At 63.7% G+C, this 230686-nt stretch carries 193 protein-coding genes, 7 tRNA genes, 3 rRNA genes, 1 other RNA gene and 1 pseudogene (2 of these 205 only partly in view); 120 read left to right on the forward strand and 85 right to left on the reverse strand.

From position 1 onward, the window contains the following. Together R1T44_RS02040 and R1T44_RS02045 are read left to right on the forward strand one after the other, a co-directional pair. Window positions 1-9, forward strand: partial view of a hypothetical protein gene (locus R1T44_RS02040; RefSeq protein WP_317292477.1) — the end only. 585 nt of this gene lie to the left of the window's left edge; 9 of the gene's 594 nt are visible here — the last part of the coding sequence; its start codon lies off the left edge, out of view; its stop codon occupies window positions 7-9. A 64-nt stretch (window positions 10-73) separates the two neighbouring features. Then, entirely contained in the window at window positions 74-820 is a 747-nt protein-coding gene (locus R1T44_RS02045; RefSeq protein ID WP_317292478.1) for an SCO family protein, read from the forward strand. 539 nt (window positions 821-1359) lie between these two features. On the opposite strand, the gene R1T44_RS02050 is transcribed toward R1T44_RS02045, so the two are convergent. Both R1T44_RS02050 and R1T44_RS02055 read right to left on the reverse strand, forming a co-directional pair. After that, complete coding sequence (locus tag R1T44_RS02050; RefSeq protein WP_043333314.1) at window positions 1360-2067, reverse strand: FKBP-type peptidyl-prolyl cis-trans isomerase; 708 nt, start codon at window positions 2065-2067, stop codon at window positions 1360-1362. Window positions 2068-2206: 139 nt separating this feature from the next. Next, on the reverse strand, window positions 2207-2812 hold the full coding sequence (locus R1T44_RS02055) for a TIGR02444 family protein (RefSeq protein ID WP_317292479.1): 606 nt from the start codon (window positions 2810-2812) through the stop codon (window positions 2207-2209). Between the two features lie 231 nt (window positions 2813-3043). Between R1T44_RS02055 and R1T44_RS02060 the strand changes: the two genes are divergently transcribed. Beyond that, entirely contained in the window at window positions 3044-4978 is a 1935-nt protein-coding gene (locus R1T44_RS02060) for an ATP-binding cassette domain-containing protein (protein ID WP_317292480.1), read from the forward strand. Between the two features lie 3 nt (window positions 4979-4981). Beyond that, window positions 4982-5746, forward strand: a complete 765-nt coding sequence (locus tag R1T44_RS02065; RefSeq protein ID WP_317292481.1) for a pseudouridine synthase — start codon at window positions 4982-4984, stop codon at window positions 5744-5746. A gap of 121 nt (window positions 5747-5867) precedes the next feature. Here R1T44_RS02065 and R1T44_RS02070 read toward each other — a convergent pair whose 3' ends face one another. Continuing rightward, window positions 5868-7100 (reverse strand): patatin-like phospholipase family protein, encoded by a 1233-nt coding sequence (locus R1T44_RS02070; RefSeq protein ID WP_317292482.1) that lies wholly within the window; start codon window positions 7098-7100, stop codon window positions 5868-5870. Window positions 7101-7442: 342 nt separating this feature from the next. Beyond that, window positions 7443-7907 (reverse strand): YqaA family protein, encoded by a 465-nt coding sequence (locus R1T44_RS02075; protein ID WP_394805761.1) that lies wholly within the window; start codon window positions 7905-7907, stop codon window positions 7443-7445. 110 nt (window positions 7908-8017) lie between these two features. Here R1T44_RS02075 and thiD point away from each other — a divergent pair, with 110 nt between their 5' ends. Together thiD and R1T44_RS02085 are read left to right on the forward strand one after the other, a co-directional pair. Then, on the forward strand, window positions 8018-8818 hold the full coding sequence (gene thiD, locus R1T44_RS02080) for a bifunctional hydroxymethylpyrimidine kinase/phosphomethylpyrimidine kinase (protein WP_317292483.1): 801 nt from the start codon (window positions 8018-8020) through the stop codon (window positions 8816-8818). Between the two features lie 91 nt (window positions 8819-8909). Then, entirely contained in the window at window positions 8910-9587 is a 678-nt protein-coding gene (locus R1T44_RS02085) for a chalcone isomerase family protein (protein WP_317292484.1), read from the forward strand. Between the two features lie 213 nt (window positions 9588-9800). Here R1T44_RS02085 and R1T44_RS02090 read toward each other — a convergent pair whose 3' ends face one another. Then, window positions 9801-10892, reverse strand: a complete 1092-nt coding sequence (locus R1T44_RS02090; protein WP_317292485.1) for a TRAP transporter substrate-binding protein — start codon at window positions 10890-10892, stop codon at window positions 9801-9803. Between the two features lie 468 nt (window positions 10893-11360). On the opposite strand from R1T44_RS02090, the gene R1T44_RS02095 reads away from it, so the two are divergent. From R1T44_RS02095 to dtd, 3 genes are all read left to right on the forward strand, one after another. Beyond that, window positions 11361-12023: a TRAP transporter small permease gene (locus tag R1T44_RS02095; protein WP_159055814.1), complete on the forward strand. Its 663-nt coding sequence runs from the start codon at window positions 11361-11363 to the stop codon at window positions 12021-12023. Window positions 12024-12101: 78 nt separating this feature from the next. Beyond that, window positions 12102-13376, forward strand: coding sequence for a TRAP transporter large permease (locus R1T44_RS02100; protein WP_054556427.1), 1275 nt, complete (start codon window positions 12102-12104; stop codon window positions 13374-13376). Window positions 13377-13501: 125 nt separating this feature from the next. Next, on the forward strand, window positions 13502-13951 hold the full coding sequence (gene dtd / locus R1T44_RS02105) for a D-aminoacyl-tRNA deacylase (RefSeq protein WP_317292486.1): 450 nt from the start codon (window positions 13502-13504) through the stop codon (window positions 13949-13951). Window positions 13952-14056: 105 nt separating this feature from the next. On the opposite strand, the gene R1T44_RS02110 is transcribed toward dtd, so the two are convergent. From R1T44_RS02110 to R1T44_RS02135, 6 genes are all read right to left on the reverse strand, one after another. Then, window positions 14057-15103 (reverse strand): TRAP transporter substrate-binding protein, encoded by a 1047-nt coding sequence (locus R1T44_RS02110; RefSeq protein ID WP_317292907.1) that lies wholly within the window; start codon window positions 15101-15103, stop codon window positions 14057-14059. Window positions 15104-15356: 253 nt separating this feature from the next. Beyond that, window positions 15357-16763 carry a TRAP transporter large permease gene (locus R1T44_RS02115; protein WP_043333325.1) on the reverse strand — a complete coding sequence of 469 codons (1407 nt, stop codon included), beginning with the start codon at window positions 16761-16763 and terminating at the stop codon, window positions 15357-15359. Then, entirely contained in the window at window positions 16763-17332 is a 570-nt protein-coding gene (locus R1T44_RS02120) for a TRAP transporter small permease subunit (protein ID WP_043333327.1), read from the reverse strand. The genes R1T44_RS02115 and R1T44_RS02120 overlap by 1 nt, the downstream gene beginning before the upstream one ends. Window positions 17333-17986: 654 nt before the next feature. Continuing rightward, on the reverse strand, window positions 17987-18817 hold the full coding sequence (locus tag R1T44_RS02125; protein ID WP_192839072.1) for an endonuclease/exonuclease/phosphatase family protein: 831 nt from the start codon (window positions 18815-18817) through the stop codon (window positions 17987-17989). Next, a complete protein-coding gene (locus R1T44_RS02130) occupies window positions 18817-19461 on the reverse strand; it encodes a thiol:disulfide interchange protein DsbA/DsbL (RefSeq protein ID WP_043333328.1) in 645 nt (214 codons plus the stop codon). Before R1T44_RS02130 ends, R1T44_RS02125 begins: the two co-directional genes overlap by 1 nt. 277 nt (window positions 19462-19738) lie before the next feature. Then, entirely contained in the window at window positions 19739-20356 is a 618-nt protein-coding gene (locus R1T44_RS02135) for a c-type cytochrome (RefSeq protein ID WP_394805770.1), read from the reverse strand. 439 nt (window positions 20357-20795) lie between these two features. Between R1T44_RS02135 and yihA the strand changes: the two genes are divergently transcribed. Next, window positions 20796-21485: a ribosome biogenesis GTP-binding protein YihA/YsxC gene (yihA, locus tag R1T44_RS02140; protein ID WP_054556430.1), complete on the forward strand. Its 690-nt coding sequence runs from the start codon at window positions 20796-20798 to the stop codon at window positions 21483-21485. A 757-nt stretch (window positions 21486-22242) separates the two neighbouring features. Here the strand turns inward: yihA and R1T44_RS02145 are convergent. The 7 genes and pseudogenes from R1T44_RS02145 to argH all read right to left on the reverse strand — a co-directional run bounded on the left by R1T44_RS02145 (window position 22243) and on the right by argH (window position 28765). Beyond that, window positions 22243-22962 carry an HAD family hydrolase gene (locus R1T44_RS02145; protein WP_317292488.1) on the reverse strand — a complete coding sequence of 240 codons (720 nt, stop codon included), beginning with the start codon at window positions 22960-22962 and terminating at the stop codon, window positions 22243-22245. Continuing rightward, the gene (locus R1T44_RS02150) at window positions 22959-24038 is read right to left on the reverse strand and encodes a tyrosine recombinase XerC (protein WP_317292489.1); all 1080 of its coding nucleotides are present in this window, start codon (window positions 24036-24038) and stop codon (window positions 22959-22961) included. Before R1T44_RS02150 ends, R1T44_RS02145 begins: the two co-directional genes overlap by 4 nt. Further along, window positions 24035-24826 carry a DUF484 family protein gene (locus R1T44_RS02155; protein WP_192839076.1) on the reverse strand — a complete coding sequence of 264 codons (792 nt, stop codon included), beginning with the start codon at window positions 24824-24826 and terminating at the stop codon, window positions 24035-24037. Before R1T44_RS02155 ends, R1T44_RS02150 begins: the two co-directional genes overlap by 4 nt. Window positions 24827-24906: 80 nt before the next feature. Beyond that, window positions 24907-25737, reverse strand: coding sequence for a diaminopimelate epimerase (gene dapF / locus R1T44_RS02160; RefSeq protein WP_303568547.1), 831 nt, complete (start codon window positions 25735-25737; stop codon window positions 24907-24909). Further along, entirely contained in the window at window positions 25737-27008 is a 1272-nt protein-coding gene (gene lysA, locus R1T44_RS02165; RefSeq protein WP_317292490.1) for a diaminopimelate decarboxylase, read from the reverse strand. Before lysA ends, dapF begins: the two co-directional genes overlap by 1 nt. 135 nt (window positions 27009-27143) lie before the next feature. Next, a pseudogene (gene lptM, locus R1T44_RS17515) lies at window positions 27144-27278 on the reverse strand (LPS translocon maturation chaperone LptM); the annotation flags it as partial. A 92-nt stretch (window positions 27279-27370) separates the two neighbouring features. Then, complete coding sequence (gene argH, locus R1T44_RS02175) at window positions 27371-28765, reverse strand: argininosuccinate lyase (protein WP_043333338.1); 1395 nt, start codon at window positions 28763-28765, stop codon at window positions 27371-27373. Window positions 28766-29040: 275 nt separating this feature from the next. Here argH and hemC point away from each other — a divergent pair, with 275 nt between their 5' ends. The 5 genes from hemC (at window position 29041) to R1T44_RS02200 (ending at window position 34779) form a co-directional block, all read left to right on the forward strand. Then, complete coding sequence (hemC, locus tag R1T44_RS02180) at window positions 29041-29988, forward strand: hydroxymethylbilane synthase (protein ID WP_043333340.1); 948 nt, start codon at window positions 29041-29043, stop codon at window positions 29986-29988. 10 nt (window positions 29989-29998) lie between these two features. Then, the gene (locus R1T44_RS02185; protein ID WP_317292491.1) at window positions 29999-30883 is read left to right on the forward strand and encodes a uroporphyrinogen-III synthase; all 885 of its coding nucleotides are present in this window, start codon (window positions 29999-30001) and stop codon (window positions 30881-30883) included. Continuing rightward, window positions 30884-32455, forward strand: a complete 1572-nt coding sequence (locus tag R1T44_RS02190) for a uroporphyrinogen-III C-methyltransferase (RefSeq protein WP_225996604.1) — start codon at window positions 30884-30886, stop codon at window positions 32453-32455. After that, on the forward strand, window positions 32452-33675 hold the full coding sequence (locus R1T44_RS02195; protein ID WP_043333341.1) for a heme biosynthesis HemY N-terminal domain-containing protein: 1224 nt from the start codon (window positions 32452-32454) through the stop codon (window positions 33673-33675). Before R1T44_RS02190 ends, R1T44_RS02195 begins: the two co-directional genes overlap by 4 nt. 519 nt (window positions 33676-34194) lie before the next feature. Further along, on the forward strand, window positions 34195-34779 hold the full coding sequence (locus tag R1T44_RS02200; RefSeq protein WP_159055812.1) for a DUF2780 domain-containing protein: 585 nt from the start codon (window positions 34195-34197) through the stop codon (window positions 34777-34779). 152 nt (window positions 34780-34931) lie between these two features. On the opposite strand, the gene R1T44_RS02205 is transcribed toward R1T44_RS02200, so the two are convergent. Further along, window positions 34932-37316, reverse strand: a complete 2385-nt coding sequence (locus R1T44_RS02205; RefSeq protein ID WP_216061153.1) for a mechanosensitive ion channel domain-containing protein — start codon at window positions 37314-37316, stop codon at window positions 34932-34934. A gap of 595 nt (window positions 37317-37911) precedes the next feature. On the opposite strand from R1T44_RS02205, the gene R1T44_RS02210 reads away from it, so the two are divergent. The 4 genes from R1T44_RS02210 to R1T44_RS02225 all read left to right on the forward strand — a co-directional run bounded on the left by R1T44_RS02210 (window position 37912) and on the right by R1T44_RS02225 (window position 42230). After that, entirely contained in the window at window positions 37912-38877 is a 966-nt protein-coding gene (locus R1T44_RS02210) for an ABC transporter substrate-binding protein (RefSeq protein WP_234368067.1), read from the forward strand. 176 nt (window positions 38878-39053) lie between these two features. Next, window positions 39054-40022: a FecCD family ABC transporter permease gene (locus R1T44_RS02215; RefSeq protein ID WP_043333495.1), complete on the forward strand. Its 969-nt coding sequence runs from the start codon at window positions 39054-39056 to the stop codon at window positions 40020-40022. A 138-nt stretch (window positions 40023-40160) separates the two neighbouring features. Further along, window positions 40161-41219: a FecCD family ABC transporter permease gene (locus R1T44_RS02220; protein ID WP_082388719.1), complete on the forward strand. Its 1059-nt coding sequence runs from the start codon at window positions 40161-40163 to the stop codon at window positions 41217-41219. Window positions 41220-41372: 153 nt separating this feature from the next. After that, complete coding sequence (locus R1T44_RS02225; protein WP_054556486.1) at window positions 41373-42230, forward strand: ABC transporter ATP-binding protein; 858 nt, start codon at window positions 41373-41375, stop codon at window positions 42228-42230. Window positions 42231-42454: 224 nt separating this feature from the next. Here R1T44_RS02225 and ssrA read toward each other — a convergent pair. Both ssrA and smpB read right to left on the reverse strand, forming a co-directional pair. Continuing rightward, window positions 42455-42809, reverse strand: a transfer-messenger RNA (tmRNA) gene (gene ssrA / locus R1T44_RS02230). A 135-nt stretch (window positions 42810-42944) separates the two neighbouring features. After that, window positions 42945-43421 (reverse strand): SsrA-binding protein SmpB, encoded by a 477-nt coding sequence (gene smpB, locus R1T44_RS02235; RefSeq protein WP_043333345.1) that lies wholly within the window; start codon window positions 43419-43421, stop codon window positions 42945-42947. Between the two features lie 162 nt (window positions 43422-43583). Between smpB and R1T44_RS02240 the strand changes: the two genes are divergently transcribed. After that, window positions 43584-44021: a type II toxin-antitoxin system RatA family toxin gene (locus R1T44_RS02240; protein WP_043333347.1), complete on the forward strand. Its 438-nt coding sequence runs from the start codon at window positions 43584-43586 to the stop codon at window positions 44019-44021. 87 nt (window positions 44022-44108) lie between these two features. Continuing rightward, the gene (locus R1T44_RS02245; protein ID WP_043333350.1) at window positions 44109-44420 is read left to right on the forward strand and encodes an RnfH family protein; all 312 of its coding nucleotides are present in this window, start codon (window positions 44109-44111) and stop codon (window positions 44418-44420) included. A gap of 92 nt (window positions 44421-44512) precedes the next feature. On the opposite strand, the gene R1T44_RS02250 is transcribed toward R1T44_RS02245, so the two are convergent. Further along, window positions 44513-44941: an outer membrane protein assembly factor BamE gene (locus tag R1T44_RS02250; RefSeq protein ID WP_052384519.1), complete on the reverse strand. Its 429-nt coding sequence runs from the start codon at window positions 44939-44941 to the stop codon at window positions 44513-44515. A gap of 78 nt (window positions 44942-45019) precedes the next feature. Between R1T44_RS02250 and fur the strand changes: the two genes are divergently transcribed. Next, window positions 45020-45442 carry a ferric iron uptake transcriptional regulator gene (gene fur, locus R1T44_RS02255; RefSeq protein WP_043333352.1) on the forward strand — a complete coding sequence of 141 codons (423 nt, stop codon included), beginning with the start codon at window positions 45020-45022 and terminating at the stop codon, window positions 45440-45442. Between the two features lie 206 nt (window positions 45443-45648). Here the strand turns inward: fur and recN are convergent, their stop codons facing one another. Then, the gene (gene recN / locus R1T44_RS02260; RefSeq protein WP_215823700.1) at window positions 45649-47319 is read right to left on the reverse strand and encodes a DNA repair protein RecN; all 1671 of its coding nucleotides are present in this window, start codon (window positions 47317-47319) and stop codon (window positions 45649-45651) included. A 376-nt stretch (window positions 47320-47695) separates the two neighbouring features. Here recN and grpE point away from each other — a divergent pair, with 376 nt between their 5' ends. From grpE to dnaJ, 3 genes are all read left to right on the forward strand, one after another. Then, window positions 47696-48319 (forward strand): nucleotide exchange factor GrpE, encoded by a 624-nt coding sequence (gene grpE, locus R1T44_RS02265; RefSeq protein WP_043333357.1) that lies wholly within the window; start codon window positions 47696-47698, stop codon window positions 48317-48319. A 203-nt stretch (window positions 48320-48522) separates the two neighbouring features. Beyond that, window positions 48523-50445 (forward strand): molecular chaperone DnaK, encoded by a 1923-nt coding sequence (dnaK, locus tag R1T44_RS02270; protein WP_248380421.1) that lies wholly within the window; start codon window positions 48523-48525, stop codon window positions 50443-50445. 169 nt (window positions 50446-50614) lie between these two features. Beyond that, on the forward strand, window positions 50615-51766 hold the full coding sequence (gene dnaJ, locus R1T44_RS02275) for a molecular chaperone DnaJ (RefSeq protein WP_043333362.1): 1152 nt from the start codon (window positions 50615-50617) through the stop codon (window positions 51764-51766). Window positions 51767-51928: 162 nt separating this feature from the next. Here the strand turns inward: dnaJ and R1T44_RS02280 are convergent, their stop codons facing one another. After that, window positions 51929-52957, reverse strand: a complete 1029-nt coding sequence (locus R1T44_RS02280; RefSeq protein ID WP_317292492.1) for an esterase-like activity of phytase family protein — start codon at window positions 52955-52957, stop codon at window positions 51929-51931. A 211-nt stretch (window positions 52958-53168) separates the two neighbouring features. Here R1T44_RS02280 and dapB point away from each other — a divergent pair, with 211 nt between their 5' ends. The 4 genes from dapB to greA all read left to right on the forward strand — a co-directional run bounded on the left by dapB (window position 53169) and on the right by greA (window position 59493). Then, entirely contained in the window at window positions 53169-53975 is an 807-nt protein-coding gene (dapB, locus tag R1T44_RS02285) for a 4-hydroxy-tetrahydrodipicolinate reductase (protein ID WP_043333367.1), read from the forward strand. Between the two features lie 601 nt (window positions 53976-54576). Then, complete coding sequence (gene carA / locus R1T44_RS02290; RefSeq protein WP_317292493.1) at window positions 54577-55722, forward strand: glutamine-hydrolyzing carbamoyl-phosphate synthase small subunit; 1146 nt, start codon at window positions 54577-54579, stop codon at window positions 55720-55722. Between the two features lie 67 nt (window positions 55723-55789). Further along, window positions 55790-59020, forward strand: coding sequence for a carbamoyl-phosphate synthase large subunit (carB, locus tag R1T44_RS02295; RefSeq protein ID WP_107335696.1), 3231 nt, complete (start codon window positions 55790-55792; stop codon window positions 59018-59020). Then, complete coding sequence (gene greA, locus R1T44_RS02300; RefSeq protein WP_043333374.1) at window positions 59017-59493, forward strand: transcription elongation factor GreA; 477 nt, start codon at window positions 59017-59019, stop codon at window positions 59491-59493. The genes carB and greA overlap by 4 nt, the downstream gene beginning before the upstream one ends. 254 nt (window positions 59494-59747) lie before the next feature. On the opposite strand, the gene yhbY is transcribed toward greA, so the two are convergent. Beyond that, the gene (gene yhbY / locus R1T44_RS02305) at window positions 59748-60062 is read right to left on the reverse strand and encodes a ribosome assembly RNA-binding protein YhbY (RefSeq protein ID WP_043333380.1); all 315 of its coding nucleotides are present in this window, start codon (window positions 60060-60062) and stop codon (window positions 59748-59750) included. A 279-nt stretch (window positions 60063-60341) separates the two neighbouring features. On the opposite strand from yhbY, the gene rlmE reads away from it, so the two are divergent. From rlmE to pnp, 15 genes are all read left to right on the forward strand, one after another. Further along, complete coding sequence (rlmE, locus tag R1T44_RS02310; protein ID WP_225347478.1) at window positions 60342-60965, forward strand: 23S rRNA (uridine(2552)-2'-O)-methyltransferase RlmE; 624 nt, start codon at window positions 60342-60344, stop codon at window positions 60963-60965. A gap of 481 nt (window positions 60966-61446) precedes the next feature. Continuing rightward, entirely contained in the window at window positions 61447-63447 is a 2001-nt protein-coding gene (ftsH, locus tag R1T44_RS02315) for an ATP-dependent zinc metalloprotease FtsH (protein ID WP_317292494.1), read from the forward strand. Window positions 63448-63900: 453 nt separating this feature from the next. After that, complete coding sequence (folP, locus tag R1T44_RS02320) at window positions 63901-64743, forward strand: dihydropteroate synthase (RefSeq protein WP_317292908.1); 843 nt, start codon at window positions 63901-63903, stop codon at window positions 64741-64743. Next, window positions 64740-66089: a phosphoglucosamine mutase gene (gene glmM / locus R1T44_RS02325; protein ID WP_043333386.1), complete on the forward strand. Its 1350-nt coding sequence runs from the start codon at window positions 64740-64742 to the stop codon at window positions 66087-66089. Before folP ends, glmM begins: the two co-directional genes overlap by 4 nt. Window positions 66090-66304: 215 nt before the next feature. Next, window positions 66305-67051 (forward strand): triose-phosphate isomerase, encoded by a 747-nt coding sequence (gene tpiA, locus R1T44_RS02330; RefSeq protein WP_317292495.1) that lies wholly within the window; start codon window positions 66305-66307, stop codon window positions 67049-67051. Between the two features lie 5 nt (window positions 67052-67056). Next, window positions 67057-67443, forward strand: a complete 387-nt coding sequence (secG, locus tag R1T44_RS02335; protein WP_043333391.1) for a preprotein translocase subunit SecG — start codon at window positions 67057-67059, stop codon at window positions 67441-67443. Between the two features lie 62 nt (window positions 67444-67505). Further along, a tRNA-Leu gene (locus tag R1T44_RS02340) sits at window positions 67506-67592 on the forward strand. Window positions 67593-67695: 103 nt separating this feature from the next. After that, window positions 67696-67772 (forward strand) — tRNA-Met (locus tag R1T44_RS02345). A 123-nt stretch (window positions 67773-67895) separates the two neighbouring features. Then, window positions 67896-68354 (forward strand): ribosome maturation factor RimP, encoded by a 459-nt coding sequence (rimP, locus tag R1T44_RS02350; RefSeq protein WP_043333393.1) that lies wholly within the window; start codon window positions 67896-67898, stop codon window positions 68352-68354. Between the two features lie 76 nt (window positions 68355-68430). Then, window positions 68431-69924, forward strand: a complete 1494-nt coding sequence (gene nusA / locus R1T44_RS02355) for a transcription termination factor NusA (protein ID WP_043333395.1) — start codon at window positions 68431-68433, stop codon at window positions 69922-69924. A 28-nt stretch (window positions 69925-69952) separates the two neighbouring features. After that, window positions 69953-72397: a translation initiation factor IF-2 gene (gene infB / locus R1T44_RS02360; protein ID WP_043333398.1), complete on the forward strand. Its 2445-nt coding sequence runs from the start codon at window positions 69953-69955 to the stop codon at window positions 72395-72397. A 27-nt stretch (window positions 72398-72424) separates the two neighbouring features. Then, window positions 72425-72850, forward strand: a complete 426-nt coding sequence (gene rbfA / locus R1T44_RS02365) for a 30S ribosome-binding factor RbfA (RefSeq protein WP_043333400.1) — start codon at window positions 72425-72427, stop codon at window positions 72848-72850. Further along, window positions 72850-73779, forward strand: coding sequence for a tRNA pseudouridine(55) synthase TruB (truB, locus tag R1T44_RS02370; protein ID WP_054556446.1), 930 nt, complete (start codon window positions 72850-72852; stop codon window positions 73777-73779). The genes rbfA and truB overlap by 1 nt, the downstream gene beginning before the upstream one ends. Window positions 73780-73877: 98 nt before the next feature. After that, a complete protein-coding gene (gene rpsO / locus R1T44_RS02375) occupies window positions 73878-74147 on the forward strand; it encodes a 30S ribosomal protein S15 (RefSeq protein WP_024952154.1) in 270 nt (89 codons plus the stop codon). Between the two features lie 248 nt (window positions 74148-74395). Then, a complete protein-coding gene (pnp, locus tag R1T44_RS02380; RefSeq protein ID WP_317292496.1) occupies window positions 74396-76537 on the forward strand; it encodes a polyribonucleotide nucleotidyltransferase in 2142 nt (713 codons plus the stop codon). 172 nt (window positions 76538-76709) lie between these two features. Here pnp and R1T44_RS02385 read toward each other — a convergent pair whose 3' ends face one another. The 10 genes from R1T44_RS02385 to dksA form a co-directional block, all read right to left on the reverse strand. Then, window positions 76710-77891: an acetyl-CoA C-acetyltransferase gene (locus R1T44_RS02385; RefSeq protein ID WP_284893083.1), complete on the reverse strand. Its 1182-nt coding sequence runs from the start codon at window positions 77889-77891 to the stop codon at window positions 76710-76712. Window positions 77892-78196: 305 nt separating this feature from the next. Beyond that, a complete protein-coding gene (panD, locus tag R1T44_RS02390; RefSeq protein WP_043333409.1) occupies window positions 78197-78577 on the reverse strand; it encodes an aspartate 1-decarboxylase in 381 nt (126 codons plus the stop codon). 122 nt (window positions 78578-78699) lie between these two features. After that, window positions 78700-79554, reverse strand: coding sequence for a pantoate--beta-alanine ligase (panC, locus tag R1T44_RS02395; RefSeq protein WP_317292497.1), 855 nt, complete (start codon window positions 79552-79554; stop codon window positions 78700-78702). Continuing rightward, window positions 79554-80345, reverse strand: a complete 792-nt coding sequence (panB, locus tag R1T44_RS02400; protein ID WP_054556449.1) for a 3-methyl-2-oxobutanoate hydroxymethyltransferase — start codon at window positions 80343-80345, stop codon at window positions 79554-79556. The genes panC and panB overlap by 1 nt, the downstream gene beginning before the upstream one ends. Window positions 80346-80514: 169 nt before the next feature. After that, a complete protein-coding gene (folK, locus tag R1T44_RS02405; protein WP_043333416.1) occupies window positions 80515-81012 on the reverse strand; it encodes a 2-amino-4-hydroxy-6-hydroxymethyldihydropteridine diphosphokinase in 498 nt (165 codons plus the stop codon). Window positions 81013-81058: 46 nt separating this feature from the next. After that, window positions 81059-82459, reverse strand: a complete 1401-nt coding sequence (pcnB, locus tag R1T44_RS02410) for a polynucleotide adenylyltransferase PcnB (protein WP_043333418.1) — start codon at window positions 82457-82459, stop codon at window positions 81059-81061. A 129-nt stretch (window positions 82460-82588) separates the two neighbouring features. Further along, entirely contained in the window at window positions 82589-83095 is a 507-nt protein-coding gene (locus tag R1T44_RS02415; RefSeq protein ID WP_152965404.1) for a hypothetical protein, read from the reverse strand. 477 nt (window positions 83096-83572) lie between these two features. Further along, window positions 83573-85183, reverse strand: a complete 1611-nt coding sequence (locus R1T44_RS02420; protein ID WP_317292498.1) for a sigma 54-interacting transcriptional regulator — start codon at window positions 85181-85183, stop codon at window positions 83573-83575. Window positions 85184-85335: 152 nt separating this feature from the next. Next, window positions 85336-86271 carry a tRNA glutamyl-Q(34) synthetase GluQRS gene (gene gluQRS / locus R1T44_RS02425; protein ID WP_317292499.1) on the reverse strand — a complete coding sequence of 312 codons (936 nt, stop codon included), beginning with the start codon at window positions 86269-86271 and terminating at the stop codon, window positions 85336-85338. 134 nt (window positions 86272-86405) lie between these two features. Continuing rightward, a complete protein-coding gene (gene dksA / locus R1T44_RS02430) occupies window positions 86406-86843 on the reverse strand; it encodes an RNA polymerase-binding protein DksA (RefSeq protein WP_043333424.1) in 438 nt (145 codons plus the stop codon). 275 nt (window positions 86844-87118) lie between these two features. On the opposite strand from dksA, the gene R1T44_RS02435 reads away from it, so the two are divergent. Both R1T44_RS02435 and sfsA read left to right on the forward strand, forming a co-directional pair. Further along, the gene (locus R1T44_RS02435) at window positions 87119-88303 is read left to right on the forward strand and encodes an aminotransferase class I/II-fold pyridoxal phosphate-dependent enzyme (protein WP_215823707.1); all 1185 of its coding nucleotides are present in this window, start codon (window positions 87119-87121) and stop codon (window positions 88301-88303) included. After that, window positions 88303-89145 carry a DNA/RNA nuclease SfsA gene (sfsA, locus tag R1T44_RS02440; protein WP_317292909.1) on the forward strand — a complete coding sequence of 281 codons (843 nt, stop codon included), beginning with the start codon at window positions 88303-88305 and terminating at the stop codon, window positions 89143-89145. Before R1T44_RS02435 ends, sfsA begins: the two co-directional genes overlap by 1 nt. 80 nt (window positions 89146-89225) lie before the next feature. Here sfsA and R1T44_RS02445 read toward each other — a convergent pair whose 3' ends face one another. Further along, the gene (locus R1T44_RS02445) at window positions 89226-89597 is read right to left on the reverse strand and encodes a Rieske (2Fe-2S) protein (protein WP_317292500.1); all 372 of its coding nucleotides are present in this window, start codon (window positions 89595-89597) and stop codon (window positions 89226-89228) included. A gap of 146 nt (window positions 89598-89743) precedes the next feature. Between R1T44_RS02445 and R1T44_RS02450 the strand changes: the two genes are divergently transcribed. Continuing rightward, window positions 89744-90826, forward strand: a complete 1083-nt coding sequence (locus R1T44_RS02450; RefSeq protein ID WP_317292501.1) for a ChaN family lipoprotein — start codon at window positions 89744-89746, stop codon at window positions 90824-90826. Window positions 90827-90968: 142 nt separating this feature from the next. Here R1T44_RS02450 and R1T44_RS02455 read toward each other — a convergent pair whose 3' ends face one another. The 6 genes from R1T44_RS02455 to R1T44_RS02480 form a co-directional block, all read right to left on the reverse strand. Continuing rightward, window positions 90969-91460: an acyl-CoA thioesterase gene (locus tag R1T44_RS02455; RefSeq protein ID WP_279836961.1), complete on the reverse strand. Its 492-nt coding sequence runs from the start codon at window positions 91458-91460 to the stop codon at window positions 90969-90971. A gap of 249 nt (window positions 91461-91709) precedes the next feature. Further along, window positions 91710-92324, reverse strand: coding sequence for a methionine biosynthesis protein MetW (metW, locus tag R1T44_RS02460; protein ID WP_213114186.1), 615 nt, complete (start codon window positions 92322-92324; stop codon window positions 91710-91712). Beyond that, window positions 92317-93510, reverse strand: a complete 1194-nt coding sequence (metX, locus tag R1T44_RS02465) for a homoserine O-succinyltransferase MetX (protein WP_213114187.1) — start codon at window positions 93508-93510, stop codon at window positions 92317-92319. Before metX ends, metW begins: the two co-directional genes overlap by 8 nt. Before the next feature lie 269 nt (window positions 93511-93779). Next, window positions 93780-94361 carry a YggT family protein gene (locus R1T44_RS02470; protein WP_043333437.1) on the reverse strand — a complete coding sequence of 194 codons (582 nt, stop codon included), beginning with the start codon at window positions 94359-94361 and terminating at the stop codon, window positions 93780-93782. Between the two features lie 149 nt (window positions 94362-94510). Then, window positions 94511-95353 (reverse strand): pyrroline-5-carboxylate reductase, encoded by an 843-nt coding sequence (gene proC, locus R1T44_RS02475; RefSeq protein WP_043333440.1) that lies wholly within the window; start codon window positions 95351-95353, stop codon window positions 94511-94513. A gap of 88 nt (window positions 95354-95441) precedes the next feature. Further along, window positions 95442-96194, reverse strand: coding sequence for a YggS family pyridoxal phosphate-dependent enzyme (locus R1T44_RS02480; protein WP_288987296.1), 753 nt, complete (start codon window positions 96192-96194; stop codon window positions 95442-95444). A 195-nt stretch (window positions 96195-96389) separates the two neighbouring features. On the opposite strand from R1T44_RS02480, the gene R1T44_RS02485 reads away from it, so the two are divergent. Further along, entirely contained in the window at window positions 96390-97421 is a 1032-nt protein-coding gene (locus R1T44_RS02485; protein WP_043333445.1) for a type IV pilus twitching motility protein PilT, read from the forward strand. Between the two features lie 139 nt (window positions 97422-97560). Then, window positions 97561-98715, forward strand: a complete 1155-nt coding sequence (locus R1T44_RS02490; RefSeq protein WP_288987299.1) for a PilT/PilU family type 4a pilus ATPase — start codon at window positions 97561-97563, stop codon at window positions 98713-98715. Between the two features lie 90 nt (window positions 98716-98805). On the opposite strand, the gene R1T44_RS02495 is transcribed toward R1T44_RS02490, so the two are convergent. Then, on the reverse strand, window positions 98806-99954 hold the full coding sequence (locus tag R1T44_RS02495) for an anhydro-N-acetylmuramic acid kinase (RefSeq protein WP_317292502.1): 1149 nt from the start codon (window positions 99952-99954) through the stop codon (window positions 98806-98808). Between the two features lie 155 nt (window positions 99955-100109). Between R1T44_RS02495 and tyrS the strand changes: the two genes are divergently transcribed. The 4 genes from tyrS (at window position 100110) to rrf (ending at window position 106806) form a co-directional block, all read left to right on the forward strand. After that, a complete protein-coding gene (gene tyrS, locus R1T44_RS02500; RefSeq protein ID WP_054556461.1) occupies window positions 100110-101318 on the forward strand; it encodes a tyrosine--tRNA ligase in 1209 nt (402 codons plus the stop codon). Between the two features lie 567 nt (window positions 101319-101885). After that, window positions 101886-103426: ribosomal RNA gene (locus R1T44_RS02505) — 16S ribosomal RNA — on the forward strand. A gap of 242 nt (window positions 103427-103668) precedes the next feature. Then, window positions 103669-106554 (forward strand): 23S ribosomal RNA (locus R1T44_RS02510). Window positions 106555-106690: 136 nt separating this feature from the next. Further along, window positions 106691-106806 (forward strand): 5S ribosomal RNA (gene rrf, locus R1T44_RS02515). Together the 16S, 23S and 5S rRNA genes form the textbook arrangement of a ribosomal RNA operon. A gap of 214 nt (window positions 106807-107020) precedes the next feature. Here rrf and gloA2 read toward each other — a convergent pair. From gloA2 to hisC, 3 genes are all read right to left on the reverse strand, one after another. Then, on the reverse strand, window positions 107021-107464 hold the full coding sequence (gene gloA2, locus R1T44_RS02520; RefSeq protein ID WP_317292503.1) for an SMU1112c/YaeR family gloxylase I-like metalloprotein: 444 nt from the start codon (window positions 107462-107464) through the stop codon (window positions 107021-107023). 164 nt (window positions 107465-107628) lie between these two features. Next, a protein-coding gene (locus R1T44_RS02525; RefSeq protein WP_394805758.1) for an IS3 family transposase occupies window positions 107629-108764 on the reverse strand; the annotation gives its coding sequence in 2 pieces (ribosomal slippage) (window positions 107629-108506 and window positions 108506-108764; 1137 coding nt in all). A 118-nt stretch (window positions 108765-108882) separates the two neighbouring features. Then, complete coding sequence (gene hisC / locus R1T44_RS02530) at window positions 108883-109938, reverse strand: histidinol-phosphate transaminase (RefSeq protein WP_107336700.1); 1056 nt, start codon at window positions 109936-109938, stop codon at window positions 108883-108885. 364 nt (window positions 109939-110302) lie between these two features. Between hisC and R1T44_RS02535 the strand changes: the two genes are divergently transcribed. From R1T44_RS02535 to radA, 3 genes are all read left to right on the forward strand, one after another. Then, entirely contained in the window at window positions 110303-111457 is a 1155-nt protein-coding gene (locus tag R1T44_RS02535; protein WP_317292504.1) for an alkene reductase, read from the forward strand. 179 nt (window positions 111458-111636) lie between these two features. Beyond that, window positions 111637-112104 (forward strand): copper resistance protein NlpE N-terminal domain-containing protein, encoded by a 468-nt coding sequence (locus tag R1T44_RS02540; RefSeq protein ID WP_043336742.1) that lies wholly within the window; start codon window positions 111637-111639, stop codon window positions 112102-112104. Window positions 112105-112245: 141 nt separating this feature from the next. After that, entirely contained in the window at window positions 112246-113658 is a 1413-nt protein-coding gene (gene radA, locus R1T44_RS02545) for a DNA repair protein RadA (protein WP_054555212.1), read from the forward strand. A gap of 134 nt (window positions 113659-113792) precedes the next feature. Here radA and R1T44_RS02550 read toward each other — a convergent pair whose 3' ends face one another. Further along, window positions 113793-114437 carry a DUF1415 domain-containing protein gene (locus R1T44_RS02550; protein ID WP_107335681.1) on the reverse strand — a complete coding sequence of 215 codons (645 nt, stop codon included), beginning with the start codon at window positions 114435-114437 and terminating at the stop codon, window positions 113793-113795. 338 nt (window positions 114438-114775) lie between these two features. Between R1T44_RS02550 and R1T44_RS02555 the strand changes: the two genes are divergently transcribed. Next, window positions 114776-116638, forward strand: coding sequence for a SulP family inorganic anion transporter (locus tag R1T44_RS02555; protein WP_317292505.1), 1863 nt, complete (start codon window positions 114776-114778; stop codon window positions 116636-116638). A gap of 118 nt (window positions 116639-116756) precedes the next feature. Next, window positions 116757-117863: a tRNA 2-selenouridine(34) synthase MnmH gene (mnmH, locus tag R1T44_RS02560; protein ID WP_317292506.1), complete on the forward strand. Its 1107-nt coding sequence runs from the start codon at window positions 116757-116759 to the stop codon at window positions 117861-117863. A 26-nt stretch (window positions 117864-117889) separates the two neighbouring features. On the opposite strand, the gene R1T44_RS02565 is transcribed toward mnmH, so the two are convergent. Further along, a complete protein-coding gene (locus tag R1T44_RS02565; protein ID WP_317292507.1) occupies window positions 117890-118639 on the reverse strand; it encodes a type 1 glutamine amidotransferase in 750 nt (249 codons plus the stop codon). Between the two features lie 104 nt (window positions 118640-118743). Between R1T44_RS02565 and R1T44_RS02570 the strand changes: the two genes are divergently transcribed. From R1T44_RS02570 to R1T44_RS02580, 3 genes are all read left to right on the forward strand, one after another. After that, window positions 118744-119037, forward strand: a complete 294-nt coding sequence (locus R1T44_RS02570) for an MGMT family protein (protein ID WP_043336737.1) — start codon at window positions 118744-118746, stop codon at window positions 119035-119037. Between the two features lie 181 nt (window positions 119038-119218). Next, window positions 119219-119830 carry a YjaG family protein gene (locus R1T44_RS02575; RefSeq protein ID WP_043336733.1) on the forward strand — a complete coding sequence of 204 codons (612 nt, stop codon included), beginning with the start codon at window positions 119219-119221 and terminating at the stop codon, window positions 119828-119830. A 62-nt stretch (window positions 119831-119892) separates the two neighbouring features. Beyond that, a complete protein-coding gene (locus R1T44_RS02580; RefSeq protein WP_317292508.1) occupies window positions 119893-120741 on the forward strand; it encodes a CHAD domain-containing protein in 849 nt (282 codons plus the stop codon). 109 nt (window positions 120742-120850) lie between these two features. On the opposite strand, the gene hisF is transcribed toward R1T44_RS02580, so the two are convergent. The 4 genes from hisF to hisB form a co-directional block, all read right to left on the reverse strand. Beyond that, window positions 120851-121624 (reverse strand): imidazole glycerol phosphate synthase subunit HisF, encoded by a 774-nt coding sequence (gene hisF / locus R1T44_RS02585; protein ID WP_043336726.1) that lies wholly within the window; start codon window positions 121622-121624, stop codon window positions 120851-120853. Window positions 121625-121635: 11 nt separating this feature from the next. Next, entirely contained in the window at window positions 121636-122382 is a 747-nt protein-coding gene (gene hisA, locus R1T44_RS02590; protein ID WP_043336722.1) for a 1-(5-phosphoribosyl)-5-[(5-phosphoribosylamino)methylideneamino]imidazole-4-carboxamide isomerase, read from the reverse strand. Window positions 122383-122497: 115 nt separating this feature from the next. Then, window positions 122498-123139, reverse strand: a complete 642-nt coding sequence (hisH, locus tag R1T44_RS02595) for an imidazole glycerol phosphate synthase subunit HisH (RefSeq protein WP_054555217.1) — start codon at window positions 123137-123139, stop codon at window positions 122498-122500. 70 nt (window positions 123140-123209) lie between these two features. Next, window positions 123210-123803 carry an imidazoleglycerol-phosphate dehydratase HisB gene (gene hisB, locus R1T44_RS02600; RefSeq protein WP_043336716.1) on the reverse strand — a complete coding sequence of 198 codons (594 nt, stop codon included), beginning with the start codon at window positions 123801-123803 and terminating at the stop codon, window positions 123210-123212. 260 nt (window positions 123804-124063) lie between these two features. Between hisB and R1T44_RS02605 the strand changes: the two genes are divergently transcribed. The 9 genes from R1T44_RS02605 (at window position 124064) to R1T44_RS02645 (ending at window position 129532) form a co-directional block, all read left to right on the forward strand. After that, window positions 124064-124549, forward strand: coding sequence for an acetyl-CoA sensor PanZ family protein (locus tag R1T44_RS02605; RefSeq protein ID WP_225347481.1), 486 nt, complete (start codon window positions 124064-124066; stop codon window positions 124547-124549). A gap of 240 nt (window positions 124550-124789) precedes the next feature. Beyond that, window positions 124790-127183, forward strand: a complete 2394-nt coding sequence (locus R1T44_RS02610; RefSeq protein ID WP_317292509.1) for an AsmA family protein — start codon at window positions 124790-124792, stop codon at window positions 127181-127183. Between the two features lie 110 nt (window positions 127184-127293). Beyond that, entirely contained in the window at window positions 127294-128466 is a 1173-nt protein-coding gene (gene mutY, locus R1T44_RS02615) for an A/G-specific adenine glycosylase (RefSeq protein WP_317292510.1), read from the forward strand. Between the two features lie 138 nt (window positions 128467-128604). Next, entirely contained in the window at window positions 128605-128916 is a 312-nt protein-coding gene (locus R1T44_RS02620; protein WP_052384882.1) for an oxidative damage protection protein, read from the forward strand. A 104-nt stretch (window positions 128917-129020) separates the two neighbouring features. Continuing rightward, window positions 129021-129096 (forward strand) — tRNA-Phe (locus tag R1T44_RS02625). Between the two features lie 5 nt (window positions 129097-129101). Beyond that, window positions 129102-129176: transfer RNA gene (locus R1T44_RS02630), tRNA-Gln, on the forward strand. 49 nt (window positions 129177-129225) lie between these two features. After that, a tRNA-Thr gene (locus R1T44_RS02635) sits at window positions 129226-129301 on the forward strand. 77 nt (window positions 129302-129378) lie between these two features. Further along, window positions 129379-129454: transfer RNA gene (locus R1T44_RS02640), tRNA-Phe, on the forward strand. 3 nt (window positions 129455-129457) lie between these two features. Then, window positions 129458-129532 (forward strand) — tRNA-Gln (locus tag R1T44_RS02645). Window positions 129533-129663: 131 nt separating this feature from the next. Here R1T44_RS02645 and R1T44_RS02650 read toward each other — a convergent pair. The 4 genes from R1T44_RS02650 to R1T44_RS02665 form a co-directional block, all read right to left on the reverse strand. Next, a complete protein-coding gene (locus R1T44_RS02650; protein WP_317292511.1) occupies window positions 129664-130782 on the reverse strand; it encodes a sigma-54 interaction domain-containing protein in 1119 nt (372 codons plus the stop codon). Window positions 130783-131094: 312 nt separating this feature from the next. Further along, complete coding sequence (locus R1T44_RS02655) at window positions 131095-131478, reverse strand: hypothetical protein (protein WP_317292512.1); 384 nt, start codon at window positions 131476-131478, stop codon at window positions 131095-131097. A 116-nt stretch (window positions 131479-131594) separates the two neighbouring features. Beyond that, window positions 131595-132485, reverse strand: coding sequence for a hypothetical protein (locus tag R1T44_RS02660; RefSeq protein WP_317292513.1), 891 nt, complete (start codon window positions 132483-132485; stop codon window positions 131595-131597). A 25-nt stretch (window positions 132486-132510) separates the two neighbouring features. Next, window positions 132511-133425 carry a CsgG/HfaB family protein gene (locus R1T44_RS02665; RefSeq protein WP_284727166.1) on the reverse strand — a complete coding sequence of 305 codons (915 nt, stop codon included), beginning with the start codon at window positions 133423-133425 and terminating at the stop codon, window positions 132511-132513. Between the two features lie 588 nt (window positions 133426-134013). Here R1T44_RS02665 and thpD point away from each other — a divergent pair. Together thpD and R1T44_RS02675 are read left to right on the forward strand one after the other, a co-directional pair. Further along, window positions 134014-135120: an ectoine hydroxylase gene (thpD, locus tag R1T44_RS02670; RefSeq protein ID WP_317292514.1), complete on the forward strand. Its 1107-nt coding sequence runs from the start codon at window positions 134014-134016 to the stop codon at window positions 135118-135120. A 258-nt stretch (window positions 135121-135378) separates the two neighbouring features. After that, complete coding sequence (locus tag R1T44_RS02675) at window positions 135379-136113, forward strand: fumarylacetoacetate hydrolase family protein (protein ID WP_213115031.1); 735 nt, start codon at window positions 135379-135381, stop codon at window positions 136111-136113. 141 nt (window positions 136114-136254) lie between these two features. On the opposite strand, the gene speA is transcribed toward R1T44_RS02675, so the two are convergent. The 3 genes from speA to R1T44_RS02690 all read right to left on the reverse strand — a co-directional run bounded on the left by speA (window position 136255) and on the right by R1T44_RS02690 (window position 139817). Further along, window positions 136255-138153 (reverse strand): biosynthetic arginine decarboxylase, encoded by a 1899-nt coding sequence (gene speA, locus R1T44_RS02680; RefSeq protein ID WP_054555224.1) that lies wholly within the window; start codon window positions 138151-138153, stop codon window positions 136255-136257. A 176-nt stretch (window positions 138154-138329) separates the two neighbouring features. After that, the gene (locus tag R1T44_RS02685; RefSeq protein WP_248379758.1) at window positions 138330-139292 is read right to left on the reverse strand and encodes a homoserine kinase; all 963 of its coding nucleotides are present in this window, start codon (window positions 139290-139292) and stop codon (window positions 138330-138332) included. 195 nt (window positions 139293-139487) lie between these two features. Further along, window positions 139488-139817 carry a DUF2782 domain-containing protein gene (locus R1T44_RS02690; RefSeq protein ID WP_317292515.1) on the reverse strand — a complete coding sequence of 110 codons (330 nt, stop codon included), beginning with the start codon at window positions 139815-139817 and terminating at the stop codon, window positions 139488-139490. Between the two features lie 357 nt (window positions 139818-140174). Between R1T44_RS02690 and polA the strand changes: the two genes are divergently transcribed. From polA to R1T44_RS02755, 13 genes are all read left to right on the forward strand, one after another. Beyond that, window positions 140175-143063, forward strand: a complete 2889-nt coding sequence (gene polA / locus R1T44_RS02695) for a DNA polymerase I (protein WP_317292516.1) — start codon at window positions 140175-140177, stop codon at window positions 143061-143063. A gap of 125 nt (window positions 143064-143188) precedes the next feature. After that, window positions 143189-144256: a type I restriction endonuclease gene (locus R1T44_RS02700; RefSeq protein WP_303570525.1), complete on the forward strand. Its 1068-nt coding sequence runs from the start codon at window positions 143189-143191 to the stop codon at window positions 144254-144256. A gap of 324 nt (window positions 144257-144580) precedes the next feature. Continuing rightward, entirely contained in the window at window positions 144581-146146 is a 1566-nt protein-coding gene (locus R1T44_RS02705) for a sigma-54 interaction domain-containing protein (RefSeq protein ID WP_317292517.1), read from the forward strand. A 451-nt stretch (window positions 146147-146597) separates the two neighbouring features. Then, entirely contained in the window at window positions 146598-147734 is a 1137-nt protein-coding gene (locus R1T44_RS02710; protein WP_225996532.1) for a TRAP transporter substrate-binding protein, read from the forward strand. Continuing rightward, window positions 147731-148462, forward strand: coding sequence for a TRAP transporter small permease subunit (locus R1T44_RS02715; RefSeq protein WP_107335668.1), 732 nt, complete (start codon window positions 147731-147733; stop codon window positions 148460-148462). The genes R1T44_RS02710 and R1T44_RS02715 overlap by 4 nt, the downstream gene beginning before the upstream one ends. Next, window positions 148452-149801 (forward strand): TRAP transporter large permease, encoded by a 1350-nt coding sequence (locus R1T44_RS02720; protein ID WP_054555227.1) that lies wholly within the window; start codon window positions 148452-148454, stop codon window positions 149799-149801. The genes R1T44_RS02715 and R1T44_RS02720 overlap by 11 nt, the downstream gene beginning before the upstream one ends. Window positions 149802-149919: 118 nt before the next feature. After that, window positions 149920-150543 (forward strand): Rossmann-fold NAD(P)-binding domain-containing protein, encoded by a 624-nt coding sequence (locus R1T44_RS02725; RefSeq protein WP_054555228.1) that lies wholly within the window; start codon window positions 149920-149922, stop codon window positions 150541-150543. Between the two features lie 232 nt (window positions 150544-150775). After that, window positions 150776-151918 carry a 2-trimethylaminoethylphosphonate dioxygenase gene (gene tmpA / locus R1T44_RS02730; protein WP_394805762.1) on the forward strand — a complete coding sequence of 381 codons (1143 nt, stop codon included), beginning with the start codon at window positions 150776-150778 and terminating at the stop codon, window positions 151916-151918. After that, on the forward strand, window positions 151915-152535 hold the full coding sequence (locus tag R1T44_RS02735) for an HD domain-containing protein (RefSeq protein WP_317292518.1): 621 nt from the start codon (window positions 151915-151917) through the stop codon (window positions 152533-152535). The genes tmpA and R1T44_RS02735 overlap by 4 nt, the downstream gene beginning before the upstream one ends. A 215-nt stretch (window positions 152536-152750) precedes the next feature. Next, the gene (locus R1T44_RS02740) at window positions 152751-153725 is read left to right on the forward strand and encodes an ABC transporter substrate-binding protein (RefSeq protein ID WP_317292519.1); all 975 of its coding nucleotides are present in this window, start codon (window positions 152751-152753) and stop codon (window positions 153723-153725) included. Between the two features lie 432 nt (window positions 153726-154157). Further along, window positions 154158-155327, forward strand: coding sequence for an iron-containing alcohol dehydrogenase (locus R1T44_RS02745; RefSeq protein ID WP_317292520.1), 1170 nt, complete (start codon window positions 154158-154160; stop codon window positions 155325-155327). Window positions 155328-155402: 75 nt separating this feature from the next. Next, window positions 155403-156860, forward strand: coding sequence for a hypothetical protein (locus R1T44_RS02750; RefSeq protein ID WP_166019638.1), 1458 nt, complete (start codon window positions 155403-155405; stop codon window positions 156858-156860). A 65-nt stretch (window positions 156861-156925) separates the two neighbouring features. Next, window positions 156926-158560 carry a sigma-54 interaction domain-containing protein gene (locus tag R1T44_RS02755; RefSeq protein ID WP_317292521.1) on the forward strand — a complete coding sequence of 545 codons (1635 nt, stop codon included), beginning with the start codon at window positions 156926-156928 and terminating at the stop codon, window positions 158558-158560. A gap of 215 nt (window positions 158561-158775) precedes the next feature. Here R1T44_RS02755 and R1T44_RS02760 read toward each other — a convergent pair whose 3' ends face one another. Further along, the gene (locus tag R1T44_RS02760) at window positions 158776-159453 is read right to left on the reverse strand and encodes a TetR/AcrR family transcriptional regulator (protein WP_107335663.1); all 678 of its coding nucleotides are present in this window, start codon (window positions 159451-159453) and stop codon (window positions 158776-158778) included. A gap of 244 nt (window positions 159454-159697) precedes the next feature. Between R1T44_RS02760 and R1T44_RS02765 the strand changes: the two genes are divergently transcribed. Together R1T44_RS02765 and R1T44_RS02770 are read left to right on the forward strand one after the other, a co-directional pair. After that, the gene (locus R1T44_RS02765; RefSeq protein ID WP_317292522.1) at window positions 159698-160855 is read left to right on the forward strand and encodes an HlyD family secretion protein; all 1158 of its coding nucleotides are present in this window, start codon (window positions 159698-159700) and stop codon (window positions 160853-160855) included. Between the two features lie 2 nt (window positions 160856-160857). After that, window positions 160858-162468 carry a DHA2 family efflux MFS transporter permease subunit gene (locus R1T44_RS02770; RefSeq protein ID WP_317292523.1) on the forward strand — a complete coding sequence of 537 codons (1611 nt, stop codon included), beginning with the start codon at window positions 160858-160860 and terminating at the stop codon, window positions 162466-162468. Between the two features lie 168 nt (window positions 162469-162636). On the opposite strand, the gene R1T44_RS02775 is transcribed toward R1T44_RS02770, so the two are convergent. The 4 genes from R1T44_RS02775 to R1T44_RS02790 all read right to left on the reverse strand — a co-directional run bounded on the left by R1T44_RS02775 (window position 162637) and on the right by R1T44_RS02790 (window position 166285). Continuing rightward, a complete protein-coding gene (locus R1T44_RS02775; protein WP_317292524.1) occupies window positions 162637-164130 on the reverse strand; it encodes a 4Fe-4S binding protein in 1494 nt (497 codons plus the stop codon). Between the two features lie 41 nt (window positions 164131-164171). After that, on the reverse strand, window positions 164172-165032 hold the full coding sequence (locus R1T44_RS02780) for an FTR1 family iron permease (RefSeq protein WP_043333240.1): 861 nt from the start codon (window positions 165030-165032) through the stop codon (window positions 164172-164174). 75 nt (window positions 165033-165107) lie between these two features. Then, window positions 165108-165548 carry a cupredoxin domain-containing protein gene (locus tag R1T44_RS02785; RefSeq protein WP_317292525.1) on the reverse strand — a complete coding sequence of 147 codons (441 nt, stop codon included), beginning with the start codon at window positions 165546-165548 and terminating at the stop codon, window positions 165108-165110. A 176-nt stretch (window positions 165549-165724) separates the two neighbouring features. Continuing rightward, a complete protein-coding gene (locus R1T44_RS02790; RefSeq protein ID WP_054555234.1) occupies window positions 165725-166285 on the reverse strand; it encodes an iron transporter in 561 nt (186 codons plus the stop codon). Between the two features lie 290 nt (window positions 166286-166575). Here R1T44_RS02790 and R1T44_RS02795 point away from each other — a divergent pair, with 290 nt between their 5' ends. Further along, complete coding sequence (locus R1T44_RS02795) at window positions 166576-168930, forward strand: tRNA(Met) cytidine acetyltransferase TmcA (protein WP_317292526.1); 2355 nt, start codon at window positions 166576-166578, stop codon at window positions 168928-168930. Window positions 168931-169260: 330 nt separating this feature from the next. Beyond that, window positions 169261-170727: an aminoacyl-histidine dipeptidase gene (locus R1T44_RS02800; protein WP_248379790.1), complete on the forward strand. Its 1467-nt coding sequence runs from the start codon at window positions 169261-169263 to the stop codon at window positions 170725-170727. A gap of 117 nt (window positions 170728-170844) precedes the next feature. On the opposite strand, the gene R1T44_RS02805 is transcribed toward R1T44_RS02800, so the two are convergent. Both R1T44_RS02805 and R1T44_RS02810 read right to left on the reverse strand, forming a co-directional pair. Next, a complete protein-coding gene (locus tag R1T44_RS02805) occupies window positions 170845-171258 on the reverse strand; it encodes a hypothetical protein (protein ID WP_317292527.1) in 414 nt (137 codons plus the stop codon). 405 nt (window positions 171259-171663) lie between these two features. After that, a complete protein-coding gene (locus R1T44_RS02810) occupies window positions 171664-172251 on the reverse strand; it encodes a type 1 glutamine amidotransferase domain-containing protein (protein WP_043333235.1) in 588 nt (195 codons plus the stop codon). 216 nt (window positions 172252-172467) lie between these two features. Here R1T44_RS02810 and rmuC point away from each other — a divergent pair, with 216 nt between their 5' ends. The 5 genes from rmuC (at window position 172468) to R1T44_RS02835 (ending at window position 177406) form a co-directional block, all read left to right on the forward strand. Further along, a complete protein-coding gene (rmuC, locus tag R1T44_RS02815; protein WP_317292528.1) occupies window positions 172468-174372 on the forward strand; it encodes a DNA recombination protein RmuC in 1905 nt (634 codons plus the stop codon). Window positions 174373-174717: 345 nt separating this feature from the next. After that, on the forward strand, window positions 174718-175014 hold the full coding sequence (locus R1T44_RS02820) for a BufA1 family periplasmic bufferin-type metallophore (RefSeq protein ID WP_043333233.1): 297 nt from the start codon (window positions 174718-174720) through the stop codon (window positions 175012-175014). A 111-nt stretch (window positions 175015-175125) separates the two neighbouring features. Continuing rightward, window positions 175126-176052, forward strand: a complete 927-nt coding sequence (gene bufB, locus R1T44_RS02825) for an MNIO family bufferin maturase (RefSeq protein WP_303594628.1) — start codon at window positions 175126-175128, stop codon at window positions 176050-176052. Then, the gene (locus R1T44_RS02830) at window positions 176049-176855 is read left to right on the forward strand and encodes a DNA-binding domain-containing protein (RefSeq protein WP_317292529.1); all 807 of its coding nucleotides are present in this window, start codon (window positions 176049-176051) and stop codon (window positions 176853-176855) included. Before bufB (R1T44_RS02825) ends, R1T44_RS02830 begins: the two co-directional genes overlap by 4 nt. A 77-nt stretch (window positions 176856-176932) precedes the next feature. Then, entirely contained in the window at window positions 176933-177406 is a 474-nt protein-coding gene (locus tag R1T44_RS02835) for a DoxX family protein (RefSeq protein WP_317292530.1), read from the forward strand. A gap of 124 nt (window positions 177407-177530) precedes the next feature. Here R1T44_RS02835 and R1T44_RS02840 read toward each other — a convergent pair whose 3' ends face one another. From R1T44_RS02840 to R1T44_RS02850, 3 genes are all read right to left on the reverse strand, one after another. Further along, window positions 177531-178643, reverse strand: a complete 1113-nt coding sequence (locus R1T44_RS02840) for an App1 family protein (protein ID WP_317292531.1) — start codon at window positions 178641-178643, stop codon at window positions 177531-177533. A 199-nt stretch (window positions 178644-178842) separates the two neighbouring features. After that, a complete protein-coding gene (locus R1T44_RS02845; protein ID WP_043333228.1) occupies window positions 178843-179322 on the reverse strand; it encodes a Dps family protein in 480 nt (159 codons plus the stop codon). 364 nt (window positions 179323-179686) lie between these two features. Further along, window positions 179687-181684 (reverse strand): BCCT family transporter, encoded by a 1998-nt coding sequence (locus R1T44_RS02850; protein WP_054555244.1) that lies wholly within the window; start codon window positions 181682-181684, stop codon window positions 179687-179689. Between the two features lie 487 nt (window positions 181685-182171). On the opposite strand from R1T44_RS02850, the gene R1T44_RS02855 reads away from it, so the two are divergent. From R1T44_RS02855 to R1T44_RS02880, 6 genes are all read left to right on the forward strand, one after another. Beyond that, complete coding sequence (locus tag R1T44_RS02855; RefSeq protein ID WP_317292532.1) at window positions 182172-182720, forward strand: hypothetical protein; 549 nt, start codon at window positions 182172-182174, stop codon at window positions 182718-182720. Then, window positions 182720-183157, forward strand: a complete 438-nt coding sequence (locus tag R1T44_RS02860; RefSeq protein WP_043333222.1) for a hypothetical protein — start codon at window positions 182720-182722, stop codon at window positions 183155-183157. Before R1T44_RS02855 ends, R1T44_RS02860 begins: the two co-directional genes overlap by 1 nt. A gap of 139 nt (window positions 183158-183296) precedes the next feature. Continuing rightward, complete coding sequence (locus R1T44_RS02865) at window positions 183297-185453, forward strand: sensor histidine kinase (protein ID WP_317292533.1); 2157 nt, start codon at window positions 183297-183299, stop codon at window positions 185451-185453. Window positions 185454-185469: 16 nt separating this feature from the next. Next, a complete protein-coding gene (locus tag R1T44_RS02870; protein ID WP_317292534.1) occupies window positions 185470-186999 on the forward strand; it encodes a sigma-54-dependent transcriptional regulator in 1530 nt (509 codons plus the stop codon). A 122-nt stretch (window positions 187000-187121) separates the two neighbouring features. Further along, window positions 187122-187883, forward strand: a complete 762-nt coding sequence (locus R1T44_RS02875; protein ID WP_284892525.1) for a DUF1007 family protein — start codon at window positions 187122-187124, stop codon at window positions 187881-187883. Next, window positions 187873-189135, forward strand: coding sequence for a nickel/cobalt transporter (locus tag R1T44_RS02880; RefSeq protein ID WP_317292535.1), 1263 nt, complete (start codon window positions 187873-187875; stop codon window positions 189133-189135). The genes R1T44_RS02875 and R1T44_RS02880 overlap by 11 nt, the downstream gene beginning before the upstream one ends. 124 nt (window positions 189136-189259) lie before the next feature. Here R1T44_RS02880 and R1T44_RS02885 read toward each other — a convergent pair whose 3' ends face one another. Then, window positions 189260-189688, reverse strand: coding sequence for an HIT domain-containing protein (locus R1T44_RS02885; protein ID WP_054555248.1), 429 nt, complete (start codon window positions 189686-189688; stop codon window positions 189260-189262). A 404-nt stretch (window positions 189689-190092) separates the two neighbouring features. Between R1T44_RS02885 and R1T44_RS02890 the strand changes: the two genes are divergently transcribed. The 8 genes from R1T44_RS02890 to R1T44_RS02925 all read left to right on the forward strand — a co-directional run bounded on the left by R1T44_RS02890 (window position 190093) and on the right by R1T44_RS02925 (window position 197382). Next, a complete protein-coding gene (locus R1T44_RS02890) occupies window positions 190093-191100 on the forward strand; it encodes a TAXI family TRAP transporter solute-binding subunit (protein ID WP_317292536.1) in 1008 nt (335 codons plus the stop codon). A 365-nt stretch (window positions 191101-191465) separates the two neighbouring features. Continuing rightward, window positions 191466-193538 (forward strand): TRAP transporter permease, encoded by a 2073-nt coding sequence (locus tag R1T44_RS02895; protein WP_317292911.1) that lies wholly within the window; start codon window positions 191466-191468, stop codon window positions 193536-193538. A gap of 202 nt (window positions 193539-193740) precedes the next feature. Further along, the gene (locus R1T44_RS02900) at window positions 193741-194520 is read left to right on the forward strand and encodes a sulfite exporter TauE/SafE family protein (RefSeq protein ID WP_225347489.1); all 780 of its coding nucleotides are present in this window, start codon (window positions 193741-193743) and stop codon (window positions 194518-194520) included. 168 nt (window positions 194521-194688) lie between these two features. Further along, complete coding sequence (locus tag R1T44_RS02905; RefSeq protein ID WP_054555249.1) at window positions 194689-195684, forward strand: zinc-dependent alcohol dehydrogenase family protein; 996 nt, start codon at window positions 194689-194691, stop codon at window positions 195682-195684. A 65-nt stretch (window positions 195685-195749) separates the two neighbouring features. Next, window positions 195750-195881, forward strand: coding sequence for an entericidin A/B family lipoprotein (locus R1T44_RS02910; RefSeq protein WP_084589348.1), 132 nt, complete (start codon window positions 195750-195752; stop codon window positions 195879-195881). Between the two features lie 23 nt (window positions 195882-195904). Continuing rightward, the gene (locus R1T44_RS02915) at window positions 195905-196036 is read left to right on the forward strand and encodes an entericidin A/B family lipoprotein (RefSeq protein ID WP_107335644.1); all 132 of its coding nucleotides are present in this window, start codon (window positions 195905-195907) and stop codon (window positions 196034-196036) included. Window positions 196037-196187: 151 nt separating this feature from the next. Continuing rightward, complete coding sequence (locus tag R1T44_RS02920; RefSeq protein ID WP_043333217.1) at window positions 196188-196319, forward strand: entericidin A/B family lipoprotein; 132 nt, start codon at window positions 196188-196190, stop codon at window positions 196317-196319. Between the two features lie 175 nt (window positions 196320-196494). Continuing rightward, window positions 196495-197382, forward strand: a complete 888-nt coding sequence (locus R1T44_RS02925) for a LysR family transcriptional regulator (protein ID WP_317292537.1) — start codon at window positions 196495-196497, stop codon at window positions 197380-197382. Window positions 197383-197451: 69 nt separating this feature from the next. Here R1T44_RS02925 and trhO read toward each other — a convergent pair whose 3' ends face one another. Beyond that, a complete protein-coding gene (gene trhO / locus R1T44_RS02930; RefSeq protein WP_317292538.1) occupies window positions 197452-198546 on the reverse strand; it encodes an oxygen-dependent tRNA uridine(34) hydroxylase TrhO in 1095 nt (364 codons plus the stop codon). 336 nt (window positions 198547-198882) lie between these two features. Between trhO and R1T44_RS02935 the strand changes: the two genes are divergently transcribed. The 4 genes from R1T44_RS02935 to R1T44_RS02950 all read left to right on the forward strand — a co-directional run bounded on the left by R1T44_RS02935 (window position 198883) and on the right by R1T44_RS02950 (window position 204204). After that, window positions 198883-199674: a formate dehydrogenase accessory sulfurtransferase FdhD gene (locus R1T44_RS02935; protein WP_317292539.1), complete on the forward strand. Its 792-nt coding sequence runs from the start codon at window positions 198883-198885 to the stop codon at window positions 199672-199674. A gap of 15 nt (window positions 199675-199689) precedes the next feature. After that, window positions 199690-202077: an FdhF/YdeP family oxidoreductase gene (locus R1T44_RS02940; RefSeq protein WP_317292540.1), complete on the forward strand. Its 2388-nt coding sequence runs from the start codon at window positions 199690-199692 to the stop codon at window positions 202075-202077. Window positions 202078-202251: 174 nt separating this feature from the next. Further along, a complete protein-coding gene (locus R1T44_RS02945; protein ID WP_043333215.1) occupies window positions 202252-202692 on the forward strand; it encodes a VOC family protein in 441 nt (146 codons plus the stop codon). 285 nt (window positions 202693-202977) lie between these two features. Beyond that, a complete protein-coding gene (locus R1T44_RS02950) occupies window positions 202978-204204 on the forward strand; it encodes a GGDEF domain-containing protein (protein WP_248379831.1) in 1227 nt (408 codons plus the stop codon). Between the two features lie 55 nt (window positions 204205-204259). Here the strand turns inward: R1T44_RS02950 and R1T44_RS02955 are convergent, their stop codons facing one another. Further along, window positions 204260-204943 (reverse strand): phosphatase PAP2 family protein, encoded by a 684-nt coding sequence (locus R1T44_RS02955; RefSeq protein ID WP_279835210.1) that lies wholly within the window; start codon window positions 204941-204943, stop codon window positions 204260-204262. A gap of 532 nt (window positions 204944-205475) precedes the next feature. Here R1T44_RS02955 and R1T44_RS02960 point away from each other — a divergent pair. Then, window positions 205476-205982, forward strand: a complete 507-nt coding sequence (locus tag R1T44_RS02960) for an META domain-containing protein (protein WP_213113690.1) — start codon at window positions 205476-205478, stop codon at window positions 205980-205982. 110 nt (window positions 205983-206092) lie between these two features. On the opposite strand, the gene R1T44_RS02965 is transcribed toward R1T44_RS02960, so the two are convergent. Next, complete coding sequence (locus tag R1T44_RS02965; RefSeq protein WP_317292541.1) at window positions 206093-208936, reverse strand: valine--tRNA ligase; 2844 nt, start codon at window positions 208934-208936, stop codon at window positions 206093-206095. A gap of 262 nt (window positions 208937-209198) precedes the next feature. On the opposite strand from R1T44_RS02965, the gene R1T44_RS02970 reads away from it, so the two are divergent. Continuing rightward, complete coding sequence (locus R1T44_RS02970) at window positions 209199-212153, forward strand: cache domain-containing sensor histidine kinase (protein ID WP_317292542.1); 2955 nt, start codon at window positions 209199-209201, stop codon at window positions 212151-212153. 15 nt (window positions 212154-212168) lie between these two features. Here R1T44_RS02970 and R1T44_RS02975 read toward each other — a convergent pair whose 3' ends face one another. From R1T44_RS02975 to R1T44_RS02985, 3 genes are all read right to left on the reverse strand, one after another. Continuing rightward, window positions 212169-212639, reverse strand: a complete 471-nt coding sequence (locus R1T44_RS02975) for a DNA polymerase III subunit chi (protein WP_043333207.1) — start codon at window positions 212637-212639, stop codon at window positions 212169-212171. Between the two features lie 235 nt (window positions 212640-212874). Beyond that, on the reverse strand, window positions 212875-213969 hold the full coding sequence (locus tag R1T44_RS02980) for a branched-chain amino acid aminotransferase (protein WP_043333205.1): 1095 nt from the start codon (window positions 213967-213969) through the stop codon (window positions 212875-212877). A 145-nt stretch (window positions 213970-214114) separates the two neighbouring features. Further along, on the reverse strand, window positions 214115-215635 hold the full coding sequence (locus R1T44_RS02985) for a leucyl aminopeptidase (RefSeq protein WP_200018580.1): 1521 nt from the start codon (window positions 215633-215635) through the stop codon (window positions 214115-214117). Between the two features lie 412 nt (window positions 215636-216047). On the opposite strand from R1T44_RS02985, the gene lptF reads away from it, so the two are divergent. Genes lptF through R1T44_RS03000 form a run of 3 tightly spaced genes read left to right on the forward strand, consistent with a single transcriptional unit; the run spans window position 216048 to window position 218681 of the window. Then, complete coding sequence (gene lptF / locus R1T44_RS02990) at window positions 216048-217142, forward strand: LPS export ABC transporter permease LptF (RefSeq protein WP_317292543.1); 1095 nt, start codon at window positions 216048-216050, stop codon at window positions 217140-217142. Continuing rightward, complete coding sequence (gene lptG / locus R1T44_RS02995) at window positions 217142-218224, forward strand: LPS export ABC transporter permease LptG (RefSeq protein WP_317292544.1); 1083 nt, start codon at window positions 217142-217144, stop codon at window positions 218222-218224. The genes lptF and lptG overlap by 1 nt, the downstream gene beginning before the upstream one ends. Next, window positions 218217-218681 (forward strand): RDD family protein, encoded by a 465-nt coding sequence (locus R1T44_RS03000; RefSeq protein ID WP_317292545.1) that lies wholly within the window; start codon window positions 218217-218219, stop codon window positions 218679-218681. The genes lptG and R1T44_RS03000 overlap by 8 nt, the downstream gene beginning before the upstream one ends. Before the next feature lie 114 nt (window positions 218682-218795). On the opposite strand, the gene R1T44_RS03005 is transcribed toward R1T44_RS03000, so the two are convergent. Further along, a complete protein-coding gene (locus R1T44_RS03005) occupies window positions 218796-219620 on the reverse strand; it encodes a hypothetical protein (RefSeq protein WP_317292546.1) in 825 nt (274 codons plus the stop codon). 617 nt (window positions 219621-220237) lie between these two features. On the opposite strand from R1T44_RS03005, the gene R1T44_RS03010 reads away from it, so the two are divergent. Continuing rightward, window positions 220238-220441, forward strand: a complete 204-nt coding sequence (locus R1T44_RS03010; protein WP_043333196.1) for a bacterioferritin-associated ferredoxin — start codon at window positions 220238-220240, stop codon at window positions 220439-220441. Between the two features lie 399 nt (window positions 220442-220840). Then, entirely contained in the window at window positions 220841-221320 is a 480-nt protein-coding gene (gene bfr / locus R1T44_RS03015) for a bacterioferritin (RefSeq protein WP_043333195.1), read from the forward strand. 93 nt (window positions 221321-221413) lie between these two features. Here bfr and R1T44_RS03020 read toward each other — a convergent pair whose 3' ends face one another. The 8 genes from R1T44_RS03020 to bufA2 all read right to left on the reverse strand — a co-directional run bounded on the left by R1T44_RS03020 (window position 221414) and on the right by bufA2 (window position 228062). Beyond that, on the reverse strand, window positions 221414-222535 hold the full coding sequence (locus R1T44_RS03020; protein ID WP_317292547.1) for a 5-(carboxyamino)imidazole ribonucleotide synthase: 1122 nt from the start codon (window positions 222533-222535) through the stop codon (window positions 221414-221416). A gap of 3 nt (window positions 222536-222538) precedes the next feature. Beyond that, a complete protein-coding gene (gene purE / locus R1T44_RS03025) occupies window positions 222539-223057 on the reverse strand; it encodes a 5-(carboxyamino)imidazole ribonucleotide mutase (RefSeq protein WP_043333193.1) in 519 nt (172 codons plus the stop codon). 221 nt (window positions 223058-223278) lie between these two features. Next, complete coding sequence (locus R1T44_RS03030; protein WP_225996526.1) at window positions 223279-223536, reverse strand: DUF1653 domain-containing protein; 258 nt, start codon at window positions 223534-223536, stop codon at window positions 223279-223281. Window positions 223537-223601: 65 nt separating this feature from the next. Next, on the reverse strand, window positions 223602-224495 hold the full coding sequence (gene tcdA / locus R1T44_RS03035; RefSeq protein WP_317292912.1) for a tRNA cyclic N6-threonylcarbamoyladenosine(37) synthase TcdA: 894 nt from the start codon (window positions 224493-224495) through the stop codon (window positions 223602-223604). Between the two features lie 229 nt (window positions 224496-224724). Continuing rightward, entirely contained in the window at window positions 224725-225546 is an 822-nt protein-coding gene (locus R1T44_RS03040) for a pseudouridine synthase (protein WP_317292913.1), read from the reverse strand. Window positions 225547-225774: 228 nt separating this feature from the next. Continuing rightward, on the reverse strand, window positions 225775-226611 hold the full coding sequence (locus tag R1T44_RS03045; protein ID WP_317292548.1) for a DNA-binding domain-containing protein: 837 nt from the start codon (window positions 226609-226611) through the stop codon (window positions 225775-225777). Next, window positions 226608-227582, reverse strand: coding sequence for an MNIO family bufferin maturase (gene bufB / locus R1T44_RS03050; protein ID WP_317292549.1), 975 nt, complete (start codon window positions 227580-227582; stop codon window positions 226608-226610). The genes R1T44_RS03045 and bufB (R1T44_RS03050) overlap by 4 nt, the downstream gene beginning before the upstream one ends. Window positions 227583-227795: 213 nt before the next feature. Continuing rightward, complete coding sequence (gene bufA2, locus R1T44_RS03055; protein WP_197738697.1) at window positions 227796-228062, reverse strand: BufA2 family periplasmic bufferin-type metallophore; 267 nt, start codon at window positions 228060-228062, stop codon at window positions 227796-227798. A gap of 268 nt (window positions 228063-228330) precedes the next feature. On the opposite strand from bufA2, the gene R1T44_RS03060 reads away from it, so the two are divergent. Further along, a protein-coding gene (locus R1T44_RS03060) for a fatty acid cis/trans isomerase (protein WP_317292550.1) crosses the window boundary here: on the forward strand, window positions 228331-230686 show its 5' portion. The gene runs 143 nt beyond the window's last position; 2356 of the gene's 2499 nt are visible here — the first part of the coding sequence; the start codon lies at window positions 228331-228333; the stop codon falls past the right edge of the window.

Raw genomic sequence — 230686 nt, forward strand, 5'->3', positions numbered from 1 at the left:
GGCAGCTAGCCGCTGGCGCTGAGCCCGGCCGGCAGGGACGTCGTTTCAGGCATGAAGGCACCGGGAGGCAGGGATGGGCGCAGAGCGAAAGTCACAGGACGGGCAGGCAGGCACTCGCCGACAAGAGAGCCATCAGCTGGACAATAGTCGACAAGAAAGCCATCAGCTGGACAAGGGCGTCGCCAGACGCTGGTGGCTGCTGGGCGCCGTCGGTCTGGCGGCCGTGATCGGTGCCGGTGTTGCCTGGCAGCAGGCGCAGCAGGACCTGGCACCGGTCGCGGGCATCCAGGCCTGGGCCAGTCTGGGCGGCCCCATCCAGCTCGAATCACAGCAGGGCGACTTCACGCTCGCGGAGGTCACGATGGGCGAGGCCGCAGACGCGCAGGCCACGCCGGTCGTCGCGCTCTACTTCGGTTATACCCAGTGCCCGGATGTCTGTCCGATGACGCTGGCGGCGCTGCGTCAGGTGATGTCTGAACTGCCACCCCAGGCGGCGGCGCGCGTGGTGCCGGTGATGGTCTCGCTGGACCCCGAGCGCGACACCCCTGCCCGGCTGGCCGAATACACCGGGCACTTCGGGCCGCGCTTTCAGGGCATCACCGGCAGTCAGGCGGCACTCGCCGATGTGGCGCGGCGCTATGGCGTCAGCTATCGGCGTGTCGAGGCGCAGGACTCCGCTTTGGGTTACACCATCGATCATGGCGCCGCGCTCTATCTCGTCTCTGCTCAGGGACGCATCTACGATCGCATTCCGTTCACGCCGGGGCCGGCCGGTGTTCGCGCTGGCGTGACGCGCGTCCTGAGTGCGACCGCTGATTGAGCGCTGCGTGGCACCCGCAGATCGCGCCGCGTCTTGAGGCCTTTCTCAGCGGTGAAATACACATTGTCCACAAGTTGGCAAGCGCTCAAGGAAAATTTTGTGGATAATCATGACGCCTCGATCACACAACGCAGCGCCGTCAAGTGCTGATTTATAAAGGCTAGTAAAAACAAACTGTTACGCGATATCGACTAAAAATATCAAGTCAGTGGTTGCTTTGCGTTCAACCAGCATCACTGCCGCGACAGGCACCGGAAAGGCCGGTTGTCAACCTGTGGTCAATAGCTTCCCCACAGATTTATCCACAGGCTTGGCGGCGTCCGCATCGGGCCTTCTGGAGGGGAGAATCAGCGGACATCAGCCATTGCCGTAGTGATGGCATGCCCCGTTGTCCTGTGCGCAGCTGACGTCTGGATGAGCTTGCCACTGGCCCTCATCCAGCCTTGCCAGAAACGCAAAGAGCCGCCCGATGGGCGGCTCTTTCGTTGCAACCGGCAGCAGTGCTTGCCGGTTGCCAGCAGGGGAGGCTCACGCCGCCATTACTGCTTGGCGTCGGCCTTGGTCACGTCGAGCAGCTCGACCTTGAAGGTCAGCGTCTCGTTCGGGCCGATCGGGCCGCCGGTGCCAGCCTTGCCGTAGGCAAGCTCGGCCGGGACGTAGAGCATCCAGGTGTCGCCGACGCTCATTTCCTGCAGTGCTTCCTGCCAACCCTTGATGACCTGGTTGACCTTGAAGCTGACCGGCTCGCCACGCTGGTAGGAGCTGTCGAAGACGGTGCCGTCCAGCAGCTTGCCTTCGTAGTTCACCTTGACGGTATCTTCAGCGGACGGGGTCGCGCCGTCGCCAGATTCCAGCACCTTGTACTGCAGGCCGGAATCCAGTGTCTTCACGCCATCCTTCTTGGCGTTGTCGGCGAGGAACTTGTCACCCTCTGCCTTGTTGTCGGTCGCTTCCTGCTCGACCATCTTCTTCTGCTCTTCCATCTTCTTCTGCTGGAAGCGGGAAAGCGAATCCGCGATTTCCTGGTCGCTCATCTTCATGTCGCCCTTGGCGTAGACATCACGCACGGCTTGAGTGAAGGCGTCGAGATCCAGATCGGTGATGTCCTGGGAAAGGCTCTTGCCCAGAGTCGCACCGATGCCATAGCTGAGCTGTGCCTGCTCGTCTGCGAGGCTGTCATCGGCGGCAAAGCTGAACGGGGTGACCAGGAGGGCGCCGAGCGCGACGGCACTGACCAGCTGTTTCATGAAAACTCCTTCAGGATGGAATGGGCCTGAGACGGGCCCGAAACACGCAATTGGCACCGAGGCGGCATGGCCTGCCTCGGGCACTAGTGTTACTCCGACTCTACCAGCCGCGTACAAGTTCCGCATCTCGCTGGCGTTGTCAGGCGCCGGCGGGCACGCGGGCCAGTGCCAGCCTGCGCAGGGCACGTGCCGATGGGTGGTCCCCCACGGTGAGGGTCGTCTTGCCGCTCAGCAGGGCCAGCGATTGCTGAAAGGCCTGCAGCGGGTCCGCGACATGCGCGAAGGGCGCCCGCAGGCCGGTCGCGCCTTCGGCTGACGACAGCGCAGGACTCAGCTCTTCCAGCTGAGCGAGGGTCTCCTGTTCGGCGGAAAGCTCGCAGGTCTTGAGCTGCTGATAGAGGCGTTCCAGGCGTTGCACCGCTGCCGGGGCCTGGGTCGCGGGCAGCGTCGTCAGCTCCTGCTTCAGCTGGCGGCGGCGCTCGCGCAACATGCCGGTCATCCAGCCCTGCCAGTCGCGCACGTCTTCCAGCAGGCGAGTGGGCGAGGCGGCCAGGGCGATGCCGTGGGCGGACAGCCAGTGAATCCACAGCAGCTCGCAGACATCGAGGCCCGCCTCGTCCTGCAGCAGCAGGCAGGTACTCATCATGTCCGGCGTCGGCTGAGGGTTGCCCGCAGAGCCGACCTCGCCGGGCAGGGCATACAGAGACAGCGCGTAGTCCCACAATCCGATAGAATATGCGCCCATCAAGTCGGCCTCTTCGTGTGTCACGGATGATGTCTCTTCATGTGTCACGGATGATGTCTCTTCACGTGCCACCGATGATGTCTCTTCATGTGTCACGGATGATGTCTCTTCACGTGCCACCGATGATGTCTCTTCACGAGTCGCGCCCAGCAGCTTGCTGAGTCGTAGCGCTCGTGTCGGTGGCGGTGAACGGGAGCCCGACGTCCCCCGTATTTTCTGATCGAGGTTGTCATGATTGCACTGCGCCAGCTCGCCCTGCAACGCGGCGGAGCACCGCTGATCGACGAAGCGGACCTGACGCTGCATGCCGGTCACAAGGCCGGTATCGTCGGTCCCAATGGCGCCGGCAAGTCGAGCCTGTTCGGCCTGATCCTCGGCGAGCTGACGCCCGACAGCGGCACGGTATCGCTGGCCGGTGGCGTGCGTGTCGCGCACATGGCGCAGGAAATCGATGCGCTGGAGCGCCCGATCGTCGACTACGTCATGGACGGAGACCACGCGCTGCGCGAGACCGAGCGCGCCCTGGCGGCCGCCGAAGAGAGCGGTGAGCACCAACGTCAGGCCGAGCTGCACGCCCATTTCGACACCCTCGATGGCTACACCGCACGGGCACGTGCCGAGCAGCTGCTGGTCGGCCTCGGCTTCAGTCAGGCGCAGCTCAGTCAGCCGCTGGCGGCCTTCTCGGGTGGCTGGCGCATGCGTGCCAATCTGGCGCGCACCCTGTTCACGCCGTCTGACCTGCTGCTGCTGGATGAGCCGACCAACCACCTGGATCTCGATGCGCTGCTGTGGCTGGAGCAATGGCTGGCGCGTTATCCCGGCGCGCTGCTGCTGATCTCACACGACCGCGACTTCCTCGATGCGGTGTGTGATCACATCATCCACTTCGATCGCCGCAAGCTGGTGGTCTACAAGGGCAATTACAGCCGCTTCGAACGCACGCGTTCCGAGCGTCTGGTGCGCGAGCAGGTCGAGCACGAGAAGACCATGGCGCGGCGTGCCGAGATCGAGGATTTCGTGCGTCGCTTCAAGGCCAAGGCCACCAAGGCACGTCAGGCCCAGAGCCGCATGAAGATGCTGGAGCGCATGGAAGAGACGGCGGCGGTCAAGGCCGATTCCCCGTTCCACTTCACCATCCCGTGCTCCGACAAGATCTCGCATCCGCTGCTGGGGCTGGACCGCGCGGTGATCGACTATCCCGGTCAGCCGCCGCAGCTCTCCGGGGTGCGCTTCTCGCTGCTGCCGGGGCAGCGCATCGGCCTGCTCGGCCCCAACGGCGCCGGCAAGTCGACGCTGATCAAGGCGCTCACCGGCGAGCTTGCGCTGGTCGAGGGGCAGCGTACCGCCGGCGAGCATCTGGCCATCGGCTACTTCGCCCAGCACCAGGTGGACGGGCTCGACCTGTCCTCGACGCCCTTCAATCATGTGCTGCGCCTGTCACCGTCGGCGGGCGAGCTGGAGATCCGCACCTTCCTCGGCAGCTTCGGCTTCCACGGCGATGAAGTCTACGCCACGGTGGAGTCGTTCTCCGGTGGCGAGAAGGCGCGTCTGGCGCTGTCGCTGATCGCGTGGCAGAAGCCCAACCTGCTGCTGCTGGATGAGCCGACCAACCACCTGGACCTCGACATGCGCGAGGCGCTCACCGATGCGCTGGCGACCTTCGAAGGCACCGTGATTCTGGTCTCCCACGACCGCCACCTGCTGCGTGCCTGCGTCGATGAATTCTGGTGCATCGCCGATGGCCGCGTGACGCCCTTCGATGGTGACCTGGATGACTACCGTGCCTGGCTCAAGGCGCGGGTCGAGGGCGAGCGGCGGGAAGCGCGCGCCCAGAAGGATGCTGATGCGGGGACAGACAGCACGCGCACGCCGGACCGCAAGGAGGCGCGCCGTCAGGCGGCTGAACTGCGCGAGAAGCTGCGTCCGCTCAAGAAGGTCAGCGACAAGGCCGAGCAGAAGATGAGCAAGGCGCAGGGCGAGCTGGACAAGATCGAGGAAGCGCTGGGCGACGCCACGCTCTACGAGGCGGACCGCAAGGCGGAGCTGACCAAGCTGCTGGCCAGCCAGGGCGAGATCAAGAGTCGCCTCGATGAGGCCGAAGCCGAATGGTTCGAGGCTCAGGAAGCGCTGGAAGAGATGGAAGCCCAGCTCAAGGCGGCGGACTAGGCCATGCGGCTGGACCGCTGGCTGACACGTCAGCCACAGCTCAACCGTCGTCATGCGCTCTCGGCGCTGGCGGCGGGGCGCGTGCGGGTCAACGGCGCGACGATCAGCGACCCGCTGCATGAGGTCGGCCCCTTCGATGACATCCACCTGTCAGCGCCTGACGCGACCATCTGCCTGCAGGTCGCGCGGCGTCCGCGTCATATCCTGCTCAACAAGCCTGCCGGGGTCGTGACGGCCTGTCATGACCCCGAACACCCCACCGTGATCGATGTCCTGCGTGACACGCTGAATGCACGCGGCGAGGACAGCGGCTGGCTGGCCGAGATCCACCATGTCGGGCGTCTCGACCGTGCGACGACCGGTGCCCTGCTGCTGACCAATGACGGCGAAGTCTCGGCGCGTATCAGCGATGCCGGGCTCGAGGGCCCCGCCAAGCGCTATCGCATGGGGCTGGAGCGGCCCCTGACGGAGGCCGAACAGGAAAGCGCCATCGCACAGGTTCGCCAGGGGGTGCTGCTCGAACATGATCCGCGCCCGACACTGCCGGCACAGCTTGCGTTTCCCACCGCGGACCAGGCACGCCTGACGCTGCACGAGGGACGCCATCACCACATCAAGCGATTGTGGCGTAGCCTGGGCAATCGCGTGGTGTGGCTGCACCGTGAGTCGGTGGCGGGCTTGAGTCTCGAGGGGCTGGCGCCGGGGGAGTGGCGCGAGCTTACCCGCGAGGAGTGTTCACGGCTGGGGGCCGCGCAGCCTCGCGGGTGAGGCCACCCGGCGGGTGGCGTCTTGCCGACACCGGGTTATCCACACCCGCCTGGCGCGCCGCCAGTGCGTGACGGCTGCGATGGGGTGTGGATAGATCGTTCTGAATCGTCGCCAGCGCTGCTCAGCTGCCGGTCGCCTGACTGGGCAGGTCCTCTGCCGTGATGCTCGCCTGGTCATCGTCGACGGGGCTGGCATCAGGCGTCGACAGGCTGACCAGCTCGCCCTCGGCGTTGCGCGTGAAGTTGCGCACGATGACCCCGATATCCTCCGGCAGCGGCGCAAACTGGCTGCAACGGCTCAGCACTTCCTGCATGTCCTGATAGCCACTGTCGCGACGCGAGTCGATGGTCGCGCGCGAGAAGTCGATATCCTTCAGAGAGGTCTCGCCCGGGCGCGCCGAGGCCAGCAGACGCACCACGTTGATCGAGGGCTGCTGGGTCATGGCGAGGATGCGCTGGATCTTCGGTAACTGGCGCAGCTCCTCCGGCAGATGGTCGGCGAGATTCTCGATCCCCATGCGCAGCGCCTGATTCTCCTCCAGCAGATTGAGGTGCTCGCCGGCACGGCTGGAATACTGGATATCCTTCTCGCGCAGCTGCGCCTCCTGCAATGTCTCCGGCACCTTGCCATCGGCACTCCACAGGTCGATCACGTAGCAGTTGACCACCGTCTCGCCATGCGGACGCTCCGACAGCACCCAGCTGACGGGCGTATTGGAGTACAGGCCACCATCCCAATAGGCTTCGCCATCGACCCACACCGGCGGGAAGGCCGGTGGCAGGGCGCCGCTGGCCAGAATATGGCGGTGGTCCAGCGCTTCATGCGAGGAATCGAAGTAGCGCAGCGCGCCGCTGCCGATATTCACCGCCCCCACCGACAGGCGAACGTTCTCCGGGTGGCGGGCATCGAGGCGCTCGAAGTCCACCAGCCGATTGAGCGTGTCGCCCAGCGGCTCGGTGTCGTAGAGGCTGGGCGGCTCGCCGAAGAAGCTCTGCCAGATCGGTACCGTCCACAGTGGGCGCGGGCGGAAGAAGCCCGGAATGCCCCACAGCATGGCGGAGGTACGCGCGACACTGCGCTCCCACGGATGAAAGGCGGGGCCCATGCTGGCAGCGGGTTGGGCGATGCCATACCAGAATGACTCGAGGGCCTTGAGGCGCTCGCCCTCCGGATTGCCGGCGATCAGGGCGCCATTGATGGCGCCGACCGAGGTGCCGACCACCCAGTCGGGCTGGATGCCGGCTTCGGCCAGCGCCTCGAAGATGCCGATCTGGTAGGCGCCGAGCGCGCCACCGCCTTGCAGCACCAGAATATTGAGCGCATCGGCGCAGAAGTCGCAGGATGTATCACGCATGAAACCTTCTCCTCTCTAGCAGTGCAGCACTCCGCCGGGGAATGCCCGAGGTCAGGGGGACCGTCGCGAGCGTGACGCCATGTGATGGGGGAGGCGTGGGCTCGTGGAGGCGGCGAAAGGGTGACGAGGTGCATATCAAGGGCAGCAAAGCACCTGATCAAGGCAATGAGGCACTGGTGAAAAGCAATCGAAGTGCTTTTATTGTGCAGTGCAGCATGGCGCTTGTCAGCATAGCACGCATCCTCGCCTTGCGTGTCTGCGATCTCATTCAAGCGACTGACTGAGGCTGCAAGGGCAGTGGTAAAGGTGAGGGTGAGGACAGGAGCAGCGGCCGTGCGGCGGTCATTGGCACCAGGGCGTCAGCCACAGGTCGGCTGCCAGCAGCAGCAATGCATAGCGTCCGCCCTTGGCGAACACGATCAGGACGATGCTTTTCCACCACGCCAGCCGGAAGACGCCTGCCAGCACCGTCAGCGGGTCGCCGATCAGCGGGGCCCAGCTCAGCAGCAGGCTCCAGGCGCCGAAGCGGCGATACCACAGGGTGCCGCGCGCCAATGCGCGCCGCGAGACCGGAAACCAGCGCCGTGTGCGCAGACGACGGGCGCCACGCCCCAGGGCGACGTTGATCAGGCTGCCGAGCGTGTTGCCCAGCGTCGCCGCGATCCACAGCGCCCAGGGCGCGTGCCCCTGGCACCACAGCCCCGCGAAGGCCGCCTCCGATCCGCCGGGCAGGAGGGTGGCGCTGGCCAGCGAGATCACGGCGAGCGAGGTCAATGCCGGCAATGACAGTAGGGCCACTTCATTCATATCACTTTCTTCTGTTTTTCACGGTGGCAGGGCGCTGGGGGTGGCTTTCTTCCCTCCTCAGCTCGGGTATGCTGTTGGCACGTCAAAGCCATATTTCGGGAGCTTCCTGCATGCATATTCCGTGCGTCCTGACGATAGCGGGCTCAGACCCCTCCGGGGGAGCCGGCATTCAGGCGGACCTCAAGACATTCTCTGCGCTGGGCACCTACGGGGCCAGCGTGATCACGGCGCTGACGGCGCAGAATACCTGCGGCGTGCGCAGCGTGGAGGCGGTCTCGCGGGAATTCATCGCCGCACAGCTGGACGCCGTGCTGGATGATCTCGATATCCGTGCCGCCAAGATCGGCATGGTGGCCGATCCGCTGGTGGTGGAAATGCTTGCCGGCCGCCTTCAGCAGCGTCGCCCGCGCTGGGTCGTGCTGGACCCGGTGCTGGTTGCCAAGAGTGGTGATGCGCTGGTCAATGATGCTGCCATCCAGTCGGTGGCCGAGCACCTGGTGCCGCTGGCCGACATCATCACGCCCAACCTGCATGAAGCCGCGGTACTGCTGGGTGAGCGGCGCCTGATCGGGCGCTCCGACATGCCCGAGGTCGCCCGCGAGCTGTGTGCCCGAGGCGCGAAGGCGGTGTTGATCAAGGGCGGGGCGCTTGAGGGGCAGGCCTGTGATGACCTGCTGGTCAGCGATGCCGGCGAGCAATGGCTGTGCGCACCGCGTATCGAGACCGACAACCTGCACGGCACCGGCTGCTCGATGTCTTCCGCCATCACGGCGCGACTGGCGAACGGTCTGCCGTTGCCGCAGGCGGTGGTCGAGGCGCGTGAATGGCTGCTGGGCGCGCTACGCGCCTCCGATCAGCTCAACGTCGGCAAGGGCCGTGGTCCGGTGCATCATTTCCACGCCCTGTGGTAAGCCAGCGAGAGCCAGGCCTGTGAAACCCGGTCTGCAGGAGTGATGAACCCCGCAAGCTCCCCTTGATCCTGCCAGCCAACGAGTAGATGCCATGCCTATATCGCCGCTGTATCGCTTGTCCGTGTCAGCTGTCCGTGGCGCCGCTTGCAGCCTGAACGCCGCCTGTCATGCCGTCAGCCTGCCGGTGGCGAGTGCGCCGCGCTGGCTGGCCGCGGGCGTGATGGGGGCGCTGCTTGCCACCACCAGCCCGGCGGCGCTCGCCGTCGAGATCAAGGGGGTGACCTTCGCGGATCAGGTGACCACGCAGTCCGGCCAGCCGCTGACGCTGATTGGCAGTGGGCTCTTCACCTACCTGCTGTGGGACGCCTATGTCGGCGCCTATTATCAGGATGCGCGTCGCCCGCGCCCGGCGCCGCTCAAGGATGTCTCGCGCCGTCTGGTGCTGGAGTACTTCCATGCCATCGATGCCGAGGACTTCGCCAAGGCGACCACCAAGGGCGTGCGCAAGAACCTGTCAGCGGCGGATTTCGCGGCGATCGAGCCTGAATTGGCGCGCTTCAATCGTGCCTATCAGGACGTCGTGCCGGGGGATCGCTATGCGCTGCAATGGCTGTCCGCCGGTGGCGGCAGCGGCACGCTGTCGCTGGTGCTGAACGGGCAGGTCATCTTCGAAAGCGATTCACTGGCGCTGGCCAATGGCCTGTTCGCGATCTGGCTGGGCGACGAGCCGGCCCAGCAGGATTTCCGTACCCAGCTGCTGGGGCAGTAGCGCGTTCTCCATCTGGCCCCTCTCTAGCTTATCTGGCCCATCTGTCGCGGCATCGCCATCGTCTTGCGCCTCTATCGAGACATCACGAAAAACGCCCCTGCCGGGAGTCCCGGCAGGGGCGTTTTTTCATGCTCGTCTTTCTGTCTTTCTAACTTTCTATCACTCTTTCGATCCTTGCTATCTACCTGGCGGGGCTGACGCGCTTGCCTGGGCTTACTTGCCTTCGGCAGCCTTGATGTCGGCCTGCAGGGTGTCGAGGATCTTGCTGCCACGCTCACCGGATTGCTCACGATAGACTTCCCAGCCCTTCTCGCCGACCGGGCGGAAGGCTTCGCGCTGCTCATCGGTCAGCGTGATGATCTCGATGTCGCTATCTTCCTTGATCTTCTCCAGACGGTCGGCGTTGTACTCCTCCTGCTTCTCGAAGATGTACGGACGCATCTCGTTGGTGACCTTGTCGAGCATCTGCTGCTGCTCGTCATCCAGACCGGAATAGAAGTCACTGGAGGCCACCAGCGTGGTGATGAACTGAGCCTGCTTGGCCTGGATCATGTAGTCCTGAACTTCGTAGAAGCTCATTTCCTGGATGGCGAACACCGGGTTCACCTGGCCGTCGATCTGGCCCAGCTGCAGGCCGGAGTAGACCTCGGAATAGGGCATCGGCGTCGGGTTGGCACCGTAGCCGCGATAGCTCTCGACCAGAATCGGCGAGGTCATGGTGCGGATCTTGAAGCCTTCCATGTCCTCGGGTGTCTTGATGTCACGGTTGCCGGTCCACACCATCCAGCCCTCCGGAATCACGCCCAGCAGCTGGAGGTTCTGCTCGGTGTAGGCCTCGGACAGCATGTCGATGGCCTTGGAGTTGCCAAGCACCTCTTCATTGACGGCATTGTCGTCGGAGAACAGGAAGTGCAGCGTGAAGACGCCCGACTCCGGAATCACCGAGGCCAGGTGACCCGGTGAGGCAAAGGTCAGCTGGATGGCATCGCTCTGCACCAGTTCGGTGAGCTGTGAGGAGGTACCCAGTGCACCATAGGGGTAGATCTCGACATCGATGTCACCACCGGAAGCCTCTTCGATGCGCTTCTTGAATTCCTGGGCGTAGGCATCCTGCACGCTGCCGGAGACCTCCTCCAGCGCGAAACGCCAGGTGTCCGCCTGCACGCCCGCGGAGGCCAGCGCCGCCATGCCCAGGCCGGACGCGAGGACGCCTCCCTTGATGAACGCGGCGAGACGAGAAAGGGGAACAGGAGTCCTGGACGTCTCGCGATTCTGCTCGGGTGACGGGTTCCATTGCATCGTCATCTTGTTCTCCTTGTGTGATTTCATCAGCGTCGGGCGGCTCTGGGCATACCCGGCGTGCAACTTGCATCGTTTAGATAATATTGCCATTCTTAATATAATAAAAAAATTACCAAATTGGATAGTATGATTAGAATTTATTATGAATAAGCTGAGCCTGTGCGCATGAGGCTCTGGTACTCGAGCTCTGGTGCTTGAGGATCTGTCCGTCGCTCGCCAGAGCTTCACGCTCGGTCTTCACGATCGGCTCCCGGCGCCAGACCGACATGCCGCGCGTCGGCCGCATACTGATTTCAAGCGCCGCTAATAAAGCTAGAACAAGAGTAGCCAGAGTGAAAATCACGACGGTGCCGCGGAAAATTTCAATGGATCGCACTGGCAAATGCAGGTCGTCTGGCGCAAACCACTGCGCTCATGACATCTGGTAGAAAGCCTATCTGGCAGGATGCCACATCAACAGGAAGCCGCTTCATGAACTCGCCCCCCTCCAAGTCTCCCTCCGCTGACGAGACCCGCCCCGCCCCGGCCGAGACGAATGGCGCTCAGGACCCCCTCGCACATCTGCCTGCGCCGCTGCGCCGTCTGGCCGCCTGGTTCGAACGTGGTGACCAGGGCCTGGCGCATGTCGAGCGCTGGTTGATCGCCCTGTGCGTACTGGGCATGGCGACGGCCAGCATCGCCAACGTCATCGGGCGCAACGTCTTCAACTACAGCCTGCCGTTCACCGAAGAGCTGATGCAGATCCTGCAGCTGTGGCTGACCTTCCTCGGCATCAGTTACGGCGCGCGCGCCGGGCGTCATATCCGCGTGACGGCGCTGCTGGACTTCATGCCGCCGTGGTTGCGCAAGGTGCTGCTGATCGCCGGACAGGTCATCACCTGTGCCTTGCTGGCCTACCTCGCCTGGCTGGCGGTGGATTATCTGCAGAGTCTGGCCAAGTCCGGGCGTGTCACGCCGTCGCTGCGCTGGTCGCTGGCGGCGCTCTATGCCGTGGTCCCGCTGGGACTGGCGCTCGGGGCTCTCCAGTACCTGATGGCGATTCTGCGCAACCTGCTGGCGCAGGGCGCCTGGTTGTCATGGCGTACGGCGGAGATGGACGAGAACGAGGAAGTCGACGGCAGTGGCGCGCTCTAGCTACTGCGCCGGGAATGTCTTCTCGATGGCTCGATAGACGATTGATCACACTTCATTGACCCAGGGACGGAAGCTGCGATGTGGATTCTGCTCGTGATGGTGGGGCTGCTGTTGCTTGGGGTACCCATGATGGTGCCATTGAGTGTCGGCACCTTTTTCTTGTTGTTCAGCGATTTTCCCTTCCTCAAGCCGGAGCTGGTGATCCAGCAGATGATCGGCGGCCTGCAGCCGGTGGTGCTGACGGCGGTGCCGATGTTCATTCTGGCGGCCGATATCATGCTCAAGGGCTCCACTGCCCAGCGCCTGCTGGATCTGGTCGAGCGCTTCGTCGGCCACTGGCGCGGTGGCCTGCCGGTGACCACCGCGCTGGGCTGCACCCTGTTCGGCGCGGTGTCCGGCTCTACCCAGGCCACGGTGGTGGCGATGGGGCGCCCGCTGCGCCCGCGGCTGCTGGAAGCCGGTTACAGTGACAAGTTCACCATCGCGTTGATCATCAATGCCTCCGATATCGCGCTGCTGATTCCGCCCTCCATCGGCATGATCATCTATGGCGTCGCGACCGGTACCTCGGTGGGTGACCTGTTCATCGCCGGTATCGGCCCGGGGCTGATGATCCTGGTGCTGTTCTCGCTCTACTGCATGTGGAAGTCGTGGAAGCTGGGCATCGCCCCGCAGCCCAAGGCGGACTGGCCCGCACGCCTCAAGGCCTTGAAGCGCGCCAGCCTGCCGGCGGGCTTCCCGGTGATCATCATCGGCGGCATCTACTCGGGCATGTTCTCGCCGACGGAGGCCGCCACGGTCTCGGTGATCTACGCGCTGATTCTCGAGATGCTGATCTATCGCGGCGTGACCCTGAAGGACCTGCCCAGTGTGGCCTTCTCCACGGGGCTGATCACCGCGGTGGTGTTCATCCTGGTGGCGGCGGGCGCGGGCTTCTCGTGGATGATCTCCTTCGCCAAGATTCCGGATGCCATCCTCGGCGGCTACATCCCCTACCTGTCGGAGCATGCGCTGGCGCTGTTGGCGGTGATTGCGGCGGCCTACTTCGTCGGCTGCATGTTCGTGGACCCCATCGTGGTGATCCTGATTCTGGCACCGGTGTTTGCGCCGGCAGTCGATGCCGCCGGGCTGGACCCGGTGCTGGTCGGCACCCTGGTCACCCTGCAGGCGGCGATAGGTTCGGCGACCCCGCCCTTCGGCTGCGACATCTTCACGGCGGTGGCGGTGTTCCGAAAACCGTACATGGAGGTCATCCGGGGGACGCCACCCTTCATTGCCCTGCTGTTGCTGGCGACGGTGCTGCTGATGCTGTTCCCGCAGATCGCGCTGTTCCTGCCGAGCCTCGCCAACTAGCAGCTCGCCCACTCAAGTAGCACCTGTCGCGCCCCGCAGGCCCAGTCTGCGGGGCGTTCGCGTCTGGTATGCTCCCGACCACGAAATGTCATGAACATCATTCATCTCTTGAAGGAGCAAGCGGCATGCGAGCATTGATCCAGCGCGTCACACGGGCGGAAGTCGTGGTCGAGGACGAGAGCGTCGGCGCCATCGAGGGCGGTCTGCTGGTACTGGTGGGCGTCGAGAAGGGCGATGACGAGGCGCGTGCCGACAAGCTGCTGCACAAGCTGCTGCATTACCGCGTATTCGGTGACGAGAACGACAAGATGAACCTCAACGTCCAGCAGGCGGGCGGCAGTCTGCTGCTGGTCTCGCAGTTCACGCTGGCGGCGGACACCGGCAGTGGCATGCGCCCCAGCTTCTCTTCGGCAGCGCCACCGGCGGAAGGCGAGCGACTGTTTGCCTATCTGGTCGACAGGGCGCGTGAGCGCGGGAAGGAACTTGGAGTGGGGATCGAGACCGGACGCTTCGGCGCCAACATGCAGGTCTCGCTGCTCAATGACGGGCCGGTGACCTTCCTGCTCGAGAGCTGAGGCGCCAGGCTCACTGCATGAAAAAGCCGCCCCCGAGGGAGCGGCTGCAAGCATTGGATGATGAGGCCGCCAGGCAGGGAGATCCTGCCCGGCGGAAGGAGGGCGTTATTCGATGCCTTCCGGGTTACGCGCATTCAGGTAGGCCTGCTCAGAGACCTCATGCCACTTCTCGACCTTGCCTTCGAAGGTGGTGTAGGACTCGTAGATGCGGCCAGCCAGATCGTTGGAGTCGCCGAGCTTCTTGACCACTTCGCCGGACAGCTCGCGCGCCTTGTCGAGCACGTCCTGTGGGTAGCGGCGCAGCTCGACCTTGTGCTCGTTGAGCAGCGTCTCGAGGGCGTCGTTGTTGCGCGCGGTGTACTCGTCGAGCATGTCCTGGTTCACGTCACGTACCGCGGAACGCAGGATGGCCTGCAGGTCCTTGGGCAGCTCGGCCATGGCGTCGTCATTGACGATGGCCTCGAAGGTGACGGTCGGCTCGTGCCAGCCCGGATAGTAGTAATACTTGGCAGCCTGATAGAGACCGAAGGCCAGGTCGTTGTACGGGCCGATCCACTCGGTGGCATCGATGGCCCCGGACTGCAGCGAGGTGAAGATCTCGCCGCCGGGCATGCTGACCGTCGCCACGCCCATCTGCTGCATGACATCGCCACCCAGACCCGGGATACGCATCTTCAGGCCATCGAGGTCGGCGACCGAGTTGATCTCCTTGTTGAACCAGCCGCCCATCTGCACGCCCGAGGCGCCGCCCGCCATGACTTCGACGCCGAACTTGTCGTAGACCTCGTTCCACAGCTCCAGACCGCCGCCGTAATGCAGCCAGGCGTTCATTTCCTGCGCGGTCATGCCGAAGGGCACTGCCGCGAAGAACTGGGCTTCCGGTGCCTTGCCCTTCCAGTAGTAGGAGGCTGAGTGACCGATCTGCGCGGTACCGGAAGATACCGAGTCGAGTACCTCGAAGCCCGGCACCAGCTGGCCTGCCCCGTAGACCTTGATCTTGAGACGCCCGTCGGACATCTCATCGACCAGGCGTGCGAGGCGTTCTGGCCCCTGACCGACCCCCGGGAAGTTCTTGGGCCATGAGGTGACCATCTTCCAGGTATAGGTATCCGCGGCATTGGCGACGGCCGGCAGGGTGCCCATGGCGGTCATGGTGCCGACGGCGATGCCGAAGGCGAGTTTGTTGAGTTGCATGGCATGCTCCTTGAAGTGCCCGATTGTTGTTGTGCACCGGTCATCGACCGGCGCTGGGCAAGAGGTGGGCCGCGAACGGCTCCCGTGCATCTGCATGAGCCGACTGGCGGCTCTCCCATCAGCTGGCGGGGCAGGCCCCGCCAATTCAGTTGCTGTTCTGTCCTTGTTCTGTTTCTTGTCCTGCTCTTGGTTCTGGCCCGTTAGTCGTCGTCTAGAACTGGGCCGGCAGCCAGGTGGCCAAGCCCGGGAAGGCGGCGAGTGCTCCCAGCATGCACAGCTGGATCAGGATGAACGGGATGACGCCCTTGTAGATCTGCTTGGTGCTGACTTCCTTGGGGGCCACGCCGCGCAGGTAGAACAGCGCGAACCCGAATGGTGGTGTCAGGAAGGAAGTCTGCAGGTTGATGGCGATCATGATGCCCAGCCAGATCGGGTCGAGGCCCATGGCCAGCAGCACCGGGCCGACGATCGGCACCACCACGAAGGTGATCTCGATGAAGTCGAGGATGAAGCCGAGCAGGAAGATCACCAGCATCACCACCAGGGTGGCACCGATGACGCCGCCGGGCATGTTCTCGAAGATCTCGGTGACGACCTCTTCGCCGCCGAAGCCGCGGAACACCAGCGAGAACAGCGCCGCACCGATCAGGATCAGGAACACCATCGAGGTGACATTGGTGGTGGAGCGCACCACTTCCGTCAGGGTCTTCAGGCTCAGCTTGCGGTTGGCGAGGGCCAGCATCAGCGCACCGAAGGCACCCACGGCAGAGGCTTCGGTCGGGGTCGCGAGACCGCCGAGAATCGAGCCGAGCACACAGACGATCAGCACGATAGGCGGCACCAGGCCCTTCATCAGCAGCCAGAAGATGCTGCCGGTATGCCCCAGCTCTTCCATCAGCGCATCACGATCGACGGCCGGCGCCTTCTCCGGCTTCAGCCAGGCGACCATGGCGATGTAGACGATATAGGCGAGCACCAGGATCAGGCCCGGAATCAGTGCGCCGATGAACAGGTCACCCACCGAGACGGTCTTCGGGCTCCAGATACCCATCGACAGTTGCGCCTGCTGATAGGCGGAAGACAGCACGTCGCCCAGCAGGACCAGTGCGATGGACGGCGGGATGATCTGCCCCAGGGTGCCGGTGGCACAGATGGCGCCGGTGGCCAGTGACGGGTCATAACCGCGCTTGAGCATGGTCGGCAGTGACAGCAGGCCCATGGTGACGACGGTCGCGCCGACGATACCGGTGGAGGCGGCCAGCAGCATGCCGACGATGGTCACGGAAATCCCCAGCCCGCCACGCAGCGAGCCGAACATCAGCGCCATGGCGTCGAGCAGCGTCTCGGCGACCTTGGACTTCTCCAGCAGCACGCCCATCAACACGAACAATGGCACGGCCAGCAGGGTCTGGTTGGTCATGGTGCCGTAGAGGCGGTTGGGCATCGCGGACAGGAAGCTGGCATCGAATACGCCCTGGGTAATGCCCAGCGCATCCAGCCCCATGCCGAGTCCGGCGAAGGCAAGCGCGGTACCGGCCAGTGACAGCGCCACCGGATAGCCCAGCATCAAGACGATACAGATACACACGAACAGCAGCAGTGGCATGATCTCGAGCATTACACCAGCTCCTCATCGTGGTCAGGGGTGTCATCGCTCGCATGCGGAGAGGGCAGGCGGCCCATCAGGAACAGCAGATGGCGGCCGGCTTCCGCCACGCCTTGCAGCATCATCAGGATGGCGATGGCCGGAATCAGGGTCTTGAGCAGGTAGACGCCCGGCAGGCCGCCGGATTCGGGTGAGGCTTCCTTGATGCCCCAGGAATCGCCCACGTAACCGAGGCTGGAGAGCAGGATGAAGGTCATCACCGGGAACAGCAGGAACAGGGTGCCGCCGAGATCGACCCACGACTTTCCGCGGTGCGACATGCGCTGATAGAAGATATCCACCCGCACATGGCCGTCGTGCTTGAGCGTGTAGCTGGCGGCGAGCAGGAAGACGGCCGCGTGCATGTACATCACGGATTCCTGCATGGGGATGCTGTTGATGTTGAAGGCGTAGCGCAGCATCACGATGGTGAATTCGACCAGCATCATGATGACGACCAGCCAGGACACACAGCGTCCCAGCCCCTCGGTCATGCGGTCGAGCCCTGTGAGCCAGCCGGGGGTAGAGGCATTGGCAGACATGGAGTCCCCTTGGCCTGCGGGTAGCAGGTGATGATTGTTGGTGTTGTTGTTGCTTTGCCGACAGCGTCTGCTGTGTCTTTGCCAAGCGCTTGTGTTGCAAGCGATTGCTGGCAAGGTCGCCGATTCAGATGTTGCTCATGTTGTGGTCAGTCGCGGTGTCCAGCAAGCCGTGATGGCATCGCTTTGAACAACGCTATTCCACGCTTCATCCCTGTAAGTGACGTCGCTCGGATGCGGCATGCCATCAGTCATCGCTAAGTCAACGATTAATCCACGTCATTGGCAGACAAAGAGTAGCGAGCGGCGCCGCAACAACAAATGGATCATTGGTCTGACAGGCGGTTTTTGTCTTTGCTTACAGTGAGATAGGCGAAGAAATACCGGCAGGCAGGCAAGGAAACGGGCAAGTAAGGGCGCGGCAGATCGCGTCATGCGCATCCAACAGTCGGCAAGCGATGCGCCGCAGACGCGGGGGCAGGGGCAAGCGTCATGGCGCAGACAGCTGCCGGCAAGCCGTAGCTGAGGGTAGCCTGGGTCGGGAGAGTCAGGCAGGAAAGCCAGGTGGGAGAGCCAGGCAGTAGAGGGGGCGATATCCGGGGGGGATCGATATCCGAGGGGCAGGCGTCAGAGATGCCTATGCAAGAGAGACAGGCGTCAGGCGAGCCCGATCGCCTTGCGGCATGCGGCTGGCAGATGGACTTCTACCGCAAGCGGCAGATGGTCGGAGAACAGGTGCGACAGCGTGGTCGGGTGGCTCAAGCGCAGCGTCGAGGAGACCAGGATATGGTCGAGCCCACGGCGTGGCTGCCAGGCCGGGTAGCTGTTGATGGCCTTGCTGGGGCGGGAGTCGAGTGCCTCGCTGAACGCCTTGTGCTGACGAAGCTGGGCCAGCGTGCAATTTAGGTCGCCCATCACGATGACATGCTTGAGGGGCGCGATCAGCTCGCCGAGATACTGCAGCTGACGATGCTGGATACGGGCACCGAGTGCCAGGTGGGTCACGAAGACATGCAGGGCGTGTTCGCCCTCGCCGAAGCGGGCATGGATGGCCCCGCGTCCCGGTAGGGTACCGGGCAGGCTGTGCTCTTCGAGATGGCTGATCGGCAGGCGCGACAGCAGGCCGTTGCTGTGCTGAGCCAGGCGGCCCAGATTGCGATTGAGCTGCTGATAGCGATGCGGGAATTCGGCCGTCTCGGCCAGTGAATCGACCTGATTGACGTTGCCGGAGCGGAAACTGCCACCGTCGACTTCCTGCAGCCCGACGATATCGTAGGGCGTGATGGCGGCGGCGATCAGCTCCAGACGCTTGCGGCGCATCGGGTGTGGCAGCACATGCTGCCAACCGCGGGTGACGTAGTGATGCCACGCCGCGGTATGGATACCGACCTGCATGTTGAAGGTCAGCAGACGCAGGGGAGGTGCCGTCTCGTCGAGTCCGGCACCTCCCGCGGCGCTGGCGGCCACTGGGTCAGCAGCCGCTGCCATCAAGCGGCGTCCTTGCTGCCGGCTTTCTCTTCACGCACCTGCTCGACCAGCTCGTCGGTGATCTTGAGCATGTTCTGCAGTGAGCCTGCCGTGCTCGGCGAGATGACATAGCGGCCATCGACGATCAGTGCCGGTACGCCCATGATCTTGTAGGCGCGCATCTGGGCGTGGGCCTGATTGACCTGGCTCTTCACGCCGAAGGAGGTCAGCGACTTCTTGGCGTCTTCTTCGCTGACGCCGTAGTCGCTATAGAACTTGGCGATATCATCCGGATCGGTCAGACGCTGATGGTCCTGATGGATGGCATCGAAGAAGGCCTTGTGGGTCTCGTCGAGGATGCCCAGGTCCTTGGCGGCATAGAAGGCATAGGCGTGCTTGACCCAGTCCTGCCCCATGGTGGCCGGCAGACGGTTGAAGGTCACGTCACTCGGCAGCTCGTCGACCCACGGCTCGAGGCTGGATTCCAGCTTGTAGCAGTGCGGGCAGCCATACCAGAACGCTTCGACCACTTCGACATTGCCCGCCGGCGCGTCGGTCTTCACCGGCTCGTCGAGTACCTGGTAGTCCTTGCCAGCTTCAGCGGCGAACACGCTTGCTGACAGGCCAAGGCCCGCCACCAGAGTCAGTAGGGGTTTCCACTTCATGGAACATCTCCATCGGATTGAGGCATGCCCGGGCATGATACCCGGCAACATTAGTGATGCATCGAGTATGCGTGTCAGCCACCACTGCTGTCGAGACTGCCGGGCGGGACACGGCGGATCACTGTCGGGCCAGCCTAGCGTGACAAGGTTGACCGTTGGATGAACGCCGTTCGATCACGCGCCGTACAAGGCGTCGCTCGAACACGCCCCGTGAACGGCGTGCTGGTGCCGGTCGTCATCAAGTCAGTCATACGCGATACCCGGCTGAACGGATGCCTCAGCGCAGGCCGTGGAGATATTCGGCCACCCGCTGCATGTCGCTGTCACTCATGCGCGCGGCGATGCTGCTCATGATGGCGTTCGGGTCGTTATCGCGGCTGCCGTCGCGGAAGGCCTTGAGTGCTGAGACGGTATAGGCGGGGAATTGTCCGGCCAGCGCCGGATAACCTGCCGAGTCGATGCCTTCACCGCGCGGGCCATGACAGGCTGTGCAGGCCGCGATGCCGCGCTCGAGCGAGCCGGCCCGATACAGCGCCTCGCCTGCACGGGCCGCCTCTGGCTCGGCCTGACCGCGATTGGCGGGCTGCGCGGCGTAATGGGCCGCGATATCGGCGATGTCCTGATCGCTCAGGTTGTCGGCGATACCGGCCATCTGCGGCACCGAGCGGCGGCCATCCCGGATGTCTGCCGTCTGCTTGCGCAGGTAGTGGGCCTGCTGGCCAGCAAGATGGGGGAAGGCCGGCGTCGGCGAGATGCCCTGGGCGCCATGACAGGCAGCACAGACGGCAGCCTTGGCCTTGCCTGCCGCGGCATCGCCGACCAGCGACTCGGCGGCGGCCCCCGTCGGCAAGGTGGCGGCCAGCGTCGTGGCAGCAAGTGCCAGCAGCAGGCGCAAGGGGCGCACGGGGGTCTGCCTTGGTCTCATCAGCTCATCCATTTCACTGGTCCCTGTTTCACGAAGAGGCCCGTTCGGGGCTTGTATCATCCGGCGTGGATGGTGGTCTCTGTCATTTCCCCGGTGCCCGCGCCGTGCTGCGCGCGGTGAGAAGTGCACCCCACTCTCGCAGCCCGTGAGAGCGGGGTGGTACACTAGGCCTCATGATCGCCATGCTGACCTTGCAGGCAGTATAGCGAATCCCCTCAGGGCGCGTGAGCGTGCCTGTCGCCAGTCGTGTCATCGCAGTAATCCAGTGCATCTTCCCGCTGTCGTCGGCAAGTTGCAGCGCCGATGGCAGGGCATGCGGCACTCTTTTCGTTACACCGGTCGTTTCTTCTGCTCTCTCGTGATGTCGCGCGGGCGAGACGTCCGCCTTCAACAGGTATTCAGAACTCCCATGGCCGAATCAGCTCCTTCGACCCCCAAGCTCCATTATCGTCAGGCGCGCTTCCTGATCAGTGCCGCGACTCTGGCCCAGTGCCCGACGGACGTGGGTGCCGAAGTGGCCTTCGCGGGCCGCTCCAATGCCGGCAAGTCCAGCGCCATCAATGCGCTGACCTCGCAGAAGGCGTTGGCCCGTACCTCCAAGACCCCCGGCCGCACCCAGCTGATCAACTATTTCACCATCGGTGAAACGGGCCGCCATCTGGTCGATCTGCCCGGCTATGGCTATGCCAAGGTGCCGGACAAGGTGAAGCGCGAGTGGCAGTCCCATCTGTCCAACTACCTGCGCAACCGCCAGTCGCTGCGGGGCCTGGTGCTGCTGATGGATGTGCGCCATCCGCTGTCCGAATTCGACCAGATGATGCTGGGCTGGGCCGATGAGGCCAAGATGCCGGTGCATATCCTGCTGACCAAGGCGGACAAGCTGAAGCGCGGGCCTGCTGCGGCAAGCCTGCAGAAAGTGCGTCACGCGCTCAAGGAGTGGGAAGACCTGGTCACCGTGCAGCTGTTCTCGTCGCTGAAGTACTCTGGTGTCGAGCAGGTGCATGCCAAGCTCGACGAGTGGCTGGCGGACCCGTCGGTGATGGACGGCGTGGAAGAGATGGCAGGCGATGAGGCACCGCAGGACCCCTTCGACGACTGACTGAAGGCGTAAGGCGATTTGGGGCGAAGCCTCGAACCACGCCACCTTGCATGATGAAACGGCCACCCCTCGGGGTGGCCGTTTGCGTTACGACAGGCGCGCTGTCACTCACCTCTGCGCTTGAGCGCTTCCCCAGGGGCAACCACATGAACAGGCTGCGCGGCGCGCTGCTGATGGGGTCAAGGCGGGTCAGAGAGCTTGTCTCCCTGGGCGCCGAGAGAATATGCGGCACCTTTGCTGCGGGCTCGACGACTTCCGGCATCGTCACGGCCTCGCTGGGGACGAGCAGGCTGCGCATGGCCTCCTGTGGTGAGGCCGCCGGGGCCTCCTGCACGCCGGATTGCAGCGTCGCGAGGCTGGCACGCCCACTGTAGACCGCCACGATGACCAGCAACGCGGATGCCAGTACGATGGCCATGCCTTTCAGCAGGGCGCGACTGTTCTGGCGCGAGGGCGTCATGATCGGCGCACGCTGCTCGCCTTCACCATGCAGGGGCGGCCTCTGGGGAGAGGAAGATGACACATGGTAGCGCGGGAGTGAGTGGGTGCTCATGCTGGCCTCTCCTTTTGAGGTCGAGGTGGCAGGCATCTCCCAGCGCAGACTCAGGAACCCCAGACAGGGTTCAATATCGACGACGCTGAGAAACTTGTACATGAAATATGGTTGAGGCGTCATTTTTGTACAAGTTTTAATTCACTCAGCCATCGGGCACATCAGGCGCATCAGGCGCGCCACACCTTGAGCCTCAGCCGTCACTCAGTCATTCAGGCGTGCAATCAGCGCCGGCAGTTCGCGGATATGCGAGATGACATGTACGCCTGCCGGGACGGGGCCCGGGGCGCCCTGGCCCTTGACGTCGATCCAGGCGGCCTGCATGCCCAGGCGCGCGGCAGGCAAGGCATCTTCCTTCCATGAGTCACCGACATGCAGGGTGGTGGAGGGTCGGCTGCCCAGGCGAGCCATGGCGGCGAGGAAGGGGCGCGCATCCGGCTTGGGCGCCAGCCACTCGCCGGCGGCGATGCTGAACTCGAAATGATGATCCAGCGCTAGGCGAGCCAGGTCGACATTGCCATTGGTGATGGCACCAAGGCGGTAATCGCGGGCGAGGGAGTCGAGCAGCTCGCTGGCTTCCGGGAAGGGCGTCAATTCGTGGCGCAGCGCCAGGAAGCGCTCGATGGCGGCGCGTGACCAATGGCCCGCCTGCTCATCATCATGCCCGGCATCGCGCAGCATGGCGTGCATGGCCTCGCGCCGCAGCCAGGTGAAGTCACCGCGGCGCAGCGGGTGCTCCAGCCCCAGCTCCATGCGGCGACGCGTGTATTCCTCGAGGGGGAAGTCGTTGGCATGCCCGATCTCGCCATCCAGCCAGGCGTAATGCTCGGCCTCGGCGCGCTCCATCACCGCGCGATTGGCCCACAGGGTGTCATCGAGATCGAAGGTCAAGGCCGTCAGGCGAGGCGCGTTGGCAGGCGTCACAGGGTGTCATCCTTGAGTGGGGCATCAATAGAGGAGGTGGCGTCGGTGTCTGACGTTGCCGTCGCTGATCCGCGCTGGCGGCGGGCGCGAGGGTGCGCCTGATCATAGGCGCTGGCCAGTTGCTGCCAGTCGAGGCGCGTGTAGACCTGGGTGGTCGAGAGGTGAGCGTGCCCCAACAGTTCCTGCACGGCACGCAGGTCGCCGCTGGATTCGAGCAGATGACTGGCGAAGGAGTGGCGCAGGCGGTGCGGGTGCAGATGCTCGGGCAGGCCGCGTTCTTTCGCCTGCGTCACCAGCCTGAGCTGCACGCCACGCTGGCCGAGGCGCCGCCCCTGCTGGCCGACGAACAGTGCCGGCTCGTCCCGGGCGGCGAACTGGCCACGCACCACCAGCCAGGCATCCAGCGCCTGGCGGGCGCGTGAGCCGATCGACAGCTGGCGGGGCTTGTCGCCCTTGCCGCGTACGCGCAGGCGGCGGGTTTCCAGCATGTCGAGGTCGAGGCTGACCAGCTCCGAGAGACGCAAGCCCGCGCCGTAGAGCAGTTCCAGCATCGCCTGATCGCGGATCGCCAGCGGCGTGCCGTCATGCGGGCAGTCGAGAAAGCGCGCCAGGCTGTCGATATCCACCGGGCGTGGCAGATGGTCCGGCAGGCGTGGTGTCTGCACCAGCCCCGCCGGGTTGTGTGGCAGCACATCCTGCTCGACCAGCCAGCCACAGAAACGGCTGATCGCCGCGCGCCGCCGCGCCAATGAGCGTGGCGCGAGGCCACGACTGCGCTCGGCACCCAGAAAACGCCTGAGCGTCGGCACGTCCAGCGCCTGCCAATCCTGCGGCAGGGGCGGCGCATCCTTTGCACTAGCGGCGCTGCTGTCCGCCGCTGGACGCAGCATGAAGGTGGTCAACGCCTGCAGATCACGCGCGTAGGCGCTGACGGTCGCGTGGCTGCTGTCGAGGGCAAGCTCGGCCAGAAATTCCCGACAGGTCGCGGACAGCCCCTGCTCGGCGGCAACACGCTCGGCGCTGTTCGCTGCGGCGCTGTTCGCTGAGGCGCCGTGGGCCGACTCGAGGCGACTCATCGGCTGGCCTGGTCGTCACGGCTCGAGGAGCGCAGTGGCGCCTGGCCCGGGACATCGCGCCCCAGGCAGCGGGCCAGCACGTCGCCGAGGTATTCGGGAAACAGGGTGTCGAGACCGGCACGAAACTGCTCGGCATCGGCACTCGCCACCACCAGATAGCCCAGGCACTCGCCACGGGTCAGGCGCACGATGACGGCGGAGCCGCGCGTGGCATCGGCCTGGCTGGCATCGACGAGGTCTGCGCAGTCGGCGCCGAGTGGCCACTGATGGTCGGGCAGCAGGGCTTCCCAGCGCGTGCGCGGCATGGCCAGGCAGCGGCTGGCGCGCCCCTCGAGCAGGCGCTCGAACTGCTCGCCGCGCGCATCGTCGAGCGTCTGGCGCGGTGGCTGTGCCGAGGCACCGGCATCGCGCTGCCACAGACAGACGGCCGCGATGTCGAACAGCTCGCTGAGACGCGTGGCCAGCGTTTCGGCCAGCGCATCATCGGACTCGGCATCGAGCAGATCCAGCACCAGCTGACGCAGGCGCTGATAGCGACTCTCGTTGTCGCGTGCGGCGGTCAACAGCTCCTCGAGGCGCTCTTCTGCCTGATCGGTCCGCCCGCGCAGGTCATGTACCAGCCGCTCCAGCAACGAGATGCTGCCACCGCGCGCTTCCGGGTGTGGCACCCGCATGCGTTGCAGCAACCCTTCACGCCCCTCGAAGAAATCGGGATGCGTGGCCAGCCATTCGGCGACCCGATCCGGGTCCAGCGTGCGCGGGCGACGTGACACGGGTGACTCGGCCATGTGGGACTCCTTGCGGACGGTTGGCAGCGGGGCGCTGTCGGCCATGTTTCCGGCAGCGTCCCTCGGCTGGGGCTGGCGATCTACAGGATGATGCGGCCTTCGAAGACGGTCTCGGCGGGGCCGGTCATGAATACCGGCTGGCCGTCGCCAGCCCATTCGATGCTCAGGGTGCCGCCGGGCAGCGTGACGTTGACCGGGCTTGCCAGCAGGCCACGGCGAATGCCGGACGCGACCGCCGCACAGGCGCCGGTGCCACAGGCCAGCGTCTCGCCGACACCGCGTTCGAAGACACGCAGGCGCGCTTCGTGCGGCGAGACGACCTCGAGGAAGCCGGCATTGACGCGCTTGGCGAAGCGCGGATGCGCCTCGATCAGCGGGCCCAGCGTCAGCACCGGGGCCTGTTCGACACTGTCGACCAGCAGCACCGCGTGGGGGTTGCCCATCGACACGACGCCGATTTCCAGCGTCTCGCCGTCGACATCCAGGGTGTGCACCGGCAGGTCGGCCTCGGCCTCGAAGGGCAGCGCGGCGGGAGCGAAGCGCGGCGCCCCCATGTCGACGCGTACACGGCCATCTTCGGCCACGACCAGGGTCAGCGGGCCGCCGGCCGTCTCGACGCGAATCTCGCGCTTGGTGGTCAGGCGCTGTTCACGCACGAAGCGCGCGAAGCAGCGCGCCCCGTTGCCGCAGTTCTCGACTTCACTGCCATCGGCATTGTAGATGCGATAGCGGAAGTCCATGTCCGGGTCGCGGGGCGGCTCGACCACCAGCAGCTGGTCGAAGCCGATGCCGAAGTTGCGGTCCGCCAGACGGCGGATATCGGCATCGCGCAGGCGACTGCGCTGCGAGATCAGGTCAATGACCATGAAGTCATTGCCCAGTCCGTGCATCTTGGTGAAGTTCACCAGCATCAGGCATCACCTTCCGGCAGCAGTTGCTCACCGGTCCACAGTTCTTCGAGGCGCTCGCGACGACGCACCAGGTGCATCTCGGGGCCATCGACCATCACCTCGGCAGGACGGCAGCGGCTGTTGTAGCTCGAGGCCATCACGAAGCCGTAGGCACCGGAAGAGCGCACGGCGAGCAGGTCGCCCGGCGCGATGGCCAGTTCGCGGTCCTTGCCGAGGAAGTCACCGGTCTCGCAGACCGGACCGACCACATCGTAGCTGGCGGACTTGCGTGTCTCGCGCGTGTCGACGGTGACGATGTTCTGCCAAGCCTGATACAGAGACGGACGGATCAGGTCATTCATGCCGGCATCGATGATGGCGAAGTTCTTCTCTTCACCGGGCTTGAGGTATTCGACACGGGTCAGCAGCACGCCGGCGTTGGCGGCGATGGAGCGGCCCGGTTCGAACAGCAGCGTCATCTCGCTGCCGTGCTCATAGCGGGCCAGACGCTCCAGCAGAGCGCTGGCGTAGGCGAAGGGCTCCGGCGGAGTCTCGTTCTGGTAGGGCACACCGAGGCCGCCGCCGAGATCGAGGTGCTCGATGACGATGCCGCGTTCCCGCAGGCGATCCAGCAGGACCAGCAGGCGTTCGAGGGAATCGAGGAAGGGCGCCAGCTCGGTCAGCTGGGAGCCGATATGGCAGTCGGCACCGACCACCTGCACGTGCTCCATGGCGTTGGCGATCTCGTAGACCTCCAGCGCCTGTTCGACCGGAATGCCGAACTTGTTGGCCTTGAGGCCAGTGGAGATGTACGGGTGAGTGCCGGCATCGACGTCGGGATTGATGCGCAGCGACACCGGTGCGACACGTCCGAGACGGCCGGCGACGGCGTTGAGGCGTTCAAGCTCCGGCAGCGACTCGACGTTGAAGCACTTGATGCCCAGCTCCAGTGCACGCTCCATCTCGCCTGCCTGCTTGGCGACGCCGGAGAACACCACCTTGGCGGGGTCGCCGCCGGCCTTGATGACGCGCTCCAGCTCACCGGCGGAGACGATGTCGAAGCCGGCGCCCAGACGTGCCAGCACATTGAGCACCGCCAGGTTGGAATTGGCCTTCACGGCATAGCAGATGAGGTGCGGGTGATCGCCCAGCGCATCCTGATAGGCCTTGAAGTGGCGCTCGAGCGTGGCACGGCTGTAGACGTAGCACGGCGTGCCGTACTGCTCGGCCAGCGTGGCGAGCGAGACGTCTTCGGCGTGCAGCACGCCATCCTGATAAACGAAGTGATCCATGATCCGGCCTGCAAGATGTCGCGCCGGCGGGCATCACCCGCCGGAGATGAATAAGGGGGCTCAGGCGTCGCTGCCGGAAGTCTCGGCAGCGGCGGTGCTCTCTGTCTCGGAGGCGTCAGCTGCCGGCGCGGGAGCTTCGGCACGCTGACCACCGGCATCGGCGTCCGCCGGCAGATAGAGCGGGCCTTTCTGGCCGCAGCCGGCCAGCAGGCCAGCACCCAGCAGCAGCGCCGCGAGGGTGCGAAGGGTATGACGGGCGGACTGGCTCATCAGATGACGCATCGGGCGGCCTCCTGGCAGCAAGCGATAGAGCGATGCGGGCCCGGTTGCCATGGGTGGCGACCAGGCCCGAAAGAGGATGATCAGGCGCGCGAGGCCAGGGCGTCACGCGCACGCTGCACGGCAGCGCGGACCTGGTTCGGCGCGGTGCCACCGATGTGATTGCGCGCCGCGACGGAGCCTTCCAGCGTCAGCACGTCGAAGACGTCCTGCTCGATGGTGTCGGAGAACTGCTGGAGCTCTGCCAGGGTCATCTCGGACAGGTCGCGCTGCTGCTCGATGCCGAAGGCGACGGACTTGCCGACGATCTCGTGGGCATCACGGAAGGCGACGCCCTTGCGCACCAGGTAGTCCGCCAGATCGGTCGCGGTGGCGAAGCCCTTGCTGGCCGAGGCGTACATGTTGTCGGACTTGGCGCGGATCGCCGGAATCATGTCGGCGAAGGCACGCAGGCTGCCGCGCACGGTATCGATGGTATCGAACAGCGGCTCCTTGTCTTCCTGATTGTCCTTGTTGTACGCCAGCGGCTGGGACTTCATCAGGGTCAGCAGGCTCATCAGGTGGCCATAGACACGGCCGGTCTTGCCGCGTACCAGCTCCGGTACGTCCGGGTTCTTCTTCTGCGGCATGATGGAGGAGCCGGTGCAGAAGCGGTCCGGCAGGTCGATGAAGTCGAACTGGGCGCTGGTCCACAGCACCAGCTCTTCGCTCATGCGTGACAGGTGCATCATCAGCAGGCTGGCGAAGCTGGTGAATTCGATGGCGAAGTCACGATCGCTGACCGAATCGAGGCTGTTCTCGGTCGGACGGTCGAAGCCGAGCAGCTCGCTGGTGACGTGACGGTCGATGGGGAAGGTGGTGCCGGCAAGCGCCGCGGCGCCCAGCGGCAGCACGTTCATGCGCACGCGGCAGTCACGCAGGCGGTCCTGGTCGCGGGCGACCATTTCCTGCCAGGCCAGCAGGTGGTGGCCGAAGGTGACCGGCTGGGCGCTCTGCAGGTGAGTGAAGCCCGGCATGATGGTGTCGGCTTCCTGCTCGGCCAGCCCCAGCATGCCTTCGCGCAGACGCGTCAGTTCGGCGTCGATGGCGTCGATCTCGTCACGCAGGTAGAGACGGATGTCGGTGGCGACCTGGTCGTTGCGTGAACGGCCGGTATGCAGCTTCTTGCCGGTGATGCCGATCTTGGCGGTCAGGCGTGCCTCGATGTTCATGTGCACGTCTTCCAGTGCCACGGACCACTCGAATTCGCCCCGCGCGATCTCTTCACTGATTTCCTTCAGTCCCGCGATGATGACGTCGCGTTCTTCTTCGCTCAGCACGCCGACACCGGCCAGCATGGTGGCGTGGGCGATGGAGCCCTGGATGTCGTGCTGCGCCATGCGCTGATCAAAATCGACGGAGGCGGTGAAACGTGCCACGAAGGCATCGGTCGGCTCGCTGAAGCGGCCGCCCCAGGACTGATTGGTAGATTCGCTCATCGGGATCTCGAATTGTGGTGACGTGTCCAGAGTTCGGCGTCCGGTGCACGGTCGCGCAGCCGGTATCGTTGACCTTGGAGTGTACCAGACTCCTGCGCGTGGGCGAGGGGCCGCGGCCAGTCCGGCGGATCGCAGGAAAGCGTGCCACGGATTTTCCCCCTGAGGTGACTGGCTTTATGATAAGTGTCATCAGAGGGCAGCGCTGTTCGTCAGTCATGTTTGCTCAACAACTTCGAATCAGATGGCGTGCATTGCGCGCCAGCAAGGAGAATGCCGTGCCCCGCCGTGAGATTCTGCGTATCGCGACCCGCAAGAGCCTGCTCGCCCTGTGGCAGGCCGAACACGTCAAGGCGCGACTCGAGGCCCTGCATCCTGGCTTGAGCGTCGAGCTGGTGCCGATGTCGACGCGTGGTGACAAGATTCTCGATACCCCGCTGGCCAAGATCGGCGGCAAGGGGCTGTTCGTGAAGGAGCTGGAAGAGGCGATGCTCGATGGTCGCGCCGATATCGCCGTGCACTCCATGAAGGACGTGCCGATGCACTTCCCGGAGTCGCTGGGACTGGCGGTGATTCTAGAGCGTCATGCTCCGACCGACGCCTTCGTGTCCAACACCTGTGCCAACTTCGATGCCCTGCCGCAGGGCGCGCGCCTGGGCACCTCCAGCCTGCGTCGTGGTCTGCAGGCCAAGGCGGCACGCCCGGACCTGGAAGTGCTGAGCCTGCGCGGCAATGTTCAGACGCGTCTCGGCAAGCTGGATGCCGGCGAGTTCGACGCCATCATCCTGGCCACTTCCGGCCTGCAGCGCCTCGAGCTGGATGCGCGCATCACCGCCGAGATGGATGCCGAGACCTGCCTGCCAGCCTGTGGCCAGGGCGCGCTCGGCATCGAGTGCAACCTGCAGGACGAGGAGATTCTTGCGCTGCTCGAGCCGCTGGCCCATGAAGACTCCAGCCGTTGCGTGCTGGCCGAGCGCGCCATGAACACGCACCTGGAAGGTGGCTGTCAGGTGCCGATCGGCGGCTATGCCGTGCTCGAGGAAGGCGGCAGCCAGCTGTGGCTGCGCGCGCTGGTCGGCAACCCCGACGGGACGGTCATCCTGCGCGCCGAAGCGCGTGGTCCGTCCGATGCGCCGGAAGCGCTGGGCGTCGCCGTCGCCGAAGACCTGCTCTCCCAGGGTGCCGGCGAGATTCTGGCGGCGGTCTACGGCGACGCTCGTGGCTGAGGTGTCAGCGATGGCAAAGGCGTCGCGTCTTGAGGTGTTGACGACGCGGCCGGGCTCGCGCGGAGCGGTTCTCGATGCGATGCTGAGCGAGGCCGGCTGCGAGGTGGAGTGCCTCAAGCTGATGGCGCTCGAGGCCTTGCCGCTGGCACCCGCCGCGCGCCAGGCGATCATCGATGTCGATCTGTATCGCGGCGTGATCGTGATCTCGCCCCAGGCCGCCGGCTATCTGGCCGATTGGCTGGAGGAGTGGTGGCCACAGCTGCCCGAAGGCGTCAGCTTCTATGCCGTCGGCGCGGCCACGGCCGAAGTGCTGCATTCGCGGCTGGGGGTGGCGGTGCGTGTTCCGCCGCGCGCCACGCGCGGTGAGCATGCCGAGCGCGATGCGCCGGTCGGCACCACCAGCGAAGCCTTGCTGTCGCTGCCGTCGCTCAGGGCGCTTGCGGGTCAGCGCTGGTTGCTGGTGGCCGGTGAAGGCGGGCGTCCGCTGCTGGAAGAGACGCTGGTGGCACGGGGCGCTCAGGTCACGCGTCTGGCACTTTATCGACGCCTTCCGTTGGCTTTGTCGCCGCAACAGGCTGGCCGTCTGGCGGCGGGCGCGTATGATGCAATGGTGGTGACCAGCAATGAACTGCTCGAGACGGTGATGGCATCGGTGACGCCGCAGGCCTTGCACCAACCGCTAATCGTGTCGAGCCACCGTTTGGCTACACTGGCACACGCTCATGGTTTCGAGCGCGTGACGGTCGCCGAGGACGCTTCACCCGGGGCCCTGACGCAGGCAGTACTTCGCGCCTGCGCCCCCATCAGCAAGACTCGCCATGCAGTGACCGGCGCCACTGCGCCTGGTCCGCGTGAGGCCATCGATTCCCAAGAATCCGGAAAAGGGCAAGCGTAGATGAGCAACCGAGAACACGATCAGGAAGATAACGGCTCTGCCGGCATGACGCCCGGCAAGTCGGGCGACAAGGATGCTGCCGCTCGCGCATCAGATGCTTCTTCCGCTTCCGGCGTTTCCGCCGATGACACTGCCTCTGGCCGCCCTGGCGCCGAGGCCTCCCGTTCGTCCTCTTCCTCGTCATCCGACACGGCTGATGCCCCGCGCGAGCGCCGCTCGCGAGGTGGGCGCAATCGTCGTGGGCGTGGCAAGGGGCAGGGCAGCTCCTCCTCTTCAACCTCATCCTCCACTGCCAGTGAGTCCACGCCCGTGAGCCAGACTTCAGACGACAACGCATCGACGCCTTCCGGCGCAAAATCGCCGCTTCCGGAGCGTAGCGAACCCGCCAAGGAGGCGTCTGCCGCCAAGCCGAGTGCTGGCAAGGCCTCTTCCAGCAAGGCGACTCCCGGCAAGCCCTCCACGCCGGCTGGCAAGACGGCCAGCGCGGGTGGTGCAGGCCTGGGTGGCACGACGGCACCCGGTACGCCGCCGCCCGGCGAGCCGCAGGGCAAGAAGAGCAAGGCCGGCAGCATCGCGCTGATTCTCGTCATCTTGCTGGCCATCGTGGTCGCGGTGCTGGCGTGGTTCGGCTGGCAGCGTCTGAATGCGCTGCCGGATGCCCAGGGCCTCGACAAGCAGGTCAGCGAGAGCGTGACCCAGCAGGTCGGCCAGGTCTCCAGCAAGGTCGATGGCCTGTCGAGCACGCTCGAGAAGAATGAATCCCGCGTCAGCGAGCTCGACAAGCGACTGTCCAGTGAGAGCCAGGACACCGAGCAGGCCCTCAACAAGGTGCTCGAGGAGCTCAGCAAGTCCCAGCAGACCGACGCGCGTGACTGGCACTACGCGGAAGCCGAGTACCTGCTGCGCCTCGCCAACCAGCGTCTGCAGCTGGAGCGTGACGTGAACGGTGCCGATGCGCTGCTCGAGAACGCCGATGCGCGCATCGCGGCAGCCAACAACCCGGCGCTGCTGCCGGTGCGCAAGGCCATCCAGTCCGAACTGGCCAGCCTGGACAGCGTGCCGCGCGTCGACCGCAGCGGTATCTATCTGGCGCTGCTCGCCGAGCAGGAACAGCTGGCGCGTCTGCCGCTCAAGCAGGACGTGGCCGAGATCGCCGCCAAGGTCGAGAACGACGCAGCGCCGACAGGCGGTTGGCAGCAGCAGCTGGCCCGCTTCGGCAACGAGCTGAAGGACCTGGTCACCGTGCGTCGTCATGACGAGGCTCTGGAAGCCCTGATCACGCCGGAGCAGGAATCCTACCTGCGTCAGAACGTGCGTCTGGTGCTGGAGCAGGCGCAGCTGGCGCTGCTCAAGGAAGAGCCGAAGCTCTACCAGGCCGCCATCGACAAGGCCATCACGCTGGTCAATGGCTACTACGACACCAAGACCGATGGCGTGCAGAATGCCGTCGCCAAGCTGGAAGAGCTCAAGAGCAAGACCATCCGTCCGGAGCTGCCTGACATCTCCGCCTCTCTGAGCAAGCTGCGTGAGCTGATCGAGCGTCGCGCCCAGCAAGGGGGGGGCAACGCATGAGAGTCCTGATACTGCTGATCATCATCGGGCTGGCCATCGGTGCCCTGTTCGGGCAACTGATGCAGGCCTTCCCGGGCTACTGGCTGATTCGCGTCGGCGATACCTCGGTCCAGACCTCCTTCTGGTTCGGCTTGATCCTGCTGTTCGCGGGCTTCGTGGTGCTGCACTTCGGTCTGCGCCTGCTGTCGCGCTTCGCGCATCCGTTCTCCCGCCTCAAGGTGTGGAACAGCCGTACCCGCCACCGCAATGCCACGCGCAAGACCGTACGGGGTCTGGTGGCGCTGGCCGAAGGCCGCTGGAAGCGGGCCGAGAAGTCGCTGACCCACTCGGCGGAAGATTCCAGCACGCCGCTGGTCAACTACCTGTCCGCCGCCCTGGCCGCGCACTATCAGGGACGTTTCGAGCAGGCGGATACGCTGCTCAAGCGGGCGCACGAGTCCACCCAGGGCTCCGAGAGTGCCGTGGGTCTGGTGCAGGCGCAGCTGATGCTGGACCGCCAGCAGCACGAACAGGCACTGGCGACCCTGACGCGTCTCGACAAGCAGCTGGGCGAGCACCCGCAGGTGCTCAAGCTGCTCAAGCAGGCCTATCTGGCGGTCAATGACTGGGATGGTCTGCGTCGTCTGATGCCGCGTCTCGACAAGCAGGACCTCATCTCCCCCGAGGAGAAGAAGGAGCTGGAACAGCGTGCCTATGTGGCGCTGATCCAGCAGGCCGCGCGCAATCCGGAAGACATCGAGCGCGTGCGCAACCTGTGGGCCGACATGCCGGACCACCTGCGCACCGACGTGAATCTGGTCGCGCTCTACGCCGAGGCGCTGATCGCCGGTGGTCAGGAAGGTCTGGCCGAGCGTCTGCTGCGTCACTCCCTCAAGGAGTGCTGGGATTCGCGTCTGGTGCTGCGTTACGGCCTGCTGGACGTGGATGCACCGCGTCAGCTGGTGTATGCCGAGAAGTGGCTGCAGGAGCGTCCGAATGATCCGGACCTGCTGCTGTCGCTGGGCCGTCTGGCACTGCGCAACGCCAGCTGGGGCAAGGCTCAGGAGTACTTCGAGGCTAGCCAGCGCCAGCGTCCGAGCGGTACGGTGTGTGCTGAACTCGCGCGTCTGTTCGCCAACCTGGGCGAGCACAACAAGAGTCAGCTCTACTACCGTCAGAGCGTCGAGCTGCTGGATCGCTCACTGCCGGCCCTGCCGCAGCCGAGCAAGGACAACGCCTGAGGAGCGGCCGCCGAGTGTCAGTCAACCGTCTAGTGCCAGCCGTCTAGTGCCAACCAGGGCATGCCAGGCGTCATGAGGGCTGGCGGACAAGACACTCGGCGGCTTGCACGATGTTTCCTTGTTTGATGAAAGGTATTGCCCAATTGCACCGGTCGCGCTGTCGGCCGGTGATGCAGGTTTCTCTCCGGGGTATCCACGTTCACACGCTGTGTGACGGGATGCCCTTCTTTTTGCCCGCATGACGGGCGCTGTGGGCATTCTCGCCCAGACTTTCGCCCTGTCAGCACGCCGCCGTGAGATGTCGGCGGGTGCATGCTGGCGTGGGCATGGCCGGTGCCGGATTTCTCGTTGCTGATCCGGCAACGATGCGTCCGGGCCTGCACGGCCGGAGCGTGAGCGTGTGGCGCTGGCTGGAAGCGATTCCTCCGTGCGATGATTCTGCGTGTCGGATGCGCCCATGCACGTGGCGCATCTTCGGGCCGAGTCCGGTCCGTTTCCCCAAGCGATGATGGAGTCTGCATGTTGCATAAGTCCCTGGCCCTGATGGGCGCCTCTGTACTGGCCGTGTCACTGGCCGGTTGTGCCGCTACCGGTAACAGCTCTTCCAGCAACGCCGCCAGCTCCTCCAGCTCGTCCAGCTCCATGATGAGCCTCGCCAGCAGCATGCTGAGCAGCCAGACAGGCCAGTCCCTGCCGGCGGCCGACCTGATGTCCAGCCTGACTTCCCAGCTGGGTGTGTCCTCCACTCAGGCGCTGGGTGGCTCCGCTGCCATGCTGGCCCTGGCCCAGTCCCAGCTTGGCACCAGCGCGACCTCCGAGCTGTCCACCGACGTGCCGCAGCTGTCCAGCCTGACCAGCAGCAGCTCGCTGTCCACGCTCTCCAGCCTGGCGAGCCTGAGCGGCAACGACAATGCCACGGCATTGGCCAGCACCGTCGGCAATGTCGATGACAGCGCGTCTCTGGACAGCGCCTTCTCCGCGCTGGGCATGGACAGCAGCATGGTCTCCCAGTTCGCGCCGGTGCTGCTCAGCTACATGGGCGGCGAAGGCGTCAGCTCGACGCTGCTGAGCTCGCTGTCCAGCATGTGGGGCACCGGCTCCTGAGCCAGCCTCGTGCATGAGGTGTGAGGCAGTGTTTTATGCCCGCACATGAAAACGCCCCCGAGCCACTGGCTCGGGGGCGTTTTCGTTTCAGGACGGCTGCCTGCGCAGGCAGCCGTGTCGGGATGCCGTGTCGGGATAGTGCAGGCGCTTGATCAGTCGCCGTCGGCATCCGGTTGGGTGGTCTGACGGATGCGCTGTTCCTCGGCATCCACGACTTCGCCGTCTTCGGTGGCATGACGCGTCAGCGGATTCTCCTCGCGACGCTTGGCGACCTTGGCGGCTGCCTCGCGCTGCTCGGGAGTCTTCGGCTGACCGGCGGCCGAACCATCGATCACGAACGGCGCCTGCATGGTGCGCACGTTGGCCGGCGGCGCGCCACCGTCCTTGTCCTGACCGAAGTACATGGTCATGTGCGGGAACGGGATCTCGATGCCTGCGGCGTCGAAGTGCTGCTTCACGAGCTTGTTGTACTCGCGGCCGATGGCCCACTGGTTGCCCGGGCTGGTCTTGATCATCACGCGGATGTTGACCGAGCTGTCGGCCAGGGCCGAGACGCCGGCGATGGTGACCGGTTCGAGAATCTCCGGACCATAGCTGCCTGCCTCGAGCTCATCGAAGGCCGCACGCAGGTGCACGATGGCGTGGTCGACATTCTCGCGATAGGAGATGCCGTATTCGCCGACATGGTAGGCGAAGTCACGCATGTAATTGGAGACGGTATCCACCGACGAGAACGGCACGATATGGAAGGTGCCGGACAGGTCGCGGATGCCCACCGAGCGGATGGTCAGGCGTTCCGCAGTACCGGTCACGCCACCGGCAGAGACCACATCGCCGGTGTTGATGGCGTTCTCCAGCTGGATGAACACCCCGGTGATGATGTCCTGCACCATCTTCTGGGCGCCGAAGCCGATCGCCAGACCCAGTACCCCGGCACCGGCCAGCAGCGGCGCGATGTCGATGCCGATCTCGGACAGCACGATCATCGCGGTGAAGACGATCATCGCGATGGCGATGGCATTGCGGAACAGCGCCAGCAGGGTTTCTACCCGCGAGGACGGCTTGCCCTTGCCGGTGTCCGGATTGAGCTTGTGCTCGATCAGGCTGGCGATACCGACCCAGACCGCAATGGCGAAGGCGAGAATGAACAGCACATGGAAGATGCGCGACAGCAGCAGGGCACCGGCATCGGTTGCCAGCCACTCGCCGAGCGCCACGATGTGCCAGGCATTCAGCACCATGCCGACCACCACGATCAGGATGATGGCGCGCATGATGCGCAGCGCGGTGGGGATGTAGGAGTTGAGGCGCTTCTCGAGCAGCGGCAGCTGGCCGCGCAGCTTGTCGGAGATCTGGATGCGCTTGCCGATCAGCTGCGTCACCACGCGCGACAGCAGGGCACCGCCGCCGATGGCGAGCAGCGTCTTGAGCGTCGCCCCCATCATGAACGGCAGCGCCTCTTCAGGCGTCGTCTGCGAGATGATGAACAGGGTGGCGAAGTAGGCCAGCGCGATCAGATGCCAGGTGCGCGCCAGAATGCGCAGACACACGGCGATGATCGCGTTGTTCGCCTCGCGGGCTTGAGTGAGCAGGCGGTCACGCAGAATGATGCGATTGCGCGAGATCACCACGATGGCCCAGACGAGGGTGATGGCCATGATCAGCAGGTTGACGAAGCTGCCGACGGCCGGCGCCAGGTTGTTGTTGATCATCGGCACCACGACCAGGATGCCGTAGCCGATGAAGCCGGCCAGCATGGCCAGGGAGCGGTTCCAGTAACGCGCCACCTCATCCGGCATCGGCAGCAGACGCAGCCCCTTGTAGCCGGAGGAGAACAGCATGCGCATCAGGGCCTTGAACAGCTCGATGACCAGATAGGCGTTCAGGAACATCGACTCGCGCTGACCGATCACGCCCTGTTCGCCATAGGCGAAGATGGCGAGCAGATAGCCGCCGAGGAAGGCGAGACCGATGACCGCGATGTCCACCACCGCCGCGACCAGTACCGCCAGCAGGGTGCGCAGCAGCGGGCTGCGGTGCTGGCCATCCAGTGACCACTGGCTGACGCGCGAGAACAGCGGCTTGGCGAGTCTGCGCAGCACGAGGAACAGCGCGATGGTCGAGATGACGACCAGCCCGAGGCTCACGGCCTCGCTGGTGAAGCGACTCCAGTCGATCTCGTCGGCGTCCTCGTTGGCCAGACCATCGAGGGTGCCCAGCATGCGGTCCAGCGTGGCGGAGAGATCCGCGACCAGGTCCTGGCTGATGGCCGCCAGCTGACGCGACAGTGACGGCGAGTCCTCGCTCAGGGTGACGTCTTCCCCCGCCACCTCGACGGCTTGTTCACTCGCCTTGCTGTCCAGCTGTCGCAGGCCTTCGATCAGGGCCTCGCGCTGACTGGGGTCTTCCAGCAGCGTGGCCAGGCTCTCATAGGAGGATGTCGCGCCATCGCCGCTGCCGTCCTCGGCCGGGGCGGCATGGGACAGGCTGCTGAACCCGAGGCTCAACACCATCAACAGCATCATCAGGGCGGACATCAGCCAGGCAGGTCGCCATGAGTCCGGTTGGCGCGAGGCAGCAAGGGCGGGAGGGGAGTGCGGGGGTGTCGGAATCGCCACAGATGGCTTCTCCATGTCGGTGAGTGTGTGAGGCGTCGGGGTAGAGAGTGAGAGCAGGCTCCGCAGGTGCATCAGAGGCTCGCAAGCGTCCCATCAATAACGCGAGGATCTGTCAGGTAGATGTTGAAGGGGCGTCACGCGCGTCCTGCGCGCACGCCGAGCGAGAGTCCATCCTTCAGTTATCGGGGCACTTGGGGCTATCCCAACCCCTGCGGGGACTCCGCCAGAGACATTCTTGCGCACAGCCTGCGGCAGGCGCCGCCAACCTTCAAGGTCTTCAGGCGCTGCTCGGGGGAGAGACGTGACCTGCTGCCACGCAGGATGTTGCAATGTCGCGTTGCATGAACTGGTGTGGTGAGTTACAAGATGAGCCGGTATTGTTGCGATTGATTATTATTCGTTGTTCAGGTGTGATAGTCATGCGCACAGGGGCCGCCTTGCGGTATCGTCCTGCGCAGGATCACGCCTGCCTTCGCTTGAGTGCGAGATCATTTCCTTCATTTCGGAGTACTGCATGACCGTCTCGTCGACTGCTTTTACTGCTCGTGGCATGACCCGGCCTGCATGGTTCAAACAGGGCCTGATGGCGACCTTGGCGGTAGCGCTGATGGGGGCTTCCCTGTCTGCCGAGGCACGCAGTGTCGAGACGGCCTACGGTGAGCTGGATATCGAGGGTACGCCGCAGCGTGTCGTCACCCTGTACGAAGGCGCGCTGGATGTGGCCGTCGCCAGTCAGGTGACGCCGCTGGGCACCGTGACCACGCGTGGCGGTGATGGCGTGGCGAGCTATATCCAGTCGCAGGTGCCGGACATCAAGATCATCGGCACGCCGCGTGAGTTCAATCTCGAGGCGATCGTCGCGCTCAAGCCGGACCTGATCCTGGCGCCGCCGGGCCTCGACAAGACCCAGTACCAGCTGATGTCGCGTCTGGCGCCGACCGTCGTGCCGAGCGCTTCGGCGCTGAGCCAGCAGGGCTGGAAGGAGCAGAGTCGTGTCTATGCCGAGGCGCTGGGCGAGACGGCCGAAGCGGAACTCGAGACACGTCTGGCCGCCATCGACGCGCACGCCGCGCGTCTGAAGGCAGAGATGACCACCCCGGAAACCGCCAGCCTGGTGCGTCGCATGCCGGGTGGTCTGATGGCGATGTCCGACCAGCTGTTCGCGACCGGCCTGATGGCGGCCAGCGGCTATGAGCTGGTCGGCGGTGATCTGGTCAAGCCGGGTCGCCCGCATTCCGATCCGCTCAGCGACGAGAACATGGCACGCATCGATGCGCAGACCATCTTCCTTGCCACCATGGACGACTCCTCTGATGCCGCGGTTGACGCCTTGGCGGCAGAACCGGCCTTCCAGCGTCTCGAGACAGCGGACCGCGACAGCCTGGTCGGCGTGAATGGCCAGCTGTGGACCAGCGCCAGCGGACCGTTGGCCGCGGAAGCACTGCTGAAGGATATCGACCGGGCGCGCGATGATGGCTAGTCGCAGTCATGTCGGTGCACCACGTTTGACCCCTGCGCAGGCAGGGGACCTCCCGCAACCGCGACGCGGGAGGTGGTATGCAGGCTGAAGAGACCTCTCCACAGGTCCGCAGGCCACGCGCACATGCCGCCCGGATGACCCACAAGGTCTCCGGGCGTCTTGCGTTGCGTCAGGTGATGCCGCTGGCCTGCCTGAGCGCCCTGCTGACCTGTCTGGCCAGCCTGCTGTGGGGGGCTGGCGATGTCGGCCCCTGGCAGGCGCTGCAGGTGCTGGCCGGACAGGGCAGTGATCAGGCGCGCTTCGTGGTGCTCGAGCTGCGCGCGCCGCGTACCCTGATCGGCATGGTGGTCGGCATGATGCTCGCCTGTGGCGGTGCCCTGATGCAGGTGGTGGCACGCAACCCGCTGGCGGAGCCGGGCTTGCTGGGCGTGAGTGCCGGGGCCTCCTTTGCCGTGGCCGTGGCCTTGTTGCTGGGGATGGAAGCGACCGGCATGCATGTGATGGTGGCGCAGAGCGGTGCGCTGCTGGGCTGCCTGTTCGTGATGAGCACCGTGCGGATGAGCGGCGCACGTCAGGACCCGGTGCGTCTGGTGCTGGCCGGCGCGGCGCTGTCGAGCCTGCTGGTGGCGTTGACGTCTCTGGCCTTGCTGATCGATCAACGTGCGGCCGACGAGATCCGCTTCTGGGTGATCGGCAGTCTGGCCGGGCGCTCGCTGGAGGCGCTTTACAGCAGCCTGCCCAGTATCCTGCTCGCGGTGCTGCTGACGCTGTGGCTGGCGCGGCCGCTCTCCGCGATGGTGCTGGGTGAGCAGGTCGCCAGTGGCCTGGGCCATCATCCCAAGCGCGTACGCAAGGTCGCGATCCTGGTGGTGGCGCTGCTGGTCGGTGCCGCGACGGCACTGGCAGGACCGGTGGCCTTCGTCGGCCTCGCCGTGCCCTATGTGGCGCGTGCGCTGTGCGGCGCCGATGTGCGGCGCACGCTGTGGCTGTGCCTGCCGCTGGGCGTGACCATGCTGCTGAGCGCCGATGTGGTGTCGCGGCTGGTCGTGCCGCCCTCGGAGCTGCCGCTGGGGGTGCTGACGACCCTGATGGGCGCGCCCGTGCTGATTGCCGTGGTGCGTGCCCGCCGTCTGCCCACCCTGTAGCGACTGGTGCCTCTGGCGCTTGCGGCGTGAACGATGATGGAGGCCAGGCTGGCGCGCGTGCCGGCGCCATCGCCTCCTTGCTTGAATCGACCGGCCCTGTCAGGCGTTGTCCTGACAGGGCCTTGTTTGGAATCGATGATGTCTAGACCTTCACCGCTTGATCCCCTTCGCTCGGCCCCCACAGGCACGCTCTGGTGGCGACATGGCAAGCTGTCCCTGCTGCTGTTGCGTGCGCCATTGCTGGCGGCCGGAATACTGCTGCTGGCGCTGCTGATGGCCAGTGTCGCCTCGCTGATGCTGGGCAGTGCCGGCCTCGGGCCGTGGGATGCCTTCAAGGCGGCCTTCGGGCACGGCGAGTTCGCCACCGTCTTCGTGGTGCAGGAACTGCGCCTGCCGCGCCTGCTGGCCGGTATTGCCACAGGCGCTGCCTTCTCGCTGGCGGGCTGTCTGATGCAGACCCTGGCCGGCAATCGCCTGGCGACGCCGGGCATCATCGGCATCGACAATGGCGCGACCGCCTTCGCGGTGGCCTCCGTGGTCGGGATGGGCATCTCGCTGGCGCCGCCGGTGATGGCGTTGAGTGGTGCCGTGATCGCCACTGCGCTGGCCTTCGGGCTCTCCGGCGGCATCGGCACGCGCGGTTATCGCTTCCTGGTCGCCGGTATCGGGGTCGGGGCGCTGTTCGGTGCCGGGACGCAGCTGATGCTGGCAAGAGTCTCCATCGATGCCGCCAACAGTGCCTATCCGTGGACGGTCGGCAGCCTCAATGCGCGTGATGCCGATTCGCTCACCTGGCTGGGGCTGGCCCTGCTGATCGGCGTGCCGATCGCGCTCTGGCTGGGACGCGGGCTGAATACGCTGCGCTTCACCGACCGCGTGGCGACCGGGCTGGGGCAGCCGGTGTCGCGTGTACGCCTGATCACGCTGTGGCTGTCGGTCGTGCTGACGGCGGCGGCCGTCGCGGTGGCCGGGCCGGTAGGTATGGTGGCGCTGGTGGGCCCCGAGATCGCACGCTACCTGTCGCGCCACAAGGGCGTGCCGCTGTTGGCTTCGGCGCTGGCCGGTGCGCTGGTGATGGTGCTGGCCGACCTTGCCGGACGTACCCTGCTGTCGCCGCTGGAAATCCCGGTAGGTATCGTGATGGCCGTGGTCGGCAGCCCTTATCTGCTGTGGATACTGCTGCGCAGCCCGCGCTAGCCGTTGCCCCTATTTTCCTGCTGAGCGGTCCAGGGCCAGCCCTTGTCGCTCAGCGTCGCACGACATGTTTCAGCGGCTGATGATGTTCCAGCGGCCGATGATGTTTCAGGAGAGTGCGCCATGAGCGCTGAGACGATGCTTGATCCGCGAGCGATGAATTCCCCGGCCGATCGCCACGCCGCGGCTACCACCGACACCCTGCGAGCGAACGAGCTGTCGCTGGGCTACGGCGCGCGCCAGCGCCATGTCACCGTGATCGATTCGCTGACCCTGGGGCTGCCCGACGGCAAGGTGACGGCGATCGTCGGGCCCAACGGCTGTGGCAAGTCGACACTGCTGGCAGGGCTGGCTCGCCTGCAGTTGCCTGAGTCAGGCGCGGTGTTGCTGGAAGGCAAGGACATTCACGCCTATAAGCGGCGCGAGGTGGCCCAGCGCATCGCGCTGCTGCCTCAGGAGACGCATTCGCCCGAGGGGGTGACGGTGCATGAGCTGGTGCGTTTCGGTCGTCAGCCCTATCAGGGCGCTCTGAGTCAGTGGTCTGAGGAGGATCAGCGGCTGGTGGCCGAGGCGATGGCCGCCGCCGATATCGAGAGCCTGGCGGACCGTGAGCTGGCCTCGATGTCCGGTGGGCAGCGCCAGCGTGCCTGGATCGCCATGGCGCTGGCACAGCAGACGCCCTTGCTGCTGCTGGATGAGCCGACCTCGGCGCTGGATCTCGGTCACCAGATCGAGGTCTTCGAGCTGATCCAGCGTCTGGCCCATGAAGAGGGCAAGACCATCGTGATGGTGGTGCATGATCTGGCCAGCGCCTGCCGCTATGCCGACCACATCGTGGCCATGCACGCAGGTCGCGTGATCGCCGAGGGTGCGCCCGCCGAGGTGGTGACGCCGGAGCTGGTGCGCAAGCTCTATGGGGTCGAGTGCCGCCTGATCCCCGATCCCGACACCGGCACGCCGCTGCTGATCGGTGTACGCCGCACCAGCGAGCGCCTGAGCGGCAGCGCGACCTGAACCCGAGGCTGTGGCCATGATGGGCGCTGTGGCGCCTGCGTGGCCGCTGCCGGGCCTTGCGCAGGCCTGAAGGAGGGGCTTGGGAGGGCCTGAGAGGGAGACTTGAACGGCGGCTTGATAGGGCGACTTGAGGGGCGGTCTGCCTCTGTCAGAAAAGACCAGCCAGAACTGATCGCCCACAAACAGAAAGGCCTCCCCGAAGGGAGGCCTTTCTGTCACGGATATGGTGGAGGCGACGGGAGTCGAACCCGTGTCCGCCGGCACTCCGCCTTCGGCTCTACATGCTTAGTTTCATTATTTGATTTAACACGACTGCCGCCAATGAACAGGCTACAGCAATGCGATTCTCTGAGTTTTAATCTCGACCTTAGAGACGTCGGCCAAGACGATCCTGTTTATACGGGCTCGTTCTCAATCCACCTTGAACAGGCGCAACGGTATCATGAGCAGCTTATGCAGCTAGAGCGTAGTTGTCGTCGTTTGCGACTATATATTTGCAACGTTTTATTTACGAGATACGTTACGATCTCGGCATGCACCTCAGGGTTTGCCACCAGCGTCGAATGCCAGAACGCCCCCATAACAGTGTTACCACTTTACTGCGTTGCTACGTCTTCATCATAACAGGTGGGGACTGTGCTACGCCAGTTCAAGCGTTCAGGAAAATTTCTGACCTGACAGTAGCTTGCTGGCGTGAGCTGCCTCACGCTGCCCTCAGCGGTCGCGCAGGATACGGGCCTTCTGACGGTTCCAGTCACGGTCTTTCTCGGTGGCGCGCTTGTCGTGCAGCTTCTTGCCTTCCACCAGCGCGATCTCGCACTTCACGATCGCATTCTTCCAGTACAGCTTGACCGGCACACAGGTGTGGCCCTTGTCCTGGGTGCGCGAGAAGATGCGTGCGATCTGCTTCTTGTGCAACAGCAGCTTGCGCGTGCGCTGCGGGTCCGCCACCGCGTGGGTGTTGGCGGTTTCCAGCGGGTGGATGTGGCAGCCCAGCAGCCAGGCTTCGGCATTCTTGATCACGATATAGGTATCGGTCAGCTGGCCCTTGCCTGCGCGCAGCGCCTTCACTTCCCAGCCTGCCAGTACCAGACCCGCTTCGAAGGTTTCCTCGATGTGGTACTCGTGGCGTGCCTTCTTGTTCTGGGCGATCAGATTGCCGCCCTGTTCGGGTTTCTTTTTCTTGCCCATGTTGCCTCATTTGTCGTGTGCGCCTGCCGTCATCCAGTGTGGATATGGCACATCCTTCTGGATGGGGGGAGGCGTGTTACCATTCAAGGCCAGACGGCACTTCATGCGCCGGCCCATTGTTCATGATACGCATGCTGCGTATCCAAGTCAGCGGAGAGCTAGATGCCTACGGTCAACCGGTCTGCCCTGGTGCGGCATTCGGCCCGGGCAATGTTCGATCTGGTCAATGATTTCGAGCGTTATCCCGAATTCCTGTCCGGCTGCAGCAACGCGGAATTGCTGGAACGTGATGAGGACCATCTCAAGGGCAGGCTCACCCTGTCCAAGGCAGGCATGCAGCAGAGCTTCGTCACGCGCAATGACCTGTATGCCCCCGAGCGGATTGAGCTGAACCTGGTCGATGGCCCCTTCAAGCGTCTGCAGGGGACCTGGCTGTTCACGCCGCTGGGCGAAGATGCCTGCAAGGTCTCGCTCGAGATGGACTTCGAGTTCAGCAATCGCCTGCTGGGCATGGCGTTCGGCAAGCTGTTCAGTCAGGTCGCCGCTCAGATGGTCGAGGCCTTCACGCGCCGCGCTGACCAGATCTACACCCAGCGCTGACACCTGGCCGTTGGCCAGGGTGCAACGCCGCGCAGGTGATATATCGCACAGGTGGTATATAAAGGTGGCGAGAGCAAAGGAGCAGACATGACAGACAGAATCACGGTCGAGGTGGCCTATGCGCTGCCCGACAAGCAGAAGATCGTCTCGCTGGCGGTCGCCCCCGGTACCACGGCGCGCGAGGCCGTGCGCATGGCGCGTCTGGAGCAGCACTTTCCGACGATTGCCGCCGAGGTGTTTCTCGAGGCGGACCTGGGTATCTTCGGCAAGGCGCTGCGCAAGCCCGATGAGCATGTGCTGGACGCCGGGGACCGGGTCGAGGTCTATCGCGCCTTGATCACCGACCCCAAGCTTGCGCGCAAGCGGCGCGCCGACAAGGCCGCTCGCGCCGCTCAGTAAGACGAGAGACAGGCGAGAATCAAAAACAGCGGGGCACCTTTCAAGGTGCCCCGCTGTTGTTCTGGCTTGTCACTGAGTGAAGAGGACAGTGATCAGCGCTCTTCAGGCAGGTCGGCTGCGCCTGCCTTGGGTTCAGCACGGTTAGGCTGTGCCGCGCGAGGGTCGATGTCCAGGTCCGGCACGATGACGGTTTCCTGGTCGATGTCGCCGCTCTTGTCGATGTTGGAGAGTGAATCGCCTGCGAAGGTCAACGTCACGCGCTTGTTGATGATTTCGCCATCCGCTTTCTTGAGGCGATAGACGTAGTCCCAGCTATCCTCACTGAAGGGGGCGGTCAGCAGCGGTGAGCCCATCACGTAGATGACCTGTTCGCGGCTCATGCCCGGCTTCAATTGCTCGACCATTTCCGGCTTGATCAGGTTGCCCTGAGGAAGGTCGCGCTTGTAGACGCTGAAGTAGCTGCACCCGGTGAGCAGCGACAGGGCGCTGCAAAAGGCGACTGTTTTGATCAAGTTTTGCATTTGCCCTGAAGATTCCCTATCGTTTTGCCTTGGCCGATCATACCTGATACATCAAGCGACTGCGAAGAGTACCCCAGCATGGCCGATCAGAACCATGAACTGCGCAAGGCGGGACTCAAGGTAACCCTACCGCGAGTCAAGATCCTGCAGATCCTCGAGAAATCGACGGATCGACACCTGAGTGCCGAGGACGTGTACAAGGCGTTGCTTGAGGCTGGCGAAGATGTCGGTCTGGCGACGGTTTATCGTGTGCTCACCCAGTTTGAAACAGCGGGACTGGTGATGCGTCACAACTTCGATGGCGGTCACGCCGTCTTCGAACTGTCCCAGGAAGAACACCATGACCACATGGTATGTCTGGACAGCGGCGAGATCATAGAGTTCTGTGATCCCGAGATCGAGCGTCGTCAGCGCGAGATCGTCGAGGAGCACGGCTATGAGCTGGTCGAGCATGCGCTAGTGCTCTACGTGCGTCCCAAGGGCGACAAGAGCGATAGCTGACGCGGGTTGCGTCAGGGATGACGTGGCCGGAGAGCCTTCTCCGGCCAGATACACGAACGGCCGCCCTCAGGGGCGGCCGTTCGTGTATCTGGCGTTCATGTTTTCTGAGTCCAGGGCTCTGGCGTTCGTCTTGTTGAGGAGCGTCATTGGACGAATGGACGTCGCTGGCAGTGCATGAACGGCGACGGCGACTTTGACGACAGTGCTCAGTGGCGGCTGTCGGCAGCGCCCAGCATCTCGCGGGCATGGGCGAGGGTCTGCTCGGAGAGGTGAATGCCGCCCAGCATGCGTGCCAACTCGCGCACGCGGCCACTTTCATCCAGCAGCGCCATGTGCGTGCGGGTCGTGTCCTTCTCGGCCTGCTTTTCTATATGCAGGTGCTGATGCGCCTGTGCGGCAACCTGCGGCAGGTGAGTGACGGTCAGCACCTGGCCCTTGTCGCCCAGTCGACGCAGCAGCTGACCGACGATCTCGGCGGTAGCGCCGGAGATGCCGACATCGACTTCATCGAAGACCAGGCTGGGGATGGTCGAGCGACTGGCGGCCACGACCTGGATCGCCAGTGACACACGCGAGAGCTCGCCGCCGGAGGCGACCTTGGCCAGCGCACGTGGCGGCTGGCCTGGGTTGGCGCTGATGCGGAAGTGGATACGCTCCATGCCTTCGGGCTGCGGACGCTCCCGCGCCTCGATGGCGACCTCGAAGGTGGCCTTGCCCATGCCGAGGAAGGCCAGCTGGTCCTGGATGTCGCTGGCCAGTTGCGGGGCGGCAGTGGCGCGTTTGGCGCTCACCTCACTCGCCAGCCCCTTCCAGGCCTCGCGACGCTGAGCCACTTCTTCGCGCAAGGCTTCGATGGCCTCCTCATCGCCACCCAGGCCGTCGAGTTCTTCGCTCAGACGCTGATGAAGGCCATGCAGCTCGTCCGGCATCACATGATGCTTGCGCGCGATCTGGTGAATGCGGCTCAGGCGCTCATCGACGAAGGCCAGACGCTCGGGATCGAGTTCGGTGACTTCCACGAAGCGATGCAGTTCACGCGCCGCTTCTTCTATCTGGATGCGCGCTTCCTCGAGCATGCCCAGCGCACTGGCCAGTGAGCCATGCTCGTTGCCCGGCAGATGCGCCAGACGTGCCAGGGCCTGGTTGAGGCGTGACAGCGCACCTTCTTCGTCGTGATCACAGCACTCGGCGGCGGACTGCGCCTCGGCCAGAATCTGCTCGGCATTGGCCAGCGTTTCCTGCTCCTGTTCCAGGGCTTCCAGCTCCCCTTCGCACAGCGCCAGTTCATCGAGCTCCTCGACCTGATAGCGCAGCAGCTGGCGACGTGCACGCACCTCATCGCCATCATTGCTCATGCGCTTGAGGCGACGATGCGCCTCCTGCCAGTGGCGGAAGTCCTCGCGCAACTGGGCAGCCTGGGTCTCCAGGCCCGCATATTCGTCGAGCTGACGCAGATGCGTCTCTTCCTTGAGCAGGGAGTGATGGGCGTGCTGGGAGTGGATGTCGATCAGGTGCTCGCCCAGCTCGCGCAGGTCGGCGATGGTGCAGGGCGTGCCGTTGATCCAGGCCTTGGAGCGGCCGCTGGCGGTGATGACGCGGCGCAGCAGGCAGTCGTCGCTGCCCAGTTCGCGCTCATCCAGCCACTGACGGGCATCGCCAAGCTCACTGATATCGAAACGCGCGATGAGGTCGGCGCGGTCGGCGCCATGCCGCACGCTGCCGGCATCGGCGCGCTCGCCCAGACACAGGCCGAGGGCGCCGAGCAGGATGGACTTGCCGGCACCGGTCTCGCCGGTGATGGCGGTCATGCCGCGGCGGAAATCGAGTTCCAGCGTTTCGACGATGGCAAAATCTTGGATGGCGAGTTGCAGCAGCATGACTACCTCCGAGGGGGCTTTGACGTACGCCGTGCTGGGGGAACATCAGCGGACCCGGACTCGATGGGCGGGCTACGGTGTCGCCATACAGTATGTTTATACAGTGAACATGGCTTTTTATACAGCACGTTCGGGTGGCCTTCAATCCATGCTGGACTCAGTGGGGAGAAAAGCCCGCGGCAAGGCTTGAGAAGCGATGTGCTGTCCCCATATAGAGGCACTGACACTTTCAGTCGGCAGCAATGGCCTGGCCTTGCTGCCTCTCAAGGCAACTCATGGCCTGTCTGTCAGCCAGTACGCGTGATGCTTCGCGACAAGCTCAGCAGGCCACGAATCAGGGCAATGGCGCATAGACGCCGGCCCGCAGGAGATCAGCATGGCTCAGGACCCGCAGACCCCGATGGATGAAGAGCTTCAGCGTGCCGCTCGCGATGCCGAGCCGCAGCCGGAAACGCCGGAAGGTGAAGTGATCGACAACGTACTGGATGCCGACGATACCGGCGCCGAAGGCTCTCTGGTGGACAACCCGGAAGCCGAGATGCTGGCCGCCCAGGTCGAAGAGCTTGAGCAGGCCGTCAAGGAAGCCAAGGACCAGGCGCTGCGTGCGGCTGCCGATGCGCAGAACGCGCGCCGTCGTGCCGAGCAGGACGCCGAGAAGGCGCGCAAGTTCGCGCTGGAGAAGTTCGTCAAGGAAATGCTGCCGGTGGTGGATTCCCTCGAGAAGGCGCTGGAATCCATGTCGGGTGACGAAGCGGCCAAGACCCACGTCGAAGGCATCGAGATGACCTTGAAAATGCAGCTGGATGCCCTGAACAAGTCAGGCGTCGAGCAGCTGGATCCGCACGGCGAGCCCTTCGATCCGGAATACCATCAGGCTGTCGCCATGGTGCCGTCCCCGGATGCAGAGCCGAACAGCGTCATCGACGTGATGCAGAAGGGTTACACCCTCAATGGCCGCCTGGTGCGTCCGGCGATGGTGGCAGTCAGCAAGGCCTCCTGAGGCCTGCGCGCTCCCGACGCCCGATAGGCGCTGGATCGCGCCCTGTGGGGGCTCAGGGCGATCCGGCCCGGGAAAATTTGCCCGGCCGGGTCTTGAAACCCTGACACGCGACCCCATCTAGAGAAACAAGTTCAGGCACCGACACAAGGTGCCGACATCCAGACTTATCTTTCAGGCTAGCAACAGATTCGAGGTATACGATTATGGGACGCATCATCGGTATTGACTTGGGTACTACCAACTCCTGTGTGGCAGTGCTCGACGGCGAGAAAACCAAGGTCATCGAAAACGCTGAAGGCGGTCGCACCACACCGTCCATCATCGCTTACACCGACGACAACGAGATTCTGGTCGGCCAGTCGGCCAAGCGTCAGGCAGTGACCAACCCGGAGAACACTCTCTTCGCGGTCAAGCGCCTGATCGGTCGCAAGTTCAAGGATGATGTGGTTCAGAAAGACATCAAGATGGTGCCGTACAAGATTGTCGAAGCCGACAACGGCGACGCCTGGGTGCAGGTGAAAGACAAGAAGATGGCTCCGCCGCAGATCAGTGCGGAAATCCTCAAGAAGATGAAGAAGACCGCGGAAGACTACCTCGGTGAAGAAGTCACCGAAGCTGTCATCACCGTGCCGGCCTACTTCAACGATTCCCAGCGTCAGGCGACCAAGGACGCCGGCCGCATCGCGGGTCTCGACGTCAAGCGCATCATCAACGAGCCGACTGCCGCAGCCCTCGCCTACGGCATGGACAAGTCTCGTGGTGACAAGACCATCGCGGTCTACGACCTGGGCGGCGGTACCTTCGATATCTCCATCATCGAAGTCGCCGACGTCGACGGTGAGACCCAGTTCGAAGTGCTCGCCACCAACGGCGACACCTTCCTGGGTGGTGAAGATTTCGACATGCACCTGATCAACTACCTGGTTGACCAGTTCAAGGCAGACAGCGGCATCGATCTGTCCGGCGACAACCTCGCCATGCAGCGTCTGAAGGAAGCCGCCGAGAAGGCCAAGATCGAGCTGTCCAGCGCTCAGCAGACCGACGTGAACCTGCCGTACATCACGGCTGACAATACCGGTCCGAAGCACCTGAATGTCAAGGTGACCCGTTCCAAGCTCGAGTCTCTGGTCGACGACCTGGTCGCACGCTCCCTGAAGCCGTGCCAGACCGCACTGTCCGACGCCGGCCTGTCCGCCTCCGAGATCGACGACGTCATCCTGGTCGGTGGTCAGACCCGCATGCCGCTGGTGCAGTCCAAGGTGGCCGAGTTCTTCGGCAAGGAAGCCCGCAAGGACGTCAACCCGGATGAAGCGGTCGCCGTCGGCGCCGGTATCCAGGGCGGCGTGCTGGGCGGCGACGTCAAGGACGTGCTGCTGCTGGACGTGACCCCGCTGACCCTCGGTATCGAGACCATGGGTGGCGTGCTGACGCCGCTGATCGAGAAGAACACCACCATCCCGACCAAGAAGTCCCAGGTGTTCTCCACCGCAGACGACAACCAGAGCGCGGTGACCATCCACGTCCTGCAGGGTGAGCGCAAGCAGGCCGCGCAGAACAAGTCTCTGGGTCGTTTCGACCTGGCCGACATTCCGCCGGCACCGCGCGGTGTGCCGCAGATCGAAGTCGCCTTCGACCTGGATGCCAACGGTATCCTGAACGTGTCCGCCAAGGACAAGGCGACCGGCAAGGAACAGTCCATCGTCATCAAGTCTTCCGGCGGCCTGTCCGACGACGAGATCGAACAGATGGTGCGTGACGCGGAAGCCAACGCCGACGAAGACAAGAAGTTCGAGGAAATGGTCCAGCTGCGCAATCAGGCCGACGGCATGATTCACGCGACCAAGAAGACCCTGACCGAAGCCGGTGACAAGGCCGAAGCCAGCGAGAAGGAAGCCATCGAGACGGCGATCTCCGAGCTGGAAGAAGCCCTGAAAGGCGACGACAAGGATGCGATCCAGGCCAAGCTGGATGCACTGACCGAAGCGTCCGGCAACCTGGCGCAGAAGCTCTACGCCGAGCAGGGCGCCCAGGGTGAGCAGGCTGCCGAAGGTCAGGCTGGCAAGAAGCAGGACGACGACGTGGTTGACGCCGAGTACGAGGAAGTCAACGACGACAAGAAGTCCTGAGGGATTTCTTGAACGACGTCTGATGACAGCGCGGGAGCCTTGTGAAGGTGTCCCGCGTTGTCGTTTGCATCGGTGGCGCCCTGCGCTAGCCGCGAGCCACCGGTGACAACCGGCATTCCAGAACAGACCGGCAGCCTCAGGCTGCCAGCAATCCAGGCGGACCTGATCCATGTCCAAGCGTGATTATTACGAAGTGCTTGGTGTCGAGCGTGGCGCCGACACCAAGGACATCAAGAAGGCGTACCGACGCCTGGCCCAGAAGCATCACCCGGACCGCAACCCGGATGATGAAACTTCGGCCGAGAAGTTCCGTGAAGTCTCTGAGGCCTACGAAGTGCTGTCCGATGCTGACAAGCGCGCCGCCTATGACCAGTTCGGTCATGCCGGTGTCGATGGTCAGGGCGGCGGTGGCTTCGGTGGCGGCGGCTTTGGCGGTGGTGGTGCCGGCGGCTTCGGCGATGTGTTCGGCGATGTCTTCGGTGACATCTTCGGTGGCGGCGGTGGTCGTCGCAATCCGAACGCTCCGCAGCGCGGCAGCGACCTGCGTTACAACCTGGATCTCGATCTGGAATCGGCGGTTGCCGGCACCACGGTCGATATCCGCGTGCCGCGTCTGGCCGCCTGTGGCCACTGCGATGGCGATGGTGCCGAGCCGGGTTCCAGCAAGGAAACCTGCCCGACCTGCAATGGCATGGGCAAGGTGCGCATGCAGCAGGGCTTCTTCGCGGTCGAGCAGGCGTGTCCGACCTGCCACGGTCGTGGCGAGAAGATCAGCGTGCCGTGCCGCAAGTGTCACGGCGAAGGCCGCGTCCAGGAATCCAAGACCCTCTCGGTCAAGATTCCGCCGGGCGTCGACACCGGCGACCGCATCCGTCTGAACGGCGAAGGCGAGGGTGGTGTCAACGGCGGGCCGTCAGGTGATCTGTATGTGCAGGTCAACCTGCGCGAGCACGAGATCTTCAAGCGCGATGGTCGTCACCTGCAGTGTGAAGTGCCGATCAGCTTCGTCGATGCGGCGCTGGGCGGTGAGCTCAACGTGCCGACCCTCGATGGGCGTGTCGTGCTGAAGATTCCGGCCGAGACCCAGACCGGCAAGCTGTTCCGTCTGCGCGGCAAGGGCGTCAAGCCGGTGCGTGGCGGCCCCGCCGGGGACCTGCTGTGCAAGGTGGTCATCGAGACCCCGGTCAGCCTGAATGAAGAGCAGAAGGAGCTGCTGCGTCAGTTCCAGCAGAGCCTCGGTGATACCGGCAAGAGCCATTCACCGAAGGAGAACAGCTTCTTCGATGGCGTGAAGAAGTTCTTCGAAGACATGAAGCCCTAGGCATTCGCCTTGCCGTCTGCGGGCCAGCCCCGTGGATGGCCTTCATGCCAGAGAGCCCCGCACTCGACTTGTCGAGTGCGGGGCTCTCGCGTTTCAGGCTCGGTGGCTCAGCCAGGCAATTCAGCCAAGCAATTCAGTCCAGTAACGCAGCCCGGGGCATGGCTATTCCGGCACCGATTCAGCCGTGAAGGCCTCTGGCTCGATGACGGCAAAGCAGCTCAGCAGCGTGGTCTGGAAGCTGCTGAAGTTGTCATCCGAGATCATCAGGAAGCGATTGCCTTCCAGATGCGTCAGCCCTTCGAAGTTGTCCAGCGACCAGCCATCGCCGCTCGACAGGCGCGCAAGGGTGCGCACCTCGGCCTGGGTGCCGGGCTCACCGAGATGTGCGCGGCGCAGACTGATCACCAGCGGGAAGGGCGGCGAGAAGGCGCGCTCCAGCATCAGCATGTCACCGTCGGGCAGCATCTCCATCGCGGTCAGGCTCGAGCCGGTGTCGCTGGCCAGCGGGTAGCTCCACTCGTGCTTGTCGTCGAGGCTGAAGATGCGCGTCATGCCCTCGCTCATGCCTTCCGGCGTGGCTTCCAGTCCGGCGAGCATGCCGTATTCCGGGTGCAGGGTCAGGGCTTCCATGCCGTTGTTGGGCGCCGCACCGCGTGCGCCCATCGGGGTGAAGGGCTCGCTGACGGCCAGGCCGCTGGGCAGGAAGTGCTCGACGCGTGGCTGCTGCTCGAAGCTAATCACCAGGCGGGAATCGCCGCGGCGGTCATTGTTCGCGCGCAGCAGCTGCAGGCCCTCGGCATCACTGAGGGCGCCGCGCAGCGAGACATCGGTCTCGTCGCGCAGGGTGTAGGTATTGAGCGCCTTGGCCCCGACCAGCTCACCGTGACGGAAGGCGAGCCGCAGGCGATGCAGCCAGCCGCGGTCCGATACGGCATACAGCAGTGACTCGTCCTGGTCCCAGCCGATGTCCGACAGGCCCCCGACGGGGGTGTCATCCAGCCATTTGCCCGGCAGCCTGAGCGTGCCGCACCACTGGATTTCCGGGAACTCGCTCTTCTGTTCCGGCGATGCCAGCGTGTAGGGGCGCGGGTGAACGCCGCAGGCGCTCAACAGGCCGGCGAGCACCGTGGTGACAGCGAGGGTCTGGAGCATGCGCCAGCGGCGCGAGGTGGGGGATTGGCGTGCAGGCATGCTGACTCCGGAGACTGAGCGGTGATGAGAAAAATGACGATCAACAGGAGACAACCTGGTACGAGGCTACTCTAGCGCGTAACCGACACAAATACATGACGTCAGCCAACGCTGCAGGCGGCTGATATACTCGTGGCAACAGCATAGGTGGCACGCTCGGGGCTTGCTCGCGGGCTGTCACCCTCAAGACCCACAACAGGCAGGAGTCAGCATGACCCGTATCGCAATCATGGGCGTCGCCGGACGCATGGGACGCACGTTGGTCGAGGCCGTCGGTGCAGTGGAAGGTCTGACGCTGGCGGCGGGCATCGTCGAATCCGGCAGCTCCCTGGCGGGCGTCGACATCGGTGAGCTGGCCGGTCAGGGGCGTCTGGGTGTGGTCGCCAGCGACAGTCTGGCTGCCGTGGTGGATGACTTCGATGTGGTGATCGATTTCACCGCACCGCAGGTGACGCTGGCCAACCTGGCGCTGTGCGCCGAGCACGGCAAGCGCATGGTGATCGGCACGACCGGTTTCACGCCGGAGCAGCTCGAGCAGCTGGATGGCTACCGTGACAGCGTGCCCTTCGTGTTCGCGGCCAACATGAGCTCCGGCGTCAACCTGACTCTCAAGCTGCTGGAAACCGCCGCGCGTGCCCTGGGCGATGCCGGCTACGACATCGAGATCATCGAGGCGCACCACCGTCACAAGGTCGATGCCCCCTCCGGCACGGCGCTGGCGATGGGCGAAGCCGTGGCGCATTCCATCGGGCGTGATCTCGCCACCCATGGTGTCTTCGCGCGTGAAGGTCAGTGCGGCCCGCGTACCGACAAGGAAATCGGCTTCGCCACCGTGCGTGCCGGTGACATCGTCGGTGAGCACACCGTGATGTTCGCCACCGAAGGCGAGCGCATCGAGATCACCCACAAGGCGTCGAGCCGCATGACCTTCGCCAAGGGCGCGGCACGCGCGGCCGAATGGCTGTCAGGGCGCGAAGTCGGCCGCTATGACATGCAGGATGTGCTGGGGCTCAAGTGAGCGAAGTGGAGAGCAAGGTGGGGAGCGGAATGGAGAGCCAAGCGCTGAGATGACAGTCTGGCGACATTCAGGAGAATTTCTTGAAAGCTGTCTCGGTGGGCAGGATGCGGCGCACGCGTGAGCCATTCTGGCCGCCTTGCGCCGCTGGACTGCGTCGCTTTACAAGCGCTGTGCAGTGTCCCGGCTCGGCCAAGGGTTTCGTCAAGCTGACCGCGGCGACGAAACGACCGTATCGTGGGCCTTGTCGCCTGCTGGCGGGGCATGCGCGGGGTGGTCAGCACTCAAGGATTCCGGTAATCTCTACCCAATTTGGCCACGTTCTTGGCCGCCCTATTGGTTGCCGTTTTGGCAGCGCTCGGGCCAGCAGCATTCCGAAGAATGATAACAAGCGGGATGAAACCTGATTTTTCGGTTTCGTCCCGCTTTTTTGCAACCTGAATTTGCCGCTTCTGGCGCGCGTCTGTCCAGTGACAGGCATCTGGCAGAAGTCGGCAGCGGGACACAGGCTCGGCGAATGCCGAGCACGATAATCAAGCAGCATGTCCGGTGTTCGACCGCGGATTCCGGGCAGGAAAGTGGACACTATGGGGAGGACGTTGCGTTGATCAAACCCGCGATACTGGCCTTGGAAGACGGCAGTGTATTTCACGGCAGCGCCATCGGTGCTGATGGGCAGACCAGCGGCGAGGTAGTGTTCAACACTGCCATGACCGGCTACCAGGAAATCCTGACCGATCCCTCCTACACCCGACAGATCGTCACTCTGACGTATCCGCACATCGGCAATACCGGCATCAACGACGAGGACACCGAGTCCGACAGCGTCGCAGCCGCCGGCCTGGTCATCCGCGACCTCCCGCTGCTGGCCAGCAACTTCCGTTCCACTCGCTCCCTCGATCAGTACCTGCGCGACGAGAATGTCGTCGGCATCGCTGATATCGACACGCGTCGCCTGACGCGCATCCTGCGCGAGAAGGGCTCCCTGAACGGTGCCATCCTCGCCGGTGAAGATGCCCGGGGTGATGACGCCGTGGAACGCGCGCTGGAAGCGGCACGCGCCTTCCCGGGTCTGAAGGGCATGGACCTGGCCAAGGAAGCCTCCTGCAGCGAGCAGTTCGAGTGGCACGAAGGCGAATGGACACTGGGTGAAGGCTACGCCGATACCCGTGAGTCCGAACGTCCCTTCCACGTGGTCGCCTACGACTACGGCGTCAAGCACAACATCCTGCGCATGCTGGCCTCCCGCGGCTGCCGCCTGACCGTCGTGCCGGCGCAGACGCCTGCCGCCGAGGTGCTGGCGCTCAATCCGGATGGCGTCTTCCTGTCCAACGGCCCGGGCGACCCCGAGCCCTGCGACTACGCCATCACCGCGATTCGTAAAGTGCTCGAGACCGACACGCCGGTCTTCGGCATCTGCCTGGGTCACCAGCTGCTGGCACTGGCCTCCGGTGCGACTACGGTCAAGATGGGCCACGGTCACCATGGTGCCAACCACCCGGTGCAGGACCTCGACAGCGGTGTGGTGATGATCACCAGCCAGAACCATGGCTTCGCAGTGGATGAAGCGGGCATGCCGAGCAGCCTGCGCGCGACGCACAAGTCGCTGTTTGACGGTAGCCTGCAGGGCATCGAGCGCACCGACCGCCCGGCCTTCAGCTTCCAGGGTCACCCGGAAGCCAGTCCCGGCCCGCAGGACGTCGCCCCGCTGTTCGATCGTTTCATCGAGATGATGCGCGCGCGACGCTGAGCCGAGCGCAGGCCCGAGGGCCTGATCCATCGTTGAGTTCAGTCACCAGATCATTGCGGGAAGAGACATGCCGAAACGTACAGACCTAAACAGCATCCTGATCATCGGCGCCGGCCCCATCGTCATCGGCCAGGCGTGCGAGTTCGACTATTCCGGCGCACAGGCCTGCAAGGCCCTGCGTGAAGAGGGTTACCGGGTCATCCTGGTCAACTCCAACCCGGCAACCATCATGACCGACCCGGTGATGGCCGATGCGACCTACATCGAGCCGATCACCTGGGAAACCGTGGCGCGCATCATCGAGAAGGAGCGCCCGGACGCCATCCTGCCGACCATGGGCGGCCAGACCGCGCTGAACTGTGCGCTGGCGCTGGAGCGCGAAGGCGTGCTCGAGCAGTACGGTGTCGAGATGATCGGTGCCAACGCCGACACCATCGACAAGGCCGAAGACCGTGATCGCTTCGACAAGGCGATGAAGAAGATCGGTCTGGCGTGCCCGAAGGCCAAGGTCGCGCACTCCATGGAAGAAGCCTGGGAAATCCAGGCCGAGCTGGGCTTCCCGTCCATCATCCGTCCCAGCTTCACCATGGGCGGTTCCGGCGGCGGCGTGGCGTACAACCGTGAAGAATTCGAAGAGATCTGCCATCGCGGCTTCGAGCTGTCGCCGACCCGCGAGCTGTTGATCGACGAGTCGCTGCTGGGCTGGAAGGAATACGAGATGGAGGTCGTTCGTGACAAGAACGACAACTGCATCATCGTCTGTGCCATCGAGAACTTCGACCCGATGGGCGTGCACACCGGCGACTCCATCACCGTCGCCCCGGCCCAGACCCTGACCGACAAGGAATACCAGCTGATGCGTGATGCATCGCTGGCCGTTCTGCGTGAGATCGGCGTCGAGACCGGCGGCTCCAACGTCCAGTTCGGCATCTGCCCGGACACTGGCCGCATGGTCGTGATCGAGATGAACCCGCGCGTGTCGCGTTCCTCGGCGCTGGCTTCCAAGGCGACCGGCTTCCCGATCGCCAAGATCGCCGCCAAGCTGGCCGTCGGCTATACCCTGGACGAGCTGCAGAACGACATCACCGGTGGCAAGACGCCGGCGTCCTTCGAGCCGTCCATCGATTACGTCGTCACCAAGATTCCGCGCTTCACCTTCGAGAAATTCCCGCAGGCCAATGACCGCCTGACCACGCAGATGAAGTCGGTCGGCGAAGTCATGGCCATCGGCCGTACCTTCCAGGAATCCCTGCAGAAGGCGCTGCGTGGCATGGAGACCGGCGTTGACGGTCTCGACCCGATCGTCGAGAACTTCAGCGACGAGAACATGGCGCGTATCAAGGGCGAGCTGCAGGCCGCCGGTGCCGAGCGTATCTTCTACATCGCCGATGCCATGCGTGCCGGTCTCGATATCGAAGAGATCTTCCGCCTCACCAACATCGACCGCTGGTACCTGGTGCAGCTGGCCGACCTGATCGCTCAGGAAGGCGCAGTGGCCGCAAGCTCGCTGGGCGAGATGGACGCTGATCGTCTGTTCCGTCTCAAGCGCAAGGGTTTCAGCGATGCGCGCCTGGCGCGTCTGATGGGCGTGTCCGAGAAGGCCTTCCGCAAGCACCGTCAGAAGCAGGGCATCCGTCCGGTCTACAAGCGCGTCGACACCTGTGCCGCCGAATTCGCGTCCGACACCGCCTACATGTACTCCACCTATGAGGAAGAGTGCGAGGCGGAAGTCAGCGACAAGAAGAAGATCATGGTGCTGGGTGGCGGTCCGAACCGTATCGGTCAGGGCATCGAGTTCGACTACTGCTGTGTCCACGCCTCCCTCGCCATGCGCGCGGACGGCTACGAGACCATCATGGTCAACTGCAACCCGGAAACCGTGTCCACCGACTACGACACTTCCGATCGCCTCTACTTCGAACCGGTCACCCTGGAAGACGTGCTGGAGATCGCCGACAAGGAGCAGCCGGTCGGTGTCATCGTCCAGTTCGGCGGCCAGACGCCGCTGAAGCTGGCGCGTGAGCTCGAAGCCGCCGGTGTGCCGATCATCGGTACCACGCCGGACGCCATCGACCGCGCCGAAGACCGCGAGCGTTTCCAGCAGATGATCGAGAAGCTCGGTCTGATCCAGCCGGAAAACGCCACCGCGCGTAGCTTCGAGGAAGCCTTCGTCAAGGCCGAGGTCATCGGTTATCCGCTGGTGGTGCGCCCGAGCTACGTGCTGGGCGGCCGCGCGATGGAAATCGTCTACTCCGCCGCCGAGCTCGAGAACTACATGACCCACGCGGTCAAGGTCTCCAATGACTCGCCGGTGCTGCTGGACCACTTCCTGAACGCCGCCATCGAGGTCGACATCGACGCGGTGTCCGACGGCAAGCAGGTCGTGATCGGCGCCATCATGCAGCACATCGAGCAGGCCGGTATCCACTCCGGTGACTCCGCGTGCGCCCTGCCGCCGTACTCGCTGCCGGCAGACGTCCAGGAAGAGATGCGCGAGCAGGTCAAGCGCATGGCGCTGGAACTCAACGTCGTCGGCCTGATGAATGTGCAGCTGGCCTGGCAGGATGGCGTGATCTACGTCATCGAGGTCAACCCGCGCGCTTCACGTACCGTGCCGTTCGTCTCCAAGTGCATCGGCCAGTCGCTGGCGCAGATCGCCGCACGCTGCATGGCCGGCCAGACCCTGGAAGAGATTGGTTTCACCCAGGAAATCGTGCCGACCTTCTACAGTGTGAAGGAAGCGGTGCTGCCGTTCGCCAAGTTCCCGGGGGTCGACCCGATCCTGTCGCCGGAAATGAAGTCCACCGGCGAAGTGATGGGCTCCGGCGATACCTTCGCGGAAGCCTTCTACAAGGCGCAGCTGGGTGCCGGTGAAGCCATCCCGACCCTGACTGGCGATCGCAAGGCCTTCCTGTCCGTGCGTGAGTTCGACAAGGCGGGCGTTATCGAGGTGGCCCGCTCTCTGGTAACATTAGGCTTTACGCTTTGTGCTACCCGTGGCACGGCAGAGGTGATCGCCGCTGCCGGCCTCGAGGTTGAACCCGTCAACAAGGTGTTCGAAGGGCGGCCGCATATCGTCGACATGATCAAGAACGGCGAGATCGCCTATATCGTCAACACCACAGAGGGACGTCAGGCCATCAATGACTCGTCCGTGATCCGTCGCACGGCGCTGGCGCACAAGGTGCCCTACGCCACGACGCTGGCGGGTGCCAATGCCGTGTGCATGGCGCTTGCCTACGGCAACGACGTCAAGGTCCGTCGTCTCCAGGATATGCATGCAGGAGTCATGATATGAGTAGAAGTCCGATGACCGTCGAAGGCGAAGACCGCCTTCGCAAGGAGCTCGAGCACCTAAAGGGCACTGAGCGTCCCCGGGTCATCGCTGACATCGCGGAAGCCCGTGAGCACGGCGATCTCAAGGAGAATGCCGAGTACCACGCCGCGCGTGAACAGCAGGGTTTCATCGAGGGTCGTATCCAGGAGATCGAGTCCAAGCTCTCCATGTCCCAGGTGATCGACGTCACCAAGTTGCCGAAGACCGGCAAGGTGATCTTCGGCACCACGGTCGACCTGATGAACCTCGATGACGATAGCGAAGTGCGCTATCGCATCGTTGGCGAAGATGAAGCCAGCATCAAGGACGGCAAGATCTCCGTCACCTCTCCGATCGCGCGTGCGCTGATCGGCAAGGAAGAAGGGGATGTCGTGGTCGTGCGTACCCCGGGTGGCGATGTGGAGTATGAAATCTCCGAAGTGCATCACATCTGAAGTACGTTACATCTGAAGAGCATCGCCTCTGATTCGTCAGATCCTGATGTCGTGACAGCCCTGCCGGTAACCCCGGCAGGGCTGTTTTTTTTGGCCCGCGGGCACGAAATCCTTCAGGCAGGCGGCTCCCAGCGTCATCAGGTCGTGATTGTCAGCAACAGAAAACAGAAACGCCGCCCTCGATGAGGGCGGCGTTTCTGTCTGCGGCAGGCGTGGCGTGCGAGGTGAGCCTCGTCAGGCCTGGGCCCGGCGGCTTACTTCTCGCTGAAGCGCTGTACGTTCGACAGCTTCGGCTTGGCCTGCGGGTTGCGGCGATACAGCAGAGCGATCTTGCCGATGCTCTGGATCAGGGTCGCGCCGGTTTCGCTGCACAGGTGGCGAGCCACCTCGCCGCGCGCTTCGCGATCGTTGATCGCCAGCTTCAGCTTGATCAGTTCGTGATCGTGCAGTGCGCGCTCCAGTTCGGTCACGACGCCTTCGGAAAGGCCGTTTTCCGAGACGGTGACGATCGGGTCAAGATGGTGCCCGATGCTGCGAAATGCTTTCTTTTGTGACTGTGACAAGCTCATGGTATCGTAAAGTTTCCCTGTTGGCGTCCGATGGGAGCGGGGAGCGTAGCGAAAGACAGGGTCGACTCCAGGGCTTGAAATCCAGGGGTGTGAACCCGTCTGTTGCGCAGGCAATGTCTGTGCCCACGGGCGGAACCGCGCGCAGGACCCGCCATTCTACTCCATGACGACGCTCATGACACGACCCGTGCGCAAGCTTGCCACGCCTTTCGTGTCGTCGTTATCCCCCGCGCTATCTCCCGCCAGTATTCGATTTTCCCCGACATTCCAGGTGACAACGTGGCTCACCCCAGCAAGAGCAGTGCTGGCTGGATGAAGGAACACTTTGATGACGCCTATGTCCAGCGCAGCTGGGCCGACGGTTATCGTTCCCGTGCCAGCTACAAACTGATTGAAATCGATGACAAGGACCGCCTGCTCAAGCCGGGCGCCACCGTCATCGACCTCGGCGCAGCCCCCGGTGGCTGGAGCCAGATCGCCGCGGACCGCGTCGGCATGGAAGGCGTGGTCATCGCCTCCGACATTCTCGAGATGGACGCCCTGGCCGGTGTCGACTTCATTCAGGGCGACTTCACCGAAGAGGCCGTGCTGAACCAGATTCTGGCCACTCTGGGGGATCGCCCGGTGGACCTCGTGATCTCCGACATGGCGCCCAACATGAGCGGCATGAGCGCGATCGATCAGCCTGCCGGCATGTACCTGGTCGAGCTGGCGCTGGATCTGGCGCGCCAGACCCTCAAGCCGGGCGGCAATTTCCTGGTCAAGGTCTTCCAGGGTGAGGGCTTCGATGCCTATCTGAAGGACATGCGTGGCAGCTTCAAGAAGGTCGTGACCCGCAAGCCGGAAGCGTCGCGTGCACGCTCACGCGAAGTCTATCTGCTGGGGCAGGGCTTCAAGGGCTGATGGTCAGTGTCCTTGCATGCCGCTGCACGCGGCAGGCATCAGCTCGCGGTGGCGAGATTTCCACGTTGCTGGTCGCATGCTTCATCGCGGGTTAAGGCGAGCCATGCGATGCTCGTCCAGACTGGCGCCAATGTGTCCGGGCGAGTCGCGGCGCTGGCTGATGCAGGCTGTCTATCGGCGCAATAGTCCATTGTCGGGCTTTAAGCAATGGTTGCCAGCCCCCATCTGGTGTAGTGTCGATATCATTGGGTCTTGAGTACGATGGGCCAGTGACAGTTCGGTGGGTTTCAATGCCTTACCGATGCTGGCAGGCAAGTAGCACAATGCACGGCAAGCTTTGAGTGACTCGGTAGGCGAAGTGGCGCGTTGCGCTGACTTGATACCCCGCAGGCACGATCAGATAGCATGGCAGGCCACCACAAGACGGCAGTCGGAGTATTCACGGCATGCCAAGACAGATTCATGCAATGAGGGTGTCCCCTTGAACGACATGGCGAAGAACCTGATTCTCTGGTTGATCATCGCAGCAGTGCTGCTGACGGTGTTCAACAACTTCAGCGTCGATACCTCGCCGCAGGCGATGAACTATTCACAGTTCGTCCAGCAGGTGCAGAACGACCGGATCAAGAGTGTGACCATCGATGGTTACACCATTGAGGGTGAGCGGGCCGATGGCTCCAGCTTCACCACCATCCGGCCGGCGGCGTCCGATCCCAAGCTGATGGATGACCTGCTTGCCAACAAGGTGGAGGTCATCGGCAAGAAGCCTGAGCAGCAGTCGCTGTGGACACGCCTGTTGATTGCCAGCTTCCCGATTCTGATCATTCTGGCCATCTTCATGTTCTTCATGCGCCAGATGCAGGGTGGCGGCGCCGGCAAGGGTGGCCCGATGAGCTTCGGCAAGTCCAAGGCCAAGCTGCTGAGCCAGGACCAGATCAAGACCACCTTCAGCGACGTCGCAGGCTGTGACGAAGCTAAGGAAGAGGTCGAGGAGCTGGTCGACTTCCTCAAGGACCCCAGCAAGTTCCAGCGTCTTGGCGGTCAGATTCCGCGTGGCGTCCTGATGGTAGGCCCGCCGGGTACCGGTAAGACCCTGCTCGCCAAGGCGATCGCCGGTGAAGCCAAGGTGCCGTTCTTCAGCATCTCCGGTTCTGACTTCGTCGAGATGTTCGTCGGTGTCGGTGCCTCCCGTGTGCGTGACATGTTCGAGCAGGCCAAGAAGCAGGCGCCGTGCATCATCTTCATCGATGAGATCGACGCCGTCGGCCGTCACCGTGGTTCCGGCATGGGCGGTGGTCACGATGAGCGTGAGCAGACCCTGAACCAGCTGCTGGTCGAGATGGATGGCTTCGAGGCGAATGACGGCATCATCGTCATCGCCGCGACCAACCGTCCTGACGTGCTTGACCCCGCGCTGCTGCGTCCGGGCCGCTTCGACCGTCAGGTGACCGTCGCACTGCCGGACATCCGTGGTCGCGAACACATCCTCGGCGTTCACCTGCGCAAGGTGCCGATGGGCGATGACGTCGTACCGGTCAACATTGCACGTGGTACACCGGGCTTCTCCGGTGCGGACCTGGCCAACCTGGTCAATGAAGCCGCCCTGTTTGCCGCGCGTCGCAACAAGCGTCTGGTCGGCATGGAAGAGCTGGAGCTGGCCAAGGACAAGATCATGATGGGCGCCGAGCGCAAATCGATGGTCATGTCCGAGAAGGAGAAGCGCAACACGGCCTATCACGAGTCTGGCCACGCCATCATCGGCCTGGTGATGCCCGAGCATGACCCGGTCTACAAGGTGTCGATCATTCCGCGCGGTCGTGCGCTGGGTGTGACGATGTTCCTGCCGGAAGAGGATCGCTACAGCTACTCGCGTCAGCAGATCATCAGTCAGATCTGCTCGCTGTTCGGCGGTCGTATCGCCGAAGAGATGACGCTGGGCCCGAACGGTGTCACCACCGGCGCGTCCAACGACATCAAGCGTGCTACCGAGCTTGCCCACAACATGGTCGCCAAGTGGGGTCTCTCCAGCGAGATGGGCCCGATCATGTACGACGAGGACGAGTCCCATCAGTTCCTCGGTGGCCCGGGTCAGGGTGGCGGCAAGCTGAAGTCTGGCGACACCACCTCGCGTCTCGACAAGGAAGTGCGTCGTATCATCGACGAGTGCTACGCCAAGGCGCAGCAGATCCTGGAAGAGAATCGCGACAAGCTGGATGCGATGACCGAAGCGCTGATGACCTACGAGACCATCGATGCCGAGCAGCTGGCGGACATCATGGCGGGTCGTGCTCCGCGTCCGCCGAAGGACTGGGGTGGCCCGGCGAGCGGCGGTGACGGTGGCCTGGTGGCCCCGGTTGCCGACACTCCGAAGGCGGAAGCGCCGGAAACCCCCAAGGCGGATGATGACGCTGATGGCAGTGAAGATGACGACAGCAACCGCCGTCGCCCGTCTGATCCGCTGGGTGGTCCGAGCGGTCATTGATGTACGCCTGATGCAGGCCTGATCTAGGCCTGATGTAGGCATAAGGGGCGCCCGATATCGCATGCGATGTCTGAGCCTCTGAAAGGAAAAACGCCCGACTGGCTTGCCAGTCGGGCGTTTGCTTGTCTGCAGCAATGACGCTGGTGAAGTTAAGGTGCTGCTGATGAGTGGCCTACGCCGTGGCGTGACGGCGTCGACTCATGTCTCTGCACGGGCATTGTCAGCGCCATGATGAGCGTGGGGTGAAAGGTCTGAGCCAATGGCGTTGCCATCTGCTGACGCCCCGTGTGGTGGCCATTCCACGCCTTGCGCACCATGGGCTGGCTCTTTAAAGTGGTGCCCAATCATTTCTGACCGGGCTGCGAAGCCACCTTCGTGCCCCTCTCGCCTGCATGGAATGCCATGACGAATTCTGCCTTGAGTGCGCCTCTCGAGCCTCGAGTGGGCCATCTGATGTCATTGGAGTGCGCTGGACGCCTTCTCGATCTTTCGCGTCCGCGGGTGATGGGGGTTCTCAACGTGACGCCGGACTCCTTCTCGGATGGCGGCCGCAGCGCGACCCTGGACGCCGCACTGCGCAATGCCGAGCAGATGCTGGCCGATGGTGCCGCGCTGATCGATGTCGGCGGTGAGTCGACGCGACCCGGGGCGACGCCGGTCAGCACCGAGGAAGAGCTTGAGCGGGTCTGCCCGGTGGTGGAGCGGCTGGTGAGCGAGCTGGGCGCCCTGGTGAGCATCGATACCAGCAACCCGCAAGTCATGCGCGAAACCGCACGGCTGGGGGCCGGCATGATCAATGACGTGCGTGCGCTGAATCGAGACGGCGCGCTCGAGGCTGCCGCTGACAGCGGGCTGCCCGTCTGTCTGATGCACATGCGCGGCGAGCCGGACACCATGCAGCAGGATACGCATTATGCTCAGTCCATCGAGCAGGAAGTCCGGACGTTCCTGGCGGCGCGTATCGCGGCCTGTGAGGCGGCGGGCATCGCGCGTGAGCGACTGCTGCTGGACCCCGGCTTCGGCTTCGGCAAGTCGCTGCAAGACAATCTGCGCCTCTATCACCGCATGGCGCAGTTGCATGAATTCAACCTCCCGCTGCTGATCGGCACGTCACGCAAGAGCATGATCGGCAATGCCCTCGGGCGCGCGGTAGAGGATCGCTTGGCTGGTAACCTGGCACTGACGGCATTGGCCGTTCGTGACGGGGCCAGGCTGTTTCGCGTTCACGACGTGGCCCCGACTGTCGACGCTGTCGACATGGCATGGGCCGTGCTACAGGAAGGCACGATACGATGAGTCGACGTTATTTTGGTACGGATGGTATACGCGGCACGGTCGGGGAATTCCCCATCACGCCAGACTTCATGCTCAAGCTGGGCTGGGCGGCAGGGCGCGTATTTGCCCGCCACGGCCGCGGCAAGGTATTGATCGGCAAGGACACGCGCATCTCGGGCTACATGTTCGAATCCGCGCTCGAGTCCGGCCTCTCGGCAGCGGGCGTCGATGTGTCCCTGCTCGGCCCGATGCCGACGCCGGGGATCGCCTATCTGACGCGCACCTTCCGCGCCGATGCCGGCATCGTCATCTCGGCCTCCCACAACGCCTATCCGGACAACGGCATCAAGTTCTTCTCCGCTGCCGGCACCAAGCTGGATGATGCGCTGGAAGCCGAGATCGAAGCCGAGCTGGACCGCGACATCGTGATCGTCGGCCCGGACAGTCTGGGCAAGGCGTCACGCATCCAGGATGCGGCCGGCCGCTATATCGAATTCTGCAAGTCCACGCTGCCGGGGCGTCTGGGCCTGCATGGCATGAAGGTGGTGCTGGATTGCGCGCATGGCGCGACCTATCACATCGCGCCGAACGTCTTCCGCGAGCTGGGTGCCAAGGTCAGCGTCATCGGCGGTGAGCCGGATGGCCTCAACATCAATCAGGGCGTCGGCTCCACGCACCCGCAGGCGCTGCGCGCGGCCGTCATCGAGCAGGGCGCCGATCTGGGCGTGGCCTTCGATGGGGATGGTGACCGCCTGATCCTGGTGGATGCCGATGGCCGTGTCATCGATGGCGACGACATCCTCTACATGATCGCGCGTGACCGTCACGAGCGCGGCGTGCTGGGCGGCGGTGTCGTCGGCACCCTGATGTCCAACTTCGGCCTGGCGGCTGCGCTGGAAGGCCTGGGAATTCCCTTCGAGCGTGCCAAGGTCGGTGACCGCTACGTCATCGAGCGTCTGGAAGCCAATGGCTGGCAGCTGGGTGGCGAATCCTCCGGCCACATCGTCTGCAGCCATATCCAGAGCACTGGAGATGGCATCGTCTCGGCGCTGCAGGTGCTGGCGATCATGGCGCGTGAAGAGTGCTCGCTCAGTGAATTGCTGGTCGGCTTCGAAAAGGCCCCGCAGGCGCTGATCAATGTGCGTCTGGCGCCGGGTTGCGACAACAAGGCGCTGATGGCGGCGGACGCCGTGCAGGCCGCAGTGGTCGAAGTGGAACAGACGCTGGGCAACGAAGGGCGCGTGCTGCTGCGCCCCAGCGGCACGGAACCGCTGATTCGCGTCATGGTCGAAGGGCGTCCGCACTTCGATGTCGATGCGCTGGCGGGTCAGATCGCCGCGACGGTCGAATCCAGCATGTCGGCGTGATGCGCTGACAAGGCAGCTCACCGGGGCGACGGTTCACGTCGCTGAGCGGTCGGGTTGCACAGCACGACAACAGGCGCCGAGTGCGCCTGTTGTCGTTTCTGGCAGTTGCCCCGAGCCTGATCGTGCCGGATCACGGGGCTTGACAGGGGTCGCGAAGGTTGTCAGTCAAGGGCGGCTCCATTACCATCCTCGCACTGCTCACAAGGGAGAAGCACATGCGTACACCGCTGATTGCCGGAAACTGGAAGATGAATGGTGATCTTGCCCTGGTCGATGAGTTTGCCCGGGGCCTGCAGGCGGCTGAGCTGCCGCAGGGCATTCAGGTGGCGCTGGCAGTGCCTTTCCCTTATCTGAGCGCCGCTCGCGCGAGCATGCCTGTGAGCGTGGCGCTGGCGGGGCAGACGCTGAACCCGGCGAGCGAGGGTGCCTTTACCGGCGAAGTGGCGGGTCAGATGCTCAAGGATGTCGGTGCCGCGATGGTGCTGGTCGGTCACTCGGAGCGTCGAAGCCTGTATGCTGAAGACGATGCGGCGGTACTGGCGCGTGTCGAGGCGGCGCTTGCCGCTGGCCTCACGCCGGTGCTGTGCGTCGGTGAGACGCTCGAGGAGCGTGAAGCCGGTGACACGGAGCGTGTCGTGCTGGGACAGCTGGAGGCGGTGTTCTCCGCGCTCTCCGCTGATGCGCGCACACGTCTGGTCGTCGCCTATGAGCCCGTCTGGTCCATCGGTACCGGGCGCACCGCCTCGCCCCAGCAGACGCAGGAGGTCCATGCGGCCATTCGCGCGCGCTTGGCCGAGTGGTCTGCCTCGCTCGCCGAGGCAATGCAATTGTTGTACGGCGGCAGCATGAAAGCTGCCAATGCCGCCGAGCTGCTTGCGCAGCCGGATATCGACGGCGGTCTCGTGGGCGGTGCCTCGCTCCAGATCGACGAATTCCTAGCCATTTGCCAGTCTGCAGGTTGAATCTCATGCAAGTAGCCGTTCTGATGGTCCATGTGGTACTCGCGGTCGCGCTGATCGTGCTCGTCCTTCTCCAGCAGGGCAAGGGTGCCGAAGCTGGCGCTGCCTTTGGTGGCGGTGGTGCTTCCCAGACCGTTTTCGGGTCCAGCGGTAGCGGCAACTTCCTCGCGCGCTTCACGGGTGTTCTGGCCGCGGGCTTCTTCGCGACCTCTCTGACACTGGCCTGGTTCGCGTCCAACGCCAACCAGCCGTCAGTCGAAGCGGGCATTCCGAATGCCAGCGTGATCGAGCAGCAGAAAAATTCACTGCCATCACTTGACGACTCCGAGGAAAGTGTGGAGAATACGTCGCCAGTGCTTGAGGAAAGCGGCAACGCAGACCAACCAGCACTCTAAGGAATTCAAGGCGTTAACTTTGAATTCTTCCGGGTAACGTCTCAGGCGATACCCGCCCCCGTGCCGAAGTGGTGGAATTGGTAGACACGCTATCTTGAGGGGGTAGTGACCTTATGGTCGTGGGGGTTCAAGTCCCCCCTTCGGCACCATCTTGTTAGATCGATTGGCAGTCTGGACGCAACTCTGCCACCTTGGAAAGACGTCATTCCTTGACCTCCTTTTTCGGTGACATTACCATCGTCCGACTATTGTTGCGGGGTGGAGCAGTCTGGTAGCTCGTCGGGCTCATAACCCGAAGGTCATCGGTTCAAATCCGGTCCCCGCTACCAAGTTTCTTGAAAGGCCCCTTCCTATGAAGGGGCTTTTTGTTAGCACCAGTGCCAATCAGCCACCTAGCTCTCTTCTCTACTCCCGGTCAGGTGCCTGATGCAACTGCTGTAGGAGCCTCGTCTGTGTCAACCAAGGACGCTGCGCTTAACGCGCTTATCGATCCAGTCGTCTCTGCTCTGGGCTTCGAGCTCTGGGGTATCGACTATCTCTCCCAAGGCAAGCAGTCCCGTCTGGTGATCTATATCGACCATCCCGATGGCATTACCGTGGACAACTGCGCAAACGTCAGTCGTCAGGTGGGTGCCGTACTGGATGTCGAAGACCCCATTACCGGTCAGTTCCAGCTTGAAGTCTCGTCTCCAGGCATGGATCGTCCGTTGTTCACGCTTGACCAGTACGAGCGCTACATCGGTCACGTGGTGGCACTGCGACTTCGCCAGGCCTTCGATGGTCAGCGCAAGTTCCAGGGGCTGGTGACTGGCACCGAAGACGGTGATGTCGTGATCCGGGTCGATGAAGAAGAATACTGCTTTCCCATTGAAAGCATCGACCAGGCACGCATTGTGCCGCAGTTCAAATAACTGACGTTGTCGGCACACCGCTCGCGTTGCGAGCCCGGGTCGATGCGCAAGGACAGGTTTCTGGCGAGGCAAAGTCATGAGCAAAGAGATTCTGCTGGTCGTTGACGCCATCTCCAACGAGAAAGGCGTGCCGCGGGATGTGATTTTCGAAGCCGTCGAAGCGGCATTGGCTTCGGCGTCACGCAAGCGTTTCGATCAGGAAGAGGCGGATATCCGCGTCAAGATCGATCGTGTCACCGGTGATTACGCGACCTACCGTCGCTGGACCGTCGTCGAAGACGACGAGTTCGAGACGCCGGACTACGAGATCAAGGCCAGCATCGCCGAACAGCGCGAAGAGCCGCTGGCGCTGGGTGCCGTGGTCGAGAAGCAGATCGAATCCGAAGCGTTCGGTCGCATCGCTGCACAGACCGCCAAGCAGGTCATCGTGCAGAAGGTGCGCGAGGCCGAGCGTGCGGAAGTGGTGCGCCTTTACGCCGAGCGTGAAGGTGAGCTGGTCGCGGGTATCGTCAAGAAGACGACACGTGATGGCCTCATCATCGATCTGGGCGACAACGCCGAAGGCTTCCTGCCGCGCGGTGAGATGATTCACGGCGAGCGCTACCGCTTGAACGAGCGGGTTCGTGCCCTGCTGTGGAAAGTCGACGCGGATGCTCGTGGTTCTCAGCTGATCCTGTCGCGTACGCGTCCTGAGCTGATCATCGAGCTGTTCAAGATCGAAGTCCCGGAAATCGCCGAGCAGCTGATCGAGATCAAGGGTGCTGCCCGTGATCCGGGCTCGCGCGCCAAGATCGCGGTCAAGAGCAACGACAAGCGCATCGATCCGATCGGTGCCTGTGTCGGCATGCGTGGTTCACGCGTGCAGGCCGTGTCCAATGAACTGCGTAACGAACGCGTGGATATCATCCTGTGGGATGACAATCCTGCCCAGCTCGTCATCAACGCCATGGCGCCGGCAGATGTCGGTTCCATTCTGGTCGACGAAGACACCCATTCCATGGATGTCGCTGTCGCTGCGGACAACCTGGCTCAGGCCATCGGTCGCAGCGGTCAGAACGTTCGTCTGGCCAGTGAGCTGACCGGTTGGCAGCTCAACGTCATGACCGAGGCGGAAGCCGAGGGCAAGCGCGAGCAGGAAATCGACAGTTTCGTCGAATATTTCATCACTCATCTCGAGATTGAAGAGGATCTAGCCCGTGTCCTGGTGGACGAGGGCTTCACCTCACTCGAGGAAATCGCCTATGTCCCGCTCGAGGAAATGCTCGAGGTCGAGGGCTTTGACCAGGATCTGGTCGAGGAGCTGCGCGCTCGGGCCAAGGATGAACTGCTGAATCTCGCCATCGCCACTGAAGAGCAACTGGACGGCGCACAGCCGGCCGAAGACCTGCTCAACATGGAAGGCATGGAGAGTCATCTGGCATACATCCTGGCCAGCAAGGGTATCGTCACCATGGAAGACCTTGCTGAGCAGGCCATCGATGATCTGAAAGACATCGATGGCGTCGACGAAGAGCGAGCAGCGGCGTTGATCATGACCGCCCGCGCGCCCTGGTTCGCAAGCGAACAGTAACTAGGTCACGGGCTCAGGAGGGTCGTACATGTCAGAAATGACAGTCAAAGAATTCGCCAAGAAGGTGGGCCGCGAGTCAGCCCGCCTACTGGAACAGATGCATGAAGCGGGTCTGAAGCACAAGTCAGAGAACGACGCCGTCTCTGAGGTCGACAAGCAGAAGCTGCTTGATCACCTCACCAAGAGCCACGGTGGTGGCGCCGCTCCGGCAGCGCCCAAGAACCGCATTACCCTGACCCGCAAGACCAAGTCTCGCATCAACACGGGTAGCGGTCGCGGCAAGTCCATCGAGGTGCAGGTGCGCAAGAAGCGTACCTACGTCAAAGAGGGCGAAGAGCAGGCTGCAGAAGCGCCGGCTGCTGCTGCACCGGCAGCTGCCGTTGCGGACAAGCCGGCTGCGGCACCGCAGCGCGAAGAGCGTCGTGGCAATGACAACCGTCGCGAAGAGCGTCCGCGTCAGAGTGCACCGGCTGCTGCCGCTGCACCGGCCGCCGACGCTGCGCCGGAAGTCAATGCGCCGCCGAAGGAGCCGCGTGGTGATGCACCGCGTCGCGCCAAGGCTGCGCCGCGTGATGAATCACGTGATCGTCGCGAAGCCCGTGAAGACCGTAGCGAACGCAAGCGTGGCGGGGCCAAGAAGGTCAAGCGCGCCGAGCGTCGCGGTGGTCGTCGTGGTGGCCGTGATGCCAACCGTCAGCCGCCGAAGCCGGTCCAGACCTTCGTCCGTGAAGTCTCCATCCCTGAGTCCATCTCAGTGGCAGACCTCGCCGACAAGATGGCCGTCAAGGCGTCTGAAGTGATCAAGACCATGTTCAACATGGGCGCTGCGGTCACCATCAACCAGACGATCGATCAGGAAACCGCGACCATCGTGGTCGAGGAAATGGGCCACACGCCCAAGCTGATCAAGGATGACGCACTCGAGACAGCCGTTCTCGAAGGCATCTCCTACGAAGGTGAGCAGATCACCCGCGCGCCGGTCGTTACCGTCATGGGTCACGTCGACCACGGCAAGACCTCGCTGCTGGATTACATCCGCCGCACCAAGGTCGCCACAGGTGAAGCGGGTGGTATCACCCAGCACATCGGTGCCTACCACGTCGAACACGACAACGGTGACATCACCTTCCTGGATACCCCGGGCCACGCGGCGTTCACCGCCATGCGTGCTCGTGGTGCCAAGGCGACCGACGTCGTCATCCTGGTGGTGGCTGCCGATGATGGCGTGATGCCGCAGACCATCGAGGCTGTCGAGCACTCCAAGGCCGCGGGTGTCCCGATGGTCGTGGCGGTGAACAAGATCGACAAGCCGGGTGCTGATCCGGACCGCGTCAAGAATGAGCTGTCCCAGCACGGTGTCATCTCCGAGGAATGGGGTGGTGATACCCAGTTCGTCCACGTTTCCGCCAAGACCGGCGAGAACATCGACGCGCTGCTCGAAGGTGTCCTGCTGGTCTCCGAAGTTCTCGAACTTCAGGCCGTGCCGTCCGCGCCGGGTAAAGGCGTCGTGGTCGAGTCCCGTCTCGACAAGGGCCGTGGCCCGGTCGCGACCGTGCTGGTCCAGAACGGTACGCTGAAGAAGGGCGATATCGTCCTCGCCGGCCTGCATTACGGCCGTGTGCGTGCGCTGATCAACGAACTCGGCAAGCAGGTCGATTCCGTGGGTCCGGCCATGCCGGTCGAGATCCAGGGCCTGGGTGGCACGCCGGACGCCGGTGAAGAGTTCACCGTGGTCCCGGACGAGAAGAAGGCACGTGAAGTCGCCAACTTCCGTCAGGGCAAGTACCGCGAAGTGCGCCTGGCACGTCAGCAGAAGGCCAAGCTGGAGAACATGTTCTCCCAGATGGGTCAGGACGAAGTCGCCAAGGTCAACGTCGTCCTCAAGGCCGACGTGCAGGGTTCTCTGGAAGCCATCCGTGGCGCGCTGGAAGAACTCTCCACCGAAGAAGTCAAGGTGGCAGTGGTCTCTTCCGGTGTCGGTGGTATCACTGGTACCGATGCCAACCTGGCACTCGCTTCCGAAGCGATCCTGGTCGGCTTCAACGTTCGTGCTGACGCCTCCGCGCGTGAGATCGTCGAGCGTGAAGGTCTGGATCTGCGCTACTACAGCGTCATCTACCAGCTGATCGACGAGGTCAAGCTGGCCATGACTGGCATGCTGGCACCGGAATTCCGCGAGCAGATCGTCGGTGTTGCCGAAGTGCGCGATGTCTTCAAGGCACCGAAGATCGGCGCGATCGCCGGTTGTATGGTCGTCGAAGGCAACATGTACCGCTCCAAGCGCATCCGCGTGCTGCGTGACAACGTGGTCATCTATGAAGGCGAGCTGGAATCCCTGCGTCGCTTCAAGGATGACGTCAACGAAGTCCGCAACGGCATGGAATGTGGTATCGGCGTCAAGAACTACAACGACGTGCAGGTTGGCGACAAGATCGAGGTGTTCGACCAGATCCAGGTCGAGCGCACGCTCTGATAGCGCCCCTGCAAGGAGAGATCACGGATGCGTGAATACAGCCGTACTGACCGCGTGGCGGACCAGATCCAGCAAGAGCTCGCGCTGTTGATTCAGCGCGAGGTCAAGGACCCGCGCCTTGGCATGCTGACGGTCAGCGCCGCCAAGGTCAGCCGCGACCTGTCCTACTCCGATGTCTACGTGACCCTGTTGGGTGACGACAGCCCGGAACGCATCAAGGAAAACCTCGCCGTGCTCAAGCGCGCGGCAGGTTTCCTGCGCTCCCAGCTGGCGCGCACCATTCAGCTGCGCCACGTGCCGGAACTGCGTTTTCATTACGATGAAAGCGTCGTTCGTGGCCATCACCTGTCCTCACTGATCAACGATGCGGTCGCCGACGATCGCAAGCGCAGTGCTGAACGTGGTGATGATGACAGCGAAGATGGTGCCCCGGGCACCACGCCGGACGCCTGATGGCGCGTCGTCGTCGCGGCTTGCCGATCGATGGCGTTCTGTTGCTGGACAAGCCCAAGGGCATGTCCAGCAACTATGCGCTTCAGAAGGCTCGTCGCCTCTACCAGGCGCAGAAGGCCGGTCATACCGGCACGCTCGACCCGATGGCGACCGGCTTGTTGCCGGTCTGCTTCGGGGAAGCGACCAAGTTCTCCTCGCATCTTCTCGAGGCAGACAAGGTCTATCGGGCACGGATCAAGTTTGGCCAGGTCACCGATACCGGTGATGCGGAAGGCACGGTGATTCGCGAGCGGGAGATTCCCGAGATTGCGCAGGCCGAGCTGGACGCGGTGCTGGACAGGTTCCGTGGCGAGATAGATCAGGTACCGCCGATGTACTCCGCGCTCAAGCACCAGGGACGTCCGCTCTACGAGCTGGCGCGCCAGGGGATTGAAATCGAGCGTGCAGTCCGGCGCGTTACCATCTACAATATGGCGCTTCTTGCGCGGCACTCCGATGGCATCGAGATCGAAGTGGCGGTCAGCAAGGGTACCTACATACGCAGTCTGGCCGAGGATATCGGCGAGGCGCTGGGCTGTGGAGCCCACCTCACGGCACTGCGTCGTCTCAAGACGGGCCCGTTCACGGGTGATGCCATGCTGGATTTCGAGCGCCTCGAGGCGCTGGCTGACCAGCAGGCACGTGAAGGCGTTCTGTTACCTGTCGACATCCTGCTCGATCATCTCCCGCGTCTCGACATCACTGCCGAGATGGCGCGGATGATATTGCGTGGTCAACAGGCCGAAACGACGACAGGGTCGCTGGAAGTGGACTCCCTGGCTCGTGTGTATCAGGACCAGCAGTTGCTCGGGCTGGTCCGGATTGCGGCGGAGGGCGTCATCGCTCCTCGCCGACTGCTCAGTTCTGCCGTCGAGGCGGCGGCTGGGTGAGCTGATTGCGGCCTCGCCGCAAGCCGCATGAAGACTGCAAATATGCGTGGTCTTCGACATTTCTAATCTATCAAGCATATTGCTTACTGGAGAGACAGATGGCACTTACCGCTGAGAAGAAGGCTGAGATCGTTACCGAATTCGGCCGTGGCGAGAACGACACCGGTTCCCCGGAAGTTCAGGTTGCTCTGCTGAGCGCCAACATTGATGGCCTGCAGGGTCACTTCAAGGCCAACAAGCAGGATCACCACTCCCGTCGTGGTCTGATCCGCATGGTCAACCAGCGCCGCAAGCTGCTTGACTACCTCAAGCGCAAGGACTTCGAGCGTTACACCGCTCTGATCCAGCGTCTGGGTCTGCGTCGCTAATCAGCGATGTTGCCGCCATGCATTTCGGTGCATGGCGGGCCCCCGGTGGGCACAGGAAAACCGACACTGCCTGCGGGCGGTGTCGGTTTTTTTGTGCCTGATACCGAGGTGATCCGGGCTTCAGATCAGAGGCTCGACCCGCGCTGCAGCCCGCTTGTCGCGTGGGATCAACCCGCTTTTCATTGCCTGTGGCGCGCTTTACCATGAGCGCCTGGCATCGATGACTATCAGATTAAAGGACATGCGCCGTGAACCCGGTAACGCACAGCTTCCAGTACGGTAATGACACCATCACCCTCGAGACCGGCCGCATCGCGCGTCAGGCGACCGGTAGCGTGATGGTGACCATGGGCAATACCTCGGTGTTGTGCACCGTGGTGGCCAAGGCGTCGCCGAAACCCGGCCAGTCCTTCTTCCCGTTGTCGGTCCACTATCAGGAGAAGGCCTACGCGGCGGGGCGCATCCCCGGCGGCTTCCTCAAGCGTGAAGGGCGTCCCACCGAGAAGGAAACCCTGACCTCACGCTTGATCGACCGTCCGATGCGCCCGCTGTTTCCCGAAGGCTTCATGAATGAGGTGCAGGTGGTCTGTACGGTGATGTCGGCGGAGCGCAATGTCGACCCGGACATCGCGGCACTGCTCGGCACCTCTGCAGCGCTTTGCATCTCCGGTGTGCCCTTCGCTGGCCCCGTGGGCGCGGCGCGCGTCGGCTTCAGCGAGCAGCGCGGCTACTTCCTGAATCCCGGCTACAGCGAACTGGCGCATTCAGAGCTGGACATGGTGGTGGCGGGGACCGAGAAGGCTGTGTTGATGGTCGAGTCCGAGGCCCAGGAGCTGCTGGAAGACGAGATGCTCGGCGCCGTGCTCTATGGCCATCACGAGATGCAGAAGGCCATCACGGGGATCGAGACGTTCGCCGCCAAGGTCAATCGTCCCAAGTGGGCGTGGGTGCCGCAGAAGCTCGACCGCGTGCTGGTCGAGGCGCTGGAGCAGAGCTTCGCCACCCGGATCGGTGATGCCTATCGCCTGAGTGACAAGATGGCGCGTCAGGACAGTCTGTCGGCGCTCAAGGCGCAGGCCATCGACCTGCTGGGTGCCGAGGATGATGCGCGCTTCAGTGTCGAGGCCGTCGCCACGGCCTTCACGGCGCTTGAGAAGCGTATCGTGCGTCAGCGTGTGATCGCCGGCGAGCCGCGTATCGATGGTCGTGATACCCGCACCGTGCGACCGCTGGACATGGCGGTCGGCGTGTTGCCCAAGGCGCATGGCTCGGCGCTGTTCACCCGCGGCGAGACCCAGGCGATCGCCACTGCCACCCTGGGGACCACGCGCGATTCACAGCTGATCGAAGGGCTGTCCGGCGAGAAGCAGGACCGCTTCATGCTGCACTACAACTTCCCGCCCTACTGCGTCGGCGAGACAGGCTTCATCGGCGCGCCCAAGCGGCGTGAGATCGGTCATGGGCGTCTGGCGCGTCGGGGCATCGAATCCATGTTGCCGTCGCTGCAGGCCTTCCCCTACGCGATCCGTGTCGTCTCCGAGATCACCGAATCCAATGGCTCGAGCTCGATGGCATCCGTGTGTGGCGCCTCGCTTGCGCTGATGGACGCCGGTGTGCCGCTCAAGGCGCCGGTCGCGGGTATCGCCATGGGGCTGGTCAAGGACGCCAATGGCGTCGCGATACTGACCGATATCCTCGGCGATGAGGATCACCTCGGCGACATGGATTTCAAGGTCGCGGGGACCGCGGAAGGCGTTACCGCGCTGCAGATGGACATCAAGATCGAGGGGATCGACGAGGAGATTCTTGAGCAGGCGCTGGAACAGGCCCTCGAGGCACGTCTGACCATCCTCGCGCAGATGAATGAGGTGCTGGCCGCCAGTCGCCAGGAAGTCTCGGACAATGCCCCGGCGATGCTGTCCCTAAAGATCGCACCCAACAAGGTGCGCGACGTGATCGGCAAGGGCGGCTCCACCATCCGCAAGATCTGTGAAGAGACCGGGGCCAATGTCGATCTCGACGACGATGGCAGCGTGCGCATCTATGCCGAGCACAAGGCGCAGGCACAGGCGGCTGCCAAGTACGTCGAGGGCATCATTGCCGAGGCCGAGATCGGCAAGCTCTATGCCGGCAAGGTGGCGCGCATCGCCGACTTCGGTGCCTTCATCACCTTCATGCCGGGCACCGATGGTCTGCTGCACATCTCGCAGATCGTCGAGGAGCGGGTCAATGACGTACGTGACTACCTCAACGAAGGCGATGAGGTGGTGGTCAAGGTGCTCGACATCGACAACCGCAATCGCGTCAAGCTGTCGCTGAAAGAGATCAGCGAAGAAGAGAAGGCGGCCTTTGCCGCTGCTCAGGCTGAAGAGGCCGCCGCCCAGGACTGACCGATCGTCGCGGAGCGTCCTCGCCCCGGTCTTGCCTGCTCTGCATGAGAGGCGCATCCTCCGGGCAAGAAAAAGCCCCCGCCAGGTCACTGGCGGGGGCTTTTTTCATATCTCCCTGCTCAATATTGCGCGAGCAGCGAGAGTTCAGGCGGGGGTGCAGATATGTGAGCGATCAGCTGCGCTCGATGGCCAGCGCGACACCCTGGCCGCCACCGATGCACAGGGTCGCCAGACCCTTCTTGGCATCACGCTCGATCATCTCGTGCACCAGCGAGACCAGCACACGGCAGCCGGAGGCGCCGATCGGGTGGCCGAGGGCAATGGCGCCGCCATTGACGTTGACCTTGTCGACATCCCAGCCCAGCTCCTTGTTGACCGACAGGGCCTGGGCGGCGAAGGCTTCGTTGGCTTCGATCAGGTCGAGGTCTTCCAGGCTCCAGCCGGCCTTCTTGAGGCACAGGCGAGTCGCCGGCGCCGGGCCGATGCCCATGATCTTGGGATCAACACCCGCGTTGGAGTAGGCCTTGATGGTCGCCAGCGGCGTCAGGCCCAGCTCGCGTGCCTTGTCGGCGGAGCACAGCATGACCACGGCAGCGCCGTCGTTGAGCGCCGAGGCGTTGCCGGCGGTGACGGTGCCGTCCTTCTTGAAGGCCGGGCGCATGCCAGCGAGTTTCTCGGCCGTGGTGCCGGCGCGCGGGTTCTCGTCGGTATCGAAGACGATCGGGTCGCCCTTGCGCTGCGGGATCTCGACCGGGACGATCTGGCCCTTGAAGCGGCCAGCTTCGATGGCTGCGCAGGCCTTCTGCTGAGAGGCGGCCGCGAAGGCGTCCTGGGCTTCACGGGTGATCTCGTATTTCTCGGCCAGATTCTCGGCGGTGATGCCCATGTGGATGTCATTGAAGGCATCCCACAGACCGTCGTGGACCATGGAGTCGATCGCCTTCCAGTCGCCCATGCGCTTGCCGTCACGCGAGTTGGGCAGCACGTGCGGAGACAGGGACATGTTTTCCTGACCGCCGGCCAGAATCAGCTCGGCATCGCCGCAACGGATGGCCTGGGTGGCCAGGTGCAGCGCCTTGAGGCCAGACCCGCAGACCTTGTTGATGGTCATGGCGGGCACGCCTTCCGGCAAGCCTGCCTTGATGACCGCCTGACGTGCCGGGTTCTGACCGCATCCTGCTGTCAGTACCTGGCCCAGAAGCACTTCATCGACCTGATCGCCACTGACACCCGTGCTGGCGAGGATATCCTTGATGACATGTGCGCCGAGATCCGCGGCGGAAATGCCAGCCAGGCTGCCACCGAAGGCGCCTACGGCGGTACGACGGGCTGCTACGATCACCACATCCTGCATCTGAACGCTCCTGTTCTCTTGCGAGACTGTCTGAGTCAATTGGCTGCGACTATGGCCATGCCATCAAGCGGGCGAGGCGCAGTCCTGCTGAGGTGAGATTCCAGCATAAGGCAGTTTTGTGCGGTGCGGCAATCGCCAAAGGGCATCTCCAGTGTCAGCCTTTAGCCATACGTATCGCCTCTCCAGACGGCACGACGCCAGCGCTCTGGCAGGCAGGGCTGGCGTCGTGTTGGAGCGCTCGCGGCAGGCTCGAGGCCTGAAAGCATCAGCCCTCAGGGCGTGGAGCGGCAGGCAGCAAGGGGTTCTCAGGCCATCTGGACCGGGATGGCGTTGGCCGTATGGCTTACCTCGTTGCCTTCCATCAGATAGACCATGGAGGGCTTGTGCGCGTCCAGTTCGCTCTCGGCGTAGTGGGCGAAGGCGCAGATGATCACGCGGTCGCCGACATCGGCCTGGTGGGCTGCGGCGCCGTTCACCGAGATGATCTTCGAGCCTTCTTCGCCGCGAATGGCATAGGTGGTGAAGCGCTTGCCGTTGTCCACGTTGTAGATCTGGATCTGTTCGTACTCACGAATGCCTGCCATGTCGAGCAGGTCGCCATCGATGGCGCAGGAGCCCTCGTAGTTGAGGACGGCGTGAGTCACGCGGGCCATGTGCAGCTTGGCCTTGAGCATGATGGCTTGCATCAGGATGTCTCCGGTTGAGCGCCGCCGGGCGCAGATCAAGGCCCTGGGACCAGGGCCATGGCGCGCATGACGTGGCGGACAGTGCCACGCCAGGGTGCAAGGCGGCGCAGTCTAATCAGGCATCAGGCCACCGGCAAGGCGACCTTCAGGTTATCGAGCAGGCGCGTACGGCCCAGGTGTGCGGCGACCAGAATCACCGCCTCGCGCGTGTCATCCTCGACCGGCCCCAGGTCAGCCGCGCGGCGCAGCTCGAGGTAGTCCGGCTTGAAGCCGCTCTCGCTGATGGCGGCCAGTGCCTCGCGCAGCGCCACATCACGCGTCACGCCCTGCTCAAGGCGAGCCTTCAGGGCGTCGAGGCACTGCTTGAGACGCGGCGCGATGGCGCGCTCCTGCGCACTCAGGTAGCCGTTGCGTGATGACAGCGCCAGCCCATCCTCGGCACGCACGATGGGCACACCGATGATCTCGATGCCGAAGTGCAGGTCGCGGTTGAGCTTGCGGATCACGGCCAGCTGCTGGAAGTCCTTCTCGCCGAAACAGGCGACTTCAGGGCGCACCAGATTGAACAGGATGCTGACGACGGTGGCGACGCCATCGAAGTGACCCGGACGGTTGCCGCCGCACAGGCCTTCGGAAACGCCCGGCACCTGCACGTTGCACAGTCCGTCGCGGCCCGTGGGGTAGAGTTCCGCCGTCGAGGGGGCGAACAACAGGTCACATCCTTCGGTGGCCAGCGCATTCTGGTCGGCCTCGAGGGTGCGCGGATAGCTGTCGAGGTCTTCGCCGGGGCCGAACTGCAGCGGGTTGACGAAGATGCTCGCGACGACCATGTCGGCGTGGCGGCGCGCTTCACGGACCAGCGACAGGTGGCCGGCATGCAGGTTGCCCATGGTCGGCACCAGCGCGATACGCAGGCCATCGCGGCGCGCCTGGGCGAGTTGCTCGCGCAGGACGTTGATCTGGGAGACGGTTTTCATCAGAAGCCGTGCTCCGGCGCCGGGAAGCTGCGCGTCTTGACCGCCTGGTGGTAGGCGGCGAAGGCTTCCTGCACGCTGCCGGCATCGCTCATGAAATTCTTGACGAAGCGCGGCTTGCGGCCGGGCGTCAGGTCGAGCATGTCGTGCATGACCAGAATCTGGCCATCGACATCCACGCCGGCGCCGATGCCGATCACCGGTACCTCGACGGCATCACGAATGCGCGCGGCCAGCTCGGACGGCACGCATTCGAGCAGGATGATCGCGGCGCCTGCGGCTTCCAGCGTGCGCGCATCGGCGATGATCTGTTCGGCGCGTGCCTCGTCGCGACCCTGCACCTTGTAGCCGCCGAAGGCATGCACGTGCTGTGGCGTCAGGCCCATGTGCACGCAGACCGGCACGCCACGCTGGACGAGCGCGGTGACGGCATCGGCCAGCCAGGCTTCGCCTTCGACCTTGACCATCTCGGCGCCGGCACGCATCAGACGCGCCGCATGGTCGAGCAGGATGTCGGTGCTGGCATTGCTCATGAAGGGCAGGTCGGCCATCAGCAGGCTACCTTGCTTGCCACGTGCCACGGCGGCGGTGTGGTAGCAGATGTCATCGATGGTGACGGGCAGGGTGCTGGTATGGCCCTGCAGGACCATGCCGAGAGAGTCGCCGACCAGCAGCACTTCAATGCCGGCATCGCTGGCAAGATGAGCAAAGGTGGCATCGTAGGCGGTGAGGCAACTGAACGTCTCACCATCGGCCTTGAGGCGGCGCAGGGTGCTCAGGGTGACGTTTTTCATCGGGACGCTTACTCGTTGCGGCGCGTATGACGCGGCTGCCCGTGGCGTCGAGCAGCCGCGATCGCGAGAAGGCCGCCGAGGGCGGACTGCGGGCGACACGGGCCGGTGTTACCAGAAAGTGTTACCGCACAGGCCAAAGTGGGCACGACGGTAACAAGATGGCGAAACTCTACTCCTGAGGTCCGAGGGGGAGCAAGTCATCGCCCTCAACTCGAGACGCCAGTGTTTCGAGATTCTCCTCGCCCAGCACGCTGAGGCGCTGCGGGCCCAGCAGGTCAGCCAACGGACGCATCACGAAACCACGTTTGAGCATTTCGCGATGGGGCACGACGAGACGCGGCGTAGAGATCCTGCTGTCATTGAAGAGCAGCAGGTCCAGATCCAGCGTGCGGGGGCCCCAGTGACGCAGCCGCACGCGGCGATGCTGCTGTTCAAGGGCTTGCAGTTGATCGAGCAGGGCGAGGGGAGACAGGCGGGTCGATAGCTCGGCGACGGCATTGACGAAGTCGGGCTGGTCCTGCGGGCCGACCGGCTTGCTGGCATACAGGCGAGAATGTCGCGTGCAGCGGGTCAGCGGCAGCCGGTCGAGAGCCTCAAGCGCGCGCTCCAGTTGAGCGCGCGGATCGTCAAGATTGGCACCGAGGCCAATCAAGGCTGTCGAAATCATGCGGAGTTCCTGCGTGGAGACGGCAGTGGCTCAGATGAGCCACTGCTCAGCCCTGGCCGCGACCATTGCGCCGACGCTTGCCGCGACGCTTGGTGCCGACCGGCTTGCTGCCGGCGGGGCCTTCATCGGAGACACCTTCGATCATCGTGACCTGGGTGCGAGCATCGACTTCCTGGAAGTCGGTCCACCACTTGCCCAGCCCCGGCTTCACTTCGCCGGCGAATTCGCGCAGCAGCAGGAAGTCGTAGGCGGCGCGGAAGCGCGGATGCTCGCGGGTCTGGAAGGCGCGTTTGCCACGGCGACGCGGCAACTTGGCCTGCATGTCCCAGATCTCGCGCATCGGAATGCTGAAGCGCTTCGGGATCGAGGTATGGTTGAGCTGGCGAGCGATCGCCTGCTGAGCCGCCTGGTGGGCTGCCGGAATATCGGGCATGCCACTGGCGATCAGCTGGTCGGTACGCGCCTTGACGCCCGGCCACAGCAGGGCGGCATACAGGAAGGCCGGCGTGACCGGCTTGTCTTCGCGGATGCGGTCGTCCGTGCTGGCCAGCGCCTTCTCGATCAGCGGCATGGACCAGTGATAATGCGCGAAGCTCTCTTCCGTCTCGGGGAACAGCATCTGGAACAGACCAAACTCACGCAGGAGATGGAAGGTTTCCAGTGCATAGCCGGACATGAACAGCTTGAGTACTTCCTCGAACATGCGCGCCGGCGGAATCTGCAGCAGCAGCGGGGCCAGTTCGTACATCGGTTCGGCCGTGGCCTCCTCGATGTCGAAGTCCAGCTTGCCGGCGAAGCGGACGGCACGCAGCATGCGCACCGGATCTTCGCGATAGCGTGTTTCCGGGTCGCCGATCAGGCGAATCATGCGCGCTTCGATATCGCGTACACCATTGGCCCAGTCGTGGATCGTGAAGTCGGACACGTCGTAATAGAGGGCATTGATCGTGAAGTCGCGGCGCAGCGCGTCCTCCTCGATGGAGCCGAAGACGTTGTCGCGCAGCAGCATGCCGTCTTCCGACTGCTGGGTATGCTGGCTGGGCGTGCTATCGGCCGGCTTGCCGCGGAAGGTGGTGACCTCGATCACCTCACGACCGAAGCGCACGTGCACGATACGGAAACGACGGCCGATGATGCGGGCATTGCGGAACAGCTCGCGGACCTGTTCCGGCGTGGCGTTGGTGGCCACGTCGAAGTCCTTGGGGCGTTGTCCGAGCAGGGCATCACGGATACAGCCACCGACCAGATAGGCCTGATATCCACCGCTTTGCAGGCGATAGAGTACCTTCAGCGCATTCTCGCTGAGCTGGCGGCGGGACACGGGATGCTCATCCCGCGGTATCACACGCAGGCTGGGCAATGGGGCCGCGGGCGCGTCAGTTGCATTGAAAAGCGTCTTCAAGCGGTCACCGGGGCGTTGTAGAAAGCGGGTAAATCCTTTGAGCATGCAGCGATTCGACTCGTGCGTGGCAGGCCGCCCAGTGTAGCCGAGGGCAGATATCTTGGCAAAGCGCCGGTCTGCCATCCAGGGGCCGACTCTGCACTTCAAGGCGTCTGACGAGGCGAAAATCACCTCTCAGACAAGGAAAAAGGGAGACCGATCACTCGGTCTCCCTTGCAGGTAGGGTACACGCATCCTTGAGCGGATGTTCTTTTTCGTGATGGCGCATCGCCCTGAATACGCACCACAGTCACAAATCAATGCAGACAGATCCTTCGTGTTGCAGATCATGTTGTTGTTGTCTGGCTGTCTGTTCGGTGACCATCTCGTATTCAAAACAATCTTCCATTCACCGACGGCTGAGTAGCCTCCCCCCGCGAGTTGTTGTTGTTTCGGGGGTGATCCGGGGTCGAGCCTGTTGTTCTTGTTGGTGCTCGAGGCCGGATTCGTCGCGTCCTGGTCAGTAGATTCCGGACTGCCGATATCTTGTTGTTGTTGGATCGGCGGATGATGAACTGCGGCCGTTTGTTCTTGTTTTGGCTCTTGCCTGTCACCACTCATGTAGTGAGGCATGCGGTTCATCATCAATGTCACGCGCTCGACGGGTATTGTTCTTGTTGGTGTCGAGGGTTTTCGAAGCATTGCGCGTTCTTGTTGTTGTTGGGCGCGCTTCGTATTTCCGGTTGTTCTTTTTCTTGACCGTGTTATTGCATCGGATGTGCCACAGCTTAAAAAAAACCAGCAATTCAGTCATTTAGACATAGGTCGCTGAGACGTGAGGTGTAGAGAGGTGCGAGGTGTTACCTGACGTGCCCATTGGTGCGCTGGATAGGGTCATGATTTGGGGTCGATGGTAACAATTGGTGCGAAGGTCTAACGAAGTGCCTTGCAAGCTAATGATTGAGCTGGGTTTTTTGCGAGTCATTCGACACTAAAGTCTAGCGATGCCCTCGATGATGCGGGGATCTCTGGCAGGCAAGGTGGCGCCGCAGGCGGGTTGCTCACTCGGGAGGGCACCTGCATGGTGCAGTAACTTCAGCGCAGTGATTTCAGCGCAGTAACTTCAGCGCAGTGACTTCTGTGCGCCAGCGTCAGTGCTCCAGCTTCATTGCGCCGACGTCAGTTTGCGGGAGAGCTGCGGCGGCCCTTGCGGCGTGGAATGCCCAGGCGCTGGCGTCGCTCCCAGAGGTTCTTGCGGCTGATGCCGAGGCGGCGTGCGAGCTCGGTCTCGCTCATGTGGTCCTGATGCTCGAGCACGAAGTGCTGGAAGTAGTCCTCCAGCGAGAGGTCTTCCTCCTCACCGGCATCGCCGACCACCGAGAGGCCGCTGCGTGGGGTGTCCGCAGGCGGTGGCTGGCCCATGTCCTGTTGGCCGGCCGCGGGTTGCCCTGTCACAGGCGCTGCGGCCGTCTCGGAACTTGCGTCCCTGGCGGCGCCTTTCACTGTGCCTTTCATCGACCCTTTCATCGCTCCTTTCGCCGCCCCTTTGCCCGCTGTCTTCGGCGCCTGAGCAGTGGATGGGGGCACCGGGTCTGCCGTTGCGGCGGGCGCTGCTTGAAGCGGCTGCCCTGAGGGCGTACGCAGGCCGAGGTCTTCCGGGGCGATGATGCGGCGCTCCGCCAGAATGACGCCCCGCTCGAGGGCGTTTTCCAGCTCACGGACATTGCCGGGCCAGGCGTAGTGATGGATTTCCTGTCGTGCCCGCTGAGAGAGCCGCATGCCGTCACGACCATGCTTGCGGGCGATGCCGGCCAGCAGATGTTCGGCCAGTTCCAGCACGTCATCGCCGCGTTCACGCAGGGGCGGCAGGTCGATCTCCATCACGTTCAAGCGGTAGTAGAGATCAAGGCGGAACTCGCCGCTGGCCGAGAGCTGATGCAGGTTGCGGTGGGTCGCGGCGATGAGGCGGATGTCGACGTAGCGCGTCTCGATCGCCCCCACGCGGCGAATCTCGCCCTCCTGCAGCACCCGCAGCAGACGTGCCTGGGCATCCAGCGGCAGTTCGCCGATCTCATCCAGGAACAGTGTGCCGCCGTCGGCGGCTTCGATCAGACCGGTGCGCGAGCTGGTGGCGCCGGTGAAAGCGCCTTTTTCATGGCCGAACAGCTCGGACTCGATCAATGTCTCGGGAATGGCGGCGCAGTTGACGCAGATCAGCGGTGCCTGATGGCGTTCACTCTGGCGGTGAATGGCGCGCGCGACCAGCTCCTTGCCGGTGCCGGACTCACCGAGTACCAGCACGGTGACATCGGCGGGCGCAACCTTGCGGATACGGGTATAGACCTGTTGCATGGCGCGACAGTGGCCAATCATCTCCACCGGTTTGTTGGCCGTGCCAGCATGCGCCTGGGGCGGAGGGGGCGCGGCACTCGGCACCCCCTGGCGTGGCAGCGACAGCGCATCGCGCACGCTGCGCGCGAAGGCCTGCTGATCGAACGGCTTGGGCAGATAGTCGGCTGCCCCTGCCTTCAGGCAGCCGATGGCGGCGTGCAGGCTGGGGTTGTCGGCCAGCAGCAGCACGGGAGTCGGCCGGCTGGCACGCAGGATCGGGTCGGCATGCTCTCCGGCCAGTTCGCTGTCGCAGATCACCAGCGCGAAGTCGGCAGGGTGCTGCAGACGGGCATCCTCCAGGCCGCTGGCCTGCACCACGTCGTGACCCTCGCGCTCCAGCAGATGCTGCAGCGTGTTGCGCGAAGCACCTTCCTTTTCGACGATCAGAATCCGGGCCATGGGGTGATGTCGCTCGCCTGAGGGTGTGCATGAGGGAATGACTGTCGTTCGAGTCTGTCCTGTTCCCACAGGGGAGGCAATCCGACAATCGTGGCTGTTGTCAGGCGTCCCGAGTGCATGGCGTGTCAGGTCTCAGCTGCCCTCAACTTCCCTCAGCTGCCCTCAGCGTTCCTTGCCATTGGAGCAGTGGCCGCACTGAGTGACGGCGCGGTGCCGACCGCTGCGAGTGACCAGCGAGGAGTGGCGTGGGCGAGTTGATCAGCGGGGCTGGCGGTCGCCAGTTCCGGTGGCGGCGCCTGACCGAGCAGCGTCAGGGTATGGTGCAGCAGTGTTCGAATCGCGCTGGCGTCTTCCGGCAGGGCCGGTGCCAGATTCTGCTTGGAGAGCTTCTGGCCATTGTCGGCGGTGATCAGTGGCAGGTGCGTCAGGCGGGGCATCGGCAGGTCGAGCGCGGCCTGCAGCAGGCGTTGCCAGGGGCTGTTGTCGAGCAGATCGAGCCCGCGCACGACGTCGGTGATGCCCTGCTCGGCGTCATCCACCACCACGGCCAGCTGATAGGCCCACAGGCCATCGCGTCGCTTGAGCACCACATCGCCGAGCGTGGCGAGATCCAGCTGGACCGCGCCCTGCAGGCGGTCCTGCCAGCCAGCGATGGCCCGGGCGCCGCCGAAGCGCTCTGCCGCACGCACATCCAGCCGCCAGGCATGCTCGCCCGTGGGAGGCTCAGCTCGCTCACGGCACCAGCCGGGGTAGATGGCATGCTCGCGCCACTGCTTGCGCGAGCAGTCACACGGGTAGGCGATACCACTGGCCTTGAGTTGCTCCAGCGCCTCGGCGTAGGCGGCGTGACGCTGGCTCTGGTAGCGGAGCTCGCCATCGCGCTGCAGGCCGAAGGCATCCAGCTGGCGCAGGATGGTATCGGCGCTCCCGGCGGGGCAGCGTGGCGGGTCGATATCCTCGATACGCACCAGCCACTCGCCGCCGTGATGGCGGGCATCGAGATAGCTGGCGACGGCGGCCAGCAGTGAGCCGGCATGCAGCGGACCGGAAGGGGTAGGGGCAAAGCGGCCACGGTAGGCGGTAGGCATGTGGGCTCCGTCATCCTTCGTGGTGGGGAATTCGCAGGCAGCAGGGCCTGAACGCATACGGGCACCGCTCCGAGGAGGGTGCCCGTATGGGGGATGAGGGCGACGGCCTGACGTCGCTTCATCGACAGCAGGGCTTAGCGGCCCAGCTGCTTTTCCTTCAACTCGGCCAGCGTCTTGCAGTCGACACACTGGGTAGCGGTCGGACGTGCTTCCAGACGACGAATGCCGATCTCGACGCCGCAGGCTTCGCAGAAGCCGTAGTCGTCTTCATCGATGTTCTCGATGGTCTCGTTGATCTTCTTCAGCAGCTTGCGCTCGCGATCACGTGTTCTCAGTTCGAGGCTGAAGCCTTCTTCCTGAGTGGCACGGTCTGCAGGGTCCGCGTAGTTGTTGGCATCTTCCTGCAAGTGACGCACGGTGCGATCGACCTCTTCCATCAGCTCCTGTTTCCAGTCCAGCAGGATCTGACGGAAGTGCGCTAGCTGCTTCTCGTTCATGTACTCTTCACCCGCTGCCGGCTCATACGGGGTGAATTTCTTAAGCGCTTCCGGCTTGGTTTCAGCTAAGGGCATGGGACCGCCTCATTCCGCAAGGTGACTTGGGCCGTCGACAGTCTGTTGCACTGCCTCCTTGGCCACGGCGAGGGGGCTGTCCTGACTGCTGCCCTCGCGAGAAGATCAGCTTATTTAGCGTAAAAATGACAAGTTTGCAACCGATCTCCGACGATAGTTTGTAGCGAGCAGTGGTCCGGCGTGTACCGGCAAACACCGATTTTCCTGCACGAAGGGGCTGGGAATGGGCCTTGGCAGGCGCCTAGAATGAAGCTCCCATCCTGAGGAGTGTTGTCATGCCGTTTGCCCGCCGTCTTGAATCCGTCGCTGCCTTTCGCGTGATGACGCTGCTGGAAGCCGCCCAGGCACGCGAGGCCGCGGGCCATGACGTCATTCATCTGGAAGTGGGTGAGCCCGACTTCCCGACCCCCGCGCCGGTGATCGCCGCCGGGCAGGCGGCGCTGGCGGCCGGTCAGACGCGCTACACCCCTGCCTGCGGCCTGCCCGCCCTGCGCGAGGCCATCGCGGCAGACTATCAGCGTCGCCACGGCGTCACGGTGTCTCCCTCCCGTATCATCATCACGCCCGGCGCCTCCGGTGCCTTGCTGCTGGCCACATTGCTGTGCGCCGAACGTGGCGACAGCGTGTTGATGGCTGACCCGACCTACCCCTGCAATCGCCACTTCATGGGCCTGGTGGATGCCCAGCTGGATGTGGTGCCCGTCAACGCCGAGAGTGGCTGGCAGCTGACCGCCGAACTTGCCGATGATTTCTGGCGCGAGAACACGCGGGCCGTGATGGTGGCATCGCCCTCCAATCCCACCGGACACGTGCTGTCGCCCGAGGAATTGAAGGCGCTGGGCGAGCTGTGCCAGTCGCGTGATGCACACCTGCTGGTGGATGAGATCTATCAGGGGCTGACCTATGGCGTGCCTGCGCACACCGCACTGGCGGAGTGCCCCGATGCCTTCGTCATCAACAGCTTCTCGAAATACTTCGGCATGACGGGCTGGCGGCTGGGCTGGCTGGTGGCGCCGGAAGCCGCGGTCGAGCCATTGTCACGCCTGGCGCAGAATGTCTTCCTGGCTGCCTCGACGCCTGCCCAGCATGCGGCGCTGGCGGCCTTCACGCCGGAATGCGAAGCAGAGCTCGAGCGTCGTCGGCAGGTGCTCGAAGCCCGCCGTGGCGTGCTGCTGGCCGGGCTCGAACGCCTGGGGCTGGCGCCGTCAGTGCCGCCGCAGGGCGCCTTCTACGTCTGGCTGGATATCTCGCATCTGAGTGATGACAGCGAGGCCTTCTGCCGCGCACTGCTGGAAGAAGAGAATGTCGCCATCACGCCGGGCACGGACTTCGCGCTGGCTGAAGGGCGTCGCCATGTGCGTATCGCCTTCACCGCCGATGAGGCGCGTCTGCGCGAGGCACTGGCCCGCATGGAGCGCTTCCTTGAGCGGCGTGCCACTCAGGCGGGAGTGTCGGCTTGATGGTGCTTGAGGGGCTGTATCGTGGTCGTCTGATCCGTCGCTACAAGCGCTTCTTCGCCGAGGTGGAGCTGCTCGAGGGTGAGCGGGCCGGTGAAGTGGTGACGGCGCATTGCCCGAATACCGGCTCGATGCGCGCAGTATGCGTTGAAGGTTGTGAGGTATGGCTGTCGCCCTCCGATAACCCCAAGCGCAAGCTCGCCTGGACCTGGGAGCTGATTCGCCTGCCCCTGGACCCACCCGGCGCTGACGGCCGGCGTGAGGCCTTGGTGGCGGTGCATACCGGACGTGCCAATGCCCATGTCGAGGCGGCGTTGCAGCAGGCCAGCGTCAGCGTGCTGCACGACATGGGGCTTGCCGACTTTGCGCGCCTCAAGCGCGAGTCGCGTGTCGAGGTCCTGCTACCGGGCAATGACACGCCGGAGCGCTCACGGCTCGATTTCCAGATGTGGCCGAAGGAGGAGGGGGCGGCCTCGATCTATCTGGAGGTCAAGCAACTGACGCTGCGTGAATCCGACGGTCACGGCTATTTCCCGGACTCGGTGAGTACGCGTGCACAGCGTCATCTGGCCAGCCTCGCGGCGCTGGTCGCAGCAGGCCACCGCTGCGTGCTGGTGTTCTGCGTCGCCCATGACGGGGTCGAGGATGTCGCACCGGCGGCGCATCTCGACCCGGCCTATGCGCAGGCCTTTGCCCGGGCGCAGGCCGCCGGTGTCGAGGTAGTGGCGCTGGGCATGCAGATCACGCTCGAGGAGTCTCTTTCGGACGCGGGTCAGCCGCTGTGGCGAGCAAGACTGGGCCTGACGCGCGCGCTGCCACTGCATGACGCGCGCTTTGCTGGCTGAGCAGGTTTCTGGCGCTCAGCCTGTCAGTCAGCGCTCGTCTCTCTCTGTAATCTCTCTATCATCTCTCCCTCATTTCTCCCTCATTTCTCCCTCACTTCTCCACCGCTGCCTGCAGCCTCCCACAGCAGCAGCTGTGCTGGCGAGGCGTCGTTGTGCACCAGCTCAACGTCCAGCGCGGTCAAGCGTTGGCCGACGCAGGGTCCGCTGATGCAGGTGCCGTGATGCGGTTCGAAACAGGCCTGATGGCGGTGGCAGAGGATCAGGCCGCCGGTCGCGTCCATGTAGGGATCGCCAGTCTCGTCTTCGGTCAGCATTCGGCTGCCCTGGTGCGGGCAGCGGTCGAGGAAGGCGCGCGGGCCGTCGGATTGCATCACCAGCAAGGCCGGACGGCCATCATCGAGTGTCAGTGCCATGCTGCGGCCGATGGGCAGTGATGGCAGCGGCAGTCTCAAGCACAGCCTGGATGAGGGCCCTTGGGGGAGTGTTGGTGGCCTTTCGGACATGAGGGGGCTCGCATCGGGTATCATGGCAGCGTTGGCACGCTCTCTTGTGGTCTTTTACCGTGTCTTGCCGCTTCCTTCCATGCCGGGTCATCTTCATGTCGCTATTTCGCCGCTCGATCACTTCCAGCTTCCGCTCCAGCAACGAATCCGAGACGCCTGAACGCACGGCCGGGGTGAGTCGTCGCCAGTTGCTGGCCGGCATGGTCGCCTCGGCGGGCGGGCTTTCCGTGCTGGGCACGGCACTGTCCAGCCCGCTCGCACAGGCCGCTCAGCCAGCCAACGGGCCGTTGCCACCGCTGCCGGCCTGGCATGACCCCAAGGCGTCCCATCCGTTGTTGGGCAGCATTCTGGTCGCGGAGGGCAACCGTCGTCTGTCGCCAGCGGCGCTGGTCGATTGGAGTCAGGCGCACTCGATGGTGCTGCTGGGCGAGCATCATGACAATCCGGACCATCACCAGCTGGAACGCTGGTTGATCGATGCGCTGGTCGCGCGGCGTCAGCTGGGTGGTGTGGCGCTGGAGATGCTGGACACGACCCAGGATGCCGCCTTGTCGCTGGCCAATCGTACGTCGCTTGCGGTCGCCGGATTGCCGGATGACGAGCTTCAGCAGTTGCTGGCCTGGAATGCGCGCTGGCCCTTCACCGACTACGCCCCCCTGCTGCGCGGAGCGCTGGACAGTGGCGCGCCACTGGCCTCTGCCAGCCTGTCGGCGGCACAGCTGGAGGCCAGCATGGCACCGGGACAGTCGCCGCTGGCGCTGCCGGAAGCGGTACTGCGCCTGCAGCGTGAGGCACTGGATGAAGGCCATTGCGGCCTGCTGGGCGCAGAGCGCCTGGATGCGATGTTGCGTGCACAGCTGGCGCGTGATCAGCAGATGGCAGAACGCCTGGAGGGCCTGACGGCCGACGGCGCCACCAGCCTGCTGGTGTGTGGCTCCGGCCATGCCCGTCGCGATATCGGCGTGCCGCGCTGGCTGGACGGCAGCACGCTGTCCGTGGCGCTGATGCCGGTGGCCTGGGATGACGCGGGCCAACCGCTGACACATCTCACCGATTATCTGCCCGAAAGCGCCGGTGCGGCGCCGGCCTATGATCTGGTGTGGTTCACGCCGGCGACGGCGCCAGTCGCGGATGCCTGCGAGGGTCTGCGTGAAACAGTGGAGGCGACCGTCAGCTAGCGGCCAGTCAGCGCCTGGAAGTCAGCTACACAACAGCGGCCTGAATTGCCGGCATGAAAAAAGGCACCTCTCGGAGGTGCCTTTTTCGTTGGTGCGACCTGCGTGGCGCGACCTGCGAGGCGCGACCTGAAGAGCGCCGCGATCAGGCGTTCTTGAGATCCGACGCGCTATCGGCACGCCGACGCGGTGCCTTCTGCGGCGTCTCGTCGTTGTGACTGTCGTTATGGCTATCGTTGCTGCCGGCCTGCTCACGGAAGCGGTCTTCAATATAGGTGATGCGCGTGCGGCCGTGGGGCACCGGCTTGAAGTCGGCATCGACGCTGACCAGCACGATGCGGTCGATGGTCAGGATGCGCTCGCGGGTGATCTTGTTGCGGATCTCGACGCACAGCGAGATCGAGGTGCGACCGAAGGCGCTGGCGGTGATGCCCAGTTCGATGATGTCGCCCTGACGCGCGCTGGAGACGAAGTTGATCTCCGACATGAACTTGGTGACCACGCGCGAGGTGCCCAGCTGGACGATGGCGTAGATGGCCGCTTCTTCATCGATCCAGGCCAGCAGGCGTCCACCGAACAGGGTGCCGTTGGGGTTGAGATCTTCAGGCTTGACCCACTTGCGGGTATGGAAGTTCATGCACTCTCTCCTCGGGATGCCGGCGCACCTCACCGGAAGTGCGTGCCGTGATCCTCAGCTGCGTTTACCCCGAAAGTATATAGACTTTAGTTGCGACTGTCTGTGCATGGCCCGGATAGCGCAGCGCTATCGCGGCGCGGAAGAATCGGTAGCGTCATGACGCGAAACGGCCGACAGGCGTGTCCTGTCGGCCGTTTTCTTGCGGTGCCTGGCGCTTGGTCTGTGGCGACTGCTGTAGGGCGCCTGAACTCAGCGCTGGTCGGGCGGGCAGTTGTCGCGGCAGACGCGGAAGATGGCCACTTCCCCGAACAGGTTCGGCCACCAGGTCGCCGCCGGGTGTGGCTCGTGATCGCCATTGCCGACCGCGCGATCGATGATCTTGAGACCCTGGGCGCGACACAGGCGCTCGAAGTCCGCGAAGGTCGACAGGTGGATGTTCGGCGTGTCGTACCAGGCGTGAGGCAGCGACTTGGAGACCGGCATGCGCCCCTTCATGCCCAGGTGCAGGCGGTGACGCCAGTAGGCGAAGTTGGGGAAGGTGATGATGGCCTCACGCGAGACGCGCATCATCTCCTCCAGCGCACGGTCCGGGCGACGCAGTACCTGCAATGCCTGGGACATCACCACGCGATCGAAGGTGTCGTCGGCGAAGTTGGCCAGGCCATCATCGACATTCTGCTCGATGACGTTCACGCCACGGGCGATACAGGCACTGATGTTGTCGGGGTCGATCTCCAGGCCATAGCCGAAGACCTGCTTGGTCTCCTTGAGGGAGGCCAGCAGGGTGCCGTCACCGCAGGCGAGGTCCAGCACGCGCGCGCCTTCGGGAATCCAGTCATGAATCTGGGCGAGGTCGTTACGCATGGCTGGTCTCCTTGGTGCTCGGCTTTTGCGTGGCTGGCGCGCCACAGGCGTGGTCGTAAGCGCGAGTCAGGAAGTTGCCCAGCACCGTCTCGTAGCGTTCGCCCGGCAGCAGGAAGGCATCATGGCCGTGCGGCGAATCGATGTTGGCGTAGCTGACCGACTTGCCGGCATGGATCATGGCATTGACCAGCTCGCGAGAGCGTGACGGCGCGAAGCGCCAGTCGGTGGTGAAGCTGACTACCAGTACCGGGCAGCTGATCGGCGCCATGGCCGCGGACAGGTCATCGCCTGCCGTGGCGGCAGGATCGAAGTAGTCGAGCGCCTTGGTCATCAGCAGGTAGGTATTGGCATCGAAGGCGGTGGAGAAGGTATCGCCCTGGTGGCGCAGATAGCTCTCGACCTGGAAGTCGACGTCGTAACCGAAGTTGAGGCGGTCCTGACGCAGATCACGCCCGAACTTGGTGCCCATCGAATGCTCGGAAAGATAGGTGATGTGACCGACCATGCGCGCCAGCTTGAGGCCGCGCTTGGGCACGGCATCGACACGCGAGTACCAGCCGTCATGGAATTCCGGGTCAGAGCGAATCGCCTGACGCGCGACTTCATTGAAGGCGATGTTCTGCGCCGAGAGTTTCGGCGTGCAGGCGATGATGGCGACGTGACCGACGCGATCAGGGTGGTCCATCACCCACTGCAGCGCCTGCATGCCACCCAGCGAGCCACCGACCACCGCCGCGAAGCGGGTGATGCCGAGAGACTCGGCGAGGCGCTTCTGGCTCTCGACCCAGTCCGGCACGGTCACCAATGGGAAGTCAGGCCCCCATTGCTCGCCCGTCTCCGGGTTGATCGAGGTCGGGCCGGTACTGCCGTGGCAGCCGCCGATGTTGTTCAGCGCGATGACGAAGAAGCGCGAGGTATCAATGGGCTTGCCGGGGCCGATGTAGTCGTCCCACCAGCCAGGCTTGCGGTCGCTCATGGCGTGATAGCCGGCCGCATGATGGTGGCCGGTGAGGGCATGACAGATCAGGATGGCGTTGCTGGCGTCCGCGTTCAGCTCGCCGTAGGTCTCGTAGACCAGCGAGTACTGCTCGAGGCGTCTGCCGCAGGCCAGCTCCAGCGGGGTATTGAAGTGGGCAGTCTGAGGCGTGACGAGACCGACCGAATCCGGGGGCAGGGAATCAGGCATCGTGGTGAAGGTTTCCAGCATCATGTCCAGCAGAGTGTTCGGGGCAAGGCCCGTGTCCGGGGCGCGAAGCCGCGGTGATGCGCCTTGTGGGCGTCTCGTGCACCGTGGTTCTGGCTTCGGCCGAGGGCTCACTCTAGCACAGCGTGCGCACGCGTGATCCAGTGACGCGCGATGCAAGAGCGCCCGCCACGGGAGTCCGTGGCGGGCGCTGATCTCGTCGGCCTGTGCGCTGGGCGCATGCGAGCCAACCTTGCTGGCGGAGCGCCGGCTTAACTGAAGGCGCTGCGCAGCATGCCCAGTGACGGCAGGGTCTGGTTGATCAGGCTGCCGACCAGGTTGAGCGCGATGAACACGAAGATCGGAGACAGATCGAGCATGCCGATCGACGGGATCACCTTGCGCACCGGCTTCATGATCGGATCGACCAGCTGGTGAACCAGGATGGCGCCCGGGTGATTGGCCTGCGGTGCGACCCACGACAGGATGATCATCGCGATCAGGGCGAAGAAGTAGATGTTGATGATGCTGTCGAGAATGGTGCCCAGCGCCGTCAACGCGATGAAACCGACCGGCAGCATGCCGCCACCGAACAGGGCGCCGATCGCGACCAGTACCAGACTGACGACGATGAAGGCCGCGGCCAGGGTGGCGATGTCGAAGCGACCCAGCGGGCGCAGGATGCCCTGCAGCGGGGCCACCAGCGGGTTGGTCGCCTTGACCACTGACTGGGTGACCGGGTTGTAGAAGTCCGCGCGGGACAGCTGCAGCAGGAAGCGCAGCATCAGGATGTAGACAAACAGTTGCAGCAGGATGGTGACCAGCTGAAGTCCGATATTACCCATAGCACCCATGGGGCTTTCCTTAAGACGGTGAGAAGTGGGCGCGCGATAGTGCACGCGTCATGCCGCTAGCATGCCAACAACAGATGAACAGCGCATGATGGCCTGTTGTGACCCGGGCTGCCAGCGGCCTGCAGGAGTTGTCAGTGGGGCAGAGGCTGTCAGCGATCCAGCTCGCGGGCAAGCTCGGCGGCGCGCACGCTGGAGGCCTTGGCGGCGCGCTCGACGATATCGCGCAGGCCATCCTCCTCGAAGCTGTTGATGGCGCGCTCCGTGGTGCCGTTCGGCGAGCACACGCGGCGGCGCAGCTCGGCAGGCTCATGCTCGCTGGAGAAGGCCATCTCGGCGGCACCGCGGGCGGTCTGGATCGCCAGGCGGCGCGCGGTCTCGGCGTTCAGTCCCAGCTCGATGCCTGCCGCTTCGAGTGACTCGATGAACAGGAAGAAGTAGGCCGGGCCGGAACCGGAAATGCCGGTGACGGCTTCCAGCAGACCTTCTTCCTCGACCCACTCGACGATACCGACCGCAGTCAGCATCTCATCCATCAAGCCGCGTTGCTCCTCCGTCACCTGGGCGGTGGCATAGAGGCCGCTGGCACCGACACCGACCAGTGACGGCGTGTTGGGCATGCAGCGGATGATGGCGAGGTCGCCGCCCAGCCAGCGCTCGAGGCTGTCGCAGGTGATGCCTGCCGCGACCGAGACGATCAGCGGCTTGCGGTTCTGCACCGCAGGGGTCAGCGCCTGGCAGACGTCATGCATCATCTGCGGCTTGACGCCCAGCACCACGACATCGGCTTGCGAGACGGCGTAGGCGTTGTCCTGGGTCGTGCTCACGCCGTAGCGCTGCTCGAGGGCATCGAGTGTCTCGCGCGAGCGAGCCGTGGCGATGATGCGGTCCGCGGGATAGCCGGCATCGACCATGCCGCCGAAGATGGCACTGGCCATGTTGCCGGCGCCGATGAAGGCGATGGTGCGCGGTGTAGCGGTGCTCTGGTGCGTCATGCGGTGCTCCTGATCATTCAGTGGGAGGGCTGGCGGCAAGCTCGAGAGCCTTGCGTGAGCGTTGGGCTTGCATCAGCGAGCGTTGGACTCAGTGGACGTGGGAATAGTCACGTGCGCCGAAGATGGCAGTGCCGAGGCGTACCAGTGTCGCACCTTCGGCGACGGCGGCCTCAAGATCCGCGCTCATGCCCATCGAGAGCGTATCGAGCCGGGCCTGCGGGTAGCTGGCGGCGGGGAAGCGTGCCTGCAGTTGCTCCAACAGCTCGCGCAGCTGGCGGAAGGGTGCGTGACGCTCGGCATCACTGGCATCGGCGGCGCAGGGGGCCGGAATCGCCATCAGGCCGCGCAGGCGCAGCCCGGGCAGCGCGATCACCGTCTCGGCCAGTGCCAGCAGTTCCTGCGGTGCCACGCCAGCCTTGGAGGCTTCGCCGGAGATGTTGACCTGCAGGCAGACATCGAGCGCGCCAAGCTCACCGGGGCGCTGCTCACTCAGGCGGCGTGCGATCTTCTCGCGTTCCACGGTATGCACCCAGGCGAAGTGCTCGGCAATGGCGCGCGTCTTGTTGGACTGGATGGGGCCGATGAAATGCCATTCGATATCGGTGAGGTCCGACAGCGCCTGCTGCTTGTCCAGCGCTTCCTGCAGGTAGTTCTCGCCAAAGGCCCGCTGGCCGGATTGCCAGGCTGCGCGCACCAGCGTGGCGGGTTTGGTCTTGCTGACGGCCAGCACTTGCGCCGAATCAGCGTTGCGTTTACTTGTCTGCAATGCCTTTTCCAGCCGCGCGCGGGCCTCTAGGATACACTGGGTAACACAAGCTTCGTCGTCGGGGACTGCGGTCATGCGGCTCGGCTCCAGAATTTGCGGAACAACCTGGCGATGGCTGGCACGGTATCAGGCGTGTCATCAACAGCATGAGCGTGACAGGCCTGGTGACATGGTGCCCATCGCACTATCTACTGAAGAGTCACTTCACACTTTCACCAGAGTACACAAGACTCGTTGGTACAAGAGCTTCGGTCTTCGCGAGGGAACTGCATGGATATTACCGAACTGCTAGCTTTTTCGGCAAAACAGAACGCGTCGGATCTTCACCTGTCCGCTGGTTTGCCACCGATGATTCGTGTCGACGGTGATGTGCGGCGCATCAATGTGCCGTCAATGGATGACAAGCAGGTGCGTGCGCTGATCTACGAGATCATGAACGACAAGCAGCGCCGTGACTTCGAGGAATTCCTCGAGACCGATTTCTCCTTCGAGGTGCCGGGCGTATCACGCTTTCGTGTCAACGCCTTCCATCAGGGGCGCGGCGCGGGGGCCGTCTTCCGTACCATCCCCTCGGAAGTGCTGACGATGGAGGATCTGGGGCTCGGTGAAGCCTTCCGCAAGATGTGCATGCTGCCGCGCGGCCTGATCCTTGTCACCGGGCCGACCGGCTCCGGTAAATCCACCACGCTGGCGGCGATGGTCGATTACATCAACGAGAACAAGTACGACCACATCCTCACCATCGAGGACCCGGTGGAATTCGTGCACCAGTCCAAGCGGTGTCTGGTCAACCAGCGTGAAGTGCACCGTGATACCCACGGCTTCGCGCCCGCGCTGCGCTCGGCGCTGCGTGAAGACCCGGATGTCATTCTGGTCGGCGAGCTGCGAGATCTCGAGACCATCCGCCTGGCGCTGACCGCGGCCGAGACGGGCCACCTGGTGTTCGGCACCCTGCACACCACCTCCGCGACCAAGACCGTCGACCGTATCATCGACGTCTTCCCCGGCGAGGAGAAGTCGATGGTGCGCTCGATGCTGTCCGAGTCCCTGCAGGGCGTCATCGCCCAGACACTGCTCAAGAAGATCGGCGGTGGCCGGGTGGCGGCTCACGAGATCATGATCGCGACGCCTGCCATTCGTAACCTGATCCGCGAGGACAAGGTGGCGCAGATGTATTCCTCCATCCAGACCGGTGGCGCCCTGGGCATGCAGACACTGGATGCAGCGCTGACGCGTCTGTTGGCGGAAGGGCTGGTGACCAATGAAGATGCTCAGGCGAAAGCCAAGGGCTTGTTGAGCTGAATTCGCCAGGAGGGCCGACAATCACGTTGCAGGTAGGTGGGGCAGGGGCCGGAACACGTCAACTTTTCAGGTTCATGGGACGGCATTTCAGCGCGAGGCCTTGGGCGCGACTCTCAAGGCGCATATCGGGATACAACTCATGACTCCTCATGAATGGCTGCATGAACTTCTGCAGTTGATGGTCAGCAAGGGCAGCTCGGACCTGTTCATCTCCACCGGCACACCGCCGCAGATGAAGGTCAATGGCCGCATGGTGGCGCTGGGTGACAAGAAGCTGAGTGTCGATCAGGTGAGAGAGCTGGTGCTCGCACCGATGAGTGACATGCAGCGCGAGCGCTTCGAGGAAGAACGCGAGGCCAACTTCGCGCATAGCTTGCCGGGAGTCGGGCGCTTCAGGATCAGCGCGTTCTACCAGCGCAGCCAGATGGGCATGGTGATTCGCCGCATCCAGCTGTCGATTCCCAGCCTGGAAGAGTTGCGGCTGCCGGAGATCATCAAGGGGCTTTCCGAGACCAAGCGTGGTCTGGTGATCTTCGTCGGCGGCACCGGCGCCGGCAAGTCGACCTCGCTGGCGGCGATGATCCAGCACCGCAACCAGACCTCGAGCGGGCACATCATCTGCATCGAAGACCCGATCGAGTATATCCACCCTCACCAGCGCTCCATCGTGACGCAGCGTGAAGTGGGGATCGATACCGAGTCCTTCGAGGTGGCGCTGCGCAATACGCTGCGTCAGGCGCCGGACGTGATCATGATCGGCGAGATCCGCTCGCGTGAGACCATGGAGCACGCGCTGACCTTCGCCGAGACCGGTCACCTGTGTCTTGCGACGTTGCATGCCAACAATGCCAACCAGGCGCTGGACCGCATCATCCACTTCTTCCCGGAGGAGCGTCATGAACAGGTGTGGATGGATCTGTCGCTGAACCTCAAGGGCATCGTGGCCCAGCAGCTGTTGCCTCACAAGAGTGGCAACACCACCCAGCGCGTGCCGGCCATTGAGGTGATGCTGCGTTCGCCGCTGATCGTCGACCTGATCCGCAAGGGCGCGGTGGTCGAGATCAAGGACGTCATGAAGCGCTCGCAGCAGCAGGGCATGATGACCTTCGATCAATCGCTGTACGCCTTGCATCAGCAGGGCTTGATCACCGAGGAAGTGGCATTGGCGCATGCCGATTCCGCCAATGACCTGCGCCTGATGATCAAGTTCGGTGATTCCAACAGTGCCCAGGAAGCCCAGCTGGATGTCCTGAATGCCGCCAGTCGCTTCTCGCTGCAAGGGGATGACGACTGAGGCGTGTCGGTGATGTTGGCGTAGAGATCGGCCAATCAAGAGCCGCCTTTCTTCTGAGGAAGAGGGCGGCTTTTTCGTATCCGCTGAGGATCATCGAGCGTAGAGGCCGCCCAGCACTCTCGGGCCGCTCGCGCCGGTGACGCTGGGCAGGTTGCCGGGGCGCTCCAGTACTCTACGCGCCGCGAGCCAGGCAAAGGCGCTGGCTTCGAGCAGGTCTGCGTTCCAGCCCATATCAGCGCAGGACATGAGAGGCGTCGCTTGCTCGCCTTGCGCCAGGCGCTGCTCCAGCTGAGTGAGCAGGGCGCCATTGCGTGCCCCGCCACCACAGGGAGTCAGCGCGGCCAGTGACACGCCGGTCTGCTCCAGAGCCCGCACGATGCTCTCGACGGTCAGGCTCAAGAGCGTGGCCTGCACGTCGGCCGGTGCCTCGTCGCCGGTCAGGTGCTGTGCCAACCAGTCGAGATGGAAGTCTTCGCGGCCAGTGCTCTTGGGAAGTGGTCGGCGGAAGTAATCGGCCGACAGCAATCTCTCGAGCAAGTCAGGGATCACCTTGCCGCTGGCGGCCCATTGGCCGTCCTGATCCACCGCGGTGCCACGATGACGCGCATGCCAGGCATCCAGCAGGCAGTTGGCGGGGCCGGTGTCGAAGCCGATGACGTCAGCCGTAGAGTCCTGAGGGGGAAGTAGCGTCAGGTTGGCGATGCCACCCAGGTTGAGCAGCCCATGCCATTGGTCTGGCTGACTGAAAAGAGCAGCGTGGAAGGCGGGCGCCAGCGGGGCCGCCTGACCGCCGGCGGCCAGATCACGGCGCCGGAAGTCAGCGACGACGGGAATGCCGCACAGCTCGGCCAGCAGGCTGGGGTTGTCGAGCTGCAGAGTGTAGGGTGTGTGGCAAGGCCGGTCGCTGAAACCGCAGGGGCGATGCTCGATGGTCTGGCCATGGCTGCCGATGGCTGCGATATCGTCTGCACTCAGTTGCTGGCGGGTCAGCAAGCGCGTCACTGCGCTGGCGGCCAGTTCGGCCAACGCCTGCTCGGCGGCGGCGAGATCGGCGAAGCATGCCTCATCACAATGCATCAGCTGCCAGAGACGGGTCCGCAGTGTCTCGGGCAGCGGCAGGTCGAGCCCATCAATGAAGCGAATCCGTTCGTGGTCTGGCGAGGAGGGGGTGATATCGAGCAAGGCGATGTCGAGTCCGTCCAGGCTGGTGCCGGTCATCAAGCCAAGGTAGAGCGCCATTGGGGGTCTCCCGATCATTGGGGGCGTGCAACAGGGGCGTGAAGCTTGTGAGCACGCCGCCCTGCGGCAGGGGGTGCATGCCATGCTCGTCATGCTAACATTCTCGGCCAACATGCCCCGTTACGAGGGGAGCAGCAACGGTCAGAGAGGGCAGGATGAGCGACAAGTCAGTAGTGGAAGCGCTGGAGATCATCAAGCGCGGTACCGATGAGGTGCTGGTCGAGGAAGAGCTGATCAAGAAGCTCGAGTCCGGGCGCAAGCTCAAGGTCAAGGCGGGCTTTGATCCGACGGCGCCGGACCTGCACCTCGGTCATACGGTGCTGATCAACAAGCTACGCCAGCTGCAGGACCTCGGTCACGAGATCATCTTCCTGATCGGTGATTTCACCGGCCGCATCGGCGACCCCACCGGCAAGAGCGTGACGCGCAAGCCGCTGACCGAAGAGGATGTGAAGGCCAATGCCCTGACGTATCAGGAGCAGGTCTTCAAGATCCTCGACAAGGAGAAGACGCGCATCGCCTTCAACTCCGAATGGATCAACAAGCTCTCCGCGGGTGACATGATCGAGCTGGCGGCCTCCAGTACGGTCGCGCGCATGCTCGAGCGTGACGATTTCGACAAGCGCTATACCGGCAATCAGCCGATCTCCATCCATGAGTTCCTCTACCCGCTGATCCAGGGGTATGACTCCGTGGCACTGGAAGCGGACATCGAGCTTGGCGGTACCGATCAGAAGTTCAACCTGCTTATGGGGCGTGAGTTGCAGCGCCAGCGCGGCCAGGAGCCGCAGGTCGTGATCACCATGCCGATCCTCGAGGGCCTGGATGGCGTGCAGAAGATGTCCAAGTCGCTGGGCAACTACATCGGTATCAACGACCGCCCGGGCGAGATGTTCAACAAGATCGTCTCCATGCCGGATTCGCTGATGTGGCGTTACTTCGAGCTGCTGTCGCTGCGTCCTCTCGATGAAGTGAAGGCGCTGATGGCCAGCATCGATGACGGTGCCAACCCGCGTGATATCAAGATGGAGCTGGCGCGCGAGCTGGTGGCACGCTTCCACGATGAAGAAGCGGCGGCGACGGCACACCTTTCCAGCGGCAATCAGCTGGCCGACGGCGAGCTGCCGGCGGACATGCCGGATGTCACCGTCAGCCTGGAGGGCGCCGAGGTGGCGCCGATCGCGGCGGTCATCAATCGCGCGGGCCTGGCCAACAACAGTGCCCAGGCCAAGGACATGCTCAAGAATGGTCGCGTGAAAGTGGATGGCGAAGTGGTCGAGCCTTCCTATATGGCACCTTTCGATACTGCCATCGTCATCCAGGCCGGCAAGAAGCGTTACGCACGAGTGACCGTGACGCGCTGAGGTACTGACAGGTATTGAGAAGACGCTGGCGTATGTCGCCTCCCGTTCGGCCCCACCAGACATGGTGGGGCCGAACGCGTTGTGAGCGCCTGACATCACCGCGGCGAGATTCTCTCAAGAAAGCCCTTGCCCTCACGGCGGTTCGTGCGTAAAGTACGCATCCGCTGCCGGGGACGCATGGCGTTACCAGCGGTGAAAGAGGTTTGCAGGTAATTGTTTTGCTTGATGTTTTTGAAGTACGCTTCGAATTCATCGATTGACAATCCCGGGCGATTCGCTAGAATACGCCGCACTCCTTACGGAACAGGTGATCGAGCAACGCTCCTCACCGCTTGATGATGCTTAGAGGCAGTCGACTGACTCATCATCAAGTGCTTGACTTCTCAAGCGTTCCAAGTAGAATATGCCTCCTCGCTTCACAGCAACGCTCTTTAAAAATTTGATCAGGTAATTCGTGTGAGCGCTTGCCGATGAGTGGTGACAAGGTCACCAAATATCGGAGCAAGCCTCTCACGAGAAGTTTGACTCTGAACCAAGTTTGGTCTGCTTAACAGACTATCAAGCTTTCAACTGAAGAGTTTGATCATGGCTCAGATTGAACGCTGGCGGCAGGCTTAACACATGCAAGTCGAGCGGAAACGATCCTAGCTTGCTAGGAGGCGTCGAGCGGCGGACGGGTGAGTAATGCATGGGAATCTGCCCGATAGTGGGGGACAACCTGGGGAAACTCAGGCTAATACCGCATACGTCCTACGGGAGAAAGCAGGGGATCTTCGGACCTTGCGCTATCGGATGAGCCCATGTCGGATTAGCTTGTTGGTGAGGTAATGGCTCACCAAGGCGACGATCCGTAGCTGGTCTGAGAGGATGATCAGCCACACTGGGACTGAGACACGGCCCAGACTCCTACGGGAGGCAGCAGTGGGGAATATTGGACAATGGGCGAAAGCCTGATCCAGCCATGCCGCGTGTGTGAAGAAGGCCTTCGGGTTGTAAAGCACTTTCAGCGAGGAAGAACGCCTTGGGATTAATACTCCCGAGGAAAGACATCACTCGCAGAAGAAGCACCGGCTAACTCCGTGCCAGCAGCCGCGGTAATACGGAGGGTGCAAGCGTTAATCGGAATTACTGGGCGTAAAGCGCGCGTAGGTGGCTAAGTCAGCCAGGTGTGAAAGCCCCGGGCTCAACCTGGGAACGGCATCTGGAACTGCTTGGCTAGAGTGCAGGAGAGGAAGGTAGAATTCCCGGTGTAGCGGTGAAATGCGTAGAGATCGGGAGGAATACCAGTGGCGAAGGCGGCCTTCTGGACTGACACTGACACTGAGGTGCGAAAGCGTGGGTAGCAAACAGGATTAGATACCCTGGTAGTCCACGCCGTAAACGATGTCAACTAGCCGTTGGGTCCCTTGAGGACTTAGTGGCGCAGCTAACGCAATAAGTTGACCGCCTGGGGAGTACGGCCGCAAGGTTAAAACTCAAATGAATTGACGGGGGCCCGCACAAGCGGTGGAGCATGTGGTTTAATTCGATGCAACGCGAAGAACCTTACCTACCCTTGACATCCAGAGGACTTTCCAGAGATGGATTGGTGCCTTCGGGAACTCTGAGACAGGTGCTGCATGGCTGTCGTCAGCTCGTGTTGTGAAATGTTGGGTTAAGTCCCGTAACGAGCGCAACCCCTATCCTTATTTGCCAGCGAGTAATGTCGGGAACTCTAAGGAGACTGCCGGTGACAAACCGGAGGAAGGTGGGGACGACGTCAAGTCATCATGGCCCTTACGGGTAGGGCTACACACGTGCTACAATGGCAAGTACAAAGGGTTGCAATACTGCGAAGTGGAGCCAATCCCATAAAGCTTGCCTCAGTCCGGATTGGAGTCTGCAACTCGACTCCATGAAGTCGGAATCGCTAGTAATCGTGGATCAGAATGCCACGGTGAATACGTTCCCGGGCCTTGTACACACCGCCCGTCACACCATGGGAGTGGACTGCACCAGAAGTGGTTAGCCTAACCTTCGGGAGGGCGATCACCACGGTGTGGTTCATGACTGGGGTGAAGTCGTAACAAGGTAGCCCTAGGGGAACCTGGGGCTGGATCACCTCCTTATCGACACTGTCTATCGCTCGCGGCAAGTGCTCACAACGAATTACCTGATCTTATTGCTGGCTTAGCCGGCAGTGGCAAGCGTGCTCATCAGAGCGCGCTTCTCACTGTTCTCTGAACAGCCGCTCTTTAACAATGTGAATCATGCTGACGATAGATATGTGCGCCAAGCGCATGTCTATCAAACGATATGTCGGAGAGGTCCGACAGATTCGTAATCCTTGACAGACCCCTTGGGGTTATATGGTCAAGCGATTAAGCGCATACGGTGGATGCCTTGGCAGCCAGAGGCGATGAAGGACGTGATAGCCTGCGATAAGCGTTGGCGAGGTGGCAAATACCCTGCGACCCAACGATTTCCGAATGGGGAAACCCACTCACCATCAGGTGAGTATCTATAGGCCAATACATAACCTATAGAGGCAAACCCGGGGAACTGAAACATCTAAGTACCCGGAGGAAAAGAAATCAACCGAGATTCCCCAAGTAGCGGCGAGCGAACGGGGACCAGCCCTTAAGCGTGACAACTGACAGACGAACAAGCTGGGAAGCTTGACGATACAGGGTGATAGTCCCGTAGTCGAAGTCTGAGTCACGTGAAATCGAGTAGGTCGGGGCACGAGAAACCTTGACTGAACATGGGGGGACCATCCTCCAAGGCTAAATACTCCTGGCTGACCGATAGTGAACCAGTACCGTGAGGGAAAGGCGAAAAGAACCCCGGCGAGGGGAGTGAAATAGATCCTGAAACCGTATGCGTACAAGCAGTGGGAGCACCTTCGTGGTGTGACCGCGTACCTTTTGTATAATGGGTCAGCGACTTATATTCTGTGGCGAGCTTAACCGTATAGGGGAGGCGTAGGGAAACCGAGTCTTAACTGGGCGACCAGTCGCAGGGTATAGACCCGAAACCGGGCGATCTATCCATGGCCAGGGTGAAGATTGAGTAACATCAATTGGAGGCCCGAACCCAAGTATGTTGAAAAATGCTGGGATGAGCTGTGGATCGGAGTGAAAGGCTAATCAAGCCCGGAGATAGCTGGTTCTCCTCGAAAGCTATTTAGGTAGCGCCTCACGTATCACCGCTGGGGGTAGAGCACTGTTTCGGCTAGGGGGTCATCCCGACTTACCAACCCGAGGCAAACTCCGAATACCAGTGAGTGCAGCGTGGGAGACACACAGCGGGTGCTAACGTCCGTTGTGAAAAGGGAAACAACCCAGACCGTCAGCTAAGGTCCCAAAATCCTGATTAAGTGGGAAACGATGTGGGAAGGCTCAGACAGCTAGGAGGTTGGCTTAGAAGCAGCCATCCTTTAAAGAAAGCGTAATAGCTCACTAGTCGAGTCGGCCTGCGCGGAAGATATAACGGGGCTAAATCAGGTACCGAAGCTACGGGTTCATCCTCTGGATGAGCGGTAGAGGAGCGTCGTGTAAGCCAATGAAGGTGGATTGAGAAGTCTGCTGGAGGTATCACGAGTGCGAATGCTGACATGAGTAACGATAAGGGGAGTGAAAAACTCCCCCGCCGGAAGACCAAGGTTTTCTGTTCTACGTTAATCGGAGCAGAGTGAGTCGGCCCCTAAGGCGAGGCGGAAACGCGTAGTCGATGGGAAACGGGTTAATATTCCCGTACCGGATGTGGTTGCGATGGGGGGACGAAGAAGGCTAGGTGAGCCAGGCGTTGGTTGTCCTGGTGAAAGCATGTAGGCCGAGGAATCAGGCAAATCCGGTTCCTCTGAGGTCGAGATGCGAGACGAACTGACCACGGTCAGGAAGTCATCGATGCCACGCTTCCAGGAAAAGCCTCTAAGCTTCAGATCACATGCGACCGTACCCCAAACCGACACAGGTGGTCAGGTAGAGAATACCAAGGCGCTTGAGAGAACTCGGGTGAAGGAACTAGGCAAAATGGCACCGTAACTTCGGGAGAAGGTGCACCGGTTCGAGTGAAGGACTTGCTCCGTAAGCTCTTACCGGTCGAAGATACCAGGTGGCTGCAACTGTTTATTAAAAACACAGCACTCTGCAAACGCGCAAGCGGACGTATAGGGTGTGACGCCTGCCCGGTGCCGGAAGGTTAATTGATGGGGTTAGCTCACGCGAAGCTCTTGATCGAAGCCCCGGTAAACGGCGGCCGTAACTATAACGGTCCTAAGGTAGCGAAATTCCTTGTCGGGTAAGTTCCGACCTGCACGAATGGCGTAATGATGGCCACGCTGTCTCCACCCGAGACTCAGTGAAATTGAAATCGCAGTGAAGATGCTGTGTACCCGCGGCTAGACGGAAAGACCCCGTGAACCTTTACTATAGCTTTACACTGGATGCTGATGTTGTCTGTGTAGGATAGCTGGGAGGCTTTGAAACCACGTCGCCAGATGCGGTGGAGCCAACCTTGAAATACCAGCCTGACATCATTGGCGTTCTAACTCAGGTCCGTTATCCGGATCGAGGACAGTGTATGGTGGGTAGTTTGACTGGGGCGGTCTCCTCCTAAAGAGTAACGGAGGAGCACGAAGGTACCCTCAGCACGGTTGGAAATCGTGCATTGAGTGCAAGAGCATAAGGGTGCTTGACTGCGAGACAGACACGTCGAGCAGGTACGAAAGTAGGTTCTAGTGATCCGGTGGTTCTGTATGGAAGGGCCATCGCTCAACGGATAAAAGGTACTCCGGGGATAACAGGCTGATACCGCCCAAGAGTTCACATCGACGGCGGTGTTTGGCACCTCGATGTCGGCTCATCACATCCTGGGGCTGAAGTCGGTCCCAAGGGTATGGCTGTTCGCCATTTAAAGTGGTACGCGAGCTGGGTTTAGAACGTCGTGAGACAGTTCGGTCCCTATCTGCCGTGGGCGTCGGAAGTTTGAGAAGAGCTGCTCCTAGTACGAGAGGACCGGAGTGGACGAACCTCTGGTGTTCGGGTTGTCATGCCAATGGCATTGCCCGGTAGCTACGTTCGGACGGGATAACCGCTGAAAGCATCTAAGCGGGAAGCCCCCTTCAAGATGAGACTTCCCTGAGGCCTTGCGCCTCCTGAAGGGCCCTTGAAGACTACAAGGTTGATAGGCTGGGTGTGGAAGCACAGCAATGTGTTGAGCTAACCAGTACTAATTGCCCGTGAGGCTTGACCATATAACACCCAAGGGGTTTGCGTAGGCAAACGCCGGGATTACGACAGGATCGAGACATATCGGTCAGCATGATTCATATTGCGAGTCGCGAGGCCAAAAGCTTCGAGACTCAGGCATCGCAAGATGCCACCGTTTCGCCTGACGACCATAGCGAGCGTGAACCACCCGATCCCATGCCGAACTCGGAAGTGAAACCGCTTAGCGCCGATGGTAGTGTGGAGTTTCTCCATGTGAGAGTAGGTCATCGTCAGGCACTTATCCCGAACCGCCCCTGTAGCCTTGCTGCAGGGGCGGTTCTCTTTGTGGTCAGTAAAAGCTGCGTAGAGAGTCCTGCATGCGAATCGGCTGTGGGCGAAAGAAAAGAGCTTTGCCCAAGCAACGCGCACATGACACAAGAAGGCCCCTGTCGAAATATCGACAGGGGCCTTTTGTCTTCAGGGCCAGTGAAGTTTCAGTGCACCATCATATCAGGGCGAGACTTCGTAGAGCTCGATGGGCGTGCCGTCAGGGTCTGCCAGGAAGGTGAAGCGGGCTCCGGTGTATTCATCGACACGTATCGGCTCTGGCGTGGCGCCACGCGCGATCAGCAGCTCGACACAGGTATCGATGTCTTCCGTCGCCAGCGCCAGGTGACGAAGGCCACAGGCTTCCGGATAGCTGGGGCGCTCAGGCGGCGAGGGGAAGGAGAACAGCTCCAGCTGGATACCGCCCGGCAGGCGCAGGTCGAGCTTGTAGCTGTCGCGGGCCTCGCGATAGGCCTCGTTGATCACCTGCGCATCCATGACCTCGAGATAGAAGCGCCTGGCGCGAGGGTAATCAGCGGTGATGAGCGCCACGTGATGCACCCGCGTCAGAGGCAGGCGGGATGTCGGGGTAGCGTCTGAAGCCATGGAGGGACTGTCCGTTGTCATGTTGTGCTCCTGCAGAGTGTTCGGTGCGATGAACGATACGACGAGCTGTGTGATGAGCGAACTCCTGAGTGACATCCTGATGAAAGAAGGCGCCCACTGAAGTGGACCCCATCCTTTGGACCACCTGACGGGTCGTCTAAGCTCGGATCAGGTCATCATCGGCGTCAGGCTGCCTGGGTCAGTGGTTGAGAGAAGTACACTTCATCAGGTGTAGCATCGTCTAGCCCTTGGTGGGGCCGCTCCGTGTTGTACCAAGCGAAGTAACGCTTCAGATCCCCTTGCAAGTGGGCGCCGCTCTCGAAAGCCTTCAGATAAACGCACTCATACTTCACACTGCGCCAGAGTCGTTCCACGAATATGTTGTCCTGATAGCATCCCTTGCCGTCCATGCTGATCCGGACATCATGGGCTTCCAGAACTTCGGTGAACGACTGGCTGGTGAACTGACAGCCTTGATCTGTATTGAATATCTCGGGCTTTCCATAACACGCCAGGGCTTCCTCCAAAGCATCGATACAGAAGTCCGTATCCAGGGTGTTGGAGACCCGCCAGGCCAACACGCGACGGCTGTGCCAGTCCATGATGGCCACCAGGTACATGAACCCGCGCGCCAAAGGAATATAGGTGATATCGGTCGCCCAGACCTGATTGGGGCGGTCGATGACTCGCCCCCTCAGCAAGTAAGGATAGATCCGATGTCCTGTGCCTGGCCGGCTGGTGCATGGCTTCGGATAAATAGCCTGTAGTCCCATCCCGCGCATCAATCGCTGGACGCGCTTGCGGCTCACTGCGTGCCCCAAGCGATTGAGATAGGCTGACATCCTTCGTGAGCCATAGACCGGTGTGCGCAGATGTTCCGCGTCGATCAGACGCATTAACTCCAGATCATAGGCCCGTAGTGCCTTGCGCTGATAGTACATCGAGGAGCGACTGATACCGAGTAGCTGGCATTGACGTCGGAGGCTGATGCCGGGCGCTTGCGGCTCGACCATTGTCAGGCGCTGGGCCCGACTCAACGATCGAGCCTGCGTGACAAAAAATCCCGTTCCACCGTCAGCTTGCCGATCTCGCGATAGAGCGTATCGATCTCCTCCTGGGTCTTCTGGGCGGTTTTACTGGAACTTTTGCCCTCGAAGACGCCGGTGGCGTTGTCCAGCAGGTCGCGCTTCCACTGACTCACCATGGTTGGGTGGATCTCGAAGCGGGCTGCGATCTCTGACGTGGTCTGTTCCCCCTTGAGGGCGGTAAGGGCTACCTTGGCTTTGAACTCACTGCTGTACTGTCGACGTTTCCTGCTCATGATCAAGCTCTCCTGGTCGGTATGATCAGAGCTTAGCGCCTGGTCCGAATTCTGGGGTCCACTTCACACTGGGCGCCTTCTTTGATTGGAGCAATCACTGGCCAGCCCGTGCGCTATCTCAGCGACACAGGGTTTCCAGGGCTTCGATCAGGCTGTCCATCTCGGCATCGGTACCGATGCTGATGCGCAGATAGTCACGCAGTGCGTCGGTGTTGAAGTGGCGCACCAGGATGCCCTGTTCGCGCAGGCCGATGAACAGCTTGCCGGCATCGTGGGTCGGGTGAGTCGCCAGCACGAAGTTGGTCTGCGAGGGCAGGATCTCGAAGCCCAGCGCGGCCATGCGATCGCGCGTCTGCTCGCGAGTGGTGATGACCCGTGTGCGGCACTCATCGAAATAGTCGGGATCACTGAGCGCAGCGACGCCGACCTGTTCGGCCAGGCGATCGATGGGGTAGGAGTTGAAGGAGTCCTTTACGCGCTCCAGACCCTCGATCAGCTCACGCGAGGCCACGGCATAGCCAAGACGAATGCCCGCCAGGCTGCGCGACTTAGAGAAAGTGCCCGTCACGACCAGATTCGGATACTGATGAATCAGCGGGATGGCGCTTTCGCCGCCGAAGTCCACGTAGGCCTCGTCGACCAGTACCACGCTCTGCGGATTGCGCTCCAGCAGCGCGGCAATCGCCTTGCGGCCATGGCCATGCCCTGTCGGGGCGTTGGGGTTGGCGAAGATGATGCCGCCATTGTCGTTGCCGAAGGCTTCCAGATCGACTTCCCAGTTGTCGGTCAGTGCGATGCTGCGCGACTCGATGCCATACATGCGGCAGTAGACCGGGTAGAAGCTGTAGCTGATGGACGGCAGCAGCAGCGGCTTGTCCTGACGGAAGAATGCCTGGAAGGCCAGCGCCAGCACCTCATCGGAGCCGTTGCCGACGAAGACTTCCTCGGCGGCCACATGGAAGGTATCGGCCAGGGCGGCGCGCAGCGAGCTGGAGCTCGGGTCCGGGTAGCGGCGCAGATCAGAGGCATTGAACTCGCGCAGCGTCTGCTCCACGGCGGGCGCCGGCGGGTAGGGGTTCTCGTTGGTGTTCAGCTTGATCAGCTGCTCACGCGGTTGTTCGCCGGGGACGTAGGGGGTCAGGTCGTGGACCTGGGGGCTCCAGTACTTGCTCATGATTTCTCGCCGCTGGTGACAGTGCATGACCCGTGTCATGGATGCTTTTCATGTTGCCCGCTGGATCGTCGCGGTACAAGCACCGGCATGCGCTCTGAGTGAGTCATGAGGGGCATTGGAGCGGTGATTGGAGGCTGTTGCGAAGGTCTGTTGCGAAGGGCTATCGAGAGGGGGTGTTGAAAGAAGCCCAGGAGTAGCCGCACGGCGGGCCTCGCCCATTGTTGCCATGCCAGCATTATTCTCGTGCGATGTGCGTGCTTGAAGCAGCGCGTGGTGTGCCGCATGTCACAGGCATGCTTGCCCAGCTCGTGCGACCTTGCACGGTGAGGACGCTGGGTGAAGTCCTGCAATTCAAGGAGTCCCGATGACTGCCAACACCAATGCCCCGTACGCTGACACCCTGCTCGATCCGGTCAAGCTCGGTGATCTGACCTTGCCCAACCGCATCCTGATGGCACCGCTGACACGTGCTCGTACCCCCGACAGCGTGCCCGGTGAGCTGCAGCAGGCCTATTACGGTCAGCGTGCCGGTGCCGGCCTGATCATCAGCGAGGCGACCAACATCTCGCCCACCGCACGTGGCTACGTCTACACGCCGGGCATCTGGACCGATGAGCAGGAAGCGGGCTGGAAGGGTGTCGTCCAGGCGGTGCACGCCAAGGGCGGCCGCATGGCACTCCAGCTGTGGCACGTCGGGCGTGTCTCGCATGAGATGGTGCAGCCGGACGGCCAGCAGCCGGACGGCCAGCAGCCGGTCGCGCCGAGCGCCCTGCGTGGTGAAGGCGCCCAGTGCTTCGTCGAGTTCGAGGACGGCACCAGCGGACGTCACCCCACCAGTACGCCGCGCGCCCTGGAGACGGACGAGATTCCCCAGCTGATCGAGGACTATCGCCAGGCCGCCGTGCGCGCCAAGCGTGCCGGTTTCGACATGATCGAGGTGCACGCCGCCAACGCCTATCTGCTCAACCAGTTCATGGCCACCGGCACCAATCAGCGCACTGACCAGTACGGTGGCTCGGTCGAGAACCGTGCGCGCCTGACGCTGGAAGTCGTCGATGCCGTCGCCGAAGTCTTCGGCCCTGAGCGTACCGGCATCCGCCTGACGCCCTTCATCGAGATCTTCGGTCTGACCGATGACGAGCCGGAAGAGATGGCCTTCTACATGGCCGAGCAGCTCTCCAGACGTGGCATCGCCTATGTGCACGTCAACGAGCCGGACTGGGCCGGTGGCGACATCAAGTTCAGCGATGACTTCCGTCGTGCCCTGCGCGAGCGCGTCACGGGCGCGCTGATCTTCTGCGGCCATTACGACGGTGAGAGCGCGGCACGCATCATCGATGAGGGCATCGCGGATGCCGTCGCCATCGGGCGCCCGTATATCGCCAACCCGGACCTGGTCGAGCGCATTCGCCTCGGCGCTGAGCTCAACGAGCAGGACCCGGACACCTTCTACGGTGGTGGCGCCAAGGGTTACACCGACTATCCGTTTCTCGACAATGGCCATGATCGCCGCGGCTGAGGCCGACACGATTTAGCGAATGGTGTTCGATAAACGCCATCGGGGGTGGCCTCTCGGGGCGGATACCCGCTATTCTTGAGCATGGAAGCTTGTGAGCGGTCTGCCTGCCAAAGCGGGTAGACCGCTCGCCGTCGATAGCGCTGACGCTGCTATCGAGTCATCGCCTTAAGGAGGATTCAATGCAGATCAGGACTCTGATGGTGGGAGCCGCGCTGATGGTCGGTCTCGCCGGGTGCGCATCAACGGCCCAGACCAATGACGGTGCCGCTGACAACAGCGCCACCGAGACAGCCAGCGAGCAGGTTGCCGTCTACAAGGGCACCCTGCCGTGTCGTCGCTGCACGGGCATTGACCTCGATGTACGCCTCAAGGGTGCCGAAGAGGCAGCCCAGGATGAGCGTACCTTCAGTCTCGATGCCACCTATCGTGATCATCCGCAGCAGCCGGATCCAGAGCATTACGAAGGCCAGTGGGACGTGCTGTCCGGCACCGTGACGGACCCGAACGCGACCGTCTATGAGCTGACGCCGGACGGCGAAGGCCAGACCTACTACTTCCTGCGTCTGGATGCCCAGACCCTGGAGCTGGTCGACCCGCAGAAGCGTCGCTTCCAGAACGGTGAGACACTGCGCCTCAAGCGCCAGTAAGCGTGCCGTGCGCCACAAGGCGATCGTGAGCACAAGGAAGGCGGCGCAAGCCGCCTTCCTTGTGTCTGGCCGTTGGAAATCCACGGCTGACGACACTCCACCACGACGCCGAGAATCACTTCTTCCCGACAGGATTGTCTGATGGCGAAAGCAAAGAGCGCCTTCGTATGTACCGAATGCGGTAGCGAATTCTCGAAGTGGCAGGGCCAGTGCAGCGGCTGCCGCGAGTGGAACACCCTGCAGGAAATCCGCGTCGGCGCCACGGTATTGCCCGGCGCCGCCCCCGCTGCGGGTGCCGTCGCCGGTGGTGCTGCGCGTAGCGCCAGCAATGGGCGGGGCGGCTACGCCGGCACGCTCAGCGACAACGTGACCGATCTTTCCAATGTCTCGCTGGCCGAGGTGCCGCGCTTCTCCTCGACCTTCGGCGAGTTCGACCGCGTGCTGGGCGGCGGGCTGGTGCCGGGTTCCGCCGTGCTGCTCGGTGGCCACCCGGGGGCCGGCAAGTCGACGCTGCTGCTGCAGACCGCCTGCAAGCTCGCCCAGCAGAAGCGCTCACTCTATGTCACCGGTGAGGAATCGCTGTCGCAGGTGGCGATGCGCGCCCATCGTCTGCAGCTGCCGACCCAGGGCCTCAAGATGCTGGCCGAGACCAGCGTCGAGACGATTCTGGCCACTGCCGAGCGCGAAAAGCCCGAGGTGCTGATCATCGACTCCATCCAGACCATGCATCTGGAGGATCTGTCATCCGCGCCGGGGGGTGTCTCGCAGGTGCGTGAGTCTGCCGCCGCGCTGACCCGCTTCGCCAAGCGAACCAACACCGTGCTGCTGCTGGTCGGCCACGTGACCAAGGATGGCTCGCTGGCCGGGCCCAAGGTGCTGGAGCACATGATCGACGCCTCCCTGCTGCTGGAGGGCGATGGTGATTCGCGCTTCCGCACGCTGCGTGGCCAGAAGAACCGCTTCGGTGCGGTCAACGAGCTGGGCGTGTTCGCCATGGTCGAGCTGGGTCTGAAGGAGGTGAAGAACCCCAGCGCGATCTTCCTGTCGCGCAGTGAGGAGCAATCCTCCGGCAGTCTGGTGATGGTGGTGTGGGAGGGCACGCGACCGATCCTGATCGAAGTGCAGGCCTTGCTGGATGACTCGCCGCTGGGCAATCCCCGCCGTGTCGCCGTCGGTCTGGACGGCAATCGTCTGTCGATGCTGCTGGCAGTGCTCAACAAGCATGGCGGCTTGTTCACCGGCGATCAGGATGTCTTCCTGAACGTGGTCGGCGGGGTCAAGGTGCTCGAGACCAGTGCCGACCTCGCGGTGCTGTGTGCGGTGGTCTCCAGCCTGCAGAACCGCCCGCTGCCGCGCGAGCTGGTGGTGTTCGGCGAGGTGGGGCTGTCCGGCGAGATACGTCCGGTGCCGAGTGGCCAGGAGCGCATCGTCGAGGCCGCCAAACACGGCTTCACGCGCGCCATCGTGCCCAAGGGCAATGCCCCCAAGAATCCACCCAAGGGCATGACCATCGTGGCGGTCGACAAGCTGTCCCAGGCACTGGAAGCCCTGTGACATCTGCGCCTGGCGCATGAGCCTGTCGCACGGGGACATCGTGGTGTGATGCTGCATACAACGAACAAGGCCAGCCTCGCGGCTGGCCTTGTTCGTATGGGGTTTTCTCCGAGCACGAAGCTCAGTCTGTCTTGTCAGTCCTGCTTGTCAGCCTGGCGGGCGGCGTGAGCACAGGCCTTGAGGCGTGAGACCAGAAGCTCGACACCGCGCTCGCGCATCAGTTCTTCATTGCGCCCCGGCACCTCTTCGACATCGCCTGCGTAGGCATTGATGGCGGCTTCGACCGAGCTTTCGCGCAGCAGGTGCAGCATCGGGTAGGGCGAGCGGTTGGTGTAGTTGGCCGCGTCGTCTTCCTCGGTATCCTCGAACACGTATTCCGGGTGGAAGCTGGCCAGCTGATAGATGCCTTCGTAGCCCTGCATCTCGAGCAGCGCCTCGGCGTAGTCGAGCAGCTCAAGATAGGTGTCGAAGTCGCGGAAGCCGTCCTTGAAGATCACCAGCGTGGTCTCGGCGTCGCGGTTGGCGTCCAGGTTCAGCAGCTCGTCGCCGAGTGCCTGCAGGCTGCGCTCGAGCCCTGCGCCGGGCACCACGGCATACTGGATGCTGTTGCGTGCCATCTCGCGGGCGGCGAACGGGCAAAGATTGTCGGCGATGATGTGCGTCTCGACCCACTGGCGCGTGGCGTCGATGGCCTCGGCTTCGCTGGCATCCAGCGGCGGGGTGTAGCCACCTGCCGTCTCGGGAGTCGTGGTATCGGTCGGCGTAGCGTCGGTGGTCATGGCGTCAGGGTCCGCAGCGGTGTCAGGAACGGGTATTGTCACTGCTCGGGCGCGGCATGGCCAGCGCCGTGTCTTCTCGCCTCTCTTCGTTTCTCGTTATCGTGTCTCGTCACCGTGTTGCTTGATCATGTCTCTTCATCGTCTCTCTTCAACATATCTCTTTCTAGGGAAAGGGCCGCAAGGTCACAGGTCGCTGTCGAGCATGTGGCGGCCCTGTTTCATTAGTGATTTCAGCGATAGACTTATCACCGCTGGTTTCAAGCCTGTCCCGAGTACGCTCAGGGACATTGCGGCTACCGGCTGACGACCTCTTTCCTGCCTCGCCACGGAGATACTTCTTGTCCGCTGATACTCCGCCTCCTTCCTCGCCGCCCCCCGAATCTACCGAGACGGCAGAGGGGCCCGAGCACACCAGTGCCGCGGCCTATCGTCTGTCGCGACTGTTGCCCTTTCTCGGCTGGATGCGTCAGCTGTCGCCCGGGGATGCGCGTTCTGATCTGATCGCGGGGCTGAGTGGCGCGGTGCTGGTGCTGCCCCAGGGGGTGGCCTATGCGTTGATCGCCGGCCTGCCACCGGCGCATGGGCTGTATGCCGCCATCGTGGTGGCGATCATCGCCGGCCTGTTCGGCAGTTCGCGGCATATGGTCAGTGGCCCGGCCGCGGCGATCTCAATGGTGGTGTTCGGCACCGTCTCGACCCTGGCCGCGCCGGGCAGTCCCGAATACCTGCCGCTGGTGCTGGCATTGACCTGCATGGTCGGCATCATCCAGCTGTCGTTGGGGCTGATGCGCATGGGGGCGCTGGTCAATCTCATCTCGCATACGGTGGTGATCGGCTTCACCGCCGGCGCCGGGGTCTTGATCGCCACCAGTCAGCTCAAGCATCTGTTCGGCATCGCGCTTGGCGATGCCTCGAGCTTTCTCGGCACCTGGTGGGCGCTGCTCGGGCATCTGGGCGATACCTCGTGGGCCACGTTGATCACGGGACTTAGCACCTTGCTCACGGCCGTGCTGGTTCGGCGGCTGAATCGCAAGCTACCGTGGATGCTGGTGGCGATGGCCGTCGGCTGTGGTGTCGCGGCATTGCTCGGCGGCAGTGCGGCAGGTATTCCGATGGTCGGCGCCCTGTCCGGCAGCCTGCCGCCGTTTTCCCTGCCGCCGCTGGGCTTTGATACCCTGCGCTCGCTGGGTGGGGCGGCCTTCGCGCTGGCGGTGCTCGGCCTGATCGAGGCGGTCTCCATCGCGCGCGCCATCGGCGTGCGCTCGCATCAGCGTATCGACGGCAACCAGGAGTTCATCGGCCAGGGCTTGTCGAATCTGGCGGGCAGTTTCTTCTCGTGCTTTGCCGGCTCCGGCTCCTTCACGCGCTCCGGCGCCAACTATGATGCCGGCGCCCGCACCCCGCTGTCGGTGGTGGTGGCGGCGCTGATCGTGCTGGCGGTGCTGTTGCTGGTGCCTGACGTGACCGCCTGGCTGCCGTTGCCGGCGATGGCGGGCCTGATCATGGTGATTGCCGCCAACCTGATCGAAGTCGGTCATATCCGTCAGATTCTGGCCGTCAGCCGCGAAGAGGCGGTGGTGCTGGTGATCACCTTCCTCGCTACCCTGCTGTTGCCGCTGGAGTTCGCCATCTTCGCCGGGGTGCTGGTCTCGCTGGTGCTGTATCTGAACCGCACCTCACGGCCACGGCTGGTAGAGATGGCGCCAGACCCGGAGCATCCGGAGCTTGGCGTGCGCAATGCCGAGCGTTATCAGCTGGCCCAGTGCCGGGAAGTGGTGATTCTGCGTGTGGATGGTTCGCTGTTCTTCGGGGCGGTCGACCATGTCCAGCGCAAGCTGGCGCGCTATACCGGCAAGCACGTCATCCTGCTGGGCACCGGCTGCAACTTCATCGATATCGCGGGCGCCGAGATGCTCGAGATCGAGCAACGTCGCCTGCGCGATGCCGGCGGCAGTCTCAGCATGTGCGGCTTTCGCATGTACGCGCTGGAAGTGATGGAGCGCGGTGGCTTCCTCGAGCGCATGGGGCGTGAGAACTACTTCCATACCGCCGAGGCGGCGATTGCCTCGCTGCGCGACTCGGTCGCCGAAGCGCATCGCGCCCACGGTGATCAGCCCGCTGCCTGCCCCGATTGTCAGCTGTTCGGTCCGGCCGGGATCGGGCCGGGGCAGGGGGTGCGCCTGACGCCACCGTTGGCGTGAAAGCACAAGGCTGGGGGCGGCTGCACGCTTGCGATAGAATATGGCCCCTTGATGGTGCGGCCAGTCAGCCAGTCGCCGCCCATTGCCTCAATCCTGTTCTGTCTGCCGAGAGATGCCCATGAGTTTGCCCACCGTGGCGGCCAGCTGCGACCTGATTCGCGACGGCCGTCCGTTGATCGATGTGCGCGCGCCGGTCGAATTCGCCGCCGGTGCCTTGCCGGGTGCCGTCAATCTGCCGCTGATGGATGATGAGGAGCGTCATCGCGTCGGGCTGCAGTACAAGCAGGTCGGCCCGGAATCGGCGGTACATCTTGGCCATCAACTGGTCAGCGGCGGGATCAAGCGCGCACGTATCCGCGCCTGGGTCGAGCACGTCGAGCGGTACCCTGACGCGATTCTCTACTGCTTCCGCGGCGGCATGCGTTCTCAGCTCAGTCAGCAGTGGCTGCAGGAAGCGGGGATCGAGCGCCCGCGCATCGAAGGCGGCTGGAAGGCCATGCGTCAGCAGCTCTGTCAGCATATCGATGAGCGTGCCGAGCAGGCCCCGATGCTGTTGATCGGCGGGCTGACCGGCTGCGCCAAGACCGAGCTGATCCATGCGCTGGACAATGGCATCGACCTGGAAGGCTGTGCACGCCACAAGGGTTCGGCCTTCGGCCGTCATCCCTTCCCGGCGCCGAGCCAGATCGACTTCGAGCATCGCATCGCCGCCGAGATGCTCACGCTTGAGGATGAAGCGCCTACCATCATGGAAGACGAGTCGCGCTTCATCGGCAGCGTCAACATTCCACTCGCCACCTGGCGCGCGATGGAGCAGGCGCCGTTGATCCGCGTCGAGATGCCGCTGGATTGGCGAGTCGTGCAGATTCAGAAGGACTATATCGAGGGGCTGTGGTCCACCTACAGTCGTCACTATGGTGACTTCCTCGGCTGGACCCTGATGCAGCGCCAGCTGCGTCAGGCGCTGCTACGTCTGCGCAAGCGCCTGGGCAGTGCGCGCCTTGCTCGTCTGGTGCGCATGCAGGACATCGCCTTCCAGGAGCACAAGCGCGGCAATCCCATTGCCCATGAAGGCTGGCTGGCGCCGCTGCTCAGTGAGTATTACGACCCGATGTACCGCTATCAGCTCGAGAAGCACGAGCGCACCTTCCTGCACGTCGGCGACTGGGACAACAGCCTTGCCTTCGCGCGTGAGTGGAGCGCCAATCACCGCTGGCAGCGCTGACATCCCTCACGGGCGCCGGTCAGCGCTCACGCATTCAGCCAGTCCACCAGCAGGCGGTCCAGCAGGGCCGCCTGACGATCAAAGCGCTTCGGGTCTTCCAGCAACGCCTCGCGTGACTGCACGCCATTGCCCTCCAGGGGCGCGGGGTGGCGGGCCAGGCGGTCCTGCGTGGCCGCCGCATCCATGTGCGGATGGAAGTTGAGTGCCACCACGCGACCCTCATCCCAGCTGAAGCCGGCCACTGGCGTATGCTCGCTGCTGGCCAGCAGCTCGCAGTCTTCCGGCAGGCCGCAGATCTCCTCATGCCACATCAAGGCCTCGAACTCGGCGGGTAGCCCCAGCGGGCACTCGTTGCTGCGCGTCAGCGTGGCCCAGCGACGCTGTGGCACCACGGCGGACGAGACGATCGCCCCCATCTGCTCGGCGATCAGTCGCGCCCCCAGGCCAATCCCCAGCAGCGGGCGATTGCTGTTCAGCGTGCGCCGAATCAACTTGCGCTGCAGGCGCAGCGACTGCTGTTCGGCGGGCGAGGCGGGCTGTGCGGCGCTCGACAGGCGTTGCGGGCCATCCAGCAACACCAGCGCATGGAAATCATCGATGCCCGGCAAGGCTTCGCCTGCCAGCGGGAAGCTGGTGTTGAAGCTGTGCCCCATGCCGGAAAGCCAGTCCTTGAGACGTAGCGGACCCTGCCAGTCATGCGCTAGCGTTGCGGTATCGGCGGCTGAATCTGGTTCAGTGTCAGGGAGTTGCCCCTGGTGTATGAAGTAAAGATGCATGGCTTCATCATGCGTGAGCGCCATGTCAGCGTAAAGGCCCCAGTGCCGGCATATCAGTACTTGCACCGGGCGAACCAGCCGCGACACGACAAGGAGAGAACCGCATGCGGGCCGAACTGCTCGAACAGATCTACACCGTGGTGGCGCAGATTCCCGAAGGCCGCATCACCACCTACGGGCGTATCGCCAAGATGACCGATGGCGCCAGCGCGCGCATGGTCGGCTCGGCGATGCGTCACCTGCCGGATGGCCATCAGTTGCCGTGGCATCGCGTGATCAATGCCTCGCTCAAGGTCACCGAGCACGGCGGGGCAGTGCGCCAGCGGGAAAAGCTGCGCAGCGAAGGCATCCTGTTCGATGGTGCTGGCCGCGTGCCGACGGAGTGCCTGTGGCCCTGAGGCATGCGGCAGCACGGCAGCGCTCGAGCGGGAGCGTGTTCATCCGGCCACGCGCGGGCGCTACCCTTTCGCCTATCCTATCGCATACCCTATAGCGACCTCCGGTGACATCGCGGCTGGCGGAGCCAAGACGCCAGCGTGAACGCCGCATATTGAATAGTGAAGTGAGAATAGAGCCGTCATGACTCAGCCTGTATCCGGTTTCCGTGCGCGCCTTGATGCGCTGGCCCCCGTGCGCCGTACTGCCTTCATGGCGGCGCTGACCGAGCGACTCCTGCCCAATGCCGGTTTCTACGCCGAAGCCAATGGCACGGCCAGCGCGCTGGACACCACGCGTGAGCTGCGCAAGCTGCTGGACCTGGTCTGGGAGCAGCTGCGCGTGCGCGATGCCAAGATCGATTTCTCGCTGCAGGCCGAGAAGGTCACCGCCTTCGAGCCCGCCGAGGACGATGACAGCTTCGGCGCGCGCCGCGCCCTGGAAGCCGTGATGGCGCTGACCGCCTGCATCGATGTGCTGATCAGCGAAGAGCCGGAAGCCGCGCTCAAGATCAGCCGTCTGTCCGCCGATGGCGTGCGCGCGCTGATCGACCTGCAGGCTGGTGAGGGCATCGAGCAGGAAGCGCTGGAAGCCATGATTCGCGAACATCCGTTGATGATCGATGAGCGTGACTTCCAGGACGCCGTGCTCGAGAGCGTCGAAGCCCCGCAGCTGTCCCGCGATGACTGGCGCGCGCTCAAGCAGTTGGGCCGCAATGAAGATGTCAGCAATCTCGGACTATCCTTGCAGGACTGAGCGGCCCGATTCGGGTCATCCTGGTGCCAGTGATGACTGGCCAGCCGTTGTTGGAGAGACAGATGAGCGACACCCGTCAGCAGGATTCTTCTCCGATGAACGCAGCGCTGAATGGTGTGATTCAGGCGCGTCTGGACGCCATGCGTGAGCGTCTCGCGCAGCCGACGCTGAGCGCGGCGGATGTGCATGCGCTGCGCGTCGACTGCAAGCAGCTGCGCGGCTGGTGGCAACTGCGGCGCGAGTCACTGGGCAAGTCGGCGGTGAGTGAGCATCAGGCGCGTCCGCGCGCCGTCGCCAAGGCATTGGCCGGGCCGCGCGAGGCGCACATGCTGCGCAAGACCCATGGTCGCGCCTACGCCTGGGTGGATGAGCGCAGTCAGCGTCTGCTGGATGCGCTGCGTCCGGGGCTGACCAGTGCCGCGCTCAGCGAGCCCGAAGGCGAGCTGGATCACGCGCCGCTCGAGACGCTGCTGGGCGAAGAGCGGGCGGCCTGGCAGGCGGCACCGCTGACGGTGGAGGAGCTCAACATCGGGCTGGAGTTCAGTCGTCATCGCATCAGCAAGCTTGCGGCGCAGGTGGCCAGCAAGCGTGAGATCGAGACCTCTCACCGGCTGCGCAAGTGGGTCAAGTACCGCATGTTCCAGCTGGCACTGGCGCACGAGGCGCTGGGTGAGGCAGCCGCGCGGGAGCTCGAGTCACCGAGTCACGGACGGCGCCGCGAGCCGGAACTGCTCGACAAGGCGGCCGCGCGGTTGGGCAATCAGCATGACCTGGCGGAGCTGGCGCTGTGGGTCGGGGAGCGCGTGATGCTGCCCGCCGCCGAGAAGCACCTGGTCGCGGATATCATGACGCTTGCCGACCAGCGACTCGCACAGGCGCTCAAGCCGCTGAAGAAGCTGGGCTACGTCTGAGCGCTGTTCTCGCCTGAACCGAAGTTGCTTCTCTGCAGACAAGAACGCCGCCATTCCCTGAGGAAATGGCGGCGTTCGCGTTTCTGCCTGAACTTCCCTGCGGCTGCGCTTACAGGCGCATCTCGATACCGCGTGCGGCCATATGCGCCTTGGCCTGGGGGATCGTGTACTCGGCGAAGTGGAAGATGCTGGCGGCCAGCACCGCATCCGCACCGCCTTCGAGCACGCCATCCACCAGATGGTCGAGGGTGCCGACACCGCCGGAGGCGATCACCGGCACGCTGACGGCGTCGGAGATGGCGCGTGTCACGCCGAGATCGAAACCGGCCTTGGTGCCATCGCGGTCCATGCTGGTCAGCAGCAGTTCACCGGCGCCCAGCTCGACCATCTTCTTCGCCCACTCGACGGCGTCGAGTCCGGTCGGCTTGCGGCCGCCGTGGGTGAAGATCTCCCAGCGCGGTGTCTCGCCGTCCTGGCTGACGCGCTTGGCGTCGATGGCGACCACGATGCACTGGCTGCCGAAGCGTTCTGCGGCTTCACGCACGAAGTCCGGGTTGAACACGGCGGCGGTGTTGATCGAGACCTTGTCCGCGCCGGCATTCAGCATGGTGCGAATGTCTTCACAGGTGCGGATGCCGCCCCCCACCGTCAGCGGGATGAACACCTCACCGGCGATGCGCGACACCATGTCGACCGTGGTGCCACGGTTGTCGACGCTGGCGGTGATGTCGAGGAAGGTGATCTCGTCGGCGCCTTGCTCGTTGTAGCGCTTGGCGACCTCGACCGGGTCACCGGCATCGCGGATACCGACGAAGTTGACGCCCTTCACGACACGACCGGCGTCGACGTCCAGACACGGGATGATGCGTTTGGCGAGTGCCATGATCGCTCCCCTCAGGCCTTGCGGCCGGTGATGGAGTCGGACAGCGCCTGCGCTTCGGCGATATCCAGGCTGCCTTCATAGATGGCGCGGCCGGTGATGGCACCGAGGATGCCCTGATCGGCCACTTCGGCCAGGCCACGGATGTCGTCCAGGTTGGTCACGCCGCCGGACGCGATCACCGGGATACCGCCTTCGCGGGCCAGTGCCACGGTGGCTTCGATGTTGACGCCCTGCATCATGCCGTCGCGGGCGATGTCGGTGTAGACGATGGAGGACACGCCGTCGTTGGCGAAGCGCTTGGCCAGCTCGGTGGCCTTGATGGTGGAGACTTCGGCCCAGCCATCGGTGGCCACGAAGCCGTCACGCGCATCGAGACCGACGATGATGCGGCCCGGGAAGGCGCGGCACATCTCGGCGACGAAGGCCGGTTCCTTCACGGCCTTGGTGCCGATGATGACCTGGCCGACGCCGGCTTCCAGGTAGTGCTCGATGGTCGCGGCATCACGGATGCCACCACCGATCTGGATCGGCAGCTCTGGGTAGGCGCGGGCGATGCGTGTCACGGCGTCGCCATTGACCGGCTTGCCTTCGAAGGCACCGTTGAGATCGACCAGATGCAGACGACGGCCACCGGCCTCGACCCAGCGCGCGGCCATGGCCAGCGGGTCATCGCCGTAGTTGGTGGAGTCTTCCATGCGGCCTTGCTTCAGGCGCACGCACTGACCGTCCTTGAGATCGATCGCGGGGATTACCAGCATGTCGGGTGTCCTCTCGGCGTGTCTGGGCACGCCTGTATTGTCGTCGGTATATCGAAGGTGGATGTATCGGCGTCCGTCACACGAGACAGACGCCGAGGGTCACGCGGGCGAGCCTTCAGGGCTGCCAGCGGACGAAGTTCTCGAGCAGCTTGAGGCCGGCGGCCGCGCTCTTCTCCGGGTGGAACTGCACCGCGAACAGGCTGCCCTCACCGATGGCGACGTGCGCCTCGGCACCGGCGTAGTGCGTGGCACCGTAGACCTTGGAGCGTTCGCTGGCCGATACATAGAAGCTGTGTACGAAGTAGAAGCGCGAGTTGTCCTCGATGCCTTCCCACAGCGCGTGGCCCTGGGTGTGCGCGACATGGTTCCAGCCCATATGCGGCACCTTGAGGCGCTGGCCGTGCTCGTCCAACTGCTGGTCATCGAAGCGTTTCACGTCGCCCTTGAAGTAGGCGAGGCAATCGATGCCACCATTCTCTTCGCTGCGCTCCATCAGCATCTGCTGACCGACGCACACGCCCAGCAGCGGCTTGCTGTGGTTGCTCAGCAGCTCGCCGACCAGACCACGCAGCTCGGCGCGTTCAAGCTCGCCCATGCAGTCACGGATGGCGCCCTGGCCGGGCAGCACCACGCGGGTGGCACCGCGGATGGCGCGCGGGTCACTGGTGATCACGACATTCTCGTCGGCCACGTGCTCAAGCGCCTTGGCGACGGAGTGCAGGTTGCCCATGCCATAGTCGATGACGGCAATCGTCATGTCTTTCTCCCGAAGGCCGGAGGCAGGCTCCGGCGCTGGATGTCAGGCGTCTGGCGCCCGGATCATTCGTTTACAGCGAGCCCTTGGTGGAGGCGATACGGCCTCCCATGCGCTCGTCCTCTTCCACCGCCATGCGAACGGCACGACCGAAGGCCTTGAAGATGGTCTCGGCCTGGTGGTGGGCATTGAAGCCCTTGAGGTTGTCGATATGCAGGGTGGCGCCAGCGTGATTGACGAAGCCCTGGAAGAATTCCCAGAACAGCTGGGTATCGAAGCGACCGATGTTGCCGCGGGTGAACTCGCACTGCATGAACAGGCCCGGACGACCGGAGAAGTCGATCACCACGCGAGACAGGGCTTCATCCAGCGGCACGTAGGCATGGCCGTAACGGCGGATGCCGGCCTTGTTGCCCAGCGCCTGCGCGAAGGCCTGACCCAGGGTGATGCCGATGTCCTCGACGGTGTGGTGGTCATCGATATGCAGGTCGCCATCGCAGTCGACCTCGATGTCGATCACGCCGTGACGGGCGATCTGGTCCATCATGTGTTCGAGGAAGGGCACGCCAGTGTTGGCGCTCAGCTTGCCTTCACCGTCCAGATTGATGCGGACCCGGATCTTGGTTTCCGAGGTGTTGCGATGAACTTCGGCGATACGCTCTACCATGATGTCTCTCCAGCGGTCGGTGACGCCATCAGCGGCTTCGAGGCCGATGGGGTCTGGGCGCAGTCTGGGGCCTTTGGTAAGAGAGGCGTGTGTCCAGTCCGGCCGGGAAGTGCGCATCATGTGGTTATTGTCATGTGATGTCGCAATCGAAATCGTGATCAGGGCATTGACGACGGCAGAGAGCCGTCGGCGGGGCGCTTGATCGGCGGCAGGCGCGTCGTCTTTGTGCCTGCCCGACCCGTCATTATAGAGAAAGGACAATGGCATCCGCTACAATGGCGGGCATTCATATCGCGGGCGAGGATCTCACCATGCCGGTCACTCTTCAGATGATCGATCACGCACGCTGGCAAACCGATGAGCAAGTCCGTATCGATCTGTCGCGTATCTATCACGAAGCCCCCAGTGAGCGTCTCCCGCTCGCCCCGGATGACTTCATTCAGGCCAATCTCGCCGCGGGACACCGCTTCTGCAGCGCCTTCTTCAACGATCGTCATATCGGCGCGCTACTCTGCGAGGATGAAGGCGATGCCTGGAAGATCAGCCATTGTTGCGTGCGCAAGAGCACGCGTCGACGCGGTGTGGGTACGCGTCTGATGGCGCTGCTGTCGCTGGAAGCGGCCAGTGCCCAGCGTCTGCTGGTCGTGCCGAGTCAGGGATTGACCCTGGCCGACGAGCTGCTGGTATCACGTCTGGGCTATGTGCGAGACCCCGCCCGCGACGGCTTCGTGCTGGCGCAGGAGTGAACCCGGTCGTTGCCGGATGCGGAACTGACGTCAACGCGACCTGTCCACCGGCTGTGTCATCATCATTTCTGTCTTGAGGCTGTCTCGCTGTGCGGGAGGATGGCGCGCAGCGCTCGAGCTAGATGATGAGCGGGAGAAAGGGCATCGCCTGATGCCACGAGTCCCCAGCGCCATTCCATGTGCTGCCCTCTGGAGTGAGGGCACCGTAGCAATTCTCATCGTGTCAAAGGGAGGACGCAGATGAAAGCACTGTTCAGAGCCTTGCTGGCCATCGTCGGAGTACTGGCGTTGGTGGTCGTGGCAGGGGTGATCTATGTCACCACCTTCCTCGATCCGAATGATCTCAAGCCGCGACTGGTCAAGGCGGTCAAGGACCAGGCGGGGCTGGAACTGGCCCTGAACGGCCCGCTGGACTGGTCCTTCTATCCGCGTCTCGGCGTCAGCGTCGAGGACGCCGAAGCCTGGCTGCCGGAGCAGGAGCGTAACCAGTCACCGTTTGCCTCCTTTACCCGCGCGGAAGTCGGCGTGTCCTTCACGCCACTGCTGAGCGGTGAGGTCGAAGTCGAAGGCGTCTTCCTCGACGGCCTCAAGCTGGCGCTCGAGCGTGATGCACAGGGGCGTGGCAACTGGGAAAGCCTGCTCGAGCATGCGGCGACGGCCGCCGACAGTGGCGCGGCGGATGAAGCGCTGCCGCCGGCCAAGAGCGCCGGTGTGGCGCTGGCGGATGACACGACGCCGTCGGTGCAGAATGGCGCCGGCAGCATGGCGGTCAATCTCGATATCGCCTCGGTGCAGGTCACCAATGGTCAGATCGCCTATCAGGACGCGGCCAGCGGGCTCGACATGACGCTCAACGACGTGGCGTTGACGTCCACCAACGTCAGCCCCGACAAGGCCTTCCCGGTCGAGCTGTCGTTCGTGGCTGATGGGCGTGAGCCGGAGCTTCAGAGCACCGTCAGCCTCGATGGCAAGGTGGCGCTCGACCTGCAGGGCGGCCGTCATGTGCTGTCCGGCGTGAGTCTGGATACCACCACGCGCATGCCGTCGCTGGGTGACAAGGACCAGAGCGTGGCGCTGGAGATCGACACCCTGACGCTGGACACCGACAAGCAGCTGTATCTGGCCGATGGTGCCGAGCTGGACGCGACGCTCCATCAGGCCGCGCTGGGTGACAAGGCCCTGCCGCTGAAAGCCACCTTCGGTGCCGAAGCGGATCTGGCGGCGGGCACGGCGAATCTCGAGAATCTGCTGCTGACCTCCGGCAGTGACCTGCGCCTCAGCGGGGCGCTCAAGGCCAAGGACATCACCGGCGATGCGCTCAGCTATAGCGGCCAGTTCAAGCTGGCACCGCTGTCGCCCAAGGCGTGGATGACGCGTGTCGGCATGGAGGCACCGCAGACTGCCAAGAGCAGCGCGCTGACCTCGCTGGCCTTCTCCAGCCCGTTCAAGGGCGACATGTCGCAGGTGCAGCTGACCAACCTGGTGATGGCGCTGGATGACACCACCATCAATGGGCGTCTCGGCTCGTCCTTCGATGCCTCGCAGATCACCTTCGATCTGGATGTCGACGCGCTCAATCTCGATGACTACCTGGCACCGGCGGGCGCGGACGAGAAGACGGCAAGCCTGGGGGAAGCGCTCACGGCGGGCGTGATCGCGCCGGTCTATGCGGCTGATGGCGACGCGGAGCTGCTGCCGGTGGCATTGCTCAAGACGCTGGGCCTTCAGGGGCAGCTGGATATCGGCACGCTGATCGCCTCGGGGCTCGAGATGAGCAAGGTGACCGCCAAGCTGTCCGGTCAGCCGGGTGTGCAGCAGCTCGATAGCCTGACGGCCAGCCTCTATGGCGGCTCGCTGGCGGCCAATGCGCGCATCGACAGCCGCAAGACACCGCTGAGCATGAGCTTCGGCGAGAAGCTGACCAATCTGGATATCGCGCCGTTCCTCAAGGCGCTGGCGCCGGAGCACAAGGACATCCTGCGCGGTCGCCTGACGCTCAATGGTGACTACACCACCAGCACCAATCAGATCGACAGCATCAAGCGCAATCTGAACGGCAAGGGCAACTTCGAGATTCGCAATGGCGAGGTGCTCGACGCCAATATCTCCAAGGAGATGTGTACTGCCGTGGCGACGCTGAGTGGCAAGACCTCCTCGCGCGAGTGGAAGGCCAATACGCCGCTGGAACGCGCGCAGGGCAGCTTCACGGTCACCAATGGCGTGATCAGCAATCAGGATCTCGCCCTGGCGATCCCGGGCATCGCGCTGGACGGCAAGGGCCAGCTCAACCTGCCGACCGAGGCCTTCGACTACAACGTGGCGGCGCGCTTCATCGAGGGCGCGGATGACGCGGCCTGTGAGGTCAATCCGCGTCTGATCAAGCTGCGCTTCCCGGTGCAGTGTCAGGGTAATCTGAGCGGTGAGCCGGGCGAGTGGTGTGGCTTCGATCAGAAAGGCTTCCAGAGTGCCGCAGCGGAACTGGCCAAGGATGAAGCCAAGCGCAAGGCGGGCGAGAAGGTCAGCGAGAAGCTGGATGAGAAGCTCGACGAAGATACCCGCAAGAAGATCGACGACAAGCTGGGTGAAGGCGCCAGCGACAAGCTGAAGGGAGCGATTCAGGGGCTGTTCAACTGATCACGCGCTCCCTTCGCAGCAAGACCGGCACGCCAGCTCCTCGGGGCTGGCGTGCTGCCGTTTGAGCCCAGGCCATGGCGTCGTCCATGGCGCGAGCAGAGGAAGTTTTGATGGCGCGACCTGACATTGCTGCCACGCCAGACGTGACAGCTCCCGAGAGCCACGCCACACCCGGCTTCGAAGACATCGCCCTGAGCCCCGAGGCGTTTCAGGCGCGCGTGTTCGACTGGTTCGATGAGCATGGCCGCAAGCATCTGCCCTGGCAGGAGAACACCACGCCGTATCGCGTCTGGGTCTCGGAGATCATGCTCCAGCAGACCCAGGTCGCGACGGTGTTGCCGTACTATGCCCGCTTCATGGAGCGCTTCCCGGATGTCGCGGCGCTGGCGGCGGCGGATATCGATGACGTGCTGCACCTGTGGACGGGCCTTGGCTACTACGCGCGGGCGCGCAATCTGCACAAGGCCGCGCAGCAGGTCGTGAATGAGCATGATGGCGCATTTCCGGTCGAGAGTGTCGAGGCACTGTCGGCCTTGCCGGGCATCGGGCGTTCGACCGCTGGGGCGATCATCAGCATCAGCACCGGACAGCGGGCGCCGATTCTTGATGGCAACGTCAAGCGCGTGCTGGCTCGCCTGCATGCCGTGGAGGGCTGGCCGGGCCGTCCGGCGGTGGAGCGCAAGCTGTGGACGCTGGCGGAGCGCTACACGCCGCAGGTGCGGCTGGCGGACTGGCCCCAGGCGATGATGGATCTCGGAGCCACCCTGTGCACGCGCGGCAGCAAGCCGGATTGCGCGCGTTGCCCCTTCGAGGAGGTCTGCGTGGCGCATGCGCGTGGCGAAGAGAAGCGCTTCCCCGAGAGCAAGCCCAAGAAGACCATTCCGACGCGTCAGACGCTGATGTTGCTGGTCAGTGATGCGGCGGGGAAGGTCCTGCTGGAACGCCGTCCGCCGACGGGCATCTGGGGCGGCCTGTGGGCGCCGCCACTGGTCGAGGACCGCGAGGCCGCGCGGGAATGGGTCGCCCGCGAAGCCCGCGGCGCTCATCTGGAGGCGCCACTGGCAAGTTTCGAGCATGTCTTCAGCCACTTCCGGCTGACCATCACGCCACAGCCGGTACAGCTGGGGGAGGCAGGGCTTACGCCAGCTCAAGCGGCCGAGAGCGTCAACGAGTCAGCCGCCGACCGCCGCTTCGTCGACCCTGCCGCGCCGGACGCCGTGGGCCTGCCGGCGCCGGTCAAGGCGCTGCTGGCACGCTGCACGGATGATCTGTTCGGCCTGTGAGGCCTTGTTGGCGTCGGCATCGGCCGCACGTCTGGGGCAAAGCGGCTCAAGCGTGCGAGAATGAGGCAACAGTAAAGGCGTCTGGCGAAGGCTCGACGCTCATCCACACTGACATCCAGTTCTCTTACGGAGTTACCCATGCGCACCGTACATTGCCGCAAGTATGACCAGGACCTACCGGGTCTCGATTTTCCGCCGCTGCCGGGCGAGAAGGGCCAGGACATCTGGTCCAACGTCTCGAAGCAGGCATGGGAAGAGTGGCAGGCGCTGCAGACGCGTCTGATCAACGAGAAACACCTCAACATGATGGATGCCGACAGCCGTCGCTATCTGATGGAGCAGATGGATCGCTTCTTCAACAACCAGGAGACGGACCAGGCCGAAGGTTTCGTGCCGACGGACGCCGCCGCCAAGGGTGAATCGCAGGGCGGACAGGGCTACGAAGTCTGAGTGGACGGCGAGGACGGCGGAAGGCGAATTACGACGCCAAATTCTTGATAAGCAAGGGTTGACGTCGGGAAAGGTTTTCTATTTAATACGTCCTCGTTGGCAAGGGCCAGATAGCTCAGTTGGTAGAGCAGGGGATTGAAAATCCCCGTGTCGGCGGTTCGATTCCGTCTCTGGCCACCAAGTGTTGGGGTATAGCCAAGTGGTAAGGCACCGGTTTTTGGTATCGGCATTCCCAGGTTCGAGTCCTGGTACCCCAGCCAGCTGACATGCAGTAACGTAGTAAGAAGACTCATATCATGAGTTCTTTGTGCCGGCTTAGCTCAGTTGGTAGAGCAACTGACTTGTAATCAGTAGGTCGAGGGTTCGACTCCTTTAGCCGGCACCATCTTCAGGCTTCTGTAGATGAGCGAAGAACACACGATATAGAGGTCGCCTTGGCGGCTTTTTTTGTGTCTTCAGGTTGGCCAGATAGCTCAGTTGGTAGAGCAGGGGATTGAAAATCCCCGTGTCGGCGGTTCGATTCCGTCTCTGGCCACCAAATTGGGGTATAGCCAAGTGGTAAGGCACCGGTTTTTGGTATCGGCATTCCCAGGTTCGAGTCCTGGTACCCCAGCCAATTCTGGCTAGCTGATGAAGTCGCAGGATGAATTCGGCAGCCAACAGAAAAGCCACCCTTCGGGGTGGCTTTTTTGCGTCTGGAGTAAAGGTCTGGAGGGCGGCTTGGTATACCGCAGGCCAGCGCTTCTCTCAATGCGAGGTGGGCTCGTCCGGGTGCATCGCCAGCCAGCTCAGGCGCTTGCGATAGATGGTGGAGGGGGCGATCTCCAGTATCGCCGCAGCGCGGGGGATACTACCATCACAGGCGCTGATGACGCTCTCGATCGCCTCGCGTTCGACCATCCACAGCGGGCGCAGCGTGGTCTCGCTGCCCTCCGGCGCGCTGTGGCTGACTGACGTGCGATGCGCCGTGCTGCTGGGCAGGTCCAGCATGTCGGCCGTCAGCACCTCACCATCATTGAGGATGATGGCGCGCCGTAGCGTGTTTTCCAGCTCTCGCACGTTGCCGGGCCAGTCATGGGCCAGCAGCTGACGCTCGGCGCACGCACTGAGTCGTGTGAAGCGCTTGCCTTCGTGGCCTGCCATGCGTCCCAACAGCCCGGTGGCGATCTCCAGGATATCCTGACCGCGTTCGCGCAGCGGCGGCACCTTGAGCGGGATGACGTGCAGACGATAGAAGAGGTCTTCCCGGAAGCGGTGAGTATCGACCAGTACCCGCGGGTTCTGATGCGTGGCGCACACGATGCGGCAATTGACCTCTACCGTGCGCGTGGCACCCACCGGCATTACCTGCCCTGTCTGCAGGAAGCGCAGTAGCTTGCTCTGCAAGGGGAGCGGCAGCTCCGCGATCTCATCGAGAAACAGCGTCCCCCCATCTGCCGCCATGGCGAGCCCCTGCTGGGCGCTCACGGCCCCCGTGAAAGCCCCGCGCACATGTCCGAACAATTGCGACTCCAGCAGTTCTGCCGGAATGGCGGCACAATTGACGGCGATGAACGGGCCGTCACTTACCGGGCTATGGCGGTGAATGGCAGTGGCACACAACTCCTTGCCGCTGCCGCTTTCGCCGGTGATGAAGATGGGAGCGTCCGAGTGGGCGACCTGGATGAGAGTGCGATAGAGCGTCTGCATGGCCGATGAGTCTCCGATAAATTCCCCAAAACCGCGAGGTCGCTTTACCGGTAGTTCCCTTACCCGCGAGGTAGTGGAGATATCGTCAGCCAGATTCAATGCAGTAGCCGATGATGCAGCCTGATGAGCTTTCAGTGCGGTCATGAGTGTGTTCCCTTGCTGCTGGTCTTTCTGCATTGCCTGCGCTTCGTGCGAGCGGGCTGCGAAAGAATAATTGTCGGGCTGCTTCTGGTGACAGCCTCACCGGAGAGTCTGGATTCTCCAGCGTTGAGTGTTCGTCTTGGGGGTTTATCGAGTACCCATATAGAGGTTAATGACTTGTGCGAGATGATCATGGCGGCTTTTAGTGCGTTTTTTCCGCTCCCCGTGAGTGGCAGACTTCTCAGTCTCGACGCTTGCCTGGCTGACCAACTCTCTACTCACGATAAAAGGGTGATTTCTGGTATCTGACGGTCTGTCTTCCCGCGGATGGCTGTCCCGAGCAGTGCATCACTGGGCGTCTTCCTCCTCATCTTCGTTGTTGTGGGTGATGGTGAAGTCAGTCGACGACGTCTGAGAACTGCCATCCGCGGATTGATCCGAAGTGCTGTCGATGGTGCCGGTGGAACCATCACTCAGCGTCTGTTCGATCTGTTGCCAGTTGCCGATCGAGGTACTGCTGCCGGTATTGAGGGTGTATTCCCCGATATTGGTATCGGACCCTTCACCGAGGCTGCCGGCCTTCTTGCTCTCATAGAGAATCAGGGCGGATTCGGCGCTTCGTGCCGGAAAGTCGTAGGGGAAGGGCCCCATCAGCGAGTTGGCGCTGGCAGTCGTGGCCAGCAGGCATCCCGCGCTGACGACCCCCAGGCTGATACGTGTAAAAGCATTCATGTCTTGCTCCTTTCGATCTGTGAAAGATGCAGTATCTGATGCGTGAAGACTATGATGTCGGCAGGTACTGAAACACACGCGGGTCGCCCCGCGTGTGTTGGTTGCCTGCTGAGGATTTACGGAGTAACGGGGCCGACGGAGACGGACATGTTGTTACCCACAGAGGTGGCCGTATTGCTGATGACTGGGCCATCGAAGCTGCCTGCCGGCGGCAGATCCAGCGTGATGCCGCTGACTGTGGCAGTCGAGCTGATGTTGGCGAAGCTCATCTGGGTATTGTCGGCAATCAAGGCGCTATTGATATCGGTGCTATCCAGAGTGACCGACAGATTGTTACCCACGGAGGTCGCGGAATTGTCCACGGTCAGGTTGAGGATGTCGTTGACCGTAGCCAGTGAGTCGACATTTGCCAGCTGGGGGCCGTGGGAGTGACGACCATGCCCACCGCCATAGAGTTCGCTTCCGGACAGGGTCTGCTCATTATGCAGATTGACCATGGCATCGCTGTCGATGGAGATATTGTTGCCCACCGAGGTGGCAGCATTTTCCAGTGCCTCAAGCTTGGAGATGTCAGGATTGGGCGTTGAGCCGGCATAGCTGATATAGACATCCACATCGGCCGATGCTTTCGCCATGGCATCAGCATCAGCTTCAGCTTTTAAGCCTTTGAATCCGGCACTGGCCTCGGCACTGGACTTGGCTTTGGCTTTGGCGCTGAGGCTATCCACCAGCTCTATGGTCGGGTCGCCTGCTTCGCCAGCGCCGTAGCTGATATCACTGACGATAGCTGTGGATGACACATCGCCGACTTGCTTCTGCAGGCTTTCGATCATGACCAGGCCGCCCGGGTCTGTGATGCCCGGATCAATATAGACGTCAATGTTGACATCGGTATTTACCTGTCCATCCCAGTCCCAGTCCACTTCATCGAAGGCTTGCGCCTGACTTACCATCATCACACCACTTACGAGACCGATGGCGACTGCGAGCTTATTATAGGTAGTCATTGTCATGTTCCTCATGAATGTTGACTTATTGTGCTGCGCTGGATGCTGCCGGTACTTCTGATGCGGGTGTTGCTTGCAACGGTGTTGCGACTGCTTCATTGCCACTTGCTGCATTGCTGCTGGTATTGGCTGCGGCCACTTGCTGCGTGTTGCTATCGTCATCTGCAACATGCTGTCCCGGGTGCAATGCACATTCCTGTCCCGCAGGTACAGGAAGTCCCAGGCCTTCAGTCAGAAGCTGATACGCGCCCATCTCCACGACTGATCTCACGCCCAGCTGCAGTGGTTCATTGCGCACTGCGCCGGAGTCAAACTCGACCAACTGATTGCCGAAGAAGCGGTAGATACCGGCTTCGACTTCGTAACCCACCACCTGCTTCTGCAGGCTGGTGACATAGACGGTGCGGAAGGTGCGGATATCGACCATGCGCAGGTCCAGGCCGACGTTGATGACTGCAGTGCGCAGTCCGGCCCCGATTCCGCTGACAAACAGGCGGGCACCGCCGCTTGAAATGTTGTAATTGAGCTCTGTCAGTGCACCGAGAACCACGAAATGCGAAGGGAGGACTGCCAGTTTGCGTGGCGAGTAGGCCATTGCCTTGTTCTCGAAAAGCTGCTGCTCTGCCAGCGGGACTCGCACATCGAGACGCTCGGTAAGATGCACCTTGCGAGTCTTGTAGAGAGCACTTATCAGCATCTCGGATACGCCCTGGGTCACGGCAGCACTCTCTGTCACGGTGGAGTAACTGCGTTGACCGGTCTTGTCCGTCACCTGACCCACTGCAATCACAGGCAGGTTGGTGGCACCCTGAATTCGACTGAGTGATACGAGGCATTCGCTATATGGCGTATTGTTGGAGGTGACTGGTGGCCCTACGACCGGTTCGACATTGTCGAATTTCGGTTCGACAGCGGCGCAGCCCCCCAGCACTGTGGCCATGCAAGCGGCCATGCATATCCGTGGCTTAAACATGCTGGAAGTTCCCCTGGTGTGACGCATGATCCTGCGCCGTTATTTTTCTCTGATATGTCTCTATCAGTTGTTCTGCCGTGCTTTCCTAGGGGCACGAAGCGTGCCAAGCAATTTCACAATATTTCACAGACACTTACGCATTAATGCGCAATGTTGCGTGTGATGCGTTTTGCAAATGGCGAAGCGAAGTGAGGGGAAATACCACGGGCATGGTGCCGGTGATGAGCCGCTGATTAAGCCGGTTATCCCACGGAAGATGAGGTTCAGTGCCAACAGGATGAGCCAGAACTGGCGAGAGGGGATGACTGAAGGATTTTGTCATTCGCGAGGCACAGACGGCCTCATGTTTTCTTGAGAAGGGTGATGGCGGGAGTGGTGTGAGATTGGATGGTCTTTTAACGATCTTGAGGATCAGATCTCTATGCTTATTTCATGAATCTCGGGGTTGAAGTCTGTTGTATGGCCCATAGGTGGGACAGTGCGGACAAGCCGCATGCTAGAACGCCAGATTCCACTTTCCTCAATGCAAGACATTGATGCCTTAAGGAGAGCATGATGACAGCTTCACGCCATATGACCTCGTACAACGCCACTTCTGCTCTTTCATCCAAGCAACGCCAACATGAGCAGACCGATGGTGGCAACGTCAGCGCCGCTGCAGAAGCCTCCCATCAGCCGCTGGACGCCCGTCAGACCAATGCCGACCGTGATCAGGCGCCGGAAGCCTATCTCGACAAGTCGGGTAGCGATCGAGGCTCCGATCACTCGCGAGATGCCTATCCGACGCGCCTGAGCCAGCCACCGGAGCACCTGTGGCAGAAACGCCGCGAGCCTGTCGTGCACTCGCGTGCCGATGAGGGGCCGCTGGGCGCCGAGCAGCTCAAGCGCTTCGAGCGTGACGGCTTCCTGTTCGAGCCGGAATTCCTGGCGCCGGAGGAAGTCGAGACGCTGAAGGCCGAGCTGGCAGCGCTGCTCGACAACGAAGAGTGGCAGGGGCGTGATTTCACCATCACCGAGCCCAAGAGCCGCGAGATTCGTTCCATCTTCGCCGTGCACTTCCTGTCCGAGCGCTTCCGCCAGCTGGCAGAAGACCCGCGCCTGGTCGATCGCGCGCGCCAGATCCTGGGGGGTGATGTCTATCTCCACCAGTCGCGCATCAACTACAAGCCGGGCTTCGAGGGCCAGGGCTTCAACTGGCACTCGGACTTCGAGACCTGGCACGCCGAGGATGGCATGCCGGAGATGCGTGCGGTCAGCGCCTCGATCATCCTGACCGACAATCACCACTTCAATGGCCCGCTGATGCTGATCCCCGGCTCGCATGAAGTCTTCGTGCATTGCCTGGGCGAGACGCCGGATGACAACCACAAGTCATCCCTGCAGGCCCAGAAGGTCGGTGTGCCCTCGCGTGAAGCACTGAGCGAGCTGATCGCCGAGCGTGGTATCGAAGCACCGACCGGCGCCGCCGGTGGTCTGTTGATGTTCGACTGCAATACGCTGCATGGCTCCAACGCCAACATGTCGCCGGACCCGCGCAGCAACGCCTTCTTCGTCTACAACCGCGTCGACAACGCGATGCAGGCACCCTTTGCCGCCGCACGTCCGCGCCCGGAATTTCTCGCACACCGTCTCGATGGTGGCTGGGACGAACTTGAAGACTGAACTTGAAAACTGGAGTTGAAGACCGAGCTTGAATTGAAGTGGAAGACCGAGCTTGAAGACTGAAGTGGAAGGTCGAGCTTGAAAGCTGAGCTTTGAAGGTGGAAGTGGACTGAACTGCACAACGCCGGGTTGCGCTCAGGCGGCGAAATCTCGGACGTTGGTGTGGTAGTGGCAGGCTGTCGGGACGACGTATCATTGCGATATCTCTCATTGATCGTCTTTCATTGATCCTCCATCACGCCCCGACAGGAGTTCTGCATGCCGCTTGCTCAGCGTTTCACCCCGCGTTTCAGCGATGGTCGCGTCTTCGCTCATGACCTCGGCAAGGTGGTCTGTGTCGGCCGCAATTACGCAGCCCACGCCGCGGAGCTCGGCAATGAAGTGCCCAGCGAGCCGTTGCTGTTCATCAAGCCCGCCACCAGCGTGACGCCGATGGACAAGCCATTGGCGATCTCGCGGCGTCGCGGCCAGTACCACTATGAGGCCGAGCTGGCGTTGCTGATCGGCAAGCCGCTGTGTGAAGCCAGCGAAGCAGAGGCGCTGGAAGCACTGGCCGGCATGGGCCTGGCACTGGATCTGACCCTGCGTGAGCGTCAGAGCAAGCTCAAGGCCAAGGGCCAGCCGTGGGAGCTGGCCAAGGCCTTCGATGGCAGCTGTCCGCTGTCTTCCTTCGTGGCGCTGGAAGGGCCGCGTTGGCGCGATGCCGATGGCGAGCTGCACAGCGTGGATTTCCAGGCGCTGCACTATCGCTTCGCCATCGACGGCGAGCAGCGCCAGCAAGCGGATACCAGCCTGATGCTGTTCCCCGTCGCGCGTCTGCTCAGTGAGATCAGCCACAGCTTCACCCTGCTGCCCGGCGATGTAGTGCTGACCGGCACGCCGGAAGGCGTCGGCGAGTTGAATCCGGATCAGGCGCTGGCACTCGCGCTGGACGCCCCGGATGGCAGCGGCGAGCTGTTGCGCATCGAGACGCGCACGCGCGGCGTGGCATGACGTCTGGGGCTGAGCCAGCCCTGAGCGGGTTAAAAAAAGAAAAGCCCCTGCCGAGTCACCGGCAGGGGCTTTTGCTGTCTGGGCCTTAGCTTTTGAAGCTGTTCCTTTTGAGCTCGGTTCATTGAGCCAGGGCCCGAGCTCTCAGCTCTCCAGGTAGGTATAGCCGTCGAGACCGGCCTTCAGGTCTTCGAGCAGGTCTGCCTGTTCCAGCGCATTCAGGTTGGATGACTTGAGCTGACGCGCGAGGCGTGCGGCCAGCTGCTCCGGGTCGAAGTTCACGTAACGCAGCACCTGCGCCACGCTATCACCCTGAATCGCATGGGAAAGCTGCCACTGGCCATCGTCGTCGAGGCTGGCATCCACGGAATCGGTATCGCCGAACAGGTTGTGCAGGTCGCCGAGGATTTCCTGATAGGCGCCGACCATGAAGAAGCCGAGCAGCTTCTCTTCATCGGCATGCCATTCCGGCAGCGGCAGGGTGGCGTCCAGGCCCTGATCATCCACATAGGTGTCGATGCGGCCATCGCTGTCGCAGGTGATGTCCTGAATCACGCCACGTCGTGTCGGCGCGCGATCGAGACCGGTCAGCGGCAAAATCGGGAAGATCTGCTCGATGCCCCAGATGTCCGGCAGTGACTGGAACAGCGAGAAGTTGACGAACAGCTTGTCGGCCAGCTTCTCGTTGAGCTCATCGAGCACCGCGCGGTGCGAACGCTGGCGCGCATCGAGACGCCCGGCCAGGCTGCGACACACGTTGGTGTAGATGGCTTCGGCCTCGGCGCGGATGGCGATGCTCGCCAGCCCCATCACGAAGCGCTCCTGCACCTGATGCTGGGCATGCACCACGGCGTGGTAGATCTCCACCAGCTCACGCGGCTCGAGCTGACCTTCCAGCCGTGCGGCCTGCGCCCACAGCGCGGCGATCTGGGCATCGTCCTCGCGGCGTGCGGGCAGCGGCAGGTTCACGCGCTCCTCGCCGATCACGTCCGTCACCAGCACCGCATGATGGGCGGTCAGGGCGCGGCCGGATTCGGAGATGATGTGCGGATGCGGCAGGTCATGGGCATCACAGACGGCGTGGAAGGCGCCGACCACGTAGTCGGCATATTCGCGCATCGAGTAGTTGAGCGAGCAGGCGCTTTCCGAGCGGGTGCCTTCGTAGTCCACGCCCAGGCCGCCGCCGACATCGACGATTTCCACGCCGGCGCCAGCTTCGTGCAGGCCCTGATAGAAGCGCGCGCACTCGGCCAGGCCGCGCTGGATATCGCTGATGTCCGCGATCTGGGAGCCAAGATGGAAGTGGACCAGCTTGAGGCAGTCCAGCGCATCCACCTCGCGCAGACGCTCGACCAGCGCCACGATCTGGCTGGCGGTCAGCCCGAACTTGGACTTCTCGCCGCCGGTGTTCTGCCAGTTGCCCTTGCCGATGGTGGCCAGGCGCGCGCGCAGCCCGATGCGCGGACGCACGCCCAGGCGCTGTGCCTCTTCCAGCACCAGTTCCAGCTCGCTGGCCTTCTCGACCACCAGATGCACGCGGTGGCCGAGCTTCTCGCCCATCAGCGCCAGACGCACGTATTCGCGGTCCTTGTAGCCATTGCAGACGATCACCGACGGGCCGCTGTCCGACAGCGCCAGCACGGCGAGCAGTTCCGGCTTGCTGCCGGCTTCCAGCCCGACACGCCCGCGTGAGCGCTCGCTGGTCGCCAGCAGTTCCTCGACCACGCGACGCTGCTGATTGACCTTGATCGGGTAGACGGCGGTGTAGCTGGCGCCATAGCCGCGCGAGCTGATGGCGGCATCGAAGGCGGCGCACAGCTGCTCGACGCGGTCATGCAGGATATCGGCGAAGCGAACCAGCAGCGGCAGGCGCAGGCCCTGGGCGCGCGCCTTGTCGATCAGCGAGATCAGCGGCAGCGCAGGCGTGCCCGGCTCGCCATGCGGGCGCACCAGTGTCAGGCCATCCTGGCCCACGTCGAAATAGCCGCTGCCCCACTGGTCGATGTTGTAGGTGCGGCGTGCTTCGGCTGCAAAGGAGGTCATCGCGGTCTCCGGAGATGGACGGCGTGAAGGCAAGCCCGGCGGTGCTCAACAGGTGTGGGCAGCGTCGGAGAAGACAATGACGCCCGCAGGAATGCGGGCGCTCAGAGGGCGCATTATGCCTGCTGGGGGCCAGCAGGCAATTGCTTTGACGACTCGGTCAGTACGGAAGATGCCGATCAGGCCGGTTGCGTGGCCTCGGGCAGCGGCAGAGCGCCTTCCTCGATACGCCGACCCAGCAGCTGGCGGTACTGCGCCGGGTCCTTCGGCGTCAGGCTGTGGGCGGGCGGGTCCACGTAGACCACCAGCAGGCGTGACAGCCAATAGCGCAACGCGGTCATGCGCAGCATGCTCGGCCACAGGCGGCGCTCGTCGGCGTTCATCGGGCGCTCGGCCAGATAGGCACTGAGCAGGGCGTCGTAACGCGCCTGGTCCAGGCGGCCATCGTCATTGGAGCACCAGTCATTGACCAGAATCGACAGATCGAAGATCAGGTCGCCGGTGCAGCCGTTGTAGAAGTCGATGATGCCGCCGAGGCGGTCGCCGTCGAACAGGGTGTTGTCGCGGAACAGGTCGCCGTGCAGCGCGCCCTGCGGCAGCTCGACACCGCTGAAGACGTCTTCGCAGACATCGATCTCGTCGGCCATCAGCGCCTGGTCTTCCGGGCTCAGATACGCCAGCACCTTGTGGTGCATCGGCTTGATCCAGTGCAGGTCACGGGTGTTGGGACGGTGGCCGGTGAAATGCTGCGAGACGGCATGCATGCGCCCCAGCGCCGCGCCGATCTCGCGGCACTGGGCCACGTTGGGCGAGACCGGCCAGTTGCCCGGCATACGCGGGAACAGCAGCGCCGGCTTGCCTGCCAGCACCTTGAGCGCCTGGCCGTCGCGGTCGTGCAGCGGGCCCGGCACCGGCAGCTTGTGGCTGGCGAGGAAGTCGAGCAGCTCGACGAAGAAGGGCAGTTCCGCATGCTCGCCCTGCTCGAACAGGGTCAGCACCATCTCGCGGCGATCGGTGGTGACGAAGAAGGTCGAGTTCTCGGTGCCGTGCGCGACATCCTCAAGCGATGTCAGCGTGCCTGCGTCGTACTCTGCCAGAAATTCTGCGACCTGAGCGTCGCTCAGGGGGGTAAAGACTGCCATGGGTGACTCTTCTCGCCGAAATGTGTCCGCCCCGCCAGTGGCGCGCCGCCGGAGCGAAACGGCGGCAATGCGCTGACAGGAGTTGTTGTAGGTATGCAGGAAGGATGCCGCCACGCCCGGGGGCAAGAGATGTGCCGCGGGCGTGACGCCTGTCGCTGCTGGCTCAGCTGTCGCGTGAACCAGATGCCGAGCTTATCACTTTTTCAGTGCCCAGCCGGGTACCTTGAGCTGGCTGGCACTGGTGACGCTGGACTTGATGAAGTTGCCGTTGCCGTCACTGTCGAGCAGGAAGAAGGGCGCGCCGCCCTTGGGGATGATCTCGATGGCATATAGATGGCCATTGACGCGGTATTCGCGCAGCTGGCGGTCATCCTGCTGACGGCTGGTGATCTGCGGCTTGGGGGCCTCGCTCTCGGCGACGGCCAGCGGCGCACTCAGGGCGGTGACGGCCAGCAGCAGCCCGATGGCCAGCAGCGTGGGCAGGCGCAGCAGGGAATGCGGAGCAATGGAAGCAGTCGAGCGCATGACAATCCTCCTTTACACAAGCGCAGCCTGTATCAGGTTCCGCGTGCGAAAGTTCTGTGAGCAAGGGGCCTGCAGGCACGGTGCCTGAGAGCAAGCACCCGGTGCGTACCCGTGCAGAAGACAAGCGAATCGGCGCTGGCCTGAAACCTTGCCTGATGGGCGCAGTTTACGTCCCTTGCCGGCAGTGTGCACGACTTCCCGCCATCAATGCCGGGCGCAGAAGACACACGCGCCGAGGGTGGCGACTGTGCCTCGCCGCAGCCCTTGCGTATCATGACAGCCATAGCTGCCGAGAGGTTTTCGGCCCCGACTCTGCTTGCCCCAAGCTCACCCTTCAGCCTACGGATGCGACTGCTCATGGCCGCCACGCCGATCGTTCTCGTCGATGGATCTTCCTATCTCTATCGTGCCTTTCATGCTCTGCCGCCGCTGACCACCTCCAAGGGCCTGCCCACCGGTGCGGTGAAGGGCGTGATCAACATGCTCAAGAGCCTGATTCGCCAGTACCCGGACAGCCCCATGGCGGTGGTCTTCGATGCCAAGGGCAAGACCTTCCGCGACGACATGTACCCCGAGTACAAGGCCCAGCGTCCGCCGATGCCGGATGACCTGCGTCTGCAGGTCGAGCCGCTGCATGCCTGCGTGCGCGCCCTTGGCCTGCCACTGCTGTGCGTGGAAGGCGTCGAGGCCGATGATGTCATCGGCACCCTGGCGCGCATGGCGACCGAAGCCGGGCGTGACGCCGTCATCTCCACCGGCGACAAGGACATGGCCCAGCTGGTGAACGAGCACATCACCCTGGTCAACACCATGAAGAACGAGACGCTGGACGTGGACGGCGTCACCGAGAAGTTCGGCATTCCGCCGAACCTGATCATCGACTTCCTCGCGCTGATGGGCGACAAGGTCGACAACATTCCCGGCGTGCCGGGCGTGGGCGAGAAGACCGCGCTGGGCCTGCTGCAGGGCATGGAAGGCGGCCTCGACACCATCTACGGCGATCTCGATCGCATCAAGACGCTCAGCTTCCGTGGCGCCAAGACCCTGGCCAAGAAGATGGAAGCGCATCGCGAAGATGCCTATCTCTCCTACCGCCTCGCCACCATCAAGCTGGACTGCGAGCTGGAATATGGCCTGGATGACCTCGCGATCGCCGCGCCGGACACCGCCGCGCTGGTCGAGCTCTACAAGGAGATGGAATTCCGCGCCTGGCTGAAGGAGCTGCTGGAAGGCGGCGACATGGCGGCCACGCCGCATGCTGACGAGAAGGACAGCGGAGTCGCCGGCAGTGACCTGTTCGGTGACAGCATCGCGCCGGTCGCTGAAAAGGCTTCAGGCAAGGGCAAGACCGCCGCTGCGCCAACCCCTGATCTGGAAGCGGCGGAAGAGGGCGACGAGATGCCCGATGCGCTGCCGCCGCGTGAGGAGCGCAACTACCGCGCCATCACCGAGCAGGCCGAGCTGGACGCGTGGCTCGAGCGCGTGCGCAACGCCACCTCGCTGTGCTTCGATCTCGAGACCACCAGCCTCAACTACATGGAAGCCGAGATCGTCGGTATCGGCATGGCGCTGGAAGTCGGCGAGGCCGTCTACATCCCCGTCGCTCACAGCTATCTGGATGCCCCCGCGCAGCTGGAGCGCCAGGCCGTGCTGGAAGCGCTGACGCCGATTCTGGCCGATACCGCCATCACCAAGATCGGCCAGAACCTCAAGTACGACATCGAGGTACTGGCGCGCTACGACATCGCGGTGGCCGGCCCGCTGGCCGACACCATGCTGATGTCCTACGTGCTCAATTCCACCGCGACCCGTCACGACATGGACTCGCTGGCGCTCAAGTATCTGAGCGAGAGCACCATCAGCTTCACCGACATCGCCGGCAAGGGCGCCAAGCAGCTGACGTTCGATCAGATCGCGCTGGAAGAGGCGATGCCGTATGCCTGCGAGGATGTCGACATCACCCTGCGCCTCGCCGCGCTGCTGATGCCGCGCATCGAGAAGCTGGGGCGTCTGGATGAAGTGCTGCGTCAGTTCGAATATCCGCTGATTCCGGTGCTGGCGCGCATCGAGCGCAACGGTGTCGCGATCGACCCCGAGCGCCTGCACGTCCAGACCCGCGAGCTGACCGAGCAGATCCACGACATCGAGAAGCAGGCCTTTGAGCTTGCGGGCCGCGAGTTCAACCTCTCTTCCCCCAAGCAGCTGGGCGAGATCCTCTTCGAGGAGCAGAAGCTGCCGGTCAAGAAGAAGACGCCCAAGGGCGCGCCGTCCACCGCCGAAGCGGTGCTGGAGGAGCTGGCGCTGGACTACCCGCTGCCCAAGCTGATCATGCGTCATCGCGGCATGACCAAGCTCAAGAGCACCTACACCGACAAGCTGCCGCAGCTGGTCAACCCGACCACGCGTCGCCTGCACACCAGCTACCATCAGGCCGTCACCGCCACGGGGCGTCTGTCGTCGTCTGATCCGAACCTGCAGAACATCCCGGTGCGCAGTGACGAGGGGCGTCGTATCCGTCAGGCCTTCATCGCGCGCCCCGGCTATCGCATCGTCGCGGCGGATTACTCGCAGATCGAGCTGCGCATCATGGCGCACCTCTCCGGTGACAAGGGCCTGCTCTCGGCCTTCGCCGACAACCGCGACGTGCATGCCGCCACCGCCGCTGAAGTCTTCGGCACCGAGGAATCGCGTGTCAGCAGTGACCAGCGTCGCAGCGCCAAGGCCATCAACTTCGGGCTGATCTACGGCATGTCCGCCTGGGGCCTCTCGCGTCAGCTGGATATCGAACCCGGCCAGGCCAAGACTTACATCGAGCGCTACTTCGAGCGTTATCCGGGCGTCGCCACCTACATGGAAGACACTCGCCACCTCGCCGCCGAGCAGGGCTACGTCGAGACCATCTTCGGCCGTCGTCTCTACCTGCCGGAAATCGGTTCACGCAATCACGCGCTTCGCAGTGCCGCCGAGCGCACCGCCATCAACGCCCCGATGCAAGGCAGCGCCGCCGACATCATCAAGCGCGCCATGATCGACGTGGACGCCTGGCTGGCGGGCAGCGACGGCGCCGACAGATACGACGCCATGATGGTCATGCAGGTACACGATGAACTCGTCTTCGAAGTCGCCGAAGCGCAGGTCGAAGACTTCATGAAAGACGTCGCGCAGCGCATGCAGAACGCCGCCTCCCTCGACGTTCCGCTGCTCGTCGAAGTCGAGCAAGGCGACAACTGGGAAGAAGCGCATTAACGCGACGCACCATTATAGCAATCATCAAAACCCCGCTTCGGCGGGGTTTTTTGTTATTAACTTTGACAGTTATACTTATTAAGGCAAAAATATAAGCGCTAGCTTTTACACAGGGAAGAAGAAAAATGAGCTTGATAGAACGTTTCCAGCCATTGGTCCGTCGTGCACGCGATGAAAGTTCTCACATTACAACGGAAGAAGCCACAAAGACTGCGTTAATACTGCCTATGTTGCAGATATTGGGGTATGACGTTTTTAATCCTCGCGAGGTCATCCCCGAGTATATCGCCGACATAGGCAAGAAAAAGGGTGAGAAAGTAGATTATGCCATCATGAAAGATGGCGAGATCTCAGTTTTGATCGAGTGTAAGCCTTTAGGTATGAACCTTGATCAAGCTCACTTCACTCAGCTTTATCGTTATTTTAGTGTGACTCCTGCACGTTTTGGCGTACTCACAAATGGTGTGGAGTACCGTTTCTTCTCGGACTTGGATGACAGGAATAAGCTTGACGATCAGCCTTTCTTCCGCTTCGATCTGCTAGATCATAATGATCGTGATTTAGAAGAATTGAAGAAATTCAGCAAGAGTGATTTTGAGGTTGATAATATCCTTGGTTCTGCGAGTCAGCTGAAGTATATCTCGCTTATACAAGAAGAGTTTTCTTCTCTCATTACAGATGTGCCTGAAGACTTTGTGAAATTTATCGTGTCCCGTGTCTACGAAGGACGTATGACACAAAGTGTCGTGAGTGAGTTCAAGCCAACCGTTTATGATGCGATTCAACAGTTTATTCGTGAACAGGTAGATACTCGCCTCAAGAAAGCGCTTAACTCCAGTGACCTGTCAGTTAGCGATGTCATGAGAAGCGATCCTGCTGAAAAAGAGGCAGAGCCAGAAGACGGTATCGAAACCACGCAAGAGGAAATTGACGCCTATAATATCGTGCGAGCTTTGGTGTGCGATAAGGTCGATATTGAGCGTGTTGTTATGCGTGATACCAAGAGTTATTGCGGTATTTTACTTGATGATAATAATCGCAAGCCGATCTGTCGCCTTCGCTTTAACGGAAAAAGCATCAAAAGAGTTGAGTTCTTTGATGATGAAGCGGATAGAGTAGAAATCAAAGATGTTAAAGATATATTCTTGTTCAAGGATCGCTTGTTGAATACCCTGGATAAATATATTCAGTAATTTCAGATGTGATCAAGAAAACCCCGCCAAAGCGGGGTTTTCTTGTTTCTGGGCTGCTTTTCCTGGACAGGATCTCTGGTCCCCTCGTCTCTGTCCATACCCATAAAACGAGCATGAGAAAGCAGAAGCACTGGCCTCGGGAAGCCCCTACGACCACTGGCTACGTTGATCCTTGGCGGTGATAGGTCGATGCTGAAAGACAGCGTCCGGTTTTCCGGACGCTGGCTGCGTGATGGCGCAGCCCATAACAATCAGATCCGGCGGGTGTGGTGGCAGAGGGATACGGCTGCCCACGATGACCGGACACGCCAAGGGAGAGCGGTGATGGCTCAGCAGATGCCTGTGTCAGGTGCGGTGGGCGGGGAGAAGATGGCTGCCCCGCTGCGTGATGATCTACCTGCCACCTCGATTCATCTGGAGCGGGCGCGCCGCGAGTTGCTGCGTGCCGCGATGGATGCGGTGGAGGAGTGGGTTGTGGTGGTGGATGCCCAGGGCGGTATCCAGTTTCTGAATGCGCCCTATGCCGAGTTTCTCGGCGTCGAGGCCAGCGAGGTGCTGGGGCGCGATGTCAGCGAGGTGATCGAGAACACCCGCATGCACGAGGTGCTGGAGAGCGGACGCGCGGAGCTTGCCCAGCTGCAGCTGATTCGTGGCCACCACATGATTGCCCACCGTTACCCCATCTTCCGCGATGGCGAGCTGATCGGCGCCATCGGCTCGGTGCTCTACCACGACACCTGGGAATGGCGGCAGGTGAATGCTCAGGTTCAGGCGCTGGAAGCAGAGGTGGACTACTACCGTCAGGCGCTGGAAACCCCCACCGGCGCGCGCTGGCAACTGAGTGACATCATCGGCGACTCGCCGGCCATGCGGGAACTTGCCTGCAAGGTACGCAAGATCGCCCCCGGCGGCGCCTCGGTGTTGATCCGTGGCGAGTCCGGCACCGGCAAGGAGCTGTATGCCCATGCGCTACACCGCAGCTCGGCGCGTGCCAAGGGCCCCTTCATCAAGCTCAACTGTGCGGCGATTCCCGAAGCCCTGCTGGAAGCGGAGTTGTTCGGCTATGAAGAAGGCGCCTTCACCGGCGCCAAGCGCGGCGGCAAGCCCGGCAAGTTCCAGCTCGCGGATGGCGGCACGCTGTTTCTCGATGAGGTCGGTGACATGCCGCTGGCGATGCAGGCCAAGCTGCTGCGCGTACTGCAGGACCGCGAGGTCGAGGCGGTCGGCGCGACCCGTCTGGTCAGCGTCGATGTGCGTGTCATCGCCGCGACTCACCGCCCGCTGGAAGCGCTGGTCGAGAGCGGCGAATTCCGCGAAGACCTCTTCTATCGCATCAACGTGGTGCCCTTGAAGGTGCCGCCACTGCGCGAGCGCCGCGACGACCTGCCGACCCTGGCCACGCATCTGCTGTCACGCCTGGCGCGCCGCAGTGGTCGCCGCCCGCCGATTCTCTCCGAAGCCGCCCTCGAACGCCTGTGCGCCCACCACTGGCCCGGCAACGTACGCGAGCTGGAAAACGTGCTCGAAGCCGCCTTCTATCTGGGCGGCAGCCATATCCAACCGACCGACCTGCCGGATGCCATCGGTGCCCGGCATGGCGATGCGCGGCATAGCGATGCGCGGCATAGCGATGCGCGGCACGCCGCTACCCATCAAAGCGACTTGTCCACACCCGCTTCAGCGTCCGAGTCGTCCACAGCCGCCCGGGAATCGAACGCCACGCCGGCCACGCTGCGTGAGTCGATGGCCCAGGCGGAGCGCCAATTGATCGAGGACGCGCTGCGCGCCGCCGAGGGCAATCGCACCCGCGCCGCCCGTCAGCTCGGCATCGCCAAGTCCTCGCTCTACGAGAAGCTCAATCGGCATGGCCTGTTGGCCGAAACGCCCTGATCGACCGGCATTTCACCTTCCCGCCACCAACGAGTGGCCAAAGCGTCCGGAATCTCGGTCAGTGACCGGAATTCCGGACGCTTTGCGTTTCTCGCCAGCCCACGGCGTGCATACCCGCATGGGGTCTGCATTCCTCTATCGGCATATTCGACTGGAGTCGTAGACAGAATTCATGACAGCGCGCGACCTTGGTCGCAGCCCCGGCGACCTGAGTGTCCGGCTTTCCGGACGCTGTCGTAAGCCGATACTGCCGCGCAGGGCGCGGTGAGTTGCATCGCGCGGACCTTCCCCTCGTAGCTCTCTGAAATCATTGACGTTGTTGTGGCGTGGTCAGCCGCTTGCGTTGTCATCGGGTAAGTTGACGTAAGCGTCATCTTGCAACGTGGCTCATGTCCAGCAAGCCACAAGCCGTACGACCAGCGAGCACAACAACAAATCAGGGAGCCGCACCATGTCGCAACACGCCACGCCGTATCAATCGACGCCGACCCGCCGCCTGCGCCTCGGAGCTGCCATTGCGGCGGCCGTGGCCACCACCACCTTGATGGCCGCCGCGCCAGCCCAGGCGGAAGGGCCGAAACAGCTCGACGTCGCCAGTACCTTCTCGACCAAGAACTTCCTCGGTGCCGGTGCCGTGCGCCTGTCAGAGGAACTCAAGAGCGCGACCGGCGGCGAAGTCGGCCTGCGCGTGCACGAGCCGGGGGACCTGGTACCGGCCTTCGAAGTCTTCAACTCCGTCTCCTCCGGTGCGGTGCAGGCTGGTTGGGACTGGATGGGCTACTGGGCCGGCACGGTGCCGATCACCAACCTCTACGGCGCATTGCCGTTCGGCCCGAGCCCGGAAGCCTTCATGTCCTGGATGTGGGCCGGTGAGGGTACCGAGCTTGTGCAGGCCGCCTACGACCCCTACGGCGTGAAGGTGCTGCCGTGCTTCATCTCGCCGCAGGAAACCGGCGGCTGGTACAACAAGGAAATCAACTCGCCGGAGGACTTCAAGGGCCTGTCGATGCGTATCTCCGGCCTCGGCGCCAAGGTGCTCAACAAGCTGGGCGCCTCGACTCAGCTGGTGCCGGGCAGCGAGATCTACCTCGCGCTGGAGCGTGGCCGTGTCGATGCCACCGAGTTCTCGGTGCCGCAGGTCGATCAGGCGATGGGCTTCAATGAAGTCGCCAAGTACTACTACTTCCCGGGTTGGCACCAGAGCGCCAGCTGGTTCTCGCTGCTGATCAACCAGCAGGTGTGGGACAGCTACAGCGATGAACGCAAGGCGCAGTTCCAGACTGCCTGCCGCGCGACCCTGCAGTGGGCGATGGCCGAAGCGCCGCCGGCTCAGGTACGTGCGATCCACGAGCTCGAGGAGAAGGGTGTCGAGGTCAAGCGCTTCCCGGAGCCGGTGATGACCGCGCTGCAGGAAGCCTGGGGTGAAGTGCTGGCCGAAGAGAAGCAGACCAATCCGGACTTCGCCAAGGCCTACGATTCGCTGATGAAGCACGCCGCACTGATCGACGAATGGTACGAGCTGCAGGCCATGCCGCAGCCGATGGCCATGAAGCAGGCAGACAACGCTGACGAGGGTAGCGCCCAATGACCGACCCCCGCCTTGCGCCCTGGCGGGCACAGGGCGGGGCGGTGTGTGACGCCCTGGGTCGACCGCTGGTCGGCCTGGGGCTGTGGGTGGGTCGCCTGACCAGCTGGTTGGGTCTGGCGATCATCCTGGCCGTGCTCACCACCGTCACGCTCAACGCCCTGGGCATCAATGAAATCGCCAACTGGGGGTCGCCCGACGTGCTGCTGTTCGGCACCGCGATCACCATCAATTCCGTCACCGAGTTGCAGTGGCACCTGTTCGGTCTGCTGACGCTCTTCGGTGGCACCTACGCCCTGCACAGCGATACGCATGTGCGGGTCGACCTGTTCTATCAGCGCCTCTCGCCGCGCGGACGCGCCGTGGTCGATATCCTCGGCCACCTCATCATGCTGATTCCCTTCTGCCTGCTGATCGCCTGGCTGTCCAAGCACTTCGTCACCATGTCCTACATGTCCGGCGAGAAGTCCAACTATGGCGGTCTGGTGGACCGTTACCTGATCAAGGCGATGCTGCCGACGGGGCTGGTGTTCCTCGCCCTCGGTGCGCTGGGGCAGATCTTCGAGAATCTGGCCTGCCTGTTCGACCCGGCGCGCACTCCCGAGCGCCTGAAAGACCACGAGATTGCCAGTCTGGCCGGCCTTGCGGATCAGCAGAATGCTGCGCAAGCGACCACCGACGCCACGGCACCCCAGAATCATGCAGACGGGAGCCATGACAATGCTCGCTGAATACGCCTTGCCCATCACCATGGTGGTGGCACTTCTGATCGGTATCTTTTCCGGCTACCCGGTGGCCTTTCTGCTCGGCGGGCTGGGCATCCTGTTCGCCTTCATCGGCGACATCCCGCTGCCGTTTCTCGGCACCGTCGGTTCGCGCATCTTCGGTGGCGTGATCGAGAACTGGCTGCTGATCGCGATTCCGCTGTTCGTTTTCATGGGGCTGATGCTGGAAAGCTCCGGCGTGGCGCGCAATCTGCTGATGACACTGCAGCGGCTGTTCGGTCGCGTGCATGGCGGTCTGGCCGTCTCGGTGGCGCTGCTGGGCGTGGTGATGGCCGCCAGTACCGGCATCATCGGTGCCTCGGTGGTCATGCTGGGCCTGCTGGCGCTGCCGGTGATGCTGGGGCAGGGCTACAAGGCCGAGATGGCCTGCGGGGTCATCGCGGCCTCCGGCACCCTGGGCATCCTGATTCCGCCCTCGATCATGCTGGTGCTGATGGGCTCCATCCTGCAGATCTCGGTGGGGGCGCTGTTCAAGGCGGCGCTGATTCCGGGGCTGATGCTCGGCGCGCTCTACGTCGCCTATCTGCTGATCACCGCCAAGCTGCGCCCGGACTGGGCACCGCTGCCGGACCAGTCGCTGCTCGGCACCGACAAGACGCCGCTGCCGCTGGCACTGCTGCGTGACCTGCTCGGCCCGATGGTGCTGATCGTCGCGGTGCTGGGGTCGATCATGACCGGTATCGCCACGCCCACCGAGGCCGCGGCCATCGGCGCGGGTGGCAGCCTGCTGCTGGCGCTGGTGATGGGCGGGCTGTCCTTCTCCACCCTGCGCAACACGCTGCGCGATACCTCGCGCACGAGCGCGATGATCCTGTTCGTCGTCATCGGCGCGACCTGCTTCTCGGTGGTCTTCAAGCGCCTGGGCGGTGACTACCTGATCGAGGATGTCATCACCGGCACCGGCCTTGGCCCCTATGGCCTGCTGTTGCTGCTGATGGGGCTGATCTTCGTGCTCGGCTTCTTCCTCGAGTGGATCGAGATCAGCTTCGTGGTGCTGCCGCTGGTGGCGCCGGTGGTCGAGGCGCTGGACTTCGGTCTCGGGCTTTCCGGCCAGGGGCTGCTGGTGTGGTTCGCGATTCTGGTCGCCATCAACCTGCAGACGAGTTTCCTGACGCCACCCTTCGGCTATGCGTTGTTCTACCTCAAGGGCATCACCGCCGGGCAGGTGTCCATCGGCACCATCTATCGCTCGATTCTGCCCTTCGTCGGCCTGCAGCTGGCGGGTCTGATCCTGTGCATGCTGTTCCCGGCACTGGTGCTGTGGCTGCCGGGGCTGATGCCCTGACACACGCCGCTCGGGGCATCACAGGGAGGTGATGTCTGGGTAAGCAGAGAGCTGAGCAGCGCTATACGGCGTGAGGTCCGCAGGGGTGACCCTTCGGGGTTCTATCAGGGAGAATGAGATGCTGCCACGACGCAGGGTATTGATCGCGGGGCAGGGGGAGTGGCTGGAGGCCATGGCGCGCACCTTCCTGGAAGATGGCGCCATCATTGCCCTGATGGGCACCGCGCCGGCGGACCTCGAACGCGTGCTGGATGCACTGGGCGGCGAGCAGTCGGACCGCTTCGGCCAGGTGGTCGGCGAGGGCTGCTTCGAGACACTGGTGGCGCGTCTCGGTCGCCTCGATGTGCTGGTCTGCATGCCGCCTCAGGCCATGGCCGGGCAGTCGCTGGAAGCCTGTCTGGTCGCGCAGGTCGCCGGCCCCGGTGCCTTGCTCAAGGCGGCCTGTGCACGCATGTTGCGCCACGGCGGCCGCCTGCTGGCCGTGGCACCACCGCTGCCCTCGCAGCCGTCCTCGTCGCTGTCCTCGCAGCTATCCTCGCAGGAGCATCACGGCACTGCCATGGCACAGGCGGCGCTGAGTGAGTTGATCCAGCGGCTAGCATCACGCGCGCCGGACAAGGTACGCGCCAATCTGCTGTGCCCCGAGGGCAGCCGACCGGACGCCGTGGCAGAATGCGCGCGCTTTCTGGCCGGTGGCGCCGGGCGTTCCCTCAATGGTCAGGTGCTGCACCTGAGCGACTGATCTCCCGACAGACGTTTGACAACACAAGCGGCCGTGGCATTGCCACGGCCGCTTGTTGTCGTCTGCTGGTCTGACATATGGCCAATTTAATCAAATATACGTCCAATTGTATCAATCCGCTCTGGCTGAAGTGATTAAGGTAGAAGGAGACTCAGCGTCGCACCAGCATCCGCGAGCAGGTACCTGACCAGTAAGACAACAGTGCCGCTCCCTCAGCCGTGGAGATCATCGAGTGCCCAGCAGCCCGCATTCCGTCAGCCTGAAAGACCATGGACAACAACTGCATCTGAGCCACGCCGAGGGCGATCTGACCCTCGAGGCGCTCTGGCTGCGTGAGCGGAGTCCCGATGAAACGACGCTCGACTCCCTCACCGGTCAGCGCCTGATCGAGGCGGCGGACCTGCCGCTGGACCTGAGCCTGACTCAGGCACAACTGGATGGCGACACGCTGTCGCTGGCCTTCAGTGACGGTCACGCGGCGAGCTTCTCGTTGGCGGCCCTGCTGGCGGAGTGTCAGCCGTGTGAGGCCTATCAGGGCATGACCTTCTGGCAGGGGAGTCTCGCCCAGCTGCCCGAGGCCGACTTCGCCGCAGCACTGGAGGATGACGCGGCCTTGCTGGACATGCTCGAGCAGTTGCAGCGCTTCGGCTTCGTGCGGGTCAGCGGCGTGCCGGACACGGAGGACGGCATGCAGGGGCTGATCCACCGCATCGGTCCGCTGCGGCGCACCAACTGGGGTGGCATCGCCGACGTGAAATCCGTCGCCAATGCCTATGACCTCACCATGACCCAGCGCGGGCTGGAGCCGCATACCGACAATCCCTACCGCGACCCGATTCCGGGCTATATCTGGCTGCACTGCCTGCGCAACGCGGCCCAGGGCGGCGACAGCATGCTGGTGGATGGCTTCAGCGCGGCGGAGCACCTGCGCCGTGAAGACCCCGAGGCCTTCGCCTGCCTGACAGACGTCAGCCCCGGCTTCCGTTATCACGACGCCACCACGCGCCTGGAAAGCGAAGGCCCGCTGATCGAGCTGGACAGCCGTGGGCAGGTCGCCCGGGTACGTTTCTCAAACCGCACCGAGCGGGTGCCGGCGCTGCCCGGCGCGACCCTGCGTCGCTACTACGCTGCCCGCCAGGCGTTCTACCGCCTGATCTCCGGTGACGACTTCACGCTGCACCTCAAGCTGGCACCGGGCCAGATGCTGATCATGGACAACTACCGGCTGTTCCATGGTCGCAGCGCCTTCCAGCTGGAGGGTGGCATCCGTCATATGCGCCAGGGCTATGTGGATCGTGACTCCACCGCCAGCCGCCGTCTGCTGCTGGCCGATCAGCTCGCCGGTCAGTTCGCCAATGAGGAGACCAGCGCATGAGCGAACAGGCCCGCTTCCGCAGTTTCGAGGAAAGCACGCATGCCGAGTGGGCGCTGATCGATGCGCGCTTCCGGGAATATCAGGCCGATGCCTGCCGGCGTGTGCTTGAACATCTGGGGCGTCTCAAGGGCGATCACCACGGCTATCCGGTCGATCGCTACGAACACTGCCTGCAGACCGCCACCCGCGCGCTGCGCGCCGGCGCCGATGAGGAGATGGTGGTCTGCGCGCTGTTGCATGACATCGGCGACGACCTGGCACCGGCCAATCATGCCGAGATCGCCGCCGGTATCCTCGAGCCGTTCATCGGCCCGCTGAACACCTGGATGATTCGTCATCACGAGCTGTTCCAGGGCTATCACTACCGCGAATTCTTCGGTCAGGACCGCCACGCCCGCGAGGCACATGCCGGGCATCCCGCCTATGAGCGCACCGTGCGCTTCTGTGACGAGTGGGACCAGACCAGCTTCGACCCCGAATACGACACCCTGCCGCTGGAGCATTTCATCCCGATGCTGGAGCGCGTGATGGCGCGCGCGCCCTTCGGCGGCTTGCCGGATCTGGTGCCGGAGCCAGAACTTGAGAAGGGCCTGGACAGGCAGGCCGGTGCTCGCTGAAGACGCACTCCTCCGGAGGGTAAAGTTTCAACGAATCAATTGCTTGCGGCGAATTCAGCGACGCAGCAGGGCGGAGAAGACACAAGCGCCGACAACGACAACGACAACGACAGCGCCGTGAGCGATGGACACGCACGACGACCGCCATATACGAAGCCTTTCAGCCCCGACAACAACAAGGCCCGGCGCGACCGGAACCGACAAGGAAAGACACGATGACCACCACCCCGTACCCCCTGACATGTACGACGAAGCACGGCGCCCGCCGTGGTCTGCTTGCCCTCGCGACGCTGCTGCTCGGCACGGCTAGCCTGGCAGCCTCGGCCCAGGACAAGGATGACGAGCTGACGCTGATCGTGCCGCCGTGGCCCGGCGTCACCGTCAAGAGCGAGATCGTCGCCCAGATCCTCGCCCCGCTGGGTTACGACGTGGAGCGACAGGAAGTCAGCTCCACCGTCGGCTACAACACCCTGACCACCGGCGACAGCGACGCCTTCCTCGCTGGCTGGCTGCCTGCACAGAAAGACAGTTATGACGCGGCCATGGCCGCCGGCGCGATCACCGACCTCGGCAACAACGTCACCGGCGCCCGCATGGGCTTCGCGGTGCCGGGCTATGTCTACGAGGCTGGCATCCACAGCGCCGCGGACCTTGCCGCCTACGCCGAACAATTCGACGAGACCGTCTACTCCATCGAAAGCGGCTCCACCGTCAGCGACATGCTCAATGGCGCCATCGACAATGATGTCTATGGCCTGGGCGACTGGGATGCGATGGAGTCCTCGACGCCCGGCATGCTCAGCGAGGTACGTGCCGCCCAGCGCGAGCAACGCTGGATCGCCTTCTACGGCTGGACACCGCACTGGATGGTGCCTGAATTCGACACCCATATCCTGGCAGACCCGGAGTCAGTGTTCGGCCCCGACAATGGCGCCAGTGACGTCAAGACCGTCGTGCGCACCGCCTACGCCGAAGCCAATCCCAACCTCGCCCGCTTCCTCGATCAGCTGGTCTTCAGCTCCGAAGAGCAGAGCGGCTTCATCCTCGATTACAGCCTGAAGGAGCGTGACCTCGATGAGGTGGCGCACGACTGGCTGGCCGCCAATCCGGACCGGCTGGCGGAATTTCTCGCCGACGTGACCACGCGCGATGGCGAGGATGCCCTGGCCGCCGTGAAGGCCAGCCTGTGAGGCTGACCTAGCCTTGCTGCCGTCTTGATGGCATGGGCGGGCGCCGAGGGATGGCTCCCGCCCATGGCCTCCTGCAGAGCGTGACCTGTCGCGGAGCGCAGTGTCTGTGTACCGCTCTTCGCTCTCTGTTCTGCTTTCTGCGGGGTGCGCTTCTGGTCATCCGCGTACTTTTCGGTATAGGCAATCCACGCCGACTGCACAGCATGATAGGCATCTTCTCTGATTCCATAGGGAATCCAATTGGCGCTTATTTGATGCGATACAGAATCACCTCTAGACCATTGGTGTAGCGACCTTGGGAGGGTGGTTGAAAATAATGTTAGAAATATCAGTAGGTTGTAAGGTGAATGGTGCTGGCATGGCGCTTGCTATCCACAGTGACAAGAGACGCGGTCAGCGGATTCATCTCGTCACACACCAAAGGATATCGCCATGAGTATCGCCAGCTTCAAATCTGCCAATCGTCTGATCACCGGACAACAAGCCTCGACTCGTCTTGCTGAGGAGGTCATGCGACTGGGCATGCATTCGCCGATGTTGGTCACTGACCCTGGTGTACTGGGGTCCGGAACACTGGAGCCGATCAAGGCTCAATTGGATGACCTCAAGTCCAGGGGACACCTGACGGACTATCGCATCTTCAGTGATGTCAGCGCCGAACCTGAAGTGCATATCGTCGAGGACTGCATGAGCAGCTACCGCGAGGGGGGCTGCGATAGCCTGATCGCGGTAGGGGGTGGCAGCGCGATGGATATCGCCAAATGCGTGGCGGTGTATGCCACCCATGATGGTGATCTCGAGAGTCTGTTTGGCGAGAACAAGGCGCGTGTCCGCGGTGCGCCACTTATCGCCATGCCGACGACATCAGGCACCGGGTCCGAGGTGACCAACATCGGGATTCTGTCTGATACCGAAGCGAGGATGAAGAAAGGCATCGTCAATGATTACTTGCTGCCAGATGTCGCCATCGTTGCCCCGGAGCTGACGGTGAGCTGCCCCCGACATGTCACTGCCGCCAGCGGTGTCGATGCGCTCGTCCACGCCATCGAAGCCTATCTTTCCAATTTCGCCACGCCGATCACCGATGCACTGGCCATCAAGGCCATGCGCCTGATCATCAAGGCCTTGCCCAAGGCCTATGCCAATCCGGCCGACCTCAAGGCGCGTGAAGACATGGCGACTGGCAGTCTGCTGGCCGGGATGGCGTTCGGTAATGCCGGTGTCGGGGCGGTGCACGCCCTGGCCTATCCGTTGGGTGGGCGCTACCACCTGCCACATGGCGTGACCAATGCGCTGCTGTTGCCCCACGTGATGCGCTGGAATGCATTGGCTTGTGTCGAGCGCTTCCGAGATATTGCGGAGGCCCTCTATACATCACATCGCAAGCTCAAGGATGAAGCGACTGCCGAACTGGTCGTCGAGCGACTACATAAGCTATGTCGTGATGTGGACATCCCCAGCGGCCTGCGCCATTTCGACATCCCCGAAGAGGACATCCCCTCACTTGCGGCAGATGCCTTCAAGGTCGAACGCCTGCTGCGCAACAATCCACGTCAGCTCAGCCAGGCCGATATCGAAAGTATCTATCGCGCGGCCTACTGAAGCGCTGAATCTCCTTTCTGAACACCATCTCCACCACAGGTGAAGATGCATAACGATAACAACAGGAACGCCATCATGAGCCACTGGAAAACCCGCCAGCCCGGTGAGGAAAGCCCCTACTTCGCGCTGGGGCCCTTCAAGATCCGTCTTCCCTTCCTGCACTACCGTTTCGAGCTGCCCGACTACCTGCAAGGGCTGTTGATGTGCGCGGTGGATCTCGCCGCCATCCCGTTGATGACGGAGCTCCTGGGCATGCCGTTCGAGGCCGCGCTGGCCATCGTGATGCTCAATGGTCTGCTGTATCTGGTTCACCACCTGCTGGGCGACCCGGTCATTCCCGGCTGGATCACGCCGGCCATTCCACTGTTGATGGCTTATGTGGCGACCTTCCCGGAGGGGGAGACGCGGGTGCATGCCTTGATTGCCTTCCAGCTGATGCTCGGGATACTGGCCATCGTGCTCGGGCGAACGGGGCTGGCCAGCAAGGTTGTCAACATGATCCCCTCGGCGATCAAGGCTGGCATCATCATGGGCGCGGGGTTGGCCGCAATCAGCGTGGTCTTCAAGGAAGGCGGGCGTTTCGACACCTATCCCATCACCATCAGCATCGCGGTAGGTCTGGCTTTCTACATCATCTTCTCGCGTCATTTCGCCAAGCTGAAGACCACGAATCCGTTCTGGAGCAATCTCGGCAAGCTGGGCATCTTCCCGATCATCCTGCTGGCGATCGTCGTCGCTCCGCTGGTGGGCGAGGCCGCATGGCCTGATGTGCAGTGGGGCTTCAGCCAACCTGATTTCGTGACCATGTTCAGCCAGTACACTGTCTTCGGTGTCGGCTTGCCGCCGCTGTCGATGTTCCTGACGGCGCTGCCGACCGTGCTGGCTGCCTATATCGTGCTGTTCGGCGATGTTCTGCAGTCCAAGGCACTGGTCGAGGAGGCTGATGAGTCCCGCCCCGACGAGAAGATCGACTACGACGCCAACCGTGCACACATGATCTTCGGCGGGCGCAATACACTGATGAGTCTCTTCGGCCCGGACGTCACCATGTGTGGCCCGCTGTGGGCTGCCATGCAGGTGGTGGTGGTCGAACGCTACAAGGAAGGCAAGCAGGCGATGCATTCGCTGTTCGGTGGCTCGGGCTCATTCCGCTGGGGCACCAACACCGGTCTGCTGTTGCTGCCCATCGTCAGTCTGGTCCAGCCCATCCTGGGGATAGCATTGGCACTGACGCTGTTGATCCAGGGCTATGTCAGCGTGCGCTTGGGCATTCTGGAAGCGCGTAGCCAGCGCGACCTGGGCATTGCCGGGGTGATCGCCGCCGTACTGGTCATCAAGGGGGCTGCCTGGGCCTTCGGGATCGGCATTGCGCTGTGTCTGCTGATCTACGGCAAGCGCTTCTTCTCCGGCGAGATCGATGAGACCTTCAGTCGTGATATCGGCAAGTCAGATATCGCGCCGGCCGACAGCAAGACAGCAAGCCTGTCCTCGACAGGTGCCGCTTCGACAGACTCCCCGACGTCCTCGCATTGACGTATCGTGACCCCATGTCCCCCCGCCGCCTGAGCGCGCGGGGGTTTCTGCCGGGGGAGTCGTCAATGCAGAACGTGGAGCAGGATCTCAGGCTTGAAGCAGCGCTGGCGTTGCTGGAGCGCCAGTCACTGGAGGCCGTCAAGGTCATCGATACACGTGGTGAGGTTATCGGTGTCTTGACGCGTCAGGAGGTGGAGTCCGCCGCGGAACTCAAGGAACGCCTCGCGCTCTCCAATCAGCGGGGCAGCTCAACCGGGAAGAATGCCACGGAGGTTGGCGCGAATCCGGCGTCTGATCTGCTGGCTCAGGTGCCGACCCAGCGATTGCTGGATGCCCTGCATGACGGTGTCTATATCACCGATGGGCGTGGCGTGACCGTCGCCATCAATCAGGCCTATGAGCGTATTACCGGGCTCAAGCGCAGTGACGTGCTGGGGCATCACATGCAGGAGCTGGTGCGCCGGGGGTATATCTCCAAGTCGGTGTCATTGGAGGTCATCCGTGACGGCAAGCCCGTCACCCTCGTGCAGAGTCTGCGCGATGGCCGCAAGATATTGGTCAGCGGTCTCCCGATGCTGGCCCACGACGGCACCTTGAGCCATGTGGTCACCAGCGTGCGCGATATCACCGAGCTGCTGCGCGCCAAGCATGCACAGGAGCAGCTGCGTCAACTGCACTCTCTGCATGACACCTACAGCGTCAGCTCCGGGACGGATGAACAGTCGCTGGAGCTGGTGACCAGTGACGCTACTGCCGACTGTTTCGCGTTGGCGGAACGCGTGGCTGCCACTGATGTGAAGGTGTTGATTCAGGGCGAGACGGGAACGGGCAAGACGCTGCTGGCCCGCTATCTTCACGAGCACAGCACGCGTGCCGAGGGGGTATTCCTTGAGCTCAACTGTGCTGCCTTGCCGGAAGGGCTGCTGGAAGCCGAGTTGTTCGGCTATGCGCCTGGCGCCTTCACCGGTGCAAACGCACGTGGCAAGCAGGGGCTTCTGGACGTCGCCAATGGTGGCACGCTCTTCCTGGATGAGATCGGTGATCTGCCGCTTTCATTGCAGGCCAAGTTGTTGAAGGTCGTCGAGGAGCAGCGTTTCATGCCTGTCGGCGGGACAGAGCTTCGGCGCACCAATGTCCGTCTGCTGACCGCCTCACATCATGATCTGGCTGCTCGGGTGAAGGAGGGGCGCTTCCGGGAAGACCTCTACTATCGCCTGAGTGTCGTGCCCATCACGCTGCCACCGCTGCGTGAGCGGCGCAGTGAAGTGATCCCGCTGCTGCAGCATTACCTCCGCCATTTCTGTCAGCGTCATGCACTGGTCCGGCGCCTTGATCCTGAAGTGCTCGAACTGCTGGGCGGCCATGCATGGCCCGGCAATATCCGTGAGTTGATCAATCTGGTGGAGCGCCTCGTGGTGACTACCACCAACGAGGTGATCACGTCCGATGTCCTGCCGGCAGAGTATCTTGCGGCGCATGCCAATTCCGGGTGGGATGACTCGATGATACTCGGCGCGATAACCGCCCCGGAGGATGGCTCACCGGAGCGCACGCTGAAGGAACATACCGAAGCTCTGGAGCGGCGCTTGATCGAGCAAGCCCTGGAGAAGCACCGCACCACTCGCGCTGCGGCGGCATCGCTGGGGATCAACCAGTCGACGCTGGTCAAGAAGATGCAGAAGTTCACCCACACGCCCTGAAGCCGGCAGTGCTGCCCGAGCCTTTACTCATCCTCGACCCTCGCTTTTCGCCTCTTCAATCCTCCCTAGATGAGCGTGTACCCGCTTTCCTTTCACAGCTTGTGCCTCAGGCACCGAAACCTGCCAGCTCTTCAACTTGCCCGAAGCCGGCAAGCTCTCTGACTTGCCCCCGAAACCTGCCAGCTCTTCAACTTGCCCCGAAGCCTGCAAGCTTTCTAACTGGCACCGAAACCTGCCAGGAATACCCGCACGCAGCGTCTGACATGTGGGCGGAGTTGTTCGGGGCTTGCGGTGTCGGGTGGGCAGCCGAGCAGGGCGTCGACATGCAGCGGGTTGAGCAGCATGCCGGTGAGCAGGTTGGCGGCGGCCAGTGGTTCCTGGCCGAGGCCGGTGGACGGCAGGTGACCCTGGGCGACCTGACGCGACAGGTAGCCTGCCAGGCGTTGTCGCGTCAGCTTGGGGCCGTTGTCGAGGAACAGCTTGCCGAGCTGCGGGTTGCGGCCGCTTTCGAAGGCGAGGCCACGGAACAGGCGGATCAGTTCGGGCGCGAGGGCCAGCGCCAGCATCGCCATGCCGAAGTCTTCCAGTGCTTCCTCGACACTGCGTGTCTCATTGGCTTCGTGGTCCATCACCGACCACACCGTTTGAGCCTCCTGCTGCATCACGGCCAGAAACAGGCCGTCCTTGTTGCCGAAATTACGATACAGCGTTGCCAGTGATCCGCCGGCCTGCCGAGCGATCTCATTGATGCTGGTCGCGGCGAAGCCGTGTTCGAGGAAATGTTCGCGCGCGACTTCCAGCTGGCGTTTGCGGCGTGCTTCCCCGCGCGGTGAGGCGCGAGTCGTGGTGCTTCCCGAGTCAGGGGCGGTCTCTGATGAGGGCGAATCAGTCATGTGAGTGTCCTGTCTGTGATCCGGAAACCGCCTGAAACAGGCAAGGTTGCGATATTGCGAACGAGAGACGCTGTCTGTCGAAACTGTCGGGGCTGCCTCAAGTAAGTGTAGTATTCATTACACTTTGTGGCGATGCAAGATGACAGCCGTGGCCTGAGCGCTCGCAAGCGCCGTGGCCGCCTCATCCGCAGCGTCAGACAGATTACACGCCTGTCACCGACAGGCAGCAAGAGAGAGTCGCCGAATGAACAAGGCAGGCAAGGGTGTCGTGGCACTCATCGTGGTGGCGGGCGTGATCGCTGGCGGAGTGATGGGGGTCGAATGGTGGCAGGTCGGGCGCTTCATGCAGGAGACCGACAACGCCTATGTGCGTACCGACAGCGTCGCGGTGCGTTCCGAGATCACCGCGCGGGTGACGCGCATGCTGGTGCATGACAACCAGCCGGTGAAGAAGGGGCAGTTGCTGGTGCAGCTGGATGACGAAGATGCCAGGGCCAATCTGGACCAGGCCAGTGCCGCGCTGGACAACGCCCGCACCGGGGAAGTCCAGGCCGAGCGTCAGCTGGACCTGCAAGGCGCGAAGATCGACGAGGCCAGGGCCGCGCTGGCCTCGGCCAAGGCCGAACGCGATCAGGCGGCGCTGCATCTCAAGCGCTCCAGAAGTCTGGAGAGCCGCAGCTACGCCTCGCGTCAGTCCTATGAGGATGACCAGGTGACCCTGCGCACCGCCGAGGCGAGCGTTGCCCAGAAGCAGGCCGCGCTGGTGTCTGCCCGGCAGCAGCTTGAGGTCTACAAGGCGCAGCTGGAATCGGCGCGTGCCCAGGTGGTGTCAGCAGCGGCGGATCTCGCCTACGCGCGCCACCAGCTGGAGAAGACCTCGATCTACGCGCCGCAGGATGGCGTGGTCGGCAATCGCAGTGTCGAGGTGGGCACCATGGCCAGCGCCTCGTTGACCCTGATGCAGCTGGTGCCGGTGAAGAGCGCCTATGTGGTGGCCAACTACAAGGAAACCCAGACCGAGCGCATGCGCGTCGGCCAGCCGGTCAGTCTCGAGGTGGATGCCTACCCGGACATCGAGTTTGAGGGCGTGGTGGATAGCCTGGCGCCGGCGACCGGCACCGAGTTCAGCTTGCTGCCGACCGACAACGCCACCGGCAACTTCAACAAGATCGTCCAGCGTGTGCCGGTGCGCATTCGCCTGACCGGCCCAGCGGATGCGCTGCCGCGTCTGCGCGCCGGTCTGTCGGTCATCCCCAGCGTCGATACACGAGAGCTTTCGGACACCGGCACCTATGCCGTCGATAGCCTCTCCAGGGACGTCATCGCCGACGACGTCACCTCCGACGCTGTCATCGCGCCCGATGCCGCGCAGGTCGCTAGCGCTGATCGCGGAGCGCAGTAAGCATGGCCGAGACGACCCAGCCCCCGAGCCAGTCCCCGGCGGGCACCGCCAGTGACATGCCGACGCGCCGCCAGCAGATCGGCTTCGTGGCCGCGGTGTTCGGCATGTTCATGGCGATTCTGGATATCCAGATCGTGTCCAGCTCGCTCAACGAGCTGCAGGCGGGCCTGGCCGCCAGTCAGGACCAGATTTCCTGGGTGCAGACCAGCTACCTGATCGCCGAGATCGTGATGATTCCGCTCTCCGGCATGCTGGCGCGCATCTTCTCGACGCGGCTGGTGCTGACCGTCTCGGCGCTGGGCTTCACGCTGGCGAGTCTGGGCTGTGCGCTCTCGACCTCGCTGGAAGCCCTGATCGTGCTGCGTGCGGTCCAGGGCTTCATGGGCGGGGCGATGATTCCGCTGACCCAGGCGGCCAGCTTCTCGATCTTCCCGCGCCGCATGATGGGCAGCATCCAGGCGGTGATCGGCCTGGTGGCGACCATGGCGCCCTCCATCGGGCCGTCCGTCGGCGGCTACATCACCGAATACATGAGCTGGCATTGGCTGTTTCTGGTCAATCTGGTGCCGGGCATCATCGTGGCGACACTGGTGTGGCGCAATCTGGAGATCGACAGCGGCGACCGCGGCCTGCTCAGCCGTCTGGATACGCTGGGCCTGGCGCTGATGGCGGTCTTTCTCGGCAGCCTCGAGTTCGTGCTCGAGGAGGGGCCCGGCGATGACTGGTTCGCCAGTTCGCTGATCCTGTTCTGGAGTGTGGTGTGTGCGGTGGCGGCAGTCGGCTTCTTCTGGCGCGTGCTGACGACCAGCAACCCCATCGTCGACCTGCGGGTGTTCAGGGACCGCAACTTCGCGCTGGGGGCGATCATCGGCTTCTGGATCGGCGTGGTGCTCTACGGGCTGGTCTATCTGGTGCCGCTGTTTCTCGGCTCGATTTCCGGCTTCTCCAGCGTGCAGATCGGGCAGGTGATGTTCGTCAGCGGCGTGGTGATGTTCCTGATGGCGCCGGTGGCGGGCAAGCTTTCCGACCGCATCGATCTGCGTCTGATGCTGTGCATCGGCCTGGTGCTGACCGGCCTCGGCACCGGCATGAACGTGCACCTGACCTCGGACTCGGGCTTCGATGACTTCTTCTGGCCGCAGGTGATCCGCGGCGCGGGCCAGATCATGGTGCTGCTGTCGGTCTCCCGGCTGGCGATGGGACGTCTGGCGCCCCATGAGATAGGCAACGGCAGTGGCCTGTTCAACGTGATGCGCAACCTGGGCGGCGCGGTGGGACTGGCGCTGATCGATACCATCCGCGAGCTGCGTGAGGACTATCACTGGAACCAGATGATCGGGGCCATCGACCAGAGCCGCCAGGTGGTGATCGATCAGCTGGCAAGCTATCAGTCGACCTTCGCGGGGCTGGCTGATCCGTGGCAGGCCGGTGTGCAGATGATCGCCCAGCGCATCAGCATCCAGGCCGAGGTGCTGGCCTTCGACAATATCTTCCTGTGGCTGGGCGCGGTCTATGTGCTCGGCAGCGTGGCGGCCTTCCTGTTCCGTCGCCCGCAAGACCCGGCCAGCAAGGCGGATGCCAGCGAAAGTGCCGAACAGAGCCCAGCGCACTGATGGTGCCTTGCAGGCTCCTTGATCGTACTTTGAGAAAAAGTCGCATGTCGCTGAAAGACAAAGACCCGCCAATCGGCGGGTCTTTGTCTTTCAAGCCTTGGTGTTTCAAGCCTTGGTGTGTCAGGCCTTGAGCCTCTGTCAGTCAGCCAGCATCCAGCCAGCAGGGCGTCACCAGCCCCAGAACATCAGATACCAGATGCCCAGCGCGGGCAGACAGGCCAGCGCGACACTCGCGGTTCCGATCAGCCGTGCAGCGTTGCCGGCGAGCAGGCCGCCGTTGCGCTGCTCACCGTTGTGCTGCACGCCGGTAATGCGCCAGGCCAGACGCAGCCCCCACAGGCAGGCCAGTGCCAGCAGGGTGGCGCGCAGGTCATTGGCCCAGGTGAGGTTGATGCCGTCACCGCGCAGCAGCGTCATGGTGGTGGCGGAGAGGCCGAGAAACACGCCCAGCCCGCCCAGCGGAATCAGGCTCAGCGAGAGATGCCACAGGCGTGACAGCGTCGCCTTGCCACCCATCAGCCAGTTGCCCAGCAGCAGCGGCAGGCTGGTGAGCGCGCCCAGCAGGCCGCCACCGACCACGATCCACAGCGTGATCAGGCTGCCATCGAGCAGGTTGAAGACATCGTTGTGCTCGGGGTAGTTGGTCAGAATCCAGGTCGGCAGGGTGGTGGTCAGTGGCCACATCAGGTCGTGATCGATCAGCCAGAAGGCCAGCTGCTGCTTGAGGGCGACGAACCACGGGCTGGCGCTCCAGCTGAAGGCGCCGATGGCGATGCCGAGCAGGCCGAACACCAGCACCGAGTAGTGGGTGAAGCGCACCGGCTGCGGCGGCTCGACCAGCTCCACGCCCGGCGCACGCCACTCCAGCTGCATCGCGTCCTTGTAGCCGCTGCAGCGTCCGCAGACATGGCAGTCACCGGCGCTGTCGAGCTGCTTGAGCGGAATCAGCGGCGCGCAGTCAGGGGCGTGCATGCGCACGGCGTTGCCCTGACGGACAGCCTGATTGTGGGCGTTCCAGCGGGCCTGGTCGGTACGGAAGTGGGTCGGTGACAGGCGCGCCAGCAGATTGAAGACGCCATTCACCGGACACAGCTGACGGCACCAGACGCGGGTGCCCTTGCCGTAGATCAGGCCGACGATGATCGCGGCCACCGTCGAACCTCCCAGTACCACCAGTGCGCCCAGCGGGTACTGATAGACGCTGGCCAGCTGGCCATACAGCGTGGTGCCGAGGAAGGCCACGAAGGGCCAGCCGCCCCAGCGCATCCAGCCGGGAATCGGGCGACCCAGGCCGATGCGACTGGCGGCTTCGGTCAGGGTGCCTTCGGGGCAGAAGACACCGCACCACACGCGCCCCATCAGCACCATGCTGATCAGTACGAAGGGCCACCACAGCCCCCAGAACACGAACTCGGCGAACACCGTCAGGTTGGTGAGGATATGCGCCTGGTAATCCGGCAGTGGCAGCAACGCAGGCACCACCAGCAGGAAGGCATAGATGCCGACCACCAGCCATTGCACCAGCTGGATCAGACCACGCCGCTGCTGCATCGCCTGTCCGAAGCGCGCGATGCGCGTGGCCTGACGGCCCGGCGAGGTGCCGCCATCACTGGCGATGAGGTTGGCTATGTCGCCGTGGGGGCTGGAGCCGCAATTGGCCATGACTATCGTTTCTCCTGACTGGCAGATCGCGTGAGCAAGGCTCAGCTGCGCGCGCGGGCAGTGAGCTGACGGCGCTGGTCGACGCGCTCCCTCTTGCGCTGACGCTTCATGAGGCTTGCGACGATAACCCAGTAGCCGAGATAGCCGACCACCATCGTCGTGGCAGGCCAGGCGCGATAGCCAGCGAAGGTCGCCAGCAGTCCGCCGAGGCCGCTGCCATCATCGAGCAGCCAGCTGGAATCCCACAGCGGGTCGAGGCCTGCCGGCAGATAGCCGAGGCCGATCAGCTGTTCGAGGCCTGACATCAGCAGTGACGCCGCCAGCAGCAACAGCAGGATTTCGGTCACGCGGAAGAACAGCTTCCACGAGAACAGGCGTGAACCGAGCTGCAGCGCCATGAAGGTCGCCACCGCGAGGGCGAAGCCAAGGCCTGCGGCGAGCGCGAAGCTGGCGATGCCGCCGGACTGCAGGCTGGCGGCGCCCATGCCGTAGAGGAAGACGACGGTTTCCGCGCCTTCACGCGCCACGGCGATGGCGACCAGCGTCGCCACGCCCCAGTAGCTGCCGGAGGAGACGGCGCTGGCCAGGCCGCTCTCGAGTTCGGCCTTGAGCGTGCGGCCCTTGGTGCGCATCCACAGCACCATCTGGGTGATCAACAGGCAGGCGGTCAGTACCAGTACGGCCTGGAAGACCTCCTGCGCGGTGCCGGTCAGCCAGGTGTTGGCGCCCATCAGCGCCGCCCCCATCAGGCCGGCCAGCACCAGACCGGCGACGACCCCGCCCCACAGGTAGCGCAGGCCCGCGCGGGTGCCGGACTGCACCAGCCAGGCGTGCATGATGCCGATGACGAGAATGGCTTCGACGCTTTCACGCCAGACGATAAACAGGATCTGATCAAACATGCGGACTCTCTTCTACTGACGTTCGGTGCGCGCCATCGATGACGAAAAGTCGTCATTGGCACAGGGTGGCCGAGCTTATTCGGCGATGACCTTGCCACGCGCGTCCGGCAGGTGGAAATCATCGAAGAAGTCATAGCTGCCCGCGCGCAGCGGATGGATGACGACGAACGACTTCACGCCCGGTGCCAGCACCTTCTCCTTGCGCAGGGAGTTGCTCTCGAATTCGGCCGGCGTATTGCCCGCGTTGTGCAGCTGGATGACGAATTTCTCGCCCGCCTTCACCTCAAGGACCTCCGGGATGAGCTTGCCGTTGTCGAGGGTCAGGTCGTAGGACGGCATGTCGCTGGCAGCCGCCGGCCGAGGCAGCAGGGCCACGAGCAAAAGGGCGATGAGCAACATGACGAGCGCGGGCAGCTGGGTGCTTGCTCGACGGGGCAGGCGAGAAGGCAAGTGAGAGGACAGGCGAGAGGACAGGCGAGAGGGCAAGAGGGAGGGCAAGAAAGAGGTCAGGCGCATGGGACACTCCGGACGATGAGGGAAAGCGCACACTGACACCAACGCAAGGCGCTGGTGGTAGAGCGACCAATGGCCGCGAATGCAGGTCAGCACAGGCGGCCATCGAAGGAGCAAGCGGCAATGGCCGCCTCACGGGATGCAGACATTCAGGGTCATGCAGCAGGGCAGAGCGGCGCTCAGTAGCCGCCTTTCTTGCCGACGCCGGCATAGACGAAGTCGTAGTCGGTGGTGATGGTCTGCGGCCACTCGGCGACGCCGGTTTCCTTGTCGATATGACGCGGCATGTCCGGATGCTGGATCTCGAAGGTCAGGTGGTACTTGCCCGGGCCATCCAGCTTGACGTTCTTGCCGTAGTGGGTGCCGTCATTGGCGATCATCGGCACCAGCTCGCCTTCGATCGGCGCCTCGCCACCCTGCCTGGTCAGGGTGTAGTGAATGCCGAGATAGGGAATCCAGTCGCCCGGCGCGAAGCCGTTGTCGTTTTCCATCAGCGCGTGGATATCGGCTTCCAGGTGGATATCGGCCTGATTGGCAGGCAGCTTGCCGGCCGGGGCCATCACCACCGGCTGCAGGTAGACCGCAGCGATTTCCATGCCGCCTTCCTTGACCGGCGTGCCGATCGGGTATTCCAGTGCCGAGGCCTGACCCGCCACGAATGTTGCCGCCAGGCTCAGGGCGAGCAGGCAAGGCTTGAGCGCGCGGGGCAGAGCAGTGGTGAGGGAGTGACGCTGTGGCATCGGGGGGGCTCGCAATGATGGGAAGTGGAGCTTCATTATCCTGATAAGCCTAAATATAACCATTCTCATCCCTGCGCCGCTTGCGTTGCCCATCTTGCAACGGGGCGTTGTATGAGCATGAGCTTCTTCTCAAGTAACAGGCGCGAGTGGCAGGCCTGGCGGCAGCGCCGAGCAGATCGCGGTTTTCTGGCAACGGCCTCACGATTGCCACACGGCTGCCTCGCGACTTTCTCGCGCCATCTGGTCTGCTCATCTGGTCTGGCGCGCTGCCATGCGGCATGCTGCGCGACATGACGACTCCTCCTTCAGATTCTCCTTCTCGCAGTGATCTGCCCGCCCTCGAGGCGTGGTGCCGAACGCTGCATCAACATCTGCTCGCGCGGCGTCAGCGTGCCTGCCTGTGGATCAGCGGCGATGACCCCACTGGCGCCGCGCAGGCGATCTGCGAGCGGTGGCCAGCGCATGAGCCTGCCCCACTGTGGCTGGGCACAGGTGAAGCCTTGTCGACGTCGGGCGCGACGCCCGTGCGTGCGCTGGCGATGGCCAAGGCCGCCACTCAGCTGGGCGGTGAGCAGTCACTGATCATCTTCGATGCGGCGCAGCCGGCGACTGGCTTCGACCCCGATGCCTTCGGCGCCGTGGCCGGCACCCTGAAGGCGGGGGGCCTGCTGGTGCTGATGACGCCTGCCGCCTGGGCCGAGGCAGACCCTGCGCCAGTGCCGGATGGCGATCACGCGCGGCTGGCCCACTGGCCCTTCGCGCGGCAGCAGCTGACGGCACGCTATCTGGCGCGGCTGGCGCGGCGCCTCTCATCGCATGCCAGTGTGCTGCACTGGCCACAGGGCGGACACTTGCCTGCGCCATCGCTGCAAAGCGGCAATCAGGCGGCGCGATCAGACGCCATCGCCGACACCGACAGCGACTGCCTGACGCAGGACCAGGCCGCCAGCGTGGCTGCGCTGGCGGCTCTGGCGCCTGCGCGGCCCGTGGTGATCAGCGCCGATCGCGGGCGTGGCAAGAGTGGCGCGCTGGGCATCGCGGCGGCGCGCTGTCTGGCGGCGGGGCAGGATGTCTGGCTGACGGCGCCACGCCCTGCGGCGGTCAGTGCGATCTTCGAACGCCTGGCGGCCCTGCTGCCCCGGGGGCAGCGCGAGGGCAATGTCTTCCGGCTGCCGGCTGGACAGGCGGAGGACGACACGGCATCCGGCAGCGAACTGCACTTTCTGGCGCCGGATGCCATCGAGGCGGCTCGCCTCGCCTGCCACGATGAGGTGCTGCCGCGGCTGTTCGTCGATGAGGCCGCCGCCATCCCCACGCCCTTGCTGAAAGGCTATCTGGCGCATTTCCCGCGCATCGCCTTCGCTACCACCGTGCATGGCTATGAAGGCACCGGGCGCGGCTTCCAGTTGCGGTTTCGCCATCATCTCGAGCGCCAGTGTCCCGGCTGGCAGGCGCTGGAGATGAAGACGCCCGTGCGCTGGGCGCCCGGCGACCCGCTGGAAGCATTGACCGATGACCTGCTGCTGCTCTCGGCGCAGCCGCCTGAGCTGCCTGAGCTGCCTGAGCTGCCTGAGTCATGCGCGAAGAATGCTCAGCAGTGGCTGGAGGGCTGCGACATTGTCGTACTGGCGCGTGATGCATTGGCGCGTGACGAGGCGGCGTTGCGGCAGCTGTTCGGCCTGCTGGTGCAGGCGCATTACCGCACCACGCCGGCGGACCTGCGCCAGCTGCTCGACACGCCGGGGCTCACGCTGATGGCGATTCGTCAGCGAGACGTCACGACTGGGCGTGATGCCTGGCTGGGGGTGGTGGCCGCCGTCGAGGAGGGCGGCTTCCCGACGTCCCTGGCGCATGACATCTGGTGCGGCAAGCGGCGTCCGCGCGGGCACCTGCTGGCACAGTCACTGGCGGCGCATGCAGGCCATCAGGGCGCCGCCGAAGCCCGCTGGTGGCGGGTGCTGCGCATCGCGGTGCATCCCGCTTTATGGCGGCGTGGTCAGGGTGCGCGCTTGCTCCAGGCGCTCGAGCAGCAGGCGCTGGCGGCAGGCGTCACGCGACTCGGCACCAGCTTCGGGGCCGAGGCCGATCTGGTCGCCTTCTGGCTGGCGCAGGGCTTCGTGCCGCTGCGCATGGGCCTCAAGCGCGATGCCGCCAGTGGCGAGCACGCGGTGATGATGGGCAAGGCCATCGGCGAAAGCGGGAGTGGCGAATCTGCGCCGCGCGGGCAGTTGGCGCAGGATGCCTTGCTCGGCGCGCTGCAGCAGGACTTCCAGCGCCTGCTGCCCAGCCTGCTGAGGCATGAGCTGCACGGCTTGCCGCCCGTCTTGGCCGACAGGCTGCGGCAGCAAGGAAGTGAAACTGACTTGGCCACGCTGACGCCAGCCGCATGCGTGCAGCGACTGGACTGGTATCGCCGTGGTGGCGGGGGGCTGGCGCTGGTACGGCCGTGGCTCGAGACAGCACTCGAGTCCCGTGAGCCTTCACGACTCGATGAGGCGTCGCGTCACGGGCTGGTGCTGGCACTGGGCGGACAGGATGCGCCTGCCTTCATCAGCTGGGCCGAGGGGCAGGGCATCGTGGGCCGCAAGGCGCGCGATCGCTGGTGCCGAGCGGCCGCCGGGCGCCTGATCGAACAGAGCGAATGACAAGGCCGTATGACATGAGCATCAGATGAGCCCAGCGCGGCCGATCGCGGCTCAGAGGCCCGGAATGCCGATCGGGCCGGGCATGTCAGGAATCGGCGAGCAGCCACTCAGCATCAGCAGGCCGGTAGTGGCGGAGATGGCGGTCAGCAGCAGTAGTCGACGAGGCATAAAGGCTCCGATGAGGGTGGGGAATGGCATGCATCTGTCAGCAGGATCGTGATTGTCATCCTTGCATATTCGAAGTCGCTGATCGATAGGTGTCGACAACCACTAGCCACGCCCGTCCGCTGTTCCGTATGCTCGCTGATGACAAGAACAGGAATCTTCGCCATGAATGAGCATATCGATACGTTGGACCCCGCCATCCTCTGGCGTCATTTCCGCACTCTGTGCAATATCCCGCGCCCGTCCGGGCATGAAGCCGCGCTGGTGGCCTATCTGATCGACTGGGCTGAAGCGCGTGGTCTCGCCCATGATCGCGACGCTTTCGGCAACCTGCGTCTGCGCAAGCCCGCCACGCCCGGCCACGAGAGCGCAGCGGGCATCGTGCTGCAGGGCCATCTCGACATGGTCGCCCAGGCGGCCAGCGACAGTGATCACGACTTCACGCGTGATTCCCTCGATACCTACTTGGAAGACGGCTGGCTCAAGGCGCGCGGCACCACTCTGGGGGCCGACAACGGTCTCGGCGTCGCGGCGGCGCTGGCCGTTCTCGAAGACGACAGCCTCGTGCACGGCCCGCTGGAAGCGCTGTTCACCCTCGAGGAGGAAACCTCGATGGGCGGCGCGCTGAATCTGGCCGAGAACTGGCTGGAAGGGCGCTACCTGCTCAATCTGGATTCGGAAGACCGCGGACAGGTCTATATCGGCTGTGCCGGCGGCGCGGACATCAATGTCGCCCACGAGTTTGCCACCTCGTCCCTGAAGGATGCCGAAGCGGAGCTGGAGCTGACCATCGGTGGCCTGGTCGGCGGCCATTCCGGGCTCGATATCCATCGTGGGCGCGGCAATGCCAATCGCCTGATGTCACGCGCGCTGGTCGCGCTGGCCGAGTTCAAGCCGCGTCTGGTCAGCTGGTCTGGCGGTACGCTGCGCAACGCCCTGCCGCGTGAGGCCACGGTCGGCGTGGTGATCTATGACGAGCGCGTCGCCGCCGCACGCCAGCGCCTCGCGGACTTCGAGGCCCAGATTCGCGATGAGCTGCGCGAGACGGACCCGGATGTCTCGCTCAGCGTGACCCGTGGCAATGCCGAGAATGCGCTGTCCGTCGAGGACACCCAGCGGCTGGTCGCGGTGCTGGATGCCGCGCCCTACGGGGTCGAACGCATGAGCGCGGCGGTGGAAGGCGTGGTGGAAACCTCCAACAACCTCGGCGTGGTGCAGCTGCGCGAGGGGCGCTTCCATCTCTGCGCGCTGGTGCGTTCGCTGCGCGATGATGCCGTGACCATGATGGAGCAACGCATTCGTGGGCTCTTTGCGCTGATCGGCGCGACCACCGTGGCCGAGAATGCCTATCCGGGCTGGCAGCCGGCGCCGGATGCGCAGCTGCTGGCGCGCTTCTGCAGCCTGCACGAGAGCGTCACCGGCCGCGCGCCGGAGATCAAGGTCATCCATGCCGGACTCGAGTGCGGCATTCTGGGGGCCAAGTATCCCCAGCTCGAGATGATTTCCTTCGGGCCGCTGATTCGCGGCGCCCACTCGCCCAGCGAGCGGGTCGAGGTCGAGTCGGTCGGTGAATTCTGGCAGGTGCTCAAGGGACTGATCACCGAGCTCGCCGAGCCTGCCAAGGCCGCTTGATCAACTCTCAGGCAAGACTCGTCACGTAGACGAACGACGCCCCCGCAGGTCAGCCTGCGGGGGCGTCGTCATCTCTGGGCATCAGGCGCTGGCGTGGCCTGATGAGAGTGCGCAAGCTCAGTTGATATTGATGCGGATCGCCGGAATGCCGATGCTCACGCCGTTATGGTAGCGGCGGATGCCATGCCGACCGGAGTCATGGTTCTGGTAGTAGTACGGGCGGTAGCGGTCGTGCTCAAGACGCCCATGCTGATAGTAGCGGCGCTTGGGGACATGGCGACGGATGTCATGACGAGAATGCTGACGCGAGTGATGGCGCTCCACGCGCGGTTCGTCGAACATCCTGAGATGGCGGCGCTTGATCGCCTCGTGGCGACTGTGCGGGGTGCTGTGGCGCTCGCCGTGCTGGCCCTGCGCGCGATGGCGATCATCCGCGGCGACCAGCGTCGGCGTGGCGAGCATCAGCGTCAGTCCCAGCAGCAGGGAAGGCAGCAGAGACGCAAGGGCTGTGGTCAAGGTAGAGATATGCATGGGGCGGGCTCCCGTATGGTCGGTCAGTCACCCAAGAGGATCCTTGTCGTCAGAATATCGTGTCGCAGCGCCTTTTACGAAAGGCGTTCGCTAATGTCTCCGTGCGTCGCTTGTCGTGTTGTTGTGGAGCTGAGTTATCCAGATTGCGTTGCCTGTGGCGTAAGTGGTTGCTCGCAATGAGGTTGTCCGGCGCACGGCTGCAGAGTGGTCAACGATCCTCGGAGATGAGGGGGTCAGCCAGTGCTGCGAGGACACTTCACTTCTGCCGTCAAGGCACCGGATTGCGCCCTTGAGACAACGAAAACGCCCCTGCCGAAGTGGCAGGGGCGTCTGTCTGTTCAAGCTTCAGAGCTTGCGGCTCTCTAGCTTGCGGGTCTCTAGCTTGCGGCTCTCTGGCTTGCGACCTCAGGCGTGCTGATGCTGGTGCTTGCCTTCGGCCAGTTCCTCGAGCAGCTTGGCGTTGAACGCATCGAGATCTGCTGGCTTGCGGCTGGTGACCAGCGCGCTGTCACACACCACTTCGCTGTCCTGCCACTCGGCACCGGCGTTCTTCAGGTCCTGTGCGACGGAGGGGAAGGAGGTCATCTGACGGCCTTCGACGACGCCGGCATCGATCAGGATCCACGGCGCGTGACAGATGGCGGCGACCGGCTTGTGGGCCTGGAAGAAGCTGCGCACGAAGCTCAGTGCGCTCTCGTCCTGACGCAGGGTGTCCGGATTGAACAGGCCACCCGGTAGCACCAGGCCGTGATAGTCGTGTTCGCTGGCATCGCTGAGCGGGGTGTCGACCTGATACTTCTCGCCCCAGTCGGTTTCGGCCCAGGCACGAATGCCGTCTTTCTCCGGCGAGACGATGTCTACCTCGACGCCCGCCTCCTGCAGTGCGGCGCGCGGCACCGCGAGCTCGGATTCCTCGAAGCCATGGGTCGCGAGAATGGCCACGCGCTTACCTTGCAGTTGTTGACGTGTCTGCTGATCGGTCTGCTGTGTCATGCGAATCTCCTTTCCGTGCTTCGGCTCTTGCGAGCGTGCTGGGCAGAGAAGGGGAGAATTCTGCTCTCGGTGTGCGTCACTCACCGCAGTGAGCGCTGCACGCTGATGGCAGGCAATTCCCGTCCTTTCGTGCCCTGACACTCAAGACATGGATGCGCGATACTGACTTTCAAGGGGGGTGACCCCGCTGCGTTTTCACAGGCCATGGAGTGCCCGATGTCGCTGCTTTCTGAATCTTCCGCCGTGATGTGGTTGCTGGTCGGCGTGCTGTTGATGCTGTCGTTGGCCCTGGGGCTGGGTTGGCGGCGAAGCCGCGAGCAGCTCCATGCGCTGCAGGAAAGCAGTGAGGAGGAGCAGCAGTCGATGCAGCAAGCGTGGCAGGCCTCGCTGGACGAGTCGCGTGAGCGCCAGCAACAGGCCGAGCAGCGGGCGGGCTTGATCGAGCAACGTGCCGCACTGGATGGGCAGCAGGCGGAGCAGCAGCAACGCTACCTGAGCCAGTCGCTGGAGGAGGCGCGCCAGGCGCGTGATGCGCTGACGGAGCAGCTCGCCACGCTGCGCGAATCGCTGCAGGGGCGCCTGGATGAACAGTCACGCGCCCTGAGTGAGCAGCAGACGCTGGCACGCAGCCTGACCCGCCAGCAGGAAGTGCTGGAGGCGCAGCTGCTGGAGCGTGAAGAGCGTCTCGAGACACTGAGCGAGCGCTACGCCGAGCTGCGCGAGACACATGCCTCGCTGGTGACGCGCCAGCGTCAGGAGGCCAGCCATCACGAGCAGCAGCTGGCATTGCTCAACGACTCGCGCGAGCGCTTGAGTCAGGAATTCGAGCAGCTGGCGGGCAAGGTGTTCGAGGAGCGCCAGCAGCGCTTCACCGCCGCCAGTGGTGCCCAGCTCGAGCAGCTGCTCAAGCCGTTTCGTGAGCAGGTCGGCGACTTCCGTCAGCGCCTCGAGCAGCTGCATGGCGAGGAGGTGCGTGAGCGAACCAGTCTCAAGAGTCAGCTCGACCAGCTGGCGGGGCTCAACCGCCAGATCACCGAGGAGGCGGCCAATCTGTCGCGGGCGCTCAAGGGCGACAGCAAGATGCAGGGCAACTGGGGCGAGATGATTCTGGAGACCGTGCTGGAGCGCTCCGGCCTGCGTGATGGCATCGAGTTCAAGCGCGAGGTGTCATTCACCGGCGAGGGCGGTCGTCAGCGTCCGGATGCCATCGTCTACCTGCCGGACAACAAGCACCTGATCATCGATGCCAAGGTCTCGCTGACCGCCTACACCGAGTACGTCAACGCCGAGGACGATGTGACGCGCGCCCGCGCGCTGCGTGCGCATCTGACCTCGGTGCGTGGCCATGTCACTGGGCTTGCGCGGCGCAACTATCCCGCCATCGAGGGGCTGGGCTCGCCGGACTTCGTGTTCCTGTTCCTGCCGATGGAGCCGGCCTTCGCGCTGGCCTTCGAACACGATGACAGCCTGTTCCAGGACGCCTTCACCCAGGGCGTGGTGATGGTGACGCCGACCACCTTGCTGGCCAGCCTGCGCACCGTGGCGAGTCTGTGGAGTCTGGAACGTCAGAACGACAATGCGCGCGTGATCGGGGAACGCGCCGGGGCGCTGCTCGACAAGTTCCGGGGGCTCGCCGAATCCCTCGAGGAGCTGGGCACTCAGCTGGGACGCACGCGTGAGGCGCATGATACTGCCATGAAGCGGCTGGCCAGCGGGCGCGGCAACCTGATCAGCCGTGCCGAGGAGCTGCTGGAGCTCGGCGCGCGCATGAAGAAGCCACTGCCGGAAGCGCTGGTGCGCCAGTCGCGCGACACCCTGCATCAACCCGAGCAGGCGCTGGATCAGCCGCCGACATCCGCGCCGTCGGCGCTTGATCGCCAGGCCGCGCCCGAGCCGTCTGCCAGTGAAGAGGCGGCGGCCAGTGAAGAAGCGGCAGCCAGAGAAGGCCAGGATGTCGCCGGAGCGCCGGGCGCCGAAGCACCGGGCGCCGAAGCACCGGGTGCCGAAGCACCGGATGCCGAGGCATTGGACACAGAGACACTGGACGCCGAGGCAGGGCAGGCGCCTGCGTCGCTCTCGCGTTGGGAGCTCATGGAGCGCAAGTGGCAGGGCGATAGCTGATCGCCCTCATCGCCTGCAGCACTGCAGGCAGCCGTTGCGACTGACGTTATAACAGACGTCGCGACATGCCCTCAGACAGCAGATGACAGTCGACGTCAGCGGCCCCTATATGGGGCCGCTGGCGTTTGCATGGCGAGGTCAACGCAAGCGCGGGGTATCGTTTCCGCATGCGATGAGGGGAGTGCGGTCAGCGCGATATTGTCGAGTCGCGGCAAGAATTTCGATTTTTCTGCATCCATCTCCCCAAGCCCCCCGTAAGTTGGATTGAGCCCGCAGCGCAGGGGCGAAAGTGATAGATAAATAACGTTTGGCTCATTAAAGAGCATTTTCTCAGGAGATGTGCCCATGTCTACCAAGACGAACAAGTCCGCCAAGACCGCTTTTGCCCTGGCCTCCGCACTCGGAACCGCTGTCGCTCTGTCTACCGCTGTCGTCTCCCTCCCGGCCCACGCGGCGGGCATGGAAAAGTGCTACGGCGTGTCGCTGGCCGGTGAGAATGACTGCGCCGCTGGCCCGGGCACTTCGTGTGCCGGGACTTCCACCGTCGATTATCAGGGCAATGCCTGGAAGCTGGTTCCGGAAGGCACCTGCACCTCCATCGAGACGCCGAATGGCACCGGCAGCCTGGAAGAGATCAAGTAAGCATCACGCCTCGGGGCTGGCTCGGGCTTTCCCGAGCATCCCCCCCGAACTTGACGTCCGGTGGCCTGGCGCCACGCCGCCACCGGACGTTCGCCGCCTCGAGAGGTCTTCATGCATCAGCCATCCCCTTCCTCCGGCAGTCCGGATTTCGGTACGGCCTATCCGTCCCTCGACGAGATGGCCGTCGGCATCAGCCTCAAGGCGCAGCATGTGCGTGAGCTGATGTCGTCGCGTCCGGCGCTGGGGTTTCTCGAGATTCATGCCGAGAACTACATGGGCGCCGGCGGGGCACCCCATGCCCGGCTGGATGCGTTGCAGGAGTATCCGCTCTCGATTCATGGTGTCGGCCTGTCGCTGGCATCGGAGCGCCCGCTGGATGCCACGCATCTGGCGCGTCTCAGAACGCTCTGCGAGCGTCACCCGCCCACCAGCGTGTCAGAACACCTGGCCTGGGCCGGCCATAGTGGCCACTTCTACAACGACCTGCTGCCGGTACCGCTGACAGACGCGATGCTGGCACGGGTCAGCGATAACCTGATGCAGTTGCAGGACACCCTGGGCCGTCAGGTATTGATCGAGAATCCCGCCCACTATCTGCGTTTCGATGCACGCGAGCTGGGGGCGGAACTGATTCCCGAGACGCATTTCCTCACTCGCCTGGTCGAGCGCAGTGGCTGCGGTCTGTTGATCGACGTCAACAATGTCTTCGTCTCGGCGCACAACATCGGGATCGATCCCGCGGCCTGGCTGGAATCCATTCCGGGCCACGCCGTCGGGGAGATCCATCTGGCGGGGCATGGCGAGGACACGCGTGAAGGTCTGTTGATCGACAATCATGGCGCGCCGGTCTGCGATGAGGTCTGGGCGCTGTATGCCGACTTCATCAATCGCATCGGGCCGCGTCCGACGCTGATTGAGTGGGACACCCAGGTGCCGGCGCTGGAGGTCTTGCTGGGGCAGACCACGCGCGCTCAGGCGTTGCTGCACAGCACACGGGCGCAGCAGCTGACGCGCTCCGGCATGGAGGGCGGCCAATGACCTCTCTCGAGCGGCATGCCAGCGCTGAGCGCCAGCCCGACTGGCAGCGCGCCTTCATCGAAGCACTCACCCAGCCCGATGCTGCGCTTCTGGGTATCGAGGCAGGCCATCAGCAGCGCCTCGATGTCTATCGCAACAATGTCTGGGCCAGCCTGATCAGTGCGCTGGAAGAGGCCTATCCGGTGACCCGTCAGGTGGTGGGCGAGCGCTTCTTTGCGGCCCTGGCCCACGATCATTCCCGCCAGCATCTGCCGCGCTCACCGCTGATGATGGAGTACGGGGCCGGGCTTGCCGAGACTCTGCACACGACCCTGACCACGCTGGTCGAGACGCGTCAGGTGTCGGCCGCTCAGCTGCCGTTCTATGCGGTGGACCTGGCCCGCTTCGAGGCCGCTCGCCTGGTGGCCTATCACGCGGCGGACGCCGAAGCCCTGGTGCCGACCCAGCTGTCGGGATTGCCGCCGGAGGCGGTGATGGAGCTCAGGTTCTCGGCGCACCCCGCGGCTTGTCTGCTGCACCTGGAGCATGCGGTGCTCGAGATCTGGCAGCGCCATCAGCATGCCGACGCGACGCTTGAAGGGCTGGATATCGCGCGGCCGGAGCGGATCTTGATCACGCGCCCGGCGCAGGAGGTGCAGGTCACGGTGCTGTGCGAGGCCGCTGCCTTGCTGCTCGAACTGCTGCTGGCGGGGCAGACGCTGGCGGACGCGGCAGCGCGGCTCGCGGACGAGCACCCCGAGCAGGAGCTGGGGCAGTTACTGGCTCCATTGCTGGCAAGCGGTGTGTTCCTGGCGCTGGATTAGTCGCGCATCAAGCAGGTCATTACAAGCCAATCATTCCCCTTTTTAGCGCCCTGGCGCACCCTTGAGGAGGCCTCATCATGAGCCTTGAATCATCAACGACGCCTGCGGTTCGTGCCGGTGTGACGGGGCAGGTCCTGAAAGTGTTCGTCTGGCTGGAAAACCTGCGCATGGATGCGGTGCTGATCCTGATGCGCGTCATCGTCGGCGCGGTATTCTTCATGTCGGCGCAGACCAAGGTCGACGGCTTCTCGATCAAGGAGAGCACCTTCTTTCTGTTCGAGTATGAATATGGCCTGCCGCTGGTGTCGCCAGTGCTGGCCGCCTGGCTGGCGACCATCGCCGAGCACCTGTTCCCGCTGATGCTGTGGCTGGGACTGGGGGCTCGCTTCGCGGCACTGGGGCTGGCCCTCATGACACTGACCATTCAGCTATTCGTGTATCCGGAAGCCTGGGTCACTCATGGCCTGTGGTTGTCCAGCCTGCTGGTGCTGGTACTGCAAGGCCCGGGACGCCTGTCGCTCGATCAGCTGATTCGCTCACGCATCGCCTGAGGCCGTCATTCGGCAGAGTCGTTCGGTGAGGCTCATATCAGTCGCGCACAACGCAAGACGGAGACCCCAGGGTCTCCGTCTTGCGTTCTATTGCCAGCTATCTATCCGCTGGCTATCGAGGCGCTCAGGCCGGCTCGTCGGCGAGTTGATGCTCGATCTCGGCACGTACCATCTCGACGCTGGCGGCATCGATGTAGCCGTTGGCATGCGCGTGGTGCGCCATGTCGAGGCTATCGGTGCTCAACAGCATCACGCAGCCGAGGGCAGCCAGCTCCTCGCCGAGCCGGTCCAGCTCGGCCTTGCGCGAGTCCGAATCGCCTATCTGGCGAATGTAGATCGCGCAGATGCGACCGGGATAGCGGCGCACGACCTCGGCGTAGACTTCCGGGTCATGCTGGCCGCTGTCGCCGATAAGCAGGAACTGCATCTCGTCATACAGGCCGAGCATCTTCTCGATCAGCGCCTGCTTGTGGTCTTCGGAGCGTCTGGGCAGCGGGCGTTGCAGCGTCAGGCCCCACTCGCGCAGGAACAGGATCGGCCCGACCGGAATGCGGTTGTGCTGGAAGAAAACCTCCAGCATCTCGTAGATACTCCACGGACCACGCGACACATAGAGCAGCGGGCGCTGCTGCTGGCCATCATCACCCTCATGAAGCGCCTGATAGAGCGCGGCCACGCCGGGGAAGGCGGTGCGCCGCTCGGCGGATTCGATGAACAGGCGGTAAAGCATCTTGAGCTTGTTGGCGACACCGGTGTACATCACGGTGTCGTCGATATCGCTGATCACCCCGAGGCGTGTGGTGATGGGCGGCAGATAGACCTGCGCCTCGCCTTCCACCGGGGGCTGCTTCGGCGGACACGCGGTGATGCGGGCGGTATGCCACTGGCCCTGGTGCTCCAGCGGCTCATCGAGCGGCAGATGTACGCTGAAGTAGCCATCGCGGTCGGTGATGGCGGTGGTGCGGTTGTCCCCCAGCGCGACCTCTACTTCGACGCCGCTCTTGCCCCAGCGCAGCATGCGACGACCGACATCCATCAGGTCGCGCCCGGCGCCGGGAGCCAGCTGGCTGCGTGAGCCGGGCTGGCGGAAGATGCGCCCCATCAGAAAGGCTTCGCTGTGCGAGCCGTAGCCACGATAGGCGTGAATGACGTAGCCATCCTTGCCCTGGGCGTGGCGCATGGGCTTGGCAGCCACATGCAGCAGCTTGCGTAGCAGACGTGTCAGCGGCAGTGACATGCAACCCTCCTGGTCGGTATTTGGCGGGCCTTCATGGCCACATGACAACGCCGCCTTTCGAGTCCCGCGTGTGCAGGGTCGAAAGGCGGCGTTCACACTGCGCGAATGCCTCGCGGCCCAGTGTCAGTCAAGTACAGCGTCAGACAGCAGCATCAGAGATCCGCACTGACATGTCCTGGCGCTGCATTGGCTTGAGCGCTTACTCGCCCAGGTAGGCGGACAGCATCCACACGGTCTTTTCCTGCTCGCGGATGTAGTCACCGACCAGTGAAGCGGTACCTTCATCGTCGGCGTCAGACGCGACGGACATGATCTCGCGCTGCAGTTCGATCAGGGACTTGTAACCGGTCAGCAGGCCCTTGACGCAAGCCGTGCCGTCGCTGACGTGGGTGTCTTCCTTGATGGTGGCGACACGCGCGTAGTCACTGTAGGCGTGCAGCGGCTCGTGACCCAGAGTCAGGATACGCTCGGCGATCTCGTCGACCTTGGTCAGCAGGTCGGTGTAGGTTTCCTCGAACTTCACGTGCAGCTCGAAGAACTGGTTGCCCTTCACGTTCCAGTGGTAGCCACGGGCATTCATGTAGAAGGTCTGGTAGTTGGCCAGCAGGATGTTGAGGTGCTCGGCCAGCTGAGTGGCGCTGGCAGTGTGCAGGCCGATGGCATTGGTATCGTTGGACATGAAGACTCTCCTGGAAAATGTGAAGTGAACGGCATTGTGGGGAAAGTGGAGATGCAGGTGGCGAGCCGTGCTGCCAGTATGCCACCAGTGTAGAGGCTGGGCGGGATGCAGGGTAACGAATTCACTGTATCGCCCTCATCGGCCACCCCTATCGTCGCCGGCGCACCACCCTCAAGCCGTAGATGAATGCCTGGTAAGAGATGTGGTGCGCGCACGCGCTTTTCAAGGTCGCATACGGATATTGCAGCCAATGTCGTCGGCTCGGACCTTCTGATTCCGGCCACATACGCAAAGGCCCCGCACGGGGCGGGGCCTTTGCGACAGCCATGTCATCAGCTGTCATCACTTCTGCAACGCTCAGGCGTCAGTTGCGCGCCATGTGCAGGAAGTGCATGTGCTTCTCGTACTGGTCCAGCACGTCGCCGATCACCTGCTCCTTGGTGTAACCCATGACGTCATAGGTCTGGCCACCTTCACGCAGGAAGACCTCGGCGCGGTAATGGCGTTCCACGTCGCTGGTGCCCTTGCGCTTGACGTTGCGCAGCGCGAAGGCCGGTGCAGCGTATTCGCGCACTCGCACACCGTAGACGAAGTCGACTTCCTCGCCGTGGCTGACCTGCAGATAGCTGCGGTCTTCCTCGTCATTGACGCGAGTATCCAGGCCCTGGGCCTCGAATTCCTTCGCGACATCCGCCAGTGCCGGCGTGACGGTGTTGATCAGGTACTGCTCGACGTTCTTCTGGCGCGGCGTCTCGACCAGGGTCTGGACGCGCTTCTGCCAGCTGCGTGCGCCACCGGCGGTGTGGCCCGGCGTGTTGCTCAGGTGCTGCATGGAGCGTTGCTTGACGCCCTCGAGACGCAGTGCCTTGAGCAGGCCATAGCAGACGAACATCAGGATGATCGCGAACGGCAGGGCAGAGGCCAGCGAGGCGGTCTGCAGAGCGCCCAGGCCACCCGCCATCAGCAGCGCCACGGCGACGAAACCTTCGGAGAAGGCCCAGAAGACACGCTGCCAGACCGGAGATTCGTCACCTTCCTTGGAGGTCAGCATGTCGATGACCAGCGAGCCGGAATCCGAGGAGGTGACGAAGAAGGTCACCACCAGCAGGGTGGCCAGCATGGAGGTGATGCTACCGAACGGGAACAGCTCCAGGAACTTGAACAGTGCCACGGATGCATCGGCGGAGACCGCTTCTGCCAGGTTGCCCGCGGTATCGGTCAGCAGCATGTGCAGGGCGCTGTCGCCGAAGAAGGTCAGCCACAGGAAGGTGAAGCCCATCGGCACGAACAGCACGCCGTAGACGAATTCACGGATGGTGCGGCCACGCGAGACGCGTGCGATGAACATGCCCACGAACGGGGACCACGCGATCCACCAGCCCCAGTAGAACAGGGTCCAGCCACCCAGCCACTTGGACGGGCCATCTTCGGGGATATAGGCGAACATGTTGAAGGTCTTGTCGACCACTTCGCTGAGGTAGCCACCGATGTTCTGGATCAGCGTCTGCAGCAGGAAGATGGTCGGACCCACGCACAGCACGAACAGCATCAGCGCCAGTGCCAGACCAAGGTTCAGTTCGGAGAGACGACGGATGCCGCCGTCCAGACCCATGACCACGGAAACGGTCGCCAGACAGGTGATGATGGCGATCAGGATGATCTGGGTGGTCAGGTCGTTGTCGATATCGAACAGGTAATGCAGACCGGAGCTGACCTGCAGCACGCCCAGACCCAGCGAGGTCGCGACCCCGAACATGGTGCCGAAGACGGCGAAGATATCGACGGCATGGCCGATCGGGCCATGGATGCGCTTGCCGATCAGCGGGTACAGCGCAGAGCTGATGCGCAGCGGCAGGTTGTGGCGGAAGCTGAAGTAGGCCAGCGCCAGCGCCACCACGGCATAGACGCCCCAGGCGTGGATGCCCCAGTGGAAGAAGGTGGTCTTCATGGCTTCACGCGCGGCCTCGACGGTGCCGGCATCGCCGACCGGAGGCGCAGTGAAGTGGAAGACAGGCTCGGCAACGCCGTAGAACATCAGGCCGATGCCCATGCCCGCGGAAAACAGCATCGCGAACCAGGAGCCGTAGCTGAAATCAGGCTCGGAATGGTCTGGCCCCAGCTTGATGTCGCCATAGCTCGAGAAGGCGAGACCCAGCGTGAAGATCACGAACACGCCCATGGCCAGCAGGTAGAACCAGCCGACGGTGTCGATGATCCAGGTCTGGACATGACCGAAGGCGGTCTGCGCGGTATCCGGCATGGCGACCGTGAAGATCACGAACGCCAGAATCACGACGGCGGAGCCGAAGAAGACTGGCGGATTGATCTTGGCGACCGTGGGCTGGTCGGCATTTTCTGACATAAATTTCTCTCCCTGATTGCCTATTCGTCGATAATGGTAACTTATTGAACCTGTAGCGTCGTGAGTTGTCCGCGCGATATCGTTTCCATATGTAACCAGTGTTGCGCGCGCTGACCAGCGGTTTGCGCGCCGAGCGAGCGGCCCTGACAGTGCTGGCGTTGCGTGAACATCGTGCGAAATGGCAATGGCGGTACGGTCTTGGCTTGCATTGTCGGGTGCTGGATACGGTAGGCGCTGGCATGGCTGGGCGCTAAGATGAGGCTTCCTGCATCCAGGGTATCCCGCTGTCTCGATACCATAATTATGCAGAAACCCTACAAGACTTATGTGTCAGTCTAGTGCCTCTGGTGTGTCTCATGGTGTGAAAATCGTGATGTCGCGCCGGCTCAAGTGGCTGACCGGAGACGTTCGCATGCTCCATCGACTTCCCGAATTTCCCACGCGGCCAAGCGTGGCTGACACGTCAGCGCTCTCGCGACTGCCGCGCATGACACTGCTCGCAGTGGGGCTGGTGCTGCTGAGCGGCTGCTCGGCCCTGTCCGGCAAGGACCCGCTGGCCGCGAATGACAGCGCTGGCCTGCCCGAAGCCTGCATCTTCCCGCGTGAGGGCGATGCCAATCAGTGGTTGCGTGCCGCGGCGCAGGTCGTCGAGGCCCGTGGCTACAAGATCCGCGAGAGCGAACAGGCGCTGGGCGTGGTGACGGGTGAGCGCAAGGTGGACCAGCCGGGGCTGGGCGCGATCGATGGGCCCTTCGGCTCGCGCATCGGCTTCTCGGTGGGCTATGGCGTCGCGGCGGGCATTGATTTCGGCGTGGGCGTCGGCAATGACACCTTCCGCGATGACCCGATCAGCTTCGAGCGTATCTCGCTGGTCGCGCCGGATGAGCGCGTGCGCGTGATCCGCGATGAGCAGGTCATCAATCAGGGCGGCTACGTCATCGATGCCCGTCCTCACAATGACAGCGACAGCTGCCGCCAGATCGAGCGTCAGCTGCAGGCTGCGCTGGCGGGTCGTGATCCACGGGAGGTTCGCTGATGAACATGCGCAAGGCATCTCCACGCTCGCTATGGCAACGTCTGGGGCTCGCGACGCTGCTCGCCGGCCTGCTGGTGCTGGGTGGCTGCATGAATCAGCCGACCCATGCGCCGGACTCGCGCACCGCGGTGATCGCCCCCAACAGCGGCACCCTGACCTCCCAGCAGGTCTTCGTCACCCTGCTGACGACGCTGGCGGAGCGTGGCTTCATCATCGAGCGCGCAGACCCGGACCTCGAGCGCCTCGACGCCAGCTACGCTGCCCGGCCGCCGCTTGCGCTGGAAGCCTGGGTGAGCGAGGTCAACGGCCAGATTCGTCTCAGCGTGAGCGGTGACAGCAATGGTGCGGATATCGCGCCGGGCCGCCTCGACAACCTGCTGGTGGAGGTCGCCGTGGCTCTGGATGCGCGCACCGTGCCGGTGATCGGCGCGCCGTGACCGCCCCGCGCATGCCAACCCCACGCATGACAACCCCACGAGGCGGCCCTCGGCGTCGCCTCTCTGGCCTTGCCCACCACTTTGCAGGCGAGCAGTGCCGGAGCCCGAGCGAGCCCGCGCTCGCGCGGTGTGATGGACCATGACGCTGAGTGCTCTGCGCCGTCGGCGTCTGGCCTGGTTGGCGCTCTCGGCCAGTCTGCTGGCCGGGCTGATGGCCTTGTTTGCACTCTGGCATTGGGAGCTGGCGCGCGGCGAGCGTGATGCCCGCCAGCACGCCGCGACTCGCCTGAATTTCTACGCCAGCACCCTGAATGCCGAGTTGTCGCGCTTCCAGTGGCTGCCGGAATTGCTGGCGCGCCAGGCCCGTGTGCGTATCGCCCTTGGCGAGCAGGGCGTTCCGCCTGCGGCAACGCCGCCTGTTATCCCCTCAGACGAACGCGACGCCGCCAGTGTCGCCGCTCCCCTCGGTTCGAGCAGTGATCTCAACCAGCATCTGCGGCGTGTCGCGCGTGCCTCCGGCGCGGCGGCCATCTTCCTGACCGACCGCGACGGCATGACCGTCGCCGCGAGCAACTTCGATGAGTCAGACAGCTTCGTCGGCTATCGCTACGACTACCGCCCCTACTTCATCGATGCCCTGGCGCGCGGACGCGGTGAATTCTTCGCCGTCGGCAATACCACCGGGCGTCCCGGCTATTTCGTCTCGGCGCCGGTACTGGGGGCCGAGGGCGAGCCGCTGGGCGTCATGGTGGTCAAGGTCTCGCTGGAGGCGCTGGAGGATACCTGGCGCCAGGCGGGGGAGACGGTGCTGCTCGCCGATGCCAATCGCATCGTGCTGCTGGCCTCGCGGCGTAACTGGAAGTATCGCGCGCTGGAGGCGATCGAGCCGCAGGCGCTGGACAGCATTCGGGCACAGCAGCAGTTTCGCGGGGCGCCGCTGACACCACTGTCGCGGGAGCTGGAGGACGGCAGCCTGGTGCTGGGCGACAACCACGAACTGGCGGCGTCGGAGATCGCGCGGCTGCCGACGGCGGCGATGGGCCAGCGCTATCTGGATGAGTCGCTGGCCAGCGGGCCGTTGGGCTGGCAGCTGCATTTTCTGATGCCGCTGCGGCCACTCTATATTCAGGCGCGCAATGTGGTGCTGGTCGGGCTCGCCGTGATCCTGGGGCTGGCGATGATGGCGCTGTGGATGCGCGAGCGACAGGCGCGCCTGGGGCTGATTCGGCGTGAAGCGGTGATGATGCGCGAGATCAACGAGCGCCTCGAAGAGCGGGTCGCCCAGCGCTCGCGCGAACTCGAGGCCACGCGTGACGAGCTGGTGCAGGCCGGCAAGCTGGCCGCGCTGGGCACCATGGCGGCCGGTATCGCCCATGAGCTCAATCAGCCGCTGGTCGGCATTCGCACCTACGCCGCCAGCGGCGGCAAAATGCTGGCGCGGGGCATCGCCTCCGCCGCAACGCGCCCCGAGCTGACCGCGCGTGCCGCCGAATCCGCCGCCAGCAACTTCACGCGCATCAGTGAGCTGTCAGAGCGTCTGGCCGACATGATTCGCCAGTTGCGGGTCTTCGTGCGCCCGGCCAGTCAGCAGGCGCCCGTCGCCCTGGCGCTGGCGCCGCGCATCGACTTCGCGCTGGAACTGCTCGCCGAGCGAGTCACCGCCCTCGACCTGACGGTGGAGCGGGACGCGCTGCCCCGAGACATCATCGTGATGGGCGAGCAGGTGCGTCTCGAGCAGTTGCTGACCAACCTGATCCGCAATGCGCTCGATGCGCTGGAAGGGGAGCAGAGAGCACAGCAGACCGAACAACAGACCGATCAGCAGAGCGATGCGCCGGATGACAAGCGCGCGGCCCCGCGGCTGCGCCTCAGTTGGCAGGCCTGGCCGGCAGTGGCCAGCCTCGAGGGGCAGCCGGGCGGATGTCTGCGCATCGAGGACAACGGCCCCGGCATCGACCCTGCGCTGCGTGCCACGCTGTTCGATCCCTTCACCACCACGCGTGAGGTCGGCGAGGGTATGGGGATGGGGCTGTTTCTGAGTTATGGCCTGGCGCGCGACCTCGGTGGCCTGCTGCGTCTGGCCGATGGCGCTTCTGTGTCTGAACCGGCTGATGGCTCCTCACTGGCTGAGGGCTCCTCGCTGGCTGAGAGCTCTGCGCTGGGCGGCGCCTGCTTCGAACTGTGGCTACGCACGCCGGCGTCCGAAGCGGGGCATGACGGCGACGGCACGGATCATGAAGGCACTGGCCATGAAAGCACCGAACATCAAGGCAGCGGGCAGCAATCCGTGACATGACGGGGTATACGCACGAATGACAGGCTATACGCACGACAGCGATGGCTTCGAGGGCGCAGAGGAGTTTGCCGCCACGGGCCTGGACCCGGCAGAGCTGCGCTTGCAGCAGGACAGCGATCTGACCCGTGAGGCGCCGGTATGGCTGGTGGATGACGATCCGGCGGTGCGTGAGTCGCTTGCCCAGTGGCTGGAGCTGGCCGAGATCCACCTGCGCTGCTTCTCGCGCGCCGAGGCGCTGCTGGAAGCCTTGGCCGCCGCCGAGCCGGTCAGCGTGGTGATCAGCGATATCCGCATGCCGGGCATGGATGGCCTGACGCTGCTGGCGCGGCTTGCACTAAAGGCGCCGGAGCTGCCGGTGCTGATGATGACCGGTCACGGCGATGTCGCCACGGCCGTTGCCGCGATGCAGGGCGGCGCGCGCGATTTCATCGAGAAGCCGTTTGACCCCGAAGCGCTGGAGCTCAAGCTGCGTCAGGCGCTGGCGGGGCGGCGTCTGAGTGATGAAAACCAACGCCTGCGCCGCCGCTTGAGCGTGCGCGGCCTCAGTGGTCTGCTGCGGGGCGAGAGCCGTCAGATTCGCCAGCTGCGTGAGCGACTGCTGGAGTTGCGCGGGCACCCGGCGCGCGTCTGGATCAGCGGCGAGGCGGGCAGCGGGCGCAGCACTCTGGCGCTGGCACTGGCCGAGCATGCGCCGCCTGCTGACGCGCCGCCCTCAACTGCCGCCATGCCGACGGCGGCGACGGCCTTGCTGGCGCGAGTGGAATGCGCGCCTCTGTCGCAAGCCAGGGCAGAGGGCGCGGAGGCACTGGCGAGCGCGATCGAGGATGCGCTTGCGGCATGCCCTGCGGCCAATACCTTGCTGCTGCATGAGGTGGACCACCTGAGTGGCGCGCAATGGCAGTGGCTGGATGGCTGGATCGCCGCGCGTGAGGACGGCGCCCGTCAGGCGCCACGGCTGGTGTGCAGCGCGCTATGCAGCGTGGGCGACGTGATGGCAAGCGGGGCGCTGACGCGTACTCTCGGGCATGCGCTGGCCGAGATCGAATTGACGACACCCGCCCTGCGCGAGCGGCGCGAGGACATCCCGTTGCTGATGGCCCATTTCAGTCGTCAGGCCGCCGAGGTGCATGAGGTGGAGGCGCAACCCTTCGCCAGCGGTGAGCTGGCCGCATTGATGGCGGCGGACTGGCCGGGCAATCTGTGGCAGCTGCGCCAGGCCGCCAGTCGCCGCGTGGTGCTGGGGGAATCGCCCACGACGCGGCAGTCATCCGCGCCGGTCAGCGCCTCAGCGGAGCAGGGCGCAGGCGAGATTGGCAATGGCGCGAGCGACGAGGCGCTGGCGAGCAGCGAGGAGCATGGGCTGGCGGCACAGGTGGCGATGTTCGAGTCGACCTTGATTCGCGCCGCCTTGACCCGTGCACGCGGCAACATCGCTCAGGTGCTGGAAGAGCTGGCACTGCCGCGGCGTACGCTCAATCTCAAGATGCACAAATACGGGCTGCGCCGTGAAGACTTTCGCCATGGCCATGATGATTCGGCGAACTGACCGCCATCAAAGCCTGTCGAAGATGTCCTCGGGCCGCGTCGGGATGCCGCCCGTTTTGTCATGAAGTAACATCCTGCCAATCCCTTCCTGTCGTCCCCGTGACGTTCTGCCGGAGTTTCCCGATGTCTGTTGCTGTTCATCGCCTGGTGGCGGCGCTGTCGTCCGCGCTGGCGCGTTTCCCGTCTCGTCACAGCCTGCGCCCCGCGGTCTGGCTGACGCCGTTGCTGATGCTGGGCACCCTGGTGGTCAGTCAGCCCGCCGCCGCCCACCCGCATGGCTGGGTCGATCTGCGGGTGACGCTGCGCCTCGATGACCAGGGGCGGGCCGTCGCGATGCGCCAGTATTGGCTGCTCGACCCCTTCTACAGTCTGACGCTGCGTCAGGAGCTGGCCGCGCTCGAGGACGATACCAGCATGGAGCAGCGCCTCGATGTGCTGGGCAGCGAGATTCTGGCCAATCTGTCGCAGTTCGATTACTACACCCATGCCACGCTGGACGGCGAACCCTTAGCGCTTGGCAAGGCGACGCGCCAGACCACCTGGCTCAAGGGCGAGCGTGTCGCCTTCCAGATGGAGCTGCCGCTGGCCGAGCCGGTGGCGATGGCTGGCCATACCCTCAGTTATCGCATCTATGACCCCACCTATTACATCGAGATTCTGCATGACCCGGATGCCATCGCCGTGCAGCAAGGGCTGGTGGTGAGCGGGCTGGAAGGGCAGGACTCGGCGCTCAGCTGCACGCCGGGCATCACGCCGGCCGACCCGGACCCGTCCAAGGTCGCCGAGGCCTCGATGCTGGATATCAACGCCACCGCACCGATGGATCTCGGCCAGTACTTCGCCGAGGTCGGCAGTGTCAGCTGTGAGGTGGCTGATGAGCAGTGAGCCGAAGGACACCGGCGGGCTTGGCGATATCAAGAGCCTCAAGGGCATGCGCGATGGCCTGCTGAAACCGGCCTCGTCGCGGGGGCGGCGCCTGGCCGGCTGGCTGGCGGTCGGCTGCGGGCTGCTTGTGCTGGGCATGGCGCTCTGGCCAAGCCTGGTGCAGGGCTGGGGCGAGGCGCTGGGGTGGGTCTTTGCCGAGCAATCGCGTTTCCAGCGCTCGCTGGGGCACGCCATGAGTGAGCTTGCCGCCCATCCCGGCACGCCCTGGGCGCTGATCGGGCTGTCCTTCGCCTATGGCGTGCTGCATGCCGCGGGCCCCGGGCATGGCAAGGTCGTCATCAGTACGCTGCTGGTCAGTCAGCCCATCGTTCGGCGGCGTGCACTGTGGCTGTCGCTGCTGGCGGCCTTGCTGCAGGGCGTCAGTGCGCTGGTGCTGGTCGGTCTCGGGGCGGGGCTGCTCGACTGGGCGGGGCGCGATGTGCTCGGGCAGGTCGAGAAGGTCACCCTGCTCAGTCATCTCGGGGTGCTGGTGCTGGGGCTGTTGCTGCTGTGGCGCGCCGTTCGCACGCTATGGCGTGTTGTCAGGGCACAACCTGTCTCTGGCGTGGGAGCGGCGCAGGCGCCAGCGATGCAGGGGCTGGCGTTCGAGCCGTCGCCTGGCCACGACCACTCACATTCTCAATCTCACTCTCACTCCCACTCTCACTCCCACTCTCACGGCCACGCTCATTCACACGGGCATGACTGTGGCTGCGGCCATGCGCATGGCGTGACGGCGGAGCAGGCCAGTGGCGACTGGCGCACCATGGGCATGGCGGTGCTGGCGATCGGCCTGCGGCCGTGTTCCGGCGCGATTCTGGTCTTGCTGGCCGCGCTGGCGCTGAACATGGTCGGCAGCGGGGTACTGGCGGTGCTGGCGATGTCATTGGGCACCGCGCTGACGGTGGGCAGCGTGGCGATGGCCACCTTGATCATGAAGGCCAGTGGACGCCTGGCGGCGGCCGGCTCGCGCCTGGGTGGGCCGCACTCGGACGGCCGCGCGCGTCGTCAGTGGCCGTGGGCGGCACTGGTCGGGTTGCTCGGCGGCATCATCATCACGGTCTTTGGCGCTTTGCTGGTCGCCAGCAGCCTCAAGGCGCTGGACTCTCCCACCGGTCGCGGTGCTTCGCCGTTTGATCGCTCGGCACCGGGCACCTCCCTCCAGAGCCCTCTGGGTCCGAGGTCTTCAGGGCAGAGCTCAGGCGGCGAGTGAGGTCTGCGGCGTCGCCGCTAACTACCTGCTACACACTACCTGCAAGTTACAAGAACGGGGCCCATTGGGCCCCGTTGTCGTAGATGCGAGAGCGCAGATGTCAGTGACAGCGCAGGAGACGGCGTCAGTAGGAATAGCTCGGCAGCTCGGCGATCTTCATGCGCAGGGTGTCGACCAGCACCGTCAGCGCTTCGCTGTCGTGGGGCTCAGCCGTGCCGACGCCCCACACCGGCCCTGGCCAGGCTGCATCATCGCTGCGGCGGGCGATCACGTGCATGTGCAGCTGCGGCACCATGTTGCCCAGTGCGCCGATATTGAGCTTCTCGCCGCCGCTTACCGTCATCAGCAGCTCGCCCAGTTGCGTGGTTTCCTGCCACAGCTGCTGCTGGGCGCTGCTGTCCAGCTCGTAGATCTCGCGGATGGCATCGCGGCGCGGAATCAGTACCAGCCACGGATAGCGCGCATCGTTCATCAGACGCACGGTGCACAGCGGCAGGTCGGCCACGAAGTGGGTGTCGGCGTCCAGCTGCGGGTGAAGGCTGAAGGGGGTCATCGTCTCTCCTTGATCGGATGGAGCAGGGCGGGCGTGAGTCGAGGGCAAAGGGTAACCCGAATCGTGGCGGACTCCCTGGCGTGAACGCCCGCGAATGCCCTCAGTGTGACCAGATCGGCAGAATCCTGCCACTTTGCGGATTGCCCGTGCGCGCTGTGGAGGCTGCGCAATGCCCCCATCGCCAAATACCGCGCCGCGCGGACAGTTGCTAACCTTCTTCCTACGCTGATGCAGAGGCTCGCAACGAACGCCCCACGCAAAAGAGGGCTACCTTGCGCATTGTCGGTCGCGACATGGCCAGCACCGCCCAGGGCCAGAGCCTGCTCAGCCGCAATGTCCGTCTGCCTGCCCACATTACAAGAATGCTCAACCTGCGCCCGGCAGGTTCGCCAAGGAGTCACTCCATGCAAAAGCGCCAGTTCCTCAAGGCCGGTCTCGGTCTCGCCATCGCAGCCTCTCTTGGTCTCAGTGCCGTGGCTCAGGCGGAAGGCAAGTACATCATGGGTACCGCCACCACCGGTGGCACCTTCTACCCGGTCGGCGTGGCACTCTCCACGCTGATCAAGGTCAAGCTCGAGCCGACCGCCGGCATCTCCGTGTCCGCGATCTCCTCTGCCGGTTCCGGCGAGAACCTCAAGCTGATGGAAGAGGACCAGGCCCAGTTCGGCATCATCCAGGGCCTCTACGGCGCCTGGGCATGGAATGGCACCCCGCCGGTCAACAAGGCGCACAAGAACCTGCGCAGCATCTCGATGCTGTGGCAGAACGTCGAGCACTTCGTGGCCCGCAATGATGAGGTCAAGTCCGGCACCATCGAGGACATGACCAACTTCTACGGCAAGAGCTTCTCCATCGGCAAGAAGAACTCCGGTACCGAAGGCTCAGGTCGCTTCATCCTCGAGCAGCTGGGCATCGATGCCGACAAGATGAATCTGGCCTACATGGGCTACGGCCCGAGCGCCGACGCGATGCAGAACGGCAACATCGACGGCATGAACATTCCGGCCGGCGCACCGGCCTCCGCCGTGACCCGTGCCTACGCCAACCTGGGCGGCGAGATCACCACGCTGGACTTTACCGAAGAGCAGCTGGCCAAGGTCAACTCCCAGTTCGAGCTGTGGACCCCGTATGAAATCGCCGCTGGCACCTACCCGGGCCAGGACGAGGCGATCAACACCATCGCCCAGCCGAACATCCTGGTGGTGCGTGACGATGTCTCCGAAGAAGACGTCTATCAGATCACCAAGACCATGTACGAGAACCTGCCGTTCCTGAACAACATCCACCCGGCTACCAAGGCCATGGCCCTCGACAAGGCTATCGCGGGCCTGCCGCTGCCGCTGCACCCGGGTGCCGCACGTTACTTCAAGGAGCAGGGCATCGAGATTCCGGCGCGCCTGATCGCCGAGTGATCCACTCCTGATGTTCCCGCTGCCCTCATCGCTCGCCTCTGGCGGCGGTGAGGGCAGCGCAGTTTCCCAGACCAATAAACCACCGCCGGTCCGGCGCCATGTCACTGCCCCGCGTGGGCAAAGTGGCAGGCGCAGGACCAGAGCAGTGCCCACGAATGATTGCTGTAGAAGCCCGTATTCTCCTCGCAAGCCCGGGCGCATGGTGACGCAAGTCGCCGCTGCGCCATCGCTGTCTGATCCCGTTTTGAGGCAACGCCATGCATGATTCCCGCTCGCCAGAGCCCTCTCGTCCCACTGATAGCGAAGCGCAGGAGCCCGATCTCTCCGGTGTGCGCGACGAATCCGCCGAAGCTGCGCCGTGGCGCATGGAGCTGCCCTGGCTGGGGCGTGCCGTCTTCGTGATCTCCATCGTCATCTGTCTGGCGCACCTGTACTTCAACACCGTCTCGACCCTGTCGGAGCTGTGGGTGAGCGCCTTGCACTATGGCCTGTTCGGTCTGCTGTGCGCGCTGACCATCCCGATGCTGACGCCGGCCAGTGATGGTGCCAAGCGCTGGGTGCTGGGCGTGGATGTCATGTTGGGGCTGGCGGCACTGGGTTGCGGCCTCTACCTGATCGGCTTCGAGGATGCGCTCTATGACCGTGGCGTGGTGTTCTCCACCGCGGACTGGGTGGTCTCCATCGTGGCGGTCGGTCTGATCCTCGAGTTCGCGCGTCGCACTACCGGCTGGTTCATCCCGGTGCTGTGTCTGATCGCGCTGACCTACGTGGCCTGGTGGGGCAAGTATGTCGGTGGCGTATTCAACTTCCCGGGACTGTCCTGGGAGACGGTACTGTTCAGAAGCTTCATCGGCGGCGAAGGGATGCTGGGCTCCATCGCGCGCATCTCCTGGTCCTACGTGTTCATGTTCATCCTGTTCGGGGCCTTTCTGGTCAAGTCCGGCGCGGGTGACTTCATCATCGATCTGGCGCGCTGCGCGGCGGGTCGCTTCAAGGGTGGCCCGGGCTTCGTGGCCGTGTTCGCCTCCGGCCTGATGGGCTCGGTGTCCGGCTCGAGTGTCGCCAACACCGTCTCCACCGGCGTGATCACGATTCCGCTGATGCGCCGTGCCGGCTTCCCGGCGCGCTTCGCGGCAGGCGTCGAGGCCGCTGCCTCGACCGGTGGCCAGCTGATGCCGCCGGTGATGGGAGCAGGTGCCTTCATCATGGCGTCCTACACCCAGGTGCCGTACCTGACCATCGTCGGCGTGGCTGCCTTGCCGGCGCTGCTCTACTTCCTGTCGGTGGCCATGTTCGTGCGCATCGAGGCCAAGCGCTCCGACGCCACGGCGCTGGACGACCCGCAGGGCCCGCGTCTCAAGGACGTGCTCAAGGATGGCTGGCACTATCTGGCACCGCTGTTCGTGCTGGTCGGCGCGCTGATCTACGGCTTCACGCCGACCTACGCCGCCGGCATCGCGATCCTGTCCGTCATCGCGGCCTCGTGGCTGTCGAAGAATCCGATGAAGCTCGGTGACATCATCGAGGCGATGCTGGCCGGGGTGCGCAACATGACCACCACGGCGATCCTGCTGATCACCGTCGGCCTGATCGTCAACGTCGTCTCCACCACCGGTATCGGCAACACCTTCTCGCTGATGATCACCGACTGGGCGGGTGGCAGCCTGCTGATCACCATCATCCTGATCGCGCTGGCGTCATTGATTCTGGGCATGGGCCTGCCGGTGACGGCGTCCTATATCGTGCTGGGCACGCTGTCCGCCCCGGCGCTCTACAACCTGATCGCCCATTCCCAGCTGGTGGACCTGCTGGCGGCGGGCAACCTGCCGGAGCAGGCCAAGGCCATCTTCATGCTGGCCGCACCGGACAAGCTGGACCTGCTGGGCGCGCCGATGAGCATGGACGCCGCCCGCGAACTGCTGGCACTGGTGCCGGATACCTTCCAGAGCCAGCTGTATGAGCAGGCGCTGTCGCCGCATGTGCTGACCATGGCACTGGTGAGTGCCCACATGATCATCTTCTGGCTGTCCCAGGATTCCAACGTCACGCCGCCGGTCTGCCTGACCGCCTTCGCGGCAGCCGCGATCGCCCGCACACCGCCGATGAAGACCGGCCTGATGGCCTGGAAGATCGCCAAGGGCCTCTATATCGTGCCGCTGCTGTTCGCCTGGAGCCCGCTGATCTCCGGTGATATCGGCGAGATGCTGACGGTGTTCGTGTTCGCGCTGTTCGGGATCTACGCCATCGTCGCGGGCCTGGAAGGCTATCTGGAGCACGAACTGCCCTGGTGGCTGCGTCTGGCGATGTTCCCGCTCGGTGCACTGATGCTGTGGCCGCATGGTCAGCTGACCTACGACCTCGCGGGTCTGGTCATCTTCCTGGGCGTGCTGACCTACAGCGTGCGTCAGAGTGGCCGGCAGGAAGCGCTGGCGCACTGAGCCAGGCGTGTCGGACGAGCGCCAGAGGCGTCAGCCGATGTGGCTGAAGCAGGCGTGACGCGACGCGATATGCTATGAACGATGCCCGGCATCACTTTCCCCCGCTCAGTCGCGAGGGTGGTGTGTCGGGCATCGCGCGCTCTGGGGCATGTCTGCCGCGGGCGTCTTCACTCAACGGGATGGCGGGACAAGGAATGTCGGCATGATGTCGGATGTTGCAGGGCTGACCAGCGGCCTTGATCTGATCAGCGTAGTGGCGCTGATCGCACTGGGTGGCGTGGCCGGTTTCATCAATGTGCTGTCGGCGGGTGGCTCGATGCTGACGCTGCCATTGCTGATGTTTCTCGGCCTGCCGCCTGCGCAGGCCAATGCCACCAACCGCGTGGCGATCGCGTTGCAGAGTGCGACCGCGACCAGCACCTTTCTCAAGGCGGGCGCGCACAACATGGGCGTGGCCTGGCGGCTGGCCGTACCCGCCGTGGCCGGCGCCATGCTGGGCGCCTGGCTGGCGACCCGCATCAGTGCCGAGGCATTCGAGAGCGTCCTGATCGTGGTGATGGTGGTGTGTTCGATCATGATGCTGCTGCCGACGCCGCGCATCGACACGCGTGAGCTGACGCCGGAGCGCATCACGCCCGTGGTGTTGCTGGCGATGTTCGGCATCGGCATTTATGGTGGCTTCATCCAGGTCGGTGTCGGCGTGCTGTTCATCGTGGTGCTCTACCGGCTGCTCAAGATCGACCTGACCCAGGTCAACGTCTTCAAGGTCTTCATCGTGTTGATGTATACCCTGCCGGCGCTGGCGGTGTTCGTGTTCGATGGTCAGGTGCGCTGGGCCTACGGTCTGGTGCTGGCGGTCGGCAACATGAGCGGTGCCTTCCTCGGCGCGCGGGTCAACATGAGTCCCGCGGGCGCGCGGTGGGTCAAGTGGCTGACGGTCGCGGTCATCTTCATCATCGTGCTCAAGCTGGCGCTGACCTGATGCTGGCCTGATGCTGACCTTATGTTAGACACGGAGTAAGCTCGCGGTAATCTGAGCGAAATGCCAGTCTGTCCTGTCGACACACCGGCATACCGCTCACCCCCTATTCATGATGGCGCCGAGCCCGGCTATGGCGTCTCTTCCTTCATCGTTCAGGAGTCTTTCCTCATGCAAGCCATGGTCATCGAGCAGTACGGCGGTCCCGAAGTGTTCGTCGAGCGCGAACTGGAGACCCCGACACCGGCGCGGGGGCAGGTGCGTATCAAGGTGACGGCTTCCAGCATCAACCCCATCGAGACCAAGCTGCGCAGCGGGCTGGTCAAGTCGCACCCGGAATTCCCGGCCATTCTCAATGGCGATGTCTCCGGGGTGATCGATGCCGTCGGCGAAGGCGTGTCGGACTTCTCCGTCGGGGATGAAGTGCTGGGTTGTGCCGGTGGCGTGAAGGGCTGGCAGGGTGCTCTGGCGGACTACATGATCGCCGACACCCGTGTGATCGTGAAGCGCCCGAGCCTGGCGGCGCTGACGCTGGAAGAGTGCGCGGCCTTGCCGCTGGTGTTCCTGACGGCCTGGACGGCGCTGGTCTCGCGCGGTCAGATCAAGGAAGGCGAGCACGTGCTGATCCACGCCGGCACCGGCGGCGTCGGCCATGTCGCGGTACAGATCGCCAAGTATCTCGGCGCGCATGTCACCACCACCGTGTCCAGCGAAGCCAAGGCGGATCTGGCGCGTCAGCTGGGCGCCGACGAGATCATCAACTACCGCGAGGAAGCGGTCGCGGACTATGTTACGCGCCTGACCTCCGGGCGTGGCTTCGATCTGGTCTTCGACACCGTCGGTGGCGACAACCTGGATCGCTCCATCGAGGCCACCGCGACCTCCGGTCGTCTGTGCTCCATCAATACCCGCTCGACCCACGACCTGACTCAGCTGCACTCCAAGAACCTGTCGCTGCACGTCATCTTCCGCTCGGTACCGCTGCTGACCGGTATCGGCATGGACGACCAGCCGGAACTGCTCAACGCCCTGAGCGAGATGCTGGAGGCCGGCGCGGTACGTCCGCTGCTCGACGAGCACCAGTTCAGCTTCCGTGACGTCGCCAAGGCGCATGAGCTGCTGGAGTCCGGCGAGGCGCTGGGCAAGATTCTGCTGGTAAATCGTTGAGTATTGGCACCTTCGGTCAGTGAGGGTGTCTCATCTTCATTGGCCGTTGATCAGGAAGAGAAGTGATGAGAATGACGCGTTTGATGGTGGCTGCCCTGTTGGTGGCCAGTGTGAGTCTGGCCGGCTGCAATACCGTGGCCGGTTTCGGCAAGGACCTGGAGCATCTGGGCGGTTCGATCGACAACGCCGCCAGCTGATAGCCCGAGAGAGAGGAATGCCCATGCGACGATTCATGATGATGACTGGCACCGCGCTGCTGTTCGGCCTGCTGTTGGGTGGCTGCAATACCGTGGAAGGTTTCGGGGAAGATCTCGAACACCTTGGGGGTTCCATCGAGGAATCGGCCAGTTGATGGCACTGTCCATGACATGGGCGGCGAGTGAACAAAACATGAATCTCACCCCTTGAAAGCCCATGGGGCGGCCCAAGGTATGAGGGTAGAGGCGCAGGAACTGGCGTCTTTACGAGATTTCTCGATATTCACTACCGCAAGGAGCATGACCATGTCCCGCACCATTGCACTCATCTTCGCCTCTTTCTTCACTCTGGCCGCGCTTTCCGGCTGCAACACCGTTGACGGTGCCGGCCAGGATGTCGAGCATGCTGGCGAAGCTGTCCAGGACGCCGCTCAATAAGCGACGCCCCGGATAGTGGTGATATCCAACGCCCGGCCATCGCGCCGGGCGTTTTCGTGTCTGATCGCCAGACATGCAGGCGTGCTGACTGACGGGCCGCCTTGCGTCATCATGGCGCTGACGGCATGCGCCCCCAGCGTGCGTCACTCCCGCCACCGCGAGCCAAGGGCCCGACATGGATCATCGACAGTTGAGTTTTCTGGTCGCGCTGGCCAGTGAGCGCCATTTCGGTCGCGCAGCGCGGGTCTGTCATGTCACCCAGCCGACGCTGTCGGCGCGCCTCAAGCAGCTCGAGGAGGAGCTGGGCACGGCGCTGATACTGCGCGGCCATCGCTTCGAGGGCTTCACGCCGGAAGGGGAGCGCGTGCTGACCCACGCACGGCGCATTCTCGCCGAGCTGGATGAGCTGAAGGGAGACCTGTCGCCGGACGCGGTGCTGACCGGCCGCCTGTCACTGGGCGTGGTGCCGTCGGCGCTGGCGGCGGTCGGCGAGTTTCTGCCGCGGCTGCGTGAGGCCTTTCCGCAGCTCTCGCTGCGCCTGCGCGAGCTGTCGACCTCATCGCTGGCCCAGGGACTCGAGGATGGCGAGCTGGATCTCGCGGTCGGCTACCCTGCGGCGCCGGCCATGAGCGGCTTCGCCTGTCGGCCGCTCTATCAGGAGCATTCGGCGCTGATCGCCAGTCAGGCGCATTTCCGCCTGCCCGACGCGCCGCAGTGGGAGTGCCTGCGTGACTATCCGCTGGTGTTGCTGACGCCGGAGATGCAGCAGCGGCGACGCCTCAATCAGCAGTTTGAGCTGCTGGGCCTGCAGCCCTCGCCCTTGTTGGAGGCCAATTCGATTTCCGGCCTCGGCGTGATGCTGGAGGCTGGCCTGGGAGTCAGCGTGCTGGCGGAGAACCTGGCCGATTCGCGGCTTGGTGAAGGGCTGATCGCGCGTCGACTGCCCGGTGAGGGCGAGACGGTCGGGCTGTTGTGGCGCAGTGGTCAGCAGCGCAGCCGACGACTGAATGCCGTGCTGGAGCTGCTGCGTTCGCTGCCTCACTCGGCGGGTGTGGCCGATTGAGTGAGCCTGCAACGCAGAACACCCCGTCGAGACGGGGTGTTCGGTTAGCGAAAGCGACGTTGGCCGCTATCAGCGCTTCTTGCTGGCCTTCAGCGCGGCACGGCGGGCGGCTTCACGCTGCTGCCGCTTGGCATCGCGCCGCGCCTGCATCTGGGCGACGGCATCCATGCCCAGATGAGCTTCGCCACGTTCTCTGGCGAGGCGAATCTGGTTCTCGCGTTCGGCGAAGCGCGCCTTCTGGGCATCGCTCAGCTTGTCGTAGCAGCGCGGGCAGCTGACGCCTTTCTGATAGCGCTCGCTCTGCTTGTCTTCCTCGGTGATCGGCAGGCGGCAGGCATGGCACTGGTCGTACTGGCCGGGACGCAGCTGGTGGTCGACGGTGACGCGCTCATCGAACACGAAGCACTCGCCCTGCCACAGCGTCTCTTCCTCGGGCACCTCTTCCAGATACTTCAGGATGCCGCCCTTGAGGTGATAGACCTCATCGAAGCCCTGCTCCTTGAGATAGGCCGTGGACTTCTCGCAGCGGATGCCGCCGGTGCAGAACATCGCCACCTTGCGGTGCTGTGTCGGGTCCAGCTCACGCGAGACGTAGTCCGGGAAATCACGGAAGGCAGTGGTGTTCGGGTTGACGGCACCGGCGAAGGTCCCCACTTCCACCTCATAGTCATTGCGCGTGTCGATCAGCAGCACCTCAGGATCGGAAATCAGCGCATTCCAGTCCTTCGGCTCCACATAGGTCCCGACGGTGTGACGCGGATCGATGCCCTCGACGCCCATGGTGACGATCTCGCGCTTGAGCTTGACCTTGGCGCGCAGGAAGGGTGCCTGCTCGGCCAGTGACTGCTTGGTGTCGAGCTCGGCCAGACGCGGGTCGCTGGTCAGCCAGGCGAGCAGCGCATCGATGCCGGCGCGTGAGCCGGACACGGTGCCGTTGATGCCTTCGCGGGCCAGCAGCAGGGTGCCGCGGATGGCGTGCTCGTTCATCACCGCCAGCAGCGGGTCGCGCAGCGCCTCGAAGTCCTCGAGGGTGACGAACTTGTAGAGCGCACAGACCACATGCTGCGGCGCCAGCGGGCTGGGGCGGGCGGAGGCAGACGTGCTGGTCAGCTGCGGGGCGCTGGCCTGATCAGGCGCGGCGGTCAGGTCGGGAGTGTCGGTCATGCGAAGGTCCTCATGCGGGCCGGAACGTAAATCCGGAGCAGGATGATCGAGAGATGAGAGCGGCTGGCGGACGGGGGATATCGCGACAGCAGGAGCACCCTCAAGGGTCGGCGACGCATTTTACGCGACTCGCGCGCGAATTTCTCGCCCGCCGCGATGGCCCGCATGCCTGTCACCGGCAGGATGCCATCTTCATTGGCGGCGTCTATCAATTGGCGGCTCGGCTCAATTGGTCGCCCTCACGGCATGGCGGTAGGATATTCCCATATTGCGCAGAGGTCGGGTGAGGGTTGCGCGCACCGTTCTCGCCACGCATCTGCGCCACGGAGAGCCGTAATGAAAGATTCGCTCTATCAACAGGCGCCAGGCGCTGCAGGCTATGCGGATGCCCGCGAGGTGCCGCTGCGCGAGCTGGATGGCCCATCGGAGCTACCGGTGAGCCTGGCGCTCAATGACACCGCGATGGGCACCTTGCTGGCCAGTCCAGAGGCCCTTGAGCCGCTGGCGCTGGGGCATGCCTTCACCGCGGGCTGGATCACGCGGCGTGACGAGGTCTCGGCGATCCATCTCTCGCGGCTGCGTCATGGGCTGGCGGTGCGTCTCGAGGTCAGTGACTCGCTGGCGCGCAAGGCCGAGCGTCATCAGCGGCGTGAGAGCAGTGTCTCGAGTTGCGGCGCCTGTGGCGTGCAGGACGAAGCGGAGCTGATGGCGGGGCTAATGCGTCTGCCGCCACGGGCAGCGCTGGCCCCCGATGCGCTGCTACATGGACTGGAGCGTCTGGAGCGCGCCACGCGCCGTGGCATGCATCTGGCGCTGGGGTTGGACGCCGAAGGCGGTCTGATCTCGCAGGGCGCCGATATCGGTCGCCACAATGCGCTTGACCGCGTGATCGGCATGAGTCTCGACAGCGGTGTGTGGCCCGAGGCGTTGCTGGTGTCGAGCCGCTGCAGCCTGGAGCTGGTGCAGAAGACCATCCGTGCGCGCATTCCGACCCTGATCACTCTCGCGGTGCCCTCGCGACTCGCCGTCGAGACCGCCCGCGCCTGCGATCTCAACCTGATCTGTGCCCACCGCGGGCGTCGACTCGAATTGCTCAGCGGTCACGCTGATCGCCCCCGTTCATCCTAGCCAGTGGATCCTGACATGACCGACATTGCTGCCCCCGAGATCGAGACGCCTGCGTCTGCCAGCCTGCCCCGCGAGGATGCGCAACAGACGCGTCATCCGCGCATTGCCGCCTATTCCGGGCCGGCGGGTGGCTGGGGCGCACTCAAGAGCGTCGGTCAGCATGTCAGTCACTCCAGGGCACCGTGGAAGAGCGTGCGCTCCCTGCTCAAGGCCAATCAGGACAAGGGCTTCGACTGCCCCGGCTGTGCCTGGGGGGACCCGGAACACGGCTCCTCCTTCGAGTTCTGCGAGAACGGTGCCAAGGCGGTGGCCTGGGAAGTGACCGCCAAGCGGGTCACACCGCGCTTCTTCGCTCAGCATACCGTCACGGAGCTGCTGGGCTGGGACGACTTCATGCTCGAGGATCAGGGCCGTCTGACCGAACCGATGCGCTACGACGCGGCCAGTGATCGCTATACGCCGATCAGCTGGGACGCGGCCTTCGAGCTTGTCGCCGAGCATCTCAGCGGGCTGTCGTCGCCGGATGAGGCGCTGTTCTATACCTCGGGGCGTGCCAGCAACGAGGCGGCCTATCTCTACCAGCTGTTAGTGCGTCTGTTCGGCACCAACAACTTCCCCGACTGCTCCAACATGTGCCACGAGGCCAGCGGTGTCGGCATGAAGGCGAGCCTCGGCGTCGGCAAGGGCACGGTGCTGCTGGAGGACTTCGAGCACGCCGATGCCATCTTCGTGTTCGGTCAGAACCCCGGCACCAATCACCCGCGCATGCTGGGTGATCTGCGGCGTGCCTCACGGCGTGGCGCGCGCATCGTCAGCTTCAATCCGCTGCGTGAGCGGGGGCTGGAGCGCTTTGCCGACCCGCAGTCGCCGCTGGAGATGATGACCCTCTCCAGCCAGCCCATCAGCCATCGCTATTACCAGCCACGCATGGGCGGCGACATGGCGGCGGTGCGTGGCATGGCCAAGGCGCTATTCGCGATGGAGGCGCGGGGCGAATTCACGCGCGCCGCCAGCTTCATCGAAGCGCATACCCGCGGCGTCGAGGCCTGGCAGGCGCTGGTCGAGGCGACCGAGTGGGCAACCCTCGAGGACCAGTCCGGCCTGACGCGCGCTCAGCTCGAGGAGGCGGCGACCATCTTCGCCAGTGCCGACAACGTCATCTGCACCTGGGCGATGGGCATCACCCAGCATCTGCATGCCGTCGAGAGTGTGCGCGAGATCGTCAATCTGCTGTTGCTCGGCGGGCACTTCGGCCGTCCCGGTGCCGGGGCCTGTCCGGTGCGTGGCCATTCCAACGTCCAGGGCGATCGCACCATGGGCATCGACGAGAAGGCGCCCGCCTGGCTGATCGATGCGCTGGAAGCGCGCTACGGGGTCAGCATGCCGCGTACGCCGGGCTACAACACCGTGGAGAGCCTGGCGGCGCTGGAGCAGGGCAAGGCGAAGACCTTCATCGCGCTGGGCGGCAACTTCACGCGCGCCACGCCGGACAGCGAGCGGACCGAGGCCGCGATGCGCAACCTCGAGCTCAACGTCCAGATCAGCACCAAGCTCAACCGCAGCCATCTGGTGATGGGAAAGCAGACCGATGCGCTGATTCTGCCGTGTCTCGGGCGCAGCGAGATCGATCGCTCCTCGCAGGTGGCTTCCCAGCACATCAGCGTCGAGGACTCGATGTCGATGGTGCACTCCAGCGCCGGCATCAAGGCGCCGGCCAGCCCTGAATTGCGCTCCGAGCCCGGCATCATCGCGGCGATCGCGCGTGCCACCCTGGCGCGCGTGCTGCCGGCGCGAGGTATCAGTGATCCGGTCGATTGGCAGGCCCTGAGCGAGAACTATGATCTGATCCGTGACGAGATCGCGGCGGTCATTCCCGGCTTCACGGACTTCAATGCGCGGCTGGCACACAAGCGCGGCTTCCACCTCGCCAATCCGGTTCGCGAGCTTGCCTTCCCGACCTCCAGCGGCCTGGCCGAGTTCTCGCACATGCCGCTGCCGGAGTCGGTGATGCATCAACAGCTGGCGCGGCGTGATGGCTGGCTGACGCTGCAGACCATGCGCAGCCACGATCAGTACAACACCACCGTCTACGGCTACAACGACCGCTATCGCGGCGTGTCGGGTCAGCGGCGGGTGATCTTCATCAATGGTGAAGACCTGGCGCGGCTGGGGCTGGCCGACGGTGATTGGGTCGACATGCTCGGCGAGCCGCGTCCGGACGGCAGCGAGCGACGTGCGCCACAGTTCCGTCTGGTCGAGTACGACATCCCGGCCGGTTGCATCGGGGCCTACTATCCGGAAACCAACGTGCTGGTCGCGTTGGAAAGCCACGGCGCTGATACCGGTACGCCATCCTCCAAGGCGGTGCCCGTGCGTCTGGAGCGCAGTTCACGCATCGCCTGACGGCGCGAGACGCCAGCAGCAGGGTGCATGCATCATCACACTGCCGTGCCGCGAGGAGACTCGTCGCGCGGCAGTCGTGTGTCTAGAATATTCCCGTGCGCCGAGCCAGCTACGCTCGGCGCACGTCTTTTCCGTCCTCAGTGCTGCCCCAACCACCGTTCAAGAGAGTGATCCATGCAATATCTGCACACCATGCTGCGTATCCGTGATGTCGACGCTTCACTGCATTTCTTCCGTGACCTGCTCGGCATGGTCGAGATATCGCGCAAGGATTCCGAGAAGGGCCGCTTCACGCTGATCTTCCTGGCAGCCCCGCAGGATGCCGAACGAGCCCGCGAGATGCAGGCGCCGATGCTGGAACTGACCCATAACTGGGACCCGGAAGAATACGAAGGTGGGCGCAACTTCGGCCATCTGGCCTATCGCGTCGAGGATATCTACGCCACCTGTCAGCATCTGATGGACAACGGCGTGACCATCAATCGCCCGCCGCGTGACGGCCACATGGCGTTCGTGAAGAGCCCGGATGGGATTTCGCTGGAGCTGCTGCAGGCCGGTGACGCCCTTGCGCCGCAGGAACCCTGGGCCTCCATGAGCAACACGGGCAGCTGGTAAGCAAGCAAGGCCGCATGTTGACGTGTGCGTAAGCGTCGCATCCAGGCAACGCAATAGCCGAATTATGACTGGTGCATCGCCCAGCAGGGCTTATGATGTAATGAAGTTCATAAGCCCCGTAGCATGATGAGTAACATGTCGTGCTCGGCCTTTGTGGAGTGTCATCGCGGCAGGCAGCTATACCTTCTTCCTTTCTCTTGCTGCCCGCCTGCCGCGATGTTGCACCTCCTTGAGTCGCGTGAGGGACCGCCACGCGGACACTGCCTAGCTGGCAAGGACTGCCTGATGCCGAGAGTCATAAGCGCCTGGCTACGTCATGAACCACGATTGCTCGCCGTGGAGCATCGTCGTTTCTACCATGCCTATCTTTGGGTCTATCTGATGCTGATGGGCCTCTTCGTGGTGTGGGTCCCCTTCTTCACTCTCTTCAACGAGCCGCGGCTGGCATTCGTCAGCGGCATCATGGCGCTCGTGTCCGTGCTGGGCGTGATGCTGCACCGGGCGCATCAACTGACGCTGGGTCTGGCCCTGATGATGAGCGCCTTGACGCTGATGGCCTGGCTCTCGGTTTTCTGTTTCGGGCTCTCGGCGGGCTATGAGTACTATTTCTTCATCGTGATGGCCGGTATTCACCTGGCCCCGCTGGCGGCGCGTGTTCGAGTGGTGACGACCCTGATGCTGTTCATGGCGGCTGTCTCGGCACTGATGGTCTCGCCAGTCCTGCATGAGGACGGCGTCCTGTCGGCCTGGGTGCTGCAATCGACCAATCTGTTCGCGGTCTTCCTGATGATGGTCACCTTCCTGTGGCGCATGCTGGCACTTACCGAACATTTCGAGCGTCAGTATCTGAAGGATGCCAGTCGTGATGAATTGACCGAATTGCTCAATCGCCGCCAGATATTGCGCCACGCCGAGGACTGGTGGCGTGACGGAGTGCCCTGTGCGGCCTTGATGCTGGATGCGGACAACTTCAAGCGCGTCAATGACCTGCATGGCCATGCCGTCGGAGATGAAGTGCTGCGTCATCTGGGCCGCCTGCTGACGGCCACACTGCGTCAGGGCGATCGCGCCGGGCGTGTCGGTGGCGAGGAGTTCCTGGTGCTGCTGCCACGTATCGGGCGCACCGAGGCCATTTCCGTGGCGGGACGCATGCGCTCCCTGCTGGCCAAGTCTCCTCCGGTCTTCGCCGGCACGCCGGTGCCGGTCACGGTTTCCATCGGCGTTGCCATCAGTCATGAGGTCGATTCGCTGGATGAGCTGATGCAGCTGGCCGACAGGCGGCTGTATCACGCCAAGCACAATGGGCGTGATCAGGTGGTGGCCGGTGGGGAACACGAGATGACAGGCCTTGCCACGCCCGATGTCAGCCCTCCGCCCCCCGGCAATGACGGCGGCGGACTTGGCAAGGCAGAGGCCGTGGAGGAGGGCGCTCGCTGCAAGGAGGATGACCGCCAGGAAAAGCAGCGCCACAAGGATTCCAGCCCTTTCTCGCGGACCCCCCTCGTCGGCTGACCTGAGTTCAGGTTCTTGAGTGCAGGTTCACGAATGCTGCTTCAGGAGCGCTGCTTCAGGAGCGCTGCTTGAATCGGGCCAGCGCGTTCTCCATGCCACGGGCAACGGTGGTCGCCAGTGGTGTGCACAGCACCCAGGGCAACGCGATCAGTGCAATGCTGAGCGAGCCCAGATAGACATCGCTGAACCAATGAGCGCCGACCATGATCCGCGGAGCGCTCAGCAGTACTACGAACGCCAGGCTGCACAGCGCGATGCGGCGCGGTGCGAAGGCCAGCATGAAACTCGCGAATACCATCAGCATCAGGCCGTGATCCCCCGGGAAGCTGTTCGACGCCGAATCCTTGGTCTTGAAGGACACCAGTTCGGAGAGATGCTGTGCGTGGCTGAAGAAGCGCGTCGGGCTGGCATGGCCATAGCTGATGGCGCGCAGCACGAACAGCGAGAGCAGGCCCGCCGTCAGCAGCATGGTGATGCCGATGCTGGTCCAGCGGCGATAGCGGGCAGGCTGTTGATCATTGAGCATCGCCCAGCAGAACAATACCCCCATCATGGCGAAGGCCACGGCGTCGAAGGCGCGCGTGTTCAGAATGCCGAGCAGCGTGTCCCAGTGCGGATTGAGCGGTGTGATGAACTGGTTGAAGTCCCAGAAGACATCGCTGTCGAGGGTGGGCCAGAAATCCAGCGCCGGTATCCACCAGCACGCCAGCAGCGCCACACCGAGCGCATTCAGGAGCACCAGTCGTCGCAGATTGAATCCTGTCTGCGTCCTGTGCGAGCGGGGCGGGGGCGAGGGTTGCACGTGCGGGGCCTGCTGCGAACCACTGACTCGCTGTGAAGACGCAGTATCAGCGGCGTGCATGGAAGGACTGTCGGGGGCGGCGGGAGTCATGTCGTGTCAGCTCTGCGGGGCTCATGTCGGGACAGGCTCACTCAGGTCGGTAGCTCGCTGGCTCGCTGGCCAGAGGACTCGAGACAGGCGACGCTGAGTGGCGATCTGGTCGAAATTCTAGAGCAGGCTTTGCTTTGAAAACACTGTTTTCAAAGTTGGCGAGGTGGACAGATGGTTGCGTCCATCGCGCTGCTGGCAAGCCGGCGGTAGTCCGGCAGGTGACACTCAGGCGCATGTCGCGAGGGCCTGTCGTTCATGACAGCCGTGCGCATGATCGCTACCCTTGCTGTCATGTCCGTTCCTTTCCCACCGTTCTTTCCGTCTGCCGGGTGACTGCCGTTGCCGGCAATGTCACCGGCGGGCGCCACAGGAGTCATCCATGTCCGTTACCGTGCGTCGTCTATCGCGTTATACCTCCGTGGGGTTCGCTATCTCCTTGCTGGCTGGCTGCGCGGCCATGACACAGCATCCGCAGGGCAGTGCCTCATCGGGAGCCGCTGCTCCTGCTCTGGTGGGCACCCAATGGAGTTTCTCCGCCACGGATGCCAGTGAAGAGGCCGCCAACTTCCTGCTGCAGCCTCCCAGCCAGCAGCAGCTGGCAGACGAGGAGGATGACCGTCTGCGTCTGGTCGGCAGCAATGGTTGCAACCGCCTGATGGGGCCGGTGGTGCTGGATGAGTCGCGTCAGACGCTGGATATCGGTCCGCTGGCCTCGACCATGAAGATGTGCCCCAACCCCGAGCAGTCCAACGCCTTCAATCGCATGCTCGAGGATGTGGCCAGTTACCAGATCAGCGGCAGCGGGGAGAGCGCTCGGCTGCGCGTGATGGATGATACCGGCTATCTGCTGGCGACCTTCATGCCGCTGGAAGGCCCCGCCGAGTAATTGCTCGGCGCGCTTGTGAGGGCGCTTCGCGAGCGGGCTGCCAGAAACGAGAAAGCCCCCTGCACCGTTCGGTGCAGGGGGCTTTTGCTTGCGTGAAGCGCGTGCGTGACTTACAGCGCTTCGATCTTGACGCGCTGGCTTTCCAGCAGCGCAAGTTCCGCCTGGGCGTCGGCCAGCTTGGCGCGCTCCTTCTCGACCACATCAGCCGGTGCACGACCGACGAACTTCTCGTTGCCGAGCTTGTTCTCGAGGCCGGTGATGACCTTCTGCTGCTTCTCGTGCTCCTTGTCGATGCGCTTGAGCTCGGCTTCCTTGTCGATCAGGCCTGCCATCGGCACCAGCACTTCCAGCTCACCGACGCGCTGGATGGCGGACATCGGGGCTTCGTCGCCTGCCGCCAGGAAGGTGATGCTTTCCAGACGTGCCAGCTTGGAGAGGAACAGGCGGTTGGCTTCCAGGCGCTCGGCATCGCCAGCCGCGCCGTTCTGCAGGAAGACTTCCAGCGGCTTGGCCGGTGACAGGTTGAGCTCGCCGCGCACGTTGCGGATGGCGATGATGATGCCTTTCAGCCACTCGATATCGCGGATGGCCTGCTCATCGATCCGGTCGGCTTCGGCCTGCGGCCACGCCTGGCTCATGATGCTCTCGCCTTCCACCGGCTTGCCGGCGTGCGGTGCGATACGCTGCCAGATCTCCTCGGAGATGAACGGCATCATCGGGTGGATCAGGCGCAGGATGGTCTCGAGGGCGCGCACCAGGGTGCGACGCGTGCCGCGCTTGGCTTCGATGCTGGCGTTGTCGTCCCACAGAACCGGCTTGGACAGCTCCAGATACCAGTCGCAGTACTCGTTCCAGATGAACTCGTAGAGCGCCTGGGAGGCGTGGTCGAAGCGGAACTCTTCCAGCGCGCGGGTGACCTGCTGCTCGGTCTGCTGCAGGCGCGCGATGATCCAGCGATCGGCCAGCGACAGTTCGACGGCTTCGCCGTTGACGCCGCAATCCTGGTCCTCGGCATTCATCAGCACGTAGCGCGCCGCATTCCACAGCTTGTTGCAGAAGTTGCGATAGCCATCGAGACGGCCCATGTCGAACTTCACGTCACGCCCGGTGGAGGCGAGTGACAGCAGGGTGTAGCGCAGCGCATCGGTACCGTGAGGCTCGATGCCTTCCGGGAACTCGTTGCGCGTGGCCTTGGCGATCGCCTTGGTCTTCTTCGGCTGCATCATGTTGCCGGTACGCTTCTCGACCAGCTCCTCGATGCCGATGCCGTCGATCAGGTCGATGGGGTCGAGCACGTTGCCCTTGGACTTGGACATCTTCTGACCGAGGCTGTCACGCACCAGACCATGCACGTAGACCTTGCGGAACGGCACTTCACCCTTGAACTTCAGGGTGAACATGATCATCCGCGCCACCCAGAAGAAGATGATGTCGAAGCCGGTGACCAGCACGTCGGTGGAGTGGAAGGTCTTGAGCTCTTCCGTGTCCGCCGGCCAGCCGAGGGTACCGAAGGTCCACAGCGCGGAGCTGAACCAGGTGTCGAGGACGTCTTCGTCCTGACGCAGTTCGACGTCGGCACCCAGGTTGTTCTCGGCGCGGACTTCCTCTTCATTGCGGCCGACATAGACGTTGCCGTCGTTGTCGTACCAGGCCGGAATGCGGTGGCCCCACCACAGCTGACGCGAGATGCACCAGTCCTGCAGGTCACGCATCCACGCGAAGTACATGTTCTCGTAGTTCTTGGGCACGAACTCGATGTCGCCGTTCTCGACCGCCTCGATGGCCGGACGCGCCAGCTCCTCGACGGCCACGAACCACTGGTCCGTCAGCAGCGGCTCGATGACATCGCCGGAGCGGTCACCGTGCGGCAGGGTGTTGTTGACGGCCTCGACCTGCTCCAGCAGGCCCAGCGCGTCCATGTCGGCGACCAGCTTCTCGCGCGCGACGAAGCGATCCAGACCGGCGTAGGCGGCCGGCAGGCTGGCGTCTTCCTGGGGTTGCGGACGGCCCTGGAGGTCATAGATCTCGGCGCGCTCCAGGATGGTGGCATCCTGGCTCATCACGTTGATCAGCAGATGGCCCTGACGCTTGCCGACTTCGTAGTCATTGAAGTCGTGGGCCGGGGTGATCTTGACGCAACCGGAGCCCTTTTCCATGTCGGCGTGTTCATCGGCGACGATGGGGATGCGACGGCCGACCAGCGGCAGCTCGATGAACTTGCCGACCAGGCTTGCGTAGCGCTCATCCTTGGGATTGACGGCCACGCCGGTGTCACCCAGCAGGGTTTCCGGGCGCGTGGTGGCGACGATGACGTAGTCCTTGCCATCGGCGGTCTTGACGCCATCGGCCAGCGGATAGCGGAAGTGCCAGAAGCTGCCCTGCTGATCGCGGTTCTCGACTTCGAGATCGGAAATCGCGGTGTGCAGGGTCGGGTCCCAGTTGACCAGACGCTTGCCGCGGTAGATCAGGTCTTCCTTGTGCAGGCGTACGAAGACTTCCTGCACCGCCTTGTAGAAGCCGTCATCCATGGTGAAGCGCTCGCGCTTCCAGTCGATGCTGGTGCCCATGCGACGCAGCTGGCGGGTGATGTTGCCGCCGGACTCTTCCTTCCACTCCCAGATCTTGTCGGTGAAGGCTTCGCGGCCGAGATCATGGCGGGTCTTGCCTTCTTCGGCGGCGACCTTGCGCTCGACCAGCATCTGGGTGGCGATACCGGCATGGTCGGTGCCTACCTGCCACAGGGTGTTGCGACCCTGCATGCGGCGCCAGCGGACCAGGGTGTCCATGATGGAATCCTGGAAGGCGTGGCCCATGTGCAGGGAGCCGGTGACGTTGGGCGGCGGGATGACAAGTGAGAAGCTCTCGCCCTGGCCTGACGGCGCAAAGCGGTTGTCGGATTCCCAGCGCTCGTACCAGCGCGTCTCGATGGCGTTCGGTTGGTAGGTCTTGTCCATGGGTCTGCATTGATCCGGTTGGGCGGGGCGTCCCGCGCCGGCTCAAGGAGCGGTCAGCGCAGGCAGAAAATGGGCTCGATTATAGCGCCGCTGATGACGGGCGTCATTCGGTCTTGGCGGGCAGGCCCTCGTGGCGTCTGGCAGACGCTGTTTTCACAAAGCAGGCAACATCCACGCACTGATGCCGTATCCTGTTGCGACCTCATGAGCCGAGGCTTGCCGCCTCGCACACTTCCCATTCTCTCACGCTCGCGGAGCCGCAATGTCCAAGCCTCGCCCCACGGACGGTGCCCCTCGTCCGACACGTCGTTGGGTCTGGCATGAACTGCTGCGTCATGCGCTGGTGCCATTGCTGGTGCTCGAGGTGGCGCTGCTGGGCTGCTATCTGGTGTTGCACTGGCTGGTCTCCGGGCAGCAGGACTCCACGCGCAGTGAGCTGGTGAATACCCAGCTCGAGCAGCTGACCCATTACGAGGCAGAGCACATCAGTCTGCTGGCGGACGACTGGCGCAGCGATGCCCGCCAGCTGGCGCGCAGCACTCTGCGTCACATGGACACCCCCGTGACGTCCCGCCAGCGCGAGCAGGAGCTAAAGCGCCACATGAGTGCGGGCGACGGCACCCTGTACGTCGCCGAGAATGATGGTGGCGCCGGCTCCTATTACTCCTCGCTGGTGCCCAGCTATCTGCAGGACCACGACAAGGTGGTGCGCCTCTCGACAATGGACGCCCAGGTGTCGGACATGCTCGCCACGCAACCCGAGCTGCGCCAGATCTGGTTCTCCGGCTACGACGGCTACTTCCGCATGTTGCCGTGGACCGATACCCGCAACATCTTCACGCCCGGCGTCGACCTCACCAGCTACGGCTTCTACTACCTGGCGGATGACCGCAACAACCCGAGCCGTGGCGCCGTCATCACGCCGCCCTACCAGGACCCGGTCGGCAGCGGCTGGCTGGTCTCGACGCTGATGCCGGTCCATCGCGGCGACTTCCTCGAAGGCGTGGTCGGCATCGACGTCACCCTCGATTCTCTGGTCGAGCGGCTCGAGAATGCCGAGCTGCCCTGGGGCGCCTATCTGATTCTGGTGAGTGACGATGTCGTCATGGCCATGCCGAGTGTCGGCGAGCAGGATTTCGGCCCCCAGCCCGACCCTGAAGTGGTGCCGATGCCGCTGCTGCACGATCGCTTCCTCGATACGGCGCATGATGTCGAGAACTCCCCGGCCATGGCGCACCTGCTGCGCAGCATCTCGGATGAGGCGCAGGGCGTGCGCAGCGTTTCCTTGCTCGCCGGTGAGCGGCTGGTCGGCTGGCAATCGGTGCCGGGCACCGACTGGCGGTTGTTGGCGGTGGTGGATGCGCAGCAGGTCAACAGCGGCATCGATATCTGGAATGAGCGCTTCAATCAGCTGGGCTACGTGATGCTGGTGGGGCTGATTCTGTTCTTCTTCGCCCTGCTGGTAGTGATGCGGTGGCGGGCCGAAGCCATGGCGGCCACCCTGTCCGAATCACTGGCACGCCTCAGCGACATGGCGCTGCGCATCGGTCGCGGTCAGCCCGTGGTCCGCGAGCGCTTCCAGTTGCAGGAGCTGGACCAGGCCGGTGAGGCATTGCGCGAAGCGGCCCAGCGCCGTGATCAGATCGAGCTTGAGCGCGCCGAAGGTGCGCGGCACGTCGAGATGGTGATGGCGGCCTCCGGCGATGCCACCTGGCGCTATGACTTCGATCAGGACGATCTCTACCTGCACGAGAATTTCTTCCTGATGCTGGGGCTGCCGGTACGCGCCAGCATGCATCTGGCGGACCTTGACGCCATGACGCACCCGGAAGACCTCGTCGGCCTGCTCGAGGCGCGCTGGCGGGTCATGCACGGGGAAAGCTGGGCCGAGGCGCGCGACGTGCGCTATCGGCATGCGCGTGGTCACTGGGTCTGGGTGCAGATTCGCGGCCAGATCACCCGGCGTGATCATGAGGGCCGGCCACAGCGCGCCACCGGGCTGGCGCTGGACATCCAGCGCCACAAGCAGTCACTCAAGCTGCTGGAGGCGGCCCGCGACAGTGCCACCGAGGCCAGCCAGTCCAAGTCGCGTTTCTTCTCGAGTTTCAGTCACGAGATTCGCACCCCGCTCAACGCCATCATGGGCTTCACGGATCTGCTCTGCGAGGAAGCCGACCTGACCCGCGAGCAGCGCCGCTACGTGGATGAGGCCAGTCATGCGGCGGCGCAGCTGTCGGCGCTGATCGAGGACGTGCTGCAGATGTCGAGTCTGGAAGCCGGTGACCTGCCGCTGGATTGCCAGCCCCTCTCGGTGGGCCAGAAGCTGATACGACTGGCAGGGCAATATCAGCCGCGCCTGGAAAGTGCCAATCTGACGCTATCACTGGCGCTGGAAGGCGAGTCACTGTGGTTGAATGCCGACCAGCGGCGCCTGGATCAGATTCTCGGCAACCTGATGGGCAACGCCATCAAGTACAACCGCGAGGGGGGCTGGATTCGTCTGGCCATCGGCCAGGAGCGCAATGCCAGCGGAGTGGAGATGGGCTGGGTGGAAATCACCGATGGCGGCTTCGGCTTTGATTCCGCGCAGGCGGTCCAGCTGTTCCAGCCGTTCTCGCGTCTGGGACGAGAAGATTCAGGCATCGAGGGCACCGGGCTCGGGCTGGCGCTGTCGCGGGAGCTCGCCCGCCGCATGGGCGGTGACATCACGGCGCGGGGCGAGCTGGGCGAAGGCGCCAGCTTCCGGGTCTGGTTGCCGCTGGCGGATGTCAGCGCCCATGAGCGCGTCGTCCAGGCGGCGTGGTCGGCGGAGAAGGTGCTGCCGGTGCCCTGTCGCTGGCTGGTGATCAGCACGCGGGCGCAGGACCGTCTGCGCCTCGAGGTGATCGGCAGTCACGTCGCCAATCTGGAGATCATCATCGCCAGCAGTGCGGCCCAGGCGTTGCGCCTGGTGCGAGATGTCAGTCCGTGTCTGGTCATCTTCGGCGATGTGCCGGACATGAACGTGGCGGCGCTGTTCGCCGAGATCCAGCGCATGCCGCGCGAACTGCCGTTGTGGGCCGTGCGTATCGGGGAGCGTGACGCCAGCGAGGCCGTAGGCGGCCTGCCCGAGGCCTTCTTCGACAGTGGTGAAAGTCCGCCGAGCATGGCCGATATCGAGCGCTGGATGACGCATCTGATGGTCAACTTCCAGCGTGCCTGCGATACGGACCGCTGACGCATGGCGTGTCGCTCAGCTGACGCCCTTGAGCTGATGCGAGCGCACGGCATAACCGCGTGACTTGTAGGTACGCCAGCATTCGCGCTTGGTCACCAGCACATCCTGATGCTGATTGATGATCTCGGCGACGCGCTCGAAGCGTGAGAACCACTCGGGGATCTCGGGGTGCAGGTTGAGCAGCGCCTCGATACCCGGCGCCGGGGCGTCCTGCCAGCCGATGGTGACCGGCGGGCGCGGCACGTCATCGGCGTGTTCGGCCTCGCGGGCGGCCATGTCGAGATCGATATCCAGCGCATGGGGCACGAAGCTTTCCGGGCGGAACTGCCACAGATGCTCATCGAACTGACGCGCCATCGCCTCGTCCTCGACATGCACATGCAGGCGAAAGCCCTTGGCGTGGATGGTCTCGGCCAGCCGGCAGGCGAATTCCAGCCGGGCTTCCAGCGTGGTGTCGGGCAGGATGTAGAAGTCGATCTGGGTCATGGGCACCGCTCGGGCAAGGAATTCTCGAGCGCTCAGGATACCGCACTCGCCGCGTGGCTTCGATGCAGCCTGCCTCCCATGACGTCTTTCCGAAGTCAGATATCCGTGCGCCAGAAACCCCAAGGCCCGCCTCTTTCGAGGCGGGCCTTGGGGTTTTGGTCATCCTTCAAGCCACAGGGGCAGGCTCGAGGGCTTGTTCCCGTGCACTCATGTCAGCGCATTTATTTCAGTGCACTCATGCCAGACGCGTCATCCAGCCTCGCGTGTCTTCGGCGCGACCGTATTGCAGGTCCAGCAGCTGGCTGCGCAGACGCATGGCGACATCACCGGCGTTGGCGGTCAGGTCGAGGCGACCTTCTTCACTGACCAGCTCGCCCACCGGGGTGATGACGGCGGCGGTACCGCAGGCGAACACCTCGGTGATCTCGCCGGAGGCGATGCCTTCACGCCACTCGTCGATGCTGATCGGGCGCTCTTCCGGCGTCAGGCCCAGATCGGTCGCCATGGTCAGGATGGAGTCACGGGTGACACCTTCCAGAATGGTGCCGGTCAGGCGCGGCGTGACCAGACGGCCGTCCTTGAAGACGAAGAACAGGTTCATGCCGCCCAGCTCCTCGACCCACTTGTTCTCGGCGGCGTCCAGGAACACGACCTGGTCACAGCCATTGGCGGAAGCTTCGCTCTGCGCGGCCAGTGAACCCGCGTAGTTGCCGCCGCACTTGGCGAAACCGGTACCGCCGGCGGCCGCACGGTTGTAGTGCGAGGACAGCCAGATGGAGACCGGCTTGATGCCGCCCTTGAAGTAGGCCGCCACCGGTGAGGCGATCACGTAGTAATCGACTTCACGCGACGGACGCACGCCGAGGAAGGCTTCACTGGCGATCATGAACGGGCGCAGATAGAGGCTGCATTCGTCACTGACGCTGGCCGGAGTCGGCACCCAGGCGCTGTCCTGTGCGAGCAGGGCCTTGAGCGAGCCGACGAAGTCCTCGTCGGACAGCTCCGGCAGTGCCAGACGGCGGGCGGAGTTGCGGAAACGTGCGGCGTTCTTCTCGGGGCGGAAGGTCCACACCGAGCCGTCTTCATGACGGTAGGCCTTGATGCCTTCGAAGATTTCCTGGGCGTAGTGCAGTACCGAGGCGGCGGGGTCGAGGCTCAGCGGGCCGTAGGGGCGGACTTCATGGCCGTGCCAGCCGCCGTCGGCGGTCCAGCGTACATGGGCCATGTGATCGCTGAAGTGACGGCCGAAGCCGGGATTGGCCAGAATGGTGTCACGAACGGCAGCATCCGCCGGTTGCGTGGACGCGCGGACGTCGAAGCCTTTGGTCACGTGGGTGTCTCCGTAGCAGCGAGACCCCCGACGCGGAACGCCGGGGGTCGAATCATTTTTATAGGACCTCTCGGGTCAGCGGTGCCGAGTGGCGTCGCGACCCGCGTGTCTCAACGCTAGCACGCTATCGAGAGCATGCGAAGCCTCAGACGGTCTCTTCCTGCGGGGCGCTGAGTTCCGCTTCGCGATCCAGCAGGTATTGGGTCAGAAGGCCCACCGGGCGGCCGCTGGCGCCTTTCTGCTTGCCGGACATCCAGGCGGTGCCGGCGATGTCCAGATGCGCCCACGGGAAGGTGTCCGCGAAGCGGGACAGGAAGCAACCTGCGGTGATCATGCCGGCTTCGCGACCGCCGATGTTGGCGATGTCGGCGAAGTTGGAATCCAGCTGCGCCTGATATTCGTCCCACAGCGGCATGTGCCAGGCGCGGTCCCAGGCTTCTTCGCCGGCGTCGAGCAGGTCGAGCGCCAGGTCATCATCGTTGGAGATCAGGCCGGTGGCGTGATTGCCCAGCGCGATGACGCAGGCGCCGGTCAGGGTGGCGATGTCGACGACGCTGGCCGGCTCGAAGCGCTCGGCGTAGGTCAGCGCATCACACAGCACTAGTCGGCCTTCGGCGTCGGTGTTGAGGACTTCGACGGTCAGACCCTTCAGGGTCTTGATGATGTCGCCCGGCTTGGTGGCGCGGCCGTCCGGCATGTTCTCGGCGCTGGCCACGATGGCCACCACGTTGAGCTTGGGCTTGAGTTCCAGCACGGTGCGCATGGTGCCGAACACGCTGGCCGCGCCGCCCATGTCGTACTTCATCTCGTCCATGCCGGCGCCCGGCTTGAGCGAGATGCCGCCGGTATCGAAGGTGATGCCCTTGCCGACCAGCACGTGCGGGGCTTCGTTCTCGTCTTCCGCGCCGCGGTATTCCATCACGATCAGGCGGCTCGGCTCTTCACTGCCGCGGCCGACCGACAGCAGGGACAGGGCGCCGAGCTCCTCGAGCTCTTCCTCGCCGAGCACGGTCACTTTCAGGGCGCCATCGGAGGCAGCACCCAGTTGCTCGGCACGCTCGCCCAGGTAGCGCGGCGTGCAGATGTTGCCCGGCAGATTGCCCAGCGTGCGCGCTTCATTGACGCCCATGCCGATGGCGGCACCGACGCGCAGGCCGGCTTCCAGCTCGGCCTGACGCTGCTTGTCGGCACTAACCACGCTCAGGCGGGTCAGAGAGACGGGCTCGCCCGGCTTGCTCTTCATCTCGGTGAAGCGATAGGCAGTGCGCAGCGCGCTCTCGGCGATCATGCGCGCCATCCAGTCAGCCTCGCGCAGCTCGAGATTCAGCTCGAGGCCAGCGAAGGCCGCGTCTTCGATGGGCAGCTTGAGCAGAGCGGTCATGGCGGCGTCGAGGCCACGCTTGTAACGGCTTTCGTCGAGCTTTTCCTCACTGCCGAAACCGGCCAGCAGCAGGCGCTGAGCGCCGAGGCCCGGAGCGAAGGGCACCAGCAGGGTATTGCCGAGCTCGGGCTTGAAGTCGCCGCGCTCGATCAGCTGGGAAATCAGCTTCTCGCTGGCATCGTCGAGTCGTGCCGCAGCACCGGTGAGGTCGCCCTCGATGACAGGTACCACGATGCAGGCGGTTTCAAGCTGGGCCGGATTGGCAGTGACTACAGGAAATTCCATGGCAACTCCACGCGCGCGAGTGAGGGTACGAAGATGAACAGTACAAGGATGAAGGATGTCGTCAGGCCAGGCGTGCCCGGCTCGCGGCGACATCGGGGTCATGGTCTGGATGGGGGCGCAGACCGCTCATGACAAGCTGAGCTGGCATGCACGAGTGAGGGCAGTCCATCATGTCAGGCTGTCCACGTGCAATGCCTGCAGCCGCGACAAGGCAGCATCCTTTCTGGATAATGCTGCTGCATGAGGGGGAGCCGCTCCCGTCCAGTCTTCAGACCCGTGCCGCCAGTGTACGCAAAGGCTGCGCACCATGCATGAGGGGGATGATGCCTTCATGTGATCACGACCATTCCTCCACCGGCTATCATCGATCTGGTCAACACGCTCGCTTGCGAGCGGGAAACAGGAGTTCCACTTGATCATCTTCCGCTACCTGACACGCGAGATACTCACCACCATGGCCGCCGTGGCCGGGGTGCTGATGCTTGTCATCATGGGCAGCCGATTCATCCGCTATTTCAGTGATGCGGCGGAGGGGGATTTCCCGGCGTCGATTCTCGGCAGTCTGATGCTCTATCACCTGCCGGGTTTCTTCGAACTGCTGCTGCCGCTGTCCTTCTTCCTCGCCGTGTTGCTGGCCTTCGGTCAGCTGTACATGAACAGCGAGATCACCGTGCTGGTCGCCTGTGGCGTCGGTCCGGAGCGCCTGCTGCGTGTCACCCTGCTGCCGGCGTTGTTGATCACGGCGCTGGTCGCGGCCTGCAGCCTCTATCTGACGCCTGCCGGCGCGCTCAAGAATGAGCTGTTGCTCGAGCAGCAGAAGCAGAAGACCGACTTCTCGATTCTCGGCGCGGGGCGCTTCCAGAAGATCGGCAATCGCACCGTCTATGCCGAGAGCATGAGCGATGACAACAGCGAGCTGGAAAACGTCTTCATCGCCGAGGCAGGTGACAGCAATGCCGCCAGCACGCCCGACAGCGAACCGAGACAGTCGGTGGTGCGCGCCGAGCGTGCCTTCCAGGAAGTCAGCCCCGAGACCGGCAGTCGCTATCTGGTGTTGAGCGACGGTACGCGCTACGGGGTGGAGCCGGGCAAGGCGATCGCCCAGCGACTGGGCTTTGATCGCTACGGCGTGCGCATCACCGAGGGCCAGGACGCCGCGGCCCTCAAGGAAGACATCGAGCTTGCGACCACGGCGCAGCTCTGGGCTTCCGATCTTCCGGAGGCCAAGGCCCAGCTGCAGTGGCGCATCTCGCTGCCGTTGATGGTGCCAATCCTGATGCTGATCGGCCTGCCGCTGGCACGCGTCAATCCGCGTCAGGGCCGTTTTGCACGCCTGCTGCCGGCCATCTTCGTGCACATCACCTATCTCAGCCTGTTGATCGCGGCGCAGAATGCCGTCGCATCCGAGAAGTACCCGGCCGCCATCGGCCTGTGGCCCATTCACGGCGTCTATCTGGCGCTCGGCATCTGGCTGAGCTGGCGCGACAACCGCGGAGGTGGCCGCTGATGCTGCTTGATCGTCTCGACCGTTACATCGCCCGCAATGTGCTGGTGGCCATGCTGGTGGTGCAGGTACTGATTCTCGGGCTCGACCTGATGATCACCTACATCAATGATCTGGGGGATGTGAAAGGCGACTACGGCGCCTTTGAAGTGCTCCTCTATCTGCTGATGCGTCTGCCGTCGCGCTTCTACGAATTCGTGCCGGTTGGCGTACTGCTGGGCGCCCTGATCGGGCTGGGCAGCATGGCCTCGAGCAATGAGCTGACCATCATGCGCGCCGCCGGTCGTTCACTGACACGCATTCTGTGGGGCGTGATGAAGCCGCTGGGGCTGGTCATCGCCATCACCATGGCGGTCGGTGAATACGTCGCCCCCGTCACCGAACTGCAGGCCGACGCCTGGCGCGCCGAGAAGCAGCAGGGCGCAGGCGCCGTCTATGCCGAGGGTGGCGGCTGGCAGCGCGAGGGCAACGACTACTACCGATTCGGCTCGATTCGCAGCGATGATGTGGTGCTCAACGTCACCCGCTATCGCTTCGATGACGAGCGCCATCTGACCCAGGCGCTCTACGCCAAGCGCGCCGTCTGGGAGAGCGATGGCTGGACGCTGGAGGCGGTGCAGACCACCACCTTCGAGTCCCAGGATGGCGAGCCGGGCGCCACCACGGTGGCTCAGCAGGAGACCCGCGAGTGGGACACCCAGCTGACGCCGGACCTGCTCAAGCTGGTCATCAGCGACCCCAAGCAGCAGTCAGCCTCCGACCTGTGGCGCTATTCCCGCTACCTGCAGGACCAGGGGCTGTCGGCCAATCAGCCGCTGCTCTACTTCTGGCAGAAGATTCTGCAGCCGCTGACACTGGCGGCGCTGGTGCTGGTGGCCGCCTCCTTCGTGTTCGGGCCATTGCGCACGGTGGCGGCGGGGACACGGGTCTTCTACGGCATCGTGGTCGGCCTGCTGTTCAAGTATCTGCAGGACCTGCTCGCCCCGGCCTCGGTGGTGTTCGGCTTCGCGCCCATCTGGGCGGTGCTGGCGCCGATGCTGGCCTGTTACGTGATCGGCCTGCTGCTGATCCGGCGCAGTGGCTAAGGGCGCCCCGCACTCTCGCCGCCGTCTCGACCCGCAGGGAGCACGCCCTGCGGGCCTGATGCGGCGTCTGGGCGGCGTGGTCTATGATGCCTTCCTCGTGATGGCGTTGTTGATCGTGCTGGGCTTCATCGGGGTCGCCGTCAATGGCGGTGAGGCCAATCAGTCACCGCTGTTCCGCAGTCTGTTGCTGGTGGCGATGTTCGCCTTCTTCGGCGGCTGCTGGAGCCGCAGTGGCATGACGCTGGGCATGCAGGCCTGGCGGCTGCGCATCGAGACGCCACAGGGCCATGTCCCGACGCTGCAGCAGTGCCTGATACGCTTCGTGGTTGCCGGGCTGTCATTGGGCGCCTGCGGGCTGGGGTACGTCTGGCAGCTGTGGGACCCTGAGCAGCGCAGCTGGCAGGACATCGCCTCCGGCACCCGCGTGGTGGTGTTGCCCAAGCCGCGGCGCGAGTGAGGCACCGTGCATGAAGACAGTGACCTCAGCCAGACATGATCTCAGCCAGATAAAAAACGCCCCGCCAGTCGATGACTGGCGGGGCGTTGTGTTTTCCGCGAGTGCAGGGCGTGATCAGACGCCCAGCAGGCCATCCAGGCGCGTGATGATGCGTTCCACGCTGGTGCGTGACACCACCAGGCTGTCTTCCTGCGCCGCCGTCTCGGGCAGCTCGCGCGGCAGGTCGATCACCGCGGTGCCCATGCCTTCCAGGCGCACGCCTTCACGGTAGCGCACGAAGGACAGCTGACCGATCGGACGCTGGCCATCGTGGTCGAGGCGCGCCAGACGCGTGAAGGCGCTGACGGTATCGAGCACCGGCGCGCTGGTCAGCGGCAGGTGTGTCAAGCGCCATGCCAGCCAGCCATCGATGTCGATGGCTTCGTCGCGCAGGGTGGCGAACCAGTGGCGCGCCTGATCCAGGCGGTAGCGAGCACGGCCCTGCTTGTCGAGCCACAGCACGTCGGCGCTGGCCTGACGCGGGCTTTCCAGCTCGCCCGGCAGGTACAGCCAGGATTCGGTCAGGCGCTGCAGGGCGCCCGGCAGCGGCTCATCCAGGGTGCGCTCGTTGAGGGAGTCCAGCGCCGCGCTCAGGTCGCCCTGTTCCGCGCTCTCGCCGGTGTTGGAGTAACCGACGTTGTAGCGCCAGACACGGTCGGAAATTTCCTGGGTGACCACGTGGTCATGGGGCAGAGCGATATGGCTCATCAGTTCACGCGCGTTGCAATGCTCATCCACCAGGCCTTCACGGCGGGCTTCACGATAGAGATTGCGCAGCAGCGGGGTCAGCGGCAGACGGTGGTGGTCACCGAAGCAGCTGCCGGCGTCGCGGACGGCGTCCAGATCAAGTGGCAGGTGGGACGTGGCGTGATGATCGGCGGTGGCGAGTTGTACTGACATGATATCGGGCTCCTTGCGGATTGGCGTTCGGAAATCGGCAGATAGGGCAACAGCAGACGGATTCAGGCCGGTCACGGCTTCAGCATGGCGCCCATCATCGGCATGCCGATGCGGGTCATGGCCATGAGGAGGCGTAGCGACGGAATCTCTTGCAGTGTCCTGTTCATGTTCTTTCCTGATTGCCTGGCGGGGCGTGGCAGTCATTTGCCTTCATCGTGACGCGGCGCTTCCCGTGAGCGAGGAGCTGGGCTGCGTTCGAGTGACCCGCCTGAGTGATCGGCTAGCGATGACTCATTATATTTTGGTGCGATTGTTTTTCGAATTGCATAAAAAATCGTTATACATACTAGCGGCCTCGTGTGAAATCGCAACCCTACCTTTCTGTCAGCCACGAGCCATCATTCTTTATACGGCGCTGGCTTTCCCCACGGCAATCGCTTTGTGAGGCTGATGTGGCCTGCTTATGACATCGTGTGTTCCGCAACCGCAAACCGGCCAGAAATCGCCTCGCTAAGTATTTGATATAACGTGTAAATGAGAATTTTTTGCAGTCAGGTGTTGCGCATGTTTCTGCGAATCATTTACATTTGTCTCACTTGGAGTGAGCGAGGTGAGCCATGTACGTCTGTCTGTGCAAAGGTGTGTCAGACCACAAGATCCGCGAAGTCGTGGAACAGGGAGCGCGCAGCTTCCGCGAAGTCCGTGAGCAGACCGGCTGCGCGACCCAGTGCGGCAAATGTGCCTGCATGGCCAAGACCATCACTCGCGAAGCGGTCGCGCGTGAAATGATGCCGGCAGAGGATCTCGCCTACGCGGTGTGATGCAGGCTCGAGCCGAGGCTCGCCTGCCGGCGACTGACACTCCAGTCGCCGCGCTGTCCATTGCTGCGTGATCCGTTCTCGTCGACTCCCGGCAAGTGCTCGCTTGCCTGACGCCCGCCACCTGGTCTCAAGACCGGGTGGCGGGCGTTTTCGTATGGGCGCCAGGCAATCCGGTGTCGGTCGCCACATGACAACGCGGATACCAATCCTTCCCATTTGCGCCTAAAAGTCGATAACTTGTTGGTATGTCTCGAAAAATTCATGTTTTTGCGCCATACTTGCCGCACCTGATCGATAGGGCACGCCTGACGTGCCCGCGCTGCGGCTGATGCATGCCGTCATCAGGCGCAGCACAGAACCTGACGTAAGCAGCAACCCTGACAAGAGAGGAATGGCGACATGAAAGGCGATCCCAAGATCATCGAGCATCTCAACACCATACTGGCCAACGAACTGGTCGCCATCAATCAGTACTTCCTGCATGCGCGCATGTACAAGGACTGGGGCCTCAAGCGCTTGGCCAAGTGGGAATACGACGAGTCAATCGAAGAGATGCGTCACGCCGACACCCTGATCGAGCGCATCCTGTTCCTGGAAGGTCTGCCCAACCTGCAGGACCTCGGCAAGCTGCGCATCGGCGAGAACACCAAGGAAATGCTCGAGTGCGATCTGGCGCTGGAGCACCAGGCACATGGCGATCTGAAGGAAGCGATCGCCTACGCCGAACAGGTTCGCGATTACACCTCGCGTGATCTGTTCCGCAAGATCCTCGACGACGAGGAAGAGCACATCGATCACCTGGAGACCGAGCTGGGCCTGATCGAGAAGGTCGGTATCGAGCTCTACCTGCAGAAGCAGATCCACCACGAGATCGACTGATCCCGTGGCGGCTCGCTGAGCCGTGCCGAAACGAAAACGCCCCCGCTGCCATCGGCAGCGGGGGCGTTTTGTCTTCAGTGGCGCAGAACCGGCTTACTTGCCCAGTTCATTGACCAGCAGCGCTTCGACAGCCGCGATGCGGGCGTCGAGGCTCGCCTTGTCGGCGGCCAGAACCGTGATGTGGCCGATCTTGCGCCCCGCACGCGGCCCCTTGCCGTAGTCGTGCAGATGCGCGCCGGGGATGGCGAGCACGGCGTCACGTTCCGGCATGCGGCCGATGATGTTGAGCATCGCGCAGGGTGTGAGCAGTGCGGTCTCGCCCAGCGGCATGCCGGCGACGGCACGCAGGTGATTCTCGAACTGGCTGGTGACGGCGCCTTCGATGCTCCAGTGACCCGAGTTGTGCACACGCGGTGCGATCTCGTTGGCCAGCAGGCGCTCGCTGCCATCGGCGTCCTTGACGACGAAGAACTCGAAGGCCATCACGCCGACATAGTCGAGTTCGTGCATCACCTTGAAGGCAGCCGCCTCGGCTTCGGCCTGCAGGCCGTGGGAGTCGAGCGGTGTGGAGCAGTGCAGGATGCCGCTGCGATGTTCATTGCGCGACAGCGGCCAGGCGCGTGTCTCGCCATCGCGACCGCGTACCGCGATCACCGAGACTTCGTGATCGAAGGCGATGAAGCCTTCCAGGATCAGCGGCACGCTACCGAGTTCGGCGAAGGTGTCGGCGACGTCGGCCATTTCGCGCAGCACCTTCTGGCCCTTGCCGTCATAGCCCAGCGTACGTGTCTTGAGCACGGCGGGCAGACCGATGGTCGCGACACCCGCTTCAAGATCCGCCTGGCTGTCGACCAGCGCCAGCGGCGGCACCTCGATGCCCAGACGCATGAACAGCGACTTCTCGCTCCAGCGGTCACGCGCGGTATCCAGTGCGCCAGCCGGCGGGAAGGTCGGGCGCTCGGCTGCCAGACGCGCGACGGCGTCCGCCGGCACGTTCTCGAACTCGAAGGTGATGGCGTCAGACGCTGCCACCAGCTGCGTCAGGGCCGCATCATCCTGCCAATCGGCGCAGAGATGATGGCCGTGGACGCGACCGCAGGGCGAATCCGAAGGATCAAGGAAGGTGAAGCGGGCATTCAGGGCGGCGCCGGCCTGAGCCAACATGCGGCCCAGCTGACCGCCGCCGACGATACCGAAGCGGAACGGCTGGCTCATGGCTTACTCGCCTCCGTGGGACAGGCTGGGTGCGTCGGGGCGCGGGTCCGGATTGTCGAGCACACGGTCGGTCTGCTCGGCACGGAAGTTGATCAGCGCGGTGCGGATGGCCGGGTACTTGTTGGCCAGCTGGCTGGCGGCCAGCAGCGCGGCATTCACGGCACCGGCGCGGCCGATGGCCAGCGTGCCAGTGGGGATGCCGGCGGGCATCTGCACGATGGAGAGCAGGGAATCGACACCCGACAGCATGCTGGACTGCACCGGCACGCCCAGCACCGGCAGCCAGGTCTTGGCGGCACACATGCCCGGCAGGTGCGCCGCGCCACCGGCACCGGCGATGATGACCTCAAGGCCACGCTCGGCAGCGGTATCGGCATAGTCGAACAGCAGGTCGGGCGTGCGATGGGCAGAGACGACCTTGACCTCGTGTTCGATCCCCAGCGCTTCCAGGGTTTCGACCGTATGGCACATGGTCGCCCAATCCGATTTTGATCCCATGATGACACCAACCAGTGCGCTCATGCTTCCTCCGCTCTTGACGTGGTATGAACCAGCTCACAGTGCCTGCCAGACGTGCCGGGCAGTGCGCTGTGTGGGCGTGGCCGAGCCGCGCGGGCAGATCATGCCCGCAAGCGGCTCAATGCGTATGTCTGGAAAAACAAGCGGCGCAGTATAGCACCGCGACCGACAGGCGGCATGTACCTGTCTGGTCGGTCAGGATGTGAGTGCGACAAGGCCGCGGATCAGCAGGACCACGCCGAGACCAGCGCGAAGCGTGGCACCGGCTCGCCCTGGATCTCGACGTTCTCCATGAACATGCTCAGCGGACGCACCCACAGCCCGCATTCACCATACAGGGCACGATAGACCACCAGCAGCTCTTCGGTCTCGCTGTGGCGACTGGTGCCGATCACTTCGTACTGCGCGCCCTTGTAGTGGCGGTAGAGGCCCGGCACGGGACGATTTTCCGGCAGCGGCGGCATGGCAGGCAGGTCAGTCATGGCGATTTCCTTGAGGGTGAAGCAAGAAGCGAGAAGCCAACAGCAAGAGGCGAAAAGCAGGCGTATCAGTCGGCAGCGTTCGGCGCCTGAATGCCATTAGTCACAGACACGTCATCAGCGACAGGCGTGGCCTTGGCACCGCGGCGTGCGATGCGCACCAGCGCGCGGGCAGCGGCGGTGAAGCCGAAGCTGCCGGTGACGAAGGTGGCCGCTCCGAAGCCGCCAGCGCAATCCAGGCGCGTGGCGCTGTCGCCGGGCTTGGTGGCACACACCTCGCCGTCGGCGCCGGGGTAGGTCAGCTGCTCGTCGGAATAGACGCACTCGACATCGAACCGGCGCTTCAGGTTGCGACTGAAATTGTAGTCGCGACGCAGCAGTGAGCGAACGCGCGCCAGCAGCGGGTCCTGCTCGGTGCGGGCGAGATCACCTATCTGGATGCGCGTCGGGTCGAGCTGGCCACCGGCGCCGCCCGTCACGGTCAGGCCCAGCTTGCGACGCTTGCACCAGGCGATCAGCGCTGTCTTGGCGGGCACGCTATCGATGGCGTCGATGACGTGATCGAGGTCGTCGTGGATCAGCTCGGCGAGATTGTCCGGCGTGACGAAGGCCGAGATGGCGTGGATCTTCATCTGCGGCGCGATCAGCTGGCAGCGCTCGGCCAGCACCTCGACCTTGGGACGGCCGATCTGGCCATCCAGCGCATGCAGCTGCCGATTGACGTTGGACACGCAGACATCATCGAGATCAATCAGCGTCATCTCGCCGATGCCGGAGCGAGCCAGCGCCTCGGCGCTCCAGCTGCCGACGCCGCCGACCCCGATCACCGCGACATGCGCGTGACGGAAGTGGGCGAAGGCGCTGGCGCCGTAGAGGCGACGGATGCCACCGAAGCGGAAGTCGTAGTCGTCTTCTGCGGGGGCCTGACTGGCAGCGCCGGCCGCAAAGAAGCTCTCCAGCATCCGTTCGCTGGCGGAGGGCGTGCTGGCGTGGGTCGACGGCTCGCCTGTGTGCTTGCGGTCAGGGCTCTGTTCTTCAGAGCTTTTGCTTTCAGAGCTTTTGTTTTCAGAGCTTTTATGGTCAGAGCTCTGCTGTTCTGGACTCATGTCGGTCGAGTCCGGGGTGTCGGAAGAGGTGGTCATGCGCAGCTCGCGAATCTCTGGGAACGGGTGGCAGTCGGCAGGGGCACGCTCAGGCAGCCGGGGCGTCGGCGGTCGCATCGAGCCAGTGTCTGGTCGGGCGCTCTGCCAGATGTTCAGCGTAGCGTTCGGGCAGATGGCCCAGCCAGCCGAAGCGCTCCATCAGTGCCGCGTAGGCACCTTCTGGCGGACACGACAGGCTCAGCCAGCCACCCTCGGGGTGAGGAAGCTCAAGCCCGACAGCCGCCAGCAGCAGGCGGGGGCATTCCAGTGTCGTGGCGAAGTAGCGATTGTAGTTGCCCTTGCCGTGCTTGGCGTCGCCGATGATCGGGTAGCCACGGCGTGACAGGTGACGGCGAATCTGATGGCGGCGGCCGGTCAGCGGGCGGGCCTCGACCAGCGAGAAGCGCGACTGCGGGTAGCGATCGATGGCGATGGGCAGCTCGACCTGTGCCAGGCGGCGCGTATCGGTGATGGCTTCCTGCTCTGGCATCTCGGCCTTGGGCAGCTTGCCATCTTCCTTGCGCAGGCCGTAATCGAGGCGTTGCTGCTCGGGCGCGACACCACGCACTATCGCCAGATAGCGCTTGCTGACCTGCTGCTCCTCGAAGGCGGTGCTCAGCTTGCGCGCCGCCTGGGGCGAGAGGCCGAACACCATCAGCCCTGATGTGGGGCGATCGAGGCGATGCACGGGGAAGACATGCTGGCCGATCTGGTCGCGCAGGCGTTGAAGCAGAAACTCGGTCTCGTGCTTGTCGATGGGGCTGCGGTGCACCAGCAGGCCCGATGGCTTGTGGACCACCACCAGCACTTCATCCTGGAACAGGATGTCGAGTGGCTCGGCGGGCTCAGTCAGCTCAACAGGCTCAGTCATCTCGGCAGACTTGGCCTCGAGAGGCGTGGGCGTGGCGTCCGCCATCGGCGCAGGTGTCTGAGGCGCTGTCGGCGCGTCGGAGTGCGGAGCATCAGGAGAAGAGGGCATGGGCATCACGGCAGCAGGAAGACGAAAGCCGACCATCGCAATGAGGGTCGGCGTGTATTGTCCGGCTTTCGCCGCTGGCTGTCATGTCCGCTGTGGCGTCGGGCGTGCGGATGCCTGATGTCAGGGCCTGATCAGCAGGCCGGCGGCGAGCCACTGCACCAGCAGGTTGATCGCCACGCCCGGGGCTTGCTCTGCCCCCACCTGCGGCGTCAGCAGCTCCCCTAGCCGGCCGAAGCTCAGGCCCTCGGCACCGGCCGCGAGGATGGCGCCGAGAGCCAGGTCTTCCAGCGGCTCGAGAGAGCGATAGTGCACCTCGGGCGCGCCAGCGGTGGGCTGACGCCAGACGATCCAGGGCGTGGGCGTGTCGGACTCGACCGGCGCGCGTGGCGGCTCATCGTTGTCGATGGCCTTCCAGATGGCCGGCGTATCGAAGTGAAACGAGAAGCGCTTGAGGGACGGATGCGCTGCCAGGGCCAGCTCTGGCCACTCCTCGGGGGCCAGCGTCTGCAGGGCCTCGACACTCAGCGGGGTGCTGTCCACCACATCCAGCGCCAGCCCCAAAGCCCACTCGAAGGCGGCCATCTCGGTGACCAGGGAGCGCTCGGGTTCGCGCGCCGCGACGAAGGCCGGGAAATGCTGGCCTGCCCAGCGAATCGAATAATGACTCGGCGGGTGGGCCGCGAGGTAGTCACGACACAGCAGCCCGAAGGCGTCATCGCCGATCAGGGTGTGCACGGCCTCGAAATCCCCGCCAAAGACCTCGAACAGCCGCAGCCGATAGGCCATCGCGTAGATGTCGAGGCGCTCCTCGGCGCTGGCAAGCTGATCACTGATGACGGCCTTGGCCGCCGCGCTGCGGGTGTCAGGGCTCGGCGTCGCGAGGTAGGCGCCCGTGGTCTCCTGCAGTTGCATCAGGGCGCTGCGATCAGCACCGCCTGCGGGGCTCGCTTGCGTCATGCGCGCAGCCCTCCGTGGTCTGGCGTCTGATTCGCGCGCGCGGCATCCGTCAGCGGACGGCCACTGCGGCGGCGCAGCTCGGCGTACTCCTGCATCAACTCCGACCAGGGCGGGAAGTTGTCGTCGCGCTCGATCATGGTGGCGACATCGCCGAAGCGCTCCCGCGCGGCGTCATACAGCGACCACACGGCGTCCGGGACGGGCTGGTCATGGGTGTCGATGCACAGCTCGCCGCCGGAGACCTCCTGCCGGATATGCCCGGCCAGGTGGTGCTGCCAGACGCGCTCTGCCGGCATGGCGTCCAGATAGGTCAGCGGGTCGAAGCCATGATTGTGGCTCGAGACGATGACGTTGTTCAGGTCGAGCAGGATCAGGCAGTCGGCGCGGCGGCTGACCTCGGCCAGAAACTCCCATTCGCTCATCTCGTCAGGGCGCCAGGTCAGATAGCTGGAGACATTTTCCAGCAATAACTGGCGGCCGAGCGCGTTCTGGACCTGGTCGATGCGTTCGGCCAGATGGTCGATGGTGGCATCGGTGTAGGGCAGCGGCAGCAGGTCGTGGAACTGATGCGCGCCGGTGCGCGTCCAGCACAGGTGGTCGGAGACCCATAGCGGTTCGATCCGCTCACACAAGGCGCGCAGCTCGCGCAGGTAACGGCTGTCGATGGAATGGCTGCCACCGATGGACAGCGAGACCCCATGCAAGGCGATGGGGTAGTGCTCGCGGACACGCTCGAGATGATGCAGTGGCTTGCCGCCGGCACTCAGACCACCGGTACTCAGGCCTTCAGTACTCAGGCCACCGGATTCTCTGGCGCCGTGGCCCATGTAGTTCTCGCTGATGGCCTCGAACCAGTCGATGTCCGGCAGCGTCGTCAGAATCTCGTGATAGTACTCGGGGCGCAGGCCCAGCCCCTGACCGATACCGGCGCTGGCGGGCGTGGGCAGGCGAGCGGTGACAGCTGTCGTCATGGGTGAGTCCTCTTCTGAGCGAAGGCAGAGGGTGCGGAAAAGGGCGAGGCAGATGGCGAGTCAGGAGCGCTGAAAGACACCCGCCAGGGGGCTCAGGCAGAAACAGAGCCAGAGCCAGACCCAGAATCAGGAACGGGAGGACGGTGTGCCGTCCTCCCGTCGGGTATTCGCCAGAGGCGCCTGCCAGGGCAGACGCCTCTGCGTGCCTGAGGATCAGCCCTCGACGACAGTACCACCTTCGCCGACACAGGATTCAGCGCTGGCAGTGTACGACCAGCCCTGGCCCTTGCAGGCGTTGTGGCCCTTGCATGCGCTGTTGGCGGTCGCGCATTCGGAGGTGCCCTTGCAGGAGTTGATGCCGGAGCACTTCACGGCATTGTCACCGGCGTGCACCGGCAGCGAGGTCAGGGCGGCAGTGGAGAACAGCGCGGCGGCAGCGGCGGCGAAGGTAGCGGCAGTAACGGTCTTCTTCATGGTCATGATGGCTTCCTATCGGGCAGGGCCCGTATTTTTTGAATTATGGATCAGGAACATCGTGGCACCCGCTTGCGTCAGACAGCTCGTTCAGGCGGGTCATGACGTCATACGCCGTCAAAATAAAGTTGGATGCGGAAACGCCAAAAAATCTGACATCATTGTTCACTATGCTTGGAAAGGCAGTCTTGCCGAATTAGTGAGCCTGCTTATGGTACGCTTTCGCCATCATCTGCCCGATTGCCGATATCCCTTCCTCTTGCTGGAGTTCCCCATGCCGGACCTACTTCGACGCCTGTGGCGCATACCGCGCTGGCGCTGGAGCATCGTGCTCGTTCTACTGTTGGGGGGCTGCAGTGCCGTCGCGATTCATCAGCTCGATGAGCGTTTCGGCCCCGCGTCACCGCGTGAGCGGGTGGTGTCACACGACAGTCTTGCCGGGCGTCAGTGGGAGGATGAGGTCAAGCCGGTGATCGAGACGCGCTGCGTGGTCTGTCATGGCTGCTACGACGCTCCCTGTCAGCTCAAGTTGTCATCGGCCGCCGGGATCGATCGCGGCATGAATCCGGCGCCGGTCTACGATGGCACGCGCTTGCTGGCGGCCAATCTGACGCGCATGTTCGAAGACGCGGACACCACCGAGCAGTGGCGCAGCATGGACTTCTCGCCGGTGCTCAATGAGCGCTTCGACTCTCCGGCCGCCAATCTGGAGGGCAGTGTGCTGTTCCGTGCGCTCAGCCAGAAGCGCAAGGCGCCGCTGCCGGTGACGGAAGATGGCCTGCTGCCGGAAGACCGCTTCGACCTGTCGCTCAATCGCAGTCAGGTGTGTGCCCCCGTCGAGGGCTACGACAAGTTCGCCGAAGACCATCCTGACTGGGGCATGCCCTACGCCCTGCCACAGGTCAGCGATGAAGAGCACCGCACGCTGGTGAACTGGCTGGCCAAGGGTGGCGCGATGACCGGTCCGGCGCCGTTGCCCCAGGCGCTGATGCCGCACATCGAGCAGGCCGAGCGCTTCTTCAATGGCGACAGCCTCAAGCAGCGCCTGATGAATCGCTACATCTACGAGCATCTCTTCCTGAGCCATGTGTATTTCCCGGGCATCAAGGGCGCGGACGGCCGGCCGATCTTCTTCAAGCTGGTGCGTTCCAGCACCCCGCCGGGCGAGCCGATCAAGCGCATCTCCACGCGCCGCCCCTACGATGCACCCTACGCCTCCTACACCGCCGATGAGCGCGCGAGCCTGCCCCACGATGACGCCGGGCGCCCGCGGGTCTATTACCGTCTGTGGCAGGAGCGCGCGACGATCCTGGCCAAGAATCATCTGCCCTATGCGCTCAATGATGCTCGCTTCAAGCGCTGGCAGGCGCTGTTCCTGACACCGGATTACCCGGTGGATGACCTGCCGGACTACGACCTCAAGACGGCCTCGAATCCTTTCCTGACCTTCGAGGCCATCCCGGCCGAGTCACGCTATCGCTTCATGCTGGATGAGTCGCAGAACACCATCATGGGCTTCATCAAGGGGCCGGTCTGTCGCGGGCAGGTCGCGGTGGATGTGATCAATGATCACTTCTGGGTCGGTTTCACTGACCCGAAGATGTTCAGTCACCCGGAAGTGGAACGCACCCTGGCCGAGGAAGGAAAGAATCTCAGCCTGCCCGCCGAGCAGAGCAGCAATGCGTTGCCGATCAGCTCCTGGGTCAAGTTCGAGAGCAAGCAGACCGCCTACCTCAAGGCCAAGCAGCGCCTGATGTCCCAGGCCTATCTCGATGGCGATCTGCGCCTGGATGAGCGAGTGCTATGGGACGGCAGCGGCTGGGCTGAGGGCCCCGGCCAGGGGCGTAACCCCAACGCGGCCCTGACCATCTATCGTCACTTCGACAATGCGGCGGTGATGAAGGGGCTGGTCGGTGGCGTGCCCAAGACGGGCTGGATCATCGATTACCCGATGCTGGAGCGCATCCACTATCTGCTGGTCGCCGGCTTCGATGTCTACGGCAATCTCGGCCATCAGCTGGTCACCCGTCTGTACATGGACTTCCTGCGCATGGAAGGCGAGAACAACCTGCTGGTGCTGTTGCCGGCAGGTGAGCGCCAGGCGGTGCATGACAGCTGGTATCGCGACGTCAGCCCCGGGCTTGGCGAGCTGCTGTTCAAGAAGCCGCCGCAGTTCGATGCGCCCAGTGGCATCGTCTGGACGCCGCAGGAGCTGTCATCGCCGAACCAGGCTCGCCTTGGGCTGATGCGGCGCATGCAGGAGCGCCTCGCGCCGGAACTCGGCCATGAGCGCAGCCTGAGCAATGTCGAGGACGAGCACGTGCGACATGAGCTGCAGGCCCTCGCTGCGGTGCAGGGAGTCTCGGCCAGCCTGATGCCGGAGGTGACGATCGTCGCGCTGGAGGATGGCACTGATGACTCGCCGCGCCTTTACAGCGTGCTGCGCAATTCCGCCCACGCCAACATCACCAGCCTGTTCGATGAGGAGGAAAATCGCCGTCCTGAGGAAGACACTCTCGATGTCTTGCGGGGCGTGGCGGGCGATTACCCGAATGCCTTCTGGCGTCTGACGCCTGACACCCTGACGGGACTGGCAGAGCGGGTGGCGACGCTCGAGACCGAAGAGGACT

The organism is Cobetia amphilecti, assembly GCF_032923285.1.
GTDB classification, from domain to species: domain Bacteria; phylum Pseudomonadota; class Gammaproteobacteria; order Pseudomonadales; family Halomonadaceae; genus Cobetia; species Cobetia amphilecti.

Coding starts and splice junctions, on each gene's coding strand:
- R1T44_RS02045 (WP_317292478.1), top strand. CDS start 74: ATGGGCGCAGAGCGAAAGTCACAGGACGGGCAGGCAGGCACTCGCCGA.
- R1T44_RS02050 (WP_043333314.1), bottom strand. CDS start 2,067: ATGAAACAGCTGGTCAGTGCCGTCGCGCTCGGCGCCCTCCTGGTCACC.
- R1T44_RS02055 (WP_317292479.1), bottom strand. CDS start 2,812: ATGGGCGCATATTCTATCGGATTGTGGGACTACGCGCTGTCTCTGTAT.
- R1T44_RS02060 (WP_317292480.1), top strand. CDS start 3,044: ATGATTGCACTGCGCCAGCTCGCCCTGCAACGCGGCGGAGCACCGCTG.
- R1T44_RS02065 (WP_317292481.1), top strand. CDS start 4,982: ATGCGGCTGGACCGCTGGCTGACACGTCAGCCACAGCTCAACCGTCGT.
- R1T44_RS02070 (WP_317292482.1), bottom strand. CDS start 7,100: ATGCGTGATACATCCTGCGACTTCTGCGCCGATGCGCTCAATATTCTG.
- R1T44_RS02075 (WP_394805761.1), bottom strand. CDS start 7,907: ATGAATGAAGTGGCCCTACTGTCATTGCCGGCATTGACCTCGCTCGCC.
- thiD (WP_317292483.1), top strand. CDS start 8,018: ATGCATATTCCGTGCGTCCTGACGATAGCGGGCTCAGACCCCTCCGGG.
- R1T44_RS02085 (WP_317292484.1), top strand. CDS start 8,910: ATGCCTATATCGCCGCTGTATCGCTTGTCCGTGTCAGCTGTCCGTGGC.
- R1T44_RS02090 (WP_317292485.1), bottom strand. CDS start 10,892: ATGACGATGCAATGGAACCCGTCACCCGAGCAGAATCGCGAGACGTCC.
- R1T44_RS02095 (WP_159055814.1), top strand. CDS start 11,361: ATGAACTCGCCCCCCTCCAAGTCTCCCTCCGCTGACGAGACCCGCCCC.
- R1T44_RS02100 (WP_054556427.1), top strand. CDS start 12,102: ATGTGGATTCTGCTCGTGATGGTGGGGCTGCTGTTGCTTGGGGTACCC.
- dtd (WP_317292486.1), top strand. CDS start 13,502: ATGCGAGCATTGATCCAGCGCGTCACACGGGCGGAAGTCGTGGTCGAG.
- R1T44_RS02110 (WP_317292907.1), bottom strand. CDS start 15,103: ATGACCGCCATGGGCACCCTGCCGGCCGTCGCCAATGCCGCGGATACC.
- R1T44_RS02115 (WP_043333325.1), bottom strand. CDS start 16,763: ATGCTCGAGATCATGCCACTGCTGCTGTTCGTGTGTATCTGTATCGTC.
- R1T44_RS02120 (WP_043333327.1), bottom strand. CDS start 17,332: ATGTCTGCCAATGCCTCTACCCCCGGCTGGCTCACAGGGCTCGACCGC.
- R1T44_RS02125 (WP_192839072.1), bottom strand. CDS start 18,817: ATGGCAGCGGCTGCTGACCCAGTGGCCGCCAGCGCCGCGGGAGGTGCC.
- R1T44_RS02130 (WP_043333328.1), bottom strand. CDS start 19,461: ATGAAGTGGAAACCCCTACTGACTCTGGTGGCGGGCCTTGGCCTGTCA.
- yihA (WP_054556430.1), top strand. CDS start 20,796: ATGGCCGAATCAGCTCCTTCGACCCCCAAGCTCCATTATCGTCAGGCG.
- R1T44_RS02150 (WP_317292489.1), bottom strand. CDS start 24,038: ATGAGTCGCCTCGAGTCGGCCCACGGCGCCTCAGCGAACAGCGCCGCA.
- R1T44_RS02155 (WP_192839076.1), bottom strand. CDS start 24,826: ATGGCCGAGTCACCCGTGTCACGTCGCCCGCGCACGCTGGACCCGGAT.
- dapF (WP_303568547.1), bottom strand. CDS start 25,737: ATGCTGGTGAACTTCACCAAGATGCACGGACTGGGCAATGACTTCATG.
- lysA (WP_317292490.1), bottom strand. CDS start 27,008: ATGGATCACTTCGTTTATCAGGATGGCGTGCTGCACGCCGAAGACGTC.
- argH (WP_043333338.1), bottom strand. CDS start 28,765: ATGAGCGAATCTACCAATCAGTCCTGGGGCGGCCGCTTCAGCGAGCCG.
- R1T44_RS02185 (WP_317292491.1), top strand. CDS start 29,999: ATGGCAAAGGCGTCGCGTCTTGAGGTGTTGACGACGCGGCCGGGCTCG.
- R1T44_RS02190 (WP_225996604.1), top strand. CDS start 30,884: ATGAGCAACCGAGAACACGATCAGGAAGATAACGGCTCTGCCGGCATG.
- R1T44_RS02195 (WP_043333341.1), top strand. CDS start 32,452: ATGAGAGTCCTGATACTGCTGATCATCATCGGGCTGGCCATCGGTGCC.
- R1T44_RS02200 (WP_159055812.1), top strand. CDS start 34,195: ATGTTGCATAAGTCCCTGGCCCTGATGGGCGCCTCTGTACTGGCCGTG.
- R1T44_RS02205 (WP_216061153.1), bottom strand. CDS start 37,316: ATGTCCGCCCTGATGATGCTGTTGATGGTGTTGAGCCTCGGGTTCAGC.
- R1T44_RS02210 (WP_234368067.1), top strand. CDS start 37,912: ATGACCGTCTCGTCGACTGCTTTTACTGCTCGTGGCATGACCCGGCCT.
- R1T44_RS02215 (WP_043333495.1), top strand. CDS start 39,054: ATGCCGCTGGCCTGCCTGAGCGCCCTGCTGACCTGTCTGGCCAGCCTG.
- R1T44_RS02220 (WP_082388719.1), top strand. CDS start 40,161: ATGTCTAGACCTTCACCGCTTGATCCCCTTCGCTCGGCCCCCACAGGC.
- R1T44_RS02225 (WP_054556486.1), top strand. CDS start 41,373: ATGAATTCCCCGGCCGATCGCCACGCCGCGGCTACCACCGACACCCTG.
- smpB (WP_043333345.1), bottom strand. CDS start 43,421: ATGGGCAAGAAAAAGAAACCCGAACAGGGCGGCAATCTGATCGCCCAG.
- R1T44_RS02240 (WP_043333347.1), top strand. CDS start 43,584: ATGCCTACGGTCAACCGGTCTGCCCTGGTGCGGCATTCGGCCCGGGCA.
- R1T44_RS02245 (WP_043333350.1), top strand. CDS start 44,109: ATGACAGACAGAATCACGGTCGAGGTGGCCTATGCGCTGCCCGACAAG.
- R1T44_RS02250 (WP_052384519.1), bottom strand. CDS start 44,941: ATGCAAAACTTGATCAAAACAGTCGCCTTTTGCAGCGCCCTGTCGCTG.
- fur (WP_043333352.1), top strand. CDS start 45,020: ATGGCCGATCAGAACCATGAACTGCGCAAGGCGGGACTCAAGGTAACC.
- recN (WP_215823700.1), bottom strand. CDS start 47,319: ATGCTGCTGCAACTCGCCATCCAAGATTTTGCCATCGTCGAAACGCTG.
- grpE (WP_043333357.1), top strand. CDS start 47,696: ATGGCTCAGGACCCGCAGACCCCGATGGATGAAGAGCTTCAGCGTGCC.
- dnaK (WP_248380421.1), top strand. CDS start 48,523: ATGGGACGCATCATCGGTATTGACTTGGGTACTACCAACTCCTGTGTG.
- dnaJ (WP_043333362.1), top strand. CDS start 50,615: ATGTCCAAGCGTGATTATTACGAAGTGCTTGGTGTCGAGCGTGGCGCC.
- R1T44_RS02280 (WP_317292492.1), bottom strand. CDS start 52,957: ATGCCTGCACGCCAATCCCCCACCTCGCGCCGCTGGCGCATGCTCCAG.
- dapB (WP_043333367.1), top strand. CDS start 53,169: ATGACCCGTATCGCAATCATGGGCGTCGCCGGACGCATGGGACGCACG.
- carB (WP_107335696.1), top strand. CDS start 55,790: ATGCCGAAACGTACAGACCTAAACAGCATCCTGATCATCGGCGCCGGC.
- greA (WP_043333374.1), top strand. CDS start 59,017: ATGAGTAGAAGTCCGATGACCGTCGAAGGCGAAGACCGCCTTCGCAAG.
- yhbY (WP_043333380.1), bottom strand. CDS start 60,062: ATGAGCTTGTCACAGTCACAAAAGAAAGCATTTCGCAGCATCGGGCAC.
- folP (WP_317292908.1), top strand. CDS start 63,901: ATGTCATTGGAGTGCGCTGGACGCCTTCTCGATCTTTCGCGTCCGCGG.
- glmM (WP_043333386.1), top strand. CDS start 64,740: ATGAGTCGACGTTATTTTGGTACGGATGGTATACGCGGCACGGTCGGG.
- tpiA (WP_317292495.1), top strand. CDS start 66,305: ATGCGTACACCGCTGATTGCCGGAAACTGGAAGATGAATGGTGATCTT.
- secG (WP_043333391.1), top strand. CDS start 67,057: ATGCAAGTAGCCGTTCTGATGGTCCATGTGGTACTCGCGGTCGCGCTG.
- nusA (WP_043333395.1), top strand. CDS start 68,431: ATGAGCAAAGAGATTCTGCTGGTCGTTGACGCCATCTCCAACGAGAAA.
- infB (WP_043333398.1), top strand. CDS start 69,953: ATGTCAGAAATGACAGTCAAAGAATTCGCCAAGAAGGTGGGCCGCGAG.
- rbfA (WP_043333400.1), top strand. CDS start 72,425: ATGCGTGAATACAGCCGTACTGACCGCGTGGCGGACCAGATCCAGCAA.
- truB (WP_054556446.1), top strand. CDS start 72,850: ATGGCGCGTCGTCGTCGCGGCTTGCCGATCGATGGCGTTCTGTTGCTG.
- rpsO (WP_024952154.1), top strand. CDS start 73,878: ATGGCACTTACCGCTGAGAAGAAGGCTGAGATCGTTACCGAATTCGGC.
- R1T44_RS02385 (WP_284893083.1), bottom strand. CDS start 77,891: ATGCAGGATGTGGTGATCGTAGCAGCCCGTCGTACCGCCGTAGGCGCC.
- panD (WP_043333409.1), bottom strand. CDS start 78,577: ATGCAAGCCATCATGCTCAAGGCCAAGCTGCACATGGCCCGCGTGACT.
- panC (WP_317292497.1), bottom strand. CDS start 79,554: ATGAAAACCGTCTCCCAGATCAACGTCCTGCGCGAGCAACTCGCCCAG.
- panB (WP_054556449.1), bottom strand. CDS start 80,345: ATGAAAAACGTCACCCTGAGCACCCTGCGCCGCCTCAAGGCCGATGGT.
- folK (WP_043333416.1), bottom strand. CDS start 81,012: ATGATTTCGACAGCCTTGATTGGCCTCGGTGCCAATCTTGACGATCCG.
- pcnB (WP_043333418.1), bottom strand. CDS start 82,459: ATGCTCAAAGGATTTACCCGCTTTCTACAACGCCCCGGTGACCGCTTG.
- R1T44_RS02415 (WP_152965404.1), bottom strand. CDS start 83,095: ATGCTTCGAAAACCCTCGACACCAACAAGAACAATACCCGTCGAGCGC.
- R1T44_RS02420 (WP_317292498.1), bottom strand. CDS start 85,183: ATGGCCCGGATTCTGATCGTCGAAAAGGAAGGTGCTTCGCGCAACACG.
- gluQRS (WP_317292499.1), bottom strand. CDS start 86,271: ATGCCTACCGCCTACCGTGGCCGCTTTGCCCCTACCCCTTCCGGTCCG.
- dksA (WP_043333424.1), bottom strand. CDS start 86,843: ATGCCCTTAGCTGAAACCAAGCCGGAAGCGCTTAAGAAATTCACCCCG.
- R1T44_RS02435 (WP_215823707.1), top strand. CDS start 87,119: ATGCCGTTTGCCCGCCGTCTTGAATCCGTCGCTGCCTTTCGCGTGATG.
- sfsA (WP_317292909.1), top strand. CDS start 88,303: ATGGTGCTTGAGGGGCTGTATCGTGGTCGTCTGATCCGTCGCTACAAG.
- R1T44_RS02450 (WP_317292501.1), top strand. CDS start 89,744: ATGTCGCTATTTCGCCGCTCGATCACTTCCAGCTTCCGCTCCAGCAAC.
- R1T44_RS02455 (WP_279836961.1), bottom strand. CDS start 91,460: ATGAACTTCCATACCCGCAAGTGGGTCAAGCCTGAAGATCTCAACCCC.
- metW (WP_213114186.1), bottom strand. CDS start 92,324: ATGCGTAACGACCTCGCCCAGATTCATGACTGGATTCCCGAAGGCGCG.
- metX (WP_213114187.1), bottom strand. CDS start 93,510: ATGCCTGATTCCCTGCCCCCGGATTCGGTCGGTCTCGTCACGCCTCAG.
- R1T44_RS02470 (WP_043333437.1), bottom strand. CDS start 94,361: ATGGGTGCTATGGGTAATATCGGACTTCAGCTGGTCACCATCCTGCTG.
- proC (WP_043333440.1), bottom strand. CDS start 95,353: ATGACGCACCAGAGCACCGCTACACCGCGCACCATCGCCTTCATCGGC.
- R1T44_RS02480 (WP_288987296.1), bottom strand. CDS start 96,194: ATGACCGCAGTCCCCGACGACGAAGCTTGTGTTACCCAGTGTATCCTA.
- R1T44_RS02485 (WP_043333445.1), top strand. CDS start 96,390: ATGGATATTACCGAACTGCTAGCTTTTTCGGCAAAACAGAACGCGTCG.
- R1T44_RS02490 (WP_288987299.1), top strand. CDS start 97,561: ATGACTCCTCATGAATGGCTGCATGAACTTCTGCAGTTGATGGTCAGC.
- R1T44_RS02495 (WP_317292502.1), bottom strand. CDS start 99,954: ATGGCGCTCTACCTTGGCTTGATGACCGGCACCAGCCTGGACGGACTC.
- tyrS (WP_054556461.1), top strand. CDS start 100,110: ATGAGCGACAAGTCAGTAGTGGAAGCGCTGGAGATCATCAAGCGCGGT.
- gloA2 (WP_317292503.1), bottom strand. CDS start 107,464: ATGACAACGGACAGTCCCTCCATGGCTTCAGACGCTACCCCGACATCC.
- hisC (WP_107336700.1), bottom strand. CDS start 109,938: ATGAGCAAGTACTGGAGCCCCCAGGTCCACGACCTGACCCCCTACGTC.
- R1T44_RS02535 (WP_317292504.1), top strand. CDS start 110,303: ATGACTGCCAACACCAATGCCCCGTACGCTGACACCCTGCTCGATCCG.
- R1T44_RS02540 (WP_043336742.1), top strand. CDS start 111,637: ATGCAGATCAGGACTCTGATGGTGGGAGCCGCGCTGATGGTCGGTCTC.
- radA (WP_054555212.1), top strand. CDS start 112,246: ATGGCGAAAGCAAAGAGCGCCTTCGTATGTACCGAATGCGGTAGCGAA.
- R1T44_RS02550 (WP_107335681.1), bottom strand. CDS start 114,437: ATGACCACCGACGCTACGCCGACCGATACCACGACTCCCGAGACGGCA.
- mnmH (WP_317292506.1), top strand. CDS start 116,757: ATGAGTTTGCCCACCGTGGCGGCCAGCTGCGACCTGATTCGCGACGGC.
- R1T44_RS02565 (WP_317292507.1), bottom strand. CDS start 118,639: ATGCATCTTTACTTCATACACCAGGGGCAACTCCCTGACACTGAACCA.
- R1T44_RS02570 (WP_043336737.1), top strand. CDS start 118,744: ATGCGGGCCGAACTGCTCGAACAGATCTACACCGTGGTGGCGCAGATT.
- R1T44_RS02575 (WP_043336733.1), top strand. CDS start 119,219: ATGACTCAGCCTGTATCCGGTTTCCGTGCGCGCCTTGATGCGCTGGCC.
- R1T44_RS02580 (WP_317292508.1), top strand. CDS start 119,893: ATGAGCGACACCCGTCAGCAGGATTCTTCTCCGATGAACGCAGCGCTG.
- hisF (WP_043336726.1), bottom strand. CDS start 121,624: ATGGCACTCGCCAAACGCATCATCCCGTGTCTGGACGTCGACGCCGGT.
- hisA (WP_043336722.1), bottom strand. CDS start 122,382: ATGCTGGTAATCCCCGCGATCGATCTCAAGGACGGTCAGTGCGTGCGC.
- hisH (WP_054555217.1), bottom strand. CDS start 123,139: ATGACGATTGCCGTCATCGACTATGGCATGGGCAACCTGCACTCCGTC.
- hisB (WP_043336716.1), bottom strand. CDS start 123,803: ATGGTAGAGCGTATCGCCGAAGTTCATCGCAACACCTCGGAAACCAAG.
- R1T44_RS02605 (WP_225347481.1), top strand. CDS start 124,064: ATGGCATCCGCTACAATGGCGGGCATTCATATCGCGGGCGAGGATCTC.
- R1T44_RS02610 (WP_317292509.1), top strand. CDS start 124,790: ATGAAAGCACTGTTCAGAGCCTTGCTGGCCATCGTCGGAGTACTGGCG.
- mutY (WP_317292510.1), top strand. CDS start 127,294: ATGGCGCGACCTGACATTGCTGCCACGCCAGACGTGACAGCTCCCGAG.
- R1T44_RS02620 (WP_052384882.1), top strand. CDS start 128,605: ATGCGCACCGTACATTGCCGCAAGTATGACCAGGACCTACCGGGTCTC.
- R1T44_RS02650 (WP_317292511.1), bottom strand. CDS start 130,782: ATGCAGAAAGACCAGCAGCAAGGGAACACACTCATGACCGCACTGAAA.
- R1T44_RS02655 (WP_317292512.1), bottom strand. CDS start 131,478: ATGAATGCTTTTACACGTATCAGCCTGGGGGTCGTCAGCGCGGGATGC.
- R1T44_RS02660 (WP_317292513.1), bottom strand. CDS start 132,485: ATGACTACCTATAATAAGCTCGCAGTCGCCATCGGTCTCGTAAGTGGT.
- R1T44_RS02665 (WP_284727166.1), bottom strand. CDS start 133,425: ATGGCCACAGTGCTGGGGGGCTGCGCCGCTGTCGAACCGAAATTCGAC.
- thpD (WP_317292514.1), top strand. CDS start 134,014: ATGACAGCTTCACGCCATATGACCTCGTACAACGCCACTTCTGCTCTT.
- R1T44_RS02675 (WP_213115031.1), top strand. CDS start 135,379: ATGCCGCTTGCTCAGCGTTTCACCCCGCGTTTCAGCGATGGTCGCGTC.
- speA (WP_054555224.1), bottom strand. CDS start 138,153: ATGACCTCCTTTGCAGCCGAAGCACGCCGCACCTACAACATCGACCAG.
- R1T44_RS02685 (WP_248379758.1), bottom strand. CDS start 139,292: ATGGCAGTCTTTACCCCCCTGAGCGACGCTCAGGTCGCAGAATTTCTG.
- R1T44_RS02690 (WP_317292515.1), bottom strand. CDS start 139,817: ATGCGCTCGACTGCTTCCATTGCTCCGCATTCCCTGCTGCGCCTGCCC.
- polA (WP_317292516.1), top strand. CDS start 140,175: ATGGCCGCCACGCCGATCGTTCTCGTCGATGGATCTTCCTATCTCTAT.
- R1T44_RS02700 (WP_303570525.1), top strand. CDS start 143,189: ATGAGCTTGATAGAACGTTTCCAGCCATTGGTCCGTCGTGCACGCGAT.
- R1T44_RS02705 (WP_317292517.1), top strand. CDS start 144,581: ATGGCTCAGCAGATGCCTGTGTCAGGTGCGGTGGGCGGGGAGAAGATG.
- R1T44_RS02710 (WP_225996532.1), top strand. CDS start 146,598: ATGTCGCAACACGCCACGCCGTATCAATCGACGCCGACCCGCCGCCTG.
- R1T44_RS02715 (WP_107335668.1), top strand. CDS start 147,731: ATGACCGACCCCCGCCTTGCGCCCTGGCGGGCACAGGGCGGGGCGGTG.
- R1T44_RS02720 (WP_054555227.1), top strand. CDS start 148,452: ATGCTCGCTGAATACGCCTTGCCCATCACCATGGTGGTGGCACTTCTG.
- R1T44_RS02725 (WP_054555228.1), top strand. CDS start 149,920: ATGCTGCCACGACGCAGGGTATTGATCGCGGGGCAGGGGGAGTGGCTG.
- R1T44_RS02735 (WP_317292518.1), top strand. CDS start 151,915: ATGAGCGAACAGGCCCGCTTCCGCAGTTTCGAGGAAAGCACGCATGCC.
- R1T44_RS02740 (WP_317292519.1), top strand. CDS start 152,751: ATGACCACCACCCCGTACCCCCTGACATGTACGACGAAGCACGGCGCC.
- R1T44_RS02745 (WP_317292520.1), top strand. CDS start 154,158: ATGAGTATCGCCAGCTTCAAATCTGCCAATCGTCTGATCACCGGACAA.
- R1T44_RS02750 (WP_166019638.1), top strand. CDS start 155,403: ATGAGCCACTGGAAAACCCGCCAGCCCGGTGAGGAAAGCCCCTACTTC.
- R1T44_RS02755 (WP_317292521.1), top strand. CDS start 156,926: ATGCAGAACGTGGAGCAGGATCTCAGGCTTGAAGCAGCGCTGGCGTTG.
- R1T44_RS02760 (WP_107335663.1), bottom strand. CDS start 159,453: ATGACTGATTCGCCCTCATCAGAGACCGCCCCTGACTCGGGAAGCACC.
- R1T44_RS02765 (WP_317292522.1), top strand. CDS start 159,698: ATGAACAAGGCAGGCAAGGGTGTCGTGGCACTCATCGTGGTGGCGGGC.
- R1T44_RS02770 (WP_317292523.1), top strand. CDS start 160,858: ATGGCCGAGACGACCCAGCCCCCGAGCCAGTCCCCGGCGGGCACCGCC.
- R1T44_RS02775 (WP_317292524.1), bottom strand. CDS start 164,130: ATGGCCAATTGCGGCTCCAGCCCCCACGGCGACATAGCCAACCTCATC.
- R1T44_RS02780 (WP_043333240.1), bottom strand. CDS start 165,032: ATGTTTGATCAGATCCTGTTTATCGTCTGGCGTGAAAGCGTCGAAGCC.
- R1T44_RS02785 (WP_317292525.1), bottom strand. CDS start 165,548: ATGCGCCTGACCTCTTTCTTGCCCTCCCTCTTGCCCTCTCGCCTGTCC.
- R1T44_RS02790 (WP_054555234.1), bottom strand. CDS start 166,285: ATGCCACAGCGTCACTCCCTCACCACTGCTCTGCCCCGCGCGCTCAAG.
- R1T44_RS02795 (WP_317292526.1), top strand. CDS start 166,576: ATGACGACTCCTCCTTCAGATTCTCCTTCTCGCAGTGATCTGCCCGCC.
- R1T44_RS02800 (WP_248379790.1), top strand. CDS start 169,261: ATGAATGAGCATATCGATACGTTGGACCCCGCCATCCTCTGGCGTCAT.
- R1T44_RS02805 (WP_317292527.1), bottom strand. CDS start 171,258: ATGCATATCTCTACCTTGACCACAGCCCTTGCGTCTCTGCTGCCTTCC.
- R1T44_RS02810 (WP_043333235.1), bottom strand. CDS start 172,251: ATGACACAGCAGACCGATCAGCAGACACGTCAACAACTGCAAGGTAAG.
- rmuC (WP_317292528.1), top strand. CDS start 172,468: ATGTCGCTGCTTTCTGAATCTTCCGCCGTGATGTGGTTGCTGGTCGGC.
- R1T44_RS02820 (WP_043333233.1), top strand. CDS start 174,718: ATGTCTACCAAGACGAACAAGTCCGCCAAGACCGCTTTTGCCCTGGCC.
- bufB (WP_303594628.1), top strand. CDS start 175,126: ATGCATCAGCCATCCCCTTCCTCCGGCAGTCCGGATTTCGGTACGGCC.
- R1T44_RS02830 (WP_317292529.1), top strand. CDS start 176,049: ATGACCTCTCTCGAGCGGCATGCCAGCGCTGAGCGCCAGCCCGACTGG.
- R1T44_RS02835 (WP_317292530.1), top strand. CDS start 176,933: ATGAGCCTTGAATCATCAACGACGCCTGCGGTTCGTGCCGGTGTGACG.
- R1T44_RS02840 (WP_317292531.1), bottom strand. CDS start 178,643: ATGTCACTGCCGCTGACACGTCTGCTACGCAAGCTGCTGCATGTGGCT.
- R1T44_RS02845 (WP_043333228.1), bottom strand. CDS start 179,322: ATGTCCAACGATACCAATGCCATCGGCCTGCACACTGCCAGCGCCACT.
- R1T44_RS02850 (WP_054555244.1), bottom strand. CDS start 181,684: ATGTCAGAAAATGCCGACCAGCCCACGGTCGCCAAGATCAATCCGCCA.
- R1T44_RS02855 (WP_317292532.1), top strand. CDS start 182,172: ATGACACTGCTCGCAGTGGGGCTGGTGCTGCTGAGCGGCTGCTCGGCC.
- R1T44_RS02860 (WP_043333222.1), top strand. CDS start 182,720: ATGAACATGCGCAAGGCATCTCCACGCTCGCTATGGCAACGTCTGGGG.
- R1T44_RS02865 (WP_317292533.1), top strand. CDS start 183,297: ATGACGCTGAGTGCTCTGCGCCGTCGGCGTCTGGCCTGGTTGGCGCTC.
- R1T44_RS02870 (WP_317292534.1), top strand. CDS start 185,470: ATGACAGGCTATACGCACGACAGCGATGGCTTCGAGGGCGCAGAGGAG.
- R1T44_RS02875 (WP_284892525.1), top strand. CDS start 187,122: ATGTCTGTTGCTGTTCATCGCCTGGTGGCGGCGCTGTCGTCCGCGCTG.
- R1T44_RS02880 (WP_317292535.1), top strand. CDS start 187,873: ATGAGCAGTGAGCCGAAGGACACCGGCGGGCTTGGCGATATCAAGAGC.
- R1T44_RS02885 (WP_054555248.1), bottom strand. CDS start 189,688: ATGACCCCCTTCAGCCTTCACCCGCAGCTGGACGCCGACACCCACTTC.
- R1T44_RS02890 (WP_317292536.1), top strand. CDS start 190,093: ATGCAAAAGCGCCAGTTCCTCAAGGCCGGTCTCGGTCTCGCCATCGCA.
- R1T44_RS02895 (WP_317292911.1), top strand. CDS start 191,466: ATGGAGCTGCCCTGGCTGGGGCGTGCCGTCTTCGTGATCTCCATCGTC.
- R1T44_RS02900 (WP_225347489.1), top strand. CDS start 193,741: ATGATGTCGGATGTTGCAGGGCTGACCAGCGGCCTTGATCTGATCAGC.
- R1T44_RS02905 (WP_054555249.1), top strand. CDS start 194,689: ATGCAAGCCATGGTCATCGAGCAGTACGGCGGTCCCGAAGTGTTCGTC.
- R1T44_RS02910 (WP_084589348.1), top strand. CDS start 195,750: ATGAGAATGACGCGTTTGATGGTGGCTGCCCTGTTGGTGGCCAGTGTG.
- R1T44_RS02915 (WP_107335644.1), top strand. CDS start 195,905: ATGCGACGATTCATGATGATGACTGGCACCGCGCTGCTGTTCGGCCTG.
- R1T44_RS02920 (WP_043333217.1), top strand. CDS start 196,188: ATGTCCCGCACCATTGCACTCATCTTCGCCTCTTTCTTCACTCTGGCC.
- R1T44_RS02925 (WP_317292537.1), top strand. CDS start 196,495: ATGGATCATCGACAGTTGAGTTTTCTGGTCGCGCTGGCCAGTGAGCGC.
- trhO (WP_317292538.1), bottom strand. CDS start 198,546: ATGACCGACACTCCCGACCTGACCGCCGCGCCTGATCAGGCCAGCGCC.
- R1T44_RS02935 (WP_317292539.1), top strand. CDS start 198,883: ATGAAAGATTCGCTCTATCAACAGGCGCCAGGCGCTGCAGGCTATGCG.
- R1T44_RS02940 (WP_317292540.1), top strand. CDS start 199,690: ATGACCGACATTGCTGCCCCCGAGATCGAGACGCCTGCGTCTGCCAGC.
- R1T44_RS02945 (WP_043333215.1), top strand. CDS start 202,252: ATGCAATATCTGCACACCATGCTGCGTATCCGTGATGTCGACGCTTCA.
- R1T44_RS02950 (WP_248379831.1), top strand. CDS start 202,978: ATGCCGAGAGTCATAAGCGCCTGGCTACGTCATGAACCACGATTGCTC.
- R1T44_RS02960 (WP_213113690.1), top strand. CDS start 205,476: ATGTCCGTTACCGTGCGTCGTCTATCGCGTTATACCTCCGTGGGGTTC.
- R1T44_RS02965 (WP_317292541.1), bottom strand. CDS start 208,936: ATGGACAAGACCTACCAACCGAACGCCATCGAGACGCGCTGGTACGAG.
- R1T44_RS02970 (WP_317292542.1), top strand. CDS start 209,199: ATGTCCAAGCCTCGCCCCACGGACGGTGCCCCTCGTCCGACACGTCGT.
- R1T44_RS02975 (WP_043333207.1), bottom strand. CDS start 212,639: ATGACCCAGATCGACTTCTACATCCTGCCCGACACCACGCTGGAAGCC.
- R1T44_RS02985 (WP_200018580.1), bottom strand. CDS start 215,635: ATGGAATTTCCTGTAGTCACTGCCAATCCGGCCCAGCTTGAAACCGCC.
- lptG (WP_317292544.1), top strand. CDS start 217,142: ATGCTGCTTGATCGTCTCGACCGTTACATCGCCCGCAATGTGCTGGTG.
- R1T44_RS03005 (WP_317292546.1), bottom strand. CDS start 219,620: ATGTCAGTACAACTCGCCACCGCCGATCATCACGCCACGTCCCACCTG.
- R1T44_RS03010 (WP_043333196.1), top strand. CDS start 220,238: ATGTACGTCTGTCTGTGCAAAGGTGTGTCAGACCACAAGATCCGCGAA.
- bfr (WP_043333195.1), top strand. CDS start 220,841: ATGAAAGGCGATCCCAAGATCATCGAGCATCTCAACACCATACTGGCC.
- R1T44_RS03020 (WP_317292547.1), bottom strand. CDS start 222,535: ATGAGCCAGCCGTTCCGCTTCGGTATCGTCGGCGGCGGTCAGCTGGGC.
- purE (WP_043333193.1), bottom strand. CDS start 223,057: ATGAGCGCACTGGTTGGTGTCATCATGGGATCAAAATCGGATTGGGCG.
- R1T44_RS03030 (WP_225996526.1), bottom strand. CDS start 223,536: ATGACTGACCTGCCTGCCATGCCGCCGCTGCCGGAAAATCGTCCCGTG.
- tcdA (WP_317292912.1), bottom strand. CDS start 224,495: ATGCTGGAGAGCTTCTTTGCGGCCGGCGCTGCCAGTCAGGCCCCCGCA.
- R1T44_RS03040 (WP_317292913.1), bottom strand. CDS start 225,546: ATGACTGAGCCTGTTGAGCTGACTGAGCCCGCCGAGCCACTCGACATC.
- R1T44_RS03045 (WP_317292548.1), bottom strand. CDS start 226,611: ATGACGCAAGCGAGCCCCGCAGGCGGTGCTGATCGCAGCGCCCTGATG.
- bufB (WP_317292549.1), bottom strand. CDS start 227,582: ATGACGACAGCTGTCACCGCTCGCCTGCCCACGCCCGCCAGCGCCGGT.
- bufA2 (WP_197738697.1), bottom strand. CDS start 228,062: ATGACCATGAAGAAGACCGTTACTGCCGCTACCTTCGCCGCCGCTGCC.